The sequence below is a fragment of the Shewanella sp. 10N.286.52.A9 genome (assembly GCF_041468985.1).
Taxonomy (GTDB): domain Bacteria; phylum Pseudomonadota; class Gammaproteobacteria; order Enterobacterales; family Shewanellaceae; genus Shewanella; species Shewanella japonica.
This window is the reverse complement of sequence record NZ_JBFRJQ010000007.1, coordinates 269,168-432,414: the sequence shown is the minus strand read 5'-3', so window position 1 is coordinate 432,414 and position 163,247 is coordinate 269,168. Positions and strand designations below refer to the sequence as shown.

Here is a 163,247-nt window from a genome sequence, read left to right as displayed (position 1 = left end):
ACCAACTGAGCTAAGGGGCCAAATTTCTTACTTATTGCATGGTAACTAATGCAACCTTACAATGCAATATAATCAGAACTCTAATTCATTGAATAAAAAAGAGTTAAGCAGCTATATAAATATAACTCGACCTCTTACCCCACATAAGAACTGGGGACCTGACGATTATGAGTCGTATGCTCTAACCAACTGAGCTAAGGGGCCGACTTAAGTTAGTCGTCACTACCAAAAGCGGAGGGAAGTATACGAAGTTTATTGTTACTTGTCACCACTGAATTTGCCAGAAATTGACTTCTGAGTATCGTTTGGTTATCTGTTAAGCAATATAGGAAGGCTATTGAATAGATATTGCTGATTTATAACAACAAAAAAGCCCGCTTTATGCGGGCTTTTTAATCTTTCGATTATCTTAGTTCTATTAAGACTTTTTCGTCTTTTTATAGACTTACTCGTTTTTTATAGACTTACTCGTCTAAGAACGACTTTAAGATTTCTGAACGAGAAGGGTGGCGTAGTTTACGCAATGCTTTCGCTTCAATCTGACGAATACGTTCACGTGTGACATCAAACTGTTTACCGACTTCTTCAAGCGTATGGTCGGTGTTCATATCGATACCAAAACGCATACGTAATACTTTAGCTTCACGAGCTGTTAGACCAGCTAATACTTCGTGAGTCGCATTCTTTAAACTTTCGCTTGTCGCTGAGTCTAAAGGAAGCTCTAAGGTATTATCCTCAATAAAGTCACCTAAGTGCGAATCTTCATCGTCACCAATTGGTGTTTCCATTGAAATCGGTTCTTTAGCGATTTTTAACACTTTAAGAATCTTATCTTCAGGCATTAGCATACGCTCAGATAATTCTTCAGGTGTTGGCTCGCGACCCATTTCTTGTAACATTTGACGTGAAATACGATTTAATTTGTTAATCGTTTCAATCATATGTACTGGAATACGAATAGTACGCGCTTGGTCAGCAATAGAACGAGTAATTGCCTGACGGATCCACCATGTTGCATAAGTCGAGAACTTATAACCACGACGGTATTCAAACTTATCTACAGCTTTCATCAAACCAATGTTACCTTCCTGAATCAAATCCAAGAACTGTAAACCACGGTTGGTGTATTTTTTAGCGATAGAAATTACAAGACGTAAGTTTGCTTCAACCATTTCTTTCTTCGCACGACGAGCTCTAGCTTCACCGATTGACATGCGACGGTTGATGTCTTTAATAGCACGGATGATTAAGCCGGTTTCTTCTTCGATTGCAGCGAGTTTAGTGCTACAACGAACAACGTCTTCTTCAACCATTCTTAAGCCTTCAGCGTAAGGCTTATTACTGTCTTTTTCAGCGTGGAACCAAGCTAAATCAGTTTCATTACCAGTGAAAAACTTAACAAAGTTTTTCTTTGGCATTTTAGCTTGTTCAACACAAAGCTTAAGGATTAAACGCTCTTGAACACGAACACGATCCATCATGGTGCGCATGCTTTTAACTAAGCGATCAAACTGTTTTGGGATTAAACGGAATTCTTTGAAAAGCTCGCCAATCACGAATAAAGCGCCAATGGCTTCAGGGTGATCACGACCTTTCTTTTCGATTACCAATAAGCCTTTTTCGTAAGCTTCACGCAATTGGGTGAATTTTTCTTTGGCTTCTTCAGGATCAGGACCTTTTGGACCTTCTTCTTCATCGTCCTCGTCATCACCGTCATCATCTTCGTCTTCTAGTTCTTCTTCTGATAACTCAGAGCCTACGTGTGTTGCTGTTGGCGCAACATCGTCATCATCTGGGTTAACAAAGCCTGAAATAATATCAGTTAGACGAAGTTCATCAGCTTCATACTTATCAAATTGCTCAAGAATCATCGCAATGGCTTGCGGGTATTCAGATACAGAGCTTTGAACCGTATTAATGCCTTCTTCAATACGTTTTGCGATGACAATTTCGCCTTCGCGGGTCAATAGCTCAACCGTGCCCATTTCACGCATGTACATACGGACTGGATCGGTTGTGCGACCTAATTCGCTCTCTACCGTTGCAAGTGCAGCTGCTGCTTCTTCTGCTGCATCTTCATCGGTGTTGTCCTCAGACATCATCATTTCATCGGCATCTGGCGCTTGTTCATAAACGCGGATACCCATGTCATTGATCATCTGGACAATATCTTCAATCTGATCTGAATCGACCATGTCAGCTGGCAAGTGGTCATTGACTTCAGCATAGGTTAAATAACCTTGCTCTTTACCTTTAGCAAGCAACAATTTAAGTTGCGACTGCGGAGTATGCTCCATAGATATCATCCAAGTTGGGTAACTGAAATAACGACTGGACACTAGCCGAAGCATAAGTGCCAAGCAAATCGTCAATTATAGCTGTATGAACTAAAGTACGCTAGTCCATGACATTGCTTTACTGAACATTTTTGAAATAAAAAATGTGCTTACGCAATGCCTTTCATGATAGAAATCAGCTTCGTTAGCTGAATTTTTTCAGCTTTTGTTAGAGTTTGTTTAAGACTCAGTTCTTGATAGCGCTGTTCAATATATTGATTGTTCAGCCAGATCAAGGTTTGCTTAAACTCCTGAACTAAGTTTTCATCCGCCACTTGGTGGTCCCATTGGGCCAATTTTATCAAGGCACTTTTTTGTTCGTGCTCTCGATACATCTCAAGTAGTTGTGCGCTGTTAAACTGTTGTTCACGAGTTAAGTTTAGCAAATCAATGAGCAATGCAATGCCAGGGATTTGCAAATGGGCTAATGCGGGTTGAGCAGCTAGGCCAAACCCTAATTCAGGACGTTGCACTAATAATGCAATTGCTAATCGCAATGGCGTACCACGACCTTGTAAGCCCTTTTTATTCATAGGCTGCTGTTGTTTAACAGCAAAACCCAATTTTTTCTTTAAATCATCTGCGCTATTCATACCAATTTTATGCGCAAGATTCTCTAAGAGTAAATTCTGTAGAACGGTATCTTGTACTCGTTCAATGAGTGTAATGGCTTGTTTGGCCAGTGCACTTTTATCTGTGCCATATTGGGCTGTTAATGTCTCAAATAAGAATGCGGGCAAGTCGAGCGCATCGAGCATTAATTTTTCAAAACCGTCTTTACCAACTTGACGAACCATCGTATCTGGATCTTCGCCTTGGGGTAAAAACATAAACCGAACCACATCACCTGGCTTTAATAAGGGCAGTGCAGTTTCAAGTGCACGCCAAGCAGCGGCTTTACCTGCTTTATCACCGTCGTAGCAACAAATGACTTCTTTAGCACTACGTACAAGTAACTGAAATTGTTCAGCTGTTGTCGCAGTACCTAATGAAGCAACAGCATAATCTACATCAAATTGGGCTAATGCAACAACGTCCATATATCCTTCAACAATCAACACTTGTTGTGGATCTCGATGACGCTGTTTTAACTCATAAAGGCCGTAAAGCTCGTTGCCCTTATGAAATATGGGCGTTTCTGGCGAATTCAAGTACTTTGGTGTTCCATCGCCTAAAACTCGACCACCAAAGCCAACTACACGACCTCTGCGGTCGCGAATTGGAAACATTAACCGATCTCTAAACCGGTCATAGCGCTTACCGTTATCATTGGCGATTAGCATGCCAGCAGTTAGCAACTTGTCTTGTGCAGCTTGGTTTTGACGGTATCTACCTAATAGACCATCCCAACCATCTGGCGCAAAACCTATTCCAAATTGCTCTACTACTTTTGAAGACAGTCCGCGAAAATCTAAATAGTCGATGACTTTTTGCTTGTCTGAGTGCTGGCGCAATTGACTTTGATAGTAAAGATTGGCTTCTTCCATCAATTGATATAAATCGCGACTCAAACCTTGATCTTTTTTGGGACCCGTACCTTGTTCTCTTGGTACATCTAATCCCAATTTACCAGCGAGTTCCTCAATGGCATCAACAAACTCCAATCGATCATATTCCATAATAAAATCGATGGCATTGCCATGGGCACCACAGCCAAAACAGTGATAAAACTGCTTATCTTGACTCACGGTAAATGAAGGTGATTTTTCGCTATGAAAAGGACAACACGCAGAGTGATTTTTCCCTGCTTTTTTCAAAGGAACACGATGATCAATCAGATCAACAATGTCTGTGCGAGCTATGAGCTCATTGATAAAGTCACGAGGTATCGCCATAAATGCTATAGGTCTCGCATTACCATGTAGATAAAACAAACAAGCCGCGCAATAATGCACGGCTTATTCAACATTAAAATTTAACTAGTTTAATTTAGCACGAATTTGGCTGCCAATGGCACCCATATCTGCACGGCCTTGAACTTTAGATTTTAATGCTCCCATTACTTTGCCCATATCCGCCATGGATGATGCACCTACCTGAGCGATAGCTTCATCAATAATTGCCGCAACTTCTTCTTCTGTTAAAGGAGAAGGCAAGAAAGTTTCAATAACTTGAATCTCTTCTGCTTCAGATGCTGCTAACTCCGGGCGACCTGCTGACTCATATTGAGCAATAGAATCGCGACGTTGTTTTACCATTTTGGTTAAAACGGCTATTGTTTGTTCGTCAGTCAGAGTTTCGCGGGTATCCACTTCAATCTGTTTAACGGCAGACAATGCCATACGAATAGTCCCCAAACGAGCCTTATCTTTGGCACGCATGGCTTCTTTCATTTGGTCTTTTAGCTGTTCAACTAGGCTCATAATGAGATTAGTATAAACGTACGCGACGTGCGTTTTCGCGAGAAAGCTTCTTAGCTAGACGCTTAACAGCGGCAGCTTTTGCGCGCTTACGTGCAGAAGTTGGCTTCTCGTAGAATTCACGAGCGCGAACATCAGCTAAGATACCTGCTTTTTCACAAGAGCGCTTGAAACGACGAAGAGCTACGTCGAATGGTTCGTTTTCACGTACTTTAATAATTGGCATACGCCATCACCCCTTAGGTGTAGTTAATTTGGCACTACCATCAAAGGTAGATTAACCAAGGCTATTTAAAATGGTGCGAAATTCTACACCGATAATGATGCTTTTGTAAACCCCCTTTATGGGCGACTTTGTGTAATTGGCTTGTCATATTTTGCAGTTAGTCCCTTGATGACTGGAATAACCTCTCATCAAGAGGTAGAATTGCCGCCCTTACATTTTTAGGAAGATGAGCTGCTATGCGGGTTTTAGGTATTGAAACATCTTGTGATGAAACAGGAATTGCTGTGTTTGATGACGAGCAAGGATTGTTATCACATGCTTTATATAGTCAAGTAAAGTTACATGCTGATTATGGCGGCGTTGTACCTGAGTTAGCCTCACGAGATCATGTTCGTAAAATTGTCCCATTAATTAAGCAAGCGTTAAAAGAGGCCAATTCAACGGTCGATGACATTGATGGTATTGCCTTTACCAAAGGCCCTGGCTTAATTGGTGCTTTATTAGTGGGGGCATGTGTAGGTCGCTCTTTAGCCTATTCATGGGATAAACCTGCGATTGGTGTACATCACATGGAAGGGCATTTACTTGCGCCGATGCTTGAAGATGATGCGCCAGAGTTTCCTTTTCTTGCTTTATTGGTATCTGGCGGACACTCGATGCTTGTTAAGGTCGATGGTATCGGCCAATACGAAGTGTTAGGCGAATCAGTGGATGATGCGGCAGGTGAAGCGTTCGATAAAACCGCTAAATTAATGGGGCTAGATTATCCTGGCGGACCTCGCTTAGCTAAGCTTGCATCAAAAGGTGTCGAAGCGGGTTACAAGTTCCCAAGACCAATGACAGACAAACCAGGCTTAAATTTCAGTTTTTCAGGTTTGAAAACATTTACTGCCAATACAATTGCTGCAGAGCCTGATGATGAACAAACACGTGCTAATATTGCGCGTGCGTTTGAAGAAGCGGTAGTGGATACGCTTGCGATAAAATGTCAACGAGCCCTTAAATTAACCGGTTATAACCGACTTGTCGTCGCAGGTGGAGTCAGCGCCAATACTCGTTTAAGAGAAAATCTCGCGACTATGATGGCAAAGCTCAATGGTGAGGTATTTTATCCGCGTGGTGAATTTTGTACCGATAATGGCGCTATGATTGCTTTCGCTGGTTTACAGCGCCTAAAAGCAGGACAAACCGAAGATTTAGAAGTGAAAGGTCAGCCTCGCTGGCCTTTAGATACGTTAGATGCCATTTAATATTTATAACGTGTAATAGGCTTGGTGCTTTAAATGTAAGCGGCTAAAGTACCCGTAAAAAAACCTAAGCTACGGCTTAGGTTTTTTTATTTGATTTTTTATCTATCCAGTGTGAAGGGGATTAAATCAATTGTGTTCAGTTGATGCTTTTCTTTTTTCTCGATAACTTACTTTCTTCACCAATACGTAAGCGCTTTATGTTGTCTTTATGCCTAATTACAATTAGCAGTGACAGCATAGCAACAGGAATGGTAAACCTGTCATCAAGCCACCAAGTATAAACGGGAGCGAGTATGGCGGTTAAGATAGCTGCAAGAGATGAATAACGAGTCAAAAAGACAAAGACTATCCATGTGGCAATTAAACATAATGCTAAATCCCCGCCAATCGGTGCCATAGCACCAAATGCTGTAGCAACACCTTTACCGCCTTGGAAATTAAAAAATATCGGGTAGATATGGCCTAAACAGGCTGCAATAGCGATTAAGCCTAACGAAACGGCATCTTGTCCTAGCACATAGCTAAAATAACTTGGGGCTGCTCCTTTGAGCATGTCAAAAAATAACACTAATGCCGCTGAACTGGCACCACCAATCCTGAGCACATTTGTTGCGCCTGGATTCCCCGAGCCTTCCGTGCGGGGATCTGGCAAACCACGTAATTTACATACGAGAATTGCACTTGAGATAGAACCGGCTAAGTAGGCGGTTATAATCATCAAAATAGTGATTGTAACTGCGCTCAAATTGGTTTCCTTTCACTTCTTAGGGTATCATCGCCCATTAATTTATTTCACTTGAGACGTAACCTGATAATTGGGTTAATACGCTCTGTTACATCGTGACACGTTCAAAGATTACAGCCGTTATCCTACTGCGTAAATCGCTTAGGAAAAAGACGAGATCTATAATAACTGCTATTTGAGTTAATTTTCAGCCTTTTCAGCTGAAATATTTATGAAAAGACGTGTAAACCGTGGAGTTCACATGGATAAAGTATTAATACGCGAACTAAAAGTTGAAACTGTTATCGGTATTTATGAGTGGGAAAAGAAAATACACCAAACATTACTGATAGATTTAGATATGGCTTGGGATAACAAACTGGCTGCCGCTTCAGACGATTATCAACATGCTCTGTGTTATGAAACTGTCTCTAATCGTTTAACTGCGCTAATTACTGAAAAGCCGATAGAGTTGATTGAAACCGTTGCTGAAATGGTCGCTAATTGTTTAATCAATGAATTTAATGTTTTGTGGGTAAAGGTCGCTGTTATGAAACCGGGTGCAGTACCAACGGCAAAATCAGTCGGCGTAGTCATTGAACGTGGTCATATATGATGTCCATCGTTAATGGACTTTATTTAAGTGGTAATCACATTTAATTGACAGTTAACATGTTTCAATTAATCAAATATTCATAATCGCTCTGTATAATTTCGGATGAGTTAATGGCACGTATTTATATCAGCTTGGGCACCAACATTGATCCTGTTGAGCACATGCAGTCGGGACTAATTGACCTACACGAACAATTTGGTCAATTAACCCTATCAAGAATGTTTGAAAGTGAAGCTGTGGGCTTTAATGGCACTAACTTTTTAAATATGGTTGCTGCAGCAGATACTGAAATGAGTATTGCGGATGTGGTTGCCACTTTTAAACGTATTGAAAAACAAAATGGACGTATTCGTGGCGAGAAAAAATTTAGTCCGCGAAGTTTAGATATCGATTTACTGCTTTATGACAACGAGGTTTGCCAATTTCCAATTGAGCTTCCCCGTGGTGAAATTCTTTATAATGCCTTTGTATTATGGCCGCTTGCAGAAGTTGCGCCGAGTTTACAGCATCCAAAAAACACTAAAACATACCAGTCATTGTGGGAAGAGTACGATAAAACGAGTCAGAATATCTGGCCTGTAGAATTTGACTTTCCAGCAATACTGACTCGTTAATTATATTTAAAGGAACAACATGGAAACGCTTCAGGTTATCTTTTTAGCGCTTATTCAAGGGCTAACAGAGTTCTTACCCATTTCAAGTTCAGCTCATCTTATTTTACCTTCGCAGATTTTAGGCTGGGAAGATCAAGGTTTAGCCTTTGATGTTGCAGTGCATATAGGTTCATTGTTGGCTGTTGTGATTTACTTTAGAACAGAAATTTGGGCCATGTTGAAAGCCTGGATTGCCAGTATAACGAAAGGTGTTCACACCGATGACAGTAAATTAGCTTGGTGGATTATTCTAGCGACACTTCCAGCGGTATTTTTTGGCTTCATGGCAAAAGACTTAATTGAGACTTACTTACGTGGCCCTGGTGTGATTGCTATTACGACGGTTATTTTTGGTCTGCTTTTATGGGTAGGTGATAAAATGGCTCGTAATGAACTCACTGAATATCAAACGGGTTGGCGTAAAGCGTTATTAATAGGCTTCGCGCAAGCTATGGCAATTATTCCGGGTACTTCACGTTCTGGTATCACCATTACCGCAGCATTGATGCTAGGTCTTAATCGCGACGCAGCGGCTCGCTTTTCATTTTTAATGTCTATTCCTGTCATTTTAGGTGCGGCTATTTTAATGAGTAAAGACGTGATTTCTGGCGATCTCACCATGGATTACACTGAATTACTATTAGGCGTTGCCGTTTCTTTTGTTGCTGCATATACCTGTATTTTCTTCTTCCTAAAAATCATTAGTAAGATTGGTATGACACCATTTGTGTTGTATCGATTAATGCTAGGCGCCGTATTATGTGGCTTTATTTTCCTGTAAAATAAGCTATCTTGAAAAACGGGTGCTAGCACCCGTTTTTTGTTTCCTACACTTTTTCTTCGAAAAACTCATACCCAATACTGCCACTGTAAGGATGTTTTCTCGTTATGGATTCAATATTAGTTTGCCCGATTTGTGCTGAATCGCTGCAGTTACATGAGCAATCTCAAGGTTATTATTGCAATAACAAACATCACATTGATAAAAATGCTCAAGGCTATTGGTCGTTTGTCACATCGCCTAAATTTAAAGGCAGTTCCGAGAGTAGGCAGCAGCTTAGAGCAAAACGTTTTTTGAAGGCATCAGGTATTTTATCGCCGTTAGTTAAACAAGTATCGAGCGTATTTTCTGACGTAGCGGAAGGCAAAGACGAAGTTAATCATCTGAATTATCAGTGTAATGATGGTTTTTATATTCGATCATTATCAACACTATCAGCACAAGCTGAAGATAATGTTACACATTGGGGCGTATCTGAGGCGGACAATGCCTTATTTGCAGCGAGTAAAGATACCACTCCAGCAAATTTATTGTTAACACCGTTTAAAAAGCTTCCTTTTAAATCTGACGCAATAGATATTGTGACTGTTTTTGAGGCGCAGCTAAAAGGTAAAGAATGTTTACGAGTGTTAAAGCCAGATGGCGCTTTATTGTTACTTGTACCAGGCGCGAGACATTTATGGCAGCTGAAGCAAAAAATCTATCAAAATTTGCTTGAAAAACCGCAGCAACTCAATCTACCGAAAGATGTTGAAATAATTAACACAACCGAGATTAAGTTTAATGCAGATGTATCGGGTGAACAGGCAATAACTTTATTAGATATGAATAACCTTAGCTGGCGAGTAAACGACGAGTTGGCGCATCAAATTAAACAAACAAGCTTTGAACAACTAGAGTTTGATTATGTGTTACTGCACCTAAAGAAGCGCTGATAGGGTTATGTTGTTACTATTGAATTACTGCTAGTGAAGATGAATGAAATAGCAAAAAAGATGTCGCACTAGAAACAATTAAGGCTTGAAATATTCAATGACGGTTAAGTCAAATCAGTATTATCAAGCCTTAATAATCAACCTAAATAAATAAGCTAATTTTCATGTATTCTTACTTTTTGTAAGAAGAAGCCATGTTGTCGATACGGTCGTTAGCACGCTTAGCTTCTGCTTGTGCGTCCATTGATGCAGCTTTTGCATCTTTAACATCAGCAGCGATTTTGCTTTGATCAGATTTTAAAGAGCTAACTTCAGCAGATAGTTGATCTACTTTGTTACCTAGGTTAGCAACACTTTCTTCAAGAGCAGTAGTGTTAGCACAGCCACCTAAAAGAGCAGTCATAGCAACACCAGCAATCATTAATACTTTCTTGTTCATGGAAAATCCCTTCATTATAGGTTGTATAAATTGCTGAGGTACAATACCCAGCAGCCGTTTAATTATGTCACAGCTTTTAAATTTTGCTATACCAAATAACAATAAAAGTGACAAAAAACATCGTAAATCTAATGGATTGAAGCATATTTACTTATCATTTAGGCTAAAACTGCTTAAAACGGCACCAGATTCAGATTTTAATGGCTTCAACATTTAGCTGATTAGTTTAGGTATTGAATTCATTGAAAGAATACATCAAGGCGCCATTGGTACTAAGTTTGGGCTTGCAAAGTTTGCTTAAATTGCTTTATTGCCTCAATTCTTCGAACCGATAATTGTTGTTTGATCTCTTTACCTTGAAAGCCTGCTTTAATCACCTCTTGTACATTGACTTCTTGTGCAAGAATGAAACACTTTTTCAGGTAATCACTTTGAGGGTAATCAGCATTTTCAAACCCCGTTCTGCCTTGAATATCCGCTTGGCAGCAAATTAATAAGTCATCTAAGCGATGTGGTTTACGCCAAAAATCTGCTTTATCAAAAATTTTGATAATGGTTTCAGGCCTTAGCTCATCAGCATTGTGTATATTTTGATGTTGGTCACTACACAATAGTGCAAGCTCTTTGAATTCATTGGGTGTTTTAAGGCGCTGACATAGCTTTTTGATAATAGGTAAGCCTTTTTGACCATGACCATGATGCTTAGGCCATAACTCTTTTGGTGTGATGCCTTTACCTAAGTCATGAACCAAGGCTGCAAAACGTATTGCTTTATTAGTGCTCAGTTTCGTCGCTGCCTGCAATACCATCATAGTATGAATACCACTGTCGATTTCAGGGTGCCATTTTTCAGGTTGTGGAACGCCAAATAAGCAATCGATTTCCGGGAATAAAACCGCTAAAGCGCCACACTTTCTAAGTTGTTGGAAAAACACTTCAGGTCGTTCAGTTGATAACGCTTTATCTACCTCTTGCCACACTCTTTCAGGGGTGAGAAATTCAAGTTCTCCTGACTCGGTGATCTGAGTCATCAATGCCATTGTTTCACTCGCGATGTCAAAATCCAAATGAGCAAATCTAGCGGCAAAACGGGCAACCCTTAATACCCTTAACGGATCTTCAATAAATGCACTTGATACATGTCTAAGGACACGCGCTTCAATATCTTTTTGGCCACCATAAGGGTCGGTAATGTTACCTGACTCATCCTGAGCCATCGCATTAATCGTTAAATCTCTTCTGAGTAAGTCTTCTTCTAATGTCACGTTTTGGTTGGCATCACAACTAAAGCCTGCATAACCCTGTCCGTTTTTTCGCTCAGTTCGTGCTAACGCATATTCTTGTTGAGTCTTAGGATGTAAAAAAACAGGAAAGTCTTTGCCTACTTGGCTATAGCCTAAGTCAAACATTTGCTCTACGGTACTGCCTACAACGACAAAATCTTTATCTTTGATAGGAAGTGATAAAAGTGAGTCACGTACCGCGCCGCCCACAAGATAGGTTTTCATAAAGTGACATATCCAAAGTATGATAATGAAACAGATAAATAGAAGCAGGTTGTGTTACTGGCTTCGTCATTATAATTTTATACCTAAAGCTTATCACGAGTAACATTTCTACGGCTAAATTTTGACAAGTATCAGCGCAAGCTATAACGTGAGCCGTCAGTTTTAAATAAGGATTTTTGGCCAGATGTATAAAGCATTTTATGGATTAAATGATAATCCATTTTCAATCGCACCCAACCCGCATTATTTGTTTCTCAGTGATCGTCACAGAGAGGCCTTAGCGCACCTGACCTATGGACTAGGTGAGACGGGTGGCTTTGTATTATTAACGGGTGAGGTTGGAACAGGGAAAACGACAGTATCACGTTGTTTGCTGAAACAGCTCCCTGAAAATACCGATACAGCCTTTATTCTTAACCCATCACTGACTGAACAAGAATTGTTGGCAACCTTATGTGATGAGCTAGGTATTAGCTATGGTGAGAACCCATCTATTAAGCAGTTAACAGATTTAATCAGTCAGTATTTGCTAAATAATCATCAAAATAATCGCAACACAGTGTTAATTATTGATGAAGCACAACATCTTCGTGCTGAGGTACTTGAGCAACTGCGCCTGTTAACTAATTTAGAAACGGACACCAAAAAACTATTGCAGGTCATATTAATTGGCCAGCCTGAGTTGCAGCAATTATTAAAACGACAAGAACTCCGTCAATTAGCACAGCGTATTACAGCGCGTTATCATTTATTACCCTTAACAGTTGAAGAAATCCAATTGTATGTTCAGCACCGATTACAAGTAGCGGGGCGTTTTGAACCGTTATTTACTAAAAAAGCGTGTAAAGCATTGCATAAATTCAGTGGCGGGATCCCTAGATTAACCAATCTGTTATGTGAAAGAGCTTTAATGGCGGGTTATGGCCAATCTAAAGTGCCGATTGATCACCATATGGTTAAGCTAGCTGCTGCCGAAGTTTTAGGTGATTTACCCACTGAAAGTTCAAATAAATGGCCGATGATTATTGCAGCTTCTTTAGTGTTAGCTTTTGGCTCATCTTTATACTTCTTTATTGGCAATTCATCAGATATGTCTTCGAGTGGTGAAAGGGCTAAACAGTCAATTCCTCAAACTCAATCAAGCGAGTCAGCTCGACAGCCAAGCGGTAATCAAACCATATTACGAGCAGCTATGTCTCAAAGCCGCAGTATTGATAACGCCTTCGCGGGTTTATTTGCCTTGTGGGATAAACAACCCATTATCGGGCTAACCGCTTGTCAGGCTGCGCAGCAACAAGGCTTAATGTGTCATCAGCAGCAAGGCAATTGGAATAGTATTTCAAGGTTAAATTACCCAGCAGTGGTATATCTTCAAGATCAACAAGCACAGCCTTTTTACGGAGTTGTGGTTGCAAGAGAAGGTGAACAAATTTTACTGCAACTCAGTGAACAACAATTGTGGGTGAGTAAAGACTGGTTTAATCGATACTTCAGTGGCACCTTTGAACTGTTATGGCACTCAGACAGCACGTTGCCTCGAGAAATAAGCCGCACATCGAGCTTGTCTCAAATACAATGGTTAGAGAACAGTTTGGCATTGATAGAGCATAGAACGGCAAGATTAGTGAATGATTTTGATTCTACTCTAGAGCAAGCCTTGATGGATTTTCAAAGATTGCATGGTCTAAAGGCTGATGGTATTGCTGGGAATCAAACATTAGTGCAACTTAACCTGTATCTGAGCCAGAAAGGGCCAAGGTTAACTCAAAGATCAGGACGTAGTTAATGTCTATTTTATTAGATGCTGTGACGAAAGAAAAACAGCAACAAATGGGTGAGCTTCCTGATGCAGTATTAACTCCAAGGGCAAATTACCAGCAAGTTGGCGCTGCTAAATCTTGGGTTAAATATTTACTATTAATTGCGGTCATTATAATAGGTATTTTGGCAGCGTGGGGACTGGCAAAATTATTAAAGCCTGATGTGTCCGGCACGCCTGCTGTTACAAGCTCGCAAGTTAACGTTAATTCAGCTGAAGAAAAGCAAGCTGAAATTAGAATCGCTAATAAAGTGGCTTTACCAGTTGCAAAGCCGCTAAACCAACCTGAATATCGTTCAAGACAGGCGGTAAATCAGAGAGAAGAACAGTCTGTGACTGATGTGGTCTATGATTATCGGTTGAATGATAATCGAGGCGTTGTGACGGCGAGTCAAGCAGAGCCAAGTTTATTTGCGCCAGCAAAATCTCGAGCTGTACCAAGAGAGACCACATCGAACTCATCAACAGAAACGCTTGCAGCATCGGTATCAAGAGCTGCTCAAGCGGAAACTCGTCTTAATGAATCACCTAGCGCTAATGCTGCCAACAATGACATTCCGTTAACGGCTGCTGAGCTGCAAGCACTGTATGGTGAAGATGCAATTATTCTTGGTGCAAACTCAAATTACAAAACTGCCTCAGACTTAGATGCCCTGAAATTAAAAGTGAGTGCTGCGGCAAGTGATGTCAATTTTGAGCAACAAGCTCAAGCGCCACAACAGGCGTCAATCAATCCAGATGAAAATGCCAATGTTGTAGATAATTCCAATAACTTAATGGCAGCGTTTGAAGCTGCTTTAAAAGAAGTTGAATATGAGCAATCAGCGAATGCACCTGTGACAGAACAAAAGCTTGACCCGATCCCTGAACCGAAAAAAGATGAAATCCCTCGCTATGGTCAATTACCTGCCAGTGTGCAACTACAAGTGCCAGAGTTTTCTATTCAGGCCCATGTGTATTCTTCTGCAGCAGAAAATCGTTGGTTGAATGTTGACGGTAAAGAGCTTCAAGAAGGTGACAGTATTAAAGGCAAGTTAAAGGTCATCGAAATTAGACCAAGAGATGTTGTACTTGAGATTGATGGTGAGCAGTTCAAGGTGCCAGCGATATAATCATTTACCTGAATGACTTGTGAATCGGCAAGATTTAGCAGAATAAAAAAGGCGCATAATGCGCCTTTTTTCTATTTTAACTCATCGCTCAAGCAAAGGGTTATAACGCCTTTAATGCAGCAAATGCTTTATCTGCAGCAGCAAGTGTTAATTCAAGCTCTTCTTCACCATGAGCCATAGATAAGAAGCCAGCTTCATAAGCACTTGGTGCTAAGTAAACGCCTTCATCAAGCATTAAGTGATAGAAATGACGGAAATGATCCATGTTACATTGAGTCACTTGGTCAAAGCTGGTGATTGGGTTTGTGTCTTCAGTAAAGAAGAAACCAAACATACCGCCCACTTGGTTAATGCTTAATGGAATACCATGCTTATCAGCAGCCGCTTTAAAGCCTTCAGCAATGCGCTTGGTCTTAGCGGTTAATTCTTCGTAAAGGCCAGGCTGACATAATGCGTCCATTTGCGCTAGACCCGCAGTCATGGCAATAGGGTTACCTGATAACGTACCTGCTTGATACACAGGGCCCGTAGGAGCAATGTACTGCATCACATCTTTACGGCCACCAAAAGCACCGACTGGCATGCCGCCGCCAATAACTTTACCTAGCGTCGTAAGATCTGGCTTCACATTGTAGTGGCCTTGTGCACCGCTTTTAGATACGCGGAAACCCGTCATGACTTCGTCAATGATCATTAATGCACCGAACTCATCACAAATTGCACGTAAGCCTTCAAGGAAGCCCTCAACAGGAGGGATGCAGTTCATGTTGCCAGCAACAGGCTCAAGAATGATACAAGAGATAGCCTCAGGATGTTCATTGAAGATAGCTCTAACTGAGTCTAAGTCATTATAAACAGCTGTTAGTGTGTGCTTAGCAAAGTCTTCAGGAATACCAGGAGAGCTTGGTTGACCAAGGGTTAAAGCACCAGAGCCAGCTTTAACTAATAAGCAATCAGCATGACCATGGTAACAACCTTCGAACTTTAAGATTTTGTCACGGTTGGTGAAACCACGTGCTAAGCGAATCGCACTCATTGTGGCTTCAGTACCAGAACTGACCATACGAACTTGTTCGATTGATGGCACCATTTCAATAACTTTTTCAGCCATTTTTACTTCAAGTTCAGTTGGCGCACCAAATGATAAACCGTTCTCTACCGCTTCTAATACTGCTTGGCGGATTTGCGGGTTGTTGTGGCCTAAAATCATCGGGCCCCAAGAACCAACATAGTCGATATATTTTTTGCCATCAGCATCGTAAATATAAGCACCATCAGCTTTTTCGATGAAAAGTGGCGAGCCACCAACACCATTAAAGGCACGGACTGGTGAGTTTACGCCACCAGGGATGGTTTGTTTTGCTTGTTCAAAAAGCGCTTCTGAGCGGGTCATGTGAAATCCTTCTAATTTCTTCAGCTGACTATCTATCAGCTTTTCGTGAATACCAATTAACTGGGCACTCGTGTTGTTTTAACTCGTTTTCAACACCAAGCGTTAACGCAAAAAGTGCCATTCGAATAAGTAGCCCATTGTCCGCTTGTCTGAATATGGCCAGACTTGGGTGGCTATTTAAATCATTATCTAATTCATTTGCTGCCGCGCGTGAGTCACGAGGTAATGGATGCATAATCACAGTATTGGATTTACAGTGTTGCGTGTAAATACTGTGGTTTAATCTAAACTTACCGCGATATTTGTCCGCTTCATCTTGTGATGGGAAGCGTTCTTCCTGAATACGAGTCAGATAGAGTATATCAGCTTGATGTAAATTACCTTCTAACTGATCTGTTATTGTGATCTTATGACCAGCATTTTCAATGTCACTGATCACATAGTCAGGCATTGCTAGGTCAGTTGGGGAAATTAATGTGAATTGAATGTCTTTATACATGCAAAGTAACCGTGATAAAGAATGCACAGTTCGCCCATGTTTTAAGTCACCAACCATCGCGATATGCATTCCGCTAATATCTTGTCCATGATGGCTTAATTCTTTTTGGATGGTAAATAAATCCAGTAGTGCTTGAGTTGGATGCTCGTTTGAGCCGTCGCCACCATTAATGACTGGTACTCGACTGCCTTCGGCAAACTCTTTTACTGAAAAAGGTTCAGGGTGACGCATTGCAATCACATCGGAGTATGTCGATAACACTCTTGCGGTATCGTATAACGACTCACCTTTAGATAAAGATGATGAGCCCATCCCGACTGTTTCTCTAACATGACCGCCAAGTAAGTTAAATGCACAGCCAAAACTGACTCGGGTACGTGTGCTAGGTTCAAAAAACAAATTACCTAAAATTGCACCGTCTAACACCTTAGTGCGCTTTTCTCGTAAAGCGTAAGGCGTCATGTCTTCAGCGACATTAAAAATAGTATTGATTGCATCAAGATCCAGTTGATTAACTGAAAGAATGTGAGAACCGCTAAACTGTGTCATCAGCCTGATTTCCAATTATTAGGAGAATAAATAGGGCTATTTATTCTGTGGTTATGTAGGGTGGCTGAGGCGAGATTTTAACAGAGAGTGAATGAATATTAAATCTCGCTAATGATTATTTATCACTTTTTAGACATAACACAGATTAGCGATACGATAACAATAGGTAATGACGATGAACTAAGAGCAATTCAGTGTTTTGATATACTGATTACACCTGACCTGAGCGGATTTCTTGCCATAGGTTTGCCCAGCTAATAACCCCCACAATATGCTGATTATTGTCTCGGTAAATATACACTTCGCCACGACGCTTAATCGACAGCAACTCATATACTTCATTGAGAGTGGCAGTATCTGGAAATCCTTGCATAACATGGCGTGACAAGGTGGTTGAATCTTCAAAGGATTGCATTTCAAGGCTCAACATTTGAATTTGAGATTCTGCATTTCTGACTAATACCGGTCTGCCTTCTGCCCGTTTCATGACTTCTAGCAATAGATCGTCATTATCATTGACGATAACAAAACGTCTATCCATTAAAGCACGCACGCCTTTTTTCTGTAATCCTTGATTCACCGGTGGGACTTTATATCCAAGCCCCATAATATCCAGCTGTTTTAAAAAGACCGAGCTTGTATTAAAGCCCTGATAGGCAATCAAAAAAGCAGGAATGGTTACAAACATTGCAGGAAGGATGATTGAGGCGTCGTTGGTCAATTCTAATAGTGCAACTAAAGCAGCTAAAGGCGCACTGAGACATACGCCCATCATGGCAGTCATGCCAATGACGGTATATAGCCCCACATATGGTGCAATAGATGGAAAAAATATCGCACTTACTAGTGCGAGTATTGCCCCAATAAGCGCACCAATCCCGTAAAGTGGGCCGATTAAACCACCTGGAATACCAAAGCCTATTGCTGCAATAGTGGCAATAATTTTACCCACTAATAGTGCGAGTAAAAACAGTAAACTCGGATTATCAATAATGGTTGCTTGAATCGCTAAATCACCAGAGCCTAACGCTTGAGGCAAGAACAGTCCAATAAGCGTTGTGACACTTGCTGCTATCATTAAGCGATAAATAAGTGGCCAATGTTGGCCAATTGCCGTCATCTTTAATAATGAATGATTAAACCCTGCGGCTGCGCAGCCAAGTACGATGCCCCCAAGCGCTAGGATGGGGTAATGATCAAGCGGGATACGAGTCACCGTAATGAGATCGTATTCGTGGATGTTACCAAACACCAGTTGGCTTGAAAGTGCTCCGCAAATTGCTGATAGCATAATGGGGAAAAAATAATGGATTTTGTATTCACGGACTATGACTTCAAATACAAATAACACGGCAGCCAGTGGAGCGTTGAAAATGGCGGCGATACCAGCAGCAATACCGCTAGCGCACATAATACGTACACTGTTATCAGGAAGCTTGAATTTTTCAGCAAGGTAACTCGCGCTGGTCGCTCCTAGGTGAATCGCTGGGCCTTCTTTACCCACTGAGAAGTTGGCGATTAAAGCAATGAGCGCTTGAAAAAACTGTCCAGGAGCCGATTGAAGCGGCACTTTGCCATAATGTAGCTTGAAACGATGCAGTACATAAGCAATGCCCATTCGACGGTACCGCTTTGAACCAATGCCTGCTACAACCCATATGAGTAAGGCACCAACAATAGGCAAATAAGTTCGCCAATCACTTACAGCGCTTGAAAAATCTGTTGCTTCTGGAATGGTATGTTCTTGAGCCCAACCCAGCGCAAGCCGAAATAGGATTATGACCCCAGATGCAATAATGGCAAATAGCAGTGCTATGACGCAAAGTTGCGCACTAATCTTCGCTTGAGAAAGCTTATCTCTCAAATCATTACGAAGATATTTGCGTGTCGCAGCTTTGGCGTGAATAATAGCGGCTTTATTTATCTTAATTTGCACTGTATTGCCTAAGATCCATTTAAGGGCGAATTGTTGTCATTGTATTTTATTAAGGGCTTGTTACCTAATGCTAAATTATCATCGCTTGCTTGACCGCTTGCAAGTTCAAGAACGTAAATTTCGCTCGTCTGGCTTATATCTAACTGCACTCATTGCCGTGAGCTTTCTTATTGGTGTGTTAAGCCACACGGTGTTTATTGCTGAGGTGGTGGAACCAGAGCAAACATCGGCAGAAATCACTAGCCTAAATACTGAACTTAAACGTCAATCCCATGTGGTTTCTCGCCTTGAAATGGCATTAGCGATTGAAAAAGAAGCCAATGCAAATATGAAGCAAATGTTCAGTAAACAAATTCAGAAACAGAAAAACCTAGAGCAAGAGTTGGCATTTTATCGCAGCTTGATGTCGCCGGAGAAGGAAGTCGATGGCATTGCCATTCATGGTCTTGAACTTTCTAAAGGTTTATTGCCAAACCGTTATCAATTACGCTTGATTTTAACTCAGCTACAAAAACGTAAAAATAGCGTGAAGGGTGTGGCTGATGTGGTACTTGTTGGCGTTCAAGATAATGAACAAATTGAAATTTCATTAAATGATCTCGACATTGAAAAGTTTAATTTTGGTTTTCGTTACTTCCAAATGTTTGATGCAGAGATTAGCTTACCTCAAGGGTTTGATTTACAGAGAATTAAAGCTGTCGTTCAAGTCAATGCAACCCGAGGTGTGAAAGGGGGACGTATTGAGCAAACGTTTGAGATCGCAGAGTTACTAGAAAGCTAAAAAAGAACTAAGAGTAATACTTGAACAAATTAGTCAGGTAATAGATAATTCCGACCTGAAACTGAAGTAAGAGGTAGTAATGACTGAACAAACAGATGCAGCAATGCCAATTCAATTTACAGACGCTGCGGCAACGAAAGTGAAGGGACTGTTAGAAGAAGAGCAGAACCCTGAATTAAAGCTTCGTGTATACGTAACAGGTGGCGGTTGTTCAGGTTTTCAATACGGTTTTACTTTCGATGAAAAAGTGAACGAAGGGGACTTCACGATTGAAAAGCAAGGAGTTCAACTGGTTGTCGACCCTATGAGTCTTCAATACTTGGTTGGGGGCGAAGTTGATTACACTTCTGGCCTTGAGGGTTCACGCTTTTTCGTTAAAAACCCTAATGCAACAACCACCTGTGGTTGTGGAGCGAGCTTCTCGGTTTAAGCTTTTAACAGTTTACAAGTCATAAAAAAGCCGTCTAAAGACGGCTTTTTTCATATCTGAATGGCAGGGTTTAGCTGTTATTAGCTGATAATATTAAAGTTCATTCTAGGTTTGAACCACTTTAAAACTGCTTTATCAAAACTTATCCATACCTGTATTAATGCAAGTACGATTAAAACTGTAAAGATGACCCAGTCAGATAACACCATTTGCATAAATCCAAAATCAACAGTCGTGGGGCCTGCAACGATATTATCGGGATCATACATGATGGCTGGTAAAGCGCTGTATAACGCGAGTTGTAATATGGCATAGGCTCGCAGCATATAAAGTGCAGCTTTTTGTCTACCAGCAACACCTAGCACCATCATCAAGGTCAATATGCATAATAAAACCCCTTGTTGAGCCATCAAACCGCTGACAGAGGTAATAACATACACACACATTAACGCGATGAGTCGCTTAGGAAAGAGAGGTTTGTCTTGCTCTTGAGGTGCTGGTGCGCTGTCTGTCACTTCTGAAAGTTGATCAGACGTACGGTTGTCAGTGTTAAGTTCAGTTTCTTGTTGAGGGTTGTTTTTATTATCAGTCATAACGCCTTAACTTTATTGTTTATTATTCTTTTGTTTATTACTTCGACAGTTACGCCTTGTTTTACTTCATCATTTGCGCTGCAACGGCTGAGGGCATTAAAAACTAAGCTTATTAAGCACGCTTCATAAATGCTCATTATAAGTACTCATTATAAGTGCACTGATTGAGCATTTAGCCAGCTACAGCGTAAATGATAAAACTCGATTAATGTTTAGCTTGCTTCTTTGGCGTTAAACGTTGGTCAAGTTCATAAGGTGGGATAACAACACCCAGATCTTCTTGAACGGGGAAAACGGCAACAAATAGGTCATCTTCTTCCATACCAGACACCCAACGTTGTTGGAATTCACTTAATGGAATTGATAGTGGTTCACAATCTTTCCACTCTTCAACAGCCCAAAGTTTTGCCGCTTCTTCAGATGGCCACATCGGGATACAATCTTCATCTTCTGTTGTTAGCATGACACAGCCATCTTGATCTTGCAGGCTCCAGATTTGTTGTTCTTGTTTAACTTGCTCAACTAAATAGTCATAGCGTGCTTCAGGGGTCATATTAAGTTGGTCGGCAATTGATTTCATTTTGCTGCTCATGGTTGGCTCTCATAACAAGGTGTCGCAAATGTGGCGTACAGTAACGCAATTGAGTCATGATAACATTGACTGCTAAATTGAAAAAGAAAAGAGCACACTCGGTGCTCTTTGATAGATATAGTCTCACTCAATATATTAATGCTCGGCGGGTTGCTCAAAAAAGCGGAAGATCATACCTGCGAGAATCGCCCCAGCGATTGGCGCAACCCAGAATAACCATAACTGCGACAATGCCCAGTCTCCAACAAAAAGCGCAGGACCAGTACTTCTAGCTGGATTTACAGATGTGTTAGAAACAGGAATACTGATTAAATGGATTAAAGTTAAGCCTAAACCTATGGCAATGGGAGCAAAGCCAGCTGGAGCACGTGCGTCTGTCGCGCCAAGTATGATTAATAAAAAGAATAAGGTCATGACCACTTCTGTGATCAGCACGGATGTCATGCTATAACCGCCTGGTGAATGTTCGCCAAATCCATTTGATGCAAACCCACCTGCAAGACTAAAACCATCTTGACCACTCGCGATTAAAAACAACACCCCTGCACCTGCAATCCCCCCCGCGACTTGGGCAAGGATATATGGCGCTAGTTCCGCAGTCGGGAAACGACCGCCAGCCCATAATCCAAAAGATACAGCTGGGTTTAAGTGGCACCCTGAAATATGACCAATTGCAAAGGCCATCGTAAGAACGGTTAACCCAAATGCTAAGGCAACACCTAATAACCCAATGCCGACATCCGGAAATGCCGCAGCGATAACGGCACTACCACAACCTCCTAATACGAGCCACAAAGTACCAATGAACTCTGCTAACATTTTTTGCTGAATACTCATTTAAATGTCCTTATAAAAATTGAATACTGCTGTTTAAAACACAATTTACGTCCACAAAGAGTTAAGCAGTAAACCTTTATAAATTCAATTGAACATCATTGATAAATTGATGGGAGCTTGAGTGATGCAAATGGGAAGGCTGCAGCGATGTATTTTCATTCGTCGCTGCATCATGTTATTGAGTGAAGGTAATGGTTAATAAGCGCTGTAAAAATTACCTAAAATAGCGGCTCGTTTGGCCCCTGTCACTGCGGGTAAGTTCCCTGTTTTGCCTAATACATGGCGCATTGCAAGCCATGCAAAAGCGATTCCTTCAACCCATTTAGGGTCGATACCAATGTCGCTGGTGGTAGAAAGTGACAATTGAGGCAGTAATTGCTTAAGTCGCTTCATTAACTCTGAATTTAAAGCGCCACCACCGCAGACAAACACTTCTCCATTTTTAGCAATGGCCTGAATGTCGTTAGCAATAGAGTAACAGGTTAAGTCAAGTAACGTGGACTGAATATCAGCAGGTTGCAGATGAGAGAAGTTAGCCAATTGCTGTTCAAGCCACGCCTGGTTAAATAACTCTCGGCCCGTACTTTTAGGGTAATCCAATGCGAAGTAGGGGTGAGATAAAAGTTGCTTTAGAAACGCTGGGTCGGTGTTACCAGAGGCTGCCCATTGTCCTGATTCATCAAAAGGGCGTTGTAACTCTTGATTAATATACGCATCCATCAAAGTATTACCTGGGCCTGTGTCAAACCCAATGACTGCTTCACTGTCTCCATTGAGGTAAGTAATGTTCGCTATGCCTCCAATATTGAGAATAAAGCGGTGACAATCTTTCTGAGCAAAGCTGGCATGATGAAATGCTGGAACAAGCGGTGCGCCTTGTCCACCTAAAGCAATATCTTTACGACGAAAATCTGCAATAACATTAATATCGGTTTCAACGGCGATGGTTTCAGGATCGCCAATTTGCAGCGTAAAGCCTTGCTCTAAATTAGGCATATGCCGAATTGTTTGCCCGTGACTGCCAATGGCAGTAACTGCTGACTTATCAATTCCCGCACGGTCGACTAGCTCATTAACTGCTTGGGCAAATAACAGTCCCATTGCGCGATCTGTTCTTCCCATAATATTAATTTCATCAGAATTTGGGGAGCATAAACGATGTAGGTTATTTAATATATGAGCAGGAATTTCAAGGGTATGAGTTGCTATTAGCTCGATTTGATTATTTGAGAAGTCAACCAATACAGCATCAATGCCATCCATGCTAGTGCCAGACATTAACCCTATGAAGTAACCTGACGACTGCTTGTTGTTGCCGTCAGTTTGAGTTGTGTGAGTTTGTTTCTGAGATATAGCGTTCGTTGCATTCATGGTAATGCTCATTATCTTTGTAGTCATAAAAAAGGCAGCCAATACTCATGGTAAATACTCGCCGTAAATATTAACTTCTAGTATTACGATAAGAGGTGGATTCAAGGCTGCGCATTGAATGCTAGTTTGTCGAGTTACTGGCGTAATGCAATTGCTTGTTTTGCTCGATTTTAGCCATTAATTGCTTACTTAACGCATCAAACTGTGACTTCTCTTTTTTATCAATAGGCTGTGATTTTGGCAGCTTTATTGTGCGGGGATTACGGTGCACACCATTAACGATAAATTCATAATGCAAGTGTGCGCCAGTCACACGGCCCGTTTTACCTAAGGTACCAATAATTTGACCTTGTTTTACGGTATCGCCACGTTTTACTTTTCTTTTGGTTAAGTGCAAATATTTGGTTGTGTAAGTATCGTTATGCTTAATGAAAACATAATTACCGTTGTATTTGTTGTAGCTAGCCTCAACCACTTTACCACGACCTGCAGCTTTAATTGGCGTACCAATAGCGGCAACATAGTCGACACCTCGGTGCGCTTTCACTTGCCCTGTCACAGGGTGTAGTCGGCGCGGGTTAAAATTAGAGCTGACGTACTTAAAATCAACTGGAGAGCGTAAGAATGCTTTACGCATGCTATCACCTGATTCTGAATAATATTCTCCGTCAGTGTATCTAACTGCGGTATATCGTTCGCCTTGGTTGTAAAACTCAGCAGCAAGAATATTCCCTGTGCCGATAAATTGACCATCAACGTATTCTTCTTCAAACATCAGCGCAAAATGATCGTCCTTACGGATATCCAGGGCAAAATCGATATCCCAACCAAAAATGTTTGCCAGTTGCATAATGTGATTTGCTGATAATCCAGCAGTGGCGGCAGCATTCCAAAAGTTACTGCTTATATTGGCTGTGATAAATTTAGTTTCTAAGGTGATGGTTTTAACCGTTACCTTTTCTTCGAATTTATCTTGGTTCTTCGTTATCACCAGGGTGGAAATCTTATCCATCTGATAACTCAGTTGCGTCACTTCGCCCTGAGCATCCTTTGTCACAGTGAGCTCTTCACCGGGCATAATTTTTAATAAATTCTTCTTCGACTTTGGCAAGCGAGTGATTTGATAAACATCTCGCGGTGTTAATCCTGCTCGGTTTGCCAGTCCGCCAAAGGTATCTCCTTTGGCCACTTTATAGCTTTTATGGGACAGTAAGTCAGCTTCTCGATACGGGACTGCGTTTTCTTGGTCTTTTGGGGTTGATAGTAGGGTATTATCCGAAACCGCTAATGGGTCAAGGTTAGCAATAGGATTACTGTCTTTAGATGGCGTTAAGGTATCCGTCTCTTGTCGTGTCATTTCAGACGCTGTGGATTGACGAGATTGGCCTGGCGGAGTGGGCGTTCTAAATGCAAGTGGCACAGAATATTCAGACTGTTTATTTGGTGATGATGACTGAGTATTATCTTGATTAGTGTGTTGTGCATTAATGCGAGCAGAGATATCAACACTACCAGAAGTGACTTGTTTTGACGCTTGGACATCATCAGAGGGGAATAGCACGATAATCATCGTGAAAATTACTAATAAACTGAGTGCAATTTGATGCGCTTTTGGCAGTAATTTGAATAAAGTGATTAACTTTGCCATTGACCTGAGTACCAATTTCTCTTTTTCGTTGTAATCCCCTTAGTGTACACACTTTCAATTAATGTGGCTAACAAGTAACATAGGCCTCTTATTTTTTTAAAGCTGCAGGAGTAGGTGCCGAAATGGCTGATTTAGACCAAGTGTTAGCAGAACTTAAACGTGGTACCGACGAAATATTAGTCGAGTCTGAGCTGCTAGAAAAACTTAAAGAAGGGCGTCCTTTAAGAATTAAGCTAGGTGCAGATCCTACCGCTCCAGATATTCACCTAGGCCACACTGTTATTTTGAATAAGTTACGTGCTTTTCAAGAGCTAGGTCATGAGGTTATTTTCTTGATTGGTGACTTCACCGGAATGGTAGGTGACCCAAGTGGTAAGAATAACACTCGTCCTCCATTAACTCGTGAAGATGTACTTGCAAATGCTGAGACTTACAAAGAGCAAGTTTTCAAAATCCTTGACCCAGCCAAAACTCGCATTGAGTTTAACTCAAGTTGGTTAGAGCCATTAGGTGCTGCTGGTATGATCCGTCTAGGTTCTAAGCAAACCGTTGCACGTATGATGGAACGTGATGATTTTAAAAAGCGTTATGCAGCCGGCCAGTCAATTGCTATTCACGAGTTTATGTATCCTTTACTACAAGGTTACGACTCTGTCGCATTAAAGGCAGATGTAGAATTGGGTGGTACCGATCAAAAATTCAATTTATTAATGGGCCGTGAGCTACAAAAAGCGGAAGGGCAAAAGCCGCAATCAGTCATTATGATGCCGCTATTAGTTGGACTTGATGGCGTTAAGAAAATGTCTAAGTCTGCTCATAACTATATTGGTGTGAGTGAGCCTGCGAATGAAATGTTTGGCAAAATCATGTCTATTTCAGATGATTTAATGTGGAGCTATTTCGAGCTGCTTTCATTCCGTCCATTACAAGAAATTGCCCAGTTTAAAGAAGATGTTACCAATGGTCAGAACCCGCGTGATGTGAAGATTGCTTTAGCAAAAGAAATCATTGCAAGGTTCCATGACCAAGAACAAGCAGATGCAGCACATCAAGAGTTCATCAACCGTTTCCAAAAAGGCGCGATGCCAGAAGATATTGATGAGCTAGACCTTGAAGCTGGTGAAGGCCTAGCGATTGCTAACTTACTTAAAAATGCAGGTTTAGTAGGGTCTACGTCTGATGGCATGCGCATGGTTAAGCAAGGCGCTGTGAAAATGGATGGTGAAAAGCTGACTGATACTCGTCAAGTCTTTGAGGCGGGCGTGAGCGCTGTGTTCCAAGTCGGTAAGCGAAAATTTGCTAAAGTGACTCTGGTTTAATTTGAACTAAACGAGAAACGTTAAACTAAAAAACGACTCAAATGAGTCGTTTTTTTATGTCTTGCTGCCAATAAACCCTGTGGCTACTGTGATTGTAATTGATCAGACATCGTTTGGTAGTCCATTAAATCAACTTGTTCTGTCATCCTTTCAGTATTCAAATCAAATTTAAGCGTGGTAACTCCAGGCACTGCTATTTCAATTATTTTACCTGGTTTGCCAAATTGATCACCTGGACCACGTAAGTGATAATTACCAATTAGGACAACCAATGAGCCAGTATTGAACATATGCTCGATATTGAAACGATACTCTAATACACCTTCGTGAGCACGCTCTAAAAACTCAATGATATGTCGACCACCAGTGTAAGTGACGTTAGCCGTTTTATCGTAAAAAACACTATCACGATTATAAAAACGCCTTAACTGACGATAGTCATGATCGGTTAATGCTTGAATATATTGCACTGCTAATTGTTGTACTTTTGGCATCTCGCCGACAGCGGCTTGTGATGAAAAGCTCATCAAAAAAAGATACGCACTACATAGTAAACCAATTAATCGCACTCAGGGCCTCTTACTTTTTAAATCAAATGCAGGTAAAGACAAATGCCAGCGAATAGCACTTAGGCGAATAATTAAGGTGCTAAACATTGCAAAAAATAATGCGTCAATGCTATCCATTCCGACTTCAATACTCAAGGTATAACAAATCCCGCCTACAATTGATGCAGTCGCATAGATTTCAGTTCTTAAAACCATAGGGACTTGGCGACATAATAAATCACGAATTATACCGCCGCCAACGCCTGTAATTAATCCCATTATCACTGCAGACATACCGGATAATCCGAGCATTAAGGCTTTCTCTGCACCGATAACGGTAAACAGTGCTAATCCAAGTGCATCAGCGACAGGCAAAGTAAGAGTAGGGAGCTTATGGGGCTTTCTAACGAAAATAAAACATGCAAGTACTGTCGCAAGAATAACAATGATGTAATTAGAATCAGTAATCCAAAAAACCGGTGTTGAGCCAGTTATCGCATCTCGAATGCTACCTCCACCAACAGCGGTAACAGATGCGAGAACAATAACGCCAAAAGGATCCATACGGTGTTTACCTGCTGCAAGAGCGCCAGAAAGGGCGAAAACAGCAGTTCCACATAAGTCGAATAGGTATATCCACTCTATGTTAATCATGGTTTCGCTCTGAACTTGCACGTTGCTTTTGGCTAAATTCTTCAATATGGATATTCAATGCATCCACGGATATACGGATTTCGATAACCGATAAGATTAAAGAATAAAGCAAGAACAATAAGCTAACGCCAAAAACAATAGAGCCTGTATGGAAGAAACCTAAATAAATGAAAATCATGCTGATCACACAGATAGCAAAACTTACAACCCCCGCTTCTTGCATGCGTCTAATGATACTGATGCGTTGGCGTAAATTTTTAATTTGCTCGTTATCAACAGGCTTGCCTGAGGCACTCAGGCTGCGGATCAGTGCAGCAAGTGAAAAAAAACGGTTGGTATAGGCTAACAACAATAATGAAATTGCAGGAAATAATAAGCCGGGTGTTGTTAACGAAATTTGGATGTTATCTAACAAAAAGGTTTGCCTCTAAATAGTGCTAAAGCACGTCTAAGTCCGATATGATAACGCTTTTTCGCTAAAAATTACATTGATTGAACCCACCTTAATGCGGTCCATAAAATAGGAATAGCGATGGTAAAAGATAACCAAAAAGTGACAGCCCAAGTCGTTAAGCTAATTGCATTACGGACATCTGCAGTGGTAGGCACTCTTGATGGGTTAATCTTAGTAATACTGACACGATATTCAGTATTTCCTATCGTCATCTTTTGGGGACCACCAAGTTCAATTTGCAGGATCTTTGCGCCAAGATACAAGCTAGAAGCGCCATACACGCCTTGAATGTTCTTTGATTTTTTAAACATCGCGCCAAGATTACTAAGGCCGCCCTGAAGGACTAATGTTAGGTTCCATAACCACTGAGGAACAGCAAATGCGATACGGTTAATCCAGTATACTGTTGCACCAAAGTAACGGTACTGCGGAACGTAATTAGGCCAACAGTGTTCAAGTTGTTTGAATAAATGCAGTAACAATACTAACGGAGTACCACCTAACGCATAGAACAAAATTGTTGCGACAGTGCCGTAACTTGGGGTTATCAGCAACCGTTCTATTGTGGCTTTACATATCCCCATTTCAGATAAACTGGCTGTATTTTGCATTAACCAAGGGGAAAGGTAAGTTTTAGCTAAGCCTTTTTGTCCGTGCTCTAGTGCGCTAATGACATCTTTTGCAACGGGTTTAAATCCAGCGTCACTGATACAGAAATACAGCACGAGAAAGTCAAAAAACCAAGGGTAAGCAGCTAAAGAAAGAATAAAGTAAATAATAAACCAAATCGGTATAACTAATAGCGTGGTAGCCATTATTCCAGCAATTAATTGCTGCTGAGCTGAACGCTGCGGATGGTTTACTTTTTTACTGAGTAGTAAAGCAAATTGATGAAACCACACAATAGGATGTAGTTGGCGAGATAAAGGCGCAACTCTTGAAATTAGCAGCGCCATAAAGAGCACCAAGCAGCTTTTTAGTAAGTTGCCATCTGAGCGAAGCAGTTGTTCATAAAACGTGTTATCAGTGATTATGCTATCAAACATTCATCTTCACCCAGATATGCTAACAATGAATTGCTACAAGACAATTATAGTTGTTTTAATAATGCGATAACCATTAGCGCTGAGTAATGGCCTGCTTTAACAATATAAGAGTCAAAATCAACAGGTGAGTCATTATTTGCATTGTCTGATAATGAACGAATCACGACAAATGGCACGTTAAATTGATGACAAACCTGTGCAATCGCCGCCGCTTCCATTTCACATGCTGCCATTGTCGGGAAATTCTTTAACATGACTTTAGTGCGTTCAGGATCGCAAATAAAGCTGTCACCAGTCGCAATTAACCCTTCAATCACTTGTGCTTCACCTAGGGATGAAATTGCAGATTTAGCGGCATTAACTAACTTTTCATCAGGAATGAAAGCGGCTGGTTGAGAGGCCATTTGGCCAATTTCGTATCCAAATGCGGTAACGTCTACATCGTGATGACGTACTTCTGATGAAATGACAATATCGCCAATATTTAAGCTGTCGACAAAACCACCTGCTGAGCCTGTATTGATAACGGCATCAACCTTAAAGTTATTAATCACTAGTGTCGTTGCAATACTGGCAGCCACTTTACCGATACCTGAACGAGTAACGACGACGTTTTGTCCCGATAATTGACCTTCAACAAATTCGATTCCAGCAACAGTTGAGTGAACTGGATCTGTCATTGTCTCAATTAAATGAGCAACTTCTGGTTCCATGGCGCCGATAATAGCGATTTTCATAATTAAACTCTCAGTATGTGTAATTAGGCCAATGTTAAATGAGAATTGGCAAAAGGATAAAAGGCTTAAATTTGCTAAGGAAGACCGTCAATGGTTCGAACAAGGTTAAGCGGAACTTAATGGGGGCTAATATAGCATAAATGAAATTTGCAGAAGTGATATAGGTAAATTATTTCTAATAAAAAAGCGCATTTCTCAATGCGCTTTTTAGTGTGTTTTAGGTGGATTAACACATTAAAACATGATGTGTTTTTGTTTAAGCATCTTCAAAAGCGTTAAGTATTCCTTGGGCCGCATCACGACCTTCAGCAATGGCTGTTACCACAAGATCTGAACCTCGAACCATATCACCACCGGCAAAGACTTTCGGATTTGTGGTTTGGAACGGATTATCATCAAACTTACTCGCTTTCACTAATCCCCATTCATTGGTTTCAATACCGTAGTCTTTAAACCAAGGGGCAGGGCTTGCTTGGAAGCCAAACGCAATAATAATGGCATCAGCTTCCAGTACTTGTTCACTACCTGGAATGATTTCTGCTTTTTGACGTCCAGATTCATCTGCAGCGCCCATTTGGGTTTCGACACATTCAATTCCAGTTACAACACCATCTTGTTCTTTAATCGCGACAGGTTGGCGATTAAATAAGAAGTTTACCCCTTCTTCACGAGCATTTTGTACTTCACGGCGTGAACCTGGCATATTGGCTTCATCACGACGGTATGCACAAGTGACGTTTTTAGCGCCTTGGCGAACGGCTGTGCGGACACAATCCATGGCAGTGTCACCACCACCTAGTACAACCACATTCTTGCCTTCAAGGCTTTGATATGGATTTTCTGTGCATTGGGTTCCCATTAACTCATGGGTGTTACCAATAAGATACGGTAAGGCTTGAATAACACCTTCACTGTCTTCTCCCGGAAGACGTGCTTTCATTGCCGTATATGTGCCCATACCTAAGAATACTGCATCGTATTCATCTAATAGGGTTTGGAATGGGATGTCTTTTCCTACAGTAACGCCCATCTTGAACTCGATTCCCATTCCTTCAAGAACACCTCGGCGAGTCTGCATGACATCTTTATCTAATTTAAAGGCTGGAATACCGTAGGTAAGCAAGCCACCAATTTGTGGATATTTGTCGTATACAACAGCTTTAACACCATTTCGACTTAAAATATCTGCACAACCTAAACCAGCAGGACCAGCGCCAATGATTGCTACACGTTCTTTACGTGGAGTAACCTTGCTCATATCTGGTCGCCATCCTTGGCTAATTGCGGTATCAGTAATGTACTTTTCAACATTACCAATAGTGACAGCACCAAAGTCATCGTTAAGGGTACAAGCACCTTCACATAGGCGGTCTTGCGGACACACTCGACCACAAATTTCTGGTAGCGTATTGGTTTCGTGGACTAAGTCTGCCGCTTCAAGGATACGCCCTTGTTCAGCTAACTTAAGCCAATTAGGAATATAATTGTGAAGAGGGCACTTCCATTCACAATATGGGTTACCACAATCTAAACAGCGATCAGCTTGCTCTGCCACTTGGGGCTGAGAAAAAGGCTGATAAATTTCGATAAACTGTGTCGAACGCTCTGCTGCAGAGTGTTTAGTGGGATCTTTACGATCTACCTCAATAAATTGAAAATCATTACTCATCTAAATTACCCCGCCTTAACAGCTAGTTCCGGGCTCTTTTGCTCTATTTTCAGCAAGTCGGCAACGGCAATATTCTTAGGCTTAACTAAAACAAAACAGTCTAACCAGTTTTCGAAATCACTTAAGATCATCTTGGCATGCTCACTTCCTGTTGCAGCAACATGGGCTTCAATCAGTTCTTTTAAGTGTTGCTGCTGGATTGACGATTCTAATTTTTGAGTATCGACGAGTTCGTTATTAACGCGACGACTAAAGTGATTGAAACGGTCAAATATATAGGCAAAACCGCCAGTCATACCGGCACCAAAGTTAACCCCAGTTTGACCTAATACCACTACAATACCGCCAGTCATGTATTCACAGCCGTTGTCACCCACACCTTCAACCACCGCGATAGCGCCAGAGTTACGAACAGCGAAACGTTCACCTGCTTGACCAGCTGCATAAACACGTCCGCCTGTTGCACCATACAAACAGGTGTTACCCATAATGGCACTTTCTTCACTTTCAAATGGGCTACCCACTGGTGGATGAATAATAATTTCACCACCTGACATACCTTTACCAACATAGTCGTTGGCATCACCAATCAATGTGAGATTCAGTCCTGGGCTATTCCATACGCCAAAACTCTGACCCGCACTACCGTTAAACTGCAGTGATAACGGAGCTTTAGCGCCCTTAAGGCCAATGTTCGTTGCAATAAAGCCTGATAATGAGGCGCCTACTGAACGATCGGTATTATTAATATTGTACTGTTTAGTGAAACTTGAGCCTTCAAGTACCGCTTGACTGCTATCGGCAACAATTTGTAGGTTTAAGTCACCTTTGTCATCCGGTGGATTAAGCTCTTTCCAAGTAATATCGGTGCCAGCTGGGACTTTAGGTTGATAAAGAATAGGGGCTAAATCTAATCCTAGTTGCTTGGCTGTTTGACCTTCAAGGGCATATAACCAGTCGGTTCGACCGACGAGATCTTCAAACTTTGCAACACCAAGCTTTGCCATCCATTCACGAACCTCTTCAGCAACAAACTCGAAATATGTCATTACGCGCTCAGGTAACCCGTGATAATGGTTGTCACGTAGGTTTTTATCCTGTGTTGCCACACCTGTTGCACAGTTATTTAAATGACAAATTCGTAAATACTTACACCCAAGCGCAATCATTGGCACAGTACCAAAACCAAAGCTTTCAGCACCTAATAACGCAGCCTTGATGATGTCCATACCTGTTTTTAAGCCGCCATCAACTTGTAGGCGGATCTTGTGACGCAATCCGTTTTCTACAAGTGCTTGATGCACTTCTGCTAAGCCTAATTCCCAAGGAGAACCTGCATATTTAACTGACGTAATTGGACTAGCACCAGTACCACCGTCATAACCAGAGATGGTAATCATGTCTGCGTAAGCTTTGGCTACACCCGTCGCAATTGTGCCTACACCCGGCTCTGAAACGAGCTTGACTGAAACTAATGCTCTTGGATTGATTTGCTTTAAATCGAAAATAAGCTGGGCTAAATCTTCAATTGAGTAAATATCATGGTGTGGAGGCGGTGAAATCAACGTAACCCCTGGTCTTGCATGGCGCAGACCAGCGATTTCTACACTGACTTTATGACCAGGAAGTTGTCCACCTTCACCTGGTTTAGCGCCTTGTGCCACTTTAATTTGCAATACATCAGCATTCACTAAGTAATGAGCTGTCACACCAAAACGACCGGATGCAATTTGTTTGATTGCTGAATTACGTTCGCTATTAAAACGACTAGGATCTTCTCCACCTTCACCAGAGTTAGAGCGTCCGCCTAGACGGTTCATTGCTACAGCTAGTGCTTCATGTGCTTCAGGACTTAAAGCACCAATACTCATTGCTGCACTATCAAAGCGCGGGAATAAGTGCTCAGCACCTTCAACGCTTGCAGCATCGATTGCAGCTTTGTCACCTTTAACACCAATTAGATCTCTTAATGTCGCGATTGGTCGATCATCAACGAGCTCTGCAAACTTTTTATATTTTGGATAATCTTTATCTTTTAAGCTTTGTTGAAGTGTATTAACCACATCAGGGTTAAAGCTATGGTACTCGCCGCCCTCAACATATTTCAGTAAGCCACCTTGTGGTAATGGCACATGGGCACGGTAGGCCGCTTTATGAAGTGCTTTTTGATCTGCAGCTAAATGCTCAAAGCTTGCCCCTTCGATACGGCTTATGACACCTTTGAAACATAATTCAATCACTTCAGATGACAAACCAATAGCTTCGAATTGTTGGCTGCAACGGTAAGAACCTACAGTACTGATGCCCATTTTGGACATAATCTTACGAAGGCCTTTTTCGATGCCTTGACGGAAGTTCAGCATCAATAAACTATCATCTTCAACTTGGTTCTTTTTCGCCATCGCTGAAATAGATTCATATGCTAGATATGGGTAAATAGCGGTCGCACCAAAACCAAGTAACACAGCAAAATGATGTGGGTCACGAGCCGAAGCCGTTTCAACAATGATGTTAGTATCGCAGCGTAAGCTCTTATCAACTAAGCGTTGCTGCACTGCGCCAACAGCCATAGCTGCTGGAATGACTTGTACATTTTTAGCAGTGGCTCTGTCAGATAAAATAAGTAGCGTTGTTCCGCTTCTTGCCAAGCGCTCAGCATCATCTGTTACACGTTCAATGGCTTGCTGTAAGCTTTCGTGTGCATCGTAATTTAAATCAACGGTGTTTGCTCGGTAGTAAGAACTATCTAGGCCTAATAATTGGTTGAAATCACTGAATAGCAGCACAGGTGAGTCAAACATCACTCGATAAGCAACACCTGTAGTCTCGCAAAATAGGTTTTGCTCACGCCCCACACAAGTGGTTAATGACATTACGTGTTTTTCACGTAGAGGATCTATTGGTGGGTTAGTTACCTGGGCAAACTTTTGACGGAAATAGTCATATAAAGAACGAGACTTCTTAGACAATACAGCCATTGGGGTATCGTCACCCATTGAGCCGGTTGCTTCTTCGCCTTTTGATGCCAATATCCAAATGACTTGTTCGAGCTCTTCTCGGCTATATCCAAACTGCTTTTGATATTGAAGCAATACTTCAGGTGTAAACTGACTAGCGCCTTGTTGAGCTGCTTCAATTTGATTTGCAGGGATAAGAGTTTGACTATTTTTAGCCATCCACTCTTTGTATGGATGGCGACGTTTTAAATCATTATCAATTTCAAATGATGAATATAAACGGCCGTTCATCGTATCTAGGACTAATAGTTCACCTGGACCAACACGACCTTTTTCTACAACCTCATCAGCTGAGTAATCCCAAATGCCGACTTCTGATGCCAAGGTTAGAATTCTGTCTTTAGTAATCACATAGCGAGATGGACGCAGACCGTTACGATCGACGGCACAGGCAGCATGACGACCATTACTCATCACGATACCTGCAGGTCCGTCCCAAGGCTCCATATGCATTGAGTTGAAATCGTAAAATGCTTTTAACTCGTCATCCATTTCAGGATTACTTTGCCATGCAGGTGGAATCAATAAGCGCATCGCACGATATAAATCCATGCCACCAGATAATAGCATTTCTAGCATGTTGTCTAATGAAGAGGAGTCAGAACCCGTTTCATTCACAAAAGGTGCGGCTTGTTGTAAGTCAGGTAATAGTGGCGAGTTAAACTTATAAGCACGCGCACGAGCCCATTGGCGGTTGCCAGTAATGGTATTGATTTCGCCATTATGAGCTAAGAATCTAAATGGTTGTGCAAGTGGCCATTTAGGTGATGTATTAGTTGAAAAGCGCTGGTGGAAAAGACAAATCGTACTTTTAAGACGAATATCAGCAAGATCGGTATAAAAAGACGGCAGATCTGCAGGCATCATTAAGCCTTTATAGACGATGACTTGTCCTGACAGACTCGCGACATAAAAATCCTTGTCATCGACAATTTGTTGCTCAAGTCGGCGTCTAGCCATATATAGACGACGTTCTAAGTCTTTTTCACGCCAGCCAACAGGGGCGTTAATTAATACTTGGTAGATCTCTGGTAAGCTCTTGCGACCAATTTCGCCGAGCACGTCAGGATTGACTGGTACCTTTCTCCAGCCTGCAACACTTAATGTTTCACGTTGTAGTTCTTTTTCTAATATAGCTTTAGACGCTTCAGCTTTAACTGGGTCTTGGCTAAGAAACAGCATACCAACAGCAAATTTACGACTTAGATGCCAATCATTTTCTGTTGCTACAGCAGCAAAAAAGTCTTTTGGCATCGACATTAATAGTCCACAGCCATCACCTGTGCGACCATCCGATGCAATACCGCCACGGTGTTTCATTCTGTCTAAACCGTGAATAGCAGTACGGACAATACGATGGCTAGCATCGCCATCCATTTGGGCTATTAAGCCGAAACCACAATTGTCCCGCTCAAAGCTGGGATGATATAAGCTCATACAAAAACTCCCTAAACCTAACTTAATACGACTCGGATAATGCGGAGAAGTTCTCATAGATATGCACCCGAACCACTCAAATTAGCCCGATAATGAATAAAGGTCAAACTTAAATTACTCAACAAAATGAATTGTTATGTCTATTACAGATGTTAAAAAAAACCAGCCTTACGTTAACGTAAACTGTATTTTTGTTCGTATAACCTTATGAATAAAAAGAATTTTAAAAAAGTCGGCTTTTTGATTTTACTTTTTGTTAACACTTTAGTCTAATTGATTTAGTTTTATAAATAGTGAATTTATTTTCAAGCACAGTTGCAGTGAACTATTTATTTAATTTGCGTATTTATTCACTTTGATAGTTGATTTTAAATTAATCAAATTAACCATTTGTGAAGTTGTACTGACATTGGTTGAAATATAATCGCATTAATTCATCATTTCTTGATATAGCACCAAGTATTTACTCTTTAAGCTGTATATCATCGGCCACTTTTTGAAAATTGAGGATTGGCAGTGGGTTTAGATGATTACGTGAATACATTTGGTGCTGTATGTAAACAGCAATACGGTGGACGGATCAGAAAGCTGACTATCGATGCCAAATTCACTTGCCCAAACAGAGATGGCACCCTTGGTAAAGGCGGCTGTACATTCTGTAATGTTTCTTCGTTTAGTTATGAGCAAGGGACTGAGGCCAGCATCTCAGAACAACTGAGCCAAGGTAAGCAACGTTCAGTATTAGCAAATGCACCCGCTTCTACCTCTAAATATATAGCATACTTCCAAGCTTATACTAGTACTTACGATGAGTATCAGGTGTTAAAGCAAAAGTATGACGAAGCGATAAAAGATGCCGACATTGTTGGATTACATATTGGTACCCGTCCAGACTGCGTACCAGATGATATATTGGACTTACTTGTCAGCTATCAAGATAAAGGAATTGAAGTCTGGTTAGAGCTTGGTTTACAAACCGCGAATAATGGAACTTTAAAAAAAATTAACCGCGGCCATGATTTTGATAGTTATAAAGACACTGTTATAAGAGCAAGAAAACGTGGTATTAAAGTCTGTGCTCATTTGATTCTTGGGTTACCTGACGAGACTTTTGAAGATAACCTTTCCAGTTTAACGCAAGTTATATCAACAGGTGTTGATGGTATAAAATTACATCCATTACATATTGTTGAAGGAAGTGTCATGGCTAAGGCTTGGCGACATAAAGGAATGCCTTTATTGAGTCTGGAAGATTATGCTCACTACGCGAGTGAGTTAATTAGACATACTCCAAAAGAGATAATTTTTCATAGAGTCACAGCATATGCTAAAAAACCGATGTTACTTGCTCCAGAGTGGTGTGCTTTTCGTTGGGATGGCTTAGTAGCAATTGTCAAAAACTTAGCCGAGAATGGCGGACAAGGGCATTATGTTATCGGCGGAACAGTGTAAAAAGTAACCAGTTTGCATGTTTTGCAGTGATTTATATGGGCGGATTTTAATTTTTTGTTAAAACCATGTAATTAGTTTACGAAAATTGGACTTGAAAAGCGCTGAGTTGTTGCATAGGCGATTATTGCGAGTATTATAAATTCCAATTTTACAGAAATAAATTAGAAAGAGGTGCCACAATGGCCACAGTCCAGCTAGAGTCTATTTTAGATCTCAATACTTTAGAGCAATATTGTAGTGCTATTGGTGCAGGTACTTTATTAAAAAGTGTCGTGTTATTTGAGCAATTAATGCCTGAGTATGTAGGTAGTTTAGTTAAAGCAAATGATGTGAATGATAAAGATACATTATGCGCAGAAGCTCATAAATTTAAAGGCGCTGCTGGTTCAGTTGGTTTGAAGCGCATTCAGCAGTTTGCACAAAAACTGCAGCATGGTGAAGAGTCATCATGGGAAGCTGAGCACAACGCTTGGTTAGCTGAAATTGTTGAGCATGCTGGTTCAGATTTACAGCAATTAAAAGCATTCCTAGAAGCCAAAGCATAATCACTGCTGGTTTATAGCGACATTAAAAGTCCCGCAAGGGGCTTTTTTTTGGTCTTTTTTTTGAGAATAGTAAAATTGAGCTATGGATCGTGCAGCTGTGATTGTTATTTGTTGTGACTTAATTCATTATTTAAATGAAATCTTCTTAGGGTAATCGATTAAATGAAAAACCTACCGAGTTTAAAAAACCTATTCTATTTGGTTAACTTGCACCAAGAGCAAAATTTTAACCGAGCTGCTAAGTCATGCTTTGTTAGTCAATCTACTCTATCGAGTGGCATTCAAAATCTTGAAGAGCAACTGGGCTACCAATTAATCGAGCGAGATCATAAATCATTTATGTTCACAGCAATAGGTGAGGAAGTTGTTGAAAGAGCGAGAAAGCTGCTTACTGATGTTGATGACTTAGTTGAATTGGTTAAAAACCAGGGTGAGCCTATGACTGGAGAGATCCGCTTAGGTTGTATTCCAACTATTGCACCTTTCTTATTAAGCCGTGTAGTAAAGCAATGTCAGCAAGATTATCCACAATTGAGTTTATTGCTAAAAGAAGACACTACCGACAGCTTATTAGACTCATTAGGAAAAGGGGAGCTGGATTTATTGATACTTGCATTACCGGTAGATACTACTGGATTTCACAGTATGAAAGTGGGTATTGATCCTTTTAAAATGGTCGTTCATGAAGAGTTATCGGGTGGGATAATAAACCCAATTGATTATCAAAAAATGCCAGATGAAAGTATTTTCTTACTGCAAAGTGAGCACTGTATTACTGGTCATGCTATTACTGCTTGTCAGTTAGGTAATAGTGCCAAAATTAATCCTTTTGCTGCGACCAGTCTACATACATTAGTTCAAATGGTTGATAGCAAATTAGGTACCACATTCTTACCACAAATGGCAATTGATGCTGGGATCTTAAAAGATACTGAGTTGAATATAATGAACCCGCCAGGTGAAAGCCCTTATCGAGATATCGGCTTGGTGTGGCGTCAAACAACTAGCAGAATCGCCACATTCAGAACATTAGGCTTAATGCTAGAGAACTTACTTGCTAAACCTGAGTAGCCTGTTGTTGAAAGGGAGTTTATTAGCAAGTTCATCTAGATAAATACCTTGTTATCGGTAAGAAGCGGGTAGAGAGGTACTTGCTTCTTACAAACCATGATTGTTCCGTTCGAACCCGTTTTACATCGTAGCTAACGGGTTTACTTTTTATCTGGGAAAATCAACAGGAATAAGAAGTTTATAAGGCGCGCTTAGTACTTTTGAGTAAGCTAAGGTGAACTGGAGGAGCATAGGCAAGAGGCGCTAACTAGGGATATTCAATTATATTCCTTAAGTTGCTTGTTTAGGGCTTTTTAGGGCTCACACCATACACTTCAATTTCATGCTTTTTGCCTTTGAGCTTCATAGCGCCTAAATCTGATAACTCAAATCGACTATCTTGTCTTTCTAGGCGGTGTGCAACTTCCCCTGAAATAAGCATTCTTTGACCTAGCGGGTTACATTGGTCTTGTAGTCTTGCCAAGGTATTTAACACATCACTGAAAAAGCTAATTTCTTGCTTTTGAACACCAACCACAGCAGCAACAACTTGGCCGCAATGAGCTGCCGCTTTAAATTTAGGCACAAAGCCATAGTGTTCTTCAAAGTAAGGTCGATGCCAGTTAAGTTGTTGGCTAAATTCGTAGTAAATATTCATACAGCGATCTTGTTTGATCCCATCTTCAAGAGGCCAATGAATCAAAACTGCATCACCCATATAGCGATAAATTTCAGCATCATTATCAGTTACTGTATCAGCCAGCATACTAAAACTGTCTTGAATTAATCGACTAAAGCGATAGTCGCCTAGTGTTTCAGCGTGGGCAGTTGAAGATACCATATCAACAAAGAGGAATAGTCGATGTTCATATCTTGGCTGATGGTACTTACCTAAGCCAATGTTCATCAATACTCGAGGGCCCACAAGTAGTGCCATTTGTTCGATAAAGGCAAGGCCTACACGTACAGCGACTAGATATATGATTAATGCTTGAAAAGAAGGACTATAAAGGATGTGCGCTGTGAGCATTTGTCTTAGCGTGACAAGATGATTTTCAATAGCCCACATATTGAGGAATTGGGTAACATAGGCAAGCGTCATTGCGCCTAACAGTAGAAACAAGCCTTTAAAAATAACTGAGAAGATATAGGGTAAACGACTGATTGCACTAAAGTCAGCGATTAAATTCGACATCCAATGCAGACAACCAAACACAAAACCCATGAAGATGGCTAATGTGGCAAGGTCTGATTTTCCCATAGCCCATTGGGGGAGTTCAGGGGCTTGTGAATAACGAAAAAAGACAAATGCGCCCATGGCTAAACACCATGCTAATATCGCAAATAATAGCTTTCTCGTCTGTCGACGTGCTTTCACTGGTTTATATCTGATCCGTTGATATTTTGAGACAGGCTAGTTTATAGAAAATTACCCTACTTGTCATAGTGGTATTCTAATAACTTTCAAAATAGATTATGAATGTTGATTTATTGTAATGTTATCCAAACGCATTTGTTAGTATTTGGTGGGTGAAATTGATCTTTAAATAAAAACCTCTTGGATTAGATAGTTTAATTAAGCCATTTTCTGCAATTGATTCAGTTAATGAGTGACTATTTGCAGCCTTAGGTCTTAGTTGTAATACTTCTCCGTGTCGAGCTGTTACTTTTTCAACTTGCCCTAATGCAATCATCTCCATTATCTCTTCCCAGTCTTGTTGTAACGCGGTTAACTGTTCAGGGTTTGGGCTCCATAGTACAGGGGTGCCTATTTTTCTGTTTGCTACCGGAATACTTCGATCACCTTGTACTGGTATCCATAAGACTTGTTGTAGCTTATGAAATACGACACTGTTTTCCCATGTAAGGCCCTGGATATTTGTTAACGGTGCAACTGTGACATAAGTTGTTTCAATAGGGCGACCAGATTGGTCTATGGGAATGGTTTTAAGTTCGACTCCTAAGTGCAAAAAATCTTGCTGGGGTTTAGAACCTGCTGTAGCGCCGAGTTCCATCTCAATCAATTGACCAATCCAGCCTTTATCTCTCTTCAAATTATCAGGTACATTGAGTTGATGCTCATTTGCAATATCTCCTAATGAGACACCGGCCATATCATTGGCTCTTTGCATTAATTCTGCGATGGAATTTGGCTGGCTATTCATCATTATTGCTTACTTTCCCCTAAATAGGCTTGGTCATTATAAGTTTACTTGTTTGGCAGTTTTTACGCATCTATTGTTACTGGTCATTAATTGCGCAGCGATTTTGTTGAAAGTTATTCACTGTGTAAAATAATCCCAATATACTGATTAATAAGTTTTTTTGTTTAAATTGGTCAATCTGTTTTACCAATTTATTAAGTTACTCTCCTTTTGCTCTACTATTTCACACATAGTTATCCACAGATTTGATGGATAACTTTAAAAAAGTATCACTTAACGGATAATTTTTTGTTCGTCAATGCTTAAAAATAGCTTTATTTTAATATTAATGAAATAAAACTCTTGTTTTTTGTGTATAACTTAAAACCCATAAAATGAATTTATTAATAAGTAATTTCCCTGGTTAAAAAGTGACCTTTGGTCATCTAGGATAACTGTAGTTTGTCTCGCCTTTAGTTTATGCTATTGAATTTTATGGTCTTATTGTAGTTATTTGACTTTTTTATTATGCGGTAGCTTATGTTCTTTAATGTAGGTTTTACTGTTATTAGTGAGTTTCGAACAGAGATATCCACAGATTTTGTGGATAATGTGCATTAATATTTTTTTCTTCTGTTGATAAAAGTAATAATTCTTAAATTTTATCCCAAGTTATGCCGTTATTAGTTGATTGCCCGTAGCCGTGCTTTATGAAACAATCTAATCATTAATTTGTAGTGACATTGGAGTCCATGTGATTGATAGCGACGGCTTTCGCGCAAATGTGGGCATTATAATCTGTAACAAATTTGGTCAAGTTATGTGGGCCAGACGGTTTGGACAACATTCATGGCAGTTTCCACAAGGTGGCGTTGATGACGGAGAAAGTCCTGAACAAGCTATGTACCGTGAATTGTATGAAGAAGTTGGTTTAAAGCCGGAAAATGTACAAATTTTAACGTCAACACGCTCATGGTTAAGATACCGTTTACCAAAAAGATTGATTAGACAAGAAAGTAAACCTATTTGTATTGGTCAAAAGCAAAAGTGGTACTTATTACAGCTTAAAGATAGCGATGACAGTATTAATTTGAACTCCTGTGGACACCCTGAGTTTGATGACTGGCGTTGGGTGAGTTATTGGTACCCAGTAAGGCAAGTTGTTTCTTTCAAACGAGATGTTTATCGTAAGGTTATGAAAGAGTTTGCATTCACCACTTTAGCGTTTCAAGGACGTGAGCCTAATCGCAAACGAGGGCGACACCGTAATTAATGTAAACTGATAGGGGATAAAATCGTGTTAAACACGCTCAGGGATATAACTCAAGCGGTTGCTGGAGCTAGCAGTCTTGAGTCTGCACTGACACAGTTGGTTTCGCAAACAAAGTTAGCGATGCAAACTCAGTGCTGTTCAGTATATATTCTTGAGCAACAACACCTTGTCTTATCGGCGACAGACGGCTTGGCTGTTGCCGCCATCAATTTTGTTAAAATGCCCCTTTCTGAAGGACTGGTGGGGTTAGCTGCTGAAAAAGAAGAAGCCGTTAACCTTGCCGACGCCAAAACACACCCACGCTTTAAGTTTTTCCCTGAAGTCGAAGAGGAAGAGTACCGAGCGTTTCTTGCTGTTCCTATTATTTTTCAAAAACAAGTGGTTGGAGTTATTGTCGTTCAGCAGCCACAGCCTCGACAGTTTAGTGAGAATGAAGAAGCCTTTTTAATGACGCTGGCAGCGCAGCTGGCGGTGGTCATTCGTAGCCTCAAGAACAAAGCGGCGATTAGCAATGTTCAGCAACAAGTCGTTTTCAAAGGGGTTAGCGCATCTAAAGGGATCGCCATTGCAGATGCATTTGTATTAGGCGGCGCGATATCTTTAGTGCAGCCAGATCAACAATGTAGCGATACCGAGCAAGAAACCCTTAGACTGAAAGCTGCAATGCAGCGTTGTAAAGATGCAATCAGTGCCTTGTCCCAGCGTTTTGACCGTGAAAACGTGGATGATATAGCATCTATATTTTCAGCGTTACAACTCTTGCTTAATGAGGCTAGTTTAGGTGGTGAATACATACGAGAGGTGAGTTTAGGCTGGCAAGCTGAATCTGCCGTTAGCCGCGTTTCAATTCGCTATATTGATCAGTTTATGGCAATGGAAGATCCTTACTTAAAAGAACGCGCTAGCGATATTCGCGAACTCGGACAAAAAGTATTACGCCAACTTATAGAGCCAGATAAGTTAGATTTAGCCCCTTCAAAACCTGTTATTTTAGTTGCTAAAGAAGTGGATGCGACACTACTAGCTGAATTCCCACGTGGGAAACTAGCAGGGATCGTCACTGAACTTGGGGGAGTTAACGCCCATGCCGCTATTTTAGCTCGTGCATTAGGCGTGCCAGCCATTGTCAGCGTTGATCAAGTCATTGCGGCGAATATTGACGATAAAAAACTCGTTCTTAATGCGACTAGCGGTCAGCTTCTTGTTTCTCCTTCAGAATCCGTGCTTCGTGAATATTACACTTTAATTTCGGAAAATCAGGAACAGCAACGCCAATTCTCAGCTGAATTGTCATTACCTGCTCAGACAACGGACGGCCATCGTATTCAGTTATATCTGAATGCTGGGCTATTAAGTGGGTTAAGTACCGACATGGCTGAGGGTGCAGATGGGATTGGGTTATATCGTACGGAAATTCCATTCATGCTACATCAGCGATTTCCGAGTGAAATTGAGCAAGTTCATGTGTATAAACAAGTGTTATCAGCTGCTCGTGATAGACCTGTGGTTATGAGAACATTAGATGTAGGAGGAGATAAACCCTTACCTTATTTTCCTATCAATGAAGATAACCCCTTTCTTGGCTGGCGAGGTATTCGATTATCCCTTGACCATCCAGAGTTATTTTTGATGCAGCTACGGGCAATGTTAACGGCAAATGTAGACTCATCACAGCTACAAATTTTGCTACCTATGGTCAGTAACCTTGATGAAATTGATAGGACTTTATTATACCTAGAACAAGCTTATTCAGAATTAACAGACGAATTACAGCGTAGAATCCCTAAACCTAAAATTGGGGTTATGTTAGAAGTGCCTTCGTTACTTTTTCAGTTAGAAGATGTGGCTAAGAGAGTCGATTTTGTTTCAGTAGGCAGTAACGATTTAACTCAGTATTTACTCGCCGTTGATAGAAATAACCCCAGTGTTAGCTCACTTTTTGATAGCTTTCACCCTGGTGTGTTAAGAGCGTTAAAATGGACAATTACTGATTGTAAACGCTATAAATTGGATGCCAGTATCTGCGGAGAGCTAGCAGGTGAACCCATGGGGGCATTACTCCTTGTCGCTATGGGCTATGACAAATTGAGTATGAACCAAGGCAGTATTGCTCGAATTAATTATTTATTACGCCGCATTGATAAACAGTCATTAGAACAAATTTTGGATACCGCCCTGACACTCTCTAACGGGGAGCAAGTCAGGACATTACTCAATGACTTTTTAGCTGAAAACGGCTTATCTGCCATTTTGCATTAGCCGATTTAGCTATACACGGATAAGGTTTTACTGTGGACAATCTTTTACTGATTTTTTCAATCTGCTTGTTACTGGGCTCATTTGTCGGTTTCATGGCTGGCTTATTAGGTATCGGCGGAGGCTTAATCATTGTCCCAGCCCTTTTATATCTTCTTCCTTGGGTTGGTGTTGAGTCATCTCAGTTAACCCATGTTGCTATTGCAACCTCATTAGCCTCTATTATTTTAACTTCTTTTTCGTCTGCGTTAGCTCATCACAAACGTGGAAATGTTCCATGGAACCTATTTAAACCCATGTTGCCGGGTATCATGTTAGGGGCACTAGCGTCTGGGTTTATTTCAGAAAAAATTCCATCTGCTGATTTACAAACCGCATTTTCGATATTTGTGATACTTATGGCCATACAAATGGCGTTCCCATTCAAGCCTAAAGCAAATGAGCAAATGCCTGCATTTACCGTGTTATTTTTGGTTTCCTCGATTATTGCTATCGTTGCTGGATTAATGGGTATTGGTGGAGGGGTACTGTTTGTGCCATTTTTGAGCTATTGCGGCATTCAAATGCGCAGTGCTGTAGGGTTTTCTTCGGTAACGGGTTGTCTTATTGCACTAGCTGGTACCGCTGGATACATCATTGCAGGCTTAAATGCACCTGACTTACCCCAAGGCACCATTGGCTTTATATACTTACCCGCTTTGTTTGGGATCATTATCAGCTCAATGTTAGTCGCACCATTAGGGGTAAAAATGGCAAGCGTATGGCCGACTGCTGTGCTTAAAAAGATATTTGCACTGTTATTAATGGTTATTGGATTAAAAATGGCGATAACCGCATAAAATTCTTGTTATCATCTACCCAATAATCGGAGACTGTCTCTTCAGGTAACCGAAACTTATCGAGCTTTTATATAGGAATGTACAATGCGTCAGTATTTAGATTTATGTCAGAACATCGTAGACAATGGTCATTGGATAGAGAATGAACGCACTGGAAAACGTTGTTTAACCATCATTAATGCTGATTTAGAGTACGATGTTAAAAATAACCAATTCCCAATTATTACCACTCGTAAAAGCTTTTATAAAGCTGCGATTGCTGAGCTTATTGGCTATATTCGAGGTTATGATAATGCTGCAGATTTTAGGGCTTTGGGCACTAAAACTTGGGATATGAACGCGAATGATAATGCTAGCTGGCTTGCTAATCCACATCGTAAAGGAGAAGACGATATGGGGCGGGTATATGGCGTTCAAGGTCGACGTTGGCAGAAAACCTCAGGTGGTACTGTCGATCAGTTAGCCAAGATTGTTGATAACTTGTCCAAAGGAGTTGATGACCGTGGTGAGATTATTACATTTTATAATCCAGGTGAGTTTGATATGGGTTGTTTACGACCATGTATGCATACACATACCTTCTCATTACTAGGTGATACTTTGCACCTAACGAGTTATCAACGTTCGTGTGATGTGCCATTAGGGCTTAACTTTAATCAGATTCAAGTGTTTACCTTTTTAGCATTAATGGCACAAATTACCGGTAATAAGGCGGGTACCGCATACCATAAAATTATTAATGCACATATTTACGAAGACCAATTAGATCTAATGAAGAATGAGCAGCTAACTCGCGAACCATTTCCTTCACCACAATTAAAAATTAACCCAGACATTAAGAGCCTTAAGGATTTAGAAACTTGGGTGACAATGGATGATTTTGAAGTTGTGGGTTATCAGCATCATGATGCGATTAAGTATCCATTTTCGGTCTAATGCTAATCAGATAAGCTAACTCATTGTATTAACGGTTTTTCACTTATGATAAACCGTTAAAATCATTTAGTTATTGTAAATTACACCGTAATGACAGCTAAACTCCCTCAAATTCACTTCATAAACGACTACACTGATTCGTGTTAACTCACTTCATTTTTGTCTGAGATTGCATCTGGAAGCCTAAAAAACAAGCTAAACTAGTTGTATCCTACTTGGTTAGCATTTTTTGTGCTTTTGACACTATATTTCACTTCTGTTTAAAACTCACAGTGAATTCCTATACTGATTTCATGTTAATAGTTATTCAATGGGAAGTAGTCATATTAGCTTAAGTCTGTTTGGCTGATTATGTTAATAAATAGCCTTTTATTCTTGCTGGATTTTTTCGATAGTTTTTTATTAATAATTCATCAGCTAAAACAGTGTAATGTATGTTATTTCATCAGTTGAGCAATTTATTGTGAATAAATAAATATGCGCCTAAACTTGAATAATGCGCATATTCCGAGTTAAACGTCGATCTGCTTCGCGTTTAGCGGGTGTTGTGTGATTAATCTCACTGCGTTTTGATACATACCTCGAAAATACCGAGGTATTAATGCGAAACTAACGATTATGATTGTTTGAAAAATTCCGATAGACTCGAATTAATTGTTTTTTTTGGAGTGAATTATGGAACGTGCAATTAAGAATTTCTTAAGTCAAGAATCTGCAGGGGGTATCATTTTAATGATCTCTGTAGCACTGGCTATGTTAATGGCAAACTCGCCATTAGCTGGTTTATACAGTGGATTCCTTGATACAGAAGTCCAAGTGCGTATAGGTTCATTAGATATTGATAAGCCATTATTATTATGGATTAACGATGGTTTGATGGCACTTTTCTTCTTATTGATTGGTTTAGAAGTAAAGCGTGAATTATTAGAAGGCGCACTATCTAGTGTTGCTAAAGCTTCATTACCAACTTTTGCTGCTGTTGGTGGCATGGTATTTCCAGCTTTATTTTATCTAGCATTTAACTACTCAGACCCTGTTACTCAGGTTGGTTGGGCAATTCCTGCTGCAACAGATATCGCCTTTGCATTAGGTATTATGGCCTTACTTGGTAGCCGTGTACCTGTTGCTCTTAAAGTCTTTTTATTAGCCCTAGCTATTATGGATGACTTAGGTGTTATTGTGATTATTGCATTGTTCTACAGTGCTGATTTATCAATGACAAGTTTAATTGTTGCTGCTATTTCTATCACATTAATGGTGGCGCTAAATCGTAAAGGAGTTAGCTCGTTAATCCCTTATGGTTTGTTAGGCGTTATCCTTTGGGTAGCTGTACTTAAGTCTGGTGTACACGCGACATTGGCTGGTGTCATTATCGCATTCTGTATTCCGCTGCGAGCTAAAGATGGCTCATCTCCTTCAGAGCATTTAGAGCATAGTTTGCACCCATGGAGTACATTCTTTATTTTACCTGTGTTCGCGTTCGCTAATGCTGGTCTATCGCTATCGGGAATGAGCATCACTTCATTAGCAGAGCCTGTGACTATAGGTATTATTTTAGGTCTGCTACTTGGTAAGCCTGTAGGTGTATTACTGTTTAGCTTTGTTGCAGTAAAACTAAAATTAGCTGAGCTACCTCCTGGGATTAGCTGGAATCAAATTATCCCTGTTTCAATTATGTGTGGTATTGGTTTCACTATGTCAGTGTTTATTTCATCACTTGCATTCGAATCGGCCCCTGCACAATTAGGTGACTTTGCTCGCTTAGGTATTTTAATGGGATCTATGCTAGCTGCGGTTATCGGTTATGTATGGCTTGATAAAGTACTTCCTAAAGCTAAAGCTAAAGCTGAAGCAAAGTAGTATCGGAGCAAAAAATGAAAACAAAACTGTTGATGTTAGCCTTAGCAATGGGTGCGATTACCGCACCTGCTCAAGCAACCTCGTTTAATGTTTGCCAAGCAAACGTTGAGTCAAGCGAATGTAAAAGTTATTTAGACGGCGTTGTAGATGGTGCGTTGATGTATCACACTGATGCATCAAGTAGCCGTCTTGAAGCTGATAGTGGATATGAGTCTCGTGCACTTAAATATCGAGCTGGTAAACGTTATCAAGAGGCTAATCGCAGTTATTGTGCAGACAGAAAACCGCATAAAGATGAAATCGTTTTAGCTATTCAGGAACAAACCGCCGCTAAAAACGTTAACAACTTAAATGAGTTATCGATATTAATTGATAGCTTGTTGGACTGTCAGCGATTAAAATAAACCAACGCTCTTAGCTGGTTTATTTACATGCAACATTTAAATTATAACCATCTATATTATTTTTGGATGGTTAGAAAGAAAGGTTCGGTGGCTAAGGCCGCCGAAGCTTTATGTCTCGCACCTCAGACTATAACAGGTCAAATCCGCTCATTAGAAGATCGTCTTAACGGCAGTCTATTTAAACGAGTCGGCCGCTCGCTAGAACCCACTGAACTTGGTGAATTGGTATTTCGCTATGCAGACAAAATGTATAGTTTAAGTTATGAGATGCTGGATTTACTGGCTTACCAAAAAGACGAATCAATTCTATTTGAAGTTGGCTTTGCTGCTGCTCTATCAAAAGCGCTTGCGAGTCGGGTCTTACTGACTGTCATTCCAAATGATGGCTCAATGCACCTAAGTTGTTATGAATCGACCCATGAAAATCTCATTCAACGCTTACGAGAACACAAGTTGGATATGATTTTATCTGACTCGGCAGGTGAATCTTTAAAATATCCTGAGATTTTATCTAAGAAACTAGGGCAGTGTGGCATCAGCTTTTTTGCGGCATCTAAACCATCTTTAGACTTCCCTGCATGTTTAGAGCAAGAAAAGTTACTTATTCCAGGTAAAAGAACATCGCTAGGTCAACAGTTACATCGATGGTTTGCTGAAAAAAACCTTGATGTCAGTATTCTTGGTGAATTCGATGATGCTGCGATGATGAAAGCATTTGGTTTATTCCAGCGAGGAATTTTTGTCGCTCCATCTATTTATCGACATGATATACTGTCCCAAGGCATGGTTTTGATTGGTGAAACTGAAGATATACATGAAGAATATCATGTGATGTTTGCTGAGCGAATGATTCAGCATCCGGCAGTTCAGCGTCTTTTAGACACTGACTTTACCGATTTATTTGCAGGTGTCGATCCCCAAATACAAGATGTTGAATACAGAAGTTCGCATCAAAGATAAAGTATCCGCAGAAGATGTTAGGAGAATAGCGTTGGAATTAATGAATATTGCTAGAGTTCGTTGGGCTTGTCGTCGTGGGATGTTAGAGTTAGATGTCTTGTTTCAACCTTTTGTTGATTCACAATATGAAACACTTTCCGATACCGATAAACAAACCTTCATAGACTTACTGGCATGTGAAGATCCGGAATTATTTGCATGGTTTATGGGCCACGAGGTTTGCCCCGACCCAGCGCTAAGAGAAATGGTCAATACTGTCCGTGGTCGTCCTCAACCTTAAACATTCTATCCATTTATTCGCCATGAGACTCCCAGATAGCCTGATTAATTTCGGGCTTAATCTCAGGAGTATTGTATGCCGTTCACGTTAACAAGCTCATTCAGCCAAGTGCTTTCTCATCTTGTGCTTATCGCTATATGTTTGACGAGTTTTATTCTTTGGCCGGATATCCATCATTGGGCTTATCAGCTTGTATTTGCAGTAACGCTGACAATAGCATTGATTTTTTTCATTCAGCATTTGTTTACTTTACGCCAATTTCACACTCAATTTGTGTTACTAGAACAAGGTGTGGGGAAGCTAAATCATCAATATGAATTTATTCAATGGCGAGCGCCAATAGTGACTGTTTTTGCATCCGTAATATTTATTGAGTTCGAAATAACGGCGGCTAAAAAGCTTAAAATGACCAGGCAGATGGTGATTGTTTGGTCAGATATGTTGAGTGATAAAGAGTACAGAAGTTTGTGTAGGGAGTTAGTAAAACTGCAGTCTACGCTTTGACATTAAATGGGCTAGCAGTTTGCTTTAGCTGTTTGCTATAGAACGCTGGCTTATTTTAACAGAGAAACAAGCCAGCATTACGAGCTTCGATTATCGCTCTGGTTGTAAAATTGTCGGCTGAGGATTATCTAATTGCTCTGGGTAATCAGCATTATAGTGCAGGCCACGGCTTTCTTTTCGCTCCATGGCGCAGCGAATAATTAATTCAGCAACTTGAACTAAATTACGTAACTCTAGTAAGTTATTACTCACTCTAAAGTTACTGTAATACTCTTGAATTTCTTGTTGTAGCATGGCGCAACGTCGTAATGCTCGTTCTAGCCTTTTATCGGTACGAACAATACCGACGTAATCCCACATGAATAATCTTAACTCATGCCAGTTATGGGCGATAACCACTTCTTCATCTGAATTACTGACTTGGCTTTCATCCCAATGGGGCACGGGACCTGGGGCTGGAATTTTACTGAGTAAACTTTCAATATCTTGTGCAGCAGCACGGGCAAAAACTAAACATTCTAATAACGAATTACTCGCAAGGCGATTCGCGCCATGCAGTCCAGTGTAGGCCACTTCACCAATGGCATATAAACCATTGATGTCTGTTTGACCGTGTAAGTCAGTCATTACACCACCACAGGTATAATGCGCGGCTGGTACCACAGGAATAGGATCCTTTGTGATATCGATGCCAAACTCTAAACATCGTTTATGTATGGTAGGAAAATGCTTGATGACAAAGTCGGCAGGCTTATGGCTGATATCAAGGTACAAGCAATCGGCACCTAATCGCTTCATTTCATAATCTATCGCACGGGCAACAATATCGCGGGGGGCAAGTTCGGCGCGTTCGTCAAACTCAGGCATGAAGCGTGTGCCATCGGGACGTTTTAAGTAAGCACCTTCGCCACGTAAAGCTTCAGTAAGCAGATAGTTGCGAGCATCAGCATGATATAAGCAAGTTGGGTGGAATTGATTAAACTCCATATTCGCTACACGACACCCAGCACGCCAAGCCATGGCAATACCGTCACCACTGGCAATATCGGGATTTGAGGTATATTGATAAACTTTCGAGCTTCCACCTGTGGCAATCGCGACAAACTTGGCTGTGACAGTTTCAACGTGCTCAGCATCTCGATTCCATACATATGCGCCAACAACACGATTTCCAGGGCGATTAAGCTTTCTCGTCGTAATTAAATCAATGGCGTTATAACGCTCTAGTACCTTGATGTTCGGATGCGCTAATGCCTGATCTTGAAGTGTCGTTTGGACCGCTTTACCCGTTGCATCAGCAGAGTGAAGAATACGTCGATGACTATGACCACCTTCTCGAGTTAGATGATAAGGTGCTGAACTTTGGTCGCCGTCACTGGTTTCTTCTTTATCAAAAGCAACGCCACATTGAATTAGCCATTTCATCGACTCTTTGGCATTCTCAGCGGTATAAGTCACCACATCTTTGTCACAAAGCCCTGCACCAGCGATAAGCGTGTCGCTCACATGTGACTCAATCGTATCTGATTCATCAAATACAGAGGCGATTCCGCCTTGTGCATAATAGGTTGAGCCTTCAGCTAAAGGTCCTTTCGAAAGGAGAATAACTTGTGACTTTTCAGCTAGATGGAGTGCAAGCGTGAGTCCTGCTGCACCACTACCTATAACCAAAATATCAGATTGGTGTTCAACTGCTTGTTTCATAAGGTATCATGGGTGACTTAATATGGTTCTATAATGGTAAATCAAAACCGCTTTATTGGGTACTGAGACATTACTATTAAGCGAGATTTAGCCATTTTTTATAAAAAATTAAATTTTTTTCATTCAATATCGAACTTTTTCAAAGCATGCGAGTCTACTTTAATGTGAATATGATTCGAGCGACTGAGAAATCAGTATTATAGATTTAGGAGTAGTCGGCTCGGATGAGTGGACAAATAAGTGATCAACAGTTAGTTGAGCGTGTACAACGTGGCGATAAAAACGCATTTAATCTGTTAGTACAGAAATACCAAAATAAAGTAATGAGCTTGATCTCACGCTATATCAGAAATCAAGCAGACATCAGTGATGTGGCACAAGAAGCCTTTATTAAAGCTTACCGTGCATTACCTAATTTTCGTGGTGAAAGTGCTTTTTACACATGGTTGTATCGCATTGCAGTAAACACTGCAAAAAACCATTTGGTTTCTCAAGGCAGAAAAACACCGGCTAACAGTGTTGATGCAGAAGAAGCTGAATATTATGAAGGCAGCGATGCATTAAAAGAATTTGCATCACCAGAACGTCTCGTTTTGTCTGATGAAATTAATAAGGTGATTTTTGAAACCTTAGAAACGTTGCCAGAAGAATTGAAGATAGCAATTTCTTTACGTGAACTTGATGGTATGAGTTACGAAGATATTGCCAACATCATGGATTGTCCTGTTGGTACAGTAAGATCACGTATCTTCCGTGCTAGGGAATCAATCGATAAGAAACTCCAGCCTTTGCTGGAACAGTAATAGTCTTTATTGACACAGGTGAAAAATGCTTAAATCAGGTCAAGAATGGGTTTCATCAGCAGTTGATGGCGAAGTTGATGCTAAAACATTAGCAGAGTTATCAGCAGACGAAAGCTCACATAAGCAATGGCAAAACTATCACATGATTGGTGATGCTATGCGCGGAGAGTTACCGCAGACAATTGATTTAGATCTAACAGCAAGCATTGCTGCAGCTATCGAACTCGAACCTGCGATAATTGCACCGCAAACTGATACCGTTTCTCAGCATGATGAAAAAGTCACAGAAGTAGAAACCAAGAAGGACAATGTTGTTCCTTTCTTCAAGCAATTTGGCCAGTATGCGATTGCGGCTACAGTTGCTATGGTTGCTATTGTTGGTGTACAAAATTACGGTCAAGATCAAAATGCTGATTCGCCACTACCAGTACTGAATACTCGTCCATTGATTGGTACAGCTTCTCCAGTAAGCTTGCAAACAGGTGCAGTACAGAGTCAGTCGGCTGTAAACAATGATAATGTTGTAGAGCAACGTCGCAGAATAAATTCATATATTCAGGACCACATGCTACAACAAAGGTTGAATTCAGGTGTTGTTGTACAGCACAATAACGATACTGATAACAACATTAATAATTAATCTGGAGTTAGCTTGCGTCTAATCCTGTTAGTACTTGCTGCAATGGTATTCCCTGTTGCAGCAGAAGGTATCCCCGAAGAAGAAATGTCTGCGAAAGCTTGGCTTGAAAGTATGAGCCAAGCACTTCAAACCAAACAATACAAATCTTCCATTATCCAGTTACAAGCGGATCATATCCGTCCTCTCGTTTATCTACACGGAACGGTTAACGACAAAGAAGTCGCCTTTTTAGAATATTTGAATGGTCCTCCTAAAAATGCTGTGCGTGTTGCAGATACCGTGACGTTTATCGAACACGATCAACCTGCATACAGTATCAATGCCCCCCGCATTCAAGGGATTTGGCCAACGATTTTTGCGACAGATGTAGCATCACTTGAGCGTGGCTACCAATTTGTGCTCGGAGGTCGCAGCCGCATTGCTGGGCGTCCAGGTCAAATGATTAGAATCATGCCTGTTGATGAGCATAGGTTCATGTCTCAGATATGGATTGATATGGAAACCCGTCTGCCACTTCGTTATGACATGATCAATCAAGATAAACAATTGATTGAGCAAATGATGGTGATTGAACTATTAGAACTTAATGAACCCGCCAGTATTTTAATTGAAGCTGAACGTCAGGGCTTGCCGCCAGTGATGAATCCTGCTGAGCGTATTGCTGGCCAAAATTGGCAATTTAGCTGGTTGCCCGCAGGTTTCCATATGGTGGTTAAGGATCATCACCGTTTGTTAGGTAGCGACGAGTCGGTTGAATATATCGCATTGACAGACGGCTTGGTTAATATCTCTGTGTATGTTGCCAGAATGGGGGACAGCCCTATGCCTGATGAGTTGATTACACGTAATGGCTTAACCATGGTGGTTGAGCAAGTCGGTAATGTTGAAGTTGTTGCTGTCGGTAAAGTGCCTTCTGATACCTTAAACCGTATCGCTAAAAGTCTTATCTTAAAATAAGTAAGATTATGGCCAATCAATCTACGCCACCAAAAACTACCCCAAATGACAATGCGTCAACGCAGCTTGAATCAAACAAGTTGCTTGATGCAAGCCGTTCTACATCACTATCACAATCTATGTTAGAAGAAGTGGCGACCGTTATTGCATATGATGAAACGGGGTGGGTAACGGTTGAAATTGAACTTAAAAGTGCCTGTAATCATTGTTCAAATAATGAAAATTGTGGCACTTCGACTGTGGCTAAAGCTTTTTCTATTAAGCGCCAACAGTTTTCCCTTAAGAGTGACAAAACTTGTTTAGTAGGAGATTTACTCAAACTTGCGCTGCCAGAGAGCGTGATTCTTAAGGCCGCATTATTAGTTTATATTTTCCCTTTAATCGGATTGTTTATCGGTGCGTTAATAGGACTTTGGTTTAGCCATTTACTACTGATTAACCCTGACTACAGCTCGATAGTCATGGGAGCCTTAGGTGGAATAGGCGCGTGGCTTCTTGGTAAGCGACAAGCATCAAAGTTAGAAGCTGAATCCACCCCAGTTATTACGGCTTACTTGGGCCAAGGTGTGAGTTTGCAACGCGGTTAAATGCGCATTCTTATCCGTTATTAGGTGCTTTTTTATATTCATTTCTACAGTGTCATTTATTCTGATTGGTATTAACCCCTTATTCAGGTACAATTTGGCACCATTATTTCCATCATTTTAGTAGTAGTCATTTCAGCCAAATGAAACACATTAGAAACTTCTCAATTATTGCCCATATCGACCATGGCAAATCTACATTGTCTGATCGCCTTATCCAATTTTGTGGTGGTTTATCAGACCGTGAAATGGCCGCTCAGGTTCTCGATTCTATGGATATCGAACGTGAGCGTGGTATTACCATTAAAGCACAGAGTGTTACACTCGACTATAAAGCTGATGATGGCGAAACCTATCAACTGAACTTCATTGACACACCAGGTCACGTTGACTTCTCTTACGAAGTATCACGCTCACTTGCTGCATGTGAAGGTGCATTATTAGTTGTTGACGCTGGCCAAGGTGTCGAAGCCCAAACTCTTGCTAACTGTTATACCGCTTTAGAAATGGACTTAGACGTGGTGCCGATTTTAAATAAAATCGACCTACCTCAAGCTGATCCTGAGCGTGTAGCTGCAGAGATTGAAGACATTGTCGGCATCGACGCTATGGAAGCTGTTCGCTGTTCAGCGAAAACAGGTATTGGTATTAAGGATGTACTCGAAACAATCGTTTCAGACATTCCACCGCCTGAAGGTGACATTGATGCACCGCTTCAAGCGCTTATTATTGACTCTTGGTTCGACAGCTACTTAGGCGTTGTCTCTTTAGTGCGTATTAAACATGGCGTATTGAAGAAAGGCGATAAGTTTAAAGTCATGTCAACCGGTCAGAACTACAATGCTGATCGCGTAGGTATTTTTACGCCAAAACAAACTGACACCCCAGAACTTAAAGCGGGCGAAGTGGGTTTTGTTATCTCTGGTATTAAAGAGATTCACGGCGCTCCAGTCGGTGATACCTTGACCCATGCTAAGCACGGTGCAGAAGAGCCGCTACCTGGTTTTAAAAAGGTTACGCCGCAGGTTTATGCTGGTGTATTCCCAATTTCTACCGATGAATACGAAAGCTTCCGTGAGGCATTGAATAAATTAAGCTTGAATGATGCGTCATTATTCTTCGAGCCTGAATCATCTTCAGCATTAGGCTTTGGTTTCCGTATTGGTTACCTAGGTTTATTGCACATGGAAATCATTCAAGAACGTCTAGAGCGTGAATACAATCTAGATTTAATCACCACAGCTCCAACAGTAGTTTATGAAGTTGAGATGACACGTGGTGAAATCTTGTATGTGGATAATCCATCAGATTTACCGCCGATCAATAACATTGCTGAAATCCGTGAACCTATCGTAGAAGCAAACATGCTTGTACCAAAAGAGTACTTAGGTAACGTCATCACCTTGTGTATTGAAAAGCGTGGTGTACAAACCAATATGGTTTATCACGGTAATCAAGTATCTGTGACTTATGAACTGCCAATGGCTGAAGTGGTTATGGACTTCTTCGATCGCCTTAAGTCTACCAGTCGTGGTTATGCATCGCTTGAGTATAACTTCATCCGCTTTGAGCCTGCTGACATGGTACGTTTAGATATCATGATTAATGGCGACCGCGTTGATGCGTTAGCAATGGTTATTCACCGTTCTAATATTCGCCATCGTGGTTTAGCGCTTGTGGATAAGATGAAAGAGCTTATTCCAAGACAAATGTTTGATATTGCGATTCAAGCCGCTGTTGGTAGCCAAATTATTGCCCGTTCTAACGTCAAAGCAATGCGTAAAGACGTAACTGCTAAGTGTTACGGCGGCGATGTTTCACGTAAGAAGAAACTCTTACAGAAACAAAAAGATGGTAAGAAACGTATGAAGCAAGTCGGTAACGTCGAAGTGCCTCAAGAAGCGTTCTTAGCCGTGTTAAAGTTGAATGACTAAGCTCTTAATTTGTCAGTGAAAACTGATTTAACATTAAGAGTGATAACAACGCCGCTGCTTGCGGCGTTGCTATTAAAAAATCATTAAAAACGTGAGTTAAAAAATGATTATTAACCGGCATTAATAATCGTTTTTATCGTTTGATGAGCAAAAGTTAATTTTTCATATGAAGTGATTTTATATACTTTGTAACATTACTCAGAGTGAACCTAACAGCACGACATAGGATAATCACTTTTTATTAGTGTCATACACTGAACTATATACAGTGTTAAGGCAGGAGCTTAAACCCTAATGGCAGCCCATTTTTCTCTTATATTAGTTATTGTAACCTTAGTCAGCGGCCTAATTTGGCTTGTTGACGTAATAGCCTTCGCCCCTAAACGACGTGAAAAGTTAGCACTGGCTGAAGCGCAAACGCCTGATTTATCAGACGAAGCAAAAGAAAATATCACACGTGAATCCGTGGTCGTTGAATTTGCTCATTCTATCTTCCCTGTGATTGCCTTTGTATTGATCCTTCGCTCATTCATTTATGAACCGTTTCAAATTCCTTCAGGCTCTATGAAACCGACACTGCTTGTTGGTGATTTTATCTTGGTTGAAAAGTTCAGTTATGGTTTGCGAGATCCTGTTTGGCGCAGCAAATTAGTTGAAACAGGCGAACCAGAACGCGGTGATGTGTTTGTATTCAAATACCCTAAACAACCAGAAATCGACTATATTAAAAGAGTTATCGGTTTACCGGGCGACAGAGTTGTTTATCAAAATAAACAGTTTCTGATTCAACCTAAATGTGAAGATAAGTCAGCGTGTCCTGGTGCTAAAGCGATTAAGTTAAGCAGTGTTAATCGTGGTGAGTTTACTCAAGAAGGAATTCCTTTATCTCGTTACACTGAGCAATTAGGTGACGTTGAACATGATATTTTAATTAATCCTTCGCGCCCTGACTTTAGTAATCACTTCTTTGAACAGCCTGGTACAGCAGTAGGCGAATTTATTGTCCCTGAAGGACAATATTTTGCCATTGGTGATAACCGTGACAACAGTACAGATAGCCGTTTTTGGGGCTTTGTTCCTGAAGCCAATTTAGTCGGTAAAGCGGTTGCGATTTGGATAAGCTTTGAGTTTGAACGTCCTGCTAGTAGTTGGTTACCAACTTGGGTGCCAACAGGTGTTCGTTTTGACAGAGTAGGTGCGATTAAGTAATGGAACCAATTAAAAATTTACCCCGTTTATGTCGCACATTAGGTTATGAGTTCAAGAATATAGATCTATTGACTCATGCTTTAACTCATCGTAGCGCATCATCAAAGCATAATGAGCGTTTGGAGTTCCTAGGTGATTCGATTTTATCTATTGTGATATCTGATGCTTTATATCACCAGTTTCCGAAAGTCACAGAAGGCGACTTAAGCCGTATGCGTTCAACCTTAGTGAAAGGTGAAACGTTAACCGTGATTGCAAAAGAGTTTAAATTAGGTGATTACCTTTATTTAGGGCCTGGTGAGTTAAAAAGCGGTGGTTTTAGACGGGAATCTATTTTAGCCGATGCTGTAGAAGCCATCATCGGTGCGATATACCTAGATGCCGATATCGAAACGTGTCGACGCTTATTACTGACATGGTATAAGCAACGATTAGCTGAGATTAAACCTGGTATAAATCAAAAAGATCCTAAAACCATTTTGCAAGAGTACTTGCAAGGCTATAAAAAGCCTTTACCCGAATATAATGTGGTTGATGTAAAAGGTGATGCGCATAATCAGACGTTCACGGTCGAATGTCGTATTTCTGAATTAGATAAAGTAGTGACGGGTGTCAGTACTTCAAGAAGAAAAGCTGAGCAGCTTGCAGCCGCTCAGGTATTGGAGTTAATTAATAAATGACCAAAAAAACAGACTTGCCAGAAAGCTCGCCAGTAGAGCCAAGCTTAGATGAATTATTGGCAAGGATGAACGGTGCTGCACCAGCTGCAAAAGCCAAATATGAAGTGACTTTTTGTGGCATGGTTGCAATTGTCGGTCGACCAAATGTAGGTAAATCTACACTATTAAACAAGTTGCTTGGGCAGAAGGTCAGTATTACTTCTAAAAAGCCTCAGACAACTCGTCACCGTATTATGGGTATTCATACTGATGAAGAGAAACAAATCATCTTTATTGATACCCCAGGTCTTCATATTGATGAAAAACGGGCTATTAACCGTTTAATGAACCGTGCTGCTGCCAGTTCTCTTGCTGATGTGTCTATGGTTGTATTTGTTGTTGATGGTATGACTTGGACTGAAGATGACGAAATGGTGCTTAATAAGCTGCAACAAGGCAGTGGTAAGCGTAAAACGGTTTTAGCCATTAACAAAGTCGATAATATTAAAGATAAAGAAGCGTTATTTCCTTATCTAGCAGAGCTGTCTGAAAAGTTTACCTTTGATGAGATATTGCCAATATCTGCAACCAAAGGCACCAATGTGCAGCGCATTTTAGATTTAGCGCAAGCCTCATTACCTGAGGGGCAGTTTTATTTCCCTGAAGACTATGTGACAGATCGCTCTCAGCGTTTTATGGCATCTGAAATTGTTCGTGAAAAACTCATGCGCTTTTTAGGTGACGAGTTACCTTATGATGCAACCGTTGAAATTGAACAATTTAAGATGATGGATAACGGTGTTTATCAAATCAATGCGCTAATCCTTGTGGAACGCACAGGCCAAAAACGCATGGTAATTGGTAATAAAGGTGAGCGTATTCGTACAATTGCCACCCAAGCTAGATTAGACATGGAAACCTTGTTTGATAATAAAGTCTTCCTCGAAATTTGGGTCAAAGTTAAATCGGGTTGGGCTGACGATGAGCGTGCACTTCGCAGTTTAGGCTATGGCGAAGACTAACCAAGTGTCAGTACCAGTTTTGTTTAACGCTGTTCATAACTAACATGTTACGCGGATATATACTTCATCATCGACCATACAGAGAATCCAGTGTGATTGTTAATCTGTTAGTCGATGGTGTTGGTCGCATAGATGCACTTGTTCGGGTGGGCAGTGGTAAAAAAAATCTTAAAAGTATCATTCAACCTTTTCAGCCACTGATATTTCAATTCAATTCAAAATCTGATACTTCAGATTCAAGCCTTAAATTTATAACCCAAATAGAGCCTGCTGCCCCTGCATTACCGTTAACTTCTTCCAGCTTGTATTCCGCGATGTATCTTAATGAGTTGTTAGTAAGGGTACTTGATTCTGGGCAACATGCAGAAGGTCTATTTATTCATTATCACCGTTGCATTATGTCGCTTGCGAGCGAATTTAGCTCCGAGTATCTGCGATATTTTGAAATGGAATTATTAGCTGAACTAGGGGCGTTACCTTCATTAGATTATGATACTCAAGGTGAAAAAATTGAACCTGTGATGAGTTACCGTATTATCGCTGATGAAGGTTTTTTACCTGTTGCTCAGCAAGCGAGCACGCATATTACCCACAGTAAGCAACTGTTATCAGGCGAAATGCTGATTAACCTTAAAGCTAAGACATTGACGCCTGAAAACTTGGTACAAGCAAAAGGGCTAATGAGATTACTTTTGTCACCGTTATTGGGGACAAAGCCATTACTAAGTAGAAAACTATTTATTAAAAAATAAGCTAAGTGAATTTATAGAAGTCATTTAAGCTAGGTGAATGAGGTTAATAACCCATTTACGCTAAATATTATTGTGATTAAGGAGCGCTACCGTGAGTGGAATTTTATTAGGAATTAACATCGACCATATTGCTACTCTACGACAAGCGCGTGGTACAGATTATCCAGATCCTGTACATGCAGCAGCAGTCGCAGAACATGCAGGTGCAGATGGTATTACTATTCACTTAAGAGAAGACCGTCGCCACATTGTTGACCGAGATGTATATCTTTTAGCAAAGACGCTAAAAACCAGAATGAATTTTGAATTTGCTGTGACTGAAGAAATGATTTCTATCGCCTGCGATGTTAAACCCGCTTATGCGTGTTTAGTTCCAGAAAAGCGTGAAGAGTTAACGACTGAAGGTGGTTTAGATGTTGCCGGTCAGATGGATAAAATCACTGATGCAGTGACGCGTTTAGCAGCCCATGGGATTAAGGTGTCTTTATTTATTGATGCTGATAAAGCGCAAATCGATGCAGCTGTGGCCTCTGGTGCTCCATATATTGAAATTCATACCGGTTGCTATGCTGATGCTAAAACTGATGAAGAACAAGCATTGGAGTTAGCTCGTATCACTGAAATGGCTAAGTATGCGCATAGCAAGGGCTTAGTTGTAAATGCGGGACACGGTTTGCATTATCACAATGTCAAAGCGATTGCTGCTATTCCTGAACTTTATGAGCTTAATATTGGTCATGCAGTGATTGCTAGAGCTGCAATTGATGGCTTAGCTGTCGCAGTTAAAGATATGAAGAAACTGATGCTAGAAGGTCGCAGAGGCGAGTAATGGCAATCAAGGGACTTGGCACAGATATTGTTGAAATCAATCGCATTGAACAGCAGTATGCCCGTTTGGGAGATAAGCTGGCAAAGCGAGTACTCACACCGGTAGAGTTACAAGTGTATATAGCCTCAAGTGCGCCTCATCGTTTTCTTGCAAAGCGATTTGCTGCAAAAGAAGCGGCAGCAAAAGCATTAGGTACAGGTATTGGCCGAGGTGTATCGTTTCAGCATATTCACATCAGTAATAACGATAGTGGTGCACCGCAAGTGAGCTTTACCGACGGGGCGCTTGCACGAATGCATGAACTCGGCGCCACAAACGGGCATCTGACAATTGCTGATGAGCAGCACTACGCAGTTGCTACCGTGGTTATTGAGTCCTAACGAGTTGTATCGACAATAACTCATTTTAGTTTTTATAAAAGCGCTTCGGCGCTTTTTTTATTTGTGCCGAAAATTAAATAACTGGTCTAAAGGCATTGATTGAAAAACCTAGAGCTTGAGCTCCACTGCTAACTTGAGGTAAGTTAACAAGGTGTTACATAATAATGATAATAAGGACTCAAGATGAAATCGGCCGTAGAACAACTCGCAACCTATAAAAGTGTGCATTTAAACCCAAAAAACATTCGAACCCACTTCGTCGGTGTACCGTTAATTATTTGGTCAGTCTTTTTGTTGCTTAATCTTATTCCTGTTAATTTTGTCTTATTCGCTGAAGAGGGCATTAAGCTGAACGTAGCAACTCTATTCGCCATAGGCACTTTAGTTTACTACTTTATATTACACAGAGGACTAGCCTTAGGTTTGACGATTTTTATTATTCCTGTGTTAATCACATCCTCATTAGTGTCACAAATTAATGGCGCTTGGATGATAGGCGTTGGCGTATTTTTTATTGGTTGGGTAATTCAGTTTATTGGTCATAAATACGAAAAAGCAAAACCGGCTTTTATTGATGATTTGAATCAGTTATTAATAGGTCCGTTTTTTTTAATGGCTGAACTGTACTTTATGCTGGGTATGAATAAAGCACTCGAGCAAGAGATTACGCCGATTGCCCGAGACAAACGTCGCGCACTTGAGGCAAAAAGAAAACAAGCAGCGTAAACGCCGCCGTTCTCCCATAAATAAAGGCGCATTTTGCGCCTTTATTTATGGGATGAAGAAAGCGTTGGTGTTTTACTCTTCAGCTTCCTCATTGGTGGGTTCTTTCACTAATGGAATGACCTTAACCGTTTTTATCATATTATCTGAGACATCTATGACTTCGATATGGTAGCTATCAATCGTTAAACTGGTACCTGCATCAGGGATATCTTCAAGGTACTCAATAATGATTCCATTCAGCGTTTTTGGTCCCTCTGTCGAAAAGTCCCACTTCATTTCTTTATTCAAATCACGAATGTTGATTGTGGCATCAATAATGAAGCTACCATCTTGTTGAATATCAATGTCTTCGCTGGCAGTGGTAATCATCGAAGTGGTAAAGTCGCCGACAATTTCCTCTAAAATATCTTCAAGGGTAACTAAGCCTTGTATATCGCCATATTCATCAACAACTAATCCAAAACGCTCTTTGTTTTGCTGAAAATTAGATAGCTGCACAGTCAGAGGAGTGCCTTCAGGGATGAAGTATAATTCTTTAACGGCTCTTAATAGCGATGACTTGCTGAATTCTTCTTTTGACTGCAGGCGTAATGCATCACGTAAATGAATAAAACCGACAGCATCATCAATATTATCTCGATATACCAAAACCCTGGTGTGTGGGCTTTGGGTGACTTGTTTATTGATGGTTTTAAAATCATCATTAACATTGATTGCGTAAATATCTGAACGAGGGATCATAATGTCTTCTACCGTGACTTTTTCTAAGTCTAAAATCGATATCAGCATCTCTTGATGTCGTTGTGGAATAAGGGCGCCAGCTTCATGAACAACAGTTCTTAACTCTTCTTGGCTTAAGGCATCATTTACACTGATATTTTTAATGCCGAGTAAGCGAAGAAAACCAGAAGTGATTAAGTTAATCGCTTTAACAAATGGCCATAATACTGAGAGTAGGGCACGTAACAGCCAGCTTGATGGGAAAGCAATTTTTTCAGGGTGTAAGGCTGCAACGGTTTTTGGGGTTACTTCTGCAAAAATCAGTACCACTAATGTGAGTACACCTGTGGCAATGGCAACGCCCACATCACCAAACAAGCGTATTCCAATGATCGTAGCGATTGCTGAGGCAAGAATGTTAACTAGGTTATTACCGATAAGAATTAAACCAATAAGCCTGTCTGGTCGCTCCAGCATTTTTAGGGCGCGTTGTGCCCCTTTATGACCATTTGCAGCAAGATGGCGAAGTCGATAACGATTTAATGTCATCATCGCCGTCTCTGAGCCTGAAAAGTAAGCTGAGATTAGGATTAATACCAGAAGAGAAAGGAAGAGTGCGCTGGTAGAAATAGCGTCCAAAAATAGCTCCAGTTAATGTAGTAAAAAAAAGACGAATGATGAGTATCAATCATTCGTCATAAGTGTCAAGTTTGCTTGCGGCTAATTAAATAATTATCGGGTTATCGCAAAATGAGCTCGGTTACTATTCGTGCGCCAAAATAAGCAAGCGATAGTAAGGCAGCCCCTGAAAGTGTATAAATAACGGCAGTGCGAATACGACAACCGATAGTGTAATGCTGCCATAACATGATGCTGTACACGACCCAAGCGAGAATAGATAAAATCGCTTTATGGCCTTTGCCGTCTTCAAACATGTCTTCTAAAAAGATAAAGCCTGTTGCTAAAGATAAAGTAAGTAACATCACACCAATAGTAACCAAGTGATATAACTGCTTTTCAACCGTCATTAATGGCGGCATACCAGGGCTCATCATGGTCTTTTTGTTTTTTAATTTATTTTGAATTAGCCATAGTTGAATCGCATAAAGTGCGGCAATCATCAAGGCACTATACGCCATTAATGATAAAACAATATGAGCGAGTATTTCTGGGTGGCCATCAAAATGAATAATGTACTGTGGTGGAATTAACCAGAGTACGGCAACTGATATTACCGAACAAGCATAAACCACAGGCACGACAACAATCACTTTTAAACGGTGCATTATGATGGTGAAGCTAAAGGCAATGATCCAATTAACTAACGAAATGACATTCGTTAAACTAAAGTTCTGCCCTTCAGCGGTATAAATGGTTTGTGATAGCGCTATGCCATGAAGCACAACTGCAATAGAAGCAAAGATTGCGACTAATTTACGGTTGGGTCCTTCTGCATGAAACAATCGACTTGTAACAAGTACAAGTGCGATGCAGTAAAACAACATAGCCGAAGCTGAAAAAATGACCATCTGGAATAAACCTATCAAGTTAGTAGTGCAGGTTGTTTTTAAAAATAAAATCAGCACAAAATTATTTATCTTAGATTAACATGAACCAAGGTCATTAGGGCAGTGACCTAAGACCCAAAATTTAACAGTTTCCTCCATTTAACGCCAAATAATTTACGAATAATGACCTACATCAATACTCTGTCTGAAGGCTAATCTCGCATCTTGAAGTAGTTTGGGTATAATAGGCGCCAATTATCGAATCGTTTTAAGGTAAACAGCAGAGCATGTTTGAGAATCTATCCGACAGACTGTCGCGCACCCTCAAGAATATTAGTGGTCGTGGTCGCTTAACCGAAGACAACATTAAAGAAACCTTGCGAGAAGTGCGTATGGCACTACTTGAGGCTGATGTTGCATTGCCCGTTGTACGCCAATTTGTTAATAGCGTAAAAGAGCGTGCCGTAGGTCAAGAAGTCTCTAAAAGTTTAAGTCCAGGACAAGCATTCATTAAAATTGTCCAAAATGAACTTGAAAAGGCAATGGGTGAGGCGAATGAAGCTTTAGATTTAGCCGCTCAACCACCTGCAGTATTAATGATGGCCGGCTTACAAGGGGCGGGTAAAACGACCAGTGTCGCTAAATTAGCGAAATTTTTGCGTGAGCGTGAAAAGAAATCTGTACTGGTGGTCAGCGCTGACGTCTATCGTCCTGCAGCGATCAAACAGTTAGAAACACTAGCAACTGAAGTTGAAGTTGAATTTTTCCCATCAGATGTTAGCCAAAAGCCAGTTGATATCGCAAAGGCGGCTATTGCTCATGCGAAATTAAAGTTCATTGATGTGGTGATAGTCGATACTGCGGGTCGACTCCATGTTGATGAAGCGATGATGGATGAGATTAAAGATCTCCATGCCACGATTAACCCAGTTGAGACTTTATTTGTTGTTGATGCAATGACAGGTCAAGACGCAGCTAATACGGCAAAATCATTTAATGAAGCGCTACCGTTAACGGGTGTTATTCTTACAAAAGTTGATGGTGATGCTCGTGGTGGTGCCGCACTATCTATCAGAAACATTACCGGTAAACCAATTAAGTTCTTAGGTGTTGGTGAAAAAACCGATGCACTAGAACCTTTCCATCCTGAACGTATAGCATCACGTATTCTTGGTATGGGCGATGTATTGTCCCTGATTGAAGAAGTTGAGCGTGGTGTTGATAAAGAAAAAGCGATGAAGCTTGCTTCGAAAGTGAAGTCTGGTGGTGGATTCGACCTTGAAGATTTTCGTGAACAACTGCAGCAAATGAAAAACATGGGCGGCATGATGGGCATGATTGAGAAACTGCCTGGTGTAGGCCAACTTCCACCAGAAGCATTAGCTCAAGTTCAAGATGGTAAAATGACCAATCAAATGGAAGCCATTATTAACTCTATGACGCCTGGCGAACGCCAACGTCCAGATATTATCAAAGGATCGCGTAAGCGCCGCATTGCATTAGGTTCAGGTACTCAAATTCAAGACGTTAACCGTCTATTGAAACAGTTTACCCAGATGCAAAAAATGATGAAAAAAATGTCTGGTAAAGGGGGCATGAAGAAAATGATGCGCAGCATGGGCGGAATGATGCCTCCTGGAATGAAGTTCCCAGGGCGTTGATTCGTAGCCTTATTCAATAAAGACTTTTCAATTTGTCCCGTAAAGATTGAATTCTCATTGATGCAACCTTAAATGTCTTGGTTTAAAAAACGACGGATTTGGTTGCATTAATTGTAAAATCAGGTAAAATCTTGCGGCTTTCTCTGGGGCCCTTCGCGAACACGGAGTCCCAGTTTTTATTTTGCTAACTAGCAAATCATTAGAGGAATTAAAACGCATGGTTACCATTCGTTTAGCTCGTGGCGGCGCAAAAAAGCGTCCATTTTACAATATCGTTGTTGCTGATAGCCGCAATGCTCGTGACGGTCGTTTCATCGAACGTGTTGGTTTTTTCAATCCTTTAGCTAAAGGCCAAGAAGAAACTTTACGTTTAGATCTAGACCGTGTAGATCACTGGGTTGCTACTGGTGCAGCAACTTCAGAACGCGTAGCAAAGTTGATCAAAGACGCTCGTAAAGCTGTTGCTTAATAGCGTTAAGGTATAAATAGATGAGTAGTAATCAACAACCCATCGTACTAGGCAAAATTGGTTCTAGTCATGGTATTAAAGGTTGGATGAAAATCACTTCTTATACCGATTCTGTTGAAGGTATTTTTGATTATTCGCCTTGGCTAATTAAAGAACAAGGTGAATGGCGTGAAGTTAAGGTCGCTCAGTGGCGTTATCAAGGTAAAGCTATTGTTGCTTGTCTTGAAGGCGTAAACAACCGAGAAGATGCGCAACTGCTTACTAACTGTGAGATTGCCATCCAGCATGACCAAATTAAAGACTTGTCAGAAGATGAATTCTACTGGCGTGACTTAATTGGTTGTACTGTGACAAACACTAAAGGCTATGACATGGGCAGTGTTGACCAGATCGTGGAAACAGGATCTAACGACGTGTTACTTGTTAAAGCTAACGTTAAAGATGCTTTTGGCAAAGCGGAACGCATGATTCCCTTTGTCCCTGAGCAGTTCATCCTTGAGGTGAATGTGCAAAGTAAACAGATATTAGTGGATTGGGATCCAGACTTTTAAGTCGAGGTACAACATATGTGGTTAGGGGTTGTAACCCTGTTTCCTGAGATGTTTCGTGCTGTTACAGACTTTGGAGTGACGGGTCGAGCCGTTAAAAACGGACTGTTAGAGTTGCAAACATGGAATCCTCGTGATTTCACACATGATCGACATAATACTGTTGATGACCGCCCTTACGGTGGTGGTCCTGGTATGTTGATGATGGTGCAACCGTTACGCGATGCGATTCATGCTGCGAAAGCAGCTGCAGGTGACGGTGCGAAGGTGATTTACTTATCGCCTCAAGGACGCAAGCTGGATCAGCAAGGTGTCAGTGAGTTAAGTCAATCATCGAGTTTGGTACTGGTATGTGGTCGATACGAAGGTGTTGATGAACGTATCATCCAATCTGAAGTTGATGAAGAATGGTCAATTGGTGATTATGTGCTTTCGGGCGGAGAATTACCTGCGATGACTCTCATTGATTCAGTTGCAAGGCTAGTACCTGGTGTACTAGGTAAGCAAGCATCAGCAGAGCAAGATTCTTTCTCTGATGGTTTATTGGATTGTCCTCACTATACTCGCCCTGAAAACTTGGATGGTGTTGGTGTTCCGGCAGTGTTGTTAAGCGGTGACCACGAAAAAATTAGACTCTGGCGGTTGCAACAAAGTCTTGGTAGGACTTTTTTACGACGACCAGAATTATTTGAAAATCTAGCTCTGACTGGCGAACAAAAGACTCTTTTAGCAGAGTTTGTTAACAATTTAGACAAGCCTGTTTAGTCGAAGCTCAGTTAATCCTAGAACGGAGTAAGTTATGAACAATATCATTAAAATGCTCAACGATGAGCAAATGAAAACTGACGTACCTGAATTTGGTGCTGGTGATACAGTAGTCGTTCAAGTACGTGTTAAAGAAGGTGAAAAAGAGCGTCTACAGGCGTTCGAAGGTGTGGTAATCGCTAAGCGTAACCGTGGTCTTCACTCTGCATTCACTGTACGTAAAATCTCTAATGGCGAAGGTGTTGAGCGTGGTTTCCAAACTCACAGTCCACTAGTAGCTAGCATCGAAGTTAAGCGTCGCGGTCGTGTTCGTCGTGCTAAGCTTTACTACCTACGTGAGCGTTCAGGTAAATCAGCACGTATCCGTGAGAAGTTGGCAACTAAGTAATAGTTACCCGCTTGAAAAATTAGATGCAGTGTTCGCACAACAACCCGCCTATATGGCGGGTTTTTGTTTTATTAGTCAAAATTAAAAAATTTTAGGTTGCCAAGTGAACTTGAACAAGGCATAGTTAGCTCAACCCTGTAATGGTGTAACGTTACAGTGATATTTAAGGTAGAGTTAACACGAACAGAAGTGAGTATAGAGCATGCAACAAGATACGATTAACAACGTCCACATTAGTTCTGAAAAGGTGTTGGTTACGCCAGCTGAGTTAAAAAATGAGTTACCGTTATCTGATCATGCTTATCAATATATTTTAGATGCTCGCCAAACGGTGGCGGATATTGTTCATAAGCGCGACAATCGTGTGCTAATCGTGACAGGTCCTTGCTCTATTCATGACATCGATGCAGCAAAAGAATATGCATTAAAACTTAAAAAACTTCACGATGAGTTAAGTGGTGAATTTTACATCTTAATGCGAGTGTACTTCGAAAAACCTCGCACCACAGTAGGCTGGAAAGGGCTTATTAATGATCCTGATATGAATGAATCATTTGATGTAGAGAAAGGCTTAAGAATGGCGCGTGAGCTGATGATTTGGCTTGCAGAGCTTGAATTGCCTGTGGCAACAGAAGCACTTGATCCTATTAGTCCGCAATACATGTCAGAGTTAGTTACTTGGTCTGCTATTGGAGCAAGAACGACTGAGTCGCAAACCCACCGTGAAATGGCATCGGGCTTATCTATGCCGGTGGGATTCAAAAATGGTACTGATGGCAAACTAGATGTGGCTATTAACGCATTAAAGTCAGCTGCCAGTAGTCATCGCTTTATGGGAATCAACCAACAAGGGCAAGTATCATTATTGCAAACGGCAGGTAACCCAGACGGGCACGTTATCTTACGTGGTGGTAAAACCCCAAACTATGACGCAGAAAGTGTCGCCGTTTGTGAAGAGCAATTACATAAAGCCAAACTGAATGCACGATTAATCATTGACTGTAGTCATGGTAATTCATCTAAAGATTACACAAGACAAACCTTAGTCTGCGAAGATGTGTTTCAGCAAATCGCCGACGGAAACCGCTCTGTAATTGGTGTGATGTTAGAAAGCCATTTAAATGAAGGAAATCAAGCTTGCGATAAACCATTACCCGAGCTTGCTTATGGCGTATCTGTCACAGATTCATGTATCAATTGGGCGACGACTGAGTCATTATTGCGTCGTAATGCTGAATCATTAAAAGCAATTTTACCTACCCGCTTTGCGGCTAAGTAGTTGACCAATACTGCAGAGATTGAACTACCATGAACGAAAAAACGACATTAGATTTAGAAAATTTACGAGAGTTAATAGATGGCGTAGATAAGCAGTTATTGAACTTGCTACGAAAGCGCTTAGATCTTGTTGCGCAAGTCGGCACGGTTAAGCATGCTGCAGGTGTCCCAATTTATGCTCCGCAACGTGAAGCTTCAATGCTGGCTAAACGCCGTAAAGAGGCGAGTGAGATGGATATTTCTCCTCAACTTATTGAAGATATTTTGCGTCGTTTAATGCGTGAGTCTTATTTAAATGAGAAGGATGTTGGTTTCAAGCAAGTTAAAACGGATCTTGGTCATATTGTTATTGTGGGTGGCGAAGGTCAATTAGGTGGGCTTTTTAGTCAAATGCTGACGCTGTCTGGTTATCAAGTTAAAAGCTTAGATAAAGATGATTGGCATCGTGCTGATGAACTTTTTGATGGTGCTGGAATGGTGATTGTCACTGTGCCTATCAAGATTACATGCGATCTGATCAGAGACAAATTAAATAACTTACCTGAGCAGTGCATATTAGCTGACTTAACATCTATTAAGTCTGAACCGTTAAATGCAATGTTAGCAGCCCATAAGGGCCCTGTAGTTGGCTTACATCCAATGTTTGGCCCTGATGTTGGCAGTTTAGCGAAACAAGTTGTGGTTGTCTGTGATGGCCGTGGAGCGGAGTCTTATCAATGGCTACTTGAGCAAATAACCATTTGGGGGGCTCGAATTGTCAATGAAAATGCTGAAAAGCATGATAAAGCCATGCAGTTAGTCCAAGCAATGCGCCATTTTTCCAGTTTTGTTTATGGGGTGAATCTGTGTAAAGAAGAGGCTGATATTGAGAGCTTATTGCAGTTTAGTTCTCCGATTTACCGTCTTGAGTTAGCGATGGTTGGTCGCTTGTTTGCTCAAGATCCTGAGTTGTATGCCGATATAATATTTGCACAAGAAGGCAGCCAAGTTGCGATTAGTGATTATCTTGATAATTATCGTGATGCGCTGACATTACTTCAAACTGGTAATCGTGAGGCTTTTGTTGCCCAGTTTAAAGATGTGGCTAAATGGTTCGGTGATTTTGCTCCACAATTTCAACATGAAAGCCGTGCAATGTTGCAGTCAGTTAATGATATGAAAACGAATTAGTTTCAATTCGGTTGTAAAAGTCAGCTAAATATTGCGAAATGACGAAACTAGGATTATGGTTATAAGGGAGTTACGCTGAGTAACTCCCTTAAATTTAACGTGAATAGGAGTGAAGTCTAATGACAGAGACTGAGGTTTACACCGCAGAAGATTTATCACTCGGCCACTTTTTATACGCGCTCATGAGCGCATTTCCATTGTTCTTTTTGCCTGTTTTCTTTAGTTTATTGATTAACCTGTCACAAACTAATATAGCGACACATTCATTGCTGTCATCGCATTTACGTTGGCAACGTAACAGTATTACTGGGTTAGTCACTTTATTGTTGATTGGTTACTTTATTCCTTTGCTCTGGCTCAGCATCCCGATTTTTTTGGCTGCTTTAACTTGGTTTAGCTACCGTATTTTTAAAGGTTGGTTAGGGCTAAATGACAGTGTGAATATGTACTAAACAACGGCTAAAGCCTTGCACCTAAAGTAAGGTCAAATACAGTAAGACTAAAAATAAAAAACCGAACTCTTTAGTTCGGTTTTTTGTTGCTTGTTAATTTAGCTAGCTAAAGCTAACAGAAGCTAGATTTTAATAACAAGTTTGCTATTGATGCAATTGATGTAAAAGTTCAGTCTGTTGTGCTATGTCAGTTAGTTGCTTATTGCCTATAATCAGTCCACTTGCACTTAGCTGTTTAATCGCTTTAGCTTGTTGACTGACGAGATTATCTTCAACAGCAAAACTAGTGTTCCCTAGTATTGGTAAGTGACTTTGTGCGATAACTTCGATTAACCCTGCAAGGTCTAGAGATAATTGCTCCGGTGTTGTAAAGCTTCTTACACCAGCTTCAACGAGTATTAATTGCTGATTACCTTGCGTCAGGATTTTGTTTGCCGATGCAAGCCAGTCAGCGGTGCTTGCCATCGTATTTCGTTCTAACAATACTGGTGTTGTCACTGAGCCCGCAGAACATAACAATTCATCGTTATACATTTCTTTGCCTGAAATGTAGACCATATCAGCTACTTTCACCGTGTCGTTAATTTCGCTGACTGAATTTACTTCCACGACGCTAGTTAAGCCAGCTTGGTCTAGTAAGTGACAGTATTGCTTTATCTCAGATAAGGAAACACTTTCTGTTGCTGTATTAAGCATTAACACTGCTTGATATCCAGTTTCTTTGATTTGTTTCACTTGTGCTGCAAAGGCATCATTCGCCATTGGAATATCAAGTTGTTTAATGGCCGCAAACTCGCCTTTTCCGACGTTGAATTGTTTAACCTCTATGACCGTTTTTTGCTGGCGATATAAAGTTGAATGTTTTGGGGCATCATCGAGAGTGTTGCTTTTTTCACTGGTTTCTTTTGAGCTGACGGGCTCGATAAGTAATTGACTATTATTTAATTGAGTCGGTTTTACCGTTTCGCATGGGTAACAACCTAGCACTTTAATAAAGCGTGTTAAGCGTTCTAATTCTTTAAGCGCTTGTTGAAGCTCTGCAGTCGCTAAGTTTGCATCAACATCTAAATAAAACATCTCTTCCCAAGGGGTTCCAGGAATAGGGCGAGACTCTAATTTACTCATATTGATATTATGAGCTTTGAGTACGAGTAGCGTTTCAACTAGCGCACCAGGTTTTTGGCCTGTAGCCATAATCAAGGTTGTTTTAGCGGGTAACTGAGAAGGCACATCGACCGCTTTTCTTGCCACAACAATAAAACGGCTTTGATTTATTTTTTGATTTGCTAAACCATTTTCAGCCGCACTTAGCTGATAAAGCGCTCCGCCTTCTGCACTTCCAATAGCAGCAACGCTATTATCGTCAGCATCAATGACATTTTGCATCGCTTCAGCACTACTTGAGCAATATGCCAAGGTTAATTTAGGGTGTTGTGATAGCCAGTGACTGCATTGGCTAATGGGTTGCGGGTGAGCAAATACTGTTTTGATATCTTCTAGGCTTGCTCCGTCTTTGGTCAATAAGCAATGACCCACTTCAATGGTCGTTTCACCGACAATAGAAAGAGATGTGTGTTGTAAAACATCGTAAACTTCATTGATGGAACCTGATGAAGTATTTTCTATAGGCAGAAAACCTAAGTCAGCATGACCAAGCTCTACGGATTTTACGATTTCATCAAAGCTCTGACAGCCTAAATCAATCATTTCCACTTGTCTGCGCTGGCAAAAACGACTGGCAGCTAAATAAGAATAAGAACCGCGAGCACCTAGATACGCAATAGTCGATTGGGGTTGTTGAATTTCAGGGTTAGCCCGACCGTGAAGATATGCTTGCTGATTAAGTACAGAGTCTTCGATAATGCTTTGATATAAAGAGATAACAAAATGTGCGTCTAAACCGTGTTCTCGACCTTGTTGCACCAGTCTTGCAAGTAACTCTTTTTCACGTTTGGTATCTCGGATAGGTCTGACATCGACTTCCTTACTACGTGCAACATCCAAGCTTAAACTTCTTCGCTTTGAGAGAAGTGATAGTAACTCTTTGTCTAGGGCAGTGATTTGCTCTCGGGTTTGATTTAATTCTGGTGCTTTTTTCATTATTGCCTCTATAAAGACTGCTTAGAGATACTTACTGCCGTATGCATCAGGAATAAATTAATAAAAAGCCCCCCAAGTGGGAGGCTTCTAATTTCATTTTCGTTTTTACACAAAAAATCCGCCTCAATGTGGGGGCTGAATAAAAAAGAAAATAAAATTGCTTGGAATGAATTTGTTCATGTCATTAAAACTAAAGTGCAGAGCAGGTTGTGTCAATTAAATTATGCTCAAGATTATCGATAAACTGAGGTTATTAATGCTAAATACATAAAAAAGCGCATCCGAGGATGCGCTCTTGGTTGTTATGTAAATTGATCGTCAAGCTGCTGTTTCCTCCTTGTAGTCATACTCAAAATCATTATCGGTTTCAGCCATTGGCGAAACGTGACGTTGAGCTTGTGGTTTGTGGGTCAGGCGATTTAGCTGTTTTTCCAGCTTTTTACCCATTGCAGTAATTGCTGCGTAAAGGTTCTCGTTTTTCGCCTGGGCAAATAATTCTCCACTTGGCAAGCCTACAGAAGACTCAATTTTAAAGATCTGCTTTTCCTGAGTGATGATAACGTGCGGGTTAATTAATTGAATATCGTGTCGTGTGAGTTTTTCAAACTGTCCTTCAATACGTTCAAGAATTGGTGCAGTGACTTCAAGTTGCTTGCTAGTGATTTTCAGCATATTTCGAACCTTCTGTTGTTTGCTTAAGTTCAGATTACCAAGCTTATAAACAAAAAGCGTGATCTAAATCACGTTTTCAATCCAATAATAGACTGTTTGATTCATATTTGATCGCTTAGACGTTTTTGGTAAAAACTCAGTAAAATTGCTTGAATTCCTGTTTTAATCGGCTCATATTGGAATGGATAACATGACTTACGCCTCCAAGTGATGATTCATTTTTGACCCACTTTTTATAATAAAATGACCTCATAAATCCTCTCTTGCTCCATCACTTCTTTTTCTTTGCTTATGAGTGTCACTCTTTTTGCTGATAGTTGACCGATGTTACTGTAAAAATGAATGGGCAAGCATGGAACTCACCTAGTTTGTACAGCCTTGGCTAAATAAGTTGATAAGCGGTTAAATTGACATAAAAAATTACGCTTCTTTACGCAAGACCTCTATGAGAGCAGGTCTAGTGTCTTTATACTGCTAAACAATCTATGAACTTTGATGACTAATAATATGAGTATAGAACAAAAGAAAATTAAGGTATGGGACATACCAACTCGATTATTCCATTGGTTAACGGTTGGGTTATTATTTTCACTTTGGTGGACTGCTGATAGTGGAGAAATGGAGTGGCATCAAATATGTGCCTATAGCTTCATGGTTTTGATTATATTTAGGCTGTTATGGGGGGTTATAGGCAGTGAAACTGCCCGTTTTAGTGACTTTATTGCAGGCCCTAAAAAAGTCATGGCCTATGTTACTGGAAAAAAGACTTCACCAGTCGTTGGTCATAACCCATTAGGTGGTTACATGGTATTGTTTATGCTGGCCGTGTTAAGCCTTCAATTGGTCAGTGGTCTATTTTCTAGTGACGACATATTTACTGAAGGTCCCCTATATTCAATGGTTTCTTCAGATGTTAGTCGTTGGTTTACATGGTTGCATAAAGTCAATTTTAACGTCATTTTAGCTTGTATCATCCTCCATATCTCAGTCATATTGATTTATGCCATTAGAGGCAATAATTTAGTTTCTGCGATGATTTCTGGTAATAAAAAGCTGTCAGATGAAGAGTTAAGCATGTTACCAAATACGCCGAAAATGGCTTCATCTATCTTAGCGATGAGCTTAGTGCTTATATTAAGTGCTGTAATTGGGTATTGGCTGATTGCACCTATTGTTGCTTTCTTATAAATCGATACTTAATTATTCTGATATTGATTTGTTAAGATCAAAAAGCCCACTTTAGTAGTGGGCTTTTTATTTGTATTGATTAACTAAATTAATTAATCTTTTTTGTACATATCGTGGCAACCTTTACAGCTCTTGCCGGTATTACCAAAAGCCTGCTTGATTTGTTTTTTATCGCCACTTTGAGCTGCAACTGATAACTTAGCGGCATTCTCTTGGAAAGTCGTCATTTTGCCATCAAAGTCAGCTTTGTTTGACCAGATTTTGGCTAGCGCTTCAGTATCGCCCTTGTCAGAACCATCAATGAAGCCTTCATGTGGTATTTTTGCTAACGCTTCAAGGTTTGCTGCACGAGTTTGAAAAACATTAAGATCGAAATCTTTTTTACCTTTCAACATGGCACCCATGTCTGCAAATTGGTAACGGATTAAGCTAAATCCTGATTTACGATAATCAATCGCGTCATCTGCATCTTCAAAGTTGTGCGCATTGACACTTGGTATAAGTAGTGCACTCACTGCTATTGCTAATATCTGGCTTTTCATAAGCTTTCTCTTATTTTCTAGTTATATGGTTAAGAAATGTCATCTAGGTTCATGTCACATTTTACACATAATTTTGAACTGAGTGCGAGTGTTGTTTGTGTCTATTTGTAAGTAAAAAAGTAAAACTTAGCAATTATAAAAAAGATTCAAAATTTTTTATTTCTATCGAGAAAAACTTGGTACACTTTGTACTGTTGAAGCATTACTAAAAGAGAGCAATATGCGCGCAAATTGGGAATCCGTGATTGAGAAGGTGTTGAGTTATCCAGATTCAGACGAGTTGAATGTGTTATTTCAATTGCTATTAACTGAAGAAGAACGCAATGCCGTTGCAGGTCGTTTAAAAGTTTTCCAATTACTACTTCAAGGTGAACTCAGTCAGCGACAAATATCAGCAGATTATCAGGTCAGTATTGCTACAATTACACGATGTTCAAATTATCTAAAAAATATGAATAATGAACACCGCGAATTGATCCGTAATATGATTTTGTAAGGCTCGTTAAAGATAAATGGGTCTTTAGCTCTGGATGATTTTGATCTGATTTTGATTACCAACGCTGCATTTTAACGACTGGGACCTTATGGTGCCTGTAGCTAATTCGGCGCAGTAAAATGTATAAACCGTAGGTCAATAAACAGATAGAGATTACGACACCTGAATCTCGTGGTAGGAATCGAAATATAAGTCCCGCAGACATAATGTAAATGAAGGGTAAATAACCATAAATACTCTCAGGTAAAATCCCATCGATACGTTTTCGCTTCCTGTCGGTTCGGCGGTTACGCGAGCGTTGATTCCAAATGTGAGCGCCATAAAAATATACCAATAACGATGCTATGATGGCATAAGGTTCTTTTAATAGGGCAACACTTCCTGCCCCAATAACCAGATAAGTTAATGGTAGGATTTCATAGATTGGTTTAATTAACATAAGCACTCCGTCGCTTGTTATTAATCATCAGTTAGTATCAAAAATTAACGCTATAATCTTTGTCGATACTCACTGCTGTTTTTTTATACTCCTTAAATAATAACTTAAAAAAAATACGTTACCCATGAAATTGGCTAACGTATCTTTGATTTCAAACTTTTGGCGTAGTGCTGAGAGCCTAAGTCATTGAATTAAGCATTAAGCACTTTACACCCGCTGTTGAGTTAGTGACAACCACAGCCACCATTGCCATCACAGCCAGGCTTTTCTGTATCACATTGCTCGTGTTCATGATCATGGCCACAACCGCCTGCTGCATGAATATGTCCGTGAGCCACTTCTTCAGCTGTCGCTTCACGAACATCCATTACTTCGACACTGAAGTTTAGGGCTTGGCCTGCTAGAGGGTGGTTGCCGTCTACAACGACAACGGTATCTTTTACTTCTGTCACTTGAACAGGACGTTGACCCATTTCTGTTTCTGCAATGAAACGCATACCTGGAACGATATCTTCGATATCACCAAAAGCTTCTAAAGGTACTTCTTGTTTTAGGCCTTCGTGGTATTCCCCGTAAGCTTGTTCTGTTGGGATATTTGCATCGAATTTATCACCAGCAACTTTGCCTTCAAGTTCAACCTCAAGACCCGGAATTAATCCTTCTGTGCCATGAAGGTAAACCATTGGTTCTGCTTCAAATGAACTTTCAATCAGTTCGCCATTAGCGTCTGTTAAGCGGTAGTGAATAGTCACTGCTGAATGTTTTGTGATTTTCATATCGACTCCAATTCTTAATGTGGCGGCATGATAATACTTTTTAACTTTGTGTGCGATGATTTGTATCAGCTTTTGCTTATTCAATCACATGTTTCTGAATTTGTTTAAAATGAAACAATTTCAAGCAAGTTGATGATAGAGGAGATTAAAACATCTTATTTTGTTGAGTTGACGGACAATCAGTACTGGTAATCGTATTATTCATGCTTTTATCTTTACTTGTCCTTTTGGGTGTAGTTTAAGTAGCTGTTTTATAGGTTTTTTATGTTTTCGCATTCAAGAGGTTACGTTTACGTAAACAGGGTTTTGTGCGGAATTTTGTATGATTAGCGGATAAAAACTGTCATCAGCAGCTTATTTCTCAATGATTTTAGAACAATCTGGAATAAGCGGTTAAAAATAAAGCTTTATTAGGGGTTGACAACAGAGGGCAAAAAAAGCAATTCTGTTATTAATTCAAAACAAGTACATATTTGCTCGTGTTAATTGCATTGTTTTTTTTCAATTTATTAGCAAAAATAGTACAAAAGAAAACAAATTTTAAATAAGTAGAGTGTTCGAATGAATGTCCATCAATATGTTGTAGCTACTATTATTACTACAACCACCACAATTACTATTGTGGGGGCGGGCTAAGTACACCCTAAAGATTTTATCGAAAGCCCGCTTCCCACAAAGAAGCGGGCTTTTTTGTTTCTATGCATAAATTATGAATAAATTTAGCTAAAGCTAACGAGTTAATGGAGTAATAAAATGAAAGTAATGAAGTTTGGCGGCACCTCGTTAGCCAATTGGCAACGTTTCCTCATGGCGGCAGATATTATTGAGCAGTCATCGGCTCAAGAGTCTGTTGCAACAGTCTTGTCTGCGCCTGCAACCGTAACAAATGGACTATTAGAATTAGTGGATTTAGCGCAGCAAGGTAAGGACTACAGCGCGACGTTAACTCAAATTGAGCAGGTGTTTATAGGGTTATTTTCCAGTGCCGCGCAGACGCTTATTTCTGCTGAGCAGAAACAAGTTTTAGATGAAAAGTTGGTTATGCAACTGGCGGATTGGAAGGGTAAATTAACTGGAATCGCCTTGTTGAGAGAATGTCCTGACCATGTAAGGGCGCAAGTTGTTGTATCGGGTGAGCGTCTTTCTGCTGCGTTAATGGAGCAGGTTATGAAGGCTAAATCGTTGACTGCTGCACAGTTTGATCCTAGGCAGCTTTTTTTAGCTCATGGTAAGCCTTTAGAGTCAGTTGTTGATATTAAAGCAAGTAAACAACGTTTTGCTGCATTAAATTTAGAAGAGGCAAGAGTTTGGATTATGCCTGGGTTTACTGCGGCAAATGAGTCAGGTAAAACGGTCACTTTAGGTCGGAATGGCTCAGACTATTCAGCTGCAGTTTTGGCTGCATGTATAGATGCATCAAGTTGTGAAATTTGGACTGATGTCGATGGTGTTTATAATACTGATCCCCGCGTTGTTGCTGATGCTAAGTTACTTGAACAGTTAAGTTATCAAGAAGCCATGGAGCTGTCGTACTTTGGCGCTAAAGTATTGCACCCTAAAACCATTGCACCGATAGCTCAGTATCATATCCCTTGTTATATCAAAAACAGTTTTAATCCTTCTGCGCCTGGCACTTTAGTATCGAACGAGGCTGACAAGACCGGATTGCAAGTTAAGGCTATTTCAAACCTTGACGATCAAACAATGTTTAATATCTCTGGCCCGGGAATGAAAGGCATGGTTGGTATGGCCAGTCGGACATTAGATGCCATCTCTCGCAGTGGTATTTCTGTCTCTTTGATCACGCAAAGCTCATCTGAATACAGCATTAGTTTTTGTGTTAATACAGATGAAGCTGAAAAGGCCAAACAAGCGCTTGAGCTTGAGTTTGAATTAGAAATCCAGTCAGAGCTACTTGAACCAATCGAGCTAAGACAACATTTAGCGATTGTTTCATTAATTGGCGATGGCATGAAAACTCATAAAGGGGCGGCGGCGAAGTTCTTTAGTGCGTTAGCCAAAGCCAGTGTGAACATCGTAGCGATTGCACAAGGCTCATCTGAGCGTTCAATTTCGACTGTGATTGAACAACGTAAAACTAAGCATGCTATTGCAGCTTGTCATCAAGCTTTTTTCGATGTTCAACAATATCTTGATGTGTTCCTCGTCGGGGCGGGCAATGTAGGAGCGGGTTTATTAGCGCAAATTCACCAACAAGCTCAAATGCTGAAAGAGCAGCACATCACAATGCGAGTGTGTGGCATCGCTAATTCTCGTAAAATGTTGTTAAACAGTGATGGTGTTGATTTAACTCATTGGCAAGCTTTACTCGCTGATTGTCAAACAAGTTATGATCTACCCGCTTTGTTTGCTTGGGGTAAAGAGCAGCAATTACTTAATCCTGTGTTGGTGGATTGTACTTCAAGTGAGTTGGTTTCTGACAGATACGTCGATGCAATGAACGCTGGTTTTCATGTTGTTACTCCAAATAAAAAAGCCAACACTCGTGATTATCAATATTATCAACAATTGCGAAGCACAGCGTTGTTGCAACGTCGTCAGTTTTTATATGAGACAACAGTCGGTGCAGGGCTTCCTGTTATTGATAACTTGAAAAAGCTGTTATTTGCAGGTGATAAATTGCAACGATTTAATGGCATATTATCTGGTTCATTATCATATATCTTTGGCATGCTAGATGAAGGCATGAGTCTATCTGAAGCCACGTCGATTGCTCGTGAAAAGTGCTTTACTGAACCTGATCCTCGTGAAGATTTAAGTGGTATGGATGTCGCACGAAAAGTCTTAATTTTGGCGCGTGAAGTGGGCATGGAACTTGAGCTAGATGATGTCATCGTAGAGTCAGTATTACCTGCATCTTTCGATGCATCAGGGGATATCGACACCTTTATGGCAAACCTTCCTAAACTTGATGCTGAAGTGAGTGCGCGAGTTGGAACAGCAAAAGCCGCAGGTAAGTTACTGCGTTATGTTGGTCAAATTGAAGATGGAAAGTGCTATGTACGTATTGCTGAAGTGGATTCAAGTGATCCACTTTACAGTGTTAAAGGCGGCGAAAACGCCTTAGCATTTTACAGCCAATACTATCAGCCTATCCCATTTGTGCTAAGAGGCTATGGCGCTGGAACTGATGTAACAGCTGCAGGCGCATTTGCAGATGTATTAAGAACGCTTAATTGGACACGAGAGGTTGGGCTATGAGCATAACAGTTTATGCACCAGCATCTATGGGGAATGTCGGTGTCGGCTATGACTTACTTGGGGCTGCACTTGCTCCAATTGATGGAAGTTTACTTGGTGACCGGGTGATGATTGAGTCAGCAGAGTCTGGTGTACATTACTCTCAAACAGGCGCTTGGGCAGATAAGTTACCTGCAGATGGAAAAGACAATATAGTCTATCAGTGCGCTGAGTTTTTTCTTAAAAAGCTAGCTATTCAACAAGGTGTTGCTATTAGGCTTGAAAAAAACTTACCGGTCGGCAGTGGATTAGGCTCGAGTGCCAGCTCTGTGGTTGCCGCTTTGTATGCGCTTAATGAACACTTTGAACAACCGTTTGACCAGCAAGCCTTGTTATTATTAATGGGTGAGTTTGAAGGTATGATTTCTGGCAGTGTTCACTTTGATAATGTGGCACCGTGTTATTTAGGTGGAATGCAGCTCATGTTGAATACCCCACAACAGGTTTGCGCAACGATCCCTAGCTTTAAACAATGGTATTGGGTTGTTGCTTATCCAGGGATTTCGTTGTCGACGGCTAAGATGCGAGCGCTATTACCCGAGCAATATGACAAGTCCGTGGCGATTGACTTTGCAAGACACCTTAGTGCTTTTGTCCATGCAAGCTATCAGCAAGACGCCTCATTAGCCATCAGTGTGCTAAAAGATGTTATGGCTGAGCCGTATCGTGCCAGTGCTATTCCCGGCTATACAGCAGCAAGAGAGGCATTAGCCGAGCTGGGAATGCTAACAACAGGTATTTCAGGCAGTGGGCCGACTTTATTTTCTGTGACCGATAATTTAGCCGTTGCAGAGCAAGCTAAATCATGGCTTGAAAAACATTATTTATCACAGGCTGGTGGTTTTGCCCATGTCTGCCAACTCGACGATGCTGGCACCCGTCGTGTGTAACTCAATTATTATTGTATAGGCGTACCAAAATGGAATTATATAATTTAAAACATCCTTCTCAAGTGGTCAGTTTCAGTGAAGCGGTACAACTTGGACTTGGAAAGGATAGAGGGTTGTTTTTCCCTAAATCAATACCAACAATATCGAATATTGATGAGCTGCTACAGCTTCCTTTTGCTGAGCGAAGCAAGAAAGTGCTGGGCGCTTGGCTCGCTGATGAGATCGGTCAAGCAAGTGTTGATAAGTTAGTTGAGAATGCATTTACTTTTGAAGCGCCGTTAGTTGCTGCTGATGATAAGCGCGCATGTTTAGAATTGTTTCATGGGCCAACCTTAGCATTTAAGGATTTTGGTGCACGCTTTATGGCCCAGTGCGTTAATTTACTTGCTGGTGATAAAAAGTTAACGATTTTAACGGCGACTTCTGGAGATACCGGCGCGGCAGTGGCTGATGCTTTTTATGGCTTAGATGCCGTACAAGTTGTGGTGATGTATCCAAAAGGCAAAATCAGTGAGCTACAAGAAAAAATGTTCACTACATTGGGTCGCAATATTCATACTGTTGCGGTAACTGCTGATTTTGATGCCTGTCAAACCTTGGTAAAACAAGCATTTGATGATAGTGATGTTCGTGATGGGCTACATTTAAACTCGGCTAATTCAATTAACATCAGTCGGTTATTAGCACAGATTTGTTATTACTTTGAAGCGGTTGCACAAGCAAAGAAAAAAGGTAATGACGAGATTGTAGTGTCAGTACCTAGTGGTAATTTTGGTAATTTAACTGCTGGATTATTTGCAAAAGCGATGGGCCTACCTATCAAGCGTTTTATCGCTGCAACTAATTCAAATGATACCGTTCCTCGTTATTTATCAGCTGGTGATTGGGCGCCAAATGCGACTGTTGCGACGATGTCTAATGCTATGGATGTTTCTGAACCATCAAATTGGCCAAGAGTTGAAGCAATATGCGAAACAATGGGGTGGCCATTATCATCGATAACAGGCGTAGCGTTAACGGAATTGCAAACCACCAAAGCGTTAAGTGACTTATACCAATTAGGCTACCAATCAGAGCCACACGCTGCGATTGCGGCTCAAGCTTTGACAGATGAGCTTGAGGCTAACGAAACAGGCATATTTTTAGGCACAGCTCACCCTGCTAAGTTTAAGGATGTTGTGGATGAGCAATTACATATTAACCTTCCTTTACCTGTAGAACTTGAGGCGGTGGTTAATAAACCTATATTGTCAGTGGAATTAGCGCCTGACTTTGAGCAATTAAAAGCACACTTATTTAAAACCTTAAATTAACGAGTAGGGTTTAAAGCTATAAAGCACCGTAAAGGTGCTTTTTTATGGTAAAAATTGCTCTGGAATATGCTTTTTTATTGCTTTTAAAGGGGTTTATTACAATCATTTATTTTATGATCTTCGTCATAACAAGAATTCAACCACTAGTGTAGATTGTAAATACTCGAAGTGTGATTAATCTATATACATGAAGGAATTGTGGTTATGGATAAAATGATATTGAAAAGGCTAATGAATGATCATAAGCATATTGCAGTTTTACTTGATGTATTAGCTAAAAAAAATCACAAACTTTCCCAAGGTGAAGCGGTTAACTTTTCGTTGATTAGAGATGTTGTCGAATATATGCAAGTCTATGCTGAGCATAGTCATCACCCTTTAGAAGACATCACTTACAATTACTTTGTTAAACAATTTTCTAGCCCCTGTAATACTCAACTACACGAAGAACACACAAAGCTTGCTGAGTATTCTGGTGCATTAATGTATAGCTTGAATCTTATTCTATCTGATGTGGTTATTTCTCGTGAAAAGTTAGTGACAGATTTGCAAGCTTATGTCGATATTCAGCGCAGCCATATGCACTACGAAGAAAGTGAATTGTTTCCTTTATTTGCAAAACAACTCACCGCACAGGACTGGGATACGATTAAATCTCAATGTGAAAAGCAATTAGTGGATGATCCTTTATTTAGTGACAATGATGAAAGTATCTTTGAAGATTTAAAAGCGCACATAGGCTTAGTTTGAAATGTTAATTAAATGAAACAAAAAAGAGCGCTATATGCGCTCTTTTTATTTTTTGATTTATGAATAACTATTCAATTAGTTTTAATGCTTATAATGGCATTGTTTCAAAATCAAAATCAAAACTTGTATCAATGTCTTGAAGTTCTTTGAGTAGACGCTGTTTGTCCTTTAACGCTTCTATCTCCCGCCATTTACGTTTTTTGTTTGAGCTTTTTGAGCGAGTTGGTCTTTCAACAACTTGGTCTAGCGCACCACCATAGTCTAAACGATCCATGGTAAACCTCCCTTGTTATTATGATGTCTCTATGCAAATAAGTATCATATTTCATCGCTATTGTGCAATAGCTTTGTTTCATTTTTGTTAATGCGGGCTGACAATTTAATGAAGCTTTACTGGCTAATTTAGTGACTTGTGCTATGTGAAGAAATAAGAGGGAATAAAAAAGCCAGCTTATGCTGGCTTTTTTAGGTTTTATATCTGACCTTGTCGATATAAATTAATTAATGCATTACTCGAACAATCTAGCTCTGAAGCGTCTTTTTCAGCTCCAATCCTATCAAGAACGTCATTTCCAAGTACCTTACCAAGTTCAACTCCCCATTGATCAAAAGAGTTAATTTGCCAAATAGCACCTTGAACAAAGGTTCTATGCTCATAAAGTGCGATTAAAGCACCTAAAGTGGTAGGGGTTAGCTTATCCATTAATAATGTGTTGCTAGGCTTATTACCTGACATGACTTTGTGCTGTGAAATAAGGCTTTTTTCTGCTTCTGGCATATCTTTCTCTGCAAGTTCAGCGTATGCCTCATCATACGTGCGCCCTTGCATTAATGCTTGGGTTTGTCCAAAGCAGTTAGAAGCAAGTTGGTTATGATGTTCACCTAACGGATTATGGCTTTGAAGCGGCATAATAAAGTCAGCAGGAATGAGTGTAGTGCCTTGATGCAGTAATTGGTGATAAGCATGTTGACCATTGGTGCCTTCACCGCCCCAAATTACCGGACCAGTACTAAAGTCAACTTGAGTACCATCTAGCATGACTGATTTGCCATTACTTTCCATATCAAGTTGCTGGAAGTAAGCCGGTAAACCACGCAGGTAATGGTCATAGGTTAATACCACATGAGACTGCGCATCATGGAAGTTGCCATATAACACTGATAGCATGCCCATAATGACAGGCATATTTTGCTCAAGTGGTGTTTGAGCAAAATGTGTATCCATCTGATGAGCACCGTCTAGTAACTGTGTAAAGTTGTCGAAGCCGATTAGCAAGGCAATGGGTAAGCCAATTGCTGACCATAATGAATAACGACCGCCAACCCAGTCCCACATTGGGAAAATGTTTTCAGCGTCAATACCGAATTCTGTGGCTTTATCGACGTTTGAAGTCACTGCAACAAAGTGTTTTGCAACATCAGTCTGCGAGCCACCATTCGCCAAGAACCAATCTTTAGCGCTAAGCGTGTTGGTTAAGGTTTCTTGAGTGCCAAATGATTTAGATGACATAACAAACAGGGTTGTTTCTGCATCTAAACCTTTTAACTTTTCACAGATAGAGGTGGCATCAACATTGGCAACAAAATGACAATTAAGACCTTTAACCCAGTACGGGCGTAATGCTTGAGAGACAATTTTTGGACCTAAAAAGGAGCCGCCAATACCAATGCTGACAATATCAGTGATGGTTTTACCGGTATATCCCTTCCAGTGGCCATCTTGCACTGATTCAACAAACTGCTGCATTTTAGCCAGTGTTTGCTGTACTTCAGGTACGATATTCTTGCCTTCAGCCATTATTACCTGTTCAGGCTTACTGCGAAGTGCCGTATGAAGGACTGCACGGCCTTCTGTGTTATTAATAATGTCGCCATTAAACATGGCTGCAATCTTATCGCTTAGGTTAGCTTCTTTAGCTAACTTGAACAGCAAAGATAAGGTTTCATCATTAATGCGGTTTTTAGAATAATCTAGTAATAAACCACAGTCCTTAACGCTGAGTTGCTCAAACCTTTGTGGGTTTTGAGTAAAAAGTTCGCGCATATGAGGCAATACAGATGCATTTTGAATTAACTGCTGCCAGGTATTACTCTGAGTTAAATGGGTCATGCAAATCACTCCATTGATTAATTAATTAGCCTAGCTTCTCGTTTAACATGACTTCAAGTTTCCCTTGGTCAATGGCAAAGTTACGAATGCCTTCTGCTAATTTATCTACAGCCATTGGATCTTGATTATATTCCCAGCGGAATTGTTCTTCAGTAAGTGGGGTTGGGGCTGCTTCAACTGACGTAGCTGGTGCTAACTTTTGTGTGATGGCTGCATCGCTATTAGCAAGCTCTTCAAGTAATGCTGGCCCAATGGTTAAGCGGTCACAACCAGCAAGTTCGATGATCTCGCCAATGTTACGGAAGCTTGCGCCCATAACAACGGTGTTATACCCATGACGCTTGTAGTAATTGTAAATGTCGGTTACTGATACAACACCTGGATCGGTCTCAGCAGTGTAATCTTGACCCGTGTCTTTTTTATACCAATCTAAAATACGACCAACGAAAGGTGAGATTAAGTAAACACCGGCTTCAGCACATGCACGTGCTTGAGCGAAACTGAATAGTAAAGTTAAGTTACAGTTGATGCCTTCTTGTTCAAGTTGTTTTGCTGCGCAAATACCTTCCCACGTTGATGCAAGTTTAATAAGAATACGAGATTTATCGATACCAGCTTCTTTATAAAGCTTGATTAACTTATGTGCTTTTTCAATTGAACCATTTTTATCAAATGAAAGGCGAGCATCAACTTCTGTCGAAATACGGCCTGGGACAATTTTAAGAATTTCAACGCCGATATTAACTGCTAATTTATCGCCTGCGTCTTCTACTTGTTGCGCTACATCATTTGACTGAGCTTTAGCCCAATTAATTGCATCATCAATTAGTGGTGCGTACTCAGGGATCTGAGCTGCTTTTAAGATCAGAGAAGGGTTTGTTGTCGCATCTTCAGGTTGGTAACGTTTGATTGCTTCGATGTCGCCAGTGTCTGCAACAATAGTTGTCAGTGCTTTAAGTTGAGCTAACGTGTTCGCCATGGAAATTTCCCTCTCAAGTAACAAAGTTGTTTTGTTGAATGCGGTTATTAGAAGCGATTTTACTGTATTTTCCAACTGTATTTGTAAAAAAATTACATAAAAAAGTAATTTTTGAGCAACTAGACATGAAATCTTGTTATTTAATACCTGATTTATTAGCTATTTAGGTAATAAATAATGATTAAAAATAATTGTTACCGATAACATCCCTTTGCTGCTGTGGTTTTTAAATATGTCACTTTTCTTTCAAAATTAAAAAGTCGCTGCAAGCAGCGACTTTTATTTGGGCTAATTAAGCTTTGGTACTTATTTTAGTACAGGGCGTTTCTCAGCACCACTTACTACAGCATCAATACGACGGTTTTGTTTGTTAGCTTCAGGTGATGTGCCTTCCATAATTGGATTGTCTTCACCAAAACCAACGGCTTTTAATCGACTTGCGTCAATGCCGTATTTTTCAACTAAAGCGTCAACAACAGCTTGTGCACGGCGCTCAGATAAATCCATATTATAATCAGCATTACCAACTAACGATGCATGACCTTCAATCACAGCAGTTGTGTGCGGATTATCTTTTAAGTATTTAGCGCCTTTTTCTAGACGAGTGTATGATTCAGGTTTTAATACTGCAGAATCATTATCAAAATAAACACCTTCCATACGAGATGAAATAGGTGCATCTTCATAAATAGTACAACCTTGGGCATCTACTTTGTGAGTCGATGGGGTGTCTGGACATTTATCCATATCGTCTGTCACGCCATCGTTATCAGAATCAATTGGTGCTGCAACAACCGGTGCAACGACTGGCGCTGGAGCGGGTTTATCAACACCGAAACGATAGCTTAATTCAAGACCCCAGTAATTACTTTCCATATCAAGGGTATTGTATTTATCGTCATCTAAGTTTTCGTAGCGGCGATATTTAGCTTGTAACTTTAAGTTTTCAGTAAAGTTATATCCAATACCTGCACCTATGTATGGTGCTATACCACTGTCACTATAATATTCAGTATTATAGTTTTTCTTGTTTGAGATAAGGTAATTCATCGCACCAGCTTCAGCCGATAAACTCCACTTATCAGCAAATGGATAAAAACCGACTAAGCCTAACGCCATGCCTCTAGCGCCAACATCATTACGTTTGTTGCTGTAGTCAGTCCATTCTGCACGACCTAAATCGCGATAACCGAGTTCAACACCAAAGTAATCATTAAATAAGTAACCACCGAAAACATCCCATGCATAAGGGTCGTCTTCACCACATACTTTCATTGTTTTTTGATCGCAGTTTGGTTCGTAATTATTAACACCAAGACCACCACCAACATACCACGGTGTTAACTCTTGCTCTGCTGAAGCTGCAAAAGGTAACAATGAGGTGAGTAATACTACTTTTAATGTGTTCTTCATCATGTATAAGTCCATTGTTATTTTACTCCACCAAAACACATGTAAATGATTTGTTTGATACAAGTGTCGCTGACGCTTATGTGGTGTTCCTATTATGTTTTTGTCAGCGTGCTAATTATCGTCGTAATTTCAATGGTTTTCCATAGTAATAAAGAACAATGTTGGTATTAATTTAACAATCTTTGCTTTTTTGGCTGTTTTAAGGGGAGGGCGGTCGTAAGAATGTTGCAGGTGAGATGTGTTTTTTAACAATTGTGTGGTTTGCTCGAAGTGACGTATTTGAGGTGAGGTAAATAAAGTTTGAGGATATAAAGCGCCAAATGGCGCTTTATATTCTAGTCGAGTTATCGTTATCTACTAACCGTTATCGAGTCCACACCCAGTTTTCAATTTCTTGAGGGTCTACACCATTTGCTTTGATGTAGTTACGGTGCTCAACTAAACGTTGTAACATATCGGTTGTGATGGCGACATGCTGTGTTTCGTCAATTACACCTTGTTGGAATAGCTTGTAAGCCATATCTATCACTAAATGATAACGTGAGGTGCCATTACGGACACCCATGTCAAATGGTGTCGTAGTAGAACCTTCTTCTTCGTAGCCTTTGATTCTAAAGCGGCGACTACCTTTATAATCAAATACAAGTTTCTTGATGGTATTTGGGTAACCATGGTAGTTAAATACCACGCCTTTATCTTCAGTAAATATTTCATCCATCATCCAAGGTTTAGCTTGGAAGTCTCGACTACCTAAACCATTACTATTGAGTTCAGTTACACTGACAAAACGAATGCGAACTCGAGGTAATAGCTCACGGATAAGTACTAAAGATGCCATACATTCCTGAGTGACATAATCCCCGCAGCCAGCTAGAACCACATCTGGATTCTCATCCGATGCAAAATCCCAAACCATGACACCGTCTTGAGTTTGCTTACGTGCTTCATCTAACGATAGCCATTGTGGTAGTTCTTTTTTACCTGCAACTAAGATGTTTAACTTATCGCGATCTTCATAAGCGCGCTCTGTGTACGTCAGAGTCGAGTTACCATCTGCAGGTAAGTATGCTGAAATAATATCAGGGTGTTTCTCTAACATTGCCCCTAGGAAGGATGGGTTCTGATGAGAGTAGCCATTATGGTCTTGACGTTCTAATAAAGAAGACAACACAACGTTACAAGAAGGCACAGGTTTGCGGAAATGAACCCCTTGGCTTGCATATACATATTTACAGTATTGATCTGCCATTGAAGACACAACTTGTGAGAAGGCCTCATAGGTTGGGAACATTGCATGGCGACCTGTTACGGTATAACCGTGCATCATGCCGAATAACAAGTTTTCTGACAGTAATTCGATGACACGACCGTCTCTTGCCATATCTTGATCCCAGCTCTTAATTGGCCATTGCCAAGCACGGTCTGTTTCTTCAAATACAGCTTGAAGTTGGTTTGAGTAGGTTTCATCAGGGCTGAAGATACGTAAATTACGTTGATCACGGTTTAATTTGAACGCATCACGCATCCATTCACCCATTTTGTACATAGATACACCTCGAGTGCCTCGTGGTGTTTCTGGCCCATAGCTCAATTGTTTTAAGTCAGGTTGCGCTAGAGCACGTACAACTTCTCCGCCGTAACTTAGATGCTGTCTACCGCAACATAAGTGCTTAGGTGGTATAAGCGATTGAATATCTTTATCGAAGCTAATTTGTCCATCAGCATTGATGTCACATAACTCATCGAACTTATAACTCTCTAGCCAGTCATTCAATGCTTTAAGATGGCTTGGATCCGTTGCGCATTTATTAACGATGACTTGATGCGACTCACAGTTACCTTCAAGTTTTTTACCTCCGTGTTCTGCAGTGCCAGTCCAGCCTTTAGCTGTACGCATTAAAATAACAGGCCAACGTGGTTTGCAGACGTCTTCGCCATTTCTTGCGCGAGTTTGAATGTCATTGATCATTTCATAAGACAGATCCATTGCATTTGCCATTTGCACAAAAACATCTTCTTCAAGCTCATCATCGACAATAATTGGGTGATAACCTAAGCCACGAAACTCAAGATCAAGCTCTTCGTGATCCATACGTCCCATGCGAGTCGGACCAGAGATCTTGTAACCGTTGATATGAACAATAGGAAGTACTGCGCCATTGGTTGCAGGATCTACAAGTCGGTTAGCATACCAAGATGCAGCTAATGGACCTGTTTCTGATTCACCATCACCGACTAAGCATGCTGCGATAAGATTTGGATTATCAAGCACTGAGCCCCATGCGACAGAGAGCGAGTAACCTAATTCACCGCCTTCAAGGATTTGACCTGGTGCTTCTGGGTTAGCATGAGAAGGGTAGCCATAAGCTGCTGAGAATTTTTTACAGATATCTTCAATGCCAGATTCATTATAAGGAATGGTTTCTGGATAAAAATGGCTTAATGAGCCTTCTACAAAAAGGTTAGCTTGTACAGCTGGGAAGCCATGACCTGGGCCAACCAAGTATATAAAATCTCTTTGATGTTTAACAATGAGGCGATTGACGTTGGCGTATACGAAGTTAATACCTGGGCAAGTGCCCCAATGGCCGAGCAGTCTTGGCTTAATATCATCATGCTGTAATGCTCTTTTGAACAATACATTTTGTTTTAGGTAGATTTGAGATGTGGCAAGGAAGTTCGTTGCTCTAACAAATTTTTTCAGCGAAGTGATTTCATTTGCTTGTGTCATAGTGACCTCAGTATTTTTAAGATTTAAGTTGATTTGATTCTTAATGAGAACACTGTATTCTTATTTTGGTTGCAATAATGTGGTCTTTGTCTAACTTTTTATTAAATATTTTTATAATTAAAATGGGTTAAAGTTGGTTTTGTGTTAAAGCTTATGGGTGTGAAGGGCGTAGGATTGTTATTTGAGATGCAGCTAAAGGCTGCTAATTAGATAAGTGTGATCTTGATCACCTGCTGGTTCAGATCTTCTATGCTAATTTTTTGCACCGAAAAATCAGCGATAAGAATTGAGAAAGTTTGCTAGGCATTCGTGCCTAAAAAAAGTAAAGTTAACTCGATCAAATCCTAAATAATAAATAACTAATATTTCGCTCACTGAAATTCAATGTGATAAGCAAATGAAATACCTGCTGAATTGAACTTGAGTGCTCTTATTAAAATAATACGATAATTTTATTTTGTCCGAAGCGTTTGTTTTGATGCTTAATCACAAGCCAACTTTTTACAAAATAAAGTTATTCGAAGGAATAATTTAAGCAAATGGCAATGTTAGAAACGATTGTGAATTTCATGAACGATTTACTCTGGGGTAAATTGTTAGTTTATGGGCTAGTAGGCGCAGGTTTATTTTTTACTGTACGCTTAGGCTTCATCCAAATTACGCATTTTGCGCATGGTCTCAAAATTTTATCCATTAGCCGCCGTCCAGGTCGCAATGGTTTATCTTCTTTCCAAGTTTTCTGTACCAGTATGGCGGCCCGTGTCGGCGCCGGTAATATGGCAGGTGTTGCTGTCGCAATTGGTGCAGCTGGTCCCGGCGCAGTTTTTTGGATGTGGGCAATTGCGATGCTAGGTATGGCAACCGCAATGATTGAGTCAACGCTTGCGCAAGTTTATAAAGTAAAAGATGTCGACGGTCAGTACCGCGGTGGTCCTTCTTACTATATGGAGAAAGGGCTTGGCCAACGTTGGATGGGAATTCTATTCTCAATCCTACTGATAATCTGTTTTGGTTTAGTGTTTAATGCAGTTCAAGCTAATACAATTACTGGTGCAATGACTGCTGTATTTGATTTGAACCCGATTTATGTGGGTGTGGCAATTGCTGTATTAAGCGGTTTAGTGATTATGGGTGGCCTTAAAAAAGTCGCTAAAGTTTCTGAGATTGTTGTACCTGTTATGGCATTAGCTTACATCGCCATTGCATTAGTGGTTGTATTGATGAATGTCGAACAACTACCTGCAGTATTTATGTTGGTGATTAACAGTGCGTTTGGTTGGCAAGAAGCCGCTGCTGGTGGTGTTGCTTATAGTGTTGCACAAGCAATGCAAGCAGGTATTGCGCGCGGATTATTCTCGAATGAAGCTGGTATGGGTAGTGCTGCAAATATTGCGGCAAGCGCATCGCCAAACCCTAACCACCCTGCATCGCAAGGCTTTGTGCAAATGATGGGTGTATTCGTTGATACTATCGTTATTTGTACAGCTACTGCGGCAATTATTTTATTGTCAGGTGATGCAGCTGGGAGTGGCGACGGTATTGCTAAAACCATTAACGCTCTGTCATCGCATGTTGGTGACTGGGGTGGAGCATTTATTGCTTTTGCTATTTTACTGTTTTGCTTTACATCAATTATCGCTAACTATTCTTACGCTGAAACTAACGTCATGTTCTTATCTGGCAATAAGAAAGGTGCATTACCAATCTTCAGATTAGTTGTGCTTGGCATGGTAATGTTTGGCGCCGTTGCAAAAATCAATATTGTTTGGAACTTAGCGGACGTGTCGATGGGCTTAATGGCATTGGTGAATATGATTGCACTGCTATTATTATCAGGTTTAGCTGTTCGTGTGATTAATGACTATCGTCAACAGATTAAAGCTGGTGAAGAGCCGATGTTTGATACTGATAAGTTCCCTGAGCTTGCAGAGCAGTTAGAAGACGGCATTTGGAAGAATAAGCCTGCTGAGTCATCAAAATAGGCATCTTTGTTATTGGCTACGGAGTTGACCCTCGCTAGGGATTTTTAAACTCTATTAGCGCAATCTAAAAAACCATGCATTTATTGCATGGTTTTTTTTATTTAGCCCAGTATCATAGAGGCAAATTGAAAGAATGTACTTTACGGCTTAATAGGATAGTTAACGATGTTAGTATTAGTTTCTCCAGCAAAAACTCTCGACTTCGAAACCAAGGCTAACTCAGCGTCTTTTACACAACCGACGTTGTTAGATCATAGCCAACAATTAATTAATGTGTGTCGTGAGTTGACTCCTATAGATATTGCTTCGCTGATGAAAGTTAGCGATAAAATTGCAGGTTTAAACGCAGCTAGGTTCATCGAGTGGCAACCTAACTTCACCCTAGACAATGCCAAGCAAGCGATGTTTGCTTTTCGTGGCGACGTTTATACAGGGCTAGATGCTGACTCAATGTCTGAAAAAGAAGTGAGTAAAGCACAACAACATTTGCGGATTTTGTCAGGTTTGTATGGCTTACTTAAGCCACTTGATTTGATGCAAGCTTATCGCCTCGAAATGGGCACGAGTTTAGCTAACCCTAAAGGTAAAAACTTGTATGCTTTTTGGGGGGATGTGATCACCGATGAAATTAATCAGGCTGTTGCTGAGCAAGAAGACGATATCATTGTCAATTTGGCTTCGAACGAATACTTTAAAGCGGTAAAACCTAAAAAGCTGAATGCAACATTGATTACCCCAGCATTTAAAGACTGTAAAAATGGTCAATATAAAGTGATTAGTTTTTATGCCAAAAAAGCGCGCGGTTTGATGGCAAGGTATATTATTGAAAATGACATTAAATCGTTAGCAGGGTTACAACAATTTGATGTTGATGGTTATTATTACAGCGAAGAATTATCAACGCCTGCAGCGCCTGTATTCTTACGTGAAGAGCGTGTTTAGAGGTTTAGTATCAACCTTTTACTGTTGGATTAGCTAACCGTTTTTTTAAAACGAACAGACAATAAAAAAGCAGCGATTTCGCTGCTTTTTTATTGCCTAACAGTTTTACTAAAAGGCTATTTGGGTTCTTTTTTGGCTAAAGGGCGTAAATCAAGTTCCGATTGCGCCATGATATACGCAAATTGAGCATAAGCAGCGACATTTTGGGCAAGCGCTTTTGGATCGATTTTATCCAACGTGTCGTTAGGGGTGTGATGATAATCAAAGTAGTCAGTACCATCTTGCCTTAATGATGCCACTGGCACACCTAAACCTGGCATCATAGAGACATCCGGGCCGCCTGACGCTTTGTTATTACCAAGTTTTACACCATTGATAGTCATTGATTGATGTTCAAGTTGAACTTGCTCAAATACGTTTGGGTTAACGTTAAAATCGATTTGATAAATTCTACCTGCACCGAAGTCTGACTCTGCTGCAATATAGTGTTTTTCCAGCTCATCACTATGCTGTTTAACGTACGCTTTACCGCCGACAAGGCCAACTTCTTCAGCTGCATATAATACAACTCTTATCGTTCTTGCAGGTTTTTGTGGTAAATCCTGGATAAGTTTAGCTGCAGCAGTAACAATGGCGACACCAGCACCATCGTCAATGGCGCCAGTCCCCTCATCCCATGAATCAAGATGTGCCCCGATTAATACAATTTCTTCTGGCTTACTGCTGCCAGTGACTTCAGCAATGACATTGTAAGAGGTTGCTACACCCAAATTTTTCGACGTTAAGTTAAGTGAAAGGGTGATATTGTCATCACGCTTGAGCATTGAATTAATCATATCAGCATCTGGTGCTGACAACGCAGCGGCAGGAATTTTTTTCACCCCATCTTTATAACGCATCATACCTGTGTGCGCCATGCGGTCATGATCGGTACCAATTGAGCGAATAACGACAGCTACAGCGCCTTTTTCTGCTGCAGCAACAGCGCCTCTAGAACGACCTCCGACCGATTTTCCGTAGCCTTTACCGCTAATATGTCTCTCGGTTTTATGGTCGATAAATGCAATTTTACCTTTGACTAATTCAGGATCTGCCGCTTGTAAATCGGCAAGTGTGTCAAAGCGTACAATATTTGCTTGTATGCCTTCTTCTGGCGTTGAAACACTGCCTCCTAGTGCAGTGATAACAAGTGGTTGTTCATAGGGAGCTGTGATTGAAGCTTTCGCACTGCCTCTATACCACGCAGGGACTTGAACTGATTCTTTATAAACTTTATCGAATCCTAAACTTTTCAGTTTATCCATCGCCCATTCAACGGCAATAATATCTTTTTCAGAACCAGCTAATCGAGGGCCCACTTCGACTGTTAGTGATTCAACGATTTCATAACCTAAAGATGAATCTAAAGCTTTTAGGACTAGTTGTTGACTAACCGCATTATCTTTAGTGTTCTCGATTTTAGTTACTTGGGTATCATTAGTTTGATTCTGACATCCTGACAACGCAGTAAAAACCATTCCTGCAAAGAGTGCCTTATTGTAGTTTTTCATGAGTTTCCTTCATTTTTATTAGCTAAGTCTCATTTTTAAAAACAATCTACCAAAAAGTGTGCTTCATGTCGCTGCCCTATTTGTTAGGGAAGGCTATATTAGCGAGGGAGATGATTGAGGAGAACCAAGCGCGTGATGAATATAGAATTAATGCAACAGCGTGCAGATCATGCTGTAGTAATGCTTAAAGCACTAGCAAATGAACGCCGATTGTTTATTTTATGTCATTTGCTTAATGAAGGTGAAATGTGCGTTGGTGAGATGAACAAAAAACTGGGCCTAAGCCAATCTGCATTATCGCAGCATTTAGCTTGGCTAAGAAAAGATAATCTCGTTTGTACACGTAAAGAAGCTCAAACTGTTTTCTATTCACTTAAAAGTGATGAAGTTCGTGAGCTGATTAAAGTACTGGATAACTTATACTGCCACTAATGGCTTAGTATCTGCTCAGTGCTAAAAGCGTCTTAGTCAGTAACTTACTTAGGTAAGTGCTGTTGAGGCGTTTTTTTTTGCTTTCAAGAAGGCTCATAAAAGCTTTTTATTGCGGTAAATACTTTTGAAGGGAGTTTTGCTGGATATCGTTAGCAGCCAATGTGGGTTGCCATGATCTGAATGTTGTTTATTAGCTACAATAAGCCTAGTTGTATATGTTTACACTGAATGTAAGTATTAAAAATAGTGAAGGCTTGAGCTAAGAGTGATGTAATCGGGTGGGGATAGACTCAAATAGCGCCAAAGTTGAGTGAGTCATTTATTTTAGATATAAAAAAACCGACCTAAGTCGGTTTTTTAAAAACTAAATCACGAGATTAAGCAGCAAGTGCTTTGATTCTTGTGTTTAGACGTGCCTTTTGACGAGCGGCTTTATTCTTGTGAATAAGACCTTTAGTCGCCATACGGTCAACAATCGGTTGTGCTGCTGCGAATGCTTCTGTAGCCGCTTTGTGGTCACCGCTTTGGATAGCAGCGATAACTCTTTTAACGTATGTACGTAACATTGAACGACGACTAGCATTATGCTGACGACGTTTTTCAGATTGAAGCGCGCGCTTCTTTGCAGACTTGCTATTAGCCAAGGTGCAACTCCTAAAACTGGGATTAATACTTTGAGGGCGAGGAATATGCCTGCTTTTATTCATTTTGTCAATGAATATGGCAGAAATATCGTCAAATAAACAAATATAACTACCTTGCGCGGTGATCTTCAACCCAACTCGTGTAAGATGTGGCGCATTCTAACAGTTCTTCTACCGCATAGACAGTAGTAGAATGGAAAATTTGAGATATATCCACGTTTAAAATATCGATAGCAAGCTGCTTCGGAGGCTGTTTGAGTAAAAAGTTATTAAAATCGGGTGCAATAGTCAGTGTGATGACTTTGGTATCAAGAGTATTAGGCCTGATCCGTGATGTTGTTATTGCGAATTTAATGGGGGCTGGTAGTAGTGCTGATGTCTTTATTTTTGCTAATAAAATACCTAACTTTTTACGTAGACTGTTTGCTGAAGGTGCATTTGCTCAAGCTTTTGTTCCTGTATTAACTGAATATCAGCAAAAAAACACACCAGAAGAGACTCGTGAGTTATTAGCTAAAGTTGCTGGTACCTTAGGTGGCATTGTCAGTATTGTGACTTTAATCGGTGTTATTGCTTCGCCTTTATTAGCTGCATTGTTTGCTGGTGGTTGGTTTTATGACTGGTTAAATGATGGGCTTGATGCAGGCAAATTTGAACTCGCTTCATTAATGTTGAAAATTACCTTTCCTTATTTATGGTTTATTACGTTAACAGCTTTAGCGGGATCGATTTTAAATACCCGAGGCAAGTTTGCCGTTTCTGCTTTTACCCCGGTATTTTTAAACATCACCATTATTGTTGCTGCGTTATATTTTGCGCCAACAATGGAGCAACCTGAACTGGCTCTTGCATGGGGGGTATTTTTTGGTGGTTTAGTACAATTTTTGTTTCAGTTGCCATTTTTACTAAAAGAGAATGCTTTAGTAAAACCAAGTTGGGGTTGGCACCATCCTGGTGTTGTTAAAATTAGAACATTAATGATCCCTGCTTTGTTTGGGGTATCGGTGTCTCAAATCAACTTATTGTTTGATACCTTTATAGCGTCTTTTTTAATGACGGGTTCTATTAGTTGGCTTTATTACTCTGATAGGTTGTTGGAGTTTCCACTTGGTTTGTTTGGTATAGCCATTGCTACTGTGATTTTACCTGCGTTATCTAAAAAGCATGTTGATGATAAAGGCACTGGGTTTAGTGAGACCATGGATTGGGGCGTAAGAGCGATTTTGCTGTTGGGCGCACCCGCGATGCTTGGGCTTATCATATTGGCTCAGCCTATGTTAATGGTACTATTTATGCGCGGCGCTTTTTCAGTCAGTGATGTTGAGATGGCCTCATATAGTTTAGTAGCCTATGGCTGTGGTTTATTAAGCTTTATGATGATTAAGGTATTAGCACCAGGTTATTACTCTCGTCAAGATACAAAAACGCCGGTTAAATTCGGCATTATTGCCATGGTTAGCAATATGGTTTTCAATATTATTTTTGCCATTCCATTTGGATATGTTGGACTTGCAATTGCAACGTCATTATCGGCATTGTTAAATGCAGTATTGTTATACCGTGGGCTACACATTGCTGGTGTTTATAGAATAACGAAATCAACTGTCATATTTTTCATCAAAGTGATTATTGCGACAGGGCTTATGACAGTATTGTTGTTAAATACACTACCTGTTCAAAGTGAATGGCTTGCAATGGACATGATGATGAAGATATTGACTCTTATAAAACTGATTGTTTCTGGCGCAGTTGTGTATTTATTGAGCCTAGTCATAATGGGGCTAAGACCTTGGAAGATGAAACGTCAATCATGAGTGCTGATAATCAAATCTATCTAGTATATAATCAGCCGATTTACAGTTGCAGTTAATTGGCGTAATGGAATTAATCCGCGGTATACACAATATTTTACCTTCGCATCATGGGTGCGTGCTCACTATTGGTAACTTTGATGGTGTGCATCGAGGCCATGCGCAAGTTCTTAATAACTTAGTTAATAAAGCTAAGCACTTTCAATTGCCCGCAGTTGTTATGACGTTTGAGCCACAACCTCAAGAGTTATTTCGTCAGCAAGATGCTCCAGCAAGAATCAGTTTGCTTCGTGATAAGATTAGCCTGCTTGATGAATTAAGTATTGACCGTTTATTGTGCGTCAATTTTAATAGTCGTTTTGCTAATCAGCCTGCTGAGCAATTTATTGAAGATTTGCTAGTAAAAAAACTAGGGGTTAAATACCTTGTTGTCGGTGATGATTTTTGTTTTGGTAAGAATCGTGCTGGCACCTTTGATATGCTACTTGAAGCTGGCAAAAAGTTTGGGTTCACTGTTGTGAGTACCCAAAGCTTCATTTTAGGTTCGATACGCGTGAGTTCCACAGCAGTTAGAGAACAACTTGCTCTTGGTAATTTAGAGCAAGCAAGAAGATTATTAGGTCATCCCTTTGTGCTAACGGGTAGAGTGGCACATGGGCAAAAGTTGGGTAGGACCATAGGTTTTCCAACTGCCAATATTGCATTAAAGAGAAAGGTGTCACCCGTAAGAGGGGTGTTTGCCGTAAAAATGTATTGGGATGATAGCGATATCTATGAAGGCGTTGCCAATGTTGGTTTTAGACCGACGGTTGACGGCCAAATTTGCCAATTAGAAGTCCATTTATTTGACTTCGATGGTGATTTATACAGTAAAAGAGTAGAAGTTGAATTAGTTGCTAAAATCCGTGATGAACATCCTTTTGAGTCACTTGAGGCACTAAAGAAACAAATTTTGAATGATGCAAATGAAGCAAAAGCTTTGTTTGGCAATGATGCAGGTTGAAATAAATCAGCCCAATTAATGGTATAGGATCAATGACCGACTATAAATCTACGTTGAATTTGCCGGAAACAGATTTTCCGATGCGCGGTAACTTGGCTAATCGTGAGCCAGAAATGTTAAACCGTTGGACTCAAAACGAACTTTATCAAAAAATTCGTGACAGTCGAATTGGACGCAAACCATTTATTTTGCATGATGGCCCTCCATATGCGAATGGCAATATTCATATCGGTCACTCAGTCAATAAAATTTTAAAAGACATCATTATCAAGTCAAAAACAATGGCTGGTTTTGATGCGCCATACGTTCCTGGTTGGGATTGTCATGGTCTACCTATCGAACTTATGGTAGAGAAAAAGGTTGGTAAGCCTGGCCAAAAGATTTCTGCTGCTGAGTTTCGTGCAGAATGTCGTAAATATGCAGCGAAACAAGTAGATGGTCAGCGTGATGACTTTATTCGTTTAGGTGTTTTAGGTGATTGGCATAACCCATATCTAACAATGGATTACAGCACCGAGGCTAACATTGTACGCTCTTTGTCAAAAGTGATTGAAAGTGGCCATTTACATAAAGGTGTTAAACCTGTTCACTGGTGTACAGATTGTGGTTCTGCGTTAGCCGAAGCTGAAGTTGAATATGAAGACAAAACTTCACCAGCAATTGATGTTGCTTTCAATGCTGTTGATACAGCTGCAGTAGCCGCTAAATTTGGCGTTGAAGGCTATAAGAATCCAGTTGCCGCAGTTATCTGGACAACAACACCTTGGACGCTACCTGCAAACCGTGCATTATCATTAAGCCCTGATCTTGATTACAGCTTGGTTGAGTTTACTAAAAATGGCGCAACTAAAACTCTAATCTTGGCTGAAGTACTTGTTGAGTCTTGCTTAACGCGTTTCGAAGCTGAAAGCCATAAGGTTATTGGTACTGCAAAAGGTGCTGATCTTGAGTTGATGCGTTTTCAGCATCCTTTTTCGTCTTTCGATGTGCCTGCTATTTTGGGCGATCATGTTACGACTGATGCTGGTACGGGTATTGTTCATACTGCACCTGGTCATGGTCAAGACGATTTCGTGGTTGGACAAAAATACGGTTTAGAAGTTGCAAATCCAGTTGGTGATAACGGGGTTTATAAAGCGGATACTGAGTTCTTTGCTGGCCAGCACGTGTTTAAAGCAAACAAAGGTGTGGTTGAATTACTGGAAGAGAAAGGCCAGTTATTATGCCATGTTGCTTACCGTCATAGTTACCCACATTGCTGGCGTCATAAAACACCTATTATTTTCCGCGCTACGCCACAGTGGTTTATTTCGATGGATAACCATGGCTTGCGTCCTCAGGCGTTAGCTGAAATTGAGAAAACACAATGGATCCCTGATTGGGGCCAAAGTCGTATCGAAAAAATGGTTGAAAACCGCCCTGACTGGTGTATTTCACGTCAACGTACTTGGGGTGTGCCAATCACTTTACTGGTTAACCGTGAAACTGAAGAGTTACACCCAGATAGTGTTTCTATCATGGAGCGCGTTGCTCATCGTATCGAGCAAGAAGGTATTCAAGCATGGTGGGATCTTGAGCTAAGTGAATTAATCGGTGATGAGGCTGATCAATACCGTAAAGTGACTGATACTCTAGATGTTTGGTACGACTCTGGCTCAACATTCTCGTCAGTGGTTGCATCTCGTCCAGAATTTAATGGTCACGACATTGATTTATATCTAGAAGGCAGTGATCAACACCGTGGTTGGTTTATGTCATCATTGATGATTTCAACTGCAATGAATGGCAAAGCGCCATATAAGCAAGTATTAACCCATGGCTTTACCGTTGATGGTAAAGGTCGCAAGATGTCAAAATCAGTGGGTAATGTGATTGCTCCTTTACAAGTTATCAATAAACTGGGTGCCGACATCCTTCGTTTATGGGTTGCTGCAACCGATTATAGTGGTGAAATGACGGTTTCTGATGAAATCTTAAATCGCAGTGCCGATTCATACCGTCGTATTCGTAATACTGCTCGCTTCTTGTTGGCTAACTTGAATGGTTTTAACCCTGAAACAGACATGATTGCTACAGAAGATATGGTGTCACTAGATCGTTGGGTTGTACGCCGCGCAGCTGCACTTCAAAATGAAATTATTGAAGCTTACGATCAATATAATTTCCACTCTGTTACACAAAAGCTAATGCAGTTCTGTTCTGTAGAGCTAGGTAGTTTCTATTTAGACATTATTAAAGATCGTCAATACACAGCTAAGCAAGATGGCCATGCTCGTCGTAGTTGTCAATCTGCGCTATACCATATTGCCGAAGCGATGGTACGCTGGATTGCGCCTGTACTAAGTTTCACTGCTGATGAAATTTGGAAATTATTACCAGGTGAGCGCACAGAATTTGTCTTTACTGAAGAATGGTACCAAGGGCTTGAGTCAGTGACTTTAGCTGATGACTTGAGTGATGAATACTGGCAGCAGTTACTAACTGTGCGTAATGAAGTCAATAAAGTATTAGAACAAGCTCGTCGTGATAAACGAATTGGTGGCTCTTTAGAAGCTGAAGTGACTCTGTTTGCTGATGCTGATTTAGCTGCTCAACTTGGTAAGTTATCAGACGAACTTCGCTTTGTTTTACTCACTTCAAAAGCGAAAGTTGAGTTATTAGACAATGCTTCTGCTGATGCAATTGAAACTGAGCTTAGCTCGCTTAAATTAATGGTTTCAAAAAGTGAAGCTGAAAAGTGTGCACGTTGCTGGCACTACAGTGACGATGTTGGTTCTAACGAGTCACATTCAACACTATGTGGTCGTTGTGTTACTAACATCGAAGGCGATGGCGAACATCGTGATTTTGCTTAAGGGTTTATAATGCCATCGACTTGGAAAGAAAGTGGCATTCGTTGGTATTGGGTAGCTGTATTGGTTTTTTTTGCCGATCAGCTATCTAAGCAATGGGTGTTAGCGAATTTTGAGCTGTATGATTCAATACAGCTTTTACCTTTTTTTAATTTTACTTATGTGCGTAACTACGGAGCAGCATTTAGCTTTTTAAGTGAAGCAGGTGGTTGGCAACGTTGGTTATTTACCATTATTGCCGTTGGCTTTAGTTTGCTGCTAACTGTTTGGTTAAGAAGACAGTCTTCATCACTTTGGCGTTCAAATTTAGCTTATACGCTGATTATTGGTGGGGCGATAGGCAATTTAGTTGATCGTTTAATGCATGGCTATGTAGTAGATTTTATCGATTTCTACTGGAATACAAGTCATTACCCTGCATTTAACATCGCTGACGCTGGTATATTTATCGGTGCGGTATTGATCATTTGGGAATCATTTAAGCCTGAAGTACCACCGACAGGAAGTTAGGGAGAGCTACATTGTCTGAGCAACACACTTTAACCCGTTCTATTTTATGTCATATGAATATCCTTCTAGAGGATGGTTCTACAGCAGATAGTACAAAAGCGTCTGGTAAGCCTGCTCGTTTTAATACTGGTGATGGCAGTTTAAGCCCTGCATTTGAGGCGCAAATTAGCCAATTGCAGCAAGGTGATAATCACACTTTTACTTTAGAACCAGTTGATGCGTTTGGTGAAGCAAACCCTGATGCTATCCATCATATGGATAGAAGCCGCTTTCCAGCTGATATGGAATTAGAAGTGGGCGTGATAGTCAGTTTTGGTGGTCCTGGTGGTAGCGAAATACCAGGTATGGTGCGTGAAATCGCTGGTGACTCCATCACTGTTGATCTAAACCATCCTTTAGCGGGCCAAAAAGTCACTTTTGAACTTGAAGTTGTAGAGGTACTTTAACATGCTAAAAGTTGACCCAACTTCTCCTGAATTGAATATATTGTTAGCTAACCCACGTGGTTTTTGTGCTGGTGTAGATAGAGCGATTAGTATCGTTGAAAGAGCACTAGAGTTGTTTGAACCACCGATTTATGTCCGTCATGAAGTCGTACATAATCGATATGTGGTTCAAAACTTAAAAGACCGTGGTGCAATCTTTGTTGATGAATTAGATGAAGTACCTGACAATTGCATCGTGATCTTTAGTGCTCATGGCGTATCCCAAGCGGTAAGAAAAGAAGCTAAGCATAGAGGACTGAAAGTCTTCGATGCAACATGCCCACTTGTGACTAAAGTGCATCTTCAAGTAACCCGTGCCAGCCGTAAAGCAATAGAGTGTATTTTAATCGGCCATGAAGGACATCCTGAAGTTGAAGGTACTATGGGTCAATATGATAATCCGCAAGGTGGCGTTTATCTTGTTGAGTCACCGGAAAGCGTAGCGGCATTAGAGGTTAAAGATCCTGACAACCTGTGCTTTGTCACTCAAACAACCTTATCAGTGGACGATACATTAGACATTATTGAAGCGTTAAAACAGAAGTTTCCTTCTATTGAAGGGCCGAGAAAAGACGACATTTGTTATGCGACTCAAAATCGTCAAGATGCCGTTCGAAACATGTCTTCTGATGCTGACTTGATGATTGTCGTCGGGTCTAAAAACAGCTCTAATTCCAATAGACTGCGTGAGCTTGCAGAGAAAACAGGCACTCAAGCCTATTTAGTTGATACCGCAGCCGATGTTGATCAAGCTTGGTTTGATGGTGTATCTAAAGTTGCAGTTACAGCTGGGGCTTCTGCGCCAGAAGTACTTGTTCAACAAGTGGTTGATGCTATCGCTAAATTTGAGCCTTCGGTCATCACCGAAGTGGAAGGGCGAAAAGAAGATACTGTTTTTGCCGTACCCGCCGAGCTTAGATAATAATGACAGCTTAAAGGCCTGATACGAAAACAAAATAGGCTATTTATAAAACCGTGAGCTATTCTGGCTTGCGGTTTTTTTGTGCCTGTAACTAAAGCATGAGTAATTAGTCTATACTCTATAGATCGTTAAATTTAATCTTTAACTAATATTTGGTATACAATACTTGTTAGTTTTGATTACATCTTGCTCGACTCTTATTTTACATTGTAGTATTTTGTATCTAAGTTTTAGATTTTAAACAAATAATTATAATCATTTTGTCAATATACTGGCAGAAAATGGAGGTTTGACACTCATGTCAGCGAAAAGGAATGGATTTTCCTTAATTGAAGTTTTAGTTTCCTTGGTTATTTTGACCGTAGGCTTAATTGGAATTTTTAATCTGCATATCGTCTCAAAACGCGGTAGCTTCGAATCATTTCAGCAAACTCAAGCTTCTTACTATGCCAACGACATTATCAATCGAATGCGAATGAATCGTTCTGAATTACTAAATTATGCTGGAACATATTCCGGCACCGCCTCTGCACCTGCAAAACAATGTGATGTCAGTGTGGGAGCAAATAGCATTTGCACGAGTATTGAAACTAGAGTGTGGGATTTATATCAATGGGAAAGAATGCTGCAAGGAGATACTGAAAAGTCATCAGGCTCTAACGTGGGGGGACTTGATACTTCAGTTGCTTGTATAGCTGTTAGTGGACGCGATGTCACTGTTGTTGTTACTTGGAGAGGAATTAGAGCATCTTCTGATGGGTTATCTGAAGGTAGCTCATTTGCTCAAAGTTGTGGTAGTTCAAGTGATAGGCGTCGTGCATTAGTGATTGAAACAGCGATTATATAAGGCTCTAATAATGTTCAAGAAATATACATATCAAGCAGGGCTATCGCTTGTTGAGTTAATGGTAACAATGGTGATCAGTTTATTTTTAACGATTGGTATTTTTACAATGTTTAGTATGTCTTCTAGCAATGTTTCTACAACCAGTCAGTTTAATCAACTGCAAGAGAATGGACGCATCGCGCTTACAATTATTGAAAGAGACTTAAGTCAACTCGGTTTCTTTGGAGATATCACAGGGACTGATTTAAACCTTGGGATGAATACAAGGGTTACAGCTACTGCAGTTGCAAATGATTGTGTTGGTGCTGGAGCTAACAATTCAAGCTTCCCGAATATTCAACCTTCTCATTTTAGACGATTATGGGGCTATGAAGCTGGTGTGAGTTCAGAAAGCCTAGCGTGTATAACACCTAAGTCTAATACTGATGTTATTCAACTAAAGCGTTTAGTCGGACCATCTGTAGCTGCAGCGGCTATGAATACATCACGTTATTATGCTGCTTCAACTTCCAATGAGATAGAGTTTTTCAATGGTAATGTTGCGCCTCCTACGTTACTCAATAGTCGTATTTGGGAGTTTCAACATCATGTTTATTACATCGAAGAAGACGGTGATATTCCAATTTTAAAAAGACGAACTTTGTCTATTGGTAATGGCATGAATAACGAAGAACAGTTAGTTGAAGGAATTGAAAACATGCGAATTTTGTATGGTTTTGATAGTAATGGTGATGATACTGCCGATAGTTATATGCCAGCCCAAAATGTAACAACATTGATGTGGGATAATGCTTTTTTCCAACGCTTAGTATCACTAAGGGTCTTTCTACTCGTCAGAACGTCAAGTAATGATAAAGACTATACCAACGACGTGACCTATAAATTGGGTGATAAATCTATTGGTCCATTGAATGACAATTATAGAAGAAAAGTGGTTTCAACGACTGTAGTACTTGAAAACCCTGTATTAATAAGAAATTAAGTTTTATGAACATTTAATTTAGGTGAAAACATGCAGATTTCATTAAAAAAACAACAAGGAATAGTGCTATTTTTTTCCTTAATCGTGCTTGTTATTATGACCGTGATAGGTGTGGCTTTAGCTGTTAATTCGACCCAGTCACTTAGAATGGCGGGAGCAGGTTCTGAAAGAATTGAAGCTATGATATCAGTGCAAGGTGGTCAAGAAAAAATGCTTGCCGATAATAGCGGAGCAACAATGGCTAATATGGTTGCCGAAACTGTCATGAATGATGCAGCTTTAGGTGTCCAGAACACCATTACACCGATGACAATGGGCGTCGGAGATGATGTTTGCCAGCGTTCAGCTAAAGCTAATTCAGTTGAAATATTTTGTAAACGCCTTGAAGTTTCCAGTTCTGCAAACTTTGGACGAAGCAATTTAGGACAAGTAACTATAGTCTTGGGCTTTGAACAAGAAGTTTTGTCAGGGAGTTAATGATGAAAAATTTACTAATAAGTACACTTACTTTCGCGGTTATTGGTACTTGTGCTGATAGCTTTGCTGATGACACCGAATTATATGTTTTTGAGTCAACAGCCCGTTCAGGCTCTCGACCTCAGGTATTAATTATATTTGATACTTCAGGAAGTATGGGGACAAATTTCACCACAGATGTCCCATATGTTCGTGGTGACGAAAATGTAAATAGTGATGGTTCGCTGTTACAAAATACCAAACTGTTTTTTACTCGTAGTAGTAGTGATATTCCTCTTGCATCTAGTAATCAATACTTTTTACATGGAGTAAATGGCTGTGACGTCGGAGAGCAATATCTTGAAGACTACGGTATGTTTACTGGCTATATTCGTGAACATAAATACATCGGCGAAAATGGTACATGGTCTGAATTGCCTTTAACAGATGGTTCTGGAATTCAGCAGGTCGATTGTTATGAAGATATCGCTGAAGAAGTGTATTACAACAATAATACTAACTTTTGGGGTTTTCCTGTAGACGGTCTAGGTACGAGTGCAGATCCTATTAGATATACTGCAGCAGATAATACTTCAACTGCTGATGAACTAGCTGCCGCAATAGAAAAAGCGAAGTTAACAAATTTCGGTACTGGTCAGCCAATAACGTTATATACAGAGAAGTATGTTAACTGGTACCACAGTACAAAATCTCAAAAGAGCTATTCTCGGATGGATGTTGCTCAACGTGTAATTGAGGATACAATCGTTACGACTCCTGGTGTGGATTTTGGTTTGTCAGTATTTAACCGAAATGATAAAGATGGCTCGAGAAGTGGTGGTCGTATTGTCTATGGTATATCACCAACAACTGAAGCAACAAAGGGTAAACTTCTTACGACTATTGGTGACTTGAACGCTGATGGATATACTCCTCTTTGTGAAAACTTATATGAAGCATACCGCTATTTTGCGGGCAAAAGTGTTTGGTTTGGTAATGATGACCCATATAGAACGCCTTTACGTGATACGAGTATTGAAACTGGGGGCAGTTATGACTCGCCTTTTGTTGGAAAACAATGCCAAGACAAAGCCTATGTCATTTACGTAACTGATGGTGAACCAACAAGAGATAATAATGCAGATAGTCAAGTTCTTGCTTTAGATGGGGTAACAACTGCAGATAAATACGATGGGAACTACCTACCAGCTCTTGCAGGATGGATAAGTAATAACGATGTTAATACCAGTCTAGACGGCACGCAAACAGTTAATACTTATACTATTGGTTTTAGTTCTGGCGCAGCTAGCGCAGCACCCATACTTAAAGAAACTGCGTTACGTGGTAATGGTGCATATTATTCAGCTGCGGATGCTCAAAAACTACAAGAAGCATTACAAGCAATTTTTTCAAATATATTGGAAACGAATTCTAGTTTCACATCACCTTCTATTTCGAGTAATAACTTCGATAGAACACAAACCCTTGATTCTGTTTATTACGCAATGTTCTTACCTAATAAAGGACCTCGATGGTTTGGCAATCTTAAGAAGTTTAAAGTAACTGGATCTGGTGATGTAGTAGATCAAGATGGTAATAATGCAATCGGTGATGATGGAAATCTTAAATCATCAGCTTGTTCTTTTTGGACTGCAAAATCAGTTTGTCAAGCTACAAGTGGGGGAGGAGATGGTAATGATGTCGCTATTGGTGGTGCAGCATTAATATTACAAGGGACCTCTAACAGAACCTTATATGGTAATTTTGGTTCAGGAGGAGAACTACAAGCATTTACTAAAACAAATGCAAGCAATAGCACTGGAATTTCTGGTGATGATGAGTTGGCATTATTTATGGGAGTTGATAAGTCTGAATTGGACAAACTGTTTGATTGGGCGACTGGTGTCGATGTAGATGATGATAATGGCAATAATTCAACAACTGAAAACCGTCAAGACATTATGGGTGACCCACTACATTCGAAACCCCTAGCAATTAACTACGGTACTGAAGGTTCACCGGATGTGAGAGTAATACTTGGCACTAACCATGGCTTTCTTCATATGTTCAAAGACAAAGGTGATGAAGTTGAAGAGAGTTGGGCGTTTATGCCTCAAGAGTTATTACCAAACCTTAGAGAGTTAAGGGCAAATGTCCCTACTGGCGTTCATTCTGTTTATGGTATTGATAGCTCTCCTGTTGCACATGTAGAAAGAACTGCTAGTGGTGTAATCGAAAAAGCTTGGTTGTATGTTGGGATGCGCCGTGGTGGTAAGTCTTATTATGCTCTAGATATTACTAACCCTGATGCTCCTAAATATTTGTGGAAAGTGGATCCTGACTCCCAAGGAATGTCAGAAATGGGTCAATCTTGGTCAGAGCCTGTAATTACTTATGTTCCTGGTTTCCCATCAGGAAGCACGTCAGTCGATACTGCTTTACCGGTTGTTGTTATAGGTGGAGGTTATAACCCTTCGACTAAGGATGGTGATGGTGTTGGCTCTGATGATACAAATGGTCGTAGTGTATACATTTTAAATGCTGAAACTGGGGCTCTCGTTCATCATTTTGGAACTGAATCAGGAACGAATAAAACTAAACTAGATGGAATTGCTGATAGCATTCCAAATAGAGTGGCTATTCTTGATAGTAATAACGATCGTTTAACAGATCGTATATATGCAACAGATACAGGTGCAAACGTGTGGCGAATGGATTTGCCAGGTGGTTCACCTGATGATTCAACTTCCCCTTGGACTGCACATAAATTTGCTAGTTTAGGTGGAGCATCACAGACTAACGATAGGCGATTTTTTGCTGAACCAGCCGTAGCTCAGACTATTTTCACAAATATATCTGATGTGACAGTAACGACTCCGGATGGCACTAGTACTATTCGATCGTATCAAAATGTCCCTTATGATGCTGTAACTGTTGGTACAGGGCACAGGCCACATCCTCTCGACACTTCGCGTGCTGATAAGTTCTTTGTTTTACAAGATAGGAATGTTGTTACTAAATCCTTCACTGGAGTTACGGGTAGTGAGATTCCTGAAGCATTAGATTTGTCGAACTTATATGATGTTTCTAGTGCTGCTCCATCAACTGAAGATGAAAATATCGAGTTTGGTAAAAAACGTGGATGGTATTATAGCTTTGGAGGAGTAGGCGAGAAAAGCTTATCAGCATCTACTATTGTACAAGGTCGAGTTTTCTTTACTTCATATGTACCAGGGGTCGCTGAATCAGCAAATCAATGTTTAGTATCAGGTAAAGGACGTTTATATGGCTTTGATCTTCATAAAGGCACTCGCTCTTATACTCAAGAATATCTAGAAATGGGTGACCGAGTTCCTGATACTCCGCAGCTAGTGGTACCTCCAAACGGCGAAGATGAAAGCTACATGTATTTGATAGGAATTGGTGCTGCAGGAGAAGATATGAAGAAAGCTGATGAGCCCAATGATGATGGTTGTCCACCGGGTGATGATAAATGTATTGGTGGTGGTTTAGGCGTTAATAAAATTTATTATCATATAGAAGAGTAAGTTAGATGAAAATTAGAAATGGTTTTACATTAATCGAGGTAATGATTGCTGTTGTGATAATTGGTATTTTATCCTCAATTGCTTACCCTTCTTATATTCAGTTTGTTGCTAAAGGAGCCAGAGCAGATGGCCTAGCTGGCTTGATGGATGTTGCAAATAGGCAAGAACAGTTTTATTTAGATAATCGTAAGTATACCGCTGATATGACTAAATTGGGTTTAAATGCCGACCCTTGGGTAGTTGATAATAATTATTATCAAATAGACTCGGTAGTTGTTAATAATACAAGCTTTACTTTGACTGCATCTGCTAAAGGAAGTCAAATTACACGAGACCCAAATTGTGTTTCTATTACGTTGACAGATACAGGAATTCGGTTGCCAAAGGAGTGTTGGAAATGATTAAAGCAATGGCTTTATTTTTAATGATCACTAGTTTTTCGACTTTCGCTGAAGAAGACGAAAAAAATAATACATATAAATGTTTTATTGAGACAAATTATGGCAACGATATTGCGACTTTCTTCTGGTTACCGAGTCAAGCAGTGCAAGAACAGGCTGCTATTTTGGCTCAAGAAGTGAGTACAATTTCAGGTAAGAGAGCTGTCGTTAGAGGGATAGAGCAATGTGTTCTAACTGAGGAGCCATTTAAATCAAAAAATGCACAAAAAATGGATGAGGAAATAAGTACATATTAATTAAGCTGTGGTTTGATTGTTTTATGAACTTGTTTGACAAGTTCATTTTAGGTTTGGACATTAAAAGAGTCTGTCTGCAGCTTAATTGAACTTTTAAAAGTCACATTTAATATTGATTGTGAGAAAAATTAATAGTTTTGGTGATTGCCAATGTACTTTATTGGCAATCAACAGATGATTCTATATCAGATATTCGTCCAGATATACCAATGGATATGCCTTTAGAGTCTGGATTTGTGGTAGAACCAGGACAATAAACAATACTACCAGATAGTCCTAAATTCATTAGTCCATCGGTATTAAATGTATATCGAGAGGCAGAGGATTTAATAAAGTCGTCACTGTTAAAACTATCAACGGTTCTTAAAATTGTATCTTGAATACCGTTCGTACTATCTAAAGAACCTAAAGTTCCATTATCAATAAAAATGCTAAACCCTTGAGTCCAATCTGAGCCACAACTTGTGCCATTAAAAGGGCATATCGATACTCTGCTCCCGTAGCTTACCGCTTGACTCCTAGCAAACTGCAGGCTTGATTTAATCGTGCTCATATTACTACTTGCCCGCTGACCTTCGTATAACGAAGAAAAAGATGGAATCGCAATAGTGATTAAAATAGCGGAAACTACGACAGTAACCATAAGCTCAACTAACGTAAATCCTTTCGTTTTAAGTATCATTTGTTAATATCCTTTGTTATATAATTGTAAGTATAACCAACAGGATAAATAAATTCATTGATTTGTTTAGGTTAAAATTACAAGACCATTAATTCTTACAAATGATTGTTTTCTTTGTTGAGAACCGGACTTTACCCGCTTGGTTTATAACGAGAGCTTTGGAGTTAGGGCTATTATGAGACTCTGGACAATAAGTGAGAGTCCCATTGGTACCTGATGCAAGGCCGTCAGGCTGATAGCGAACTGCTAGTCTATTATATTGGACGATATCTTCCTGATTGAACTGATTTACCTCTAATAGGATGACATCACTACTATTAAATTCATTAGTTTTTCCTGAATCAGTAAAAATAACATAACCATTTTGCCAATCTCTGGAGCACTTACCTTCAGATAAAGGGCATACAGTGACTCTTGTCCCGTAGTTAATGGCCATGTTGCGCGCAAATTGCATAGACTGTTGTATGGTTCTTAAGTTACTGTCAACTCTGAGTTGTTGCTGTAAATTTTTGAATGAAGGAAGAGCAATAATAGATAGTAAACTAAAGATACTCATGGTTGTTATTAATTCGATTAGATTAAAGCCATTACTATAGCGAGAGAATTTCATTGATTTCCGTCCTTGGTTGTCAATTATAATTACTGAGTCCTTTCAATAATTGTTTTAACTATAGTGTGATTTTTGAAGTTTGCCGCTTCAAAGTAAAAAATAAATATGTAATTCAGATGAATCTCCAAATTGTTTCAAGTAACATAAACAACGAAAAATCATTATTAAGTTCAAATGCATAATTACCTAAAGAGTTCGCATCTCTTATAAACAGGAGTGATTGATGAAAAAAGTAGAAGCCATTATTAAACCGTTTAAACTTGATGATGTGCGAGAGTCACTTGCGGAAATAGGTATTACTGGGATGACAGTTCTAGAGGTTAAGGGCTTTGGTCGTCAAAAAGGCCACACAGAGCTTTATCGTGGTGCTGAATACATGGTGGATTTTTTACCTAAAGTTAAAATCGAATTGGTCATCCAAGATGAACAGTTAGATCAAGCAATTGAAGTGATTGTTGATACGGCAAGAACTGGTAAAATTGGTGACGGTAAGATTTTTGTTACTGATATTGAACGTGTTATTCGTATAAGAACGGGCGAAGAAAACGAAGAAGCTGTTTAATCTTTGACATTTTGAACAACAAAAAAGCCTCTAAATTTTAGAGGCTTTTTAGTCACTAACAACTATGATTAGCGAGTCGATGAAGAGTCTCTAATGACGGGCTCTGGAGTAAATACCATTGAGCGTTTTTCTACGGTCTCTTTACTGTTAGCAATTAGTAATTCAGTTGCGACTTTTGCAATTTTGACGTTAGGTTGATGCACCGTTGTCAGTTTAGGCCAAGTTTGGCGTGAGAATGGACTATCCTCAAAGCCTACGATGGAAAGATCTTTTGGGATATCTAATCCAGCTAATCTTGCGGCAAATAAAGCACCTGCGGCTATTTCATCGTTACATGCGACAATTGCAGTAGGACGCTGAGATAAATTTATTAACTTATTGGCATTTTCAACACCAGATTCAAAAGAGTACTGACCATCTAGTACCCAGTCAGTGTTTACGCTCAGTTGGTTTTGTTTTAATGCGCTTTTAAAGCCACTTAATCGTTCTTTGGTTGATTCATGGTGCTGATCACCACTTAAAAATCCAATCTCTGTATGACCGATATCAATAAGGTGCTGTGTTATTTCTAAAGCGCCGTGCTTATCGTTTACTAGAACAGCTAATCCATTGTCTGCACAGGCTTTTTCTCCTGCAATAATGCGGACGTAGTTGGCATCTATTTCATCAAGTGCAGCTAAAATAGTAGGGTCCTCAGACATGGGAGGCGTTAATACTAGACCAGATAAACGTGAATGCTTAACCATCTTAGTTAGTTCATCACAAATATCCGCTGATTTTGCATCACACGGGTGAATAAGTAATTCGTAACCTTTGTCTTGGCAAGCAGACAAAATACCATTTTGCATATCAATAATGTAATAAGCGTTGGGATTATCGTAGATAAAGCCGATGACGTAAGATTTAGTACTGGCAAGATTACGGGCAGCTAAATTGGGTTGGTAATTTAACTCATTGATTGCGGCATTGACTTTATCAATGGTGGCTTGTCTTACAGAGCTTTCTTTATTGGTGACTCTTGACACTGTTTTGATTGATACGCCAGCATGTTTGGCAACATCATTGATGGTTACTTTCATTTGTTTATAGCTCTTTTATTCAGGCGAGTAGCTTAACAGTTATTTATCTCAATTTGATGACATTTATCCCCTAATAACGTGTCTTCAAACCGTGTACTTGACGAAATAACGGTAGCTCATATAACTCTAATAGTGCTTATTTTTACTTAATTAGGCAATCTCCAATTATCTATCTGGTTTGAACAGTGGCTTTTATAAAGAGCTTGTATCAAAAATGCTACAAATTATTATTTTTCTCAAGACTTTGTTTTTTAATGGTTTAAGTGGGTATTTCTATCTTTCTTTGATTGTTTTTATAACAAAAAATGCTCAGTAAAGTTATTTTGTTGTGGCAAGACTGTTAATAATTGTGTAATGTTTGCTCTAGACATGACAGCGTTGTCATTCCGGTTGGAATGGTTATGTATCCAAAAACGATAATAAAGTTATGGAAGGGAAATGAAGATGCGACCTATTAATTTTAAGAAAAATGTTTTAGCAACTAACATTGCTATTTTGCTTGGCAGTATGGTTTCAGTTGGAGCAGTGGCTGCTGATGCTGAGACTGCTGAAGAAAACATTGAAAAAATCGAAGTAAAAGGCATGCGTGCCTCGATGAAGGCTTCGGTTAATGAAAAACGTTTTTCAAACTCAGTTGTTGATGCGGTAACCGCAGAAGATATTGGTAAATTTCCTGATGGTGACGTGGGTGAGTCATTAGGCCGTATACCAGGTGTTGCTGTAAACCGTCAGTTTGGTCAAGGCCAGCAAGTGTCAATTCGTGGTGCTTCAAGCAGCTTAACACGTACACTACTTAACGGACATTCAGTAGCTTCTACTGGTTGGTATGATCAACAGTCTATTGACCGTAGCTTTAACTACAGCTTACTACCGCCTGAAATGGTCGGTGGGATTGAAGTATATAAGTCATCTCAGGCTGATTTACCTGAAGGTGGCGTGGGCGGTACGGTAATTGTTAAAACACGTAAACCATTAGATTTAGATGCCAACACTGTATTCCTTAGCGCTAAAGGTGATTACGGCACAATCTCTGAAGAAACTGATCCTGAATTATCTGGCTTATACAGCTGGAAAAATGAAAACGAAAACTTTGGTTTCTTAATTTCTGCAGCGGGTTCTGAAACAACTTACCAACGTAATGGTATTGAATCATTGCTAGGTTGGGGTGATATCGTCCCTACGACATTCCAACAAGATCGTGAACGTACAGCGATTAATGGTGTATTCCAATATAACCCAACTGATAATTTAGAGTTTGGTTTGAACTTAATGAGCTTAGACATGAAAGCAAACAATGCTAACACGTCTTTATTCGTAATGTTCCCAGATGATAAAGATGCTGCTTGTGAGCAAAAAAATAGCAATGGTACTTGTACCTTCTATCGCCGTGGTGCAGATGATGCAAACCCAGGTTGGGCACAAACTTGGGCTCGCCAAGCAAGCATGGATTCAAATACCGTAGATTTCGATTTCAAATATGAAGCCGATAGTTTCACTATGGAAGGCCGTGTTGGTAATACTAAATCTGAAGGTGGTACCGATTTAACTGCTAACTATGGTTTTTGGTTAGGTACACCAGCTGATTACGCTGGTACTTATGATGCGACTGGTGAAGTCATTAAAATTGATGTAGCAAATAAATCATTTGGTGCAGAAGATTTTGGTGGTCAGTTAGCGCCAGCAGGTTGGTCTTTAAAGAAACAACCTAACTCAGATGAAGAAACTTATGCACAATTTGATTTCACGATTCCTGTTGATTTAGGTGCAATTACCTCATTTAAAACTGGTGTGCGCTGGGCTGATCATGATGTTAAGCAAGAGACTTATCCTGCAATAGTCAATGCTGATGTCACTTCAAAAGATGCAACAGCTTACTATGGCGGCTCAATGTCTTCTGGTGCAGGTTACACGTTACCTGAGCCGAACCTTGATGCAATGCTAAAAGATGCAAAAGCAGCAATCAGTGGTTTCAGTAAAGACGGAACCGTTTATAAGTCAGGTTACGGTACAATTAACGAAGAAAACTTAGCATTATACTTAATGGCTGATTTTGAAGCCGACGGTATCCGCGGTAACTTTGGCCTACGTTATATTTCTACCGATGCGTCATCAGATTATTATGCACTCCAAGCTGACGGTTCTTATGCAGATAACTTAAGCACACTTGATGCAAGTTACAGTGATGTTTTACCTAGCATGAACATTGCTTTTGATGTTGCTAGTGATGTGATAATTCGTGCCTCTGCAGGACAAGTTATCTCACGTCCGAATTACGGTGACATGTTTGCATCTTCTGCGTTAGCGGGTTATGCAGACGGAACAGCGGGTAACGAAGTCGTCAACACAGGTAATATTGCCCTTGAGCCATTTAAAGCGACTCAAGCTGACTTAGGCGTTGAATGGTACTTCAGCCCTGATGGATTAATGAGTGCGGCATACTTTATTAAGGATATCAGTTCGTTTGTTACTTCTGATCAAATTCTTGACCAAAGTATCGGTATTATTGACCCTGATTCAGGTGAAGATAACTGGACTAAGTCAACTAAGAAAAACGGTACAGGCGGTCAAATTCAAGGTGTCGAACTACAAATCCAAGATGGTTTCGATAACGGATTTGGTTACTCTGCAAACTATACTTTTGCTGATTCAGACGCATCACCTGAAAATTACCCAGACGAAGTTAGCGTGTTCTCTGATTCTTCTAAACACACAGTTAACTTAGTGGGTTATTACGAGATGGAAGACTTCTCGGCTCGTGTTGCTTATAACTGGCGTAGTGAATACATGATCCGCGAATTACCAGGTTTCTATGGTAACCGTGAGCACCAAGACTATGGCACATTGGATTTAAGTGCTAACTACAACATTACTGAATATTTAGGTGTTTCATTTGAAGTAGTTAACTTACTTGAAGAGGACAGTGTTCAGTTAGGTGTTGCACCAGATGGTGCGGATGTGAAACCAGAGCTAAAAGGTGGTTACCCAGCTTGGAGCTTTGAAGGTGAAGCTCGTTATAAGGTGGGCTTAAACCTACGCTTCTAATCGGTTAATTAATTCATAGCCGAGTCAAAAAAGCCTAGCAAATTGCTAGGCTTTTTTATTAAATTAAGTCATTAACTGCAAAGCTGGTGGTTTGAATGAAAGTACAAAGAATAGTGATTGTAGGTGGTGGTACTGCAGGATGGTTAGCAGCAAACCATATTGGAAAAGCTGCGCAGCATTTAGCTGATGTTTCTGTCACGCTGATTGAATCACCAGATATCCCGACAATTGGTGTTGGTGAAGGTACGGTACCAGCGATTAAACAATCGTTACAAAGCTTCGGTATAAGTGAAACCGAGTTTATTCGTGAATGTGATGTAAGCTTTAAGCAATCAATTAAGTTTTGCAATTGGCTTGATAAAGATATTCATGGTGCCAAAAACAGTTACCATCACTTGTTTGACGTACCAAGCCCGCTAGGGGAGAACCTTACCGATTATTGGTTACAGCAAGCCAAGCAACAGGCAACTAATCAGCAGAGTTTCTCTGCTACCGTTTCTCCTCAGCATTTTATTTGTGATGCCTTCAAAGCTCCCAAACTGATTACAACACCAGAATATGGCGGCAAGGTTAGTTATGCTTACCACTTAAATGCAGCAAAATTTGCACAATTGTTAGCTAAAAATGCGACAACAAAATTTAATGTCACTCACCTAAAAGCCAATGTGCTTGATGCCAATATCGATGAGCAGGGCAATTTAACTTGTTTGAAAACGGATTCATTAGGCGAGTTAGCTTTTGATTTTTATGTTGATGCAAGTGGCTTTGAGTCGATATTGCTTTCTAAAAAGCTAAAGGTTGGCTTTATTGATAAATCTAAGCAATTGTTTGTGAATAAAGCAATCGTTGCGCAAGTCCCTACCACTGAAGAACAAGTTATCCCGCCCTATACGATTGCTACTGCTCACCAAGCTGGTTGGGTTTGGGATATCGCCCTGCCGCAAAGGCGAGGCACAGGTTTTGTTTACTCAGATAATCATATGACATCTGCACAAGCTGAAGAAACGTTTGATCGATATTTAGGGGGGAAGCTAGCTTCACTTTCTTCAAGAGAAATTCCGATGAAAGTTGGCTATAGAGAAAAGTTCTGGGCTAAAAACTGCGTGTCATTGGGGCTTGCACAAGGTTTTTTAGAGCCTATTGAGGCTACCTCTATATTGTTAACCGACTTTGCCGCTGCCTATCTATCAAAACGATTACCACAAGCATTATCGCAAATGCCTGCACTTGCCAAGCGATTTAACCACACAATGGGCTACGCTTGGGAGCGAGTGGTTGAGTTTGCTAAATTGCATTACTGTATTTCAGACAGACAAGACAGTGACTTCTGGCGAGATAACCGTTGTCCTGATTCAATCCCTAATCCTTTAAAGCAAAAGATGGCGTTATGGCAAAACTTTAGCCCGCTGACTGACGACTTGTTTTCTCGTTATGAAGTGTTCAACGTGGATAACTATTTATATGTGTTATACGGAATGAAATACGCAACACAAGTAAATCAATGTGATAAACAGTATTTGTTAGCAGCGCAGCAGCAAACAGAACAGATCCGACGGATTGGTCATGGGTTAGCCGCAGAATTACCTGAGCATCGTGTTTTATTAAATAAAATAAAGCAATATGGCTTGAAAACCATCTAATAGCCCCCAAATAAATAACATAGCCAGTGGTACTTTATTTCTTGATACGGTAACGTTAGCTGCAGATTAAATGATAATGGGCTTTTTGAGTCACTCTAAGTTGTAATATCAAGCTAGATAGTGAGTCATTTAAACAAAGCATCATTTAAAAATTTTGGGATTTGAATTTAATCTTCAAAAGAAATTTTTATTAAAAGGGACTTGAATCCCGAATTTTTATGTAAATCATTATTGATTAGAAGCGCCTGAAGGAGCCAAGATGTCTAACCAAATTACGTTACTTGAACATGCAAAACACGGTGATTTAAAAATCACTCCATCGAGCTTTAACCATGTAGCTGACCAGCACATTGTTCCAGTAACTTTGCACGAAATTGGTCGTGCAGCAACTGAATACCCAATTGTATTTGTTAAAAACAGTGATAGTGGTGAGTTCCAAGCCGTTGCGATGCTGGGCTTAAAGCCAGGCCAAAATTTAAGTATTAAAGATGGCAAATGGCAAGGTCTGTATATCCCTGCTGTTGTACGTGATTACCCACTCGGACTAGTATTAAACCCAGACGTTAAAGATAAAGTTTGGATTGGTATTCGTGAAGGTGCTGCTGAAGTTAGTAAAACAGAAGGCCAAGCATTATTCGAAGGCGAAAAAGAAACTGAATACTTAGAAAACCGTAAAAAAGCGCTTATTGCTCACTTTGAACAAGATCAAGCAAGCCGTAACATTCTAGGTTTCCTTGCAGAAAAAGAGTTACTCACTACGCAAACGCTAACGGTAGATGTTGCTGGTGAAAAACGCAATATCAATGGTCTATACTTAATTGATGAAGCAAAACTTAATGAGCTTTCAGATGAAGATTATTTAGAACTTAGAAAGCGTGGTCTTCTAGGTCCTATCTACGGTCATCTTGCATCACTAAATCAAGTGAACCGTTTAGCACGCACTGAGATTATGTCTAAAGCATAATTTATAATGACGTAATTGTTGTCATTTACTCTAGTGAGTTTTGTAAAGTAAGTACGGCTTACCTTGCGACAACAGACCTCATACAGGGCAAACATCTAGGCATTGTGAGTCAATTACGATTCACAGTGCCTTTTTTATGTTTGGTATATCAATGAAAACACTAAGTTGACTCATGAGTTTACTGTTTAATTCCACTTCATTAATCCCAGTTAAGCTTTTTTTAAGGTAGAGGCTTTAGGTAAGTGGCTGTTTTAAAGGACTAAAACTGAACAATGTTAATTAACTGTGTAATTTGGTCAAATAAATGTAGAAATTTGATGGCTAATTCTGTAGATTACTAATGACAGCGTTGTCATTGCTTGTTTGATTCGTTGTTTTAAGGTCCACATGAGTAAGGTAGAGGTCTTCTACTCATGTTTTGATTGTATTCCGGTCGGGCGGAATACAATTAATTTTTATACTTTTAGTCTCTCCCCAGAAACGAGTATAAGCTGGGTAACATATTTTGTTCCCAGCTATTTTTTTGCCTTTTTTATGATACATAGTCATTAGTTAGTTCGGTTTCAGTCGTTGAGACCCACTATACAAATCTGGGAAGGAATAAGATAAGTTGACCTATAAGGCATTGACTAAACAGCATAAAACTTTCTTGCTCCTGTTTGGCAAGTTTATGACAAATAAAGGCTGTTAAAGATTAAGAAATAGCGTAAACCATATTGCGTTACATCATTAGCTTAGGGATAAACTGAGGAAACTATGAAAAAGACCATCATCGCAACGGCTTTATTATTGTCACTTGGGGTAGTAGGTTGTCAGGGCGGGTCATCTGAGCGTCAAACCAACATTGAACAATCCTCTTGGACACAAGCCTCACTCAATCAATTCGCTAATGAACTAAAAGTCACTTATCGAGTGGTCACCAATATCCCTGAGCAAGCATGTTCAGCGGATCAAAAAGACCAACGTTGCTTTATCGCAGAAATCGATTTTTCAACTCCTGCTAATTATCCTAATGGCAACTGGTCAATTTTTTATAGCCAAATGAGACCCGTTCAAGCTGTGTTAAATCCTGAATTTGACATTAGTCGTGTTCAAGGCGATTTACATCAAATTACACCCACAAAAGCGTTTACTGGATTTAAAGCTGGCGAAATAAAGACTCTAGGGTTTCGTGGCGAGTTATGGCAGTTGTCTGAAACTGATCCAATGCCAAACTACTATATTACCGTCGACGGGTTAACGCCTGTTGTGATCAGCAGTACAAAGCTCACAATTGACCCTGAAACAGGCATGGAGCAACGTCCTTATGTGGAATCGTTTACCGATGCTGATAAGCAATATCGCCGCACAGAAAAAGATGCACTCGTTTGGGCGAAAGCAAATGTACTTTATCAAACCAATGAAAATGTAACCCTTGATAGCAGTTATGTCACTGACCGTATCATTCCGACCCCAGCTAACATTGTTGTTACCTCCACCAATAAGCCTGTGGATTTATCTTTGGGTATTAATGTTATTTACAATGAAGTAAACCCAAAAGCTGTAAAAGCATCACTTGTGCGCCTATCAAGGCTTGGTGTGAATGAGCTTGCTGGTGGCATCCCGCTTAAGTTGGAGACATCTTCAACAATAGGGCAAGAAGGCTACAAGCTTGAAATTACAGAATCTGAATTAACGATTCAAGCGGCTGATGAAGCTGGTTTTTCATATGGTATTGCATCAATTACCGGATTATTATCTGCCGATGACTTATCTATAAATACCTTAACGGTAACTGATGCGCCACGTTATCAATTTCGAGGTATGCATGTTGATGTCGCAAGAAACTTTCATAGTAAGCAAATGATTTTAGACCTGATTGATCAAATGGCGGCTTACAAGTTAAATAAGCTTCATTTGCATATGGCTGACGATGAAGGTTGGCGTTTAGAAATCGATGGTTTACCTGAGTTAACCAATGTGGGTAGCAAGCGTTGCCATGATTTAACGGAAACACAATGTCTTATACCTCAATTAGGCAGTGGCCCATTTGCTGATAGCGATGTAAATGGTTACTACAGTAAAGCCGATTATATCGAAATATTAAATTATGCCACCGCTCGTCAAGTGGAAGTTATTCCATCAATGGATATGCCTGGTCACTCAAGAGCTGCAATCAAATCAATGGATGCACGCTATCGTCATTATATGGAAGCTGGGAATAGCGAAGCCGCTAAAGAGTATTTATTGTCAGATGCTGCAGATAAGACAGTGTACTCGTCAGTGCAATATTATAATGACAATACCTTAAATGTTTGTATGGAATCGACGTTTCATTTTGTTGATAAAGTCATCAGCGAAATAGCCAAGCTTCACCAAGCTGCGGATCACCCGTTAAATCGATACCATATTGGTGCTGATGAAACTGCAGGTGCGTGGAAGCAATCTCCTCAGTGTCTTGATTTTGTTGCTAATAACGATAAAGGCGTGACATCAGTTGATGATTTAGGTGCCTACTTTATTGAACGCTTATCAAATTCGTTAGCTGACAAAGGTATTCAACCTGCAGGTTGGAGTGATGGTATGAGCCACACTAACCCCGCAAATATGCCTCAAAATGCACAGTCTAATATTTGGGATGTCATATCACATCAAGGTTATAAGCGAGCTCATAAACAAGCAAATCTAGGTTGGGATACCGTATTGTCAAATCCTGAGGTGCTGTATTTCGACTTCCCCTATGAAGCAGATCCTAAGGAGCACGGGTATTACTGGGCTGGACGTGCGCAAAATAGTCAAAAAATATTTTCATTTATGCCAGATAACCTTCCTGCCAATGCTGAACAATGGACTGACATCGAAGGCCTAGTCTTTACCGCTGATGATACCGTTCAACAAGATGAGCAGGGGAATGACATATCAGGCCCGTTACAACAAGGAAAAGGCTTTACTGGTATTCAAGGTCAACTGTGGAGCGAAACAGTGCGCAGTGATGATGTCGCTGAATACATGATTTATCCACGATTATTAATATTGGCAGAAAAAGCATGGCATAAAGGAAGCTGGGAAGTGCCATATCGATATGAAGGCGCTATTTATAGTCAAGATTCTGGTTACTTCACTGCGGCAATGCGACTCAAACAACAGCAGCAATGGAATGAACTTGCTAATGCACTTGGACAAAAAGAGCTTCACAAGCTTGATTTAGCAAACATTGCTTATCGATTACCAACGGTTGGGGCTAAAGTTATTAATGGTAAATTACATGCCAATATCGCTTTTCCAGGACTGAGAATTGAGTATCGTGTCAATAATAAACAGTGGCTTCCTTATACCGAGCCCGTTGCTGTGAATGGCAAAGTTGAAGTGAGAAGTATCTCTCCTGATGGTAAACGAAAAGGCAGAAGTTTATTGCTGTAGATAGTTAATATTGCACTTCACTAAGAGGCGTTAAACACTTTGTTAACGCCTTTTTGCTTTGTTTTATACCATTAAGTCTGATTCCCTTTAATTAATCACTAAACGATTACTATTTTATTTTCTTTATAAACAGAGTGTTAGGCTTATTGCTTGATGCTTATTTATCTTAGTTCTAAAAAATAAATGACAACGCTGTCATTTGTGGTGTAACATAAAGTTAACTTATTCAAAGGGCCACCTATAACGTTAGTTTGTGCATCTTTATAACGTTGTTTTTTAGTCATCTTCTTGGGCTCAAATAGAAGAGATAAGAGGGATATCATGGGCGTTAACCTGCAAAATGAATCACAGCTTTTTATTGGTATTGATGGCGGAGGCAGTAAATGTCGCGCCACGATTTATTCTCCTAAGATGGGTGTGATTGGAACTGGTGTTGCTGGGCGTGCTAACCCCCTTCACGGCTTAGAACAAACTTTCGAATCAATCCGCCAATCAACCGACTTAGCGATAGCAGACGCAAAGCTAACTCAAGATGGTATCAAGACGTTAGTCGCAGGCCTTGGCCTTGCAGGGGTCAATGTACCTCGCTTATATCAATTGATAAATGAATGGCAGCATCCATTTGCTCATATGTATCTCACTACCGATTTACATACTGCCTGTATTGGTGCGCACAACGGTGAGGATGGCGCGGTCATTATTACTGGCACAGGGTCTTGCGGTTACGCACATGTCGGAGAGCAAAGCTTACTGGTTGGTGGGCATGGGTTTGCTTTAGGCGATAAAGGTAGCGGTGCATGGCTAGGTCAACAAGCTGCAGAGCATGCTTTATTAAACCTTGATGGGTTTGCGCAAGACAGTCAGTTAACGCAATTAATCTTAGCGCATTTTGACGTCTCAGACGCTATCGGAATTGTTGAAAACCTAGCAGGTCAATCATCGAGTACGTATGCCAAATTAGCTAGGCTGGTAATTCAAAGTGCCGAACAAGGTGATGTTGTTGCGATAGAGATTGTTAAACAAGGTGCAAAATATATCAGTGATATGGCACGTAAGCTTTTTACACTCGAACCGCGTCGTTTTTCAATGATAGGCGGTTTAGCTGAGCCCTTACAAAAATGGCTTGATAGTGATGTCGGGCAGCAGGTTCAGCCAGCGCTCGCTCAACCTGAAATCGGCGCCATCTTATTTGCTCAACAACAATACAGCAAACATCAAGGCTAATAGGTTAACAATTCAACCAGCTAGTCATTTTTCCAATTTATTCGACAATATTGAAAAAGGTTATACCGATGACAAATACCATTATGGAGCTAGAAGCTCGCTCTGCACCGCAAAAAATTGCTGAACAATTAGCTGCTAATGCGGGGCTAACTAAGGAACTTGGTGAGAAGCTGCGTAATTTTAAACCTAAGTTTGTAATGATTGTTGGCCGAGGCTCTTCAGATCATGCGGGTGTGTTTGCAAAATATTTATTTGAAATTGAAGTAGGTATTCCAACATTTGCTGCTGCACCATCGGTAGCCAGCGTATACGGTAAAAGCTTGCAACTTGAAGGCGGGTTAGTCATCGTTATTTCACAATCAGGTCGAAGCCCTGATATTTTAGCGCAAGCAAGAATGGCAAAAATCGCCGGCGCTTTTTGTGTGGCATTAGTGAATGATGAAACCGCGCCGATAAAAGATATCGTTGATGTTGTTTTACCTCTAAGAGCGGGTGAAGAAAAAGCAGTAGCAGCCACTAAAAGCTATCTAGCGACACTTTCAGCAATTGTTCAATTAACAGCAGAGTGGACTCAAAGTGAATCATTGGCAGCAGCTGTAGATTCAATGCCTAAAGCACTTCAAACAGCTGTAGATGCAGAACCTCAATTGACTGCAGAGTCTTTAGAGGGAGTTAAGAATCTTGTGGTTTTAGGCCGCGGTCTTGGATATGCCGTTACGAAAGAGCTAGCGCTTAAAATGAAAGAAGTGTGTTCTATTCATGCCGAATCCTTTAGTAGTGCAGAGTTTTTACATGGTCCGGTGACATTAGTTGAGAAAAAGCTGACCATTGTTGACGCTTGTATCAATGATGAGTCTTTAGAAAGCCATGTTGAGCAAGTAAATAACGTCACTGAGCGTGGTGCTGATGTGGTTCATTTGAATCAAACTTCAAATGATATTCACCCGCGTATTGCGCCACTGGCGCTGTTGCAGCGTTTTTATATTGATGTAGCCGCCGTAGCGGTTGCGCGTGGCATTGATCCAGATCAGCCAGAAGGCCTCAAGAAAGTAACACAAACCTTGTAATGTAAGTTGATGATATTTAATCACCTTATTGGTGTTAATTAAGCCTAGATGTAAAGAGACTCAAGATGAAACAAACCCTAATTGTAGATAAGTATTTTGATGGCGAGCTATTTCAGCCGCGAGCTGCGATTACCATAGATAATGGGATGATCACTGCTATCAACGCTATAGCTGAAAAGGGACTGGATCTGCAATTGGTGAATGAAGATGCATTAGAAAATGTGACTCATTTACAAGGAACGCTAGTTCCTGGGTTTGTTGATGTTCAGGTTAATGGTGGCGGTGGGGCGTTATTTAATGCTGAACCTACACCTGAGTGTATCAGCATCATAGGCAATGCTCATGCGAAGTTTGGAACCACTGGCTTTTTACCAACCTTAATAACTGATCAAGTTGAGGTAATGGAAAAAGCGGCCGATGCCGTTGCAGAAGCCATTAAGCTTAAAACACCAGGAGTATTGGGTATTCATTTTGAAGGGCCGCATTTGAGTGTCCCTAAAAAAGGGGTACATCCTCAATCCTTTATTCGTGAAATTTCTGCGGCTGAGATGGCTATTTTTGCTCGCCAAGATTTAGGTATCAAACTTGTCACCTTAGCACCTGAAAACGTTTCAGTTGAGGTGATAAAAACATTAGTCGAACATGATGTAAAAGTCTGCCTAGGGCATTCAAATGCTGATTACGAGACGGTTAATGCTGCGTTGGATGCTGGTGCAGATGGATTCACACACTTATTCAATGCAATGTCAGGTTTTGGTTCCCGTGAACCTGGCATGGTAGGTGCTGCGCTAGAAAGCGAAAAGGCTTGGTGCGGATTAATTGTTGATGGACACCATGTGCATAGTGCAACAGCTAAAGTGGCTATTAAGGCTAAACCGCAAGGTAAAGTGATGTTGGTGACTGATGCGATGCCGCCAGTGGGTATGGATGATAATGCTAGCTTTGAATTATTTGGCACTAAAGTTATAAGGCAAGGCGACAGACTTAATGCAACAACAGGTGAACTTGCAGGTTGTGTATTAGATATGGTTGGTGCAGTGAATAACACTGTGCGCATGCTAGGTTTACGCCATGAAGAAGCATTAAGAATGGCATCACTATATCCGTCTCAATATTTACAAAAACCTCAGCTAGGCCGAATTGCAGTCGGTCAGCAAGCTGACTTAGTGTTATTGAATACGCAAAATAATGTCAGTGCAACTTATATAGCTGGTGAGTTAGTGTATTCTTCTGACTGCCCACAGCGGGCTAGGTAGCCGCCAATGAATGCTCCAGTTAGTCATTCGACTGTAAGTGACACGTCAAGAAGTGATGTTCAACATTCTGAAACTAGAATAAATAGTGATAAACCTAAAACGAAAACACGTTTAACGTCTCTTGATGCATTGCGTGGTTTTGACATGTTTTGGATTTTGGGGGGAGAAGGGCTATTTGCAGGATTATTGCTATTAACTGGCTGGTCAGGTTGGCAATGGTTTGATGGCCAAATGCATCACAGTCAATGGCATGGCTTTACCTTTTATGATGTGATTTTCCCGCTATTTATATTCTTATCCGGTGTAGCGCTAGGCTTGTCTCCAAAAAGGTTGGATAAACTGCCAATGAGCGAACGCCTACCTTTTTATCGTCATGCTATAAAGCGACTTGGATTACTCATCCTACTAGGTGTGCTTTATAACCATGGTTGGGGTACTGGTGTCCCTGCGGATCCTGAACAAATTAGATATGCCAGTGTATTGGCCCGAATCGGTTTTGCTTGGTTTATTGGGGCAATGCTGGTTTGGCATACAAGCCTGCGGGTACAGGCTGCGATAGCGGTTATCATTTTATTGGCTTATGGCTTATTGCAATTATATGTCCCGTATCCTAATGGGCTACCAGGACAATTCACTCAAGATAATTCGATTAACGCCTATGTGGACAGTTTATTATTGCCAGGTATTTCTTATCAAGACCGTCCTTTAGATCCTGAAGGGGTGCTGTCAACGCTTCCTTCGGTTGTAAATGGCTTAGTCGGTGTATTTGTCGGTCAGCTGTTGGTTAATACCAATATATCTGCATGTAAGCTCTCTTCTGACTGGTTAAAAGTGTTGTTACTAATGATTGCGGGTTGCTTGTTGATTTCACTAGCTTGGTTAGTTGATTTTGTCATACCGATTAATAAAGACCTTTGGACAAGCAGTTTTGTATTGGTGACGTCTGGTTGGAGTATCGTATTTTTAGCCATTTTTTATGCGCTTATTGATGTGCTCAAATGGCAGAAGTGGTCGTTGTTTTTTGTGGTGATTGGCACGAACGCTATCATCATTTATTTAGCTTCAAGCTTAATGAACTGGCAGTATTTTTCTCAAAGTTTATTGGGTGGAGTCATCACAGCATTACCTCAAAACTGGCAGCAATTAATGTCAGTGGTCAGTTTGTTGCTGGTGCAATGGTTAGTATTGTTATGGTTATATCGACGGAAAATTTTCATCCGAATCTAACTTAAACAGATAAGTGCTTGGCTAGTAGGATAAATTCCTGAGCTTGATTTTCACTTGTTATGGTTCTACCAGTTAAAGGAATGACAGCGTTGTCTTTGTGGTGTGGATGTTTTAACATGAAATGCGCAATGACTATGAAATGAATTAACAATTCGTCATCATAGTGGTGCTAAAACCTCAATAACAATAAGACTCATATGTGGCAGTGATGGATATTGCTGCTGAAAATTAATGACAATAAGAAGCAGGTTTATGGAAACTACAATGAATAACAGTCAGCAAAAAAGCAGTGTGCTGCCGATGGCTATCGTTGCAATTCTCTTTTTCGTATTGGGATTTGCCACTTGGCTAAATGGCTCTTTGATGCCTTATCTGAAGCAAATCCTTCAACTTAGCCCATTTCAAGCATCTCTAATCTTATTCTCTTTTTATATCGCTGTGACATTTACTGCCCTGCCTTCTGCTTGGGTTATTCGTAAAGTCGGCTATAAAAGTGGTATGGCATTAGGGATGGGGATAATGATGATCGCGGGTTTATTGTTTATACCTGCGGCTAAAACCCAAATATTTCCTTTATTCTTATTAGCGCAATTAGTGATGGGTACTGGCCAAACGTTACTACAAACCGCTGTGAATCCTTATGTTGTTCGTTTAGGCCCTGAAGAATCAGCTGCTGCCCGTGTAAGTGTAATGGGCATTCTCAATAAAGGGGCGGGTGTGATTGCGCCTATGGTATTTACAGCACTGATTTTAGATAGTTTTAAAGACCGTGTTGGAACAACATTAACCCAAATTCAAATCGATGAAATGGCGAATAGTCTAATACTTCCTTACTTAGGTATGGCGGTGTTTATTGGTATTTTAGCGTTTGCTGTTAAAAAATCTCCTTTACCAGAACTCGAGCAAGAAGACGAGTCTTCTGAAAAAGGACAGATTAAAGAAGCCCTGGCTAAACCAAACCTTGCACTGGGTGTTGTCGCATTATTTGTTTATGTGGCCGTTGAAGTCATAGCAGGGGATACCATTGGTACTTACGCATTAACCTTGGGTGTCGAAAACTATGGCGTGATGACATCCTATACAATGGTTTGTATGGTTATCGGTTATAGCTTGGGTATTATTTGTATTCCTCGCTTTATTTCGCAACCTAATGCGTTATTAATCAGTGCTATTTTAGGCGTAGTATTATCTTTTGGTATCGTATTTGGTGATAGTGAGTCGTACACCATTGCTAATATGATATTGGTACCATTTGGCGGAGCTGAGCTGCCAGATACCTTATTACTCATTGCATTTCTAGGGTTAGCTAATGCGATTGTTTGGCCTGCAGTATGGCCGTTAGCATTATCAGGAATGGGTCGATTAACCAGTACTGGTTCTGCTTTGTTAATCATGGGGATTGCTGGTGGCGCGTTTGGGCCGGTATTTTGGGGGCTAACAAGCTCTGCGACGTCTTTAGGTATGCAAGGCGGTTATATGGTGATGATCCCTTGTTATCTGTTCATTTTATTTTATGCGGTTAAAGGCTATAAAATGACAAGCTGGAAATAGTTGAGATAAGCGTTTTCAATGCAGTGTATGGCGTTACCGGCAGCCTTATAATACTGTCATGAAACGACTTTAAGCTGTAGTCCCTTCACAAAAAAGCCACTCTATTGAGTGGCTTTTTTATTACACTAATAAGCTTTGGCTCTTACTACATTTGGCTCTTACTACAATTTGCCAATAAACTGATTAATGGTTAGTTGGCTTTTCTAGTTTCTCCATGACTTGCTTCAAACTAAAGCTCGCTGCTTTTTGTCTTGGAGGATATTCTTTAAATGTTTCTAAAAATTGAGCCACATAAGCTTGCGCAGGCACTAATAAAAATGCTCTGTCTATTAACCAGTCATAATAGGTATTAGACGTGCGGTCAGCAGTCTCGTATGGATCCATACGTAGGTTAAATATCTTAGGTAAGCGCAGTTCAACAAAAGGCTCTGCCCATATTTGTAATGTACCTGTCACACGCTGCTCTAAAAATACTGCTTTCCAGTTTTTATAACGCAGAGCGGCTAAATCACCATCATCAGTGAAGTAAAAGATTTCTTCACGAGGGCCGGTATCTGCCTTGCCTGTTAGGTAAGGTAAGAAGTTGTAGCCATCTAGATGGTTTTTAAACTTTTTGCCATTTGCGCTATAGCCTTTAAGTAGCTTCTCTTTTACTTTGCTATCGCCAGCCGCTGCAGCGAAGGTAGGTAGCCAATCCATATGGTGCATAATCTCATTGGAAACGCTACCAGCTTCAATCTTACCTGGCCATCTCACCATCGCAGGAACACGGAATGCGCCTTCCCAGCTGGTATTTTTCTCACTTCTAAACGGAGTTAAACCCGCATCTGGCCATGTGTTCATGTGTGGGCCATTATCGGTTGAGTAAAATACGATCGTGTTATCTTTGATACCTAGCTTATCGACAGTTTTAAGCAGTTGACCAACATGGTTATCATGCTCAATCATACCGTCAGCATAATTACTGACGCCGCTTGCTCCACGAAGTTCAGGCTTAATATGGGTACGGAAATGCATACGTGTTCCGTTCCACCATACAAAGAATGGTTTTTTCGATTTTACACTTTTTTCCATGAAGTCAATTGCCGCCGAAACGGTTTCATCATCAATGGTTTCCATTCTTTTTTTCGTTAATGGACCAGTATCTTCAATCTTGCCATCAGCTGATGATTTGATAACGCCTCGAGGTCCAAATTTCTTTAAGAATTCAGGATCTTTTGGGTAATCAACGTTTTCAGGTTCTTCTTCAGCATTAAGGTGATAAAGGTTTCCTAAAAATTCATCAAAACCATGGGCAGTAGGTAAGAACTCATCTTTGTCACCTAAATGGTTTTTACCAAATTGACCCGTGGCATAACCCATAGGCTTTAAGATTTCCGCTATGGTGGCATCTTCTGCTTGTAAGCCAATATCAGCGCCAGGTAAACCAACTTTACTTAATCCAGTACGGAACACGCTTTGACCTGTAATAAAGGTAGAACGGCCCGCAGTACAAGACTGTTCGCCATAATAATCAGTGAACATTAACCCTTCTTTGGCGATACTATCAATATTTGGCGTTTGATAACCCATCAAACCAAATGTATAAGCACTGACATTTGCTTGCCCAATGTCATCGCCCCATATGACGAGAATATTAGGTTTACTAGCAGCGGTAGCACTGGTTGATAGCATTCCTAATGTTATCGCAGCAGTGACTCCGAGGAGTTTTTTCATTCTTACCATTTTTATTTCCCTATATGATTGAAGAACAGTGTAGATTTTTTGAACACTAGTTATAAGTTAACAGCTAAATTAGCGATTAAACAAGTAACTACGAGATTGTTTACATAAAGATGAGGAAATATCAGTATATGCACTGATAGAAATTTTGCTTAATAATCCGGCAAATTAGTCAGGCAAATAAATGATGAGGTGAATGGTTACTTTATTAAATCATAAAAGGGCAGTTCGGGATGGGTTAAATAGTAAAAATTAGATACAAAAAAGCCACTCATTTGAGTGGCTATTCTGTATATGGTGCCGGCACCAAGAGTCGAACTCGGGACCTACTGATTACAAGTCAGTTGCTCTACCAACTGAGCTATGCCGGCTAAATTGTGGTGCCCGAACCCGGAATCGAACCAGGGACACGAGGATTTTCAATCCTCTGCTCTACCGACTGAGCTATTCGGGCAACTAAACTAAGCGTTAGTTAACTACTTCAAACAAGAAACTAACTTGGTCATTAGTGTCTGTGCCGTTTGGAGTGCGCACATATTATAGGGATGGTTTTATTGACGCAAGTGCTTTTTACAAGTTTTTTATTGTTCGGCTAGTAAATGTTCAAAATGCATGTTTTTTGTCAATATAAAACTCGGCATTGTTAGAAATAACCAACTTACTTGGTATTTGGTATTTTATAAACGTTCTAAAAAATCGAATGATTGTAGCGAAATTTAGCCATTTTATTTTATATTTTTATCTATAAACTCATTTCTATCAAATATGAGGGATGACGAAACATGTTGGTCAATACACGAGATGGATATGGCTTATTCACAATATTACTTCACTGGATTAGTGCATTAACCATTTTAGGTTTGTTTGGTTTAGGTTTTTGGATGGTGGATTTAACGTATTACAGCAGCTGGTATCAAACTGCGCCTAATATCCATAAAAGTGTCGGAGTACTGCTACTTGGTTTAACACTAATACGCATCCTATGGCGCTTTATCTCTGTCACAACACAGGCTAACTCATCACACAAACATTGGGAAAAACAGGCCGCCAAATGGACTCATAGGGTATTTTATCTATTGATGCTACTGATAATGATAAGTGGCATTTTGATTTCCACAGCCGACGGCAGGGGAATAATGGTATTTGATTGGTTTGAATTACCTGGTTTGGGTAGCTTTATCACTAATCAAGAAGATATTGCAGGTGTTATTCACCAATATCTTGCATACGGGTTAATTGCTTTGGTTGTGATTCATGCCGCTGGAGCGATTAAACATCAACTTATTGATAAAGATAGCACCCTGACAAGAATGATAAAACCCGTAAAACCGAAGTAGCCTATCGAGTACTTATTTCACTCAAGCGTTGGAAAATTATACTTCATCACTTTTAATCACATGATTAATTTATATAAAGGAATACATAATGAAAAAGCAACTGATTAGCACGGTATTTGGCGCCATCTTGTTGGTACCTGCAATGGCCAATGCTGCTGACTACAAAATTGATACCCAAGGAGCGCATGCGTCAATCCAATTTAAGGTCAATCATTTAGGGTATAGCTTTGTGACAGGCCGCTTTAACGATTTTAGTGGTGACTTTAGCTACGATGCTAATACGGTCAACGATACTAAGGTTAAAGTAACCATTAATACAACCAGTGTTGATTCAAATCATGCAGAGCGTGATAAGCATTTACGTGGAAGTGATTTTTTAAATACGGGTGAATTTCCTAAGGCCGAGTTTGTATCAACGACAGTTGAAGATAAAGGCAATGGGAAAGTGGTCGTAAATGGTAACTTGACGCTAAACGGCGTGACCAAACCTGTGGCAATCGATGCGACAGTCATTGGTGAAGGTAAAGATCCATGGGGTGGTTATCGAGCAGGTTTTGTAGGTACGACAGAATTTGCAATGAAAGATTTTGGGATAAAAATGGACCTAGGCCCAGCTTCAGCGAATGTGAGCTTAGATCTCGTTATTGAAGGGATTAAACAATAACGTAAATTGCGCAATCGAATACTTAATCGACTGAAAAAAGATTAGTCGGGCTATTCACAAAAACGCCACTCAGTTATTGAGCGGCGTTTTTTGTATGTCAGTGTAGGTGGATTGGCTAATTTTGCTTGTTAGTTAATATAATATGGCCAAATACATTGGCATCTTTATACCCTCGATTCATATCGCCATTCACGGCTTTGATGGGGTGAGAGCCAATAAAGTTTTCCCTCGTTTTACTGCCGTCGTTATCACAATAAGCCAGCATAAAACCGAGTTTTTTATTACCGCTGAGGGTGACTGGCGATATTTGATGGTCATCAAATGCTGTTAATGAATCATTATAATTGTCAGGGAATACCTTAATTGCCATTTCCCAATACACTTTTTGTGGGTTGGCCTCATCGCGAGACCAAATAGTTGTAATATGTTCATTGAATGTCATTGCTTGTTTTTGAGTTGAAAAGTCGGCAACTTGTCTGTCTAAAGCAACATGATAAGCAAAGGCGTTGTGGCTAAATTGATGTTCACCACCCGAGGCATCTTCATCTAAAAACACTTCAACGGTATCGTCATCCCAATACAGCACAGTTGGATCCGCGGTTTGATCAAATAACACATCATCAATGACTTCAGTGAGTAGATAGAGCGTGTCTTCGCGCCAAAGCAACTTGTAGCGACCACTAAAATCATTTTTATCTATTGCAGCACCAATGATCATGGTATCGATTGGGTGCCAGTTTGCATGTTGCCAATCCGCGTCATTCGGGACTCCATCAATGTTAATTTTTTCATTGGCATAATTGACCATAATAGGTTGATGGACATACTCAGTGAACCTGTCTTCAGTAGTGGCTTGCACACTGTACGATGAAAAAAACGCTGGGAGTACGAGCAGTGATATCGCTGCTTGTGTAATATGCTTTTGGGTGAATGTCAGTCTTGTTATGAAGGAGACATGTTTGTTGAACCATTCCATAGTGTTAATCCGTGTTAGTTTAACCGCAGACGAGAATTGATATGTTACCGCGGTTGATGTCGATGTTATCAACCAGTAGCTTACCTAGATTGAATAGCGTAAAGCTATCAATTCAATCATCTAATTTTTCATATTGGCGAGTCATTCTTGAATCTAGCTTATAGGCAGTAATACTTTTAACCGGTATGTTTGCTTAGGTAAAACATCAAAATTAAACTCGCCATTGGCATCGCTTTCTAGTGGCACATCATCAACCCAAACTTGTTGTGTAGTAACAGTGGTTGTGTGACTTACCTGCATCGTTATTTGGGCTTGTCTGAATCGTCGACTGACATGTAGCTCTGGCCATGATTTAGGTAACTGAGGCTTTATCTTTATCCCCTTTGATGTGCCTTTAAGGCCAACGAGTTGCTCAATAACAATGCGATAGATCCATGCAACGGTACCAGTATTAAATAATTGACTCGATTTACCAGCATCTTCAGGGAACTGAAAATACGCTCCACGAAAGTAATTAGGGATAAAGACGGGTAGTTGCCCACGAGAGAGGGCATTTGCTTCTGATTCTGCACAAATCATTGTATGCAGTAATTCAAATGCAGCTTCGGTTTCACCTCGCTCAAATAGGGCGAAAATATAGAAAGCACCAGCATGGTTGTACACTGAACCGTTTTCACCAGTACCAGGAAATTTCTGGGTTAAGCGACCAACTTCCTCATTCATATGGGTGTAGCTAGGCGCAAGCATCATCATGCCAAACGGCGTTTGAAGTTGTTGTTTTATCTGCAACTTCATTTTCTGCCATTGGTTGTTATCGATAGCACCAGATAGCATTGCAAAACTTTGCGGGTTGAGATAAATCCTGCCTTCTTGATTTTGACTCACACCGAAGCAGTTTCCAGCATCGGTAATGCCTCTAGCAAACCATTCACCGTCCCAGCAATGCTGATTCACATCTTGGTTTATTGTACTCGCTTGCTGTAATAATGATTCGGCAAGGCTGGCATTACCTGTTGATTTAGCAACGTTAGACCATAACCTCATGGCGTAAGCACTGGCTAAGCTTAACCAGCTCGATACGCCTTTACCTTGATATCCCACCATATTCATCGGATCGCACCAATCACCTTGATTGATGTAATTCAGACCACGTTGATCTCGTTGAGACCATAAAAATGTCAATGCCAATTCAATATGCTCGAAAACTGTTTTAGGCGCTATGTCATCTGCAAACGGAATAGGCTGGTGTAAGAATTCATAATCTGCTGTTTCGTCAAGATAGGCGGTAATACAAATAACTAACCAGACACAATGATCCGTATGTGGGATTTGGTTGATATATTTAAGTTCAGATTCTGGGTTTAATAAAATACCATCAGGCATTTTACCGCTACTATTTTGCTGCGATAACGCCTTAACGAATGCGGCTTTTGTTTCATCAGGCTTGAGGTAAACCATTCCCATTGCATCTTGAAGGTAGTTTCTTGTTTGTGGATCTGTACTTAACCGATTGACATCACCATGGTAAAAAACTTGCCTTGGTAACCAGTGATTAATAAAGTTATCAAATTCCTTATTAGGGCTACTTATACTCAGTTGTTGGTCAGCTTGAGCGATGTACTCTTGGTATTGTTTGTTAATTTTTTCTCGTTTCTCAGGAGATCCCAAATAGTGTTGCTGTAATTGCTTGGCTTCAAGCTTATCTTTTACAGGGGCAAAAACAAAGTTGGCTTGAAAGTGCTGCTCCGTTTGCAAAGGTAAATCAAAATGCATCACAGCAACCGGTGTTTGGTAATGAGCAGGTTTAGATGCTAATGCTCGATTGGTGATAGCATCAGGATTATTGAGCCCTCCTTCACCTTCAAATGCTGCTTGGCTAGTTTCGTAACTTGTCGGGGCAATATCACTCATTAATACCGTTGTGTCTTTAAAATCTTGATGCGCAAAGTATTGTTCTATTTTTTGATACGGTGTTACTGACTCACACAAAATGGCATTTAACTCTGTATCAAAATGTGCAGATTGGTTCATCCATGACATATAACCCACTGGGAAGTAACTGTAGATACTCAAGTCACGTGAGCGACCACTATTGTTTGTGATATTAAGTTGCCAAAGTTCAGCGCAATCAGTAGTAGTTAATGTAAGTGATAACTCACAAACGATATCAAGGTGAGTGATGTGCCAGCTGATTTTTTCTTTTTCGACAATAAACTCAAAAGAGTCAGTAGCTTGCTTGACGGGGGCATAAGGAATAGAAAACAACTCACCAGATTGATTATCTTTTATATAAAAGAATCTTCCTGGGTGATGGCTAAAATATGGATGCTCAGGCTGCATAAAAGTTTTAGCTTCAAGAGCAGGGCCGTGAGCATATTTTGCAGGCTCGGGTTGCATAAATTGGGCAATGGCATAACCACGACAATTCATTTGAATCATCATTTTTTTATTCCATAAAAAGCCACAAGCATTTGGCATACTTGTTGGGCTGTTTAGGCTGACTGCACCGTTTGCCTGATGGTAAGTGATCACTATTTATCCCTGAGCTGTTGTTTGAGTATGAAGGTTTGGTTGGCTTGTTTTTGCCTTAGGCTTATTTTGGTTACTGGCGTTTTCATTTGCATATAATTGCTGAGAAATCTCAGCCATTTTGGCTTCGTTTAAGCTGTAATGTTTAACAACCCAAACCGCTAATAATGCAAATATGGCTGGAATTAATGTGTTCAGTAGTAAAATTCCCATCAGAGAGTCTGGTGATTGCTGCTGATTGGCCACATAGCCCATTGAAGATAAGAGCCAACCAATCATGGCGCCTGCAAATGCTCCCCCCAATTTTTGCGAAAAAGCAGCGGCAGAGAAAATCATTGCTGTTGCTCGGCGTCCATTTTTATATTGAGAGTAATCTGCAGTATCTGCATACATGGAAAACACCAGTGGTGATTTGGGGCCAAGACAGAAACCAATTAAGGCTTGCATGATAAACATTAGAGTAATGTTGTTGGGTGGAATCAGGTAAAAACCAGCTGAAAAGACCGCAACTAAACTCATCAAACCAATCAATAAACTGCGTTTATCAAAATAGCGGCTAAGTATTGGTGTAGATGCTGCCCCAATCGCTAATGAAATCATATATACAGCCGTGAATGTTCCAATTAAGTCTTCTCGACCGACGTAATATTTAAAATAAAATGTCCCGGTGCTGGCGCGCAAAGTGATGGTGAACATAATAATCAGTGCTAGTGAGAATAATATTAACCAAGGTTTATTATTCGATAGATCAATCAGGTCTTGTTTGATACTGGTTTGCTGATTAACGGGTGGTGAAATTCGTTCTTTGGTCGCGAAAAAAGTGAGCGTAAACAAAACAGCAGAGATTAAGCCATAACACCCCATTGTCAGCTGCCAGCCTAGGGCTTGGTCTCCGTTACCTAGCAAGGTCACAAGCTCAGGAGTCAGGTAAGCGACGAGTGTGCCACCAGAAAAAGCACCGATGAATCGAAAACTGGTCAAGGTAGTACGTTCTTGACTGTCTGCAGTGACTACACCTAAAAGGGCGCCATAAGGCACATTAATAAACGTGTATGCCAACATCATGAAAATATATGTGCCATACGCCCATATAATCTTGCCATCATCGCCTAGATCTGGAACGGTAAAAGTGAGTATACCTGCCGCGGCGATAGGGATAATGCCCAGTAATAAATAAGGCCTAAACTTACCAAAGCGAGTGGAAGTTCTATCGGCTAATGCTCCCATCAACGGATCTGAGAAAGCATCAATAAGGCGAGTAACCAACATCATAGTGCCGACTGCAGCAGCTGAAATACCAAATACATCGGTATAAAAAATAAAGAGGAACACATCAAATACACGCCAATAAAAGTTAGATGCCACATCCCCAAGGGCGTATCCAATTTTTTCTTTTAGCGATAATTTTTCAGAGACGGTATTAGTCTGTTCGATATTTTGAGCCATTGTTATGGTTACCTTGGTTGATTCCATCCAATTTGCTTTTAAAGCCCACTTTCAGCTAACTGATTTTTATTGATATTTATTTTTAACAATCAGTGTAAGCGCTTACATTGTTATTAGAATGTAAATGATTAATCAAATTTTGACCAGTGTTAATTTGGGCTAAACTGAGTTTTTTATGGCTGTGGCATCAAAATTGTGCGGTTTTTTTAAGTATAAATACTGAAGGTTAGCGATGAGTTTTAATCGCGGTTGCTAAAGGTTTACGGATTACTTTAGAGGATTTACAACATCACGATAGAGGGCAGGGAAATTTGGGTTTCTTGTTATCAAAGTCTAACCATTACCAAGTTAAAGCATGATTTAGTAGGGCATTGTTTGGTAAGGCATTGTTTAGTAAAAATAACACTTTTAGGGAAAAGTAAAACGCCCTTCTAGATTTGAGAAAGGCGTTTAAGAAATAATGATTATTAATAGAGATGATTAAATCGAGCTGCTTATTTAATCAAGCATCTTATTTAAGCATGTCTTGTACTTTAATGACTTGTGCGCGATAGCCCGTAGCAAATAAATCATGACTGCCAATATTGATTCTAACGGCAGGTTTCGTCTCGCCGTAACGATGCTCTACTAATATCGACTGAACTTTACCTGTGGTGTCATCCATTTTAAGGTTGCCATAACCGCCACCTAGACCAAATAACCCTGCAGATGCAAAGTAGCTCATCATGCTGTCTTTATCTTGTTGGTATTTTACGATTGAGGTCACTGGTGAGTAGCCATCGTAGCCTAACTCATCTTTACCGTATTCCCATACTTGTTGAACGGTGAGATTCTGTTCATCAATTTTGTATTCAACTGAGCGAGAGTATTTTTCAGTGGCAAACATAGGCTGGCCAAGATGACGTCCATCACCATTATCAAATACCGTTAGTGTGCCTTTTTCTGGTACTAAATAAGCAGTATGTGAGGTGTAAGAGAAGTCAAAATTAGTGCCGCGACATAAACCTTTTTCGTTACAGTTAAGCTTATTACCTTGTTCATCCACCGGAGTAAGCAGTTTACTGGCAAACTTTTCAGACCAGCCTTTAGCTGGACTTAATATCCATTTAACTTGCTTATCTCTGCCTATCTTTATGACAGCGGATTGATGACGAGAACTGATAATAATGCTGTCGTCACTGCTATCGTAGTCGATAGAATTGACATGAATCCAATTTCGACCCGTTTCAACGCCGTGGATATCACCGTAGGGGGCATTTTTTAAATCTTCTAGTGTAGTTTGGTGTCCCGCTTGACTTGCATTGATGTTTAAACACACTGCGCCAGCATCTAATGATAATAAAGCATCATCTCGCATAGGATCTAAAATACTGTTTAGATCCCAGTAATCAATTAGTTTTCCGGTATTATCGACCTCGATGATTTGATCTCTAATCGTGTTAACTAGCATGCCATCAGGGCGACGATAATCTTTGGCGGCGGCTCTGATAAAGATATTGCCGTTGCTAGCTTCAATACCTTCATGGGATGCATCAATAAAGTTACCTGGTAGGCTATGCTCAGATATCATTCTGCCCATTAAGGACATTTTCTTCCAGCCTTGACCTTGTACCCAAACCATATTGCCATCGGCGGTTATGTTCATTCCCATGGCGTAACCTGCATTTTCAAAACTCTTTGAGTCATGAGTGGTATACGGGTTTAAATACCAGCGAATATCTCCCGCGGTATCAATAATAAAAAAGCCTGGTTTACCGTCCCAAGAAAAAGCACCTGGTGCGTCGGGATTATTGTGCGCTAATTGACCTGTTTTACCGTCAGGGTTGGTCCAATTTACAAAATATAAGCGGTCTTTAAAATCTGCATCGACATGTTCAACTTCAACGATAGGGGCTTTGGCCCATTGGCTCTCGGAAAAGCCCATATCAATATCAGGGGTAAGCATTTGGTAATCATGACTATGTTGTTGGCCATTTTCGGTCCATTTCACGGTAAAGTGATTCATTAGCGCAGGGTATAAACCAAAAATTGGCACACCGCCTTCATTCATGACGCGCATGTCATCGACTTGATAGTTAATCGCAACTCCCGTGTCATCCTTAGCATGAACTGTCACTTCCACATTGGAGATCTTATGACCGTTAAGCGTCACTAATGCTGTTAACGGTGCATTTTCATATGGGTTATGAACGAGATAACCTAAAGGCGCATCCGGTAGCGGAATGGGTTTCATACCTAGTGGAACAGCGGCTAAGTTAGGAGCTGATAAGCAAAGGCTTAGTGCTAAAATTGAATGAACGAGAGGCTTAAACATACAAAATCTCTTTAAGGTAATATGCTGCATATTATAGAGAGAAATAGCCATTTTTAATGTTGCCTACCTGACATATTGTTGAGTTTATTTAATTATTAATAGCGGGGTCACGGTTTTAACATTTGATGAAGAACAATTGAAAATAAAGGGAACTTTTAGCAATCAGAGAAATAGTGAGATGGTAATAGTGAGATAGTAATAGCAACCAAATGAGAAAATTGACCGAATAGGAGGTTAGCGCTTATGACTATTAAAACAGTTATATTAAGAAAACTTGTATCAGCGCAGGTTGAACTGATACAAGCAATAAACCAGCGTTAACAATTACTCATCTTCAGCTGGTGGTACATAACCTTCAATTTCAACGTCTTTACCTTCAAATAAAAAGTTAACCATTTGCTCTTCAAGGAACTTGCGGTCATCAACATTCATCATGTTCAATTTATTTTCGTTAATTAGCATCGTTTGCTTTTTTTGCCACAAACCCCAAGCTTCTTTACTAATTGAATCAAAAATACGTTTGCCGACTTCACCTGGATAAAGTTGAAAATCGAGTCCTGCTGCTTCTTTGTTTAAATATGCGCAATTAACATTACGAGCCATGATGTTTCCTTAACGGGATCCTGATGTTGGATCTGCTGCTGAAAGTGCGACTAAGTGAGATAAAATCCGCTCTGTTGCTGCGGCTAATCCGACTTTAGCTGGATGATATATGTTATACCAGAGTGTCTGGTTTTGTTCCATTGCCGTGTTTTCAAATGGGCGATTATTTTGCTCTGTTTCAATCTTTACTAAAACGGGTTGAATATCTAAATGAAAATGACTAAATGTGTGTCTAAACCCAGCAAGCCACTCAGGTTCGCAATGGTCAATGTTTTTATCGCTAAATTCCTTAGAAACATAATCTTGCAAAGCTTGTTGTGACTCAAACTGAGGGAAACACCATAACCCTCCCCAAATACCCGCTGGTGGCCTTTTAAAAAGTATAACTTCGCCTTGATGCTGTTGCACCAGCATAAATGCTGACTTGGTCGGTATCGTCTTTTTAGGTTTTTTCCCTGGGAATTCGGTTTGTCTGCCAGATAGCTGCGCTTGGCAATCAATAGCGACAGGGCAGCGTTCACATTGAGGTTTACTGCGAGTACAAACCGCAGAACCTATATCCATCATTGCCTGATTAAATTTTCGTATCTCTTTTTTGGGTGTCAGTTTATCGGTAAGCGTCCAAAGCTGTTGTTCAACAGACTTTTTACCAGGCCATCCTTCTATGGCTCCATGTCTTGCTAGAACGCGCTTTACGTTACCGTCTAAAATGGAATGATGTTGCCCAAGGGAAAGTGACAAAATTGCTCCAGCGGTAGAGCGACCAATACCGGGAAGTGCGATGACATCGTCTATGTTTTCGGGAAACTTCCCTTGGAACTGTTCACAGACTGTTTTAGCCGCTTTGTGAAGGTTTCTTGCTCGTGCGTAATAGCCAAGGCCTGTCCAATGGTGAAGCACATCATCTTCACTTGCTGCAGCCAAGTCAGCGATAGTTGGGAAACTAGACATGAACTTTTCGTAATACGGGATCACGGTAGCAACTTGAGTTTGCTGTAACATGATCTCTGAAATCCATACTCTATATGGGGTTTTATTCAATTGCCATGGCAAGGATTTACGGCCATTGATATCGTACCAAGCGATGATACGCTCGGAAAAAGAGTTAACATTTTTCATCGAGGCAGTGTATATGGCAAGGTTAGCTTAAACAAGTCAGCATGTAATTTGCTGAAACAAAATACTCGTTAAAATGGAGGATTGAAGCATTAAAGTGATTTTTAGTGGTTCAATATATGTAAATTGCCAAAATAACGATAAGAATCTTGCTATCAAAGTGGCTTAAGTAGTTTAGTCATACTCATTTTACGATATACTTACTGACTATTTTATGATTTGAAGTGACACATTGGGCCACTTTATATAGCACCCAATTGATGAGGCAATAATGAGCGACGTTACTACCGCTGAATATAACGAAGATGGTAAATATCTTCGTAAGATTAGAAGTTTTGTATTAAGAGAAGGGCGCCTGACTAAAGGTCAAGCACAAGCCATTGAGTCATATTGGCCAACGATGGGCTTAGATTATACCCCTGAACCTATCAATCTTACTGAGATTTTTAATCGTGACGCGGATACAGTGTTAGAAATTGGTTTTGGCATGGGGGCATCACTTGTTGAGATGGCCAACGCTGCGCCAGAACTAAACTATATTGGTATCGAAGTGCATAAACCGGGTGTTGGTGCTTGTTTAGTCGATGCTGGTAAAGCTGGGGTAACTAACTTACGTGTTTATCATCATGATGCGATGGAAGTATTAGAAAATAGTATTGCTGATGGTTCGTTAGCGAGAGTCCAACTATTTTTCCCTGATCCATGGCACAAAAAACGTCACCATAAGCGCCGTATCGTACAAGCTGAGTTCGCTCAACTAATCCGTCGTAAGCTTAAAATTGGTGGTGTCTTCCACATGGCGACAGATTGGGAAAATTACAGTGAACATATGCTAGAAGTGATGTCTGCTGCTGATGGTTATAAAAACCAGTCAGCAACAAATACTGTCGTTGAGCGTCCTGAACATCGCCCATTAACTAAATTTGAAGCTCGAGGCCATCGCTTAGGTCATGGTGTTTGGGACTTGATGTTTGAGCGAGTAAGCTAAGCTTATTCCTCAACTTGTTATAACAATATCTTTATTTAATACTAACTAGGATAAAAACATGGCTAAGAATCGTACTCGCCGTTTACGTAAAAAGTTACGCGTTGATGAGTTCCAAGAACTTGGTTTTGATGTCAACTGGACGTTCGAAGAATCAATTTCTGAAGAGAATATTGATAAAGCTGTTGACGAGTTTATCGATCAAGTTATCGAGCCTCGTAAATTAGGCTTCCATGGCGGCGGTCATAAAATGTGGGAAGGTATTATTGCAACGCAGCAAATCGGTAAATGTACTGAAGAAGACGTTGCTGCTGTGAAAGCATTTTGGGAATCGAAAAAAGTGCCTCAACTTGAAGTTAGTGCACTTTATGATATCTGGTGGGGCTAATATAGCCGATGCCTGAGCAAATATTGCTAGAACAAGTGGTCGACAAAGTTCGGCCACTTATTGGTTCTGGGAAGGTCGCAAACTACATACCAGCATTGGGTAATGTCGATCCGAATAAAATTGCCATAGCAGTCACCACAGCTGATGGTCAAACTGTGGGCGCAGGCGACTATCTAGAGCCATTTTCAATTCAAAGTATCTCCAAAGTATTTAGTTTAACTCTGGCGTTGAGTTTGTATTCTGAAGATGAAATTTGGTGTCGAGTAGGTAAAGAACCTTCGGGGCAGTCCTTTAATTCGCTTGTACAAGTTGAATTAGAACGCGGGATCCCGCGAAATCCCTTTATTAATGCCGGTGCTTTAGTGATTGCCGATTTGATTCAAGCAAGACAAAGCGCCCCTAAGCATCGTATGTTGGAAGAAGTACGAAAGCTTAGTGGTAACTCACATATTTGTTTTGACAAGAATGTGGCTAACTCTGAGTTCAAATTCAGCGCTAGAAATGCCTCTATTGCTTACTTAATGAAGTCTTTTGGAAATTTCGAAGGTAATGTTGATACGGTATTAAAAAGTTACTTTCATTACTGTTCATTAAAAATGAACTGCGCGGATTTATCAAAAGCGATGTTCTATTTAGCTAATCGAGGGAAAACCTTACAAGGTCATCAGTTGATTACACCTGTACAAACTCGTCAGCTGAATGCTTTGCTTGCAACATCAGGTTTATATGATGGTGCAGGGGAGTTTGCCTATCGAGTTGGTATGCCGGGTAAAAGTGGCGTAGGCGGTGGCATCATTGCTGTAATTCCTGGAGACATGTCCATTTGTGTTTGGTCACCTGAACTTGATCAAAATGGCAACTCACTCGCTGGCACACACATGCTAGAACACCTTTCGCAATCTCTAGGCCGCTCGATATTTTAAAAGCGGCTTAATGCTTTTTACTTCAATACGTCGTATTTCAAGTATTTCCTCTTCAATACTTTCAGTCTCAATACTTTCAGTCTCAAAACTTTAGGTTTCAAAACTTTAGGTTTCAAAATCTTCAGCCCCAAGAAGGCTGAATTATAACCTGCTCTAATTAGGCTATCTATATTCTGCTATCGGCGCAGAAAAGCGCTGATGAACTTATATTATTAATGTGTGAAATAAACCACTTTATGGTTAATTTCACGCAAATTGAGTAAACTTTTTTAGCAATCCCCCCTAATTCATTGCTATAACATTTTATTAACCACTTGAAATATAATGATTTATATATTTTGGCACGCTGTATGCTTTATATGGATTAAGTAAAGCGTTCTTTAACTGGCGCTAAGTCACTTAATAGAGTTTGGGTTCACTTATTATTAAAAATGCAGTCTAGTCGTGAAAGATTGTATTTGTTTAACAGCAAGGAAATGGCTAATGAAAACGTTAAATTATACCAACACAGGGTTACTTAAAGGCATTGCATTATCAGGATTAATTTTTACAGCTGGCGCCTTCAACCCTGCAATGGCTAAACTGTCAATTGAAGATCAGCAATGCAATGTAACCTTAAATTATGATGTGACGGTAGAACCGCAAAAACTACTCGTTAGTGAAAAAGGCCAAGAGTTATATCGTGTCGAAATGGGCGAATTATTTGTTGAAGGTAATAAAATTAAACTTAACGCTCAGCAACAAAACTTAGTGTCAGATTATTCTGAAGGCTTATCTAAGCAAGTTCCAGAAATTATCGATCTCGTTAATGAAGTCGTCGTACTTGCCACCGATGCTGTGAGTTTAGCGCTTACGCCAATTTTTGGTGATGCGACAGGGGCTAAGCTTGATGAAATGTTAGCAAGCATTCAAAGCCGCTTGGATGAAGCTGCTTATCAGCAAGGTGATAAATTCTATCTAGGAGCGACTGAATCATCAATTGAGCAAGCATTTAATGAAGACTTCGAGAAAGAAATGGAAGCGATGATAGAAAATTCTATGGGCAGCTTTATGATGGCCCTTGGTGCTGAAATGATGTCTTCAGAAGGCGGTAGTTTCGAAGAGAAAATGGACTCGTTCGGAAAGAAAATGGAAAAAATGGGCGAGGATATTGAGTTACAAGTTGCTGAGCAATCAGAGGCTATCGAAGCGAAAGCTGAAAAGATTTGTGAAGACTTTGAAGAACTTATGATTATAGAAGGTGAGATGCGCCAGTCTATCCCTCAGTTGTCTGATTACCAATTAGCAACATTAGATCACGAGTTATATGAGTAATTTACCTTGAGTGACTCTTTAAGCTTGAGTGAAGCTTAAGGTAATAACAATTACCTATTCTTTAGCGGTAATTATTCATTATCTTGATTGTTCAATTTATAGCATTGTTAAAATGTACCTGACCTTCCCCTGCAACCTTTTGCAGGGGCTTTTTCGTTATTAATCCGCTTAATCCCCTTATTCAACGACATTTCTAAGAAACTAATTATTTGTTCTGATAAAAAAATTGTATATTATAAATATAGAGCCATTTATAGTTTTTTTGGTATACTCCTAAAATTATAAAACTGAATTGCTAACCTATTAACTTATTGTTTTAGTTTTGGTTGGTTATTCAAGATAACGGATTATCTGTATTTAATTTCTTTTTTGGTGTTCTGTGTATTATTTTTACACTGCATTCCTGACTGATTTTTGCTCAGTTTTGTTTCGGGCAAGTTACAGTTATTTGCATACCAAAAACTATTTTTAATGTCGTAAACAGCGTAAGGCGACTCCAATGTTAGAACTGTTAGAACCTATTGCTATTTTTACTCATGTTGCCCGTGCTGGTAGTTTCAGCGCTGCAGCGAGAAGACTGAGTATATCTAAATCCAAAGTAAGTACTCAGGTTGCTGATCTTGAACATAAACTTGGGGTTCAACTTATTCAACGTACTACACGTAGTTTGAGTCTTACTGAGGCCGGGAACTTACTTTATATCCAAGGTGAAGAGCTGCTAAGAGATGCAGAGCAAGCCGTGGCGAGTGTGCACAATCTTAATGATGCTACTCGTGGTGTATTGAAAGTAGGTATTTCGCAGTCGTTCGGTACTATGCATATTATCCCTGCATTACCTGAGTTTATGGCTAAACACCCTGAGTTAGAGCTACAGGTTAGCTTATTGGATCATAAGGTTGACGTGGTCAGCGAAGGGTTAGATTTACTATTAACTATGTCTGAGCAATTACCTTTGGGCATGGTGGCACGTCCTTTAATGAAGTGTCAGTTCCTTTTAGCTGCATCACCTGAGTATATTGCTCAACATGGCACAATTTCTCGCCCAGAACAGTTAGTTGATCATAACTGTCTTGTATATCAAGGTGAGTGGCATGAACACAGTATGTGGCAGTTCAAGAAAGGTGAAGATTACTGTGAGATCGGTGTTTCTGGTAACTTCCGTGTTGATAATGCACCTGCACTTAAATCCGCCGCTGTCAGCGGCTTAGGCATTGCGTATCTTGCAAGTTACCTCATGGAAGATGAAATTGAGCAAGGGACTTTAGTTCCTTTACTACCTGATTGGCAGTTAACCAATAACTTACCACTTCAAGCGGTTTACCCTCGTCGTAAACATCTTGCACCAAAAGTCAGCGCATTCATTGACTTTATTAAGGGGCACATTGGTAGCACGCCATACTGGGATGCTAAATTTGATCACTTATACAAATTACGTAAATAAATACGCATATAAGGGTTAAATTACGTAAGAATATATGGAAACATTGTTCGAAATTTAAAATAAAGCCGCTCATTATTGTGCGGCTTTTTTATTTTTCATTAAAAAACAGGTGGTTAATTGTTTGTGTTTGAAAAATGTACAGTGTGTTTTTTGTTTTGTAGCTAAAACAATTTAAACGGTACGACTTGAACTATGTTCTTAAATCAATACAATAGATTTCAGTTGATTCGGAATGGTTTGAGTCACGCATCTTGTTGAGAAATGACCCCTTTTCATCAAAATGTGCAAACCAGCAACTTCGCAAGTTTTGAATCACTGCTGGCAACGGTTTTAAAATTAGAACAATGCCGGCTTTGAAACCATCATCCTAGTTTATATTGGTTTACCCCAGACTTTGTGCTGGGGTTATTTTTATCTAAAATAACCTAGCTACAGTGTTAGGGTGTTGATTTCAAATAGTCTTACTTTGTTACATTAGCTGCTAATGTGAGATTGAGTGACTAGATTCTTCCTATATTCCTAACCCAGAATATAAAGCTATCTATTTATTCAGCCAACGGCTTGAATGTGAATTAGATAATATAAAAAAGCCACTGATATCAGTGGCTTTTTTGTCTTGGAAGAAAAGCAGTCAGCGAGTTGTTACTTACTGGCATTTACCCAGTCAGTTACTTTCGCTTCTAATACATCCAGCGGTACAGGGCCATTTTCTAGGATCAGTGTGTGGAATTGGCGAATATCAAATTTATCACCCAATTGCTTTTTAGCATCTTCACGTAGTTCTAGAATTTTTATCATACCAACTTTGTATGCCGTTGCTTGTCCTGGCATTACAATATGGCGTTCTACCATTTTGATAGCGTCAGATTCCGCATTAGGTGTATTGTCCACATAGTATTGAATACCTTGTTCACGCGTCCACTTTTTAGAGTGAATACCCGTATCAACTACTAAACGACAAGCTCGCCATAATTCCATTGCTAAGCGACCAAAGTCAGAGTAAGGATCGGCATACAAGCCCATTTCTTTAGGGAAGTACTCAGTATATAAGCCCCAACCTTCGATATATGCAGTATAGCCACCGTATTTTCTGAATTTCGGAATGCCTTCTAGTTCTTGAGCAATAGCGATTTGCATATGGTGACCAGGAATACCTTCATGGTAAGCCAATGCTTCCATTTGATAAGTTGGCATGGCCTTCATATCGTATAAGTTTGCGTAGTAGGTACCAGGGCGAGAGCCATCAGGTGCAGGTGCATCATAAAACGCTTTACCTGCTGACTTCTCACGGAAGGCTTCGACTTGTTTTACGATTAGTTTAGCTTTTGGTTTGATGTTAAAGACTTCATCAAGGCGTGACTCCATGTTGTCGATAAGTTCTTTAGCTTCAGTCATGTAGCGAGTTTTACCTTCTGCAGTATCAGGGTAGTAAAACTGCTCATCATCACGCATGAAGGCCATAAACTCTTGCAAGTCACCGTCAAATTTCACCTTTTTCATAATTGCACGCATTTCGTCATGAATACGAGCGACTTCCGCTAAGCCTAACTTGTGGATAGTTTCTGAGGTCATGTCAGTGGTAGTCACACGACTTAAGCGCATATTAAAAAAGTCATCACCTTCAGGTAGCTTCCAGACACCATCACGTGTATCAGCTTTTTTCTCAAGTTCATTAAGATAGGCGATAAGGTTGGTATATGCTGGTTGAACACTGGTCAGTAATGCTTGTTTAGCATCTGCAAGTAGCTCATCTTTTTTCGCTTGTGGTGCATCTAATGCAGCAACCTTTTTATTGATATCAGCCCATAGCGTGCTTTTTTCCTCAGTATCGCTAAAAGGAGCACCAGTAATGATATTTTGGCTGTCTGATATGACATAAGGGAATACAAACTTAGGTGCGATAATCCCTTTATCAGCACGAAGTTTTAAACCTTCGACGAGTTGCTCACTGGCAAGCTTAACGCCGTTTAAACGACTGATGTAGGCTTCTGCATCGCTTACACTGGCAACTTGATGTTGATTGATTAAGAAGGTCGCTATGAAGGTATGGCTACCGTACATTTGATTGACTGGGTAAGTATGGTGGCGCCATTTATCATCAGCGATATCTTGCTCTAAACCTTGCTTCATTAGCTTGTAGCTTAGTGCAGTTTGTTCATCGAGTTTGCTAACATCTATGCTATCTAGCTGTGCTAAGTGCTTTTTGGCTCGAGCTAAGTCTTCGTCTTGCGCCTTTTCACTAAAATCACCCCATTTGTCGTAATCTTTTTTAATACGCATATAGGTTTGAGAGATAGGGCTAGACATGACATTTTCCATGAAAATGTTTTCAAATAGCTCATTGGCTTTTTCTGATTCAGTGGTCGCTTTTTTAGTTGATTCAGTTGGGCTCATTACCGTTTGTCCGTGAGTTCCATGAGCGATAACTGAAGTCGATAAAAGGCTTGATAGGGCTACGGCTATAAGTGTCGTTTTTGTTTTTAGTCGCATAAAATGTCCGTTAACTTAGTGAAATAGAGTCAATATTAGTAATATTGATAGTTATCCTAATAGAGCAGGATAAAAAAAGGTAAAGTGAAATGTTAGCAATTGTGTATTAATTGTTGCTGAATGAGGTCGAGGGAGATTTAGTGTGCTTTCGTCATGATCTATAAAACTAATAATGGAATAAAAAAGCCACTAATTGTAGTTGTAGTGGCTTTAATATGTGCAGCTTTGAGAACAGGTGTGCTCTTACAGGAATAGGTAAGTGAAGTTAGTCGATAAATTGCGACAAAAGATCATTCACGAACATATGTCCTTTGGTGGTTAATTGCCAATGCGTACTAGAGTCAATTAATAAATCACGTTCGATAGACTTTTTCATTCCATCATTAAGCACTGTATGAGATAACCCCGTTCGCTGTTCAAACTCTGCTTTTGGAATAGGGGTCATTAAACGGAGCCTATTCATTAAGTATTCCAGAGCCCTATCTTCATGCTCGACAACGCTCGTCTCAAAGGTAAAGTTATCAGTAGCTAAATACCCTTTAGGGTGTTTAATCTTTACGGTGCGGATAATCGTATCTTGTTGGACTTGGGTTATTTTACCGTGTGCACCACAACCGATACCGAGATAGTCCCCAAATTGCCAATAGTTAAGATTATGCCTGCACTGAAAACCTGGTTTGGCGTAAGCTGAAATCTCATATTGCTCGTAACCTAACTGTGCTAGTTTCTTTTGCCCTTGCTCATAGATATGCCAAAGGTTTTCGTCATCAGGAAGTTGTGGTGGCTTCGAGTGAAATAGCGTATTGGGCTCAATAGTTAATTGATACCAAGAAAGATGAGGCGGCATTAAGTTGGCCGCCGTATCAATGTCTGCCATAGCTTCATCAAAACTTTGATTGGGTAAGCCGTGCATAAGATCTAAATTAAAGCTTTGATAACCTGCATTTGACGCCGTATTTGCAGCAGTAACGGCTTCATTTTCATCATGAATTCGGCCAAGCAAGTTGAGTTTATCTTTTGAAAAGCTTTGAACACCTATGGATAAACGAGTCACTCCAGCTGCTTGATAGGCGGCAAAGTCATCATGTTCTAAGGTGCCAGGATTCGCTTCCATTGTGATTTCAATATCGTCTTCAAACCCTATTTGAGATTTAGCGGCCTCAAGAATACGTTTGATTTGCGAAGCCTCAAATAATGATGGCGTGCCACCGCCAATAAAAATGCTATGAAGCTTACGGCCTTGTACGTAATGTAAGTCTAAAGATAAATCGGCTAATAGCGCATCGACATATTGCTGCTGCGGTAACTCACCATGTTGCCCATGGGAATTAAAATCACAATAAGGACATTTTTGTACACACCAAGGGATGTGAATATAAAGACTTAACGGAGGAAGCGTCAGCATACTAATTAAATAATTCCTTTCGCTTTTAATGCATCTACTAGCAAATCCAAGGCTAAACCACGATGGCTTAATTGATTTTTTTGCTCGCTAGTCAGTTCTGCTGCTGAACAGTCAAAACCATGTGGAATAAATACAGGATCGTAGCCATGACCTTGTTCGCCTTGTGGCGCAATACTAATTTGTCCTTCCCATGCAGCTTGACAAACGATAGGGGTTGGATCTTTTGCATGACGCATATAAACCAGTACACATTGAAAACGTGCATTGCGGTTTGATTGACCCTCAAGAGCATTGAGTAATTTTAAGTATCTGTCTTTTTCTGTAGCGTTTTCACCGCCATATCTTGCTGAGTATATTCCAGGTGCACCTTGCAATGCATCCACCTCAAGACCAGAGTCATCAGCAATGGCTGGCTTGCCAGTCACTTCGGCGGCATGCCTTGCTTTGATAATGGCGTTTTCGATGAAAGTTGTTCCTGTTTCTGCCACTTCTGGTACGTTAAATTGGTTCTGCGGTAAAACTTGAATGTTGAATTTAGCCAACATTTGATCGAACTCTTTAAGCTTACCTTTGTTGCCACTGGCTAAGACAATCTGTTGCATGAAAAGACCTTGATAAGAAAAATTTTGCTAATGATACCTAAGGGCACAAATGATAGATAGTTTGAATCAAGAGAGTAACGCTTTGGGAAAATTATTTATCCATTGACCAAATGAATTAAAGCCAATACTGAAGGGTATTGGCTTTATGTCATATCAGACTGTTATTGGGGCTCCGCCTAACTATTCAACATAGAATTTTTGTTTGAACTTGACTGAAGTATTGAGTTTATTGCCATATTTTATGGCTATGTTGAAATTAATTTCTTGATCGTCGCGGTAAGGAACTTGCGCAATGTAATAAATGGCTTTGCCTTCTTTTATTTCTTTAAAATCAAGCGTGATTCTTGCATCAAGTAAATTGTTAGCTATCCCTGATATCTCAACTGCAACAGGTGGGTTGCCTTCTTGGCTGGTATCTAACACTGCAATATTAACAATGCCATTGTAATTGCTTCGTTCAATACCATAGGTTTTGGCAATACTAGGCGTGATAAAGGTGCTGCTTAACGCCATGTAGTGAATATCAAAATTTCCGACTTGCTGTTTTTGCTCAGCGAAAGCATGACTTATTACGGTAAGGCTGAGTAATAAGCTCAATAAAATTGTTCGCAACATAACTGACGTCCTCAATTAACTTATGTGTTTACTGACTGAACAGCTTGCAAGCACATAAGCTTAACAATAATCTTTATTATATAAGTATAGAGAATTTTCCCTTCGCCGACCTTATTTTAATCGTTTCGAAATGTAAGATGCTGATTATATTGTGCATGTTGTAGATACAAAATGATAAGTACAAAAGCTGAAATGAGCTTAACTCAAAAGGGCGGATATTGCCTCTGGTAGCTGTTTTGGTTGGATTATTTTGACTTGTTTGTGGCGCCCTTGAAGTCCTTTTAGCAGCATTACATCCGATTTACTGACTTTAAAGGATTTAGCGAGATACTTGATTAAATGTTGATTGGCTTTACCGTCAACAGGTGGCGCCGTAATTGCGATTTTTAACTCATGGCCATGCAAGCCAACGATAGTATCCCTGCTAGCTTTTGGTTGAACATAAAGGTTCAGCAGCAAATCATCTTGCTGCTGAGTAATGGCCTTATTAATGCTATAGCCCTTTAATTATTAACTGATAAGTTGTTACAAATATTGCTTAAGTATTGCTGACTATATTAAGCAAAGGTGCCAAGTACATATAAGCATGAGTGCCTTTACACTATGTTCCAATATGGAATGTATTGCGCAAATAATATATTGATAAAGTTCATTGCAATCAGAACAATCATGACTGATAAATCAAGACCACCCATTGGAGGCAATATTTTACGTACCGGGCGTAAAAATGGCTCTGTAAGTTGATCCATAACCATCACAATAGGGTTATGCCCTTGATTGAACCAGCTTAACAATGCACGAATAATCAATACCCAGAAAAGCAGCATTCCAGCTTCTTTTATTACCGATACTGCTGACAAGATGATGAGTGAAACGGCATCGATTTTAAAATCGACCAATAGACCTAGTGTGACAAATTTGAGCACAACCACTAAAAATGCCAGTGCAATTGAAGCAGTATCAATACTACCAATTGAAGGTAAAACGCGGCGCATTGGAGCAATAATAGGTTGTGTCGCTTTAACTACAAACTGGCTAAAAGGATTGTAGAAGTCGGCTCTGGCGAGTTGTAACCAAAAGCGTAAAATGACCACCATTAAATAGAGGTCAAAGATGGTGGTGACCAGAAATTGCATTGCATTCATTTTGTTGAGCCCTGTTGTTACAATTTTTAAATAGCTGATATAACTCGTTTAGCAGTAAATCACGTTAATAAGTCATCAATTAATAAAGCTTATTATCGGGTTTCTTACTGAATATTGCCTTAATACGTTACCAAACGTAATGGAATATCATCAGTTTGGCTGAAACAGCATTAATTTAAAACGTTTTTGCCATTTCTTCTGCGCGTTTTTTGCAGTTTGTCATAGCTTGGTCAACTAAACCTCGTAAGTTTCCTTGCTCAAAAGTGTCAACTGCTTGAGCGGTTGTCCCACCTTTTGAGGTGACATTAGTGCGTAATTCTTCAAGTGATAGCTGTGGGTTTTGAACCACCATTTGAGCAGCCCCTAAAGCAGCTTGCTGGGCAAGCTCGCGCGCAGTGACTTCATCTAGACCGGTTTTAACGCCGTGCTGAATCATAGATTCAATAAATAAGAAGAAGTAAGCAGGTGAGCTACCAGCAAGTGCGATGACCTGATTTAACTCATCTTCTTGTTTTACCCAAACTGTTTTACCACCGCTTTGCATTAAGGTTTCACATATTTGTTTGTCAGCAGCTGAAATCGATTCATCTGCAAAGAGTCCTGTCATGCCAGCACCAATTTGAGTTGGGGTATTTGGCATGGTACGGACGAGTTTAATGGGTTGTTTAAAGTAATCTTGGTAGCGAGATGCTGGAATACCTGCCGCGATAGTAATCATTAACTTACTTGATAAATCTAGGTGGCTCATTTGCTCACAAACCATTTGCATTAATTGCGGTTTCACACTGAGCACAATCACATCAGCTGCTTGAGCTGCAGCAATATTGTCATGAGATACTTGGATGCCAAAGTCAGCTTTTAACGCATCGAGCTTTCCGGCACTTGGGTTAGTTGCATGCACAAGCTCTGCAGGATATCCATTTGAAATCAGTCCGCTAATAATTGAACGAGGCATATTTCCTGCGCCAATAAAACAGATTTTTGCTTGAGTCATAAATTAAGATCGCTTTTATTGTAGGGTGAGTCGTAGTTAATGTGTTTACAGATAATGCGTTATTGGTATTCATACGACATTTCTAAATACGGTTAAATAATATATTTGGGTGCTAGTGACTTTTTACAAGTCACTAGAGGTTAAAAAATATTCATAACTTATACGCATTTAATCGTACTAAAGGAGCCTAGGATGAAACGGCAACCTTATTTATTTTCTAGAGCCAAAAATGGCGGTTCCAATTCTTACCATGGTAGAACCATGAGCGATGGCTACGGCTAAGTCATTGCTCATTCCCATCGACAGTGTATCGACCGTTGGATAATCATTTTGCAGTTGATGGTAAAGCGCTTGAAGCTTGGTAAATTCTGCTTTTTGCACATTAATGTCATCAGTAGCCGTTGGAATTGCCATCAAGCCACGCAAAGTTAGGTTTGGAAGTTGACTGATGGCATTTGCTAATGCGTTTATTTCACTGGCTTGCAGTCCAGACTTAGTGTCTTCATTACTGATATTGACTTGAATACATATTTGCAAAGGTGCTTTGGTTGCTGGCCGCTGATCATTTAATCGTTTAGCGATTTTTTCTCGACTCACTGTGTGCATCCAGTCAAAGTGTTCAGCAACAATTCGTGATTTATTTGATTGAAGCGGGCCAATAAAATGCCACTCTATATCAGCGTAGTCTTGCTTAAGTGCAATGACTTTTTCTTCACCTTCTTGGACGTAGTTTTCACCAAAACAACGCTGGCCAGCTTCATACGCGGCAATAATATCTGAAATAGGTTTTGTCTTACTTACTGCAAGCAAAGTGACTTCTTCACTGTTACGTGAACAATTTTGCGCCGCTTGAGCAATTTGGCTCTGGGCGATTGATATTCGGTCTGCTATTGTTGTCATATTGTTTTTATTTGTTTAAATGGATGTCATTGACCATGGAAATAACTGAGTTACTTGCCTTTAGTGTAAAACACAATGCCTCGGATCTACACCTTTCAGCAGGTGTTTCGCCGATGATTCGAGTTGATGGTGAAGTCAGAAAGATTAATCTACCTGCCTTAGACCACCAAGCAGTTCATGGTCTGGTGTATGACATCATGAATGATAAGCAACGTAAGGACTATGAAGAACATCTAGAAATCGATTTCTCATTTGAAGTGCCTAACTTAGCTCGTTTTCGTGTGAATGCTTATAACCAATCTCGTGGTGCTGGTGCGGTATTTCGTACCATTCCAAGTGATATTTTATCATTAGAGCAATTAGGCGCACCTGAAATCTTTAAGAAGATTTCGAGTTTTCCTCGTGGGCTTGTATTGGTTACAGGGCCTACTGGTTCGGGTAAATCAACCACATTGGCTGCGATGGTCGATTATATTAATAATGAACGTCATGATCACATATTAACTATTGAAGACCCAATAGAATTCGTTCACCAAAACAAACAATGTTTGGTCAACCAACGTGAAGTACACAAGCATACCCATAGTTTTGAAGCGGCGCTTCGAAGTGCACTTCGTGAAGATCCTGATGTCATTCTTGTTGGTGAGATGCGTGACCTTGAAACCATTCGCTTAGCAATGACAGCAGCAGAAACCGGTCATTTAGTATTTGGTACCTTGCATACAACTTCAGCGGCTAAAACCGTTGACCGTATTGTGGATGTATTCCCTGCGGGTGAGAAAGACATGGTACGTACTATGTTATCTGAATCATTACAGGCGGTAATTTCGCAAACCTTGATTAAGAAAGTCGGTGGTGGCCGAGTTGCTGCCCATGAAATTATGATGGGCACACCCGCGATTAGAAACCTAATTCGTGAAGATAAAGTCGCGCAAATGTACTCTGCTATTCAAACCGGTATGGCGCACGGAATGCAAACACTTGAGCAATGCTTACAAAACTTAGTTAACCGTGGCTTAATTAGCCGTGATGATGCGATGTCTAAAAGCTCAAATAAACAAGCTAACTTTTAAGGGATAAAGCAGATGGATGTTCGTCCTTTTTTAAAGGTCATGGTAGACCGTAAAGCATCAGATTTATTTGTTACCGCGGGATTTCCGCCGAGTGCAAAAATTGATGGTGAATTAAGACCGTTATCAGAAAGCAGTTTTACGCCTGAGCAGTCGTTAGATTTTGTAGAGTCTTTAATGACTGATGTGCAAAAACAAGAGTTTCATGAATCTCGTGAATGTAACTTTGCTTTTGCGGCTAAAGAATTAGGCCGTTTTCGTGTTAGTGCTTTTTGGCAACGTGAATCACCTGGTTGTGTGATGCGCCGTATTGAAACAAAAATCCCAGAAGTTGAAGATTTAAAGCTACCGCCTATTTTAAAAGATTTGGTCATGAGTAAACGTGGTCTGATTATTATGGTCGGTGGTACCGGTACGGGTAAATCAACCTCGTTGGCTTCGCTTGTTGGTTATCGTAATTCACATGCTCGAGGTCATATTTTAACGATTGAAGACCCAGTGGAATTTGTGCATGACCATCGCAAAAGCATTATTACTCAGCGAGAAGTCGGTATAGACACTGACTCTTTTGATGCCGCGCTTAAAAGCTCACTTCGTCAGGCGCCAGATGTTATTTTGATTGGTGAAATTCGAACTCAAGAAACCATGGAGTTTGCGCTGTCATTTGCTGAAACGGGTCACTTATGTATGGCAACACTCCATGCTAACAATGCTAACCAAGCGTTAGACCGTATTATGCATTTAGTGCCTGAAAACAAGCATAACCAACTCTTGTTCGATTTGTCGTTAAACTTACGTGGCATTGTCGCTCAGCAGCTTGTGCCTAAATCAGATGGCTCTGGGCGTCGCGCTGCTATTGAAGTGTTAATCAACACTCCTCGTGTGGCGAGTTTGATTGCAAAAAATGAGCTGCATTTACTCAAAGAAACCATGAGTAAGTCACGAGAGCAGGGCATGCAGACTTTTGACCAAGCGTTATTGGATTTATATTTGGAAAAAGAAATCAGCTATGCAGATGCGCTGCATCATGCTGATTCTCCAAACGATTTACGCCTAATGATAAAACTGCAAAATAATGAGAGTAGCAGTTCTGGCATTATGGATGGTGTCACGTTAGACATGGATTAGTTGAATGCTGAATGCCTGTCAGTGATTCATAATATGAAACCAAGGTAAACTATCGTTTACTTTGGTTTTTTTGTTTTTAATTTAGCTAAAATGTTTTCAACAAATGTTGAACCTTCAGCAGATTTATACCGTATTGGTATAACAAGATCCATGCTAACTTTCTTACCATCAAGGTATTGTAAAAAATTAAAGAATTTCAAAAGGGAATATTATGAAAAACAAATTATTAATAACAAGCCTGCTAGCCTCTACTACATTACTTAGCGGCGTTACTTTTGCTAATTCTTGCCCAGACTATTTAAATGTAGAAGCGCGCAAGTTGCACTCAGAAGAGACGGTTGATTTATGTGAATTAACTCAAGGAAAGCCGGTGCTTATTGTTAACACGGCCAGTAATTGTGGTTTTACCCCTCAATTTGAAGCATTAGAGGCGGTTCACAAACAATATCAGGATGATCTCGTTGTGATTGGCTTTCCATCAGATGACTTTTTTCAAGAAGAAGATGATGAAGCAAAAACTGCAGATGTGTGCTTTTTAAACTATGGCGTGACTTTTACTATGGTATCGACATCGGCAGTTAGAGGTAATGATGTTAATTCTGTGTTTGCCTATTTAGGTGACAAAACCGCAGCACCTAAATGGAATTTTTACAAATACTTAGTCAGTGCAGATGGCGAAAGTGTGCAGCAATTCAACTCTAGAGTAAAACCGGATAGCGAAGAGATGAAAAAAGCGATAGAGTCTGTTTTATAAATTTTCATTGCTATTGAAACTATTTATTTACAGTTTGATTACGCTGCTAAGGAATCAATAACTGTGTTAGTTAATAGCCTCTAAAATTCACCATATTGTTGTTAGAACCTCAGCAACAAAGTGGTGAATGACTTTTTTCGGAGATAGTTTTGTATAAATTTTCTGGTTTAAGTAAAGAAGACGGTCACAAGTCTCGTGGTAAGACTGGCGTATTATTAATGAACTTAGGGACGCCAGATGAACCAACCCCTTCAGCAGTTAGACGCTACCTTGCTGAGTTTTTATCAGATCCACGTGTTGTCGAAATACCGAAATTAGTATGGATGATCATCTTACACGGGATTATTTTACGTGTTCGTCCTGCTAAGTCAGCGGCGCTTTACAAAGAAGTTTGGACAGACGAAGGCTCACCTTTAATGGATATCAGTTTGCGTCAACAGCAAAAGTTAGCCAAAGTTTTTGAAGATAACGATGTTGATGCCTCAGTTCATTTAGCGATGCGATATGGTAACCCCTCAACGCCATCAGTACTGCAAAAAATGCACAAGGATGGAATTGATAGAGTGATTGTATTGCCGCTATATCCTCAATATGCAGCACCAACAACCGCTTCAGCATTTGATGCTATTGCAAAAGAGTTATGCAAATGGCGCTACATTCCTGCACTGCATTTCATTAATACATACCATGACGATCCGACTTTTATTGATGCATTAGCTGAATCGATTCAAGCTGATTTCGATGCTAACGGTAAGCCTGAAAAATTAGTATTGTCATATCATGGAATGCCAGAGCGTAATTTACATTTAGGCGATCCATATTATTGCTTTTGTGTAAAAACAACGCGATTAGTGGTAGAAAAGCTAGGCTTAGACGAGCAAGAATACGTCATGACTTTCCAGTCTCGTTTTGGTAAAGCGAAATGGCTACAGCCTTATACTGACGCAACAATGGAAGCATTACCTAAAGAAGGTGTTAATGATATCGCCGTCGTGTGCCCTGCGTTTAGTGCCGATTGCTTAGAAACCTTAGAAGAAATTAAAGGCGAAAATCGTGAAGTCTTCGAAGAGGCGGGAGGTAAGAAGTTCCGCTATATCGAGTGTTTGAATGACAATGATGCCCATATTAATATGATGGCGAACTTGGTTAAGCCATACCTATAATTGGCTGTTATAAGTAAATTAAAGGAGCCGTGTGGCTCCTTTATTGTTTCTCTTGCTACTGCGTTGTTTTGCTACTTTGACGGTCTTTTAAAGCAGAGAGTATTAATCAGGGTCTTGATTTTCAAATTATTAGTTTTCAAGATAGTGGTTTTCAAAATAGCTTTCGATGATTAACACGGCCGATACCGCATCAACTTGGCCTTTTGTTAGCTTTTTATAACCACCAAGTTCGAACAAACGAGCTTTGGCATCGGTAGTGGTTAAGCGCTCATCTTGGGTGACGACTTTAATACCAAAACGGCCACTGACTCTGTTAGCAAATTTTCGTGCCCGTTGAGTCATTTCCTGCTCAGTTCCGTCCATGTTTAACGGTAACCCGACAACAATAAAGTCAGGTTTCCATTCTTTGATTACTGCTTCTATTTCATCCCAATTTGGAATACCGTCGTTAGCTTTTATGGCTGACACGGGAGCGGCGCTTGCTGTAACTTCTTGTCCGACAGCAACACCGATACTTTTGGTACCAAAGTCAAAACCTAAAACGGTTTTTGATTGCATAGAAATCAATGCCTTATATTAGTCTTAAAATAATGTTCAACATTTAGCTAAACAATTGTGGCTAGTATTATGAATGACCGACTTGAGAAGAGATTTGCCAAATATCAAATCCGAGCTTTTTAGTTGCCTCTGCCCATAATGCTTCATGATCTTGGCAAAATAGTAACTCTGATGTGGCGGGTATCGTCAACCAGGTGTTTTCAGCAAGTTCTTGTTCAAGCTGATCTTTACTCCAACCAGAGTAACCTAATGCCACAACAAATTGTGATGGTGATTCATTAGTGCCGAGGGCATTCAGTACGTCACGTGAGGTGGTAAGCATACAAAAGTCGCTTATTGCCTCACTATTAACCCATTGTTCTTGTGGTGTATGTAATACGAAACCTCTGTCTGTATCGACAGGGCCACCTAACAACACCGGCCCTTCTAAATCCAAACTCAGTTCGGACTCTTTGGTTAGCCCTATTTGGTCGAGTAACTCATCAATCACGATATTGGTAGGGCGGTTAATCATCACGCCCATTGCACCTTTATCGTTATGTTCACAAATATAGATAACAGAACGTTCAAAGAAGGTATCTTCTAATGACGGCATAGCAATTAAAAGGTGACCTTGTAAGCTATCCATAAGTTTTCCTTTCACAAATTAAAATAGAATGCGGCAAACGTTTTAAAAAATAAAAGCTATACCTTAAATTTGTAAATTAAGGTTATTGAGGTCTCTAACCTCCAGCAAGCTTAACGGTGTAATTTTGTTTCTCTAGCAGTAACTTGATTTTTTCTCTATCGTCAGTTTGTACTTCGATATCGAATCCTTTTACTGTTCCGCCACAACCACATTGTTTTTTTAGCTTCTGAGCTAGCGCTTTAAGCGCTTTAGCATCAAGCCCTAAGCCTTTGATTACACTTACGCCTTTTCCCTTACGTCCTTTACTGTCTTTATGTATGCGGACAATCCCATCACCTTGAGGAATTACTTCTTCTTGTTTGGGTTGGTCTATTTTGCCGCCATCAGTGCTATAAACTAATGATATGTTTGGATCGATTCTCATAATAAACAGAAGTCATTGGGTGTTAATACCAGTTTAGCAAACTAAATCAGGACGCTAAAGCTCCTTCGTTTGTCGCTATAGGATAAATTGACTTAATACTCATTTAATTGTTTATCAGTAAAACGATGGAAAGCCAAAGCGTAGCATTTAGCTTGCTTAGACACATTTTGTTTATATTATCGGTTGATGATTAAGACTTACCTAGGTAAGCTAAATATTAATCATGAATCCATCTTACATCGTAAATGAAACAAGCCTTTAGCTCGTTATCGTTTGGAGACACTATGAAAAAGCTTTTCGTTGCCGCAGCTGTTTTAGCATTAAGTGCGTGTAGTACATTAAAAACGAACTCTGATTATGATCCAGCAGTTTCGTTCGACCAATACAAAAGTTTTGCTTGGGTAGAAAAGAAAACTGAAGACAGCACATACCATCTTGATGGTTTGATGGATCAACGTGTTAGAGATGCAGTTAATAACCAGCTGACTCAAAAAGGCTTATCTAAGGTAGACGTTGAAAACGCCGATATACTTGTTAATTACCTTACCAAAGTGGATAAAAAGATAAACGTTGACACATTCAACACCAGTTATGGCTATTACCCATATTATGGGCGTCGAGGCTGGGGCGGTGCGGGTATCAATACGCAAACAACTGTTCGCGAATATGAAGTTGGCACGTTAATTATCGATTTTGTTGATAAAGAAACTGGCAAGCTGGTTTGGCGTGGTAGTGTTGCAGATACGATTCGCGATCAAAATACTCCTGAAGAACGCGTTGAGATTATCAATCATGCGATAGGGCAAGTGATGTTGAATTTTCCGCCAAAGCCAGAGAGTAACTAATTTTAACGCTATTTTAGTTTAGCACTTTATTTCTGCAAGGTTTTGATAGAAATCTAGTAAGACATTGTATTAGTGATTGTTAAGCCACCTAGTATTTGAGGTGGCTTTTTTGTTTGTATTTCGTTTTATTTAAAATCGAATCCAATTTGGAATGTGCGTTTACATAGCTGCAAAGTCTTTTTTTGTATCAAAACTCGCCAAATAGGAGCATAAAAGCCAAAAGACATTTCTTTACATTACCAGCTTTGCTAAAATCTGCAGCTTGGTGATAAAGGAAGTCACCACTGGATGAATGAAGAGTAATTAAGATGAAGTCATGGTATTTGTTATATTGTAAACCACGTAATGAGATACGTGCGCAACAAAATTTAGCCATGCAACAAATTGAAAGCTATTTACCAGTCATTCAAGAAGAGAAAACATCTCAAGGAAAAACCAAGCTTGTTGAAGTGCCTCTATTCCCTTGTTATTTATTTATCTATTTTGATCCTACAGAAGTGAGCGTTAGCCGCATTCACTCAACTCGTGGTGCGTCAAGGATAATTGGTTGTAGTGAAGATATGACAGCAATTGATGACAGGATCATTCAAGGTATTAAAAATAGAGTAAAACAACACAAGCCGGATATCGATACAGGTTTGCAACACGGCGATAAAGTTAAGTTTACTGACGGGCCATTTGTGGATTTAGAAGCGATTTTTGAAGAGAAAAATGCCGAAAAGCGCTGTTTCGTTTTATTTAATATTATGGGGCAGCAAAAACGCATGTCAGTAGAAGAAGCAAGTATTAAAAAAGTACTTTAGAGGCTGTTTGTGTAATTGTGTGAGCAAATAGATTTTAAAGCTTTATCTGGGTGAGATATTGACAACTTTTTGTGTAAGACATTCGCTATTGTTTTGGCCTTCAATTTGATGGTGTAAAATATTGGCTGGTGTTTTGTTTGTTATTTTGAATGAGTGTGATTAGCAGGAAGGTAGCGACATCCGATTTAGTGAATACTGCTATCAATGAGTCCACTAGAGTCATTTGAATTTTTCAACTAACAAACAACATAGAATAAGATATAGTACATTTCGAAATTGAGACGACTTACTAAAAAGAACTAGTACAAAATGGTTGTTTTAGTCAGTTGTTTTTTACAAATATGAATATCGAATTTTCGATGGGCACTATAGAAGCCGTAATCTATGGGCGGTAGCGTGTCCGAAGGAC

At 40.2% G+C, this 163,247-nt stretch carries 146 protein-coding genes, 2 tRNA genes and 1 other annotated feature; of the genes, 86 read left to right on the top strand and 62 right to left on the bottom strand.

Annotation, left to right across the window (positions count from 1 at the left end):
- Positions 1 to 464 precede the first annotated feature (464 nt).
- The 4 genes from rpoD to rpsU all read right to left on the bottom strand — a co-directional run bounded on the left by rpoD (position 465) and on the right by rpsU (position 4,922).
- Positions 465 to 2,297 (bottom strand): RNA polymerase sigma factor RpoD, encoded by a 1,833-nt coding sequence (gene rpoD, locus AB4128_RS08000; RefSeq protein ID WP_055024255.1) that lies wholly within the window; start codon positions 2,295 to 2,297, stop codon positions 465 to 467.
- A gap of 149 nt (positions 2,298 to 2,446) precedes the next feature.
- On the bottom strand, positions 2,447 to 4,171 hold the full coding sequence (gene dnaG, locus AB4128_RS07995; protein ID WP_065109017.1) for a DNA primase: 1,725 nt from the start codon (positions 4,169 to 4,171) through the stop codon (positions 2,447 to 2,449).
- A gap of 84 nt (positions 4,172 to 4,255) precedes the next feature.
- A complete protein-coding gene (locus AB4128_RS07990; protein WP_055024253.1) occupies positions 4,256 to 4,699 on the bottom strand; it encodes a GatB/YqeY domain-containing protein in 444 nt (147 codons plus the stop codon).
- A gap of 7 nt (positions 4,700 to 4,706) precedes the next feature.
- Positions 4,707 to 4,922: a 30S ribosomal protein S21 gene (gene rpsU, locus AB4128_RS07985; RefSeq protein ID WP_055024252.1), complete on the bottom strand. Its 216-nt coding sequence runs from the start codon at positions 4,920 to 4,922 to the stop codon at positions 4,707 to 4,709.
- A 236-nt stretch (positions 4,923 to 5,158) separates the two neighbouring features.
- On the opposite strand from rpsU, the gene tsaD reads away from it, so the two are divergent.
- Positions 5,159 to 6,172: a tRNA (adenosine(37)-N6)-threonylcarbamoyltransferase complex transferase subunit TsaD gene (gene tsaD, locus AB4128_RS07980; RefSeq protein ID WP_055024251.1), complete on the top strand. Its 1,014-nt coding sequence runs from the start codon at positions 5,159 to 5,161 to the stop codon at positions 6,170 to 6,172.
- Positions 6,173 to 6,308: 136 nt separating this feature from the next.
- On the opposite strand, the gene plsY is transcribed toward tsaD, so the two are convergent.
- Positions 6,309 to 6,917 carry a glycerol-3-phosphate 1-O-acyltransferase PlsY gene (plsY, locus tag AB4128_RS07975; protein ID WP_372037397.1) on the bottom strand — a complete coding sequence of 203 codons (609 nt, stop codon included), beginning with the start codon at positions 6,915 to 6,917 and terminating at the stop codon, positions 6,309 to 6,311.
- A 241-nt stretch (positions 6,918 to 7,158) separates the two neighbouring features.
- Between plsY and folB the strand changes: the two genes are divergently transcribed.
- The 4 genes from folB (at position 7,159) to AB4128_RS07955 (ending at position 9,881) form a co-directional block, all read left to right on the top strand.
- Complete coding sequence (gene folB / locus AB4128_RS07970; protein ID WP_055024249.1) at positions 7,159 to 7,512, top strand: dihydroneopterin aldolase; 354 nt, start codon at positions 7,159 to 7,161, stop codon at positions 7,510 to 7,512.
- A 110-nt stretch (positions 7,513 to 7,622) separates the two neighbouring features.
- Complete coding sequence (gene folK, locus AB4128_RS07965) at positions 7,623 to 8,126, top strand: 2-amino-4-hydroxy-6-hydroxymethyldihydropteridine diphosphokinase (RefSeq protein WP_055024248.1); 504 nt, start codon at positions 7,623 to 7,625, stop codon at positions 8,124 to 8,126.
- A 19-nt stretch (positions 8,127 to 8,145) separates the two neighbouring features.
- Positions 8,146 to 8,946 carry an undecaprenyl-diphosphate phosphatase gene (locus AB4128_RS07960; protein WP_055024247.1) on the top strand — a complete coding sequence of 267 codons (801 nt, stop codon included), beginning with the start codon at positions 8,146 to 8,148 and terminating at the stop codon, positions 8,944 to 8,946.
- A gap of 107 nt (positions 8,947 to 9,053) precedes the next feature.
- On the top strand, positions 9,054 to 9,881 hold the full coding sequence (locus tag AB4128_RS07955; RefSeq protein ID WP_055024246.1) for a hypothetical protein: 828 nt from the start codon (positions 9,054 to 9,056) through the stop codon (positions 9,879 to 9,881).
- 172 nt (positions 9,882 to 10,053) lie between these two features.
- On the opposite strand, the gene AB4128_RS07950 is transcribed toward AB4128_RS07955, so the two are convergent.
- Both AB4128_RS07950 and AB4128_RS07945 read right to left on the bottom strand, forming a co-directional pair.
- A complete protein-coding gene (locus AB4128_RS07950) occupies positions 10,054 to 10,320 on the bottom strand; it encodes an Lpp/OprI family alanine-zipper lipoprotein (protein ID WP_055024245.1) in 267 nt (88 codons plus the stop codon).
- 272 nt (positions 10,321 to 10,592) lie between these two features.
- Positions 10,593 to 11,828, bottom strand: a complete 1,236-nt coding sequence (locus AB4128_RS07945) for a multifunctional CCA addition/repair protein (protein ID WP_055024244.1) — start codon at positions 11,826 to 11,828, stop codon at positions 10,593 to 10,595.
- A gap of 184 nt (positions 11,829 to 12,012) precedes the next feature.
- Between AB4128_RS07945 and AB4128_RS07940 the strand changes: the two genes are divergently transcribed.
- Positions 12,013 to 13,614: an ExeA family protein gene (locus AB4128_RS07940; RefSeq protein ID WP_119968888.1), complete on the top strand. Its 1,602-nt coding sequence runs from the start codon at positions 12,013 to 12,015 to the stop codon at positions 13,612 to 13,614.
- Positions 13,614 to 14,759, top strand: coding sequence for a general secretion pathway protein GspB (locus tag AB4128_RS07935; protein WP_372037396.1), 1,146 nt, complete (start codon positions 13,614 to 13,616; stop codon positions 14,757 to 14,759). The genes AB4128_RS07940 and AB4128_RS07935 overlap by 1 nt, the downstream gene beginning before the upstream one ends.
- A gap of 100 nt (positions 14,760 to 14,859) precedes the next feature.
- Here AB4128_RS07935 and hemL read toward each other — a convergent pair whose 3' ends face one another.
- The 3 genes from hemL to AB4128_RS07920 all read right to left on the bottom strand — a co-directional run bounded on the left by hemL (position 14,860) and on the right by AB4128_RS07920 (position 19,136).
- Positions 14,860 to 16,152: a glutamate-1-semialdehyde 2,1-aminomutase gene (gene hemL, locus AB4128_RS07930; protein ID WP_055024241.1), complete on the bottom strand. Its 1,293-nt coding sequence runs from the start codon at positions 16,150 to 16,152 to the stop codon at positions 14,860 to 14,862.
- A gap of 28 nt (positions 16,153 to 16,180) precedes the next feature.
- Positions 16,181 to 17,200 carry an aspartate carbamoyltransferase gene (locus AB4128_RS07925; RefSeq protein ID WP_055024240.1) on the bottom strand — a complete coding sequence of 340 codons (1,020 nt, stop codon included), beginning with the start codon at positions 17,198 to 17,200 and terminating at the stop codon, positions 16,181 to 16,183.
- 211 nt (positions 17,201 to 17,411) lie between these two features.
- Positions 17,412 to 19,136 carry a chloride channel protein gene (locus tag AB4128_RS07920; RefSeq protein ID WP_065109023.1) on the bottom strand — a complete coding sequence of 575 codons (1,725 nt, stop codon included), beginning with the start codon at positions 19,134 to 19,136 and terminating at the stop codon, positions 17,412 to 17,414.
- A gap of 67 nt (positions 19,137 to 19,203) precedes the next feature.
- Here AB4128_RS07920 and AB4128_RS07915 point away from each other — a divergent pair, with 67 nt between their 5' ends.
- Both AB4128_RS07915 and erpA read left to right on the top strand, forming a co-directional pair.
- Positions 19,204 to 19,917 (top strand): DUF6776 family protein, encoded by a 714-nt coding sequence (locus AB4128_RS07915; protein ID WP_055024238.1) that lies wholly within the window; start codon positions 19,204 to 19,206, stop codon positions 19,915 to 19,917.
- Positions 19,918 to 19,996: 79 nt separating this feature from the next.
- A complete protein-coding gene (erpA, locus tag AB4128_RS07910; RefSeq protein ID WP_055024237.1) occupies positions 19,997 to 20,347 on the top strand; it encodes an iron-sulfur cluster insertion protein ErpA in 351 nt (116 codons plus the stop codon).
- A gap of 80 nt (positions 20,348 to 20,427) precedes the next feature.
- On the opposite strand, the gene AB4128_RS07905 is transcribed toward erpA, so the two are convergent.
- The 5 genes from AB4128_RS07905 to AB4128_RS07885 all read right to left on the bottom strand — a co-directional run bounded on the left by AB4128_RS07905 (position 20,428) and on the right by AB4128_RS07885 (position 25,388).
- Positions 20,428 to 20,940 carry a hypothetical protein gene (locus AB4128_RS07905; protein WP_225442193.1) on the bottom strand — a complete coding sequence of 171 codons (513 nt, stop codon included), beginning with the start codon at positions 20,938 to 20,940 and terminating at the stop codon, positions 20,428 to 20,430.
- Positions 20,941 to 21,145: 205 nt separating this feature from the next.
- On the bottom strand, positions 21,146 to 21,532 hold the full coding sequence (locus AB4128_RS07900; protein WP_055024236.1) for a DUF2750 domain-containing protein: 387 nt from the start codon (positions 21,530 to 21,532) through the stop codon (positions 21,146 to 21,148).
- A 135-nt stretch (positions 21,533 to 21,667) separates the two neighbouring features.
- A complete protein-coding gene (gene aqpZ, locus AB4128_RS07895) occupies positions 21,668 to 22,369 on the bottom strand; it encodes an aquaporin Z (protein WP_055024235.1) in 702 nt (233 codons plus the stop codon).
- A 195-nt stretch (positions 22,370 to 22,564) separates the two neighbouring features.
- Positions 22,565 to 23,740: an anhydro-N-acetylmuramic acid kinase gene (locus AB4128_RS07890; protein ID WP_082419965.1), complete on the bottom strand. Its 1,176-nt coding sequence runs from the start codon at positions 23,738 to 23,740 to the stop codon at positions 22,565 to 22,567.
- A gap of 121 nt (positions 23,741 to 23,861) precedes the next feature.
- Positions 23,862 to 25,388: a peptidoglycan DD-metalloendopeptidase family protein gene (locus AB4128_RS07885; protein WP_372037395.1), complete on the bottom strand. Its 1,527-nt coding sequence runs from the start codon at positions 25,386 to 25,388 to the stop codon at positions 23,862 to 23,864.
- Between the two features lie 122 nt (positions 25,389 to 25,510).
- Between AB4128_RS07885 and tyrS the strand changes: the two genes are divergently transcribed.
- Complete coding sequence (gene tyrS / locus AB4128_RS07880) at positions 25,511 to 26,707, top strand: tyrosine--tRNA ligase (protein WP_192022322.1); 1,197 nt, start codon at positions 25,511 to 25,513, stop codon at positions 26,705 to 26,707.
- A gap of 83 nt (positions 26,708 to 26,790) precedes the next feature.
- Here the strand turns inward: tyrS and AB4128_RS07875 are convergent, their stop codons facing one another.
- The 7 genes from AB4128_RS07875 to gltB all read right to left on the bottom strand — a co-directional run bounded on the left by AB4128_RS07875 (position 26,791) and on the right by gltB (position 36,269).
- The gene (locus tag AB4128_RS07875) at positions 26,791 to 27,234 is read right to left on the bottom strand and encodes a nuclear transport factor 2 family protein (RefSeq protein ID WP_055024361.1); all 444 of its coding nucleotides are present in this window, start codon (positions 27,232 to 27,234) and stop codon (positions 26,791 to 26,793) included.
- Positions 27,235 to 27,276: 42 nt separating this feature from the next.
- On the bottom strand, positions 27,277 to 27,909 hold the full coding sequence (locus AB4128_RS07870; RefSeq protein ID WP_055024232.1) for a trimeric intracellular cation channel family protein: 633 nt from the start codon (positions 27,907 to 27,909) through the stop codon (positions 27,277 to 27,279).
- The gene (locus AB4128_RS07865) at positions 27,902 to 28,324 is read right to left on the bottom strand and encodes a DUF2721 domain-containing protein (RefSeq protein ID WP_080915203.1); all 423 of its coding nucleotides are present in this window, start codon (positions 28,322 to 28,324) and stop codon (positions 27,902 to 27,904) included. Before AB4128_RS07865 ends, AB4128_RS07870 begins: the two co-directional genes overlap by 8 nt.
- 68 nt (positions 28,325 to 28,392) lie before the next feature.
- Complete coding sequence (locus AB4128_RS07860; protein WP_372037394.1) at positions 28,393 to 29,409, bottom strand: cobalamin biosynthesis protein; 1,017 nt, start codon at positions 29,407 to 29,409, stop codon at positions 28,393 to 28,395.
- Positions 29,410 to 29,453: 44 nt separating this feature from the next.
- Positions 29,454 to 30,146 carry a 5'-methylthioadenosine/adenosylhomocysteine nucleosidase gene (locus AB4128_RS07855; RefSeq protein ID WP_372037393.1) on the bottom strand — a complete coding sequence of 231 codons (693 nt, stop codon included), beginning with the start codon at positions 30,144 to 30,146 and terminating at the stop codon, positions 29,454 to 29,456.
- Between the two features lie 256 nt (positions 30,147 to 30,402).
- A complete protein-coding gene (locus AB4128_RS07850) occupies positions 30,403 to 31,815 on the bottom strand; it encodes an FAD-dependent oxidoreductase (protein WP_372037392.1) in 1,413 nt (470 codons plus the stop codon).
- Between the two features lie 5 nt (positions 31,816 to 31,820).
- Positions 31,821 to 36,269, bottom strand: coding sequence for a glutamate synthase large subunit (gene gltB / locus AB4128_RS07845; protein ID WP_372037391.1), 4,449 nt, complete (start codon positions 36,267 to 36,269; stop codon positions 31,821 to 31,823).
- A 516-nt stretch (positions 36,270 to 36,785) separates the two neighbouring features.
- Between gltB and AB4128_RS07840 the strand changes: the two genes are divergently transcribed.
- From AB4128_RS07840 to oxyR, 3 genes are all read left to right on the top strand, one after another.
- Positions 36,786 to 37,721, top strand: coding sequence for a TIGR01212 family radical SAM protein (locus tag AB4128_RS07840; RefSeq protein WP_372037390.1), 936 nt, complete (start codon positions 36,786 to 36,788; stop codon positions 37,719 to 37,721).
- A gap of 179 nt (positions 37,722 to 37,900) precedes the next feature.
- Positions 37,901 to 38,266, top strand: a complete 366-nt coding sequence (locus tag AB4128_RS07835; protein WP_055025581.1) for an Hpt domain-containing protein — start codon at positions 37,901 to 37,903, stop codon at positions 38,264 to 38,266.
- 162 nt (positions 38,267 to 38,428) lie between these two features.
- Positions 38,429 to 39,337, top strand: a complete 909-nt coding sequence (gene oxyR / locus AB4128_RS07830; protein WP_055025582.1) for a hydrogen peroxide-inducible genes transcriptional activator OxyR — start codon at positions 38,429 to 38,431, stop codon at positions 39,335 to 39,337.
- 283 nt (positions 39,338 to 39,620) lie between these two features.
- Here oxyR and AB4128_RS07825 read toward each other — a convergent pair whose 3' ends face one another.
- Both AB4128_RS07825 and mutH read right to left on the bottom strand, forming a co-directional pair.
- Positions 39,621 to 40,694, bottom strand: a complete 1,074-nt coding sequence (locus tag AB4128_RS07825; protein ID WP_055025583.1) for an adenylate/guanylate cyclase domain-containing protein — start codon at positions 40,692 to 40,694, stop codon at positions 39,621 to 39,623.
- Positions 40,695 to 40,815: 121 nt separating this feature from the next.
- A complete protein-coding gene (gene mutH / locus AB4128_RS07820; RefSeq protein ID WP_119968896.1) occupies positions 40,816 to 41,484 on the bottom strand; it encodes a DNA mismatch repair endonuclease MutH in 669 nt (222 codons plus the stop codon).
- A 730-nt stretch (positions 41,485 to 42,214) separates the two neighbouring features.
- On the opposite strand from mutH, the gene rppH reads away from it, so the two are divergent.
- From rppH to AB4128_RS07775, 9 genes are all read left to right on the top strand, one after another.
- On the top strand, positions 42,215 to 42,733 hold the full coding sequence (gene rppH, locus AB4128_RS07815) for an RNA pyrophosphohydrolase (protein ID WP_055025584.1): 519 nt from the start codon (positions 42,215 to 42,217) through the stop codon (positions 42,731 to 42,733).
- A 24-nt stretch (positions 42,734 to 42,757) separates the two neighbouring features.
- Positions 42,758 to 44,992 (top strand): phosphoenolpyruvate--protein phosphotransferase, encoded by a 2,235-nt coding sequence (gene ptsP, locus AB4128_RS07810; protein ID WP_055025585.1) that lies wholly within the window; start codon positions 42,758 to 42,760, stop codon positions 44,990 to 44,992.
- 32 nt (positions 44,993 to 45,024) lie between these two features.
- Positions 45,025 to 45,828: a sulfite exporter TauE/SafE family protein gene (locus AB4128_RS07805; RefSeq protein WP_372037389.1), complete on the top strand. Its 804-nt coding sequence runs from the start codon at positions 45,025 to 45,027 to the stop codon at positions 45,826 to 45,828.
- An 84-nt stretch (positions 45,829 to 45,912) separates the two neighbouring features.
- Positions 45,913 to 46,764 carry a thymidylate synthase gene (locus tag AB4128_RS07800; RefSeq protein WP_282166635.1) on the top strand — a complete coding sequence of 284 codons (852 nt, stop codon included), beginning with the start codon at positions 45,913 to 45,915 and terminating at the stop codon, positions 46,762 to 46,764.
- A gap of 675 nt (positions 46,765 to 47,439) precedes the next feature.
- Positions 47,440 to 48,624 carry a Na+/H+ antiporter NhaA gene (nhaA, locus tag AB4128_RS07795; RefSeq protein WP_372037388.1) on the top strand — a complete coding sequence of 395 codons (1,185 nt, stop codon included), beginning with the start codon at positions 47,440 to 47,442 and terminating at the stop codon, positions 48,622 to 48,624.
- A gap of 14 nt (positions 48,625 to 48,638) precedes the next feature.
- The gene (locus tag AB4128_RS07790; RefSeq protein WP_055025589.1) at positions 48,639 to 49,028 is read left to right on the top strand and encodes a hypothetical protein; all 390 of its coding nucleotides are present in this window, start codon (positions 48,639 to 48,641) and stop codon (positions 49,026 to 49,028) included.
- A 27-nt stretch (positions 49,029 to 49,055) separates the two neighbouring features.
- The gene (gene nhaR, locus AB4128_RS07785; RefSeq protein WP_055025590.1) at positions 49,056 to 49,988 is read left to right on the top strand and encodes a transcriptional activator NhaR; all 933 of its coding nucleotides are present in this window, start codon (positions 49,056 to 49,058) and stop codon (positions 49,986 to 49,988) included.
- 31 nt (positions 49,989 to 50,019) lie between these two features.
- Positions 50,020 to 50,268, top strand: a complete 249-nt coding sequence (locus tag AB4128_RS07780; protein WP_119968899.1) for a succinate dehydrogenase assembly factor 2 — start codon at positions 50,020 to 50,022, stop codon at positions 50,266 to 50,268.
- A 75-nt stretch (positions 50,269 to 50,343) separates the two neighbouring features.
- Positions 50,344 to 50,772, top strand: a complete 429-nt coding sequence (locus tag AB4128_RS07775) for a protein YgfX (RefSeq protein WP_372037387.1) — start codon at positions 50,344 to 50,346, stop codon at positions 50,770 to 50,772.
- Positions 50,773 to 50,862: 90 nt separating this feature from the next.
- Here AB4128_RS07775 and nadB read toward each other — a convergent pair whose 3' ends face one another.
- Positions 50,863 to 52,476, bottom strand: coding sequence for an L-aspartate oxidase (gene nadB, locus AB4128_RS07770; RefSeq protein WP_055025592.1), 1,614 nt, complete (start codon positions 52,474 to 52,476; stop codon positions 50,863 to 50,865).
- Between the two features lie 224 nt (positions 52,477 to 52,700).
- On the opposite strand from nadB, the gene rpoE reads away from it, so the two are divergent.
- The 12 genes from rpoE (at position 52,701) to AB4128_RS07710 (ending at position 62,971) form a co-directional block, all read left to right on the top strand.
- A complete protein-coding gene (rpoE, locus tag AB4128_RS07765; RefSeq protein ID WP_055025593.1) occupies positions 52,701 to 53,279 on the top strand; it encodes an RNA polymerase sigma factor RpoE in 579 nt (192 codons plus the stop codon).
- A gap of 25 nt (positions 53,280 to 53,304) precedes the next feature.
- Complete coding sequence (locus AB4128_RS07760) at positions 53,305 to 53,919, top strand: sigma-E factor negative regulatory protein (RefSeq protein ID WP_055025594.1); 615 nt, start codon at positions 53,305 to 53,307, stop codon at positions 53,917 to 53,919.
- 12 nt (positions 53,920 to 53,931) lie between these two features.
- Positions 53,932 to 54,876, top strand: coding sequence for a MucB/RseB C-terminal domain-containing protein (locus AB4128_RS07755; RefSeq protein WP_055025595.1), 945 nt, complete (start codon positions 53,932 to 53,934; stop codon positions 54,874 to 54,876).
- A 119-nt stretch (positions 54,877 to 54,995) separates the two neighbouring features.
- Positions 54,996 to 55,463 carry a SoxR reducing system RseC family protein gene (locus AB4128_RS07750; RefSeq protein ID WP_372037399.1) on the top strand — a complete coding sequence of 156 codons (468 nt, stop codon included), beginning with the start codon at positions 54,996 to 54,998 and terminating at the stop codon, positions 55,461 to 55,463.
- Positions 55,464 to 55,603: 140 nt separating this feature from the next.
- Positions 55,604 to 57,394: a translation elongation factor 4 gene (lepA, locus tag AB4128_RS07745; protein WP_055025596.1), complete on the top strand. Its 1,791-nt coding sequence runs from the start codon at positions 55,604 to 55,606 to the stop codon at positions 57,392 to 57,394.
- Positions 57,395 to 57,688: 294 nt separating this feature from the next.
- Positions 57,689 to 58,603: a signal peptidase I gene (gene lepB, locus AB4128_RS07740; protein ID WP_065109037.1), complete on the top strand. Its 915-nt coding sequence runs from the start codon at positions 57,689 to 57,691 to the stop codon at positions 58,601 to 58,603.
- Positions 58,603 to 59,283 carry a ribonuclease III gene (gene rnc, locus AB4128_RS07735; RefSeq protein WP_055025598.1) on the top strand — a complete coding sequence of 227 codons (681 nt, stop codon included), beginning with the start codon at positions 58,603 to 58,605 and terminating at the stop codon, positions 59,281 to 59,283. Before lepB ends, rnc begins: the two co-directional genes overlap by 1 nt.
- Positions 59,280 to 60,284, top strand: a complete 1,005-nt coding sequence (gene era / locus AB4128_RS07730) for a GTPase Era (RefSeq protein WP_055025599.1) — start codon at positions 59,280 to 59,282, stop codon at positions 60,282 to 60,284. Before rnc ends, era begins: the two co-directional genes overlap by 4 nt.
- Positions 60,285 to 60,328: 44 nt before the next feature.
- Positions 60,329 to 61,036, top strand: a complete 708-nt coding sequence (recO, locus tag AB4128_RS07725) for a DNA repair protein RecO (RefSeq protein WP_372037386.1) — start codon at positions 60,329 to 60,331, stop codon at positions 61,034 to 61,036.
- A 91-nt stretch (positions 61,037 to 61,127) separates the two neighbouring features.
- Positions 61,128 to 61,865 (top strand): pyridoxine 5'-phosphate synthase, encoded by a 738-nt coding sequence (gene pdxJ, locus AB4128_RS07720; RefSeq protein ID WP_192022332.1) that lies wholly within the window; start codon positions 61,128 to 61,130, stop codon positions 61,863 to 61,865.
- Entirely contained in the window at positions 61,865 to 62,245 is a 381-nt protein-coding gene (gene acpS, locus AB4128_RS07715) for a holo-ACP synthase (RefSeq protein ID WP_372037385.1), read from the top strand. The genes pdxJ and acpS overlap by 1 nt, the downstream gene beginning before the upstream one ends.
- Before the next feature lie 183 nt (positions 62,246 to 62,428).
- Positions 62,429 to 62,971 carry a DUF962 domain-containing protein gene (locus AB4128_RS07710; RefSeq protein WP_119968905.1) on the top strand — a complete coding sequence of 181 codons (543 nt, stop codon included), beginning with the start codon at positions 62,429 to 62,431 and terminating at the stop codon, positions 62,969 to 62,971.
- A gap of 72 nt (positions 62,972 to 63,043) precedes the next feature.
- On the opposite strand, the gene AB4128_RS07705 is transcribed toward AB4128_RS07710, so the two are convergent.
- The gene (locus AB4128_RS07705) at positions 63,044 to 64,330 is read right to left on the bottom strand and encodes an HlyC/CorC family transporter (RefSeq protein WP_372037384.1); all 1,287 of its coding nucleotides are present in this window, start codon (positions 64,328 to 64,330) and stop codon (positions 63,044 to 63,046) included.
- A gap of 101 nt (positions 64,331 to 64,431) precedes the next feature.
- Positions 64,432 to 65,220, bottom strand: coding sequence for an inner membrane protein YpjD (locus tag AB4128_RS07700; protein ID WP_055025605.1), 789 nt, complete (start codon positions 65,218 to 65,220; stop codon positions 64,432 to 64,434).
- 266 nt (positions 65,221 to 65,486) lie between these two features.
- On the opposite strand from AB4128_RS07700, the gene ffh reads away from it, so the two are divergent.
- The 8 genes from ffh to AB4128_RS07660 all read left to right on the top strand — a co-directional run bounded on the left by ffh (position 65,487) and on the right by AB4128_RS07660 (position 71,930).
- Entirely contained in the window at positions 65,487 to 66,860 is a 1,374-nt protein-coding gene (gene ffh / locus AB4128_RS07695; RefSeq protein WP_055025606.1) for a signal recognition particle protein, read from the top strand.
- 217 nt (positions 66,861 to 67,077) lie between these two features.
- A complete protein-coding gene (rpsP, locus tag AB4128_RS07690; RefSeq protein ID WP_055025607.1) occupies positions 67,078 to 67,329 on the top strand; it encodes a 30S ribosomal protein S16 in 252 nt (83 codons plus the stop codon).
- Between the two features lie 20 nt (positions 67,330 to 67,349).
- Positions 67,350 to 67,880 (top strand): ribosome maturation factor RimM, encoded by a 531-nt coding sequence (gene rimM, locus AB4128_RS07685; RefSeq protein WP_055025608.1) that lies wholly within the window; start codon positions 67,350 to 67,352, stop codon positions 67,878 to 67,880.
- A gap of 15 nt (positions 67,881 to 67,895) precedes the next feature.
- The gene (gene trmD, locus AB4128_RS07680) at positions 67,896 to 68,642 is read left to right on the top strand and encodes a tRNA (guanosine(37)-N1)-methyltransferase TrmD (protein WP_055025609.1); all 747 of its coding nucleotides are present in this window, start codon (positions 67,896 to 67,898) and stop codon (positions 68,640 to 68,642) included.
- Between the two features lie 34 nt (positions 68,643 to 68,676).
- Entirely contained in the window at positions 68,677 to 69,030 is a 354-nt protein-coding gene (gene rplS / locus AB4128_RS07675) for a 50S ribosomal protein L19 (protein ID WP_055025610.1), read from the top strand.
- A gap of 202 nt (positions 69,031 to 69,232) precedes the next feature.
- The gene (locus AB4128_RS07670) at positions 69,233 to 70,309 is read left to right on the top strand and encodes a 3-deoxy-7-phosphoheptulonate synthase (protein ID WP_065109041.1); all 1,077 of its coding nucleotides are present in this window, start codon (positions 69,233 to 69,235) and stop codon (positions 70,307 to 70,309) included.
- 29 nt (positions 70,310 to 70,338) lie between these two features.
- The gene (gene tyrA / locus AB4128_RS07665; protein ID WP_055025612.1) at positions 70,339 to 71,478 is read left to right on the top strand and encodes a bifunctional chorismate mutase/prephenate dehydrogenase; all 1,140 of its coding nucleotides are present in this window, start codon (positions 70,339 to 70,341) and stop codon (positions 71,476 to 71,478) included.
- 119 nt (positions 71,479 to 71,597) lie between these two features.
- Positions 71,598 to 71,930: a hypothetical protein gene (locus AB4128_RS07660; RefSeq protein ID WP_055025613.1), complete on the top strand. Its 333-nt coding sequence runs from the start codon at positions 71,598 to 71,600 to the stop codon at positions 71,928 to 71,930.
- A 144-nt stretch (positions 71,931 to 72,074) separates the two neighbouring features.
- On the opposite strand, the gene AB4128_RS07655 is transcribed toward AB4128_RS07660, so the two are convergent.
- Complete coding sequence (locus AB4128_RS07655; RefSeq protein WP_055025614.1) at positions 72,075 to 74,030, bottom strand: chorismate mutase; 1,956 nt, start codon at positions 74,028 to 74,030, stop codon at positions 72,075 to 72,077.
- A 59-nt stretch (positions 74,031 to 74,089) separates the two neighbouring features.
- Positions 74,090 to 74,203, bottom strand: a sequence feature (Phe leader region).
- A gap of 145 nt (positions 74,204 to 74,348) precedes the next feature.
- The gene (hpf, locus tag AB4128_RS07650) at positions 74,349 to 74,702 is read right to left on the bottom strand and encodes a ribosome hibernation-promoting factor, HPF/YfiA family (protein ID WP_055025657.1); all 354 of its coding nucleotides are present in this window, start codon (positions 74,700 to 74,702) and stop codon (positions 74,349 to 74,351) included.
- A 507-nt stretch (positions 74,703 to 75,209) separates the two neighbouring features.
- On the opposite strand from hpf, the gene AB4128_RS07645 reads away from it, so the two are divergent.
- Positions 75,210 to 75,890 (top strand): cytochrome b/b6 domain-containing protein, encoded by a 681-nt coding sequence (locus AB4128_RS07645; RefSeq protein ID WP_055025658.1) that lies wholly within the window; start codon positions 75,210 to 75,212, stop codon positions 75,888 to 75,890.
- A 92-nt stretch (positions 75,891 to 75,982) separates the two neighbouring features.
- Here AB4128_RS07645 and AB4128_RS07640 read toward each other — a convergent pair whose 3' ends face one another.
- The gene (locus AB4128_RS07640) at positions 75,983 to 76,432 is read right to left on the bottom strand and encodes a cytochrome c (RefSeq protein WP_211028493.1); all 450 of its coding nucleotides are present in this window, start codon (positions 76,430 to 76,432) and stop codon (positions 75,983 to 75,985) included.
- Between the two features lie 220 nt (positions 76,433 to 76,652).
- On the opposite strand from AB4128_RS07640, the gene trpR reads away from it, so the two are divergent.
- Entirely contained in the window at positions 76,653 to 76,928 is a 276-nt protein-coding gene (trpR, locus tag AB4128_RS07635; protein ID WP_119968907.1) for a trp operon repressor, read from the top strand.
- A 55-nt stretch (positions 76,929 to 76,983) separates the two neighbouring features.
- Here the strand turns inward: trpR and AB4128_RS07630 are convergent, their stop codons facing one another.
- Positions 76,984 to 77,367 carry a hypothetical protein gene (locus tag AB4128_RS07630; RefSeq protein WP_055025617.1) on the bottom strand — a complete coding sequence of 128 codons (384 nt, stop codon included), beginning with the start codon at positions 77,365 to 77,367 and terminating at the stop codon, positions 76,984 to 76,986.
- A gap of 224 nt (positions 77,368 to 77,591) precedes the next feature.
- On the bottom strand, positions 77,592 to 78,143 hold the full coding sequence (locus AB4128_RS07625; RefSeq protein ID WP_372037383.1) for a peptidylprolyl isomerase: 552 nt from the start codon (positions 78,141 to 78,143) through the stop codon (positions 77,592 to 77,594).
- Positions 78,144 to 78,896: 753 nt separating this feature from the next.
- On the opposite strand from AB4128_RS07625, the gene thrA reads away from it, so the two are divergent.
- The 4 genes from thrA to AB4128_RS07605 all read left to right on the top strand — a co-directional run bounded on the left by thrA (position 78,897) and on the right by AB4128_RS07605 (position 84,357).
- Positions 78,897 to 81,365 (top strand): bifunctional aspartate kinase/homoserine dehydrogenase I, encoded by a 2,469-nt coding sequence (thrA, locus tag AB4128_RS07620; RefSeq protein WP_372037382.1) that lies wholly within the window; start codon positions 78,897 to 78,899, stop codon positions 81,363 to 81,365.
- Positions 81,362 to 82,294, top strand: a complete 933-nt coding sequence (gene thrB, locus AB4128_RS07615) for a homoserine kinase (RefSeq protein WP_372037381.1) — start codon at positions 81,362 to 81,364, stop codon at positions 82,292 to 82,294. The genes thrA and thrB overlap by 4 nt, the downstream gene beginning before the upstream one ends.
- 29 nt (positions 82,295 to 82,323) lie before the next feature.
- On the top strand, positions 82,324 to 83,607 hold the full coding sequence (thrC, locus tag AB4128_RS07610) for a threonine synthase (RefSeq protein ID WP_372037380.1): 1,284 nt from the start codon (positions 82,324 to 82,326) through the stop codon (positions 83,605 to 83,607).
- A 216-nt stretch (positions 83,608 to 83,823) separates the two neighbouring features.
- Positions 83,824 to 84,357: a hemerythrin domain-containing protein gene (locus AB4128_RS07605; RefSeq protein ID WP_055025659.1), complete on the top strand. Its 534-nt coding sequence runs from the start codon at positions 83,824 to 83,826 to the stop codon at positions 84,355 to 84,357.
- Positions 84,358 to 84,445: 88 nt separating this feature from the next.
- On the opposite strand, the gene AB4128_RS07600 is transcribed toward AB4128_RS07605, so the two are convergent.
- The 5 genes from AB4128_RS07600 to AB4128_RS07580 all read right to left on the bottom strand — a co-directional run bounded on the left by AB4128_RS07600 (position 84,446) and on the right by AB4128_RS07580 (position 91,590).
- Positions 84,446 to 84,631: a DUF3545 family protein gene (locus AB4128_RS07600; protein WP_055025622.1), complete on the bottom strand. Its 186-nt coding sequence runs from the start codon at positions 84,629 to 84,631 to the stop codon at positions 84,446 to 84,448.
- Positions 84,632 to 84,829: 198 nt separating this feature from the next.
- Entirely contained in the window at positions 84,830 to 86,467 is a 1,638-nt protein-coding gene (gene pgi / locus AB4128_RS07595) for a glucose-6-phosphate isomerase (RefSeq protein ID WP_372037379.1), read from the bottom strand.
- 25 nt (positions 86,468 to 86,492) lie between these two features.
- The gene (gene tal / locus AB4128_RS07590; RefSeq protein ID WP_372037378.1) at positions 86,493 to 87,446 is read right to left on the bottom strand and encodes a transaldolase; all 954 of its coding nucleotides are present in this window, start codon (positions 87,444 to 87,446) and stop codon (positions 86,493 to 86,495) included.
- A gap of 306 nt (positions 87,447 to 87,752) precedes the next feature.
- Entirely contained in the window at positions 87,753 to 88,862 is a 1,110-nt protein-coding gene (locus AB4128_RS07585) for an OmpA family protein (RefSeq protein ID WP_055025625.1), read from the bottom strand.
- Between the two features lie 361 nt (positions 88,863 to 89,223).
- Positions 89,224 to 91,590, bottom strand: coding sequence for a phosphoketolase family protein (locus AB4128_RS07580; RefSeq protein ID WP_055025626.1), 2,367 nt, complete (start codon positions 91,588 to 91,590; stop codon positions 89,224 to 89,226).
- 545 nt (positions 91,591 to 92,135) lie between these two features.
- On the opposite strand from AB4128_RS07580, the gene AB4128_RS07575 reads away from it, so the two are divergent.
- Entirely contained in the window at positions 92,136 to 93,572 is a 1,437-nt protein-coding gene (locus AB4128_RS07575) for a sodium:alanine symporter family protein (RefSeq protein ID WP_055025660.1), read from the top strand.
- A 165-nt stretch (positions 93,573 to 93,737) separates the two neighbouring features.
- Positions 93,738 to 94,514, top strand: a complete 777-nt coding sequence (gene yaaA / locus AB4128_RS07570; protein WP_372037377.1) for a peroxide stress protein YaaA — start codon at positions 93,738 to 93,740, stop codon at positions 94,512 to 94,514.
- A 116-nt stretch (positions 94,515 to 94,630) separates the two neighbouring features.
- Here yaaA and AB4128_RS07565 read toward each other — a convergent pair whose 3' ends face one another.
- Positions 94,631 to 96,064 (bottom strand): M28 family metallopeptidase, encoded by a 1,434-nt coding sequence (locus tag AB4128_RS07565; protein WP_162928474.1) that lies wholly within the window; start codon positions 96,062 to 96,064, stop codon positions 94,631 to 94,633.
- A 135-nt stretch (positions 96,065 to 96,199) separates the two neighbouring features.
- Here AB4128_RS07565 and AB4128_RS07560 point away from each other — a divergent pair, with 135 nt between their 5' ends.
- On the top strand, positions 96,200 to 96,496 hold the full coding sequence (locus tag AB4128_RS07560) for a metalloregulator ArsR/SmtB family transcription factor (RefSeq protein WP_055025629.1): 297 nt from the start codon (positions 96,200 to 96,202) through the stop codon (positions 96,494 to 96,496).
- A gap of 377 nt (positions 96,497 to 96,873) precedes the next feature.
- Here AB4128_RS07560 and rpsT read toward each other — a convergent pair whose 3' ends face one another.
- Positions 96,874 to 97,140 carry a 30S ribosomal protein S20 gene (gene rpsT, locus AB4128_RS07555; protein ID WP_055025630.1) on the bottom strand — a complete coding sequence of 89 codons (267 nt, stop codon included), beginning with the start codon at positions 97,138 to 97,140 and terminating at the stop codon, positions 96,874 to 96,876.
- A gap of 254 nt (positions 97,141 to 97,394) precedes the next feature.
- Here rpsT and murJ point away from each other — a divergent pair, with 254 nt between their 5' ends.
- From murJ to AB4128_RS07495, 12 genes are all read left to right on the top strand, one after another.
- The gene (gene murJ / locus AB4128_RS07550; protein ID WP_372037376.1) at positions 97,395 to 98,954 is read left to right on the top strand and encodes a murein biosynthesis integral membrane protein MurJ; all 1,560 of its coding nucleotides are present in this window, start codon (positions 97,395 to 97,397) and stop codon (positions 98,952 to 98,954) included.
- Between the two features lie 64 nt (positions 98,955 to 99,018).
- Complete coding sequence (gene ribF / locus AB4128_RS07545) at positions 99,019 to 99,954, top strand: bifunctional riboflavin kinase/FAD synthetase (protein WP_065109055.1); 936 nt, start codon at positions 99,019 to 99,021, stop codon at positions 99,952 to 99,954.
- Positions 99,955 to 99,986: 32 nt separating this feature from the next.
- Positions 99,987 to 102,809 (top strand): isoleucine--tRNA ligase, encoded by a 2,823-nt coding sequence (ileS, locus tag AB4128_RS07540; RefSeq protein ID WP_372037375.1) that lies wholly within the window; start codon positions 99,987 to 99,989, stop codon positions 102,807 to 102,809.
- A gap of 9 nt (positions 102,810 to 102,818) precedes the next feature.
- Entirely contained in the window at positions 102,819 to 103,316 is a 498-nt protein-coding gene (gene lspA / locus AB4128_RS07535; protein ID WP_372037374.1) for a signal peptidase II, read from the top strand.
- Between the two features lie 11 nt (positions 103,317 to 103,327).
- Positions 103,328 to 103,762, top strand: coding sequence for an FKBP-type peptidyl-prolyl cis-trans isomerase (gene fkpB / locus AB4128_RS07530; RefSeq protein ID WP_082972330.1), 435 nt, complete (start codon positions 103,328 to 103,330; stop codon positions 103,760 to 103,762).
- A 31-nt stretch (positions 103,763 to 103,793) separates the two neighbouring features.
- Positions 103,794 to 104,723 (top strand): 4-hydroxy-3-methylbut-2-enyl diphosphate reductase, encoded by a 930-nt coding sequence (gene ispH, locus AB4128_RS07525; RefSeq protein ID WP_197495528.1) that lies wholly within the window; start codon positions 103,794 to 103,796, stop codon positions 104,721 to 104,723.
- A gap of 298 nt (positions 104,724 to 105,021) precedes the next feature.
- A complete protein-coding gene (gene pilV, locus AB4128_RS07520; RefSeq protein ID WP_119968914.1) occupies positions 105,022 to 105,570 on the top strand; it encodes a type IV pilus modification protein PilV in 549 nt (182 codons plus the stop codon).
- A gap of 10 nt (positions 105,571 to 105,580) precedes the next feature.
- Positions 105,581 to 106,552, top strand: coding sequence for a PilW family protein (locus tag AB4128_RS07515; RefSeq protein ID WP_119968915.1), 972 nt, complete (start codon positions 105,581 to 105,583; stop codon positions 106,550 to 106,552).
- Between the two features lie 30 nt (positions 106,553 to 106,582).
- The gene (locus AB4128_RS07510) at positions 106,583 to 107,029 is read left to right on the top strand and encodes a PilX N-terminal domain-containing pilus assembly protein (RefSeq protein ID WP_119968916.1); all 447 of its coding nucleotides are present in this window, start codon (positions 106,583 to 106,585) and stop codon (positions 107,027 to 107,029) included.
- Positions 107,029 to 110,556 carry a pilus assembly protein gene (locus AB4128_RS07505; RefSeq protein WP_372037373.1) on the top strand — a complete coding sequence of 1,176 codons (3,528 nt, stop codon included), beginning with the start codon at positions 107,029 to 107,031 and terminating at the stop codon, positions 110,554 to 110,556. The genes AB4128_RS07510 and AB4128_RS07505 overlap by 1 nt, the downstream gene beginning before the upstream one ends.
- A gap of 5 nt (positions 110,557 to 110,561) precedes the next feature.
- Complete coding sequence (locus tag AB4128_RS07500; RefSeq protein ID WP_372037372.1) at positions 110,562 to 110,957, top strand: type IV pilin protein; 396 nt, start codon at positions 110,562 to 110,564, stop codon at positions 110,955 to 110,957.
- Positions 110,954 to 111,253: a TapY2 family type IVa secretion system protein gene (locus tag AB4128_RS07495; protein ID WP_372037371.1), complete on the top strand. Its 300-nt coding sequence runs from the start codon at positions 110,954 to 110,956 to the stop codon at positions 111,251 to 111,253. The genes AB4128_RS07500 and AB4128_RS07495 overlap by 4 nt, the downstream gene beginning before the upstream one ends.
- Positions 111,254 to 111,410: 157 nt before the next feature.
- Here AB4128_RS07495 and AB4128_RS07490 read toward each other — a convergent pair whose 3' ends face one another.
- A complete protein-coding gene (locus AB4128_RS07490; protein ID WP_372037370.1) occupies positions 111,411 to 111,935 on the bottom strand; it encodes a GspH/FimT family pseudopilin in 525 nt (174 codons plus the stop codon).
- 88 nt (positions 111,936 to 112,023) lie between these two features.
- The gene (locus AB4128_RS07485) at positions 112,024 to 112,545 is read right to left on the bottom strand and encodes a GspH/FimT family pseudopilin (protein WP_119968921.1); all 522 of its coding nucleotides are present in this window, start codon (positions 112,543 to 112,545) and stop codon (positions 112,024 to 112,026) included.
- A gap of 223 nt (positions 112,546 to 112,768) precedes the next feature.
- On the opposite strand from AB4128_RS07485, the gene AB4128_RS07480 reads away from it, so the two are divergent.
- Positions 112,769 to 113,107, top strand: a complete 339-nt coding sequence (locus AB4128_RS07480) for a P-II family nitrogen regulator (protein WP_055025643.1) — start codon at positions 112,769 to 112,771, stop codon at positions 113,105 to 113,107.
- A 68-nt stretch (positions 113,108 to 113,175) separates the two neighbouring features.
- Here the strand turns inward: AB4128_RS07480 and AB4128_RS07475 are convergent, their stop codons facing one another.
- Complete coding sequence (locus tag AB4128_RS07475; protein WP_119968922.1) at positions 113,176 to 114,186, bottom strand: LacI family DNA-binding transcriptional regulator; 1,011 nt, start codon at positions 114,184 to 114,186, stop codon at positions 113,176 to 113,178.
- A gap of 444 nt (positions 114,187 to 114,630) precedes the next feature.
- Here AB4128_RS07475 and AB4128_RS07470 point away from each other — a divergent pair, with 444 nt between their 5' ends.
- The 9 genes from AB4128_RS07470 (at position 114,631) to nagP (ending at position 129,556) form a co-directional block, all read left to right on the top strand.
- Positions 114,631 to 117,228, top strand: coding sequence for a TonB-dependent receptor (locus AB4128_RS07470; protein ID WP_055025645.1), 2,598 nt, complete (start codon positions 114,631 to 114,633; stop codon positions 117,226 to 117,228).
- Positions 117,229 to 117,323: 95 nt separating this feature from the next.
- Complete coding sequence (locus AB4128_RS07465; RefSeq protein WP_372037369.1) at positions 117,324 to 118,868, top strand: tryptophan halogenase family protein; 1,545 nt, start codon at positions 117,324 to 117,326, stop codon at positions 118,866 to 118,868.
- Between the two features lie 259 nt (positions 118,869 to 119,127).
- A complete protein-coding gene (locus AB4128_RS07460; RefSeq protein WP_055025647.1) occupies positions 119,128 to 119,832 on the top strand; it encodes a SapC family protein in 705 nt (234 codons plus the stop codon).
- Between the two features lie 756 nt (positions 119,833 to 120,588).
- Complete coding sequence (locus AB4128_RS07455; RefSeq protein ID WP_372037368.1) at positions 120,589 to 123,231, top strand: family 20 glycosylhydrolase; 2,643 nt, start codon at positions 120,589 to 120,591, stop codon at positions 123,229 to 123,231.
- Between the two features lie 321 nt (positions 123,232 to 123,552).
- Positions 123,553 to 124,455 (top strand): N-acetylglucosamine kinase, encoded by a 903-nt coding sequence (gene nagK / locus AB4128_RS07450; RefSeq protein WP_372037367.1) that lies wholly within the window; start codon positions 123,553 to 123,555, stop codon positions 124,453 to 124,455.
- A gap of 68 nt (positions 124,456 to 124,523) precedes the next feature.
- Complete coding sequence (nagB-II, locus tag AB4128_RS07445) at positions 124,524 to 125,522, top strand: glucosamine-6-phosphate deaminase NagB-II (RefSeq protein WP_372037366.1); 999 nt, start codon at positions 124,524 to 124,526, stop codon at positions 125,520 to 125,522.
- A 65-nt stretch (positions 125,523 to 125,587) separates the two neighbouring features.
- The gene (gene nagA, locus AB4128_RS07440; RefSeq protein WP_372037365.1) at positions 125,588 to 126,778 is read left to right on the top strand and encodes an N-acetylglucosamine-6-phosphate deacetylase; all 1,191 of its coding nucleotides are present in this window, start codon (positions 125,588 to 125,590) and stop codon (positions 126,776 to 126,778) included.
- 6 nt (positions 126,779 to 126,784) lie between these two features.
- Positions 126,785 to 128,005 carry a transmembrane glucosamine N-acetyltransferase NagX gene (gene nagX / locus AB4128_RS07435; RefSeq protein ID WP_372037364.1) on the top strand — a complete coding sequence of 407 codons (1,221 nt, stop codon included), beginning with the start codon at positions 126,785 to 126,787 and terminating at the stop codon, positions 128,003 to 128,005.
- 252 nt (positions 128,006 to 128,257) lie between these two features.
- Positions 128,258 to 129,556: an N-acetylglucosamine MFS transporter NagP gene (gene nagP / locus AB4128_RS07430; protein WP_372037363.1), complete on the top strand. Its 1,299-nt coding sequence runs from the start codon at positions 128,258 to 128,260 to the stop codon at positions 129,554 to 129,556.
- 183 nt (positions 129,557 to 129,739) lie between these two features.
- Here nagP and AB4128_RS07425 read toward each other — a convergent pair whose 3' ends face one another.
- The 3 genes from AB4128_RS07425 to AB4128_RS07415 form a co-directional block, all read right to left on the bottom strand.
- Positions 129,740 to 131,230: an arylsulfatase gene (locus AB4128_RS07425; RefSeq protein ID WP_372037398.1), complete on the bottom strand. Its 1,491-nt coding sequence runs from the start codon at positions 131,228 to 131,230 to the stop codon at positions 129,740 to 129,742.
- Between the two features lie 343 nt (positions 131,231 to 131,573).
- A tRNA-Thr gene (locus AB4128_RS07420) sits at positions 131,574 to 131,649 on the bottom strand.
- A 7-nt stretch (positions 131,650 to 131,656) separates the two neighbouring features.
- A tRNA-Phe gene (locus AB4128_RS07415) sits at positions 131,657 to 131,732 on the bottom strand.
- Positions 131,733 to 132,060: 328 nt separating this feature from the next.
- Here AB4128_RS07415 and AB4128_RS07410 point away from each other — a divergent pair.
- Positions 132,061 to 132,615, top strand: a complete 555-nt coding sequence (locus AB4128_RS07410) for a cytochrome b (protein WP_372037362.1) — start codon at positions 132,061 to 132,063, stop codon at positions 132,613 to 132,615.
- An 88-nt stretch (positions 132,616 to 132,703) separates the two neighbouring features.
- Positions 132,704 to 133,279, top strand: a complete 576-nt coding sequence (locus AB4128_RS07405; protein ID WP_372037361.1) for a YceI family protein — start codon at positions 132,704 to 132,706, stop codon at positions 133,277 to 133,279.
- Positions 133,280 to 133,394: 115 nt separating this feature from the next.
- Here the strand turns inward: AB4128_RS07405 and AB4128_RS07400 are convergent, their stop codons facing one another.
- The 6 genes from AB4128_RS07400 to mutY form a co-directional block, all read right to left on the bottom strand.
- The gene (locus tag AB4128_RS07400) at positions 133,395 to 134,255 is read right to left on the bottom strand and encodes a sugar-binding protein (RefSeq protein ID WP_372037360.1); all 861 of its coding nucleotides are present in this window, start codon (positions 134,253 to 134,255) and stop codon (positions 133,395 to 133,397) included.
- 153 nt (positions 134,256 to 134,408) lie between these two features.
- Positions 134,409 to 136,787 (bottom strand): GH36-type glycosyl hydrolase domain-containing protein, encoded by a 2,379-nt coding sequence (locus tag AB4128_RS07395; protein WP_372037359.1) that lies wholly within the window; start codon positions 136,785 to 136,787, stop codon positions 134,409 to 134,411.
- Positions 136,788 to 136,790: 3 nt separating this feature from the next.
- A complete protein-coding gene (locus AB4128_RS07390) occupies positions 136,791 to 138,230 on the bottom strand; it encodes an MFS transporter (protein WP_372037358.1) in 1,440 nt (479 codons plus the stop codon).
- A 511-nt stretch (positions 138,231 to 138,741) separates the two neighbouring features.
- The gene (locus AB4128_RS07385) at positions 138,742 to 140,544 is read right to left on the bottom strand and encodes an aryl-sulfate sulfotransferase (protein WP_372037357.1); all 1,803 of its coding nucleotides are present in this window, start codon (positions 140,542 to 140,544) and stop codon (positions 138,742 to 138,744) included.
- Positions 140,545 to 140,868: 324 nt separating this feature from the next.
- A complete protein-coding gene (locus tag AB4128_RS07380; RefSeq protein ID WP_055026356.1) occupies positions 140,869 to 141,147 on the bottom strand; it encodes an oxidative damage protection protein in 279 nt (92 codons plus the stop codon).
- Positions 141,148 to 141,156: 9 nt separating this feature from the next.
- A complete protein-coding gene (gene mutY, locus AB4128_RS07375; RefSeq protein ID WP_372037356.1) occupies positions 141,157 to 142,266 on the bottom strand; it encodes an A/G-specific adenine glycosylase in 1,110 nt (369 codons plus the stop codon).
- A gap of 268 nt (positions 142,267 to 142,534) precedes the next feature.
- On the opposite strand from mutY, the gene trmB reads away from it, so the two are divergent.
- From trmB to AB4128_RS07350, 5 genes are all read left to right on the top strand, one after another.
- Positions 142,535 to 143,251 (top strand): tRNA (guanosine(46)-N7)-methyltransferase TrmB, encoded by a 717-nt coding sequence (trmB, locus tag AB4128_RS07370; RefSeq protein WP_055026354.1) that lies wholly within the window; start codon positions 142,535 to 142,537, stop codon positions 143,249 to 143,251.
- A gap of 58 nt (positions 143,252 to 143,309) precedes the next feature.
- Positions 143,310 to 143,636, top strand: a complete 327-nt coding sequence (locus AB4128_RS07365; protein WP_192022357.1) for a 50S ribosome-binding protein YggL — start codon at positions 143,310 to 143,312, stop codon at positions 143,634 to 143,636.
- 8 nt (positions 143,637 to 143,644) lie between these two features.
- The gene (gene glsB / locus AB4128_RS07360; RefSeq protein WP_055026352.1) at positions 143,645 to 144,559 is read left to right on the top strand and encodes a glutaminase B; all 915 of its coding nucleotides are present in this window, start codon (positions 143,645 to 143,647) and stop codon (positions 144,557 to 144,559) included.
- Between the two features lie 483 nt (positions 144,560 to 145,042).
- Positions 145,043 to 145,873, top strand: coding sequence for a YggN family protein (locus AB4128_RS07355; RefSeq protein WP_372037355.1), 831 nt, complete (start codon positions 145,043 to 145,045; stop codon positions 145,871 to 145,873).
- A gap of 499 nt (positions 145,874 to 146,372) precedes the next feature.
- A complete protein-coding gene (locus AB4128_RS07350; RefSeq protein ID WP_055026350.1) occupies positions 146,373 to 147,314 on the top strand; it encodes a LysR family transcriptional regulator in 942 nt (313 codons plus the stop codon).
- Positions 147,315 to 147,956: 642 nt separating this feature from the next.
- On the opposite strand, the gene AB4128_RS07345 is transcribed toward AB4128_RS07350, so the two are convergent.
- The 8 genes from AB4128_RS07345 to AB4128_RS07310 all read right to left on the bottom strand — a co-directional run bounded on the left by AB4128_RS07345 (position 147,957) and on the right by AB4128_RS07310 (position 155,465).
- A complete protein-coding gene (locus tag AB4128_RS07345; RefSeq protein ID WP_372037354.1) occupies positions 147,957 to 149,804 on the bottom strand; it encodes a DUF885 family protein in 1,848 nt (615 codons plus the stop codon).
- 265 nt (positions 149,805 to 150,069) lie between these two features.
- Positions 150,070 to 151,209, bottom strand: coding sequence for a radical SAM family heme chaperone HemW (gene hemW / locus AB4128_RS07340; protein ID WP_372037353.1), 1,140 nt, complete (start codon positions 151,207 to 151,209; stop codon positions 150,070 to 150,072).
- A 5-nt stretch (positions 151,210 to 151,214) separates the two neighbouring features.
- Entirely contained in the window at positions 151,215 to 151,811 is a 597-nt protein-coding gene (gene rdgB / locus AB4128_RS07335) for an RdgB/HAM1 family non-canonical purine NTP pyrophosphatase (RefSeq protein ID WP_055026347.1), read from the bottom strand.
- A 180-nt stretch (positions 151,812 to 151,991) separates the two neighbouring features.
- Complete coding sequence (locus AB4128_RS07330) at positions 151,992 to 152,426, bottom strand: DUF4426 domain-containing protein (protein ID WP_055026346.1); 435 nt, start codon at positions 152,424 to 152,426, stop codon at positions 151,992 to 151,994.
- A 198-nt stretch (positions 152,427 to 152,624) separates the two neighbouring features.
- The gene (gene yggU, locus AB4128_RS07325) at positions 152,625 to 152,918 is read right to left on the bottom strand and encodes a DUF167 family protein YggU (protein WP_065109081.1); all 294 of its coding nucleotides are present in this window, start codon (positions 152,916 to 152,918) and stop codon (positions 152,625 to 152,627) included.
- A 104-nt stretch (positions 152,919 to 153,022) separates the two neighbouring features.
- Complete coding sequence (locus AB4128_RS07320; protein ID WP_065109082.1) at positions 153,023 to 153,571, bottom strand: YggT family protein; 549 nt, start codon at positions 153,569 to 153,571, stop codon at positions 153,023 to 153,025.
- Positions 153,572 to 153,746: 175 nt separating this feature from the next.
- The gene (gene proC / locus AB4128_RS07315) at positions 153,747 to 154,565 is read right to left on the bottom strand and encodes a pyrroline-5-carboxylate reductase (protein ID WP_372037352.1); all 819 of its coding nucleotides are present in this window, start codon (positions 154,563 to 154,565) and stop codon (positions 153,747 to 153,749) included.
- A gap of 210 nt (positions 154,566 to 154,775) precedes the next feature.
- Positions 154,776 to 155,465, bottom strand: a complete 690-nt coding sequence (locus AB4128_RS07310; protein WP_192022362.1) for a YggS family pyridoxal phosphate-dependent enzyme — start codon at positions 155,463 to 155,465, stop codon at positions 154,776 to 154,778.
- 35 nt (positions 155,466 to 155,500) lie between these two features.
- Here AB4128_RS07310 and AB4128_RS07305 point away from each other — a divergent pair, with 35 nt between their 5' ends.
- The 4 genes from AB4128_RS07305 to hemH all read left to right on the top strand — a co-directional run bounded on the left by AB4128_RS07305 (position 155,501) and on the right by hemH (position 159,580).
- Positions 155,501 to 156,538, top strand: coding sequence for a type IV pilus twitching motility protein PilT (locus tag AB4128_RS07305; protein ID WP_055026341.1), 1,038 nt, complete (start codon positions 155,501 to 155,503; stop codon positions 156,536 to 156,538).
- Between the two features lie 12 nt (positions 156,539 to 156,550).
- On the top strand, positions 156,551 to 157,663 hold the full coding sequence (locus tag AB4128_RS07300; protein ID WP_055026340.1) for a PilT/PilU family type 4a pilus ATPase: 1,113 nt from the start codon (positions 156,551 to 156,553) through the stop codon (positions 157,661 to 157,663).
- A 211-nt stretch (positions 157,664 to 157,874) separates the two neighbouring features.
- Positions 157,875 to 158,417, top strand: a complete 543-nt coding sequence (locus AB4128_RS07295) for a glutathione peroxidase (RefSeq protein WP_055026339.1) — start codon at positions 157,875 to 157,877, stop codon at positions 158,415 to 158,417.
- Between the two features lie 149 nt (positions 158,418 to 158,566).
- On the top strand, positions 158,567 to 159,580 hold the full coding sequence (hemH, locus tag AB4128_RS07290; protein WP_372037351.1) for a ferrochelatase: 1,014 nt from the start codon (positions 158,567 to 158,569) through the stop codon (positions 159,578 to 159,580).
- A gap of 129 nt (positions 159,581 to 159,709) precedes the next feature.
- On the opposite strand, the gene ruvX is transcribed toward hemH, so the two are convergent.
- From ruvX to yciH, 3 genes are all read right to left on the bottom strand, one after another.
- A complete protein-coding gene (gene ruvX, locus AB4128_RS07285; RefSeq protein ID WP_192022365.1) occupies positions 159,710 to 160,138 on the bottom strand; it encodes a Holliday junction resolvase RuvX in 429 nt (142 codons plus the stop codon).
- Between the two features lie 67 nt (positions 160,139 to 160,205).
- Entirely contained in the window at positions 160,206 to 160,766 is a 561-nt protein-coding gene (locus AB4128_RS07280; RefSeq protein ID WP_055026336.1) for a YqgE/AlgH family protein, read from the bottom strand.
- Positions 160,767 to 160,860: 94 nt separating this feature from the next.
- A complete protein-coding gene (gene yciH, locus AB4128_RS07275) occupies positions 160,861 to 161,190 on the bottom strand; it encodes a stress response translation initiation inhibitor YciH (RefSeq protein ID WP_065109088.1) in 330 nt (109 codons plus the stop codon).
- A gap of 284 nt (positions 161,191 to 161,474) precedes the next feature.
- Between yciH and AB4128_RS07270 the strand changes: the two genes are divergently transcribed.
- On the top strand, positions 161,475 to 162,035 hold the full coding sequence (locus tag AB4128_RS07270) for a DUF4136 domain-containing protein (RefSeq protein ID WP_055026334.1): 561 nt from the start codon (positions 161,475 to 161,477) through the stop codon (positions 162,033 to 162,035).
- A gap of 308 nt (positions 162,036 to 162,343) precedes the next feature.
- Complete coding sequence (gene rfaH, locus AB4128_RS07265) at positions 162,344 to 162,838, top strand: transcription/translation regulatory transformer protein RfaH (RefSeq protein ID WP_372037350.1); 495 nt, start codon at positions 162,344 to 162,346, stop codon at positions 162,836 to 162,838.
- Positions 162,839 to 163,247 lie beyond the last annotated feature (409 nt).

Coding starts and splice junctions, on each gene's coding strand:
- rpoD (WP_055024255.1), bottom strand. CDS start 2,297: ATGGAGCATACTCCGCAGTCGCAACTTAAATTGTTGCTTGCTAAAGGT.
- dnaG (WP_065109017.1), bottom strand. CDS start 4,171: ATGGCGATACCTCGTGACTTTATCAATGAGCTCATAGCTCGCACAGAC.
- AB4128_RS07990 (WP_055024253.1), bottom strand. CDS start 4,699: ATGAGCCTAGTTGAACAGCTAAAAGACCAAATGAAAGAAGCCATGCGT.
- rpsU (WP_055024252.1), bottom strand. CDS start 4,922: ATGCCAATTATTAAAGTACGTGAAAACGAACCATTCGACGTAGCTCTT.
- tsaD (WP_055024251.1), top strand. CDS start 5,159: ATGCGGGTTTTAGGTATTGAAACATCTTGTGATGAAACAGGAATTGCT.
- folB (WP_055024249.1), top strand. CDS start 7,159: ATGGATAAAGTATTAATACGCGAACTAAAAGTTGAAACTGTTATCGGT.
- folK (WP_055024248.1), top strand. CDS start 7,623: ATGGCACGTATTTATATCAGCTTGGGCACCAACATTGATCCTGTTGAG.
- AB4128_RS07960 (WP_055024247.1), top strand. CDS start 8,146: ATGGAAACGCTTCAGGTTATCTTTTTAGCGCTTATTCAAGGGCTAACA.
- AB4128_RS07955 (WP_055024246.1), top strand. CDS start 9,054: ATGGATTCAATATTAGTTTGCCCGATTTGTGCTGAATCGCTGCAGTTA.
- AB4128_RS07950 (WP_055024245.1), bottom strand. CDS start 10,320: ATGAACAAGAAAGTATTAATGATTGCTGGTGTTGCTATGACTGCTCTT.
- AB4128_RS07945 (WP_055024244.1), bottom strand. CDS start 11,828: ATGAAAACCTATCTTGTGGGCGGCGCGGTACGTGACTCACTTTTATCA.
- AB4128_RS07940 (WP_119968888.1), top strand. CDS start 12,013: ATGTATAAAGCATTTTATGGATTAAATGATAATCCATTTTCAATCGCA.
- AB4128_RS07935 (WP_372037396.1), top strand. CDS start 13,614: ATGTCTATTTTATTAGATGCTGTGACGAAAGAAAAACAGCAACAAATG.
- hemL (WP_055024241.1), bottom strand. CDS start 16,152: ATGACCCGCTCAGAAGCGCTTTTTGAACAAGCAAAACAAACCATCCCT.
- AB4128_RS07925 (WP_055024240.1), bottom strand. CDS start 17,200: ATGACACAGTTTAGCGGTTCTCACATTCTTTCAGTTAATCAACTGGAT.
- AB4128_RS07915 (WP_055024238.1), top strand. CDS start 19,204: ATGCTAAATTATCATCGCTTGCTTGACCGCTTGCAAGTTCAAGAACGT.
- erpA (WP_055024237.1), top strand. CDS start 19,997: ATGACTGAACAAACAGATGCAGCAATGCCAATTCAATTTACAGACGCT.
- AB4128_RS07905 (WP_225442193.1), bottom strand. CDS start 20,940: ATGACTGATAATAAAAACAACCCTCAACAAGAAACTGAACTTAACACT.
- AB4128_RS07900 (WP_055024236.1), bottom strand. CDS start 21,532: ATGAGCAGCAAAATGAAATCAATTGCCGACCAACTTAATATGACCCCT.
- aqpZ (WP_055024235.1), bottom strand. CDS start 22,369: ATGAGTATTCAGCAAAAAATGTTAGCAGAGTTCATTGGTACTTTGTGG.
- AB4128_RS07890 (WP_082419965.1), bottom strand. CDS start 23,740: ATGAATGCAACGAACGCTATATCTCAGAAACAAACTCACACAACTCAA.
- AB4128_RS07885 (WP_372037395.1), bottom strand. CDS start 25,388: ATGGCAAAGTTAATCACTTTATTCAAATTACTGCCAAAAGCGCATCAA.
- tyrS (WP_192022322.1), top strand. CDS start 25,511: ATGGCTGATTTAGACCAAGTGTTAGCAGAACTTAAACGTGGTACCGAC.
- AB4128_RS07875 (WP_055024361.1), bottom strand. CDS start 27,234: ATGAGCTTTTCATCACAAGCCGCTGTCGGCGAGATGCCAAAAGTACAA.
- AB4128_RS07870 (WP_055024232.1), bottom strand. CDS start 27,909: ATGATTAACATAGAGTGGATATACCTATTCGACTTATGTGGAACTGCT.
- AB4128_RS07860 (WP_372037394.1), bottom strand. CDS start 29,409: ATGTTTGATAGCATAATCACTGATAACACGTTTTATGAACAACTGCTT.
- AB4128_RS07855 (WP_372037393.1), bottom strand. CDS start 30,146: ATGAAAATCGCTATTATCGGCGCCATGGAACCAGAAGTTGCTCATTTA.
- AB4128_RS07850 (WP_372037392.1), bottom strand. CDS start 31,815: ATGAGTAATGATTTTCAATTTATTGAGGTAGATCGTAAAGATCCCACT.
- gltB (WP_372037391.1), bottom strand. CDS start 36,269: ATGAGCTTATATCATCCCAGCTTTGAGCGGGACAATTGTGGTTTCGGC.
- AB4128_RS07835 (WP_055025581.1), top strand. CDS start 37,901: ATGGCCACAGTCCAGCTAGAGTCTATTTTAGATCTCAATACTTTAGAG.
- oxyR (WP_055025582.1), top strand. CDS start 38,429: ATGAAAAACCTACCGAGTTTAAAAAACCTATTCTATTTGGTTAACTTG.
- mutH (WP_119968896.1), bottom strand. CDS start 41,484: ATGATGAATAGCCAGCCAAATTCCATCGCAGAATTAATGCAAAGAGCC.
- AB4128_RS07800 (WP_282166635.1), top strand. CDS start 45,913: ATGCGTCAGTATTTAGATTTATGTCAGAACATCGTAGACAATGGTCAT.
- nhaA (WP_372037388.1), top strand. CDS start 47,440: ATGGAACGTGCAATTAAGAATTTCTTAAGTCAAGAATCTGCAGGGGGT.
- AB4128_RS07790 (WP_055025589.1), top strand. CDS start 48,639: ATGAAAACAAAACTGTTGATGTTAGCCTTAGCAATGGGTGCGATTACC.
- nhaR (WP_055025590.1), top strand. CDS start 49,056: ATGCAACATTTAAATTATAACCATCTATATTATTTTTGGATGGTTAGA.
- AB4128_RS07775 (WP_372037387.1), top strand. CDS start 50,344: ATGCCGTTCACGTTAACAAGCTCATTCAGCCAAGTGCTTTCTCATCTT.
- nadB (WP_055025592.1), bottom strand. CDS start 52,476: ATGAAACAAGCAGTTGAACACCAATCTGATATTTTGGTTATAGGTAGT.
- rpoE (WP_055025593.1), top strand. CDS start 52,701: ATGAGTGGACAAATAAGTGATCAACAGTTAGTTGAGCGTGTACAACGT.
- AB4128_RS07760 (WP_055025594.1), top strand. CDS start 53,305: ATGCTTAAATCAGGTCAAGAATGGGTTTCATCAGCAGTTGATGGCGAA.
- AB4128_RS07750 (WP_372037399.1), top strand. CDS start 54,996: ATGTTAGAAGAAGTGGCGACCGTTATTGCATATGATGAAACGGGGTGG.
- lepA (WP_055025596.1), top strand. CDS start 55,604: ATGAAACACATTAGAAACTTCTCAATTATTGCCCATATCGACCATGGC.
- lepB (WP_065109037.1), top strand. CDS start 57,689: ATGGCAGCCCATTTTTCTCTTATATTAGTTATTGTAACCTTAGTCAGC.
- rnc (WP_055025598.1), top strand. CDS start 58,603: ATGGAACCAATTAAAAATTTACCCCGTTTATGTCGCACATTAGGTTAT.
- era (WP_055025599.1), top strand. CDS start 59,280: ATGACCAAAAAAACAGACTTGCCAGAAAGCTCGCCAGTAGAGCCAAGC.
- recO (WP_372037386.1), top strand. CDS start 60,329: ATGTTACGCGGATATATACTTCATCATCGACCATACAGAGAATCCAGT.
- acpS (WP_372037385.1), top strand. CDS start 61,865: ATGGCAATCAAGGGACTTGGCACAGATATTGTTGAAATCAATCGCATT.
- AB4128_RS07710 (WP_119968905.1), top strand. CDS start 62,429: ATGAAATCGGCCGTAGAACAACTCGCAACCTATAAAAGTGTGCATTTA.
- AB4128_RS07700 (WP_055025605.1), bottom strand. CDS start 65,220: ATGGTCATTTTTTCAGCTTCGGCTATGTTGTTTTACTGCATCGCACTT.
- ffh (WP_055025606.1), top strand. CDS start 65,487: ATGTTTGAGAATCTATCCGACAGACTGTCGCGCACCCTCAAGAATATT.
- rpsP (WP_055025607.1), top strand. CDS start 67,078: ATGGTTACCATTCGTTTAGCTCGTGGCGGCGCAAAAAAGCGTCCATTT.
- rimM (WP_055025608.1), top strand. CDS start 67,350: ATGAGTAGTAATCAACAACCCATCGTACTAGGCAAAATTGGTTCTAGT.
- trmD (WP_055025609.1), top strand. CDS start 67,896: ATGTGGTTAGGGGTTGTAACCCTGTTTCCTGAGATGTTTCGTGCTGTT.
- rplS (WP_055025610.1), top strand. CDS start 68,677: ATGAACAATATCATTAAAATGCTCAACGATGAGCAAATGAAAACTGAC.
- AB4128_RS07670 (WP_065109041.1), top strand. CDS start 69,233: ATGCAACAAGATACGATTAACAACGTCCACATTAGTTCTGAAAAGGTG.
- tyrA (WP_055025612.1), top strand. CDS start 70,339: ATGAACGAAAAAACGACATTAGATTTAGAAAATTTACGAGAGTTAATA.
- AB4128_RS07660 (WP_055025613.1), top strand. CDS start 71,598: ATGACAGAGACTGAGGTTTACACCGCAGAAGATTTATCACTCGGCCAC.
- AB4128_RS07655 (WP_055025614.1), bottom strand. CDS start 74,030: ATGAAAAAAGCACCAGAATTAAATCAAACCCGAGAGCAAATCACTGCC.
- hpf (WP_055025657.1), bottom strand. CDS start 74,702: ATGCTGAAAATCACTAGCAAGCAACTTGAAGTCACTGCACCAATTCTT.
- AB4128_RS07645 (WP_055025658.1), top strand. CDS start 75,210: ATGAGTATAGAACAAAAGAAAATTAAGGTATGGGACATACCAACTCGA.
- AB4128_RS07640 (WP_211028493.1), bottom strand. CDS start 76,432: ATGAAAAGCCAGATATTAGCAATAGCAGTGAGTGCACTACTTATACCA.
- trpR (WP_119968907.1), top strand. CDS start 76,653: ATGCGCGCAAATTGGGAATCCGTGATTGAGAAGGTGTTGAGTTATCCA.
- AB4128_RS07630 (WP_055025617.1), bottom strand. CDS start 77,367: ATGTTAATTAAACCAATCTATGAAATCCTACCATTAACTTATCTGGTT.
- AB4128_RS07625 (WP_372037383.1), bottom strand. CDS start 78,143: ATGAAAATCACAAAACATTCAGCAGTGACTATTCACTACCGCTTAACA.
- thrA (WP_372037382.1), top strand. CDS start 78,897: ATGAAAGTAATGAAGTTTGGCGGCACCTCGTTAGCCAATTGGCAACGT.
- thrB (WP_372037381.1), top strand. CDS start 81,362: ATGAGCATAACAGTTTATGCACCAGCATCTATGGGGAATGTCGGTGTC.
- thrC (WP_372037380.1), top strand. CDS start 82,324: ATGGAATTATATAATTTAAAACATCCTTCTCAAGTGGTCAGTTTCAGT.
- AB4128_RS07600 (WP_055025622.1), bottom strand. CDS start 84,631: ATGGATCGTTTAGACTATGGTGGTGCGCTAGACCAAGTTGTTGAAAGA.
- pgi (WP_372037379.1), bottom strand. CDS start 86,467: ATGACCCATTTAACTCAGAGTAATACCTGGCAGCAGTTAATTCAAAAT.
- tal (WP_372037378.1), bottom strand. CDS start 87,446: ATGGCGAACACGTTAGCTCAACTTAAAGCACTGACAACTATTGTTGCA.
- AB4128_RS07585 (WP_055025625.1), bottom strand. CDS start 88,862: ATGATGAAGAACACATTAAAAGTAGTATTACTCACCTCATTGTTACCT.
- AB4128_RS07580 (WP_055025626.1), bottom strand. CDS start 91,590: ATGACACAAGCAAATGAAATCACTTCGCTGAAAAAATTTGTTAGAGCA.
- AB4128_RS07575 (WP_055025660.1), top strand. CDS start 92,136: ATGTTAGAAACGATTGTGAATTTCATGAACGATTTACTCTGGGGTAAA.
- yaaA (WP_372037377.1), top strand. CDS start 93,738: ATGTTAGTATTAGTTTCTCCAGCAAAAACTCTCGACTTCGAAACCAAG.
- AB4128_RS07565 (WP_162928474.1), bottom strand. CDS start 96,064: ATGAAAAACTACAATAAGGCACTCTTTGCAGGAATGGTTTTTACTGCG.
- AB4128_RS07560 (WP_055025629.1), top strand. CDS start 96,200: ATGAATATAGAATTAATGCAACAGCGTGCAGATCATGCTGTAGTAATG.
- ribF (WP_065109055.1), top strand. CDS start 99,019: ATGGAATTAATCCGCGGTATACACAATATTTTACCTTCGCATCATGGG.
- ileS (WP_372037375.1), top strand. CDS start 99,987: ATGACCGACTATAAATCTACGTTGAATTTGCCGGAAACAGATTTTCCG.
- lspA (WP_372037374.1), top strand. CDS start 102,819: ATGCCATCGACTTGGAAAGAAAGTGGCATTCGTTGGTATTGGGTAGCT.
- pilV (WP_119968914.1), top strand. CDS start 105,022: ATGTCAGCGAAAAGGAATGGATTTTCCTTAATTGAAGTTTTAGTTTCC.
- AB4128_RS07515 (WP_119968915.1), top strand. CDS start 105,581: ATGTTCAAGAAATATACATATCAAGCAGGGCTATCGCTTGTTGAGTTA.
- AB4128_RS07510 (WP_119968916.1), top strand. CDS start 106,583: ATGCAGATTTCATTAAAAAAACAACAAGGAATAGTGCTATTTTTTTCC.
- AB4128_RS07505 (WP_372037373.1), top strand. CDS start 107,029: ATGATGAAAAATTTACTAATAAGTACACTTACTTTCGCGGTTATTGGT.
- AB4128_RS07500 (WP_372037372.1), top strand. CDS start 110,562: ATGAAAATTAGAAATGGTTTTACATTAATCGAGGTAATGATTGCTGTT.
- AB4128_RS07495 (WP_372037371.1), top strand. CDS start 110,954: ATGATTAAAGCAATGGCTTTATTTTTAATGATCACTAGTTTTTCGACT.
- AB4128_RS07490 (WP_372037370.1), bottom strand. CDS start 111,935: ATGATACTTAAAACGAAAGGATTTACGTTAGTTGAGCTTATGGTTACT.
- AB4128_RS07485 (WP_119968921.1), bottom strand. CDS start 112,545: ATGAAATTCTCTCGCTATAGTAATGGCTTTAATCTAATCGAATTAATA.
- AB4128_RS07480 (WP_055025643.1), top strand. CDS start 112,769: ATGAAAAAAGTAGAAGCCATTATTAAACCGTTTAAACTTGATGATGTG.
- AB4128_RS07475 (WP_119968922.1), bottom strand. CDS start 114,186: ATGAAAGTAACCATCAATGATGTTGCCAAACATGCTGGCGTATCAATC.
- AB4128_RS07470 (WP_055025645.1), top strand. CDS start 114,631: ATGCGACCTATTAATTTTAAGAAAAATGTTTTAGCAACTAACATTGCT.
- AB4128_RS07465 (WP_372037369.1), top strand. CDS start 117,324: ATGAAAGTACAAAGAATAGTGATTGTAGGTGGTGGTACTGCAGGATGG.
- AB4128_RS07460 (WP_055025647.1), top strand. CDS start 119,128: ATGTCTAACCAAATTACGTTACTTGAACATGCAAAACACGGTGATTTA.
- AB4128_RS07455 (WP_372037368.1), top strand. CDS start 120,589: ATGAAAAAGACCATCATCGCAACGGCTTTATTATTGTCACTTGGGGTA.
- nagK (WP_372037367.1), top strand. CDS start 123,553: ATGGGCGTTAACCTGCAAAATGAATCACAGCTTTTTATTGGTATTGAT.
- nagB-II (WP_372037366.1), top strand. CDS start 124,524: ATGACAAATACCATTATGGAGCTAGAAGCTCGCTCTGCACCGCAAAAA.
- nagA (WP_372037365.1), top strand. CDS start 125,588: ATGAAACAAACCCTAATTGTAGATAAGTATTTTGATGGCGAGCTATTT.
- nagX (WP_372037364.1), top strand. CDS start 126,785: ATGAATGCTCCAGTTAGTCATTCGACTGTAAGTGACACGTCAAGAAGT.
- nagP (WP_372037363.1), top strand. CDS start 128,258: ATGGAAACTACAATGAATAACAGTCAGCAAAAAAGCAGTGTGCTGCCG.
- AB4128_RS07425 (WP_372037398.1), bottom strand. CDS start 131,230: ATGCTATCAACCAGTGCTACCGCTGCTAGTAAACCTAATATTCTCGTC.
- AB4128_RS07410 (WP_372037362.1), top strand. CDS start 132,061: ATGTTGGTCAATACACGAGATGGATATGGCTTATTCACAATATTACTT.
- AB4128_RS07405 (WP_372037361.1), top strand. CDS start 132,704: ATGAAAAAGCAACTGATTAGCACGGTATTTGGCGCCATCTTGTTGGTA.
- AB4128_RS07400 (WP_372037360.1), bottom strand. CDS start 134,255: ATGGAATGGTTCAACAAACATGTCTCCTTCATAACAAGACTGACATTC.
- AB4128_RS07390 (WP_372037358.1), bottom strand. CDS start 138,230: ATGGCTCAAAATATCGAACAGACTAATACCGTCTCTGAAAAATTATCG.
- AB4128_RS07385 (WP_372037357.1), bottom strand. CDS start 140,544: ATGTTTAAGCCTCTCGTTCATTCAATTTTAGCACTAAGCCTTTGCTTA.
- AB4128_RS07380 (WP_055026356.1), bottom strand. CDS start 141,147: ATGGCTCGTAATGTTAATTGCGCATATTTAAACAAAGAAGCAGCAGGA.
- mutY (WP_372037356.1), bottom strand. CDS start 142,266: ATGAAAAATGTTAACTCTTTTTCCGAGCGTATCATCGCTTGGTACGAT.
- trmB (WP_055026354.1), top strand. CDS start 142,535: ATGAGCGACGTTACTACCGCTGAATATAACGAAGATGGTAAATATCTT.
- AB4128_RS07365 (WP_192022357.1), top strand. CDS start 143,310: ATGGCTAAGAATCGTACTCGCCGTTTACGTAAAAAGTTACGCGTTGAT.
- glsB (WP_055026352.1), top strand. CDS start 143,645: ATGCCTGAGCAAATATTGCTAGAACAAGTGGTCGACAAAGTTCGGCCA.
- AB4128_RS07355 (WP_372037355.1), top strand. CDS start 145,043: ATGAAAACGTTAAATTATACCAACACAGGGTTACTTAAAGGCATTGCA.
- AB4128_RS07350 (WP_055026350.1), top strand. CDS start 146,373: ATGTTAGAACTGTTAGAACCTATTGCTATTTTTACTCATGTTGCCCGT.
- AB4128_RS07345 (WP_372037354.1), bottom strand. CDS start 149,804: ATGCGACTAAAAACAAAAACGACACTTATAGCCGTAGCCCTATCAAGC.
- hemW (WP_372037353.1), bottom strand. CDS start 151,209: ATGCTGACGCTTCCTCCGTTAAGTCTTTATATTCACATCCCTTGGTGT.
- rdgB (WP_055026347.1), bottom strand. CDS start 151,811: ATGCAACAGATTGTCTTAGCCAGTGGCAACAAAGGTAAGCTTAAAGAG.
- AB4128_RS07330 (WP_055026346.1), bottom strand. CDS start 152,426: ATGTTGCGAACAATTTTATTGAGCTTATTACTCAGCCTTACCGTAATA.
- AB4128_RS07320 (WP_065109082.1), bottom strand. CDS start 153,571: ATGAATGCAATGCAATTTCTGGTCACCACCATCTTTGACCTCTATTTA.
- proC (WP_372037352.1), bottom strand. CDS start 154,565: ATGACTCAAGCAAAAATCTGTTTTATTGGCGCAGGAAATATGCCTCGT.
- AB4128_RS07310 (WP_192022362.1), bottom strand. CDS start 155,465: ATGACAACAATAGCAGACCGAATATCAATCGCCCAGAGCCAAATTGCT.
- AB4128_RS07305 (WP_055026341.1), top strand. CDS start 155,501: ATGGAAATAACTGAGTTACTTGCCTTTAGTGTAAAACACAATGCCTCG.
- AB4128_RS07300 (WP_055026340.1), top strand. CDS start 156,551: ATGGATGTTCGTCCTTTTTTAAAGGTCATGGTAGACCGTAAAGCATCA.
- AB4128_RS07295 (WP_055026339.1), top strand. CDS start 157,875: ATGAAAAACAAATTATTAATAACAAGCCTGCTAGCCTCTACTACATTA.
- ruvX (WP_192022365.1), bottom strand. CDS start 160,138: ATGCAATCAAAAACCGTTTTAGGTTTTGACTTTGGTACCAAAAGTATC.
- AB4128_RS07280 (WP_055026336.1), bottom strand. CDS start 160,766: ATGGATAGCTTACAAGGTCACCTTTTAATTGCTATGCCGTCATTAGAA.
- yciH (WP_065109088.1), bottom strand. CDS start 161,190: ATGAGAATCGATCCAAACATATCATTAGTTTATAGCACTGATGGCGGC.
- AB4128_RS07270 (WP_055026334.1), top strand. CDS start 161,475: ATGAAAAAGCTTTTCGTTGCCGCAGCTGTTTTAGCATTAAGTGCGTGT.
- rfaH (WP_372037350.1), top strand. CDS start 162,344: ATGAAGTCATGGTATTTGTTATATTGTAAACCACGTAATGAGATACGT.